Origin of the sequence: Vibrio sp. 10N.261.55.F4 (genome assembly GCF_041470465.1) — a bacterium.
GTDB lineage: Bacteria > Pseudomonadota > Gammaproteobacteria > Enterobacterales > Vibrionaceae > Vibrio > Vibrio crassostreae_C.
The window spans coordinates 115,344-346,029 of the sequence record NZ_JBFRMM010000002.1; the positions used below are offsets into that span (position 1 = coordinate 115,344).

At 44.1% G+C, this 230,686-nt stretch carries 197 protein-coding genes, 2 tRNA genes and 8 pseudogenes (2 of these 207 only partly in view); 93 read left to right on the forward strand and 114 right to left on the reverse strand.

Annotation, left to right across the window (positions count from 1 at the left end):
* From AB4249_RS01295 to AB4249_RS01305, 3 genes are all read right to left on the reverse strand, one after another.
* Window positions 1–172: the 5' portion of an integrase domain-containing protein gene (locus AB4249_RS01295; protein ID WP_372102205.1), read on the reverse strand. The gene continues 1,070 nt to the left of window position 1, outside the view; 172 of the gene's 1,242 nt are visible here — the first part of the coding sequence; it begins with the start codon at window positions 170–172; the stop codon falls past the left edge of the window.
* Window positions 173–358: 186 nt separating this feature from the next.
* Window positions 359–435: transfer RNA gene (locus tag AB4249_RS01300), tRNA-Val, on the reverse strand.
* 70 nt (window positions 436–505) lie between these two features.
* Window positions 506–582: transfer RNA gene (locus AB4249_RS01305), tRNA-Val, on the reverse strand.
* Between the two features lie 758 nt (window positions 583–1,340).
* On the opposite strand from AB4249_RS01305, the gene AB4249_RS01310 reads away from it, so the two are divergent.
* The gene (locus tag AB4249_RS01310) at window positions 1,341–2,354 is read left to right on the forward strand and encodes a porin (RefSeq protein WP_229647281.1); all 1,014 of its coding nucleotides are present in this window, start codon (window positions 1,341–1,343) and stop codon (window positions 2,352–2,354) included.
* A gap of 127 nt (window positions 2,355–2,481) precedes the next feature.
* Here AB4249_RS01310 and AB4249_RS01315 read toward each other — a convergent pair whose 3' ends face one another.
* A complete protein-coding gene (locus tag AB4249_RS01315) occupies window positions 2,482–3,141 on the reverse strand; it encodes a DUF2726 domain-containing protein (RefSeq protein ID WP_017065541.1) in 660 nt (219 codons plus the stop codon).
* A gap of 273 nt (window positions 3,142–3,414) precedes the next feature.
* Here AB4249_RS01315 and AB4249_RS01320 point away from each other — a divergent pair, with 273 nt between their 5' ends.
* Window positions 3,415–3,600, forward strand: coding sequence for a hypothetical protein (locus AB4249_RS01320; RefSeq protein ID WP_017059179.1), 186 nt, complete (start codon window positions 3,415–3,417; stop codon window positions 3,598–3,600).
* Window positions 3,601–3,735: 135 nt separating this feature from the next.
* Here the strand turns inward: AB4249_RS01320 and AB4249_RS01325 are convergent, their stop codons facing one another.
* The gene (locus AB4249_RS01325; protein WP_372102206.1) at window positions 3,736–5,694 is read right to left on the reverse strand and encodes a diguanylate cyclase domain-containing protein; all 1,959 of its coding nucleotides are present in this window, start codon (window positions 5,692–5,694) and stop codon (window positions 3,736–3,738) included.
* Between the two features lie 261 nt (window positions 5,695–5,955).
* On the opposite strand from AB4249_RS01325, the gene AB4249_RS01330 reads away from it, so the two are divergent.
* Entirely contained in the window at window positions 5,956–7,062 is a 1,107-nt protein-coding gene (locus AB4249_RS01330) for a M20/M25/M40 family metallo-hydrolase (protein WP_372102207.1), read from the forward strand.
* A gap of 108 nt (window positions 7,063–7,170) precedes the next feature.
* Here AB4249_RS01330 and AB4249_RS01335 read toward each other — a convergent pair whose 3' ends face one another.
* On the reverse strand, window positions 7,171–7,593 hold the full coding sequence (locus tag AB4249_RS01335) for a DUF3859 domain-containing protein (RefSeq protein WP_371721610.1): 423 nt from the start codon (window positions 7,591–7,593) through the stop codon (window positions 7,171–7,173).
* A gap of 78 nt (window positions 7,594–7,671) precedes the next feature.
* Window positions 7,672–8,040, reverse strand: a complete 369-nt coding sequence (locus AB4249_RS01340) for an ATP-binding protein (protein ID WP_102333268.1) — start codon at window positions 8,038–8,040, stop codon at window positions 7,672–7,674.
* Between the two features lie 274 nt (window positions 8,041–8,314).
* Here AB4249_RS01340 and metA point away from each other — a divergent pair, with 274 nt between their 5' ends.
* Both metA and pilW read left to right on the forward strand, forming a co-directional pair.
* Window positions 8,315–9,256 (forward strand): homoserine O-succinyltransferase, encoded by a 942-nt coding sequence (gene metA, locus AB4249_RS01345; protein WP_017059174.1) that lies wholly within the window; start codon window positions 8,315–8,317, stop codon window positions 9,254–9,256.
* A 168-nt stretch (window positions 9,257–9,424) separates the two neighbouring features.
* A complete protein-coding gene (pilW, locus tag AB4249_RS01350; RefSeq protein WP_372102208.1) occupies window positions 9,425–10,192 on the forward strand; it encodes a type IV pilus biogenesis/stability protein PilW in 768 nt (255 codons plus the stop codon).
* Between the two features lie 88 nt (window positions 10,193–10,280).
* Here the strand turns inward: pilW and rlmF are convergent, their stop codons facing one another.
* Together rlmF and AB4249_RS01360 are read right to left on the reverse strand one after the other, a co-directional pair.
* Window positions 10,281–11,603 (reverse strand): 23S rRNA (adenine(1618)-N(6))-methyltransferase RlmF, encoded by a 1,323-nt coding sequence (rlmF, locus tag AB4249_RS01355; protein ID WP_372102209.1) that lies wholly within the window; start codon window positions 11,601–11,603, stop codon window positions 10,281–10,283.
* A gap of 4 nt (window positions 11,604–11,607) precedes the next feature.
* Window positions 11,608–12,105, reverse strand: coding sequence for a YgjP-like metallopeptidase domain-containing protein (locus tag AB4249_RS01360; RefSeq protein ID WP_229647275.1), 498 nt, complete (start codon window positions 12,103–12,105; stop codon window positions 11,608–11,610).
* A 137-nt stretch (window positions 12,106–12,242) separates the two neighbouring features.
* Between AB4249_RS01360 and AB4249_RS01365 the strand changes: the two genes are divergently transcribed.
* The gene (locus AB4249_RS01365) at window positions 12,243–12,479 is read left to right on the forward strand and encodes a glutaredoxin family protein (RefSeq protein WP_016786183.1); all 237 of its coding nucleotides are present in this window, start codon (window positions 12,243–12,245) and stop codon (window positions 12,477–12,479) included.
* Between the two features lie 88 nt (window positions 12,480–12,567).
* Here AB4249_RS01365 and AB4249_RS01370 read toward each other — a convergent pair whose 3' ends face one another.
* Window positions 12,568–13,440, reverse strand: a complete 873-nt coding sequence (locus tag AB4249_RS01370) for a LysR family transcriptional regulator (protein WP_017065533.1) — start codon at window positions 13,438–13,440, stop codon at window positions 12,568–12,570.
* Between the two features lie 110 nt (window positions 13,441–13,550).
* On the opposite strand from AB4249_RS01370, the gene AB4249_RS01375 reads away from it, so the two are divergent.
* On the forward strand, window positions 13,551–14,750 hold the full coding sequence (locus tag AB4249_RS01375) for an MFS transporter (protein WP_372102210.1): 1,200 nt from the start codon (window positions 13,551–13,553) through the stop codon (window positions 14,748–14,750).
* An 85-nt stretch (window positions 14,751–14,835) separates the two neighbouring features.
* Window positions 14,836–15,402: a DUF1415 domain-containing protein gene (locus AB4249_RS01380; RefSeq protein ID WP_009846920.1), complete on the forward strand. Its 567-nt coding sequence runs from the start codon at window positions 14,836–14,838 to the stop codon at window positions 15,400–15,402.
* A gap of 28 nt (window positions 15,403–15,430) precedes the next feature.
* On the opposite strand, the gene AB4249_RS01385 is transcribed toward AB4249_RS01380, so the two are convergent.
* The gene (locus AB4249_RS01385; protein ID WP_108099994.1) at window positions 15,431–16,501 is read right to left on the reverse strand and encodes a diguanylate cyclase domain-containing protein; all 1,071 of its coding nucleotides are present in this window, start codon (window positions 16,499–16,501) and stop codon (window positions 15,431–15,433) included.
* Between the two features lie 213 nt (window positions 16,502–16,714).
* Between AB4249_RS01385 and AB4249_RS01390 the strand changes: the two genes are divergently transcribed.
* Entirely contained in the window at window positions 16,715–17,290 is a 576-nt protein-coding gene (locus AB4249_RS01390; RefSeq protein ID WP_017059167.1) for a nucleoside triphosphate pyrophosphohydrolase family protein, read from the forward strand.
* 241 nt (window positions 17,291–17,531) lie between these two features.
* Here AB4249_RS01390 and AB4249_RS01395 read toward each other — a convergent pair whose 3' ends face one another.
* The 5 genes from AB4249_RS01395 to gntH form a co-directional block, all read right to left on the reverse strand.
* Complete coding sequence (locus AB4249_RS01395) at window positions 17,532–18,020, reverse strand: GNAT family N-acetyltransferase (protein ID WP_017068284.1); 489 nt, start codon at window positions 18,018–18,020, stop codon at window positions 17,532–17,534.
* Between the two features lie 311 nt (window positions 18,021–18,331).
* Window positions 18,332–18,511 carry a hypothetical protein gene (locus AB4249_RS01400; RefSeq protein WP_004734908.1) on the reverse strand — a complete coding sequence of 60 codons (180 nt, stop codon included), beginning with the start codon at window positions 18,509–18,511 and terminating at the stop codon, window positions 18,332–18,334.
* A 170-nt stretch (window positions 18,512–18,681) separates the two neighbouring features.
* Window positions 18,682–19,191, reverse strand: coding sequence for a hypothetical protein (locus AB4249_RS01405; protein ID WP_108185529.1), 510 nt, complete (start codon window positions 19,189–19,191; stop codon window positions 18,682–18,684).
* Window positions 19,192–19,376: 185 nt separating this feature from the next.
* On the reverse strand, window positions 19,377–19,892 hold the full coding sequence (locus AB4249_RS01410) for a hypothetical protein (RefSeq protein ID WP_108338774.1): 516 nt from the start codon (window positions 19,890–19,892) through the stop codon (window positions 19,377–19,379).
* 125 nt (window positions 19,893–20,017) lie between these two features.
* Window positions 20,018–21,643 (reverse strand): guanitoxin biosynthesis MBL fold metallo-hydrolase GntH, encoded by a 1,626-nt coding sequence (gntH, locus tag AB4249_RS01415; protein ID WP_108117381.1) that lies wholly within the window; start codon window positions 21,641–21,643, stop codon window positions 20,018–20,020.
* Between the two features lie 193 nt (window positions 21,644–21,836).
* On the opposite strand from gntH, the gene AB4249_RS01420 reads away from it, so the two are divergent.
* The 3 genes from AB4249_RS01420 (at window position 21,837) to AB4249_RS01430 (ending at window position 23,787) form a co-directional block, all read left to right on the forward strand.
* A complete protein-coding gene (locus AB4249_RS01420) occupies window positions 21,837–22,676 on the forward strand; it encodes a LysR family transcriptional regulator (protein ID WP_108180297.1) in 840 nt (279 codons plus the stop codon).
* A 98-nt stretch (window positions 22,677–22,774) separates the two neighbouring features.
* Window positions 22,775–23,494 (forward strand): hypothetical protein, encoded by a 720-nt coding sequence (locus AB4249_RS01425; protein WP_017092618.1) that lies wholly within the window; start codon window positions 22,775–22,777, stop codon window positions 23,492–23,494.
* 59 nt (window positions 23,495–23,553) lie between these two features.
* A complete protein-coding gene (locus AB4249_RS01430) occupies window positions 23,554–23,787 on the forward strand; it encodes a hypothetical protein (protein ID WP_372102211.1) in 234 nt (77 codons plus the stop codon).
* A 257-nt stretch (window positions 23,788–24,044) separates the two neighbouring features.
* Here the strand turns inward: AB4249_RS01430 and AB4249_RS01435 are convergent, their stop codons facing one another.
* From AB4249_RS01435 to AB4249_RS01485, 11 genes are all read right to left on the reverse strand, one after another.
* Window positions 24,045–25,511 carry a lytic polysaccharide monooxygenase gene (locus tag AB4249_RS01435; RefSeq protein WP_372102312.1) on the reverse strand — a complete coding sequence of 489 codons (1,467 nt, stop codon included), beginning with the start codon at window positions 25,509–25,511 and terminating at the stop codon, window positions 24,045–24,047.
* A 375-nt stretch (window positions 25,512–25,886) separates the two neighbouring features.
* Window positions 25,887–26,246: a DUF6559 family protein gene (locus tag AB4249_RS01440; protein WP_017066163.1), complete on the reverse strand. Its 360-nt coding sequence runs from the start codon at window positions 26,244–26,246 to the stop codon at window positions 25,887–25,889.
* Between the two features lie 58 nt (window positions 26,247–26,304).
* On the reverse strand, window positions 26,305–27,063 hold the full coding sequence (gene btuD, locus AB4249_RS01445; protein ID WP_136978782.1) for a vitamin B12 ABC transporter ATP-binding protein BtuD: 759 nt from the start codon (window positions 27,061–27,063) through the stop codon (window positions 26,305–26,307).
* A complete protein-coding gene (gene btuC, locus AB4249_RS01450; RefSeq protein ID WP_372102212.1) occupies window positions 27,050–28,045 on the reverse strand; it encodes a vitamin B12 ABC transporter permease BtuC in 996 nt (331 codons plus the stop codon). Before btuC ends, btuD begins: the two co-directional genes overlap by 14 nt.
* Before the next feature lie 133 nt (window positions 28,046–28,178).
* Window positions 28,179–29,207, reverse strand: coding sequence for a succinylglutamate desuccinylase (locus AB4249_RS01455; protein ID WP_017059157.1), 1,029 nt, complete (start codon window positions 29,205–29,207; stop codon window positions 28,179–28,181).
* A 278-nt stretch (window positions 29,208–29,485) separates the two neighbouring features.
* A complete protein-coding gene (locus AB4249_RS01460) occupies window positions 29,486–31,282 on the reverse strand; it encodes a M3 family oligoendopeptidase (protein WP_372102213.1) in 1,797 nt (598 codons plus the stop codon).
* Window positions 31,283–31,421: 139 nt separating this feature from the next.
* Entirely contained in the window at window positions 31,422–32,039 is a 618-nt protein-coding gene (cobC, locus tag AB4249_RS01465; protein WP_017059155.1) for an alpha-ribazole phosphatase family protein, read from the reverse strand.
* A gap of 9 nt (window positions 32,040–32,048) precedes the next feature.
* Window positions 32,049–32,669, reverse strand: a complete 621-nt coding sequence (gene cobU, locus AB4249_RS01470; RefSeq protein ID WP_017059154.1) for a bifunctional adenosylcobinamide kinase/adenosylcobinamide-phosphate guanylyltransferase — start codon at window positions 32,667–32,669, stop codon at window positions 32,049–32,051.
* A 9-nt stretch (window positions 32,670–32,678) separates the two neighbouring features.
* Complete coding sequence (locus AB4249_RS01475; RefSeq protein ID WP_017066160.1) at window positions 32,679–33,485, reverse strand: adenosylcobinamide-GDP ribazoletransferase; 807 nt, start codon at window positions 33,483–33,485, stop codon at window positions 32,679–32,681.
* Window positions 33,485–34,513, reverse strand: a complete 1,029-nt coding sequence (cobT, locus tag AB4249_RS01480; RefSeq protein WP_372102214.1) for a nicotinate-nucleotide--dimethylbenzimidazole phosphoribosyltransferase — start codon at window positions 34,511–34,513, stop codon at window positions 33,485–33,487. The genes AB4249_RS01475 and cobT overlap by 1 nt, the downstream gene beginning before the upstream one ends.
* Window positions 34,514–34,570: 57 nt before the next feature.
* Window positions 34,571–35,182 (reverse strand): flavin reductase family protein, encoded by a 612-nt coding sequence (locus AB4249_RS01485; RefSeq protein ID WP_372102215.1) that lies wholly within the window; start codon window positions 35,180–35,182, stop codon window positions 34,571–34,573.
* A gap of 718 nt (window positions 35,183–35,900) precedes the next feature.
* Here AB4249_RS01485 and AB4249_RS01490 point away from each other — a divergent pair.
* Both AB4249_RS01490 and AB4249_RS01495 read left to right on the forward strand, forming a co-directional pair.
* Window positions 35,901–36,596 (forward strand): NAD-dependent epimerase/dehydratase family protein, encoded by a 696-nt coding sequence (locus AB4249_RS01490; protein ID WP_017059149.1) that lies wholly within the window; start codon window positions 35,901–35,903, stop codon window positions 36,594–36,596.
* A gap of 185 nt (window positions 36,597–36,781) precedes the next feature.
* Window positions 36,782–38,155, forward strand: coding sequence for an L-cystine transporter (locus AB4249_RS01495; RefSeq protein ID WP_017059148.1), 1,374 nt, complete (start codon window positions 36,782–36,784; stop codon window positions 38,153–38,155).
* Between the two features lie 112 nt (window positions 38,156–38,267).
* Here AB4249_RS01495 and AB4249_RS01500 read toward each other — a convergent pair whose 3' ends face one another.
* On the reverse strand, window positions 38,268–38,660 hold the full coding sequence (locus AB4249_RS01500) for a heme-binding protein (RefSeq protein WP_017066157.1): 393 nt from the start codon (window positions 38,658–38,660) through the stop codon (window positions 38,268–38,270).
* Window positions 38,661–38,669: 9 nt separating this feature from the next.
* Window positions 38,670–39,680: an aldo/keto reductase family oxidoreductase gene (locus AB4249_RS01505; protein ID WP_017059146.1), complete on the reverse strand. Its 1,011-nt coding sequence runs from the start codon at window positions 39,678–39,680 to the stop codon at window positions 38,670–38,672.
* A 132-nt stretch (window positions 39,681–39,812) separates the two neighbouring features.
* Between AB4249_RS01505 and AB4249_RS01510 the strand changes: the two genes are divergently transcribed.
* Together AB4249_RS01510 and AB4249_RS01515 are read left to right on the forward strand one after the other, a co-directional pair.
* Window positions 39,813–40,697, forward strand: coding sequence for a LysR family transcriptional regulator (locus AB4249_RS01510; RefSeq protein ID WP_102393873.1), 885 nt, complete (start codon window positions 39,813–39,815; stop codon window positions 40,695–40,697).
* Window positions 40,698–41,004: 307 nt separating this feature from the next.
* On the forward strand, window positions 41,005–41,226 hold the full coding sequence (locus tag AB4249_RS01515; RefSeq protein WP_372102216.1) for a hypothetical protein: 222 nt from the start codon (window positions 41,005–41,007) through the stop codon (window positions 41,224–41,226).
* A gap of 128 nt (window positions 41,227–41,354) precedes the next feature.
* On the opposite strand, the gene AB4249_RS01520 is transcribed toward AB4249_RS01515, so the two are convergent.
* Window positions 41,355–41,876, reverse strand: coding sequence for a DUF2058 domain-containing protein (locus AB4249_RS01520; protein ID WP_010441213.1), 522 nt, complete (start codon window positions 41,874–41,876; stop codon window positions 41,355–41,357).
* Window positions 41,877–42,291: 415 nt separating this feature from the next.
* Between AB4249_RS01520 and AB4249_RS01525 the strand changes: the two genes are divergently transcribed.
* Both AB4249_RS01525 and AB4249_RS01530 read left to right on the forward strand, forming a co-directional pair.
* Window positions 42,292–43,626, forward strand: coding sequence for a sphingomyelin phosphodiesterase (locus AB4249_RS01525; protein WP_372102217.1), 1,335 nt, complete (start codon window positions 42,292–42,294; stop codon window positions 43,624–43,626).
* 39 nt (window positions 43,627–43,665) lie between these two features.
* Complete coding sequence (locus tag AB4249_RS01530) at window positions 43,666–44,616, forward strand: chromosome partitioning protein ParA (protein WP_102427806.1); 951 nt, start codon at window positions 43,666–43,668, stop codon at window positions 44,614–44,616.
* Between the two features lie 4 nt (window positions 44,617–44,620).
* On the opposite strand, the gene AB4249_RS01535 is transcribed toward AB4249_RS01530, so the two are convergent.
* On the reverse strand, window positions 44,621–45,655 hold the full coding sequence (locus AB4249_RS01535) for an AraC family transcriptional regulator (protein ID WP_372102218.1): 1,035 nt from the start codon (window positions 45,653–45,655) through the stop codon (window positions 44,621–44,623).
* A 169-nt stretch (window positions 45,656–45,824) separates the two neighbouring features.
* On the opposite strand from AB4249_RS01535, the gene AB4249_RS01540 reads away from it, so the two are divergent.
* From AB4249_RS01540 to purT, 7 genes are all read left to right on the forward strand, one after another.
* Window positions 45,825–46,838: a DUF2804 domain-containing protein gene (locus AB4249_RS01540; protein ID WP_372102219.1), complete on the forward strand. Its 1,014-nt coding sequence runs from the start codon at window positions 45,825–45,827 to the stop codon at window positions 46,836–46,838.
* 87 nt (window positions 46,839–46,925) lie between these two features.
* The gene (locus tag AB4249_RS01545; protein ID WP_372102220.1) at window positions 46,926–47,774 is read left to right on the forward strand and encodes a sterol desaturase family protein; all 849 of its coding nucleotides are present in this window, start codon (window positions 46,926–46,928) and stop codon (window positions 47,772–47,774) included.
* Between the two features lie 206 nt (window positions 47,775–47,980).
* Complete coding sequence (gene sbcB / locus AB4249_RS01550) at window positions 47,981–49,405, forward strand: exodeoxyribonuclease I (protein ID WP_017091224.1); 1,425 nt, start codon at window positions 47,981–47,983, stop codon at window positions 49,403–49,405.
* Between the two features lie 25 nt (window positions 49,406–49,430).
* Window positions 49,431–49,802 carry a CidA/LrgA family protein gene (locus tag AB4249_RS01555; protein ID WP_004734867.1) on the forward strand — a complete coding sequence of 124 codons (372 nt, stop codon included), beginning with the start codon at window positions 49,431–49,433 and terminating at the stop codon, window positions 49,800–49,802.
* Window positions 49,803–49,804: 2 nt separating this feature from the next.
* Entirely contained in the window at window positions 49,805–50,482 is a 678-nt protein-coding gene (locus AB4249_RS01560; RefSeq protein ID WP_372102221.1) for an LrgB family protein, read from the forward strand.
* A 357-nt stretch (window positions 50,483–50,839) separates the two neighbouring features.
* A complete protein-coding gene (gene cdd / locus AB4249_RS01565) occupies window positions 50,840–51,727 on the forward strand; it encodes a cytidine deaminase (protein WP_017069825.1) in 888 nt (295 codons plus the stop codon).
* A gap of 167 nt (window positions 51,728–51,894) precedes the next feature.
* Window positions 51,895–53,070, forward strand: coding sequence for a formate-dependent phosphoribosylglycinamide formyltransferase (purT, locus tag AB4249_RS01570; RefSeq protein WP_102333250.1), 1,176 nt, complete (start codon window positions 51,895–51,897; stop codon window positions 53,068–53,070).
* Between the two features lie 113 nt (window positions 53,071–53,183).
* Here the strand turns inward: purT and AB4249_RS01575 are convergent, their stop codons facing one another.
* Window positions 53,184–53,837: a thiopurine S-methyltransferase gene (locus tag AB4249_RS01575; protein WP_102333249.1), complete on the reverse strand. Its 654-nt coding sequence runs from the start codon at window positions 53,835–53,837 to the stop codon at window positions 53,184–53,186.
* 324 nt (window positions 53,838–54,161) lie between these two features.
* On the opposite strand from AB4249_RS01575, the gene AB4249_RS01580 reads away from it, so the two are divergent.
* Window positions 54,162–54,938, forward strand: a complete 777-nt coding sequence (locus tag AB4249_RS01580) for a RelA/SpoT domain-containing protein (protein ID WP_017059130.1) — start codon at window positions 54,162–54,164, stop codon at window positions 54,936–54,938.
* Between the two features lie 193 nt (window positions 54,939–55,131).
* Window positions 55,132–56,126 (forward strand): annotated as a pseudogene (locus tag AB4249_RS01585) (ABC transporter substrate-binding protein).
* A gap of 172 nt (window positions 56,127–56,298) precedes the next feature.
* Here the strand turns inward: AB4249_RS01585 and ihfA are convergent.
* Window positions 56,299–56,595 carry an integration host factor subunit alpha gene (gene ihfA, locus AB4249_RS01590; RefSeq protein ID WP_004734853.1) on the reverse strand — a complete coding sequence of 99 codons (297 nt, stop codon included), beginning with the start codon at window positions 56,593–56,595 and terminating at the stop codon, window positions 56,299–56,301.
* Between the two features lie 449 nt (window positions 56,596–57,044).
* On the opposite strand from ihfA, the pseudogene AB4249_RS01595 reads away from it, so the two are divergent.
* Window positions 57,045–57,182: pseudogene (locus AB4249_RS01595) on the forward strand (GTP-binding protein); the annotation flags it as partial.
* Between the two features lie 117 nt (window positions 57,183–57,299).
* Here the strand turns inward: AB4249_RS01595 and AB4249_RS01600 are convergent.
* Window positions 57,300–58,022, reverse strand: a pseudogene (locus tag AB4249_RS01600) (DMT family transporter); the annotation flags it as partial.
* Here AB4249_RS01600 and AB4249_RS01605 point away from each other — a divergent pair.
* Both AB4249_RS01605 and cqsA read left to right on the forward strand, forming a co-directional pair.
* Window positions 58,013–59,109: pseudogene (locus tag AB4249_RS01605) on the forward strand (PLP-dependent aminotransferase family protein); the annotation flags it as partial. The pseudogenes AB4249_RS01600 and AB4249_RS01605 sit on opposite strands and share 10 nt — an antisense overlap.
* Before the next feature lie 296 nt (window positions 59,110–59,405).
* Window positions 59,406–60,587 carry an alpha-hydroxyketone-type quorum-sensing autoinducer synthase gene (gene cqsA / locus AB4249_RS01610; RefSeq protein WP_371722118.1) on the forward strand — a complete coding sequence of 394 codons (1,182 nt, stop codon included), beginning with the start codon at window positions 59,406–59,408 and terminating at the stop codon, window positions 60,585–60,587.
* Between the two features lie 150 nt (window positions 60,588–60,737).
* On the opposite strand, the gene AB4249_RS01615 is transcribed toward cqsA, so the two are convergent.
* The 3 genes from AB4249_RS01615 to AB4249_RS01625 all read right to left on the reverse strand — a co-directional run bounded on the left by AB4249_RS01615 (window position 60,738) and on the right by AB4249_RS01625 (window position 65,068).
* The gene (locus AB4249_RS01615; protein ID WP_372102222.1) at window positions 60,738–62,786 is read right to left on the reverse strand and encodes a response regulator; all 2,049 of its coding nucleotides are present in this window, start codon (window positions 62,784–62,786) and stop codon (window positions 60,738–60,740) included.
* 256 nt (window positions 62,787–63,042) lie between these two features.
* The gene (locus AB4249_RS01620) at window positions 63,043–63,858 is read right to left on the reverse strand and encodes a TauD/TfdA family dioxygenase (protein WP_017059123.1); all 816 of its coding nucleotides are present in this window, start codon (window positions 63,856–63,858) and stop codon (window positions 63,043–63,045) included.
* A gap of 310 nt (window positions 63,859–64,168) precedes the next feature.
* Window positions 64,169–65,068: a Vmh family MBL fold metallo-hydrolase gene (locus tag AB4249_RS01625; protein ID WP_102393121.1), complete on the reverse strand. Its 900-nt coding sequence runs from the start codon at window positions 65,066–65,068 to the stop codon at window positions 64,169–64,171.
* A 160-nt stretch (window positions 65,069–65,228) separates the two neighbouring features.
* On the opposite strand from AB4249_RS01625, the gene AB4249_RS01630 reads away from it, so the two are divergent.
* Both AB4249_RS01630 and AB4249_RS01635 read left to right on the forward strand, forming a co-directional pair.
* A complete protein-coding gene (locus AB4249_RS01630) occupies window positions 65,229–66,122 on the forward strand; it encodes a LysR family transcriptional regulator (protein WP_017059121.1) in 894 nt (297 codons plus the stop codon).
* A 145-nt stretch (window positions 66,123–66,267) separates the two neighbouring features.
* On the forward strand, window positions 66,268–66,669 hold the full coding sequence (locus AB4249_RS01635) for an ACT domain-containing protein (protein ID WP_102427795.1): 402 nt from the start codon (window positions 66,268–66,270) through the stop codon (window positions 66,667–66,669).
* 104 nt (window positions 66,670–66,773) lie between these two features.
* On the opposite strand, the gene AB4249_RS01640 is transcribed toward AB4249_RS01635, so the two are convergent.
* Entirely contained in the window at window positions 66,774–68,660 is a 1,887-nt protein-coding gene (locus AB4249_RS01640; RefSeq protein WP_372102223.1) for a methyl-accepting chemotaxis protein, read from the reverse strand.
* Window positions 68,661–69,004: 344 nt separating this feature from the next.
* Window positions 69,005–69,721 (reverse strand): DUF1826 domain-containing protein, encoded by a 717-nt coding sequence (locus AB4249_RS01645; RefSeq protein WP_017070813.1) that lies wholly within the window; start codon window positions 69,719–69,721, stop codon window positions 69,005–69,007.
* Window positions 69,722–69,997: 276 nt separating this feature from the next.
* Between AB4249_RS01645 and AB4249_RS01650 the strand changes: the two genes are divergently transcribed.
* From AB4249_RS01650 to AB4249_RS01675, 6 genes are all read left to right on the forward strand, one after another.
* The gene (locus AB4249_RS01650; RefSeq protein ID WP_229647247.1) at window positions 69,998–70,570 is read left to right on the forward strand and encodes a YceI family protein; all 573 of its coding nucleotides are present in this window, start codon (window positions 69,998–70,000) and stop codon (window positions 70,568–70,570) included.
* Between the two features lie 321 nt (window positions 70,571–70,891).
* The gene (locus AB4249_RS01655) at window positions 70,892–71,587 is read left to right on the forward strand and encodes a VC0807 family protein (RefSeq protein WP_017059114.1); all 696 of its coding nucleotides are present in this window, start codon (window positions 70,892–70,894) and stop codon (window positions 71,585–71,587) included.
* A gap of 356 nt (window positions 71,588–71,943) precedes the next feature.
* Window positions 71,944–72,219, forward strand: coding sequence for an HU family DNA-binding protein (locus tag AB4249_RS01660; protein WP_065584244.1), 276 nt, complete (start codon window positions 71,944–71,946; stop codon window positions 72,217–72,219).
* A 25-nt stretch (window positions 72,220–72,244) separates the two neighbouring features.
* On the forward strand, window positions 72,245–72,388 hold the full coding sequence (locus tag AB4249_RS01665) for a hypothetical protein (protein ID WP_017059112.1): 144 nt from the start codon (window positions 72,245–72,247) through the stop codon (window positions 72,386–72,388).
* Between the two features lie 320 nt (window positions 72,389–72,708).
* The gene (locus AB4249_RS01670; protein WP_372102313.1) at window positions 72,709–73,611 is read left to right on the forward strand and encodes a VirK/YbjX family protein; all 903 of its coding nucleotides are present in this window, start codon (window positions 72,709–72,711) and stop codon (window positions 73,609–73,611) included.
* A 268-nt stretch (window positions 73,612–73,879) separates the two neighbouring features.
* The gene (locus AB4249_RS01675) at window positions 73,880–75,583 is read left to right on the forward strand and encodes an FAD-dependent oxidoreductase (RefSeq protein ID WP_372102224.1); all 1,704 of its coding nucleotides are present in this window, start codon (window positions 73,880–73,882) and stop codon (window positions 75,581–75,583) included.
* Window positions 75,584–75,728: 145 nt separating this feature from the next.
* Here AB4249_RS01675 and AB4249_RS01680 read toward each other — a convergent pair.
* The 3 genes and pseudogenes from AB4249_RS01680 to pnuC form a co-directional block, all read right to left on the reverse strand.
* Window positions 75,729–76,409 (reverse strand): annotated as a pseudogene (locus AB4249_RS01680) (Crp/Fnr family transcriptional regulator).
* 125 nt (window positions 76,410–76,534) lie between these two features.
* On the reverse strand, window positions 76,535–77,263 hold the full coding sequence (locus AB4249_RS01685) for a nucleoside phosphorylase (protein WP_372102225.1): 729 nt from the start codon (window positions 77,261–77,263) through the stop codon (window positions 76,535–76,537).
* Window positions 77,264–77,271: 8 nt separating this feature from the next.
* The gene (pnuC, locus tag AB4249_RS01690) at window positions 77,272–78,006 is read right to left on the reverse strand and encodes a nicotinamide riboside transporter PnuC (protein WP_372102226.1); all 735 of its coding nucleotides are present in this window, start codon (window positions 78,004–78,006) and stop codon (window positions 77,272–77,274) included.
* Between the two features lie 365 nt (window positions 78,007–78,371).
* Between pnuC and AB4249_RS01695 the strand changes: the two genes are divergently transcribed.
* Complete coding sequence (locus AB4249_RS01695) at window positions 78,372–78,575, forward strand: hypothetical protein (protein WP_050645367.1); 204 nt, start codon at window positions 78,372–78,374, stop codon at window positions 78,573–78,575.
* A 42-nt stretch (window positions 78,576–78,617) separates the two neighbouring features.
* On the opposite strand, the pseudogene AB4249_RS01700 reads toward AB4249_RS01695, so the two are convergent.
* Together AB4249_RS01700 and AB4249_RS01705 are read right to left on the reverse strand one after the other, a co-directional pair.
* Window positions 78,618–78,746 (reverse strand): annotated as a pseudogene (locus AB4249_RS01700) (ABC transporter substrate-binding protein); the annotation flags it as partial.
* Window positions 78,747–78,780: 34 nt separating this feature from the next.
* Window positions 78,781–79,230 (reverse strand): PaaI family thioesterase, encoded by a 450-nt coding sequence (locus tag AB4249_RS01705; protein WP_017067871.1) that lies wholly within the window; start codon window positions 79,228–79,230, stop codon window positions 78,781–78,783.
* A gap of 34 nt (window positions 79,231–79,264) precedes the next feature.
* Here AB4249_RS01705 and AB4249_RS01710 point away from each other — a divergent pair, with 34 nt between their 5' ends.
* Window positions 79,265–79,543, forward strand: a complete 279-nt coding sequence (locus tag AB4249_RS01710) for a DUF134 domain-containing protein (RefSeq protein ID WP_029235478.1) — start codon at window positions 79,265–79,267, stop codon at window positions 79,541–79,543.
* Window positions 79,544–79,606: 63 nt separating this feature from the next.
* Here the strand turns inward: AB4249_RS01710 and nqrM are convergent, their stop codons facing one another.
* The gene (gene nqrM / locus AB4249_RS01715; RefSeq protein WP_017059103.1) at window positions 79,607–79,804 is read right to left on the reverse strand and encodes a (Na+)-NQR maturation NqrM; all 198 of its coding nucleotides are present in this window, start codon (window positions 79,802–79,804) and stop codon (window positions 79,607–79,609) included.
* A complete protein-coding gene (locus AB4249_RS01720) occupies window positions 79,801–80,247 on the reverse strand; it encodes a NifB/NifX family molybdenum-iron cluster-binding protein (protein WP_017059102.1) in 447 nt (148 codons plus the stop codon). The genes nqrM and AB4249_RS01720 overlap by 4 nt, the downstream gene beginning before the upstream one ends.
* 475 nt (window positions 80,248–80,722) lie before the next feature.
* On the opposite strand from AB4249_RS01720, the gene AB4249_RS01725 reads away from it, so the two are divergent.
* The 7 genes and pseudogenes from AB4249_RS01725 to AB4249_RS01755 all read left to right on the forward strand — a co-directional run bounded on the left by AB4249_RS01725 (window position 80,723) and on the right by AB4249_RS01755 (window position 89,757).
* A complete protein-coding gene (locus AB4249_RS01725) occupies window positions 80,723–81,445 on the forward strand; it encodes a DUF1007 family protein (RefSeq protein WP_029235926.1) in 723 nt (240 codons plus the stop codon).
* Between the two features lie 94 nt (window positions 81,446–81,539).
* Complete coding sequence (locus tag AB4249_RS01730; RefSeq protein ID WP_372102227.1) at window positions 81,540–82,637, forward strand: nickel/cobalt transporter; 1,098 nt, start codon at window positions 81,540–81,542, stop codon at window positions 82,635–82,637.
* A 489-nt stretch (window positions 82,638–83,126) separates the two neighbouring features.
* On the forward strand, window positions 83,127–84,644 hold the full coding sequence (locus tag AB4249_RS01735) for a triacylglycerol lipase (protein WP_065583691.1): 1,518 nt from the start codon (window positions 83,127–83,129) through the stop codon (window positions 84,642–84,644).
* 12 nt (window positions 84,645–84,656) lie between these two features.
* Window positions 84,657–86,651 carry a choice-of-anchor X domain-containing protein gene (locus AB4249_RS01740; protein WP_372102228.1) on the forward strand — a complete coding sequence of 665 codons (1,995 nt, stop codon included), beginning with the start codon at window positions 84,657–84,659 and terminating at the stop codon, window positions 86,649–86,651.
* A 480-nt stretch (window positions 86,652–87,131) separates the two neighbouring features.
* The gene (locus AB4249_RS01745) at window positions 87,132–87,626 is read left to right on the forward strand and encodes a YcxB family protein (RefSeq protein WP_017059097.1); all 495 of its coding nucleotides are present in this window, start codon (window positions 87,132–87,134) and stop codon (window positions 87,624–87,626) included.
* Between the two features lie 314 nt (window positions 87,627–87,940).
* Window positions 87,941–89,209, forward strand: a pseudogene (locus AB4249_RS01750) (HD-GYP domain-containing protein); the annotation flags it as partial.
* A gap of 104 nt (window positions 89,210–89,313) precedes the next feature.
* Window positions 89,314–89,757, forward strand: coding sequence for a LysR substrate-binding domain-containing protein (locus AB4249_RS01755; protein WP_372102229.1), 444 nt, complete (start codon window positions 89,314–89,316; stop codon window positions 89,755–89,757).
* Between the two features lie 300 nt (window positions 89,758–90,057).
* On the opposite strand, the gene AB4249_RS01760 is transcribed toward AB4249_RS01755, so the two are convergent.
* The gene (locus AB4249_RS01760) at window positions 90,058–91,869 is read right to left on the reverse strand and encodes a PLP-dependent transferase (RefSeq protein WP_372102230.1); all 1,812 of its coding nucleotides are present in this window, start codon (window positions 91,867–91,869) and stop codon (window positions 90,058–90,060) included.
* 142 nt (window positions 91,870–92,011) lie between these two features.
* Here AB4249_RS01760 and AB4249_RS01765 point away from each other — a divergent pair, with 142 nt between their 5' ends.
* Window positions 92,012–92,467: an Lrp/AsnC family transcriptional regulator gene (locus AB4249_RS01765; protein WP_017088527.1), complete on the forward strand. Its 456-nt coding sequence runs from the start codon at window positions 92,012–92,014 to the stop codon at window positions 92,465–92,467.
* 11 nt (window positions 92,468–92,478) lie between these two features.
* Here AB4249_RS01765 and AB4249_RS01770 read toward each other — a convergent pair whose 3' ends face one another.
* Window positions 92,479–93,105 carry a type II secretion system protein gene (locus AB4249_RS01770; protein ID WP_372102231.1) on the reverse strand — a complete coding sequence of 209 codons (627 nt, stop codon included), beginning with the start codon at window positions 93,103–93,105 and terminating at the stop codon, window positions 92,479–92,481.
* Between the two features lie 408 nt (window positions 93,106–93,513).
* Between AB4249_RS01770 and AB4249_RS01775 the strand changes: the two genes are divergently transcribed.
* The 3 genes from AB4249_RS01775 (at window position 93,514) to AB4249_RS01785 (ending at window position 96,435) form a co-directional block, all read left to right on the forward strand.
* Entirely contained in the window at window positions 93,514–94,422 is a 909-nt protein-coding gene (locus tag AB4249_RS01775) for a dienelactone hydrolase family protein (RefSeq protein WP_017059076.1), read from the forward strand.
* A gap of 331 nt (window positions 94,423–94,753) precedes the next feature.
* Window positions 94,754–95,557, forward strand: coding sequence for a MetQ/NlpA family ABC transporter substrate-binding protein (locus AB4249_RS01780; protein ID WP_372102232.1), 804 nt, complete (start codon window positions 94,754–94,756; stop codon window positions 95,555–95,557).
* A gap of 197 nt (window positions 95,558–95,754) precedes the next feature.
* Window positions 95,755–96,435, forward strand: coding sequence for a haloacid dehalogenase type II (locus AB4249_RS01785; protein WP_372102233.1), 681 nt, complete (start codon window positions 95,755–95,757; stop codon window positions 96,433–96,435).
* A gap of 184 nt (window positions 96,436–96,619) precedes the next feature.
* On the opposite strand, the gene AB4249_RS01790 is transcribed toward AB4249_RS01785, so the two are convergent.
* The 3 genes from AB4249_RS01790 to AB4249_RS01800 all read right to left on the reverse strand — a co-directional run bounded on the left by AB4249_RS01790 (window position 96,620) and on the right by AB4249_RS01800 (window position 98,298).
* Complete coding sequence (locus tag AB4249_RS01790) at window positions 96,620–96,988, reverse strand: hypothetical protein (protein ID WP_372102234.1); 369 nt, start codon at window positions 96,986–96,988, stop codon at window positions 96,620–96,622.
* Window positions 96,989–97,003: 15 nt separating this feature from the next.
* Window positions 97,004–97,876: a patatin-like phospholipase family protein gene (locus AB4249_RS01795; protein ID WP_065583529.1), complete on the reverse strand. Its 873-nt coding sequence runs from the start codon at window positions 97,874–97,876 to the stop codon at window positions 97,004–97,006.
* 83 nt (window positions 97,877–97,959) lie between these two features.
* A complete protein-coding gene (locus AB4249_RS01800) occupies window positions 97,960–98,298 on the reverse strand; it encodes a hypothetical protein (protein ID WP_017059071.1) in 339 nt (112 codons plus the stop codon).
* Between the two features lie 317 nt (window positions 98,299–98,615).
* Between AB4249_RS01800 and AB4249_RS01805 the strand changes: the two genes are divergently transcribed.
* Together AB4249_RS01805 and AB4249_RS01810 are read left to right on the forward strand one after the other, a co-directional pair.
* Window positions 98,616–100,124, forward strand: a complete 1,509-nt coding sequence (locus tag AB4249_RS01805; RefSeq protein WP_017065456.1) for a DUF3360 domain-containing protein — start codon at window positions 98,616–98,618, stop codon at window positions 100,122–100,124.
* A gap of 724 nt (window positions 100,125–100,848) precedes the next feature.
* Window positions 100,849–101,538 (forward strand): hypothetical protein, encoded by a 690-nt coding sequence (locus AB4249_RS01810; protein ID WP_017061458.1) that lies wholly within the window; start codon window positions 100,849–100,851, stop codon window positions 101,536–101,538.
* A gap of 260 nt (window positions 101,539–101,798) precedes the next feature.
* Here the strand turns inward: AB4249_RS01810 and AB4249_RS01815 are convergent, their stop codons facing one another.
* The 11 genes from AB4249_RS01815 to AB4249_RS01865 all read right to left on the reverse strand — a co-directional run bounded on the left by AB4249_RS01815 (window position 101,799) and on the right by AB4249_RS01865 (window position 118,939).
* Window positions 101,799–103,319, reverse strand: a complete 1,521-nt coding sequence (locus AB4249_RS01815) for a DUF2235 domain-containing protein (protein WP_017061457.1) — start codon at window positions 103,317–103,319, stop codon at window positions 101,799–101,801.
* A gap of 662 nt (window positions 103,320–103,981) precedes the next feature.
* A complete protein-coding gene (locus AB4249_RS01820) occupies window positions 103,982–104,854 on the reverse strand; it encodes an alpha/beta fold hydrolase (protein WP_372102235.1) in 873 nt (290 codons plus the stop codon).
* Window positions 104,855–105,187: 333 nt separating this feature from the next.
* The gene (locus AB4249_RS01825; protein ID WP_372102236.1) at window positions 105,188–106,108 is read right to left on the reverse strand and encodes a hypothetical protein; all 921 of its coding nucleotides are present in this window, start codon (window positions 106,106–106,108) and stop codon (window positions 105,188–105,190) included.
* An 89-nt stretch (window positions 106,109–106,197) separates the two neighbouring features.
* Window positions 106,198–108,057, reverse strand: coding sequence for a DUF3696 domain-containing protein (locus AB4249_RS01830; protein ID WP_061031595.1), 1,860 nt, complete (start codon window positions 108,055–108,057; stop codon window positions 106,198–106,200).
* A 368-nt stretch (window positions 108,058–108,425) separates the two neighbouring features.
* Window positions 108,426–110,831, reverse strand: a complete 2,406-nt coding sequence (pheT, locus tag AB4249_RS01835) for a phenylalanine--tRNA ligase subunit beta (RefSeq protein WP_372102237.1) — start codon at window positions 110,829–110,831, stop codon at window positions 108,426–108,428.
* A gap of 18 nt (window positions 110,832–110,849) precedes the next feature.
* Window positions 110,850–111,833 carry a phenylalanine--tRNA ligase subunit alpha gene (gene pheS, locus AB4249_RS01840; protein WP_004734764.1) on the reverse strand — a complete coding sequence of 328 codons (984 nt, stop codon included), beginning with the start codon at window positions 111,831–111,833 and terminating at the stop codon, window positions 110,850–110,852.
* Window positions 111,834–112,051: 218 nt separating this feature from the next.
* Window positions 112,052–113,203, reverse strand: a complete 1,152-nt coding sequence (locus AB4249_RS01845; protein ID WP_372102238.1) for a GGDEF domain-containing protein — start codon at window positions 113,201–113,203, stop codon at window positions 112,052–112,054.
* Between the two features lie 247 nt (window positions 113,204–113,450).
* Window positions 113,451–114,659: a hypothetical protein gene (locus tag AB4249_RS01850; RefSeq protein ID WP_372102239.1), complete on the reverse strand. Its 1,209-nt coding sequence runs from the start codon at window positions 114,657–114,659 to the stop codon at window positions 113,451–113,453.
* Between the two features lie 9 nt (window positions 114,660–114,668).
* Window positions 114,669–115,475 carry an outer membrane lipoprotein-sorting protein gene (locus tag AB4249_RS01855; RefSeq protein ID WP_017060448.1) on the reverse strand — a complete coding sequence of 269 codons (807 nt, stop codon included), beginning with the start codon at window positions 115,473–115,475 and terminating at the stop codon, window positions 114,669–114,671.
* Window positions 115,476–115,519: 44 nt separating this feature from the next.
* Window positions 115,520–117,982 carry an RND family transporter gene (locus tag AB4249_RS01860; RefSeq protein WP_372102240.1) on the reverse strand — a complete coding sequence of 821 codons (2,463 nt, stop codon included), beginning with the start codon at window positions 117,980–117,982 and terminating at the stop codon, window positions 115,520–115,522.
* Window positions 117,983–118,153: 171 nt separating this feature from the next.
* Window positions 118,154–118,939, reverse strand: a complete 786-nt coding sequence (locus AB4249_RS01865; RefSeq protein ID WP_004741595.1) for a TetR/AcrR family transcriptional regulator — start codon at window positions 118,937–118,939, stop codon at window positions 118,154–118,156.
* Window positions 118,940–119,484: 545 nt separating this feature from the next.
* On the opposite strand from AB4249_RS01865, the gene AB4249_RS01870 reads away from it, so the two are divergent.
* Window positions 119,485–120,270 carry a hypothetical protein gene (locus AB4249_RS01870; RefSeq protein ID WP_136982501.1) on the forward strand — a complete coding sequence of 262 codons (786 nt, stop codon included), beginning with the start codon at window positions 119,485–119,487 and terminating at the stop codon, window positions 120,268–120,270.
* Entirely contained in the window at window positions 120,191–120,973 is a 783-nt protein-coding gene (locus AB4249_RS01875; RefSeq protein WP_017067728.1) for a hypothetical protein, read from the forward strand. The genes AB4249_RS01870 and AB4249_RS01875 overlap by 80 nt, the downstream gene beginning before the upstream one ends.
* 155 nt (window positions 120,974–121,128) lie before the next feature.
* On the opposite strand, the gene AB4249_RS01880 is transcribed toward AB4249_RS01875, so the two are convergent.
* The 3 genes from AB4249_RS01880 to AB4249_RS01890 form a co-directional block, all read right to left on the reverse strand.
* Entirely contained in the window at window positions 121,129–121,623 is a 495-nt protein-coding gene (locus tag AB4249_RS01880; RefSeq protein ID WP_017065440.1) for an outer membrane beta-barrel protein, read from the reverse strand.
* 143 nt (window positions 121,624–121,766) lie between these two features.
* Entirely contained in the window at window positions 121,767–125,810 is a 4,044-nt protein-coding gene (gene hrpA, locus AB4249_RS01885; protein ID WP_372102241.1) for an ATP-dependent RNA helicase HrpA, read from the reverse strand.
* A 198-nt stretch (window positions 125,811–126,008) separates the two neighbouring features.
* On the reverse strand, window positions 126,009–127,337 hold the full coding sequence (locus AB4249_RS01890) for a MipA/OmpV family protein (RefSeq protein WP_017060442.1): 1,329 nt from the start codon (window positions 127,335–127,337) through the stop codon (window positions 126,009–126,011).
* An 81-nt stretch (window positions 127,338–127,418) separates the two neighbouring features.
* On the opposite strand from AB4249_RS01890, the gene AB4249_RS01895 reads away from it, so the two are divergent.
* From AB4249_RS01895 to AB4249_RS01905, 3 genes are all read left to right on the forward strand, one after another.
* Entirely contained in the window at window positions 127,419–127,871 is a 453-nt protein-coding gene (locus AB4249_RS01895) for a hypothetical protein (RefSeq protein ID WP_139074307.1), read from the forward strand.
* A gap of 101 nt (window positions 127,872–127,972) precedes the next feature.
* Window positions 127,973–130,000: an alkaline phosphatase family protein gene (locus AB4249_RS01900; protein ID WP_372102242.1), complete on the forward strand. Its 2,028-nt coding sequence runs from the start codon at window positions 127,973–127,975 to the stop codon at window positions 129,998–130,000.
* A 159-nt stretch (window positions 130,001–130,159) separates the two neighbouring features.
* A complete protein-coding gene (locus tag AB4249_RS01905) occupies window positions 130,160–130,609 on the forward strand; it encodes a TerB family tellurite resistance protein (RefSeq protein WP_017060439.1) in 450 nt (149 codons plus the stop codon).
* Window positions 130,610–130,731: 122 nt separating this feature from the next.
* Here AB4249_RS01905 and AB4249_RS01910 read toward each other — a convergent pair whose 3' ends face one another.
* Together AB4249_RS01910 and AB4249_RS01915 are read right to left on the reverse strand one after the other, a co-directional pair.
* Window positions 130,732–131,262 carry a 3'-5' exonuclease gene (locus tag AB4249_RS01910; RefSeq protein WP_017060438.1) on the reverse strand — a complete coding sequence of 177 codons (531 nt, stop codon included), beginning with the start codon at window positions 131,260–131,262 and terminating at the stop codon, window positions 130,732–130,734.
* Between the two features lie 87 nt (window positions 131,263–131,349).
* A complete protein-coding gene (locus AB4249_RS01915) occupies window positions 131,350–132,888 on the reverse strand; it encodes a diguanylate cyclase domain-containing protein (protein WP_372102243.1) in 1,539 nt (512 codons plus the stop codon).
* A 350-nt stretch (window positions 132,889–133,238) separates the two neighbouring features.
* Here AB4249_RS01915 and AB4249_RS01920 point away from each other — a divergent pair, with 350 nt between their 5' ends.
* The 3 genes from AB4249_RS01920 to AB4249_RS01930 all read left to right on the forward strand — a co-directional run bounded on the left by AB4249_RS01920 (window position 133,239) and on the right by AB4249_RS01930 (window position 138,853).
* The gene (locus tag AB4249_RS01920) at window positions 133,239–133,871 is read left to right on the forward strand and encodes a DUF2760 domain-containing protein (protein ID WP_017091262.1); all 633 of its coding nucleotides are present in this window, start codon (window positions 133,239–133,241) and stop codon (window positions 133,869–133,871) included.
* Window positions 133,871–135,859, forward strand: a complete 1,989-nt coding sequence (locus tag AB4249_RS01925) for an Hsp70 family protein (protein WP_372100851.1) — start codon at window positions 133,871–133,873, stop codon at window positions 135,857–135,859. The genes AB4249_RS01920 and AB4249_RS01925 overlap by 1 nt, the downstream gene beginning before the upstream one ends.
* Before the next feature lie 153 nt (window positions 135,860–136,012).
* Window positions 136,013–138,853: an Hsp70 family protein gene (locus AB4249_RS01930; RefSeq protein ID WP_017067721.1), complete on the forward strand. Its 2,841-nt coding sequence runs from the start codon at window positions 136,013–136,015 to the stop codon at window positions 138,851–138,853.
* 171 nt (window positions 138,854–139,024) lie between these two features.
* Here AB4249_RS01930 and AB4249_RS01935 read toward each other — a convergent pair whose 3' ends face one another.
* From AB4249_RS01935 to AB4249_RS01970, 8 genes are all read right to left on the reverse strand, one after another.
* Entirely contained in the window at window positions 139,025–139,240 is a 216-nt protein-coding gene (locus AB4249_RS01935) for a hypothetical protein (protein ID WP_372100853.1), read from the reverse strand.
* 268 nt (window positions 139,241–139,508) lie between these two features.
* A complete protein-coding gene (locus AB4249_RS01940) occupies window positions 139,509–139,982 on the reverse strand; it encodes a DUF2947 domain-containing protein (protein WP_017060433.1) in 474 nt (157 codons plus the stop codon).
* Between the two features lie 152 nt (window positions 139,983–140,134).
* A complete protein-coding gene (gene rimJ / locus AB4249_RS01945; RefSeq protein ID WP_065584184.1) occupies window positions 140,135–140,722 on the reverse strand; it encodes a ribosomal protein S5-alanine N-acetyltransferase in 588 nt (195 codons plus the stop codon).
* A gap of 18 nt (window positions 140,723–140,740) precedes the next feature.
* Window positions 140,741–142,285, reverse strand: a complete 1,545-nt coding sequence (gene tyrR, locus AB4249_RS01950; protein ID WP_017067720.1) for a transcriptional regulator TyrR — start codon at window positions 142,283–142,285, stop codon at window positions 140,741–140,743.
* Between the two features lie 123 nt (window positions 142,286–142,408).
* Entirely contained in the window at window positions 142,409–143,461 is a 1,053-nt protein-coding gene (locus AB4249_RS01955) for a YcjF family protein (RefSeq protein WP_102333205.1), read from the reverse strand.
* A gap of 14 nt (window positions 143,462–143,475) precedes the next feature.
* Window positions 143,476–144,849 (reverse strand): YcjX family protein, encoded by a 1,374-nt coding sequence (locus AB4249_RS01960; RefSeq protein ID WP_017067718.1) that lies wholly within the window; start codon window positions 144,847–144,849, stop codon window positions 143,476–143,478.
* 199 nt (window positions 144,850–145,048) lie between these two features.
* A complete protein-coding gene (locus tag AB4249_RS01965) occupies window positions 145,049–145,234 on the reverse strand; it encodes a hypothetical protein (protein WP_004734731.1) in 186 nt (61 codons plus the stop codon).
* A gap of 164 nt (window positions 145,235–145,398) precedes the next feature.
* Window positions 145,399–146,916 (reverse strand): fumarate hydratase, encoded by a 1,518-nt coding sequence (locus tag AB4249_RS01970; protein WP_102320448.1) that lies wholly within the window; start codon window positions 146,914–146,916, stop codon window positions 145,399–145,401.
* Window positions 146,917–147,170: 254 nt separating this feature from the next.
* Here AB4249_RS01970 and pabB point away from each other — a divergent pair, with 254 nt between their 5' ends.
* Window positions 147,171–148,550 carry an aminodeoxychorismate synthase component I gene (pabB, locus tag AB4249_RS01975; protein WP_372102244.1) on the forward strand — a complete coding sequence of 460 codons (1,380 nt, stop codon included), beginning with the start codon at window positions 147,171–147,173 and terminating at the stop codon, window positions 148,548–148,550.
* A gap of 142 nt (window positions 148,551–148,692) precedes the next feature.
* Here the strand turns inward: pabB and AB4249_RS01980 are convergent, their stop codons facing one another.
* Together AB4249_RS01980 and AB4249_RS01985 are read right to left on the reverse strand one after the other, a co-directional pair.
* Window positions 148,693–150,411 (reverse strand): ATP-binding protein, encoded by a 1,719-nt coding sequence (locus tag AB4249_RS01980; RefSeq protein WP_102320450.1) that lies wholly within the window; start codon window positions 150,409–150,411, stop codon window positions 148,693–148,695.
* 1 nt (window position 150,412) lies between these two features.
* A complete protein-coding gene (locus AB4249_RS01985; RefSeq protein WP_065584176.1) occupies window positions 150,413–150,955 on the reverse strand; it encodes a heme NO-binding domain-containing protein in 543 nt (180 codons plus the stop codon).
* A gap of 303 nt (window positions 150,956–151,258) precedes the next feature.
* Here AB4249_RS01985 and AB4249_RS01990 point away from each other — a divergent pair, with 303 nt between their 5' ends.
* The 3 genes from AB4249_RS01990 (at window position 151,259) to AB4249_RS02000 (ending at window position 154,903) form a co-directional block, all read left to right on the forward strand.
* Window positions 151,259–151,858, forward strand: coding sequence for a CoA pyrophosphatase (locus AB4249_RS01990; protein ID WP_102320451.1), 600 nt, complete (start codon window positions 151,259–151,261; stop codon window positions 151,856–151,858).
* A gap of 309 nt (window positions 151,859–152,167) precedes the next feature.
* Window positions 152,168–153,421, forward strand: coding sequence for an aromatic amino acid transport family protein (locus tag AB4249_RS01995; protein WP_372102245.1), 1,254 nt, complete (start codon window positions 152,168–152,170; stop codon window positions 153,419–153,421).
* Between the two features lie 120 nt (window positions 153,422–153,541).
* Window positions 153,542–154,903: an L-serine ammonia-lyase gene (locus tag AB4249_RS02000; RefSeq protein ID WP_017060420.1), complete on the forward strand. Its 1,362-nt coding sequence runs from the start codon at window positions 153,542–153,544 to the stop codon at window positions 154,901–154,903.
* A 133-nt stretch (window positions 154,904–155,036) separates the two neighbouring features.
* Here AB4249_RS02000 and AB4249_RS02005 read toward each other — a convergent pair whose 3' ends face one another.
* Both AB4249_RS02005 and AB4249_RS02010 read right to left on the reverse strand, forming a co-directional pair.
* On the reverse strand, window positions 155,037–156,179 hold the full coding sequence (locus AB4249_RS02005; protein WP_372102314.1) for an amino acid permease: 1,143 nt from the start codon (window positions 156,177–156,179) through the stop codon (window positions 155,037–155,039).
* Window positions 156,180–156,260: 81 nt separating this feature from the next.
* Window positions 156,261–156,458, reverse strand: a complete 198-nt coding sequence (locus tag AB4249_RS02010; RefSeq protein WP_048611631.1) for a hypothetical protein — start codon at window positions 156,456–156,458, stop codon at window positions 156,261–156,263.
* A 501-nt stretch (window positions 156,459–156,959) separates the two neighbouring features.
* Between AB4249_RS02010 and AB4249_RS02015 the strand changes: the two genes are divergently transcribed.
* Window positions 156,960–158,582: a methyl-accepting chemotaxis protein gene (locus AB4249_RS02015; RefSeq protein WP_136982513.1), complete on the forward strand. Its 1,623-nt coding sequence runs from the start codon at window positions 156,960–156,962 to the stop codon at window positions 158,580–158,582.
* Between the two features lie 94 nt (window positions 158,583–158,676).
* On the opposite strand, the gene AB4249_RS02020 is transcribed toward AB4249_RS02015, so the two are convergent.
* A complete protein-coding gene (locus AB4249_RS02020) occupies window positions 158,677–160,167 on the reverse strand; it encodes a SulP family inorganic anion transporter (RefSeq protein ID WP_372102246.1) in 1,491 nt (496 codons plus the stop codon).
* Between the two features lie 557 nt (window positions 160,168–160,724).
* Here AB4249_RS02020 and asnS point away from each other — a divergent pair.
* Entirely contained in the window at window positions 160,725–162,125 is a 1,401-nt protein-coding gene (gene asnS / locus AB4249_RS02025; protein WP_017060416.1) for an asparagine--tRNA ligase, read from the forward strand.
* 135 nt (window positions 162,126–162,260) lie between these two features.
* On the opposite strand, the gene AB4249_RS02030 is transcribed toward asnS, so the two are convergent.
* Together AB4249_RS02030 and AB4249_RS02035 are read right to left on the reverse strand one after the other, a co-directional pair.
* A complete protein-coding gene (locus AB4249_RS02030; RefSeq protein WP_004734707.1) occupies window positions 162,261–162,467 on the reverse strand; it encodes a hypothetical protein in 207 nt (68 codons plus the stop codon).
* A gap of 130 nt (window positions 162,468–162,597) precedes the next feature.
* The gene (locus AB4249_RS02035; RefSeq protein WP_372102247.1) at window positions 162,598–163,998 is read right to left on the reverse strand and encodes a PLP-dependent aminotransferase family protein; all 1,401 of its coding nucleotides are present in this window, start codon (window positions 163,996–163,998) and stop codon (window positions 162,598–162,600) included.
* Between the two features lie 218 nt (window positions 163,999–164,216).
* Between AB4249_RS02035 and AB4249_RS02040 the strand changes: the two genes are divergently transcribed.
* The 3 genes from AB4249_RS02040 to AB4249_RS02050 all read left to right on the forward strand — a co-directional run bounded on the left by AB4249_RS02040 (window position 164,217) and on the right by AB4249_RS02050 (window position 167,700).
* A complete protein-coding gene (locus AB4249_RS02040; RefSeq protein WP_372102248.1) occupies window positions 164,217–164,516 on the forward strand; it encodes a hypothetical protein in 300 nt (99 codons plus the stop codon).
* 249 nt (window positions 164,517–164,765) lie between these two features.
* Window positions 164,766–166,307 (forward strand): HD-GYP domain-containing protein, encoded by a 1,542-nt coding sequence (locus tag AB4249_RS02045; RefSeq protein ID WP_136974827.1) that lies wholly within the window; start codon window positions 164,766–164,768, stop codon window positions 166,305–166,307.
* A 202-nt stretch (window positions 166,308–166,509) separates the two neighbouring features.
* Window positions 166,510–167,700: an amino acid aminotransferase gene (locus AB4249_RS02050; protein WP_372102249.1), complete on the forward strand. Its 1,191-nt coding sequence runs from the start codon at window positions 166,510–166,512 to the stop codon at window positions 167,698–167,700.
* Window positions 167,701–167,823: 123 nt separating this feature from the next.
* Here AB4249_RS02050 and AB4249_RS02055 read toward each other — a convergent pair whose 3' ends face one another.
* Window positions 167,824–168,465 carry an outer membrane beta-barrel protein gene (locus AB4249_RS02055; protein WP_102333202.1) on the reverse strand — a complete coding sequence of 214 codons (642 nt, stop codon included), beginning with the start codon at window positions 168,463–168,465 and terminating at the stop codon, window positions 167,824–167,826.
* 150 nt (window positions 168,466–168,615) lie between these two features.
* On the opposite strand from AB4249_RS02055, the gene AB4249_RS02060 reads away from it, so the two are divergent.
* Complete coding sequence (locus tag AB4249_RS02060; RefSeq protein WP_017066062.1) at window positions 168,616–170,505, forward strand: DUF294 nucleotidyltransferase-like domain-containing protein; 1,890 nt, start codon at window positions 168,616–168,618, stop codon at window positions 170,503–170,505.
* A 5-nt stretch (window positions 170,506–170,510) separates the two neighbouring features.
* A complete protein-coding gene (locus AB4249_RS02065; RefSeq protein WP_017060409.1) occupies window positions 170,511–171,227 on the forward strand; it encodes a 3'-5' exonuclease in 717 nt (238 codons plus the stop codon).
* A gap of 210 nt (window positions 171,228–171,437) precedes the next feature.
* Here AB4249_RS02065 and AB4249_RS02070 read toward each other — a convergent pair whose 3' ends face one another.
* From AB4249_RS02070 to AB4249_RS02085, 4 genes are all read right to left on the reverse strand, one after another.
* Window positions 171,438–173,327: a GGDEF domain-containing protein gene (locus AB4249_RS02070; protein WP_229647311.1), complete on the reverse strand. Its 1,890-nt coding sequence runs from the start codon at window positions 173,325–173,327 to the stop codon at window positions 171,438–171,440.
* 20 nt (window positions 173,328–173,347) lie between these two features.
* Window positions 173,348–174,496 (reverse strand): extracellular solute-binding protein, encoded by a 1,149-nt coding sequence (locus AB4249_RS02075; RefSeq protein WP_372102250.1) that lies wholly within the window; start codon window positions 174,494–174,496, stop codon window positions 173,348–173,350.
* A gap of 351 nt (window positions 174,497–174,847) precedes the next feature.
* Window positions 174,848–175,942: a 3-phosphoserine/phosphohydroxythreonine transaminase gene (serC, locus tag AB4249_RS02080; RefSeq protein WP_017065411.1), complete on the reverse strand. Its 1,095-nt coding sequence runs from the start codon at window positions 175,940–175,942 to the stop codon at window positions 174,848–174,850.
* 163 nt (window positions 175,943–176,105) lie between these two features.
* A complete protein-coding gene (locus tag AB4249_RS02085) occupies window positions 176,106–177,368 on the reverse strand; it encodes a DUF945 family protein (protein WP_372102251.1) in 1,263 nt (420 codons plus the stop codon).
* A gap of 183 nt (window positions 177,369–177,551) precedes the next feature.
* Here AB4249_RS02085 and AB4249_RS02090 point away from each other — a divergent pair, with 183 nt between their 5' ends.
* From AB4249_RS02090 to AB4249_RS02100, 3 genes are all read left to right on the forward strand, one after another.
* Window positions 177,552–179,495: an ATP-binding protein gene (locus AB4249_RS02090; RefSeq protein WP_372102252.1), complete on the forward strand. Its 1,944-nt coding sequence runs from the start codon at window positions 177,552–177,554 to the stop codon at window positions 179,493–179,495.
* Entirely contained in the window at window positions 179,488–179,985 is a 498-nt protein-coding gene (locus AB4249_RS02095) for a response regulator (protein WP_017071960.1), read from the forward strand. Before AB4249_RS02090 ends, AB4249_RS02095 begins: the two co-directional genes overlap by 8 nt.
* Window positions 179,986–180,271: 286 nt before the next feature.
* Window positions 180,272–180,814: a hypothetical protein gene (locus AB4249_RS02100; RefSeq protein ID WP_017065409.1), complete on the forward strand. Its 543-nt coding sequence runs from the start codon at window positions 180,272–180,274 to the stop codon at window positions 180,812–180,814.
* 161 nt (window positions 180,815–180,975) lie between these two features.
* On the opposite strand, the gene AB4249_RS02105 is transcribed toward AB4249_RS02100, so the two are convergent.
* Window positions 180,976–181,557, reverse strand: coding sequence for a TfoX/Sxy family DNA transformation protein (locus tag AB4249_RS02105; RefSeq protein WP_017060401.1), 582 nt, complete (start codon window positions 181,555–181,557; stop codon window positions 180,976–180,978).
* 357 nt (window positions 181,558–181,914) lie between these two features.
* Here AB4249_RS02105 and AB4249_RS02110 point away from each other — a divergent pair, with 357 nt between their 5' ends.
* The 5 genes from AB4249_RS02110 to AB4249_RS02130 all read left to right on the forward strand — a co-directional run bounded on the left by AB4249_RS02110 (window position 181,915) and on the right by AB4249_RS02130 (window position 187,478).
* Window positions 181,915–182,835, forward strand: coding sequence for an HDOD domain-containing protein (locus tag AB4249_RS02110; protein WP_017066065.1), 921 nt, complete (start codon window positions 181,915–181,917; stop codon window positions 182,833–182,835).
* 54 nt (window positions 182,836–182,889) lie between these two features.
* Window positions 182,890–183,795, forward strand: a complete 906-nt coding sequence (locus tag AB4249_RS02115) for a lysine exporter LysO family protein (RefSeq protein WP_017071961.1) — start codon at window positions 182,890–182,892, stop codon at window positions 183,793–183,795.
* A gap of 180 nt (window positions 183,796–183,975) precedes the next feature.
* Entirely contained in the window at window positions 183,976–184,503 is a 528-nt protein-coding gene (locus AB4249_RS02120) for a hypothetical protein (RefSeq protein ID WP_017066066.1), read from the forward strand.
* Window positions 184,504–184,621: 118 nt separating this feature from the next.
* Window positions 184,622–186,265, forward strand: a complete 1,644-nt coding sequence (gene panP, locus AB4249_RS02125; RefSeq protein ID WP_017060397.1) for a pyridoxal-dependent aspartate 1-decarboxylase PanP — start codon at window positions 184,622–184,624, stop codon at window positions 186,263–186,265.
* Window positions 186,266–186,623: 358 nt separating this feature from the next.
* A complete protein-coding gene (locus AB4249_RS02130; RefSeq protein ID WP_004734686.1) occupies window positions 186,624–187,478 on the forward strand; it encodes a MurR/RpiR family transcriptional regulator in 855 nt (284 codons plus the stop codon).
* 124 nt (window positions 187,479–187,602) lie between these two features.
* On the opposite strand, the gene AB4249_RS02135 is transcribed toward AB4249_RS02130, so the two are convergent.
* Entirely contained in the window at window positions 187,603–188,895 is a 1,293-nt protein-coding gene (locus AB4249_RS02135) for an iron-containing alcohol dehydrogenase (protein ID WP_017060396.1), read from the reverse strand.
* Between the two features lie 406 nt (window positions 188,896–189,301).
* Here AB4249_RS02135 and AB4249_RS02140 point away from each other — a divergent pair, with 406 nt between their 5' ends.
* Both AB4249_RS02140 and AB4249_RS02145 read left to right on the forward strand, forming a co-directional pair.
* Complete coding sequence (locus AB4249_RS02140; RefSeq protein ID WP_009847069.1) at window positions 189,302–189,565, forward strand: GrxA family glutaredoxin; 264 nt, start codon at window positions 189,302–189,304, stop codon at window positions 189,563–189,565.
* Between the two features lie 249 nt (window positions 189,566–189,814).
* Window positions 189,815–191,497: an aspartate:alanine antiporter gene (locus AB4249_RS02145; RefSeq protein WP_065584163.1), complete on the forward strand. Its 1,683-nt coding sequence runs from the start codon at window positions 189,815–189,817 to the stop codon at window positions 191,495–191,497.
* Between the two features lie 306 nt (window positions 191,498–191,803).
* On the opposite strand, the gene fabV is transcribed toward AB4249_RS02145, so the two are convergent.
* From fabV to AB4249_RS02160, 3 genes are all read right to left on the reverse strand, one after another.
* Window positions 191,804–193,006, reverse strand: coding sequence for an enoyl-ACP reductase FabV (gene fabV / locus AB4249_RS02150; RefSeq protein WP_132763719.1), 1,203 nt, complete (start codon window positions 193,004–193,006; stop codon window positions 191,804–191,806).
* Between the two features lie 210 nt (window positions 193,007–193,216).
* Window positions 193,217–195,499, reverse strand: a complete 2,283-nt coding sequence (locus AB4249_RS02155) for an acyl-CoA dehydrogenase (protein ID WP_017071963.1) — start codon at window positions 195,497–195,499, stop codon at window positions 193,217–193,219.
* Window positions 195,500–195,554: 55 nt separating this feature from the next.
* Complete coding sequence (locus AB4249_RS02160; RefSeq protein ID WP_017065403.1) at window positions 195,555–196,184, reverse strand: TetR/AcrR family transcriptional regulator; 630 nt, start codon at window positions 196,182–196,184, stop codon at window positions 195,555–195,557.
* A gap of 755 nt (window positions 196,185–196,939) precedes the next feature.
* Between AB4249_RS02160 and AB4249_RS02165 the strand changes: the two genes are divergently transcribed.
* Both AB4249_RS02165 and AB4249_RS02170 read left to right on the forward strand, forming a co-directional pair.
* The gene (locus tag AB4249_RS02165) at window positions 196,940–198,247 is read left to right on the forward strand and encodes a TolC family outer membrane protein (protein ID WP_102333196.1); all 1,308 of its coding nucleotides are present in this window, start codon (window positions 196,940–196,942) and stop codon (window positions 198,245–198,247) included.
* On the forward strand, window positions 198,247–198,858 hold the full coding sequence (locus tag AB4249_RS02170; RefSeq protein WP_372102253.1) for an OmpA family protein: 612 nt from the start codon (window positions 198,247–198,249) through the stop codon (window positions 198,856–198,858). Before AB4249_RS02165 ends, AB4249_RS02170 begins: the two co-directional genes overlap by 1 nt.
* A 223-nt stretch (window positions 198,859–199,081) precedes the next feature.
* On the opposite strand, the gene nhaA is transcribed toward AB4249_RS02170, so the two are convergent.
* From nhaA to AB4249_RS02195, 5 genes are all read right to left on the reverse strand, one after another.
* Complete coding sequence (gene nhaA / locus AB4249_RS02175) at window positions 199,082–200,248, reverse strand: Na+/H+ antiporter NhaA (RefSeq protein WP_010441484.1); 1,167 nt, start codon at window positions 200,246–200,248, stop codon at window positions 199,082–199,084.
* A 275-nt stretch (window positions 200,249–200,523) separates the two neighbouring features.
* Window positions 200,524–201,672, reverse strand: a complete 1,149-nt coding sequence (locus AB4249_RS02180; protein WP_017068753.1) for a lipocalin-like domain-containing protein — start codon at window positions 201,670–201,672, stop codon at window positions 200,524–200,526.
* Window positions 201,662–204,115, reverse strand: coding sequence for an ABC transporter permease (locus AB4249_RS02185; protein WP_137001714.1), 2,454 nt, complete (start codon window positions 204,113–204,115; stop codon window positions 201,662–201,664). The genes AB4249_RS02180 and AB4249_RS02185 overlap by 11 nt, the downstream gene beginning before the upstream one ends.
* Window positions 204,096–204,767, reverse strand: a complete 672-nt coding sequence (locus AB4249_RS02190) for an ABC transporter ATP-binding protein (protein ID WP_017060385.1) — start codon at window positions 204,765–204,767, stop codon at window positions 204,096–204,098. The genes AB4249_RS02185 and AB4249_RS02190 overlap by 20 nt, the downstream gene beginning before the upstream one ends.
* Window positions 204,768–204,889: 122 nt before the next feature.
* Complete coding sequence (locus tag AB4249_RS02195; RefSeq protein ID WP_372102254.1) at window positions 204,890–206,263, reverse strand: MATE family efflux transporter; 1,374 nt, start codon at window positions 206,261–206,263, stop codon at window positions 204,890–204,892.
* A 98-nt stretch (window positions 206,264–206,361) separates the two neighbouring features.
* On the opposite strand from AB4249_RS02195, the gene AB4249_RS02200 reads away from it, so the two are divergent.
* On the forward strand, window positions 206,362–207,792 hold the full coding sequence (locus tag AB4249_RS02200) for a DUF2867 domain-containing protein (RefSeq protein ID WP_372102255.1): 1,431 nt from the start codon (window positions 206,362–206,364) through the stop codon (window positions 207,790–207,792).
* Between the two features lie 250 nt (window positions 207,793–208,042).
* Here the strand turns inward: AB4249_RS02200 and AB4249_RS02205 are convergent, their stop codons facing one another.
* The 3 genes from AB4249_RS02205 to rsuA form a co-directional block, all read right to left on the reverse strand.
* Window positions 208,043–208,702, reverse strand: a complete 660-nt coding sequence (locus tag AB4249_RS02205) for a DUF2913 family protein (protein ID WP_017060382.1) — start codon at window positions 208,700–208,702, stop codon at window positions 208,043–208,045.
* Window positions 208,702–209,919, reverse strand: coding sequence for a Bcr/CflA family multidrug efflux MFS transporter (locus AB4249_RS02210; RefSeq protein WP_372102256.1), 1,218 nt, complete (start codon window positions 209,917–209,919; stop codon window positions 208,702–208,704). Before AB4249_RS02210 ends, AB4249_RS02205 begins: the two co-directional genes overlap by 1 nt.
* Window positions 209,920–210,136: 217 nt before the next feature.
* On the reverse strand, window positions 210,137–210,832 hold the full coding sequence (gene rsuA, locus AB4249_RS02215; RefSeq protein ID WP_017060380.1) for a 16S rRNA pseudouridine(516) synthase RsuA: 696 nt from the start codon (window positions 210,830–210,832) through the stop codon (window positions 210,137–210,139).
* 97 nt (window positions 210,833–210,929) lie between these two features.
* Between rsuA and AB4249_RS02220 the strand changes: the two genes are divergently transcribed.
* From AB4249_RS02220 to AB4249_RS02235, 4 genes are all read left to right on the forward strand, one after another.
* On the forward strand, window positions 210,930–212,672 hold the full coding sequence (locus AB4249_RS02220; protein ID WP_017066075.1) for a DEAD/DEAH box helicase: 1,743 nt from the start codon (window positions 210,930–210,932) through the stop codon (window positions 212,670–212,672).
* A 180-nt stretch (window positions 212,673–212,852) separates the two neighbouring features.
* Window positions 212,853–213,251, forward strand: a complete 399-nt coding sequence (locus AB4249_RS02225) for a PepSY domain-containing protein (RefSeq protein WP_017066076.1) — start codon at window positions 212,853–212,855, stop codon at window positions 213,249–213,251.
* Between the two features lie 61 nt (window positions 213,252–213,312).
* Window positions 213,313–213,972, forward strand: a complete 660-nt coding sequence (locus AB4249_RS02230) for a response regulator transcription factor (protein ID WP_229647211.1) — start codon at window positions 213,313–213,315, stop codon at window positions 213,970–213,972.
* Window positions 213,973–214,076: 104 nt separating this feature from the next.
* Window positions 214,077–215,423, forward strand: coding sequence for an ATP-binding protein (locus AB4249_RS02235; protein ID WP_017068035.1), 1,347 nt, complete (start codon window positions 214,077–214,079; stop codon window positions 215,421–215,423).
* A 77-nt stretch (window positions 215,424–215,500) separates the two neighbouring features.
* Here the strand turns inward: AB4249_RS02235 and AB4249_RS02240 are convergent, their stop codons facing one another.
* The gene (locus AB4249_RS02240) at window positions 215,501–216,808 is read right to left on the reverse strand and encodes an LssY C-terminal domain-containing protein (protein ID WP_017070602.1); all 1,308 of its coding nucleotides are present in this window, start codon (window positions 216,806–216,808) and stop codon (window positions 215,501–215,503) included.
* A 14-nt stretch (window positions 216,809–216,822) separates the two neighbouring features.
* Complete coding sequence (locus AB4249_RS02245) at window positions 216,823–217,551, reverse strand: glycosyltransferase (protein WP_065583898.1); 729 nt, start codon at window positions 217,549–217,551, stop codon at window positions 216,823–216,825.
* A gap of 367 nt (window positions 217,552–217,918) precedes the next feature.
* Here AB4249_RS02245 and rplY point away from each other — a divergent pair, with 367 nt between their 5' ends.
* On the forward strand, window positions 217,919–218,197 hold the full coding sequence (gene rplY, locus AB4249_RS02250) for a 50S ribosomal protein L25 (RefSeq protein WP_048658383.1): 279 nt from the start codon (window positions 217,919–217,921) through the stop codon (window positions 218,195–218,197).
* A gap of 168 nt (window positions 218,198–218,365) precedes the next feature.
* Here rplY and AB4249_RS02255 read toward each other — a convergent pair whose 3' ends face one another.
* From AB4249_RS02255 to AB4249_RS02265, 3 genes are all read right to left on the reverse strand, one after another.
* Complete coding sequence (locus AB4249_RS02255; RefSeq protein WP_017060354.1) at window positions 218,366–218,758, reverse strand: NUDIX hydrolase; 393 nt, start codon at window positions 218,756–218,758, stop codon at window positions 218,366–218,368.
* 61 nt (window positions 218,759–218,819) lie between these two features.
* Entirely contained in the window at window positions 218,820–219,581 is a 762-nt protein-coding gene (locus AB4249_RS02260) for a nucleotidyltransferase domain-containing protein (RefSeq protein WP_372102257.1), read from the reverse strand.
* Window positions 219,582–219,652: 71 nt separating this feature from the next.
* Entirely contained in the window at window positions 219,653–220,315 is a 663-nt protein-coding gene (locus AB4249_RS02265; RefSeq protein WP_372102258.1) for a DNA alkylation repair protein, read from the reverse strand.
* 204 nt (window positions 220,316–220,519) lie between these two features.
* Here AB4249_RS02265 and AB4249_RS02270 point away from each other — a divergent pair, with 204 nt between their 5' ends.
* Complete coding sequence (locus AB4249_RS02270; protein ID WP_017065388.1) at window positions 220,520–221,041, forward strand: type II secretion system protein; 522 nt, start codon at window positions 220,520–220,522, stop codon at window positions 221,039–221,041.
* Window positions 221,042–221,128: 87 nt separating this feature from the next.
* On the opposite strand, the gene AB4249_RS02275 is transcribed toward AB4249_RS02270, so the two are convergent.
* The 7 genes and pseudogenes from AB4249_RS02275 to AB4249_RS02305 all read right to left on the reverse strand — a co-directional run bounded on the left by AB4249_RS02275 (window position 221,129) and on the right by AB4249_RS02305 (window position 224,889).
* Entirely contained in the window at window positions 221,129–221,662 is a 534-nt protein-coding gene (locus AB4249_RS02275) for a GNAT family N-acetyltransferase (protein WP_372102259.1), read from the reverse strand.
* Between the two features lie 2 nt (window positions 221,663–221,664).
* Window positions 221,665–222,201 carry a GNAT family N-acetyltransferase gene (locus AB4249_RS02280; protein WP_372102260.1) on the reverse strand — a complete coding sequence of 179 codons (537 nt, stop codon included), beginning with the start codon at window positions 222,199–222,201 and terminating at the stop codon, window positions 221,665–221,667.
* Between the two features lie 50 nt (window positions 222,202–222,251).
* Window positions 222,252–222,350, reverse strand: a pseudogene (locus AB4249_RS02285) (DUF3465 domain-containing protein); the annotation flags it as partial.
* 39 nt (window positions 222,351–222,389) lie between these two features.
* On the reverse strand, window positions 222,390–222,641 hold the full coding sequence (locus tag AB4249_RS02290) for a TIGR03643 family protein (protein WP_017065384.1): 252 nt from the start codon (window positions 222,639–222,641) through the stop codon (window positions 222,390–222,392).
* A gap of 123 nt (window positions 222,642–222,764) precedes the next feature.
* On the reverse strand, window positions 222,765–223,286 hold the full coding sequence (locus tag AB4249_RS02295; RefSeq protein ID WP_017065383.1) for a GNAT family N-acetyltransferase: 522 nt from the start codon (window positions 223,284–223,286) through the stop codon (window positions 222,765–222,767).
* A gap of 146 nt (window positions 223,287–223,432) precedes the next feature.
* Window positions 223,433–224,245 carry a hypothetical protein gene (locus AB4249_RS02300; protein ID WP_372102261.1) on the reverse strand — a complete coding sequence of 271 codons (813 nt, stop codon included), beginning with the start codon at window positions 224,243–224,245 and terminating at the stop codon, window positions 223,433–223,435.
* Between the two features lie 218 nt (window positions 224,246–224,463).
* A complete protein-coding gene (locus tag AB4249_RS02305; RefSeq protein WP_017065381.1) occupies window positions 224,464–224,889 on the reverse strand; it encodes a hypothetical protein in 426 nt (141 codons plus the stop codon).
* A gap of 528 nt (window positions 224,890–225,417) precedes the next feature.
* On the opposite strand from AB4249_RS02305, the gene AB4249_RS02310 reads away from it, so the two are divergent.
* Window positions 225,418–225,609, forward strand: a complete 192-nt coding sequence (locus tag AB4249_RS02310; RefSeq protein WP_017065380.1) for a hypothetical protein — start codon at window positions 225,418–225,420, stop codon at window positions 225,607–225,609.
* Window positions 225,610–225,815: 206 nt separating this feature from the next.
* The gene (locus AB4249_RS02315) at window positions 225,816–226,235 is read left to right on the forward strand and encodes a BLUF domain-containing protein (protein WP_017067227.1); all 420 of its coding nucleotides are present in this window, start codon (window positions 225,816–225,818) and stop codon (window positions 226,233–226,235) included.
* 106 nt (window positions 226,236–226,341) lie between these two features.
* Here the strand turns inward: AB4249_RS02315 and AB4249_RS02320 are convergent, their stop codons facing one another.
* Together AB4249_RS02320 and AB4249_RS02325 are read right to left on the reverse strand one after the other, a co-directional pair.
* Window positions 226,342–227,292, reverse strand: coding sequence for an OmpA family protein (locus AB4249_RS02320; RefSeq protein WP_372102262.1), 951 nt, complete (start codon window positions 227,290–227,292; stop codon window positions 226,342–226,344).
* 62 nt (window positions 227,293–227,354) lie between these two features.
* Window positions 227,355–230,686: the 3' portion of a hypothetical protein gene (locus AB4249_RS02325; protein WP_372102263.1), read on the reverse strand. 184 nt of this gene lie beyond the right edge of the window; only the last 3,332 of its 3,516 coding nucleotides appear in the window; its start codon lies off the right edge, out of view — the gene reads right to left on this strand; it ends in the stop codon at window positions 227,355–227,357.

Genomic DNA, 230,686 nt, shown 5'->3' on the forward strand with positions numbered 1-230,686 from the left:
GGTTCAAGCGCTTTCGTGAAATGGGATGATAATAAGAGAAACGCCAGAGTTTTGTTCCTATAGGCTTAATCTTCAATGATAATCCATCACCGTCACCTAAATTATATTCTTTCTCTTTAGGCTTCGCTTGTTTGATTTGAGTTGCCGTTAAAGGCTGTACTTTTTTCGCCATCGTAACCCCCTGAAGTAACCTCGAAATTGCTTAGATCGTAAAAGACTACTTCAGAGATTACTTTAAACGGTGGATTTTACAACACATCATGGAATCTCTTGGGAGCTATAAACAGCTAAGAGACTGATAAAAAAAGGAATTAAAGGTACAAAAAAGCCCACACTAGGTGGGCTCTTTCGTATAATGTGGTGCCCGCTACTGGACTCGAACCAGTGACACCTTGCATGTCATGCAAGTACTCTAACCAACTGAGCTAAGCGGGCGATGTTCTAATTTCTTATTACTACCATTGTGACAAACTCAATAGTTATGCAATAAAAACTAAAGAAGGAATGGTGCGTCCGAGTGAACTCGAATCACCGACCCCCGCCATGTCAAGGCGGTACTCTAACCAACTGAGCTACGGACGCATTCCCTTAGAACGCCAACGATGATATCCATGATAAACAGATGGTGCAAGTATTAACTGGCATCTTGCGATTCGTTTGCTCACTTTGCAATCAAAGACATAACAACATGTCGATTTTACACCCAGATTATCGTCAAACCGCTGAAAAACAAAGTTTAGTTAGAAAAAATTCTAATCCTTGATGACAACCAATTAACTAACCTAATGTGTTCAATTTGGGATTTTTGTTGTCTATACCGTTTTTCTTGGCCTTTACAGTAACCATACAGGTATAGATCAATGCCTATATTTAGTGTCAAAAATTTTGCTTGCCCATTGGGTTACCGTAGTATTTTGATCATTATAAGTGAAAGGCACGCAGAGGCTTTGTAACTCACTGAAATACATCATTCATAAAAATCACCACGATTTTGTAATCGTCGTCATCGAATTGCTAGGCCGCAATGACTAAATTCGGATTTTTCATATAAAGTGGCCGGGTTATTACCAACATACATAAATACGATAGCACTCTATAGTCGAAAAACATCAGCTACAATTAATCTCCCTCAAGAGCAACAATCTATAAGCAATTCAAAACCCAACCCCACACATCATAGCTATTTTGAATACATACAGCACAGTAATACATAATGAAATTTGCATAATGGTAAAGCGCGCCTATATTCATAACCTGTAGGAATCAATAATCTAAATTCAATGCTATACGTGAATTTATGGTTTGCGATAAATACAAGTGTGAAAAATAGGGAATAAATTATGAAAAAATCACATATCGCCATTGCAGTGGTGAGCATACTATCGACATCTGCCGTATCGGCGGCGACCATTTATGAGACAGATGAAACAGTATTCAATATCGGCGGCCGCGCAGAAGTTCGAGGGAATTTCTCTGATGCGAATAAAAGTGCTGGTAATAGTAGCACCTATAGTGATAGATCACGTGTCCGCTTAAGTGTCGATGGCACACAAAAAGCGTCGGACGATGTTTCCTTTTTTGGGAAATATGAATTCGAACTAACAGAGTCTGAAGATGGCGCATCAGATGATATCGGCATTAACACTCGATTCTTATATACGGGTGTTCAAACCAATCACGGTAACGTCTATTATGGCCACCAAAATAATGCCGTTACCTACTTAACCGATTGGACGGATATGGCTGAAACCTTCAGCGGCTATATCAATGAATACACGGTGTCGACTGCTGATCGAGCAAAAAATGTTTTACGTTATGAACTGACAAGCGACAACATCACCTTTCAAATTGATGGCAATTTCAATTCAGATAGTGAATCAGCACAAAGTGACGGCTTCGGTGCAGTTGTCGCCGGCAGCACTTCGATTGGGTTAGATATTGGCGTCGGTTATGCGTCAAGTGATGAAACCTATGGCGTTGGGACAGATACAGAAACTTCTGATGCCTATATCGGTGCGGTTAAGTACACCAACGATCAGGGGGTTTGGTTCGCCGCACTCTATCAATTTGGTAGTATTTCAGGTCTAGGCGTAAAAGATTCAGACTACGATTCTGCCGATGCTTACTTGGGATACTCGTTTGGTGTCAACACCGTCAACCTGACCTACAGCTACTTTGAAGCTGACGATATTGCAGATTACGACATTAACTTTATCGGTCTAGAATACGCACGTTATATTGGCGATGTGGCCTTCTTTGGTAGTTATAAGTTTAACATGTTAGACGAGGGCGAAGGTGGGCAAGGCGATAACGACGAAGATGAGCTACAGCTCGGTATGCGTTACGCGTTTTAGTCTAAACCAATCCACTTAATATTAGTAAAGCCGAGCATAATCAATGCTCGGCTTTTTAGTTTGTATAACTTATTCGTATCTAAGCGATTGAATCGAGTCCAACCGGATGCATTACTATCGATACCAACTATTCTTCAACATCGAATACAACGTTGTAGTTTTCGGTATAGGTGCAGTTTGGCTGGCGGCTACAAGTGAAGAAGCGTCGGCCTTTGTAATCGCCTTGGCTTGCCAGTTTGATGATCATTGGGCTACCACACTTCTTACAAAATCGCACTTCTTTTGATGGCTCGATTAAATCGATGTGTGCTGCCAGTAACCTCTTCAAACGGCTCACTTGGTAGCTGTGTTTAATTGAAGCACCAATCAGAGGTAAACCTGCCGATTTACACACGTGAATTAGTAGCTTTTCGCGATCGACTTTCCCTTTATTGAGCTCTTTGCCGTTATCAAGTTCGATAATAACGCGGGGCTCTAGCGTTCGCGGGTCGCAAACAACAAAGTCGAAGTAACTACGTGAGATCTTGTTGTTGGCGATAAACCAATTCTTCTTATTGTTCGTCTTAGCAGGAACAAGTACGTTCGACATGCTGACTTTAGCAAACACTTCCCCATGGTTGCCCACAGCTGATTTTAGCGCATTATAGAATGTCGCCTGTTGCGCCGACATCAACGCGCCTTTCTTTTGATAAGCGTGGTCTTTGGTGTCATCGTGTTTCACCACATACTTTTGAATAAAGTAAAAGAACACAACCAGAACAATTACAACGATAAAGATATTAGTCATTTTCCAACACAATCAAGTCTGTATAGGGATTAAGAGAGTAGCTAGCGTATGTAGAAAAGCATCACCTGGCAAGCAAAAGAGCGAGAGTTGCCAACCAGAATCACGACCTTTGAGCGCAGTGCCCAACGAGAGGTCGCTCCTTCGCTAGACACACCTCTCTTATTTTGATAATTAAATCATCAATTACACTCTAGATTGATTTAGATCAATTTACCTGGATTTGTGATCAACTAGTCTGAAAAACGTTAGGCAAATGTTAATAAGGAAATTGATATGGAACTTAAACAAGACCCAAGATGTTATACCGACGTATGTGTAGATGGTAAATGGTTCCACTATGACCACTGCGGAACCCAAGCCTACATGTTAAAGGGAGGAGCTTCGGCTGTGATTGAACTCGCTAGCGAACCAGCGACAGAAGGCGAATTGGTTGAAATGCTTCAAGGTGTCGCTAAGTAACCCACCAAGCCAAATCACAGTATGAATTAAGCGAATAAGAGTAAATAGCCGTATTAGTTCAGATAAGCACTCTTATTCGCTTAGTTATTGAAGTTCAGGTTTCTTGATTGCAGGGGATTAACTAAGTTTAGGAACTCAAATGATAACGACTTTATTGCGCCCTGACTGCTTAGCTTGATACAAAGCATCGTCTGCCGATTTCAAGTGTTTCTTATAGGTACGGCTATTCAACTGTTGCTCCGTTAGATGAGTCGTCGCACCAATCGATGTGGTGAGGTCTAAAGAGCCGGAGTGCGTATCAATGGGTGTTTCAGAAATAGCTAAACGGATAACGTTCAACTGTTGCTCAGGATCAATGGAACCAGACAGCAACAAAACAAACTCTTCCCCACCCCATCTTGCCACTACATCGTTTGTTGATAAGATTTTCTCTAAACGCTTAGCGACTTCCACCAGCACTTGGTCACCAATATCATGGCCATAAGTGTCATTAACTTGTTTGAAGCGGTCTAAATCTAGAATAGCGAGCGTATACCCAAACGACGACAAATGATGTGGCATCGGCTGAGTTAACCGTTGCTCTAAGTAACGCCTATTGTATAAGCCTGTCAGTTCGCATCTTGTTGATTGCTTAAGTAGTTCTTTGTTGGTCTTCTGGATCGAGCGTAACCTTATCAATAGTAACGTGGCGCTTATCATCACCATGATACCCAAAGCGACGACGATTCGATTCCGTAATTGCTGCTTATCTAATGTCAGCTCACCCAACTCTTTTTCTGCGTTAAGCAGTTCGTTTTCTTGAGCTAATGATGCCGTAGCGAAATCTTGCTCGAGTAAAAAGATATCACTCTGGCGCTTATCAAATAGCAGCGCTTTATTACCCTTGTAATAGAGCTTGAAGTAGCGAAGTGCGTTCTCGCTGTCGCCTCTTGAATCATAGTATTCAGCAAGTGTTCTTAAGCCGAGGACCTTCCAGCTGCGAGTCCCCACAACATCGAACATTGCAGACGATCGCTTTAGATCAGCAAAAACAAAATTATCTCGGTTCAAACCAATGTTCGCTAAGGCTCTATTTAGGTAACACTGCCCCAATTGAAGTGTGTATTTGTCCACGCCTGGGTATCTAAGACACAAGTTTGCGACTTGTCGTGCTGACTCAAAGTTCTTTTCCGCCAACAACACATCACTCTCTGCTTTTAATAGGATGATTTTGTATCGTTCACTCACGTTATCGCCATTTAGCTTAGCCGCACTTTGATATGCTTCTCGGCCTTTGACTAAATCACCACTGCGCAGATAAGCAAAAGACTCATTCACATGCAGCACGCCGATGGTAGACGCTTCGAGTAGTCCACTCTTGTAATAGAGCTTTTTGGCTCTTTTAATCAGCTTGAGCGCTTTAGGCCAGTCTTCCAAATAGATATAAAGCAGTGCCATATTTGACACTAACTTGCTGTTGTAGATGTGATGAGGGTACTTCTTACCAAGGTCTAAACCTTTATGGAAAAAGTATTGAGCTTCAGGAAAGTCATTGCGGATGTTATTGATGACACCAGCCGTGTTATAGGCCTTAATCAACAACTCTTCATAGTGAAGCGATTCTGCGATATCTATCGCTGCTCTGATTTGGATTTCAGATTCCGCTAGCTCACCCTTACTGATGTATTCAATCGCCAATTCAACGAGAGATTGGGCCTTTAGCCAACCCATATGTTCGTGTTGTGCGAGTGCTTTAATCTGCCTGACGTATTCGGAAACCGCTTCGGTATCCAACTTATGTTGCGCGAGGTTGGACAAAATCATCAATTCGTAAGCACGATAGATGGCTTTATCTTGGTCTGGGAACTTGGCTTGGAGAGCCTCAAGTTGTTGGGAAGCTAAATTAGGGTCACCGCGAGATACATCGAGAATATCGATCAACGCAGATCCATATTGAGAGAGTGATAACTCTTTCTCTGGACTATAAACACTCGGGTTTTCAGGGCGAATATGCTTTAAATCGTCGTCATAAGTTGGATAGAGCAAATACAGCCCCAGCACAATACTCATCAGCACCACGAAAAGGAATGAACCTAACACATTGTTTCTATTCATTTATCAGGGCCATTATTGATTGAATTCCAATTTTATTGACGTTTTTTTAAGAGCGGTCAAACATTATACCCGACAGATATACAGATTAAAATCCTGCGCACTGGTGGATCTGAATTGGGTTTTTCTCATTAATTAGAATAATCAGGCGACTTTCTTGATTTAACTCAGACAATCATCTACCTCATTGGCGTTATAGTGATTTTCCTGTTCCTACCTCCGCGGCTTCTTTTTGAACAAGCGGAAGCATAATGAGAATTAACAATGACCCAAATTAATGAACAACGTCTTGTAGAACATTTCTGCGATCTAGTGAAAATTGATAGTGAATCTCGTAACGAAAAAGCGATTGCTGAAGCTTTGGCTGAGCAACTCGGTGAACTAGGTTTTGAAGTTCACAAACTGGCGGTTCCTGAAGAAGTGTCTAATGGTTTCAACATCTACGCTCGTCTAGATGGCACTCTTCCAGGTAGCACAGTGTTCAGCTGCCACATGGACACAGTAACGCCAGGCATCGGCATTGAGGCAATCATCGAAGACGGTATCATCCGTTCAAAAGGCAACACAATTCTAGGTGGTGACGACAAGTCTGGTATCGCAGCTATCATGGAAGCGGTTCGTTGCATTAAAGCTGAAGGACAAGAGCACAAAACTATCGAGATTGCATTTACTGTATTCGAAGAAGGCGGTCTGTTCGGCTCTTTGAACTTCGATATGTCTTACATTCAATCTGAGCACGCAATCGTACTTGATACAGGCGGTCCAATTGGCACTATCGTAAACGCAGCGCCTGGCCAGCAGAAGATTGTTGCTAAAATCAAAGGTCGCCCTGCTCACGCTGGTTTAGCACCAGAAGAAGGCATCAGCGCAATTCAAGTTGCTGCAGACGCTATCACTAAGATGAACCTACTTCGTATCGATGAAGAAACGACAGCAAACGTTGGTATTGTTGAAGGTGGTCAAGCAACTAACATCGTAATGCCAGAGCTTAAAGTCGTGGCTGAAGCACGTTCTCTAAACGGCGAAAAGCTAACGGCTCAAGTTGAACATATGATCTCTACATTCCAAGAAAGTGCTAAGCAGTTCGGCGCTGAAGTAGAAATCGAATCAACTCGTGCTTACGATGCATTCGTTATTGCAGACGATCATCCGCACATTCTTTCTATCAAATCGGCGTTTGAGAAGCTTGGCGTCACAGCGAACACTAAACGCACTGGCGGCGGTAGCGATGCAAACAACTTCAACGCAAAAGGCCTGACTACAGTTAACCTTTCTACTGGTATGGCGAAAGTTCACACCACTGAAGAGTACATTGCAGTGAAAGACATGGTCGCAATCACTGAGTTTGTTGTGGCTTACGTAACGCAATAATCGAATCCATTAGTTAGGTAGTCACTTCTATCTAGCACAATGAAAAAAGCCGAGACATCATCACGATGCTCGGCTTTTTGTTGTTTAGGTGAACATAGAAGGTCGAACCTAAAACCCCCTACGCTTCCAGAATTGGCCTTCGTCTTTTGCTACTAGGTCGAATGTCTTGTCGGCGATGATGTTGCCTTTTAGCTCAACCGTCATGCGCCACTTTCCTAGCTTGTTCGAGACAGGAGCCCAGATAGTGTCACCTAAGTAGAAATCCCAGTCATTGTTACCGACATACTCCTCACCACCAAACGGTTCGAGCACTTCACCTTTGTCTGTGGTGATGTTTGGGTGATAAATGCAGTAACGGATCTTCTCACCTTTGGCTTTTTTGATATTCAGGATATAGCCAAACTCTACGTCGATTTCAGCATCAACGGTGGTGGTGAACTCTTGGATTTTTGGAAGATCTTTAGATTTTGAATCCCATGTGGAATAGATACCATAAGAAGTCATGTCGACCACAACAGAGCGCTTTGCCATTTCAATCGTTACCTTGAAGTTGTTCTATTAATTTAATTCTATTTGCCATTCAGCCACGCAAGCAGAAGAAGAACGAGGCTATTCTTGCCAGTCTTTCGCCATACGCTTAATTACTGAAGGTTCAATGTCGTGAATAGTGCCATATTGCTCTCGGCACACTTCGATAATTAATTCTGCTTTATATTTGAGTGCAAGTTGGCGGTAGGCTTTCATTTCCCAATGCTTAATAAAGGTATTTGAAACAACCACATCAAACCCTTGCTTTAAGCCGTTTTCAGCTGTGTTTTGACACCACTCATGAGCTTGTCGCAGCTGCCTAGGATCAAAATGGTACTCACCTTGCTCATTCACATAATACATATCGGCTTCGACATGCAATGCATCGTAGGTTTTTGCTTTTGTTGATTTGCCAGAACCGGGCAACCCTCGAATGAGTATTAACTTCATCTGTCACTTTACAGGCTAATTTGAAAACATGAGTTTATCGTAAATAGTAACGAGTTGCTCTGATAACTGCCTCTGCTCAGCATACGAAAACCAAGTACTTACACACGACTCAGACAATCACTGAATACAATGAGACTCCCCTCGAAGCGCGTGGATTGCTTCTGATAGAAAACACAATAATTTACATCTATCCATTTTGCATATCGACAAGCGTATCAAACTACTATAGATTTAGATGTATAGACGTCTACATATCTAGCTTAGGGAGAAAGCTGTGCCTATTCGCATTCCAGACCAATTGCCAGCATCCGATGTTCTTCGTGAAGAAAACATCTTCGTTATGCCGTTATCAAGAGCATCGACACAGGAAATTCGTCCACTTCGAGTCTTGATCCTCAACCTAATGCCGAAGAAGATTGAAACTGAAACTCAATTTTTACGCCTACTATCGAACAGCCCATTGCAAGTGGATGTAGAGCTGCTGCGCATTGATGATCGACCAAGTAAAAACACACCGACTGAACACCTTGATAACTTTTATCGCCAATTTGAAATGGTCAAAGGCAGAAACTTTGATGGATTGATCATCACTGGTGCGCCGCTTGGCTTGGTTCAATTTGAAGATGTGATCTACTGGGACCATCTGAAAACCATCATGGAATGGGCAAACAAGCACGTTACTTCAACTCTATACGTGTGTTGGGCAGCTCAGGCTGGTTTGAAATTACTCTATGATTTGCCAAAACGCACTCGAAAAGAGAAGCTGTCTGGTGTTTATAACCACGAGATACATAACCCATACCACCCTATTTTACGTGGCTTCGACGATACATTCTTAGCTCCGCACTCTCGCTATGCGGACTTCTCTCAAGAGTACTTAGCGGAACATACTGACCTTGATGTTCTTGCAACTTCTGATGTTGCAGGCGTATACCTAGCAGCAACCAAAGATAAGCGAAACGTGTTTGTAACGGGTCACCCTGAGTACGACTCTCACACACTTCACAATGAGTACATTCGAGATTTGGGTGAAGGCATGGAGCCTGTGATACCAATCAACTACTACCCGAATAACAATCCAGACAACAAACCGGTTGCAAGCTGGCGCAGCCACGGACACTTGTTGTTCTCAAACTGGCTAAACTACTGCGTTTACCAACAAACGCCTTACGATCTGGATCATTTCAGCGAAGACAACTTTACCAAAGACGATTAAGTTCTTTCTTCCGATTCACAAACACATAAACCGTGTTCAGTATGTTGTTGATAAAACGACGAATTGGACGCGGTTTTTTTATGGTGTGTGGGTCGCATTCCATGATAGATTTACGACTTCAATGGGTTTGATTTCATATGATGGGTTGATGTTCATAAGGAGCTTCACATGCCTGCCAAGCCATCATTTTCAAATCCGATTTCGTTGTCCCGCCCTCTTTCGTTATCAAGTGTGGTACTACTTGCCTCGCTTTCCTTGGCCGGTTGTGTCTCTGTCACTGAAGGACCGCCAAAGATTGAAAGTGATCCTATCGCGATGTCTGAATCTCGAATCGAATTAGGTTTGGGCTATATGGGACAAGGCAATATGGTGAGAGCGCGTGAAAACCTTGAGCTCGCGATTAAACACGCACCTAGCTACTACCGTGCTCGGCTTTCAATGGCGCATTACTACGAACAAGTGGGTGAAGTAGATGAAGCGAGAAGCACTTACCGCAAAGCACTCAGTCTTGATTCAAGAAACGGCAATGTATTGAACAACTACGGTACCTTCTTGTGTAAACAGGGCGAATACGAGCAAGCTGATAAGTACTTTAATCGCGCTATCGATCAACCTTACTACTACTTGGTATCTGCAAGTTATGAAAATGCCGCGTTTTGCGCATTTAAGGCTGGCAATACGGACCAAGCGAAGTACTACTTTAGCAGAGCAATTGACCACGATCCAAACCGCGTGAAATCGATACTGCAGCTTTCAAAGATTGAAGTGAGTGACGCCGATTACAATGAAGCTCGACTCCGTTTATTCAAATTCCACCAGCGTTATGGCTATCAAATTCCATCACTTAAAATCTTGGTCGATCTCGAAAATAAAGCAGGCAACAGAGCTCTAGAGCAGAAATATCAGAGTAAGTTAGATGAGTTGCTTTCTGCTTAGCGTATAGGTAAAACACAAAAAACGGGCTTGTTGCGTTAACAACAAGCCCGTCCGTATTTCAGCTTAATAGCTTAACTAAGTGCAGCCGCTATTTTAGCGCAATCCACTCTTGTCTTTGCTCATCGTCCATAAAGGTCCATGCGATAAAGCGACTTACCTTCTGGCCTTGTGACATCTCGACGACTTTTACTTGTTTCGCTCTAAGCTTGCCAAGCTCTGAACGAACCATATCGACGTTGTCTTTCTTAGAAATCAATGTCGTAAACCACAAAACTTGAGTAGCAAAAAGTTGACTCTCTCTTGCCATCTTCATAATGAAAGCGGCTTCACCACCTGGGCACCAAAGCTCGGCTTTTTGACCACCAAAGTTTAAGGTTGGTTTAGCTTGCTTAGTTGATTTATCTAACTTAACTGGCTTCTTGTTCGTTTCAGGCTTGAATGACTGACCGGCTTTCTTAGCACGGTTCGCCGCTAGATTATCCAGTTTACGTTGTGACCCCCTTTCAGCCTCTTCAAGAGAGCTGTGGAATGGAGGATTACAAATAGTGACATCGTAACGTTCATTATCCTTAATCACGCCCTTAAAGATAGATTCAGAGTCAGCTTGTAGGCGAGCGCGGATCTTACCTTTTAGATTAGGGTTGCTTTCCGCTATGAAGTTCGCTGTTTTGATGGAGACTGAATCAACATCTGTCCCTGTACAACGCCACTTATACTCTGTCGCACCAATGATTGGGTAGATACAGTTTGCACCGACACCAATATCTAATGCTTTCACAGACGCGTGGTTATAGGGTTCACCTTGGCCATCGCTATTAAGGATGTCGGCCACTCTGTGAATGTAGTCTGCACGACCAGGAATTGGCGGGCACAAGTAACCAGCAGGAATATCCCAATGTTTAACGCCATAGTGATGCGCCAACAAAGCTTTGTTGAGTAGCTTAACAGCCAATGGATCAGAGAAATTAATGGTGTCTTCGCCAACCGGATTCTTGATCAGATGCTCTTTTAGCTCAGGCAAGGCTGCAACTAGTAACTCGAAGTTATAGCGGCCAGTGTGCTGGTTTCTTGGGTGTAATCCACCTTGAGGTTTTTCAGCCGAGCGTCTTTTCTGAGCTGCGTTCTTGTTAAAAGCCGTTTTATTGAAAGAACCCTTATTCGATGATCCTTTATTTGCACCCTGCTTCCCTTTACTGTCTTTTGCAAAAGGTCGCTTTGCTTTGTTATTGCCCGCGCCTTTAGGTGCGCTATTCTTGCGGCTTTTATCAGATGTGTTCTTTGTAGAAATACGCTTGTCGCTGCTTGGCTTAGCTGTACTTGGCTTAACATCAGCTTGGTTGTCTTTTGTTTTTGCTGATGAAGTGCTGTTTTTCGACAGGCTTAGCGTCGTTCTATTTTGTGATTGGCTCATTGGGCTACTTCTTTAAATCTAAATACATCATGAATAAACGGGCATCCAACTCAAGTTGATGATATTCCGGTTCCATGTGACAGCATAGTTGGTAAAAGGCTTTGTCGTGCTCTTTCTCTTTGATATGCGCCAGTTCGTGTACCACCAGCATTCTTAGCAAAGGTTCTGGTGCATTTTTAAAAACACTGGCGATACGAATTTCATTCTTTGATTTGATCTTTCCACCGTGATTCTTAGCAACGTAAGAATGCAGACCTAACGCATTATTGATTAGGTGTATCTTGCCGTCGTAAATCACTTTCCTGATCGGTGGTGTTTTTTTCATGTAGCGATTTTTTATCTCAATCGCATAGTCAAACAGGGCTTTCTCGCTTTTTATTTCATGATTCTTTGGGTAGCGAGCTTCAAACCAAGGCACCAATTTACCCGACTCTACAAGTTGAGTAACAGGATCAAGAATGTGCTTAGGATAGCCTTGAATATAGCGTAAAGAAGGATGCATGCTGAAAGACCGTACAAGTTACACCACGACAATACGTTGTGGTCTTGAAAATTGAGCCGCATAGTGTAACTGATCACACTTTTCTAATCACCTAGGATTCGTTACACTTTAGCGAGATTCACCAAGAGAATGAAAAAATGAAACGTGTTGTATTGTACGTCGCAGACAAATGCCCGCACTGTAAAGATGCCCAAAGGTATTTAGACTCTAAGAAAATTGTTTACCGCCTAACGAATGCAAAGATGCAGCGTGGTCGTAAAGAATTGCAAGCGATGGGTGCTCGTTCTATCCCCGTGCTTAAGATCGGCGATCAAGTGATGGTCGGTTGGAATCAGAAGAACTTCGATAAGATGTATAACTCAAAGAACACTTAACGTGATTTAAGAGACTTATATTTCTACAAACAAAGCCCGAATGTCCAACCTAGGATGTTCGGGCTTTGTTTATTTAAATCTTACTAAATCACACATACCGCTTAACGAAATCAATAAAGGTTCGGTCTGCTTTTGACAGATACCCTTCCTTTCTCCACGCCAAAGATAGGTTCAGTTTCACAGGGTCTTTAAATGGCACGCCTACGACATCTTCCTCGTATTCTGTCACCAAGCTAAGCAACGCGGTGATGGCAAACTCTCGCTTCACGATAGAAAGAATCATTGGCAATAAATTGGTTTCGAACGCAATGGTCATATCGAGATTGTACTTCTTACAAGTCGCATCGATAAAATCGCGGTGGAAGTAGCCCGATTTGAACATGATCAGCTCTTGAGCAAAAAATTCTTCAAAGGTGATGGATGGTTGCGTTGCCAGTGGGTGATCTTTGCCAACTACAGCTAACATTTCTGAGCTTAACAGATGATCCGTTTCCAAATCATCTGGAACGTTCTCATGATTAATTACGCCAATATCGAGTTCGCCGTTTAACAGCATTTCACGAATCGATGCGGTGCCAGCATCAATCAAGGTCAACTTTAGGTTTGGGTATTGGCTTTTAAATGCCATCACTACTTGGGGGAAAAAGTAACTGCCCATCATACTTGGAGCGCCTAATCGAACCTCGCCTTTTTCTAGCCCCTTTAGTTCATTCATCGCGAGCTGAGCATCATCAAACTGCTGGGCGATTCGCTTTGCATGCTCAAACAGTACTTTGCCCTCCTCCGTTAAAGTGACGGATTTATCGCCTCGACGAAATAGAATCAACTCTAGTGTCTGTTCTAGTTTTTTAATGGAGATACTCAATGCAGGCTGTGCGATATGCAGCGCTTTGGCCGCCTGGGTGAAGTTACCAAACTGAGCAACAGCCAGAAAATGTCGAAGTGGTTTTGATTCAAGCATGGCGATATATTTAATATATAGAGGTGATATTTTTAATATATTTCTTTAATCACACCTGTACTGATAACTTGTTCACAAATAGCTTACTAACTCGTGCAGGCACAACGTAAATGTTTGATAAAGGCAGTCTTCAATACAAACGCATCACCCAATCATTGGCGATTGGCTCGTTTATCATTTTCTGTAACCTTTACCTCTTTCAGCCAATCTTGCCGCACATGGCGGAGCACTTCCAAGTATCTGAAACTCAGATCAACTGGTTGTTTGCTGCTACAACACTCGGCCTTTCGATTAGCTTGGTACCTTGGGCAATTGCCTCTGAAACCTTTGGTCGTAAACCCATTATTCTGTTCAGTCTGTTCGCTATCCCATTAATAGGGTTAAGCATGGTGTTCACGACTACCTTGTTGCAACTCGTTATTGCCCGCGCATTTATGGGCATCGCTGTGGCGGCGTTTGCTGGTGTGGCGGTTGCCTATATGGTTGAGGAGTTAACACCCAAAGCCTTTGCTGTCGCGATTGGAGGTTATATTGCGGCCAACTCATTGGGTGGAATCTTCGGACGTGTATTAGGCGGCTTAATTACAGACTATTTCGATTGGCATGCAACTGTACTGTTTTTCGTTGTCGGTTCATTGCTTGGTGCACTCTTTATTGCCTATCGCCTACCTGACCAACAGAACTTCAAACCTCAAAAAGGGCTGTTCTTTCATCACAACCGCTCCGTTGTAATGCACTTAAGAAACCGCACACTGTGGCTTGCCATGTTGATTGGTGGTGCTAACTTCGCGCTGTTTGTTAACCTGTACTCTGTAATGGGCTTTAGGCTAGTATCCGAACCTCACTCGGTACCCGTTGGTTTAGCTTCACTGATATTCCTATGTTACTTGGCCGGTACGGTCAGCTCTAAGCTATCAAACAAATGGACACTTCGCTTTGATCCGTTAAACGGAATTTTGATGGGCGTGTGCATTAGCTTAATTGGAATGCTGGTTTCTGCGGTCGATAAAGTCCCGTTCATGTTAGCTGGCTTGTTATTGATTAGTGGCGGTGCGTTCTTTGCCCACACTCTTGCCTACTCTTGGGTGAGTCAAAAAGCACCGAGCGCTAAGGCGACAGCGACCGCGCTCTATCTGGTTCACTATTATATTGGCGGTAGTTTAGGTGGATTCTTGCTTTTATATTGCTGGCAACTGTTCGGTTGGAATGGCGTGATTGCAGGTGGTTCAATCTTCTATGTCGCGATATTTGCTTGGGTCTATCAGTTGAAACAGCTACAAGTATCGACTTCCAAACTCGCACAAGCATAACTACGACTGAGTTTGTAACTCAATTATTGCTTTTGATTAACGTCCGTTCTGATATCCTACGCAAAATTTCATTTCGGAACCTGTTATGTCGAACACTCAAAGCACAGATCTTCAAACCATCCACGACCAAGTTAAACAATGGTTAGATGATGTCGTTATTGGCCTAAACCTGTGTCCATTCGCAGCCAAGCCACAACGTAATAAACAGATTAAGATCTTTGTGAGTGAAGCGAATACGGAAGAAGCGTTATTGGAAGACATCATGACGCATTTCGTAGAGTTAGATAACACGCCTGTCGCAGAGTTGGAGACGACTTTGGTGGTTGTACCCAACATGCTGCAAGATTTCTTCGACTACAACATGTTCATTGATTGGATTGAAGCGTTGATCAAGCAAGAAGATTGGGAAGGCGTTTACCAAGTGGCAACCTTCCATCCAGACTATTGCTTTGGTGGTGCGGATCCAGAAGACGATGAAAACCTAACGAACCGTTCTCCGTACCCGGTTTACCATTTGATTCGTGAAGCGAGTATGGAAAAAGTGTTGAAGCACTACCCTAACCCTGAAGCGATTCCTGATACCAACATCGCGAGAGTTGAATCCTTAACGCCGGAAGAACGTCGTCAACTGTTCCCTTATCTGTTCAGTTAATCGTTCAGTTAATCGCTAACAAGATGGCTCATATTCCTGAGCGTTCTTGATGATATGGACGAGAAATGAACTGATCTCGTCCATTTTGTTTCGCAATGTACAGGCATTCATCGGCAACTTTGATGAGCTTATCTAACGCCGACATCCTTTCCCCTTTGGTATCCCCTGTACTCAACTCAAAATGACACGCACCGATTGATATAGTGACTGGCTTTCTATCAAGCGTGATTTTCTTCATCTCTTGTAAAAGAGTCATGAACTTATCTTCAACACAACTTGGTGTTTTATTGGGGTACCAAAGAATGAACTCCTCGCCACCAAAGCGCGCCACAAACTCACCCTCTTGAGTGTTATTACTCAGCACGTTCGCCACTTTCTTTAAAACAACATCACCCATTTGATGGCCGTAAGTATCATTAACGACCTTAAAGAAATCGATGTCGACAACGGCCAAGGTTCCCTTTCCTAAAGAGCCTTTTAACTGCTCAACTTCCGTATTCAGCGTTTTGAACAAGCAACGCCTATTCGGTAAGTGTGTAAGAGGGTCATAAAGAGCTTGGTACTCTAACTTCTCATTCAGCTCTTTGAGTTTTCGTTCTTGCTGTCTTCTAACCAGTTCCACTTCGATCCATGAGGCCATTAACCTCATAACGTCGATATCGAACTCTTTGAATTCACGATGATAAGGAGCCGGGCTTGAAAAGTTTAAGGTGCCATAAAGCTCATCATTAACGAAAATCGGGATGCCAATATAAGACTCTAAACCAAAAGACTGGTAAGCGGGATGCGTCGCATACTTATCGTGTTTGCCACAATGCTCAATGCAGATAGGACCAATCGATTTACAGGTAATTTCGCAATAGGTAGAACGATAATCGAAGGTGTCACCAGTGTTGAGTTCAACCCCTTCTGGCGTAACACAGTGCTCGACTAAATAGGAATTGCCATCGACTTTAGATAAAATACCGATATCAAGGTTGAAGCGTTCAAGCCCCATGATAAGCAGCTGAGCGATCTGAATATCGAAGCCCTTCCGGTAATCATTGGTGATTTGATACAAGCGGCGTATAACAATTTCGCTTTCACTGGCTTGGTTCATAAATGGGGTCCCACTGCTGCCGAAGTTAATGGCAACATCAACATTTGGTATATTAAGAAGAGTAAAGTGTAAAAAAACATAATAATCAATTGGTTTGTATGCAAAATACCTCATTGGTCCAATGAATAAAAGTCGACTTCTTCGACTTTGCGTTAGCACCCTATTCCTAGCTTTGGTAAAATAATCCATTAACGAAACAGAATGGATAGGAAAATGAACCTTTCTCAACTAAGCCAAGAAATCTACGATCACCTTTACCGCGACATTGAAGAGTTCCGCAGTACTTTTGATCTGCCTGTTGCTGCTCCTGAAACAATGGACGAAAAAGGCGATACGCTACATACCTCTCTAGCGATCGAAGAACTAACAGAACTTGCAGAAGCTGACTCAAAAATCGAACAAGCGGACGCTATTGTAGACAGCGTTTATGTTTTGATGGGGCGTCTGGTTCACCTTGGCCAAGCTAAGGTTGAAGACAACCTAGCAATCAGCTACCTGATCGACCTGCTATTGAATGTTTCTAAAAACCGCTCAATTGACTTCTTACCTTGCTGGGACGAAGTACACTCAAGTAACATGAGCAAAGTATGTCGCAACGAAACTGAATACGCTGAAACAGAAGCCTTCTATGCTGAGCAGAACATCAAGCTGATGGCGGTTCAAAAAGGCGAATACATCATCGCTAAGTGTGCGGAAGATTTCGTATCTGAAGGCAAGACAGTTCGCCAAGGTAAAGTACTAAAATCAGTACACTACCGCCCTGCGAACCTTGAGCCACTAACGGCTTAACTAAGTTTACGACTGAACTAAGGTTAAGCTGGTTATCTAAACCGACCAGCGCACCAAAATAGCAAACGCCACGTTTAAACAACGTGGCGTTTTATTATCTGTCAGTCAATTCTAATTGTGCGCTAATCGTAGCTGCGTGCTAATTGTACCCGAGTGTCAATTGCAGCTTTGTGTTAAATGCAGCCGAGTGTCAGTAGTACCTGTATGTTAATTGCAACTGAGTGTTAATTGCAGCTAAATGCTATACCAGTCGCGCCATGTGATAAGCCGCCACATATTCGCCATTTCTGAAAGCGAACCCTGCAGACTCTCCTTCAATCACGAAACCGAACTTCTTATACAGGCTGATCGCTCTTTCATTATCGGTGTACACCGTTAACTCCATTCGCTTGATGTTAATCCAGTTATCACACAAGTCGATCGCGGTCGCGAGCAGCTGACTACCCACACCTTTGCCTAACACATCGTCTTTAACACCCATACCAAATGAAGCAACATGTCGTCTTCTAGGGTTCACACACACTTCCATTCCCAAGTTGCCAACAATCTCATCGTCGATCATCGCGACATACGAGTACACGTTGTCAGGCATATTAGAGATTCGTTTTTGCCAGCTTTCCAGAGATGGATTTGGGAGTTGCAACGTACCGGTATAAGCATTAGTGCATTCGTAAACTTCTTTGATTCCCTTTGCATCTGACGGTTCAGACCGTCTCACTATAATACTCATCGCAACTCCTACTATTTTCATCGCTAAATATGAAACACATCCTTAATGTGCACCTAGACACACTATCAAATAGTAAATATTTAACAATAGGTTAGATGAAATTGTTTTTATTGGCGCTGATGTGGGGAATGTATGTGGATGATCTGAAGAAGTAAATTTGAGGAATCAAGGTTAATTAAACTGGAGGTAATTCGATATGGGCACCTCGGGTGTGCCCACGCCGCCAAATCTATGGAATTAGTTAGCTTTGGTTCATCATGATCTAACTAATTCTGTTCTGGTTAATCATGAACTAGTTCATCTTGATCTAGTTAATCACGTTCACATTGAACTTGCATGACTTTAAGGTCCGTAGCATTGAGCTTCTTAGCTAACGCTGCGCCTTCTTCATTACATTGCTCAAGGGTCGTAAATTGAGTGTTAACTTCCATTTCTGCAGTGCTGTCAGCGCCACCCATCATTAGGCTTAGAATCAGTGTGAGTTCGTACATAAAATAATCCTCTTTCGAGCTTTCAAAGCATCCATTCGAATAAGATAAAGTGACTAGAATCCGCCCTAATTCACTTGTTTCGTTTGAGATAATTCTAGTCATTCGCTCGATTCGAGTCTTACCATTTTGTGCCAAGAGGTAACAAAGTAAGTACGCTTATCTTATTGGGCTTAGTTGATACTGAGTAAACGACCTCGTTCGATATCTTGCTCAAGTACCTCTGGTGTCAAGTCGCCATGTCCATGATGATCGTGATTATGTTGATGCCCATGATCGTGGCCGTGTGAATGACTTTGATGTTCATTTGATCTTTGAGCTAACTTATCTGAATCCAAATAAGTGTCAGTCAAATCAGCACAATAATCTTGAGTCCATAAGCGACGAGCGTCGTCATCACTCATGATTTGCTCAGCTTTAGGGCCCAACTTATCCATGTAGTACATCCCCAACTCCTCACCTTCTACATTGGCGTGGTTGATAAGATTCATGAAAGCAGGTTCTTGATTCTCATCTGATAGATGCCCATTTTTGTAACACACGGTTAGACCAATAATGTCGTCGCCAAGTTTCTCTAATTCAGGGTTAAAATGATTGTGACTGTGATTATGTTCGGCAGCGGCGACAAGCATTGGAGTAAGTAAAACACATGCGATAGCCAGTAGCTTAATGGTATTTTTCATGGGATAGACCTTCTGTATTTTCGAATACAAATTTGATTAGTTGGCTGACTTAGCTTCTTGTGAGATGAGCTAAGTTAAGGGGAACTTCAAGACCATTTCAGCCTGAGTACCCCTCTGTCTCACTACAAATAATCAATATGATTGGATAACGAGGCTCGATATAACGAGCGTTCTGTAGACAAAAATCACTTATCAACTACGATTCTTGCTGGTGCGATGGTGTAAGTCATTGGCTTCACCTCCCATTCACCTTTTGCTTCCAATGCAACCGCTAGTTCTTGCGCCTCTTCACATACCTTCGCTGGTTTTCCGTCAGCCCAGTATGATGGACCCGAAGTGTAGCCGCACATCACTGAAAACGTGTGTTGCCCATTCTTTGTGGTGTATTCCGTCATAATGACACCACCTTCTCCATGCGTTATTTTTAGCGAGCCTTCATCGGCTACATGCATTGCATCGGAAGGATTCGGTTTGACATACGTTGTGTAGGTCCCGCCATCTGACATGGATTGGTTGTCATACATGGTGTAGCCTTCTTTTTCTGAAGGTAAAGTCAGTTCGTAGTTAGGATCAATATCCGCTAAACGTTCTGAGTTATTCGTCGCACCAGGTTGATAGTTGTGAGCATTGGATTGTCCGTTAGCGAAAACAGACGCTGACATTAAAGATAGAATGACGACCGCTAAAATTGATTTTTTCATAATGAACTCCAGATATTCTAAGCAAAGAAGTTGTAAGCAATAGCTTTATGATTGAGTAAGAGAATGGGTTTGTTTACCTAACTTTTTAGGATGTGAGGGCAATATCAGCCCTCACTGCAAATACTCTATTTGTTATCGGTTCCTGCTCCTTCACCAGGCTCAGTTGGACGACTTACCGACTTGCGCTCAAGATTGTGGTGAGCACGCACTCTATCCATGTATTCTTGCTTGGTGTTCATACCTTGCTTCATTGCTTCTGGTACTTGTTCAGCTGGGATCACGATGTCACGGTCGACAGGCCACTCTGTTAACAGTTCTGGGTGGTAGCCTTCTGGGTAGTACAGTTTTGGATCCAACTCTAAATCACGAATCTCTTGCTCTTGTATGTCTTCACGGCTGTTTTTCGGCAACGGGATTCTAAAGTCAGACCCATCTGCCAGATCAAATTGTGGCGCTCGCGCATTCGGGAAATCAGGTAAAATACCTTCACGAACCCACGCATTATCTTTAGTCATGTTAACGACAATGCCATCTGGCGCACCGAAGTGGTAAGGCCCTTGCCAATGGTGTCGAACCTCTGCAACGGTTTCCTCATTGAGATATGGGTCGAATGTCATGTGCGTTGTCATGAACAAGCGCGGTTGTACTTCATTCGCCACATAACCCGCCGCGTACGCTGGTGTATGGTGAGTATCAACGGTGTAACGTGCTAAGAATGGCGGCACACCTTGAATAATCGAAGACACACCGAACGTTTCGGTTTGCAGCTCAGTAATGAACAAGTCTGCACCTTTTGCGTATTTCAAATCCAACTCGGTTGGGCGACCGTCTCCTGTCCAAACAAATGAAAGCACTCGACCGTCATCTTGAGTCCAATTCAAGCGGTAACCAGACGCGCCATCTTTTGCGTGACTGCGTCGCCAGTGAATCACTTCCACATTGTCTTGGTCATAGATAACGCCACCGTCGTCGCGGAAATCAAACTCGTGTACCACTATGTCGTTGCCTGATGGGAACACATCAAATGCATCGGTGTGCCAGTTCAACATTTGCTGCATGCCTTCAATCATATGACGAGTGCCATATTCTGGAGTCGCACCACTCGGGCCATAAATGTTAAGCGGCTTTTCCCAGCGACCATTCCAACCACCAAATTGATACAGGTAAGGTAATGATCCGTAGTGATCTACGTGTAAGTGAGTAATGAAGATATGGTCGAGTTCATTCATCGCGACACCCGCCGCTACGTAGTTCGCAATTGATCCTTCACCTAAATCAAAGACAAAGTTAGAGCCGTTACCCAATTCGACGTATATCGAGGTGTTTGCCTGCCCCGGGCGAATCATTGGTGATGTCCCCATGAACGTGACACGCATTTCATCCGGTTGGACTTCTTCAGTGCGTGGGAACCAGTTGGCGCCAGACACCATGTGATCCCCATAAGGTGCAATGCCCTCAAACATCAGGCCTTCTTTCCAACCTGAATTGGTTTCTTTGCGATAGTCACCATTGTTTACACCGCCCATTAACACAGAAAGCACTTCTTCTTCTGAAGAATACAAGTTCCCCTTAGGTTGAGTGCTCAGATACTCTTCAAGGGTTTCACCCTCGTGATATTCAAATTTCTCGAGTTTTTGAATATCAGAGTTAGTTTGCTTGGTGTTGTATTGCATCATTGGGTCAGCAGCAAAAGCGGTGGTCGTGATGATCATTGCTGTAGAGATGATTGATAATTTTGCGAAAGTTCTCATAGTTTCACCTATCGGTCTGAGTATTTAGTAAATGAATGAAGTTCCTTCCTCACTCCGATGCAAACAAGTTTATTAATAAACAGAACCTTGATATATAGTGTAAACTTTACTTAAAACCTCCATTTCATTTATGAGTTAATAGTGACTCCACAATGATTTGAATGAGTGGCAATAAGAATAGAGGGAACTGAATTTGGACCTTAATCTACTGACGACATTTTTGGCCGTTTACAAACACAGCTCTATCACCGTGGCATCAGAGCAGCTCGATATTTCTCAACCCGCGGTAAGCGCGGCTATTAAGAGACTCGAAGGTGTCGTGGGCAAGGCTTTATTTGTGAGAGAAGGACGAGGTATCGCGCCCACTGGAGCAGCGGTATCACTCGCTAATAAGATAGAAGACCCATTGAACATCATTGGAACGGTTGAGCAGCAAAAGAATGACCTTAAAGTCTATTGCACAGAGAGCTTGCTTCATTTCGTTAGCCAGGTTGAAGGCGTAAGCTTTACGGAAGCGCCGCTCGAAGAGGAAGAACTGTTTGATGCGCTTACTGCACAAAAAGTGGATATCGTCATTGATGTACTTTCGAGTAAGAAACACTCATTGATTGAAGAAACCATCGTCGATGAGGAGCCCGTGTGTCTGACTCGGATCAATCACCCTCGAATTGGTGAGACACTGAGTAAAGAAGAGTATTTCCAAGAGGAACATATTGCACTCAAGATCAAACGCGCCAACATGAACACGGTCGAGTTTTTATCAGAGAGCGATATCGAGCCGAGAAAAGTCAGAATTGAAACCAGCTCAATTTCAAGCATGCTGATTTTGGCAAGCACGACAGATTATATCGCCGCTTCTACTCGCTCTTTTGCAGAAATGCTTGCACCAACACTTGGCTTACGCGTTCACCCTATCCCCATCAAATTAAGACCGATCACGTTTCGAATGCTCTATCACCGCCGCTACGCTAAAGACGAACAGCACATCAAAACCCGTGAAGCAATCAAATCAGCATTAAGGAAACATAAATGAAACTGAGGTTTTAACCAAAGTTAACCCTATTAATATAAATTCAGTTTAATCACATACTCTCCAGCAAGTTAATTCAATAGAACGACACTGGAGAATCCATGAAAAAACTTAACCTTATTGCTCTACCACTTACGTTACTCAGCAGCGCAGCGTTTGCGACTTCGACTCAAGTTTACATCGAACAAAACGTTGCCTCTAATGCTGCTGATAACGGTGTCTACACCACAGAAGCTGGCGCATTAATCGATACCTCAGAAAATGGACAAGTCTATATAGGTTTTGATGACCAAGGTTGGTTAGCAGCGGGTTACGGCCACGACTTTCACATCAGCGAGTCCTTCACGTTCAACCTATACGGTGAACTCGGTAAATGGGACAACGGTGAAGAGTTATTAATCGAAGGTATTATCGATTATCAAGTGAACGACAACTTCAATGTATTCAGTGGATTGGGATATAACCAGTCAGGGCAAGTACTCGAGAATGTAAGCGACACCGCGATTAACACCAATAAGTTCATCGCCGGTGCGGGGTACTCACTCGCCGGTTGGGATTTAGCTTACCAATACACTCACGAAAACAGTGATGGATCCAATGGCGGGTTTACCCATGACGGTGACAATATCTATTTTCATCAAGGTGACTACCGTACCAATGAGCACGAAGTCGTTCTCTCTAAAAGCATCGACGACTGGACGCCCTACGTGAAATACACCTACTTCAACACCAACGAGGGTAACCTACAAGTTGGCGACAATCTAATTGGCTCAATCGACAACGACAGCATCATTACACTTGGTTTGTCTTACGACTTCTAAACATCTCAGATTCAATTCTCATAGGCAGATGGATTTGCCCACCTTTCGAGGGCACTACTATGAAAATTACTTCTCAACGCAACAAAGTCATTAATATCGCTGCAGCGATCAGTATCGTTTTGTTTTCTGCGATTCCCACCTACGCAAGTGCTGATCACTTAGATTTCCATTATCTAGAACCGAGTTATCTAGAAACCAGCTATCTAGACTCCTCCTCCGTCGAATTCATGACACCAGATTTTGATCAGGGGTATCTTAACGATGAGATTAAAGAAAACCTTACTCTGGAATAATTCTTCAACACATTACAAAACGTAAAAGACCAGAAACTCACGCTTCTGGTCTTTTTATATAGCTCTTGTTTTCTATATAACTATCATCTTCTTATAGAGCCCTGCTCAGCGATTAAGACTCCGTTTCTGAATCACCTTTTTCTAGGCTGATGACATTCAAAACCGCAAATGCAGAGGCTAAAAAAGACACCACACTCGTCAAAAAATGTGGTGTCTTGGTTATTATTGCAAGGCTAATTAACTAACAATAGTTAAGATTAGTTGGCTGGACGCCAAACGCCCCATTTGTCATTTTCGTAAGTCGCTTTAGGGTTAGTACCACCTTGAACCCACCATTGTGCTTTCCATGACTGGTTCGAGTAAGTCACGACTTCGCCACCAAGGTAAGTCGCTGATGAGTCCCACGTACCTGGATCTGGCGTAGGGTCTGGGTCAGGAGTCGGATCAGGATCCGGCGTTGGATCTGGGTCTGGTGTCACGCCACCGTCATCGGCAATTACTTCAAAAGTGAAGGTTTCAACACTGTCGCTTTCAATCGAGCTAGCCATAAACGATAAAGTTTCGTTTGCAGTGATGCCAGTGGTATCAACTACGATAGAAGCCGTGCCGTTATTTTGGATGCTTACTGAAGAACCTTGAGTTTGAGTCAATGTCGCGGCTTCGCTTGTTGCAATCACAACCTTATCGCCAGCATTGACTACATTGTCACTCTTCACTAGCTCGTAGATGTCACCTTTCAATGGTTCAACACCACCGTCGCCACCATCAATCAACGTTAACTGACCAGAAGCACGGCTATCTTTTGAGTTGAAGAAATTACGTGAAGGATCGTTTTGGAAGTACATGTAGTGCTGCATTTCAGCATGCCAGTCACCAATGAAGATCGCGCCATCTTTAAACTCTTCGTGCCAGCCATTAATTTCTGAAGCTAACAAACGAGCCCAATCGTTAACGTTTGAAGCATCAATGACGATGTCGAAGCTTCGCGCGACTTCACCATACTTGTTGATGATGTCGTATTTAACCGTATCACCAATTTCTGGCGTGCCAAACTGGTCAGAAACAAACAGGTCACCACGCACTAGATCAGGCTCTGGACCCGGCTCTGGTGGAGGGGTTGTGCCACCCGCGATAGTGATGTCTGAACAGTTGTAGAAGCCTTCGCCCGCAGCATCATCACGTTGCCAACGAACGAATAGAATCGCATCGCCAGAACGGTCTGAAGGAATAGTGACATTAATGCGGTACTTGCCGCCATTAACCGGAACGTTACCCTCTTCTTGGATAAGATCTAAGTCTCCCCACGCTAGGCCTTTGCTTAGGTCCGCGTTTGGTTTCGTTAGGTAGAACTCCCAGAAAGAAGGGTTGTGTGGCGCTGTCGCATTGAATACATATTCAAACGTACCAGTATTTAGCTCGGTACGAGTCCAACCAGTATGAGGCGCACCCATGCCGCGTTTTTGCGAATCGTTGACATAACATAACGTGCCGTCAGGAATCGCCGCTTTTACAGCATTGATGTTGTTGAAATCTTGGATATTTTTCGCGTACTCGTTACGTTGAACAAACGGGTATGAACCCGAAATGTCTTTTGCTTGAGCACACGCAGCATTAGGTGGTGTACCCGACCAAATCCCGCCTTGCTCGTAACACGTGTTCTGACGCGCGCTTGGAAACTCAGACCAACCATGAGCATTTGCCACTGACGGCACACTCGATAGCATAGCCATACCCACTGCTATTTTTAGAATATTATTATTTATTGTTGTCACTTTCCCACTCTCTATTATTTTACCCTAAACACAAAACCAATTGGTTACTAACCAACCAGCACTGTAATTCGAAGGTTTATAGTTTCTGACTTAAAGAACAACGAAAAATATATACGTCAATTTTATCAATAACAGCGGGTTTTATATTGATAGGAATCAGCATCACACAACTCAAACAAATGCGCTGTAGATAGATGATGTTGCTTCGAATTATGACATTTCAGTATTCTATGTTGATTGAGGGAACAGTATTCGGAATGAATAAAAAAGCGGCTTTATGATTAAGCCGCTTTGGGGATATAAAGGCGTTAGGTAGTAAGAAGATATTTAATAACGGCTATGCATGCCCATGCGATGTGACATGTCATCGTCCATACGACCGCCCTTCCAACCGCCGCCACCCAATAGATTAAGTACATCTCGCGCTGTGTAGTCTTCTCCGCCAAAGAAGTCATTAGACACATCGTTACGCAGCAACTGAATAGTTGGAGCTAATTCAACAGCAAGATCTTGTGGATCCGCAAACAAGGCTAAAGCAATCTGTTGTTGGCGTTTACTCAACTCACGAGAACTTGTTTCAACCTGCCCAATAGAGAAGAAATCACGGCTTCCGTAGCTCTTCACCATCTTTGCAGACAATGACTTAATCACCTTTTTGATTCTTCTTCTTTGGATGTATCTAAACATATTTGCTTCCTTTACTAACTCGCCTTAAACCCAATGAGCAGCTTAACTAATTAGTCTTTTAACCAAACAAAAGATAGGTCTGATTGTCGACTGAGATACTTTTGACTTCGGTGTTGAACACGGACTCTAGCTGCTCAGGGGTAAGCACTTGATCAGCTGAGCCTGATGCTTGAAGTACACCTTTATCGAGCAACAACACTTGGTCTGCGTGTCTTAGTGTTCTGTTCAAATCATGGTTAGCCATGATCACGGCGATGCCCTTCTCAGCCACTCGTTCGATAAGCTTGTACAACAAGGCTTCTTGAGCAATATCCAACGGAGCTGCGGGTTCGTCGAGGATCAGCAGCTTCGCGTATGGGTTAAGTGTCGGCCAAATTTGCAGGCACATTCCCGCCAAACGTACGCGTTGCCATTCACCACCAGACAGTGTCTGAATTGAGCGATGAAGTTTGTCTGCAATGTCTAGCATCTGGCTGATTTCTTCCAAAGCTGCGTTGATTTCAGCATCAAGGCCGTGTGAGGAGCTTGGCAGTGACAATGCAAGATATTGGAACACTTCTAAGTTGAAGGCTGGCCTTGCGCTTTGGCACAAGTAAGCACGATGCAATGATAAATCTTGTAAAGACAGCTCCGACAAATCCTGCCCGTCGATCTTTATATCGCCTTTGTAACCATCACCAATTCCAGATATCGCTTCGAGCAAGGTACTTTTACCGCTGCCATTAGGGCCGATAACGTGAGTCACCTGCCCTTGCTTGAGCTCAAATGATAGTGGTAATAAACGAGCGCCGACGCTCAGGCTCTTAATTTGAATCATGATTTTTAATTAACATCCAAATGAAGATAGGCGCACCGATACTGGTGGTCATCACACCCAAAGGCAGCTCTGCGGAATCTAATAAGGTTCTTGCACAGATATCAGCAAACACCAACAACGCAGCGCCAGCAACGGCAGACAAAGGAAGAAGGTATTTGTTATCAGTACCAATCGCTAAACGCAATAAGTGTGGCACAACCAAGCCAACAAAGCTGATCACGCCGCCCAATGCCACCGCGCAACCTACTAAAATAGACACGGCGAAAATTAGACGCCAGCGTAATCTCGGAACGTTCACGCCTAACTGTGCGGCATGCGTTTCGCCAATCATTAACTTATCTAGCTTACTACCTTGCAGGCACAGCCAAATAATCACGGGGATCATCACCAACGTGAGCGAGTGTTGATACCAAGTGACGCCACCTAAGCTGCCCATCAGCCAATACATCAATAAGCGTAGACTTAAGTCATCACTAAAATAGAACGCCCATGTCACCATCGCGCCAGAAAGAATGCCCAACGCGACACCGACTAGCAGTAATTTAGCCGTGGTGAGTCGCATGGTTTTTACCATGCTCACTAGAATCACGGTAAAACAAAGTGACCCTAAAACGGCGGCAATCATGAACCGTTCTGGTGTAGGAGCAAACGGCAAGAAGAACAGTACGATAACCATCGCCAAGCTTGCGCCACCAGAAATACCGAGCACACCTGGCTCTGCTAATACATTACCCAATAAGACTTGTAGGCTTGCGCCAGATACAGCTAACCCTGCCCCGATGGCAATAGCCGCCAATAATCGAGGTAAGCGTAAATCAACCAGTAGTTTTTGTTCTAACGTGGACAAGGTGCCCAGAGGGGAAATGAAGAGATCGCCAACCATTAGGTAAATCGCACTCAGCGCGACAAGCAGTGCTGCCATCAGATAAATGGCTCTAGTCCATTTGCGCTGTTTTTGGTGAAGAAGTTGTTGGAAATCCATATCAAGCTACTTTGAAAATGTTCGCGTAACCTTACCTGTATCCCCAAATAAACTCAAGGCTCACACCGTAATGTGAACCTTGATATTTCAACCAGTTGAGCGGTTGTTTTCGTCGTTTAAACCCGAGTCGATATTAATCGTACACAAGCTGACCATGGTCGAATCGCGTTTCAACTTCACACACCATTAAGGCTGCTCGTTGACCGATAGCAACATTACGATTAGGGAACACCACCGCTTCGTTTTCATTCTTAGCCATTAACGGTTTATCACCATCATGACCGAATACTTCACCGTGCTTGAACGCGGTAAAGTTCTCTACAGAATCTGAGAACATGAAATCGAAGTCATCATGTAAACGAACAATGGTTCTGCTCACGCGATAAGTGATGGTTCGCTTAGGTAAATGCTCTGGCTCAACTTCAGCAATCAAGTTACGCATCGCCAAGTCAAAAGCCGTTAGCTTATCAAGTTGGTTCTCACCAATTCTCGCGACCTGCCCTAGTTCCATTGTCAGTGCTTGCGCTTCGAAGTTTTCAGCACTGTACCAACTGAATGTACTGGTTGGCGCATTTGACAACAACACTGCTTCCACGTGCGCACTGTTAATGAAATCAAACAGCTCTTTACTGCGTACTTCGTGGCGAACTTTAGGGCTCACTGCAAACGAGTAATGCTTAGATAAACGGATTGCACAGTGCAAATCTAGATGCCAACGAGTGGCAGGTTCCGTTTCTTTGTAAAACTCAGTCACCAAGAACTTCAAGTTCTTCGCGATATCCACTTCTCGATTGCTCTCGTACTGCTTTTCATCAAACAGACGATTCATGTTCACATCAAGAAAACGAGTATGCGCGTTAGTGGCTTCTGGGTGAGCTATGATAAACAAGCATCTCGCGTTTACTACTTGGAAACCTGTTTCAATATCCTCAATGAGCTTATCGATCAGCTCCATTGGTGAAGTTTCGTCGCCATGAACACCGGTTGAAAAAATGATGTTCTTGGTTTCAGAATTAAAATCCGCGGGAATCACTTCCAAGACACCGCGTTGATGAAGCTTAATTTGAACACCGTTACTCAGTACGGTCTGTCCTGCAAACACTTCTTGCTCAAGATCTAGGCTGTCAAAAAGAAATGATTGGCGAAAGAGGGTCTTCGTCATGCGCTACTCCTTAATTGCACGGCCGTATGTTAATAAATTGTACATAGAAATTGTGTTGCTAGGATCGCACTTATCAACAGAAACTCCGTTATCACTCACAAATACTACCCATATATTTTTATATTACCTGCTGACTTTACTAACCGACATCTGTTCCAAATAACTTTCTCTATTTAAAGAGACTTTTGGTTGTTTCGGCTTATCTCAGGTTATGCCAGCAAGATAAGAGCCACGTAAGCTAACACAGCTCTTACCTGCTATGAACAGATTGAGATCAATTAATCTTCCTGATCGAGCAATCTTTCAAATTCATCGATTTGAACTTTGACCATGTCGATGCTTTGTTGCCAAAAATCAGCTTGAGTCAGGTCCATTCCTAAGTGCTTTTGAACGACTTCTTCCGCCATCATGCTGCCCGTATCACGAAGCAACGAAACGTAATCGCCGTAGAATTGCTCACCTTTCGCATCGCGCTGAGCGTAAACACCTTTACTGAACAGGTAACCGAACAAGTATGGGTAGTTGTAGAAGCTTACTTGAGAGATGCTGAAGTGCAGCTTGCTTGCCCAGAAGTAAGGGTCAGCTTCTGTCATTGCATCGCCATACCACTCTTTCCAAGTCGTTTCCATCAAGTCACACAGCTGCTGAGCCGTTAGCTCGCCTTTTTCACGCTGCTCGTAGAAGGCTTTTTCAAACTCAAAACGAACGGGAATGTTCACCATTAATGCCAAGGAAGAAGAAAGCTCTTCCCACAGCATTTCAAGTTTCTCATTACGTGTTTGTGCTTGTTTTAACAAATGGTCTCGAACGATATTTTCAGCAAAGATCGAAGCGGTTTCTGCTAGCGTCATTGGGTAGCGTGTTTGACACAACGGCATGTCTTTCATCACCCAGTTGTGGAACGCGTGGCCTAACTCGTGTGCCAATGTCATTAAATCTGAGCGGCTACCGCTCCATGTCATGAACACAAGCGGAGTGCGTGTAGCAGCAAACTTGGTGCAGTAAGCGCCTAAACGTTTGTTGGCTGCTGGTGCGGCATCAATCCAACCATTATCAACCATCAAAGCGACAAAATCAGCCATCTCTGGATTTACTTCAGCGAACGCAGTTTTGATCACGTCGATCGCCTCATCAAATGGGTAAACCTTAGATTCATCGTCACCCAGCGGCGGCATCGCAGCTAAGTGATTCCAAGGCTTCATTTCATCTAGCCCGTGAACTCTTGCCATTAACAAACCTGCTTTCTGACCAACAACTCGATTAGCTTTCGCTACCGACATCATGGTGTCTAGCGTTTCTGGCACAATGCGGCTGCCGTGTAGGCTTGGATCTAGGAAATGCACATCGCTAATCTTCGAACGCTTTTTGTTTTCAGTCAGTCGCCAACCCGCCAATGCATTTAGAATCGAAGCAAAAGACTCTTGGTGCGTTTTCATCGCACCTTGAACCGCGCGCCATGCTGGTTCTTGTTTGTCGAATTCGCTGCCGTACAACAGGCTCGCGGCTTGTGAAAAGCCTAGGGCTTCCTCTTCACCGTCCAGCTTTAGCGACAGTTTTAAAGATCCGGTTAGGTTATCGTATAAACGACCCCATCCGTCACGACCATCAACCTTCATCGCTGCCAATAACTGCTCTTCAGCAACACTGAGTCGGCTGCTTGATAACTTACGAGAGCTTTCAATCGCAAAGCGCTGCCCTGCTACGTCCGCACTATCATGCTCTAATACTGCATCAATAAATTCTGGTTCTGCGTGAATTAGCGTATCTTCGTAAGGGCTGAACGCTTGAGACATTTCAGAGTTCAGCTTCGCTACACGACCAAGCAATGCTTTCGCTTCTGTGTGTGTCGAGTCGACCGATGCGTGGCAATTAGCGAAGGTGTTGATTGTACTCAGTAACGTGCCTGCCGCTTCTGAAGTCTGAATCGCGTTTTGCATCGCTAGAATGATATGACGCTTTTCAACGTGTAGGTTCAACAGCTCAATGCACTGCTGAATGAGTTCAATGTCCTGTTCGATTTTTGCATCATTAAGATCGCTATAAGCAATGCTTAGATCCCAACTTGGTGTTGTCATGACTAAATTCCTTTCACGTAGGTAGTAATACCAATCAGGTATAGCGGCTGTGAACGCCGCTTTATACTTCTATTTATATTTCTGTTTCTATTTACAGATCTAAAAGATTGTTAATTCTTAAACTGTGTTTTTTGAACACTCAAAGAACAGGTATCCCTATCGATTTAACGCTGATAAAGCTCTGCGCAAACTGAGTGATTTGAATATGCGTTATCGATGCGTTTTCTATCGATAACTTCGAGTACAAACTCGGGTTTTTCCAATCAATATTAAGGCAGTGCGCTAGCAGTATGCGAATCACACCACCATGAGTAACCAACAATATGTTGTCACTTGAATCATTCAAAAGTTGCGACCAAGCTTGAGTTACTCTGTCGTGGAAGCTCTGTAAACTTTCTGCGCCAGTTAATTGATGATTAGCAGGGTCTTTCCAAAAGGTTTCTAACATTCCCCACTTGTCTTCAAGTTCATCAAATGGGACACCATCTACTTCACCGAAGTTCATTTCCTGAAAACCCGATGCAACTGATAAAGGCACAGACATACGCTCTGCAAACAAGCTCGCGAGATCACCACATCGTCTTAGTGGAGAGCTAACCACGCTATCAAAGGTAATGTCTTGTGTAGTTAGTGCCTCACATATCTGTTCTTGAAGATCAGAGTTGACCAGCACATCAGATAAACCATTGAGCGCAGCTTTTCCTTCGACTTTGCCATGTCTTAACAAATAGATGTTTTTGGTTGTTCCATTGACCATGTGTGCGACCTAGCCTTGAATATCAAGCAAGTGATTAGATGGTTTTAAGTGCAGCGGCAATCCGGCAGCAACCAGCGTGACGCGCTCAACGACGCGAGCTAGCGCTTGGTTCATTCGTCCTGCATTGTCCACAAACAAGCGAGACACTTTACCCAGCGGCACCACACCTAAACCGACTTCGTTAGAGACCATGATAATTTGCGCCGGACTTTGCTCGACGCTTTTGACCAATACTTCAACCACGGCTTCAACCTGTTCATTAGTTGCGTCATCACCCAGTTCAAAGATGATGTTGTTCAACCACAAGGTTAGGCAATCAATCAATACCACATCTTCTTTCTCAAAAGACTGCAGTTTTTCGGCTAATTCGACGGGTACTTCATGCTCAATCCACTGCTCGCCACGACGTTGTTGATGGTGCGCGATTCGTTCTCGCATTTCATCATCAAGATATGTCGCTGTCGCAATATAATTGAGGCGTCCATTTGAACATGCTTCAAGCGCACATAATGCTTGTTGCTCTGCAAAACTAGACTTACCAGAACGAGCCCCGCCCAATACCAAATGGCTGTTTCGCTGACTTGCTTGATTAATTTGATTAGCTTGAATAGTTTCATTCGTGTTGGTCATAGGAAGCCGTTATAGAAAGCCATTGTAAAATGCAGTAATGAATACAAGGTAAGTCAGCAACTCCATTAACTGTTGAGCCGCACCCAAGCAGTCCCCAGTAAAGCCGCCAATTCGAGCCGTTAACCACGTTTTAAAACCTGTTCTGAACAGATAGGCGACGACAGATAAAACCAAAGCGAATTCAAGACCAAACCACAGGCTAGGCAGCACGCCTACCAGCAACAAGAAGACAAGTTCGCCTTTGGTTTGCTTGTTGGCCAATGGTTTACTTTTACTGGTATCTAAATCACTGACATAAGGCATGTCGTAAATTAGCGATGCAGCAATCGCGCGGCTAAAGGTATAACTGGTCACGATGACCATAAACAATCCAGTCATGCTGATAAGTTCATTGAGCAGAACCCACTTTCCAAGCAACGCCATGATCAGCGCAGACGCGCCGTATGTACCAATTCGGCTATCTTTCATGATGGTCAAACGGCGTTCTAGGGTCATGCCGCCACCAATGCCATCGGCCATATCAGTCAAACCATCTTCATGGAATGCGCCAGTGAGCATCAGGCTAAAACTCATCATCAAAAAGATCGCTACTGCACTCGGCAGTACCACATCAAGTAGCAAGAACACACCGCCACACAGAACACCAAGCAACAAACCAACCGTTGAAAAGTAGCGACCAGAACGGTTCATTCGCTCTGTAGAATAGGGCGTGTTTTTCGGCATTGGCAAGCGAGAAAAGAAACCCATCGCCAGCGCAAAAAGCTCCCACTGATAAGTAACTCGATCTTTCAACGATCTTTCTGGTGCATCACTCATTAAACCGTGACTCCAGCACTTTCGAAGCTCGCCATGTTGTTATAGAACTCAGCGGCCGCTCGGATGATTGGCATGGCTAGTGCAGCGCCCGTGCCCTCGCCTAGTCTCAAGCCAAGATCAAGCAACGGCTCAGCGTCTAGAAGTTCTAATAGAATTTTGTGTCCTGACTCTTCTGAGCGATGCGCGAAGATCATATAATCACGGCAATTCGGTTCAATTAAGGTCGCAACATACGCAGCGACTGACACGATAAAACCATCGACCAGTACAGGAGTTCTGTTTTGATAAGCGCCAAGGAAAGCACCGACCATTTGCACTATTTCGTAACCACCGACTTGAGCTAAAATCGATTTAGGATCGAGTCCTGTGCAGCGTGCAACACCTTGCTCAACCACCTCGACTTTTCGTGATAACTGTTCGTTGTTGATACCAGTGCCTAAGCCTACACACTCTGCAGCAGTTCGGTTTGCTACCGCACTTAAAATCGCTGACGCGCTACTGGTATTGCCGATACCCATCTCACCAAACATGATGATATTGGTGCCATTCGAAATAGTTCTAGATACAAGCTCTGAACCTAGTTCAATCCCACGTTCGACTGTTTCTAAACTCATTGCAGCTTCGTTGGCAAAGTTATTGGTTCGTGTACCCAAACGCTGGGAGATCAACATTGGGCTATCAGATTCGACTGGTAACAATATTCCCGTGTCGACTACCGTAATATCGATGTTGTTCACCGCACAAAAACAGTTAATCGCCGCGCCGCCGCTTAAGAAGTTCAATACCATCTGTTGTGTGACAGCACTCGGGGCAATACTCACGCCTTCGTCAGCAATGCCATGGTCGCCAGCAAAAATGATGATACTTGGCTTATTCAATTCGATGTGTTCAACCGCAGCTTCTTTGCCTTGGCTCTGAATCAATGCCAATTGATGTGCGACTTTTTCTAGTAAGCCAAGCGCACCGAGTGGCTTGGTTTTTTGGTCAATTCGGTGTTGGATGTACTGCGAGTATTGGGTATCTAACATAGTTTTTAAAAACGCTTATTCTGGGTACGTTGATATAGGGCTGCTACTTAGGTATTGCTACTTAGGGCGTGCGACAGAAAACACATTGGAAAGCGTCGCGTATTCACCGCCACCAAGGCGAGACAAAGGGTCCAATGCCAACGCATCAATCTTAAGACGTTCACTCTCTTTATCGATCACGTCTTCGGAAATGTACACGGTTTCGACTTGAGCAAAGATGAGGCTTTGTGGCACCTCTCCAACCTCTTTTACTTCGTATAAGGTGCAGCCAAAAGCGACCGCGCACTCTTTCACTCTCGGTAAAGAGAAGCCTTCAAATTCAACCAGCTCAATTTTATTCGCGGTGACTTCCGAATCACCATGTTCAAGGGTAGCTGCTGTCGCCGTCATGGTTTCGGCAGAACTTGAAGAAGCAATGTGAATCACTAGCTTACCCGTTTCTAGGGCATTACGAGTGGTATCTTTGATTTCGCCGGACGGCTTCTTCCCAACCGATAACATCAGTAACGGCGGATTACTAGAAACAGGCGTGAAATAAGAGAAAGGCGCGAGGTTGTACTCTTGGTCAGAAGATTCCGTCAATGCCCACGCAATCGGGCGAGGAACAACGGTTTGTGTCATCAGGTGATAAATCTGAGTGGGAGCAAGAGTATCAAGCTTGAGGTTCATAGCACGTCCTTGGTCTATGTGAATTACGACTCAGTTTACGTGTTAAGCAAGGCTGTATCTATGGCTATGTGGCAGAAACCGCAGAGAGTGTTCTTAATTTAAACAGATCACACTGGTTTTTTCTCAGATTGACAGTCAAATTGACGAACCCTAAAACACAAATAATACTGATAATAGATTTATCAATAACTTACATTTTGGCATCGTTTATGCCTTATCTAAATTACTTATTAATCTCTCCATTGATAAGTACCCATACAGTGAATGCCCACAACACTGACGCTACACGAAGAAAGACAATCGATTGAAAGACAAAACAGAACAACGATTTAGGAGGTGTAATGATTCCAAATTCAAGTAAAAGAAAACCAAATAAATCAAGTAAGAAAGCTAGCAAAAAGGTAAGGAAAATCCCACTGTCCTTTACCTAGTAAGAAGCAAGAAAAGTAACAAAGCCCGTCGCCCAGCGGGCTTTGTTATGTTTAACGCCTAACTTAAGTTTCAAACCGCATTTATCTTTCCCACCGCCATTATGTTTCATATCGTACTTATGCTTCAGACCGTACTTATGCGTCGAGCCAAACTAAATCATCTCTTTTTCCATAAACAGGCGACTCCCCACATACTACTGACCACTCGTTTAACAAACTTTTATTCGCTTAAAATTCAAACACTGTTTATATTAAACAAGCACTTGTGGAGTGAAGAAGGGATTAAAATGAGCATTTCTGGAGACAAAACATCGGTCGTGGTGGCTGGTGCAACCGGGTTAATTGGTCATCATGTGATGAAGTTGCTCATCGATGAACCCGCCGTTGATCATATCTATGCCCTATCTCGCCGAGCGTTAGATTCACAGTTTGATTCCAACAAGCTCCACACACTCATTCACAGCGACCTGCAAGTTACCAGTTGGGATGACACGAATGCGACGCCTAATCTTGGCGTTATCTGCTTAGGTACGACTAAGAAAAAGGCAGGATCAAAAGAAGCGCTTCGCAAAATCGATGTGGAACTGGTTAGCCAAGTCGCACAGTCGATGAAGTTTCTTGGGGTTCAACGCGTAGCGGTCGTTTCTAGCTATGGCGCTTCACCAGATTCCTATTCGCACTACCTTCGCTGTAAAGGACAAATGGAACAAAATTTAAAACGTATTGGCTTCAAGCAGCTTTTCATCGCACGCCCTGGGCCTCTGGTGGGTGAGCGTGATGAACCTAGAGCTGATGAAAAACTCCTGCAAAGTGTCTTTCCTCTGCTGTCTCCATTTATGCTTGGTAAGTTCAAAAACCTACGCCCTATTCAGTCGGAAGACGTAGCCAAAGCAATGTTGTTCCGGTTATTCGAAAATAATTTCCAAAATATCGAAATTTACTCGTCAAGTGACATGCTCAATTTATTGGCAAAATATCGCTAAAAAGCTCACCTATTCATCACAATGTTGAATATCCACCCATCCTATTGAGTGGATATTACTAATCGTTCTAATAAATTACTTTTCCTTATTTTACGTTTTGTTACAGGTCGCTACTGTAGCTAACAGTATTTGCGCCCATATATCTAAGCGCCCTATCGATTTAAAGAGATTCATAAGGAAAACAAATGTCATTTTCAGCTATCGCTGCCTTAGCGGTATTCACTGGTATCCTCTTTTTTCTCTACGGACAGCAGAAAAAAGAAAACACACTTTCTCGCCTCGTTTTACTCGGTTTAGTATTTGGTAGCGCATTTGGTCTTGGTCTACAGCTGTTATTTGGTGAAGGCAATCCGGTCATCAACGAAACACTAGACTGGGTAAATATTGTTGGCCGTGGTTATGTTGGCCTACTGAAAATGGTGATCATGCCATTAGTATTGGTTTCAATGATTGCAGCAGTAGTGAAGCTTGAAAAAGGCGGCTCACTGGGCAAGATTTCTGGTATCACCATTTCTGTACTGTTAGCAACAACCGCGATTTCTGCGATTGTTGGTATTGTTGTAACGCAAGCATTCGGCCTGTCTGCTGAAGGTTTAACAGAAGGCGCTCGCGAAACAGCACGTATCGCAACACTTGAAAGCCGCATCGGTAGCGTTTCAGACCTAACAATTCCACAAATGCTGATCAGCTTTATTCCGACTAACCCATTTGCAGACCTAACGGGGGCTCGCTCTACGTCTATCATCGCGGTTGTTATCTTTGGTGTGCTAACGGGCATCGCTGCTCGTAAAGTGATGGCAGAGAAAGAAGAACTAGAATCTCCAATCCGTACTTTCGTTGAAGCGTCACAATCTATCGTTATGCGCTTAGTTAAGATGATCATGGCACTAACGCCATACGGCATCGCAGCGTTAATGGCGAAGGTAGTTGCAACATCAAGTGCTTCTGACATCCTCAGCCTACTGGGTTTCATCGTTGCATCTTACGTTGCGATTCTACTGATGTTCGTCGTACACGGTGTGTTGGTTTCTTTTGTTGGTGTAAACCCGAAAGAGTACTTCCAAAAGATCTGGCCTGTACTGACGTTCGCTTTCACGTCTCGTAGTTCTGCAGCAACAATTCCACTGAACGTTGAAGCTCAAATCACTAAGCTAAACGTGCCACCAGCGATTGCTAACCTGTCTGCCTCTTTCGGTGCGACGATTGGTCAAAACGGTTGTGCGGGTATCTACCCTGCAATGCTAGCAGTCATGGTTGCGCCTACAGTTGGCATCGACCCAATGGACATCAACTTCATTCTGTCTCTGATTGCTATTATCACAGTGAGCTCATTCGGTATTGCTGGCGTAGGTGGCGGTGCAACGTTCGCGGCGCTTATCGTACTTCCTGCTATGGGCCTTCCTGTAACGATTGCAGCACTGCTTATCTCTATCGAGCCACTTATCGATATGGCACGTACGGCGCTTAACGTATCTGGTGCTATGACAGCCGGTACGATCACAAGCCGCCTATTAGGCAAGAAAGACAAGCAACAAGATCTGGAACAAGCGAACGCTTAATGGGTTCGATTGATTCAAGCACTTGAGTCTCGTTAAACAAAAAAACCGATGCACATGCATCGGTTTTTTATTATCTGTTACTTCTAACTTCCATTACTTCACGAGCAACAGCTTAGAACACAAGTTGAATGACTTTTTCGGCAAGTGCTTCATCGTCGTCTTCACTTAATCCGCTGACACCAATAGCGCCAATCACCTGCCCATTTAATTCAATGGGAACACCGCCTTTAAAGCCAGTGATCTTTGGGTCAGTCCAGTAACTTAAGTCTTTACCAGTTTCTCTCGCCCAAGCACCTAAGTTACCGCTTGGCTGTCTATCTCTTGCAGATGTATAAGCTTTGTTCTGTGCTAACAATCCGGCTTGAACACTCACATTATCCATGCGAATAAACGCCAGTAACTCACCGTGCGTATCACACACGCTCACCGCGATTGCTTGTTGATTACGCTCAGCAATGTCTAGAGCGTTAGACACCAGTTGTTGCGCGATCTTTTGATTCAACATATTCATTCCTTATGGCAGTGCTTGACCACGTGAGTACACGTATAGGTTGTACCACTCTTCACGAGACAGGTTTATCTGAGTCGCGACTGCCGAAGCTTTGATTCGCTCTAGATTTGTGGTGCCAATTACAGGTTGGATACGAGCAGGGTGACGAAGCAAAAATGCCAACACAATCGCTTCACTTTCTACGCCATATTGGTTCGCTAACTGAGCCACGTAGTGCGCTGTCTTTTTCACGTTTTCATGTTCTGAATACAAACCTTGCTCAGCAAATCGGCCTTGTGCCAAACAGCCCCAAGCTTGCAGTTGGATGTTATTCAATTGGCAATGTTCAAGAGTGCCTGCGGCGAAGTCTGATTGATGGTGCCCTTGCGAGTTAATCATCACCCCATCATTCAACCAATCCAATTTGGCTAAGCTCATCTCAACTTGATTCGCGACGATGGGTTGCCCAAGCGCAGATTGCAGGTACTGAATTTGATGGCTGTTCATGTTCGACACACCAAAATAATCGACCTTACCTTGCGCTTTTAAGTTCTCTAACGTTCTTGCTAGCTCATCGAGTTCCATCAAAGGATCAGGGCGGTGCAATAACAGCACATCAAGCTTTTCAGTATTCAATCGATTGAGAATACCGTCTACCGATTGGCCTACCCAATCAGCCGAGAAATCATAACGACCAACATTGCCCTCGCCTTCAAAACGAATCCCACACTTAGATTGAATGAACATCTGTTCACGCAGATCAGGCGCTTGTTGTAATGCTTGACCAAAGGCTTGCTCAGCTTTGCTGAAGGTATAGATATCCGCATGGTCGAATAAGTTAATGCCCGATTCTAGTGCGGTGCCGATTACGCTTCGTGTTTGAGCAACATCCGCACTCGTCACTGGATTATCATTCCAGCCACCACCTAACCCCATGCAGCCATAGGCAATTTGCCCAACATTCGGTAGATAATTTGATAATGGGATACGTTTTTTGTCATTCGTTTTGTTTGTAGATTCAGTGCTGTTCGTCATATCGATTCTCGCTTAGAAGATTTGCTGACCAGAAATATGCCTCTATCATATTGTTCTTTTTAAAAAACAGAATATGCTAGTTACGAAATGATTGTTTGATATGACGAACAATAGATTGGTAGGAACGCGCGAATGAACGAACACAAAAGAATAGAACGACTGATCCTGTTTGTAGAACTTGCTCAGCAACTCAACTTTACCAAGGCAGCCGAAAAGCTCGGTATCTCTAAGAGCTACCTTTCTGAACAGATCAAACGTTTAGAGAACGATTTACAGTGCCCGCTTTTGGTCAGAACCACTCGCAGTGTTCGTTTAACCCAAGAAGGCGAACGCGCGTTACAACAAGGCTTAACGATTCGCTCGCAAGTCTTACAGCTTGAACGCAGTGTTTCTGAGCAACACGACATCGTCAAAGGCCTATTACGCCTCACTGCGCCAAAGATGTTTACTGAGGTATATCTATTCGATATCTGCCAACAGTTTAGGCAGCAATACCCTGAGATTCGTTTCGAGATAAACAGTAGCTACACCAACTTTAATCTCAATCAAGATGATATCGATATCGCGTTTCGTGCCACCAATACGCCACCTGACAACATGGTGGCGAAACACTTGATTAGCTATCAACATGATTTAGTCGCGACTCCCGGTTATCTTAACCAATTTGGTCGCCCTACCAATGTGAGTGACTTAAGTGATCATCAATGCTTAGCAACTCTGCACCAAACCGAGTGGCCTTTAAAATCGGTAAATATTGATGTGTCCGGCTGGCTTTCAAGTAATGACAACCACCTGCTTAAGCAACAAGCTATGGCAGGCAGTGGCATCATCCGTATTGCAAGTTACTACGTTGCGAAAGAGGTCGAACTGGGAGAATTAGAGCGAGTGCTGCCTGATGAATGTCTGCAACAAGGCAACAGTATTTATCTGTTCTATCCGCAAGTTATTTATCCGGCAAAGAAACACCAAGTGTTCGTTAAATTTGTTCAGAATTACTTTGAAAGCTTAAGTCGATAAAATGATGCACAGCTCACTAGGGCTTGTTGGTTTCATCTGGCCAACATATTCGTCGTAGCGAGCTCTACTTCAACCTCTTCGGCTGAATGTGATACCAGTGAAAGTCGACTATATGGCCGATCTACTTTCAAGCCTACTCGTCCTAGTTCTTTTATTTTTTCTTGCTCTTACATTTACATTAATACCTAAACATTCACTCTACGAATCGTTTTTTATTGACTTAAAAATGAAATCATAACGACACACTAATTTGCGTAACTTAGGGTGCAAATAGGCAATCAGATTACAGTGCCTATCAGGAGGATGTATGAAACCAAATCGATCTACGGTACTCACTGGACATGTAAAGCACTGCCCATGCTGCTCTACCGAACTGGTCATCAAAGACCACATTCACGTTTGCCCGCGCAATGAAATTGGCGACTGTTACTTCGATGGCTATGACCAACACGAACAGCGCGCTAATACCGATTTTATCGATCATGCAAGTGCCAATGATAGCTTTGTTTACGGCATGTCAGAACACTAAGCGTTATTCAAGATTTGTTGAAGTCATTTCGCGCCAAAAAAAATGCAGCGCCAATCGAGTGATTGTTCGCTGCATTCTTAGATCCTGTAAACTTAGCTAACCATTAAAATGGAGCTAGGTAAAACGGATTACCACATTAGATCATCTGGGATCACGAAGTCTTTGTACGGGTCATCTTCGTCTACTTCGTCTGTGCTACCTGCCTGCGTATCAACGATAGATTCTTCGTCGCGCATAGCAATCTTGTTCGCTACTGCTGTTGGAATAACAACATAGCTCTCGCCTTGACGAGCAATACTTAGAATGCCTTTACTTAGTTGCTTTTGAGTCAGCTCTTCTACGTAAAGATATTTAACTAGCGTACCGTCGGTGAAGTTGTATTTGATCTCACCGTTCTTCTGTTCGATCTTGTTCATCTCAATCAGTTGCTTCACTTGAGCTTTAATTTCTTTGCTCAACTGTTGTTCTTTCAACTGTTGGTTTAGCTCTTTGTCTTTCGCTTGCTGCGCCAGTTTAGTTTCTTCAGCTGCCGCTTTTGCTTCACGAGACTGAACGCGAGACTTTTTAGAGCCTTTCTTCGCCTTCTTTAATTTTTTCTCATTTACCAAGCCAGCTTTAAGCATCTGCTCTTGGAGTGTTAACTTTGCCATGACTTTCCCAGTTCAGGATTAAAAACGGCACTATCATACCTGTTTTTGAGGTTTCTGTTTACTGAACAAGAGTAAATTACAGAACAATCGCAAAATGTATGCTGATAGCTCTAAGCTGTGTCCATATTCCCTTCTTGTTGCTCACAACCTCCACTTTACCGCGACACACAGTTTTCACTTAAGCACGCCAATATTGGCTGTTCCACCGACTCGAAAGCATTAACTGACCCTATTATTCGCGCGCGTACCACTTATCATTCCGATAAGACAATATGTTAATTTTCAATGGTTAATCAATTTTATAAAACCTTGGCATATATCTCATATTTGAATAAATGCCATAGAGTTATAACTCCAATGTCATAACTCTTGACTACGTTATTCTAGACATCAATCAATAAGGATAACGTAAACGATGAAAACTCAATGGACTTGGTTAGCTGCACTTGTGGCATCCACATCAATCGCTTCGACCTCTGCGATCGCAGACACCGACGTGTATCTCACCAATAACACCAATCAAGTGATGACCATTCAAGCCAACCACACTGGTACCGACCTGCTTCAACTCGGTGATGAGTGGCAACAGCATGTTGAACAGATTGGTCCTTGGGAGACGAAGAAGCTGATAAGTTTCAACCGCTGGACTGGTGTGAAATCTGGGAAGACCTATGAGTTTGACACTGTGGTATCAAACGCTGTGGGCGAAAGTGTCACGCTCAACCAAACCATGAAGGGACATTGGTATAACTCGACACTGCAACATGGTTTGAGTGCCGCAGACGTCAACCTAACATTGCATGACGATCGTAATATTCATCGCAGCACAACCGATGCGTTCGGGGTCAATGCAGAGCTAGCCCTCAAAGCCGATTCTACAGCGCGCTATGATGATATTTATTACACCATCACCCCGTCAAAAGTGGATGAGCAACCAGAGCCGGATGCCAATACACTCAAGGTCATGACTTACAACATCTGGGCGCTGCCTGCTATCGCGTCGCATATTGGTGACCGCTATGACCTGATCCCTCAATACGTAAAGGGCTACGATGTGTTGGCGCTTCAAGAGGTGTTTGCTAACGGCAGAGATGAGTTCTTGCGTGAGCTTGCGAAGGAGTATCCTTATCAAACCAAAATGCTCGATAAAGACGGGATTAACATTTATGACGGCGGCGTAATCATTGTCAGCCGCTACCCTATCGTTAACGAAGCTCAGTATGTTTTCCCTGATTGTACGGGCACAGATTGCTTCGCTGATAAAGGTGTTAACTACGCGGAAGTGATCAAGAATGGTCAGGCTTACCATGTATTCGGCACCCACACGGCATCATTCGATACGGACACGGCACGTGACTACCGACAACGTCAATTTAAACAGATGCGTCAGCTTGCTCAATCACTGGAAATACCAACTTCAGAGACGGTTATTTATAGCGGTGACTTCAACGTGAACAAGCTCAAGTTCCCAGATGACTACCAACAGATGTTCGCTAACCTGCAAGCTGATGAACCAACCTACTCTGGTTACACCGCTTCAACCTTTGACCCACGCATCAACAACTTTGCGGGCGAACCTATGTCGGGTGGTGAAAACGTTGAGTATCTCGATTATGTGGTAGTAAGCTCGGAATATGGCGCCAAAGCTCATAACGACAATCGCGTGGATGTCCCAAGATCAACAAGCAGTGAGTTATGGAAGCACTACAACCTTTCAGACCACTTCCCTGTTAGCGCCGTCATTAAGTAACTCGGTGAACGCATAATGCATCGAGTTATATTAACCCTAATGCTCGTCTTAACGGCGAGCATTATTGGCTATTCTTGGTCATCAAAAACGAACGAAACAGCGCTATCTTCTGCTCAACACACAGAACCTAAGCCGCGTGTTTCTACGACAACTAATGACGATAATTCCACGCCTACTGCAACCGCTAGTTCGGAAAACTCCGCATCGCACAGCAATCAAGCCCAAGCTGGAGCACTGGACGGTAAAATTCTTGCTGAAAACTTGAGTGAGCTTGAAGGCAAGGCTTTGTTCGATGAACTCGATGGGTTCTGGAAGCTTTGCCAACAACGCGATGACTGCGCAAAGCAACTCGCACGATTGAAATCAGAATTGCCGGGCATATGGTTTGAGTTACTGAGCGACTATCCGCAGCTATCGGCTGACTGGCAATTAACACAAAGCACTATCCCACTTGAATCCATAGAGACTCTTGAAGATCGTGTTGCCTTATTCAAGCAATCTGCACAGCAAGTATGGGGAGAGTTGGCCCACCAGCTATTCGCTGACCAGTTTGCTCATCTGGATTTTACGCTTGACGCCAACACCCTTGAAGAGAACGAAGCGAGCCAGTTTTTGGCCAACTATCAAGATTTGCTTAGTGAATGGCAAAACAATACGGGCACGTTAAACGCCGAAACACAGCTTCAAAAATATGAACTGGCAGTATCTTTGATACCCAGCAGCTATAGCCCTGCTGAAGTAGCATCAGTCAAAGCCGACCTTCAAGATGCCTACTTAGATGAAGCGCAGGCCAGCAACATTGCCGCGCGAGAACAACAAGTCGCACAACAGCAACAAACCGTGATGAGTTATCACGTGCAACTGGATCAGCTCAAAGCGACCTTAGGCTCTCAGCGTTCATCAAGTTATGCCACTTGGACTCAACAAGATTGGGACAGTTACTATCAGCAGCAAGTCACCGATTTCAGAGAACAGTTCTTTAGCAAGTAACGCCTTAACTTAAACCATCACGAAACTGAGCGGGCGTTTTATTGAGCCAACCTTTAAACGCCCTTCTGAAATTTGCAGGGTCGCTATAACCGAGCCTTTCACCGATGTCATCAATGCTCATGGTTGTGCCGAGTAATAGCTCTTTGGCCAGCTCCACTCGAACTTCGGTAAGCAATATTTGGTAACTGGATTCATGGGTCACTAGCTCTCGCCTGAGTGTACGAGAGCTACAACCAAACTCATCCGCGAGTTGTTCAATATTCGGGAAACTACCTGCGGTTTGATAAAAGATCGTTTTGATCTGATTAGTCAGCAGATGCTCAGAGTCCAACGTTTCGACTATCGACTGGCAAGACGCAAGATAGCGCTTCAGTGTCGCGGCATCATGAGTCAATAAGGTCTGTGATAAAACCGAGGCATCAAAACGCAATTCACAATGGCTCTGCTCAAAAACTACAGGGCACTGGAAACGGTCGTCATAGAGCTTAGCGTAATTGGGACGAGCATAAGGCAAAGCCAAAGTGTGAATATCCAGCTCATGACCAGTCAGTTCTTTGAACAAAGAGACGATGGAACTTAAGAAATACTCACTGCAGAAAGGGAGCAGATCGCCCACTTCCAAGGTGTTCTCAATCTGAATCACTGCATGCTCGGAATCTAGAAACAATTTAACCGAGAAAATAGGACCGTTCAGGCGCAGATATTTAAAGCCCGACTTGATGGCCTCCCCGACATTTTGACTGGTCGATAGCGCATAACCCAACACACCAAAGTGGCTCAAGCTAGCGTGTTCCCCCAGCCAAAGCCCTAAGCCATCGTGAGGAAAGCTCTGATTCGCCACGCTAAATAACGCAAGTTTATCAGCGTAAGTCAGCTTTCCATTCGGGTCTCGCCAATCCATGTTCGGCAAACCCACATCATTGAGTAGCCTTTCAATATCGAGACCTCGTTGCTCTAACGTATTCAACAGCAGCGCGATATCTAATGTACCCAACTGATGCCGATGTCCGGTCGGCTTATACTCCGCGATAATCTCCAATCGTCTCTCCTTATATCGAGCCCATTCCCATCAACATGACGACTCAGCTTCAACAACACTACTGACAAAATCGTGATTGGTAACGCGCTCTTGTCCGAATATGACCTCCCAATTCTACGCTACTCATCGCACAATGGCTTTAGTTGTTAAATTTATGTGAACTATCGCAATGATAAAAACGAATCCTGCTCCACACAGTTTGATTGATTCTAATGGTCAGCCGATCATTGGACATTTCGATGGCATCCCAAAGCACCTGAACATCGAGAACTTTGACTACCGAAACTCGATGGATGCAAAAGCAAACTCTTGGCAGAAGCACTTCCACTACAAACAATTCCAATTTGTCAGCATTGTTACCGACACGCACATTATTGGTGTCGCTATCGCGGATATTCGCTACTTAGGCTCGGCATTTTGTTATCTGTACGATATTGAAAACAACCATCTAGAAGAGGCATCTTGGTTGAGGCCATTAGGGTTTGATAAACAAGTTACCGCTTCGCCATTTGACGGCACGACAAACATTGCAGGCCAAAGCATTACCTTTGAGATTGAAGGCGGACAATGGCAAGTTCGCTTGAATACCAAACTCATCAAGGCCGATATCGCTTTAGAGCCTGAAACCGACAGCTTGCCAATGGCGATGTGCAGCCCAACGGGTTATTCAGGTTGGACTTACACCCAAAAGCACAATGCTTTGCGCATCAGCGGTGAAATCCAAATCAAGGGAGAATCACTCGTTCTCCAACAAGCTCGTGCCGGTTATGACTTTTCAGCGGGTTACATGAGGCGTGAGACCAGTTGGCGCTGGGCAAGTATCAACACGCAATCCAATGGCACAGATATTGGCCTAAACCTCGCGGCGGGCGTGAATGAGACTGGAGGCTGCGAAAGCGTATTGTGGGTCAGTGGAACCAGACACTTACTTAACCCGGTACAGTTTACGTTCAGTCGCCAAGACACGAATTTACCTTGGCAGATAACATCACAAGATGGACGTATAAACCTGACCTTTACGCCCTTAAATAACCGCAGCGAAAAGCTCAATTTATGGCTGTTAAAGAGTAACTTTCGTCAGTTCATTGGTCACTTTTCTGGCTCGATTGAAGACAACAATGGAGTGACACATCAACTCGATGGTGTTCTTGGCCTAACAGAAGATCACTTTGCTCGCTGGTAACGTAATTCTGCTGATTGAATCTCAGGCGAGCAAGTCTAAGTAAACTTGATACTAAGAACGCGTATGGCGTCTCAACAAGGATAAAACATGAATATCGACGCATTAATCAATCACCCAGAATGGCTACTGCTGGTATTAGCGCCCTTATTCGTGGTGTGCATGTTGGCTGAGTATTTTATCGGTCAGAAGCAAGGTCGACTACCAGACAATTCCAACTATAAACTTTCAGAAGTGATGTGTAACTTCACGCTGGCGGGAATGCATCAACTCTCCGATTTGCTCACTGGGTTATTGGTCGTGCAGCTGTATCTATGGCTGTTTGGTTGGCGCTTAATGGACATTGAAATGGGCGTGCTGAGTTTTGTCGTATTGATGGTGTTACAAGACTTTTTCTATTATTGGTTCCATAGAGCAAGCCATCGTATTCGCTGGATGTGGGCCGCGCACGTCGCGCACCACAGTTCAGAACAGATGAACTTCAGTACGGCTTTCCGTCAGAGTTTGATGTACCCATTCGCAGGCATGTGGCTATTTTGGGTACCGCTCGTCATCATAGGTTTCGACCCTAAATGGGTCATCTTTGTGGTGCTTCTGAATCTAGGTTTGCAGTTCTTCGTCCATACACAATGGATACGAAGCTTGGGGCCACTTGAATACATCTTTAATACCCCTTCGCATCATCGAGTACATCACGGCAAAAACCCGCAATACATTGATAAGAACTACGCCGGCGTTCTTATTATCTGGGATAAGTTATTTGGTACATTCGAACCTGAAGTTGAAACTGTACGTTATGGCGTCACCAAACCCGTGAACAGTTTTAATCCGATAGTGGTCACCTTTCAAGAATGGAAGGCCATATTCAAAGATTTGAAGAACCGAGAGTTAACCATGAAGCAGAAAGTCCAGTTGATACTCTCGCCTCCATCGGATTAAACGGACGATAGACAGATTGTATTAACTAAGAAACCGCCTCAATTGGTTTCAAAACCTTCCCCACTGACTCGATTGAATAGTAAAGCACCGTTTTCCGGCAATTTATTTGTGATCTGGGTTGCACGCGTACCGCATACTATCAGATACTGAACAAAACTAACCTTCAGCCACAGTAAACGTTCTGCGCTTGCTGTTCAGGAAATTCAATGAGTTCAGATAATCAGCCGACCTACTTCTTTTTCGATTACGAAACTTGGGGCGTTAGCCCAGCAAAAGACCGTCCGAGTCAATTTGCAGGTGTTCGTACCGACCAAGATTTCAATGTTATTGGAGAGCCTCTGGTTATCTATTGCCAACCTCCCGCTGATTACCTCCCTGCGCCTGAAGCTGCGTTGATCACCCGTATCACACCACAGAAAGCGGCTTCACAAGGTCTCCCTGAGCCAGAGTTTATCGCTAAGATCCATGCTGAGTTAGCGAAACCTAACACCACAAGCCTTGGCTACAACAGTATTCGATTTGATGATGAAGTAACGCGTTACACCTGTTACCGAAACTTCATCGACCCATATGCGTGGAGCTGGCAGAATGGCAACTCTCGTTGGGATTTATTAGATGTAATGCGCGCTGTTCACGCACTGCGTCCTGAAGGCATTGTTTGGCCAGAGAACGAAGAAGGTTACCCAAGCTTCAAACTGGAACACCTATCTGTGGCAAACGGCATTGAACACGAGAACGCGCACGATGCGATGGCCGATGTTATTGCGACCATCGAGTTAGCGAAGAAGCTGAAAGCTGCGCAACCTAAGATGTTCGATTACCTTTACAACATGCGTCATAAGCGTAAGCTGAATGATCTGGTTGATATCGTAAACATGACACCATTGATGCACGTTTCGGGCATGTTTGGCCGTGACTGCAACTACACAAGTTGGATTGTGCCTATGGCTTGGCACCCAACCAATCAAAATGCGGTTATCGTGGTTGATTTAGCCAAAGATCCAAGCCCACTGTTAGAACTGGACGCTGATGAACTCAGAGACAGACTCTACACCAAACGCAGTGAACTGGGTGAAGACGAGCTACCAGTACCAATCAAATTGGTTCAACTGAACAAGTGCCCTATTCTTGCTCCAGCCAAAACGCTGACGGCTGAAAATGCCGAAACCATCGGTATCGATCGCCAACAATGCTTGAAGAACTTGGCACTGCTGCGCGAACACCCAGAGATCCGCGAAAAACTGATCGGCCTGTACTCACAAGAGCGAGAGTACGAAAAGAGTGATGATGTTGATACACACCTTTATGACGGTTTCTTCTCACCTGCTGATAAAACAGCGATGAACATCATTCGCGAAACTGACCCAAATAACTTGGCAGCTTTAGATATCACCTTCGGTGATGAACGTATTAAACCGTTACTGTTCCGTTACCGTGCTCGTCATTTCCCATGGACGCTCGACGAAGCTGAGCAATTGAAATGGGCGAACCATTGTCGTGAGTTTTATGAAAGCCGTTTAGAAGAGTACATGCTAAACCTTGAAAACCTCGCGCATGAACATGAAAGCGACGAGAAGAAAATGGCTATCTTGAAGGCGGTTTATCAATACGTAGAAAAGTTAGCTAGCTAATTCCATTATCAAGAGACGTAACACTTTGAAAGAAAGATTGATCCAACTGGTTTACTGCTTAATCTCCTTCACCTTAATCATAGGTGCACTTACAGCAGGTAACGCGTTACAGCACTTTTTGGATACCTCAATCCCTGGCAGTATTTTTGGCATGTTGATTCTGTTTGCCGCCATGGTGATTGGTATTGTTCCTTCGCACTGGGTACAACCCGGCGCAAGCTTGATTATCCGCCTAATGATCTTACTGTTTGTTCCGATCAGTGTTGGGTTGATGGATCACTTCGACATGCTCATCGCGAACGCATTGCCAATTATGGCGAGCGCCGTTGGTGGCACATTATTGGTGTTAGTATCCTTATCATGGTTCTTAGACCGCTTGCTTTCGAGAGGTAACTGATCATGTGGATTCTACTCACCATCGTGGTATTCCTATTTGCTCGCTGGGTAAGTCAAAAAGTAAACTCGCCGCTGTGTAACCCCCTGCTTATCAGCATTGGTATCATCATTCCGATGCTCACGTTCTTTAGAGTACCGTTTGAGACTTACTATGCTGACAACACTTGGATTACCTACATGCTGCAGCCTGCGGTTGTTGCACTTGCTTACCCACTTTATGAGCAGCTACCTCAAATCAGAGCCAACTGGCGCATCATTACCTTTGCGTGCACGCTAGGCAGTGTGATGTCGATGACAACAACGGCATTAATAGCAGTGGCTTTTAAAGCGGACTTAACTTTGATTGCGAGTTTATTAGGTAAGTCAGTCACCACACCAATTGCGATGGAAGTATCGAGCCATTTAGGTGGTGAAGCAGCGATTGCGGCAATACTGGTATTGATTGTGGGTCTATTTGGGGCAATTTTTGCTTACCCAATCTACAACCTCATTGGTATTAAGAGCCCGATCGCCCGTGGTTTAACCATGGGTACCGTGTCTCACGCTTTAGGTACGGCAACTTGTGCTGAAAAGAATCAGGAAGATGCAGCATTCAGTTCTTTGGCTCTTGTGCTTTGTGGCGTCATTACCTCAATCATCGCACCGAGTATATTTTCGCTCGTGGTTTGGTTCTATTCTTAACCACTTTGATTACAGTTTATACGCGCTCTAATAGATGAGTTGGTAAATAGCTAAACTCACTGGTTCGCGAATTTTAAGCGTTACAGATATCAATAAGCCCAAGCATAACCTGATTATTTCAGTGATAGCTTGGGCTTTTTTCTCGCAATTACTCGGCAATAGCAGTCAAATCGCGCCCTGTTTAGGCCAATAAGTGGGATATCAATGGTAGTTTTTACTCTTGCAATCGATTTCATCTGTGACCTCACTCTAATTATGCAAACCAATGTAACAACAACAACGCAGTAGTGATAAAGGTCACAGAAAATTCCTGAGCATTGCATAGAATTAAAGCCTAAGGTCAATTAAGGATTCAACATGAACAGTCGTATTACCCTGGCGCTGGAAAGTGCTCCAACAGCAATCAAAGCACTTTTGAGTGACATCGTATTAGCAGACAACTTTGACGCGACATTGTCTCCAGAACAATTTGCTAGCCTACTGCAAGCAAGTGGTCTAGCGGATGACGAGCTACGTATTGCGCTACTTCCTTTTGCCGCAGCGTATTCTTACGCTCCGTTATCTGACTTTTATGTTGGTGCAATCGTGCGTGGTTTGTCTGGTACTCTGTATTTTGGTGCAAACCTTGAAATCGCTGGTGCTCAACTTGGTCAAACCGTTCACGCTGAGCAATCTGCAATCAGCCACGCTTGGATGAAAGGCGAACTAGGTATCTCAGATATCACCATAAACTTCAGTCCTTGTGGTCACTGTCGTCAATTCATGAACGAACTGACCACAGCAAAAGAACTTAAAGTTCAGCTTCCACAACGTGATGAAATGTCTCTGCAAGAGTACCTACCAGACTCGTTCGGCCCTGCTGATTTAGGTGTGACGACTGGCCTAATGACTAAGCTTGATCATAAGTACACGACCGAAGAAACAACGCCTATTGTTGTAGAAGCGCTAGCAGCACTAAACCGCAGCCATGCTCCTTACACCAAAAACCTAAGTGGTGTTTCACTGCAATTGACGTCGGGTGAGATTTTCACCGGTGCTTACGCTGAAAACGCAGCGTTCAACCCGAGCTTACCTCCTCTACAAGTGGCGTTGATTCAACTTAAACTGGCTGGCTTCGATTTTGAACAGATTGAAAGTGCAGCGTTGGTTGAAATTGCCGAAGGTAGCATCAGTCACCTAGCGGATACGCAATCTACATTAGAAGCGATTAATCCCGACATTCCAGTGACTTACTTAGCAATCTAAGTACATCTAGTTAACAATAATTTAAATAAGCAGCCCTATTTAACGGGGCTGCTTTTTTTATACTTGTAATTAACGTAGCAACTTGCGCAAACGTTTGCTTTTGTCATTTAAATAAGTATGATCACCCCGTTTTCAATCAATCGTTTAAAAGATCGGAAGGAATTTCTATGTTTGGTACCGCTACTCGTGAAAATGCTACTCGTGTACTTCTATTAGGTTCAGGTGAACTCGGCAAAGAAGTTGCTATCGAGTGCCAACGTTTAGGTTTGGAAGTTATTGCTTGTGATCGTTATGCAGACGCACCAGCAATGCAAGTTGCACATCGTAGTCATGTATTAGACATGTTAGACGGCGATGCACTGCAAGCAGTCATTGAACTTGAAAAACCAGATTATGTGGTTCCTGAAATTGAAGCTATTGCCACCAGCAAGTTGGTAGAGCTGGAAGCGCAAGGTTTAAATGTCGTTCCCACTGCAAATGCGACTAAGCTAACGATGAACCGCGAAGGTATCCGTCGCCTAGCTGCAGAAGAGCTAAAGCTGAGCACTTCTCCTTACCGCTTTGCAGACACCTTTGAAGATTTCTCAGCCGCTGTTGAATTCGTGGGCATGCCTTGCGTTGTTAAGCCAGTAATGAGCTCTTCAGGTAAAGGCCAAAGCGTTATCAAAACAGAGGAAGACATTCAGAAGTCTTGGGACTACGCACAAGAAGGCGGTCGTACTGGCGCGGGTCGTGTAATCGTTGAAGGCTTCATCGACTTCGATTACGAAATTACGCTACTTACCGTTCGCGCAGTCGACGGTGTTCACTTCTGTGCGCCTATCGGTCACCGCCAAGAAGACGGTGATTACCGCGAATCATGGCAGCCACAGGTCATGTCTGACAACGCACTTAAAGCGGCGCAATACACGGCAGAGCAAGTGGTTAACGCATTAGGCGGTCACGGCATCTTTGGTGTTGAACTGTTCGTTAAAGGCGACCACGTGATCTTCAATGAAGTCTCCCCTCGCCCACATGATACTGGCTTGGTTACTCTGATGTCTCAAGACTCATCGGAATTTGCACTACACGTACGCGCATTTACAGGTATGCCGATCAAATCAATTACTCAGTATGGCCCTTGTGCCTCTGCCGTAATCCTTGGTCAAGGCACATCAACGAATATCCGCTTTGAAGGCCTTGCAGAAGCGCTAGACGCACCACAAACGCAAGTTCGCTTGTTTGGTAAGCCTGATATCGATGGTCGCCGTCGTTTAGGTGTGGCGCTTACTCGTCGTAACAGCACAGAAACAGCGATTGAAGATGCCATTGAGAGCGCGTCAAAAGTAAAAGTGATTTACTAACCTGCTATTCAATTCTGAACAATCACGAGTTCAAATCTGAACCATAAAAAGACGGGCTATCGAGCCCGTCTTTTTGTTGGTGTTATCTGTTGGCTTAACTAAGCAGACTGAACTTAAGCGTCTGACTCAATCAAATACACTTCTTCACAGAAGCGAGACAAGCCTTTCTTAGCAATCTTCGGATGTTCATCGTTCGCTATATCTTGATTCAACAATGTAATTTTGTATCCTGCAAACAATTGAGCAATCTCTAACTTAGGTACGCTAAACGGAGGCCCCGCCATCTCGCTTTGATCATAATCCAGAGTCACCAGAAGGATCTTACCGCCCGGTTTCAGCAGTTGTTTTAAGCGCTCTACGTACTGCACTCGCATCTCTTCAGGCAATGCGACTAAAGACGCGCGATCATAAATGGTATCGACAGGTTGGATTGGCGCTGAAAAGTAATCGCCCGTGTAGATGTTCAGTTCATCGAATTGGTAGAGCTCGTGCTGACCGCTAATTTGAGTCACAGTCGGGGTATAAAGGTGCTCTGCAAAAAATGCGCGAACCGCAATCTGGCTTAACTCGACACCTTGAACCTCTTCATGCTTTGAAGCTAGCCAAATCAGATCTTCACTTTTGCCACAAAGTGGAACAAACACACTCTTCTCGTAGCTAGGCTCAGTATTTTCCCAAAATTTAATCAGAAGTGGGTTTACATCTTCGAGGTGGAAACCAATTTGGTTGGCTGCCCATTTATTGTGCCAAAATTCAGGATTATTCATCTTTCGTTCATGTTAAACAGTCATAATGCAAGGGTACAGTATAGAGAGGTAAGAGCAACCTTAGCTTGGTTTAAAGTACTAAATTGATTTCGATAAAATCAGAAACTGGCTAAGTTCAAAGTTCTGATAATTGCGGAACTAACGGTTGGATTATTTGTCTATATCTTCACATTTTAAAGCAATATTAAACGTTAGAGTTGGTTTCTGTCTTAGCTAGCCCCATTTAATATGTAGTGAGTTTAGTTAAGCTGTTTTTACTCTTGTGCGTTACTGGTTACCCCTTTTGACTACCCGTTTTTTGTAACCTTGTATTTTGGAGTTTGAATGAGTGTATTTCTCCGTACGACGGCCCTAATGCTTTTGGTATTGAGCCGAGCGCCTGCATTCGCAGCAGCACCTGTTTCAACAAGTTCAACAGATCAAACGCGCACTCCTGCGCAAAACCAAGTATCTTCAAACGTATTCCGTCATAGTTTGAGCGGCCTTTACGGCATCAAAGCCTTCGACTCACGCCCGACTCAGCCTTACACCGACTTCGATATTTTGTACAGCAAAGCGCATCAAGGCCAAGCTGAACTAGAAACTATCTGTAAAAGTACTGCCCTACTCACCAATTCTGAAGCGCTATTTGCTGGCGTTAAATCTCAAGCTCGCGCAGAAGAAAAAATCGCCCTTGAGCTTGATGGTGATGTGACAAAAATTACCGACTTAGCCCGTGCAACTATCATCGCGAACGATGTAGAGAGCTTGGTTGAAGTTTACGAAGCGCTAAGCCGTGAAGCAGACGTTGTTAAGCTGAAAAATAAGTTTAAATCGCCGGCTGACTCTGGTTACCGTGACCTTAACTTGTTGGTTCGTTTGCCTAAAACCAACATCATTGCAGAGGTTCAACTTCACTTAAAAGCGATTGCTGACGTGAAAAGTGGTCCTGAGCACGAGCTATACGAAATTATCCAAGGCATTGAGCGTCACGCAATTGCAGAACATCGCCCAATCAACGATATCGAAGCGGCACAAATCAATAGCCTACGACGCCAATCTTTAGAGCTTTACCAACAAGCATGGCAACCGTACATTACAACGCACATTAAAGCGGCTTAACACATAGATAGGGTATTCCAATAAACATCACAAGGGCTGCACTCGCAGCCCTTTTTAGTACTTGTTGAGTAGCCTCTCCACTTCCTATCCCAAATAATCAGATCGTTTAAATTTAGATCTCAGTCTCTTTTCTCCGTCGAACATTTCTGTTTCTATAGCGAATAAGCTTCTGACAAGAAAAGGAATTACGTCAATGCAGAATAACAAATCCATGCTTTCCATCGCGCTACTTGCTGCGTTTTCTGTACACGCTAGTGCTGACGAATGCGGAAAGATCACCATTGCAGACATGAACTGGAACTCGGCGAGCCTATTGCTCATGTCGACCAATTCATTTTGAATAACAGCTACGGCTGTGAAGCGGACTTAATCCCCGGTGATAGCGTCCCTACGGGCACGTCAATGATTGAAAAAGGTCAACCTGATGTTGCGCCAGAGCTTTGGACTAATGGCATCAAAGAAGCGTTGGATAAGGGTGTTGCGGATAAGCGTCTACGTTACGCGGGCAAGTCTTTGGTCAACGGCGGTGAAGAAGGTTTCTGGGTACCAAACTACCTTGTTGAACAGTACCCAGAGCTTACAACCATTGAAGGTGTGATTAAAAACGCAAAGCTGTTTGAACACCCAGAAGATGATGAGAAGTTTGCGTTTTATAGCTGCCCTGCGGGTTGGACTTGTCAGATTACCTCCGGTCACCTGTTCGATGCGCTTAAGTTAGAAGATCACAATTTTGAAATGGTTGATCCCGGCTCAGGCGCCGCTTTAGCAGGTACGATAGCGAAAGCTTACGAACGCAAAAAAGCATGGTTTGGATATTACTGGTCGCCTACGCCTGTGCTAGGTAAGTATGAAATGGTGAAGGTTGATTTCGGAAGTGGTACTGACACTGAGGAATTCCGTAACTGTACGACACAACCTGATTGTGAATCTCCTAAAGTGACCATGTATCCACCAGCACCGGTTCACACAATCACCACAGAAGCCTTTGCTAATAACGAACCTCTTGCCTACCAATACTTTGAAAAGCGTGGTTTTACCAATAAACAAATGAGTGAGTTGCTGGCCTGGATGGAAGACAACCAAGCCGACGCCGAAGAAGCCATGTATTACTTTCTAGAAAGCTCACCACAGGTATGGAAGCCTTGGGTGTCTGAAGACATCGCAAGTAAGGTTCAACAAGCCCTTTAGAGTGAAGATTCAAAGTCAGAGGCCTAGCCTCTGTTTTCGCATCTAAAGCAAGTTCTTACCGGACAGTAAATAGATGGAGTTTGAGAAAGGTTACTAAAAATTAAAGAAATGCGTTTAGCTTAAACTCTATGCAGATACAAAAAGACCACGCTAGGCGTGGTCTATTGCTTGGCTACTTCTCGATTTTAATATTTTCGACACGGGCCTTTAGTTTTTGTCCCGGTCTAAAAGTAACAACACGTCGAGCAGAAATTGGAATGTCTTCACCAGTTTTCGGGTTACGACCAGGTCGCTCGTTTTTCTCGCGAAGATCAAAATTACCAAAACCAGACAGTTTTACCTGTTCGCCATTTTCGAGCGCTTTACGAACTTCTTCGAAAAACACTTCCACCGTTTCCTTGGCATCCCGCTTGCTGTATCCGAGTGTCTCAAACAGGTTCTCAGCCAAATCGGCCTTCGTGAGTGCCATAAAACTTTCCTCAAAGCTATGTTAAACATTGCTACCATCGCCAGTAGCGCCAAAGCATTTACCCTATTCAATCAATGAGATAAGGTCATTTACTAGGAAAGTGTATGCCAAGCTTCTGATTTTCGCCAACTTTTTTATCTTAACTATTTAATTATTCTTTCAAATCAGAAAGATAACTCGCTTCAAATTTCACATATATAGCTAAAAACCATCTACTCAACAGTAACGAAATGGCGTTATATTCCATACAAACAACCATTAATAGAATTTAAAACTTTAGCGAACTAAATAATAATTTTTGAGACTTTTCTCCGATACCCAATAAAATCAGCCACTTGATTTGATATGGGACTCAACAGAGGTTACTAAATAAGCGTTATTAAATATAAGATTTGTATCATTTCAGAATTTAATTCGAATTCACTTATAAAAGCCTATGTTCTTTTGAGGTTTTCGGTTACAACTTAACAGAGGATGGCTTGACGGAATCAGAACTCGATGAGTGTATCGAAATCAGAATAGAAATGATCGGTCTAGAAATAGACGATGATCTTGAGAGCCAGTTACTTGCGTGTATGGTTAGTTGATTGCTTAGTAAGTTGGTTATTTAAATAACTTCACTTCTTCGACATAGAATAAGACCTCACAAGTGCGAGGTCTTATTTGTCATTCAAAGCAGCTCATGCAATATCAGCTTTCTTCAATCATTTTTGTTCAGCAAGTGTTTGTGTCGCTTTGGTATTCGTTACATTCGCAGGTTTCACAATCAAACCAATTCCGACAAGAAACAGTATTGATGCAACAACCTGAGCCACAGACAGCACCTCATCATACATAAAGTAACCGCTAATCAATGCGAAGATAGGCACTAACAAGGTTAACGACGCGGTCGTGCTTAAAGGGTATTGGATTAGCAGCTTATTCCATACCCAATAACCAAATAGCGTGGTTGGGTAAGCTTGAAACAGCACCACAATCGTCGTGTTCCAATCCCATTGTTCGATGCCCTGCCAGATTATTTGGTCACCGTGTAACATCACGGCAAATGGCACTGGAGCAAACAGCATCCCCCAGACATTGAACGCAAAAGCTTGAGTGGTTTTCGATGCCTTAACGATCACGCCCATCAAGGTCCAACTGCACGCCGCAATCATAATCAAGATCACGCCATTAACGGTGACATTGCCCGTTGCTGCAGATACCAATACCGCCAACGCACACATGGCTAGCATCGCACCCAATAATTTACGAATAGAAGCACTCTCCTTGAACAACCACACGCCAACCGCCATGCCGATTAATACGTTGGTTGAAAGCAAGACCGATGAAAGCCCAGACGATAAACCAGCAGTGATCGACCATGAAGCCATACCCCAGATACCCACACCGAACACAAAGCCATAACTGACTAAGTAGCGCCAAGCAACAGGCGATCAGCATGTCGACCGTGGTGAGCTGCTACCAAAAACTGGAATCACAAGGTTGGATTCATTCTCGACCGCAAGCGGGATATTTTGTTTCTCCTCATAAACCTGCTCACTCAACCCCAGAGTGGGCACAGTTTGAGAGTAAGGTGTCCAGCGTTAGGCAAACCTCATCGACTCACAACTCAATCAATGGGCCTTTAGGGGTTTCGAGCACCACTAATGATGAGCAGTCGATCGTTGAACTGGAACGAAGTTTTCGTCGCGCTATTAGGCGTATGAGCAACAGGCTTAACCATTACCCAGATACACAAGGTGAGCCGATTTTACGACAGGCATTATCCACTCATTTTGCCAAGCTCGATGTGCACTTTTCACCTGAAGAGATGGTGATTACGGCTGGCTGTATGTCTGCGATTAAGGCCGCACTTGAATCTTGCACTAAAGAAGGCGACACCATCGCTATTAGCTCACCATGTTTCAACGGTATTCTGGAATTGCTCGGACAAATGTCGCGAAAAATCATCGAGATCCCGTCTCTAGATGATGGTGTCGACTTGCAACAACTGGAAGCGCATTTGAAAAATAAACAAGTCGATGCCGCGATCTTTTCTACCTCTCATATGAACCCTCAAGGGATCAACATGTCAGCCACTCAAAAGCAGAAACTGGCTGAATTAGCGAATCACTATCGAGTGCCGATCATTGAAGATGATGTGTATCTGGAACTGTCCTACTCCTCACACACGCCGCTCCCCGCGAAATACTACGACAAAGGCGGTTTTGTCTTATGGTGTGGATCAGTATCGAAAAGTTTGTCACCGAGTTACCGTTTGGGATGGTGCTTGCCGGGCAGGTTTATCAACGAATACAAGGCTCAGTTCTCAGCTGCGAGCTACGGCGTTGCCCTGCCCACTCAGCCTTTGCTCAGGGCATTACCGAGAAGAACATTGATATTAGGCTTGGACACCTGTTCAGCACTCTCGACCTTTACAGCAATTGCTTACGCATCAATATTGGGTATTCGTTAGAGGGTGGAGCCAAGCAGCAATTGGATGCCTTAATCGAGCTTATCCATATTCACAGCTAACAGCACGTAGCACGTAGCACGTAGCACGTAGCACGTAGCCTTTCAAAATCCGCTTTTTTAAATGCCTTCGAATGCCGAATTCTAATAGCCTTTTGTCATAAAAAAGAAGGCTATTATTCCTATCTTAATTCGGGTAAAGCCCCGAACCGTAAGGAAACCCACTCGCCTCAAAACCCTTAAATGCTGAGTTTGCAAGCACCCACAAATTTATGCAACTTGGCTAATGACACATCACTTTTTATCGTCAATATACAGCCGTCAGCGCTGGCGTTTTCCTGTATTTGAAGAGAACTATTATGAGTGATAAAACAAAAAACAAACCACTACCTTCCTTTATCGAAGAACGCTTGAACTTCTATATTCAAGACCTGATTACCCAGAACCAAAGCCAAAAGCATTTGGTATTGGGTAAACGCCCCCAGCGCAGTGCCGTTGTGATGCAGAGCAATGATTACCTAGCGCTGTCACACAACAAACAGATCCAACAAGCCCATCAAGCAGCGATCTGTGAGCACGATGACAACGTGGTGATGTCTGCGATTTTCTTACAAGATGAGCAGTCTAAACCTGCGTTCGAAACTGAGCTTGCGAACTATGTTGGAATGGAGAGCTGTTTGCTTTCTCAATCGGGCTGGGCGGCCAATATTGGGCTATTGCAAACCATCTGCCCACCGGGCACACCTGTGTATATTGATTTCCTTGCACACATGTCGCTATGGGAAGGGATTCGGGCTGCCGGCGCAGTTGCCCATCCGTTTATGCATAACAATATGAATCACCTACGCAAACAGTTAGAGCGCCACGGCTCAGGTGTCATTGTTGTCGACTCGGTTTACAGCACAATAGGCACCATTGCCCCACTGTGCGACATCTACGAAATGGCGCAAGAGTTTGATTGTGCGGTCGTCGTTGATGAATCCCATTCACTGGGTACACATGGAGAGAATGGTGCAGGCTTAGTGCAAGCATTGGGGCTCACCAAGCAAGTCGACTTCATCACCGTTAGCTTGGCAAAAACCTTTGCTTATCGCGCTGGGGCAATCCTTGGCCCTAAACAACTGTCTAAAACCTTGCCGTTTGTGGCGTACCCTGCGATTTTTAGCTCAACAGTGTTACCACAAGAAGTGGTTCGTTTAGAGAAAACGTTGGAGGTGATCAAAGGTGCGGAAGACAAACGAGAAGCCTTATTCAATCGGGCTAAGTCGCTGACTACGGGGCTAAAGCGAATTGGCTTTAATATCCGCAGTGAGTCTCAAATTGTAGCGCTAGAGTGCGGCAATGAAAGAAACACGGAGCGTGTGCGAGACTTCTTAGAAGAACGTGATGTGTTCGGTGCGGTATTCTGCCGCCCTGCGACTGGCAAGAACAAAAACATCATCCGTTTTTCAGTGAATGCCGATATGACGCCAAGAGACATTGACCATGTGCTCACGGTTTGTCACGAAGCGTACCATCACCCCGAGTTAGAGTTCGTGTAACCTTTTTCGAACCATATTTATAACCAACACCAACGGCAGGACTGAATGGACGCTATCATGTCGCGATACAAAAAGAGCCCAGCAATTCGCTGAGCTCTTTCTTGAATCTATGTCTACCCAATGGCCGTGAACTTCAGACTATTACACCCGCTAAATCCAGTGAGCAATTTTATCAAACAGTCGGTTTTTATCGGCAGGTTTAACAATAAAGTCCGACATGCCTGATGATTCCATCTTTTCCAAGGTAACGGGAGAACTGTCACCCGTGTGAGCAATAATCGGCACCGAAGAGTATTCTTTGTCGGCACTGCGAATTCGGCGAGAAGCTTCAACACCATCCATGATTGGCATTTCAATATCCATTAGGATCAAGTCGATTTCGTCGGTATCAAGCGCATCTAAGGCTTGTTGTCCGTCTTCTTTTTGCACAACATCAAAGCCCTGTTTTTCCAATAACATTGCCGTAAATCGGCGTAGAGATTCATTGTCATCGACCACCATAATCGTACGTCTAGTGGTGGCCTCTAGCGGTTTTACAGCAACCGATGGCATCACGTAGTTGGAGTCAAACAGTAAACGGTCAATGGTCGCTTTAGTATTTAGTAGCCAGACTTGTGTTTCCACCCAAATAGGCTCGAAAGAAATGTTACGTACACGCTTGATAGGATGACGCTCATACAAGTAAATGATTCGCGCCTCAGTGAACGAAAGTAACGATTCAATCTTATCGAGGCAATTGGCTCTTAAATCCAAGCTCTCCATATCAACGAAAATCAAGTCGAATTCGAACTGGTATTCCTTATTTTTAAGCGCTGATGCTACATCCAACACCGTGAGCTCAAACCCCATAAAACGGGCTACCTCAGTCATTTTATTGGTGAGAACTTTCTGGTCACTCACCATTAGCACAGTCTTAAGTTTAGTCAGTTCATTCTTGATTTCTTTCACCGAATGGGAAGACAAAGACGGAAAAGTCATCGTGAACTGTGTCCATTGATCCACTTCAGACTGACATTTAATTTCACCACCAAACGAGCGCATTACCTTCTGACAAAATGGCAAACCTAAGCCGTAATTACCCGATTGGCCAGTAGTATAAAAGTCCTGAAAAATGCGTCGAATCACATCATTTGAGATGCCTGATCCGTTATCGGTAACCATTATTTGATTGGCCACTTCATCACTAGACATGGTGACATGAATATGAAAATCTTCAGGGCTGCGATGGTGGAATGCGTTCTTGAACAAGTTATACATCACGTACTTCAACAAAGTGTCGCTACCCAAGAAATCAAAGTTACTCTGTACGTCTAAAGAGATTGCTGATTTATCAGCAGAGCGCTTGTAATTGAAACTGTCTATCGCATCCTCAACCACCGCTTGCGCTGAATGCTTCTTAAACGTAGATCGAGAGACTCGGTTTTCATCAATTGAAGTCAGTAACAGATCTATCGTTTCGTTACCGGAATGAATGATCTCCATCGCTTCATCGCCCACTTCGCGCAACTGAATCACGTCTTCATTGCTTAACGCATATTGCCCTTTTTGATCGCCACTTTTAGGGTTCGGCAATATGGACTGCATGACATCAATAGAGGTAAGTAATCCGCTTAGAGGGTTTCGCATCTCATGGGCAATACCCGCACCAAAAGACTTCGCCAATGACACCTTGTTTTCATGTTCCACCTGATTGCGGAAGTAGAACAAGTTGCCGAATAAGTAGATAAACAAAAAGATTGGCACATGCGTCCAATCCATTGTGAGTTCGAGGTAGAAGCCTTGTGCAATCCAAGCGCACAAGGTAGCAATCCCAATACCGGCAAAGGTTTGTGCAAACATCACTCTCGTCACGTGCACCAATAAAATATGGAGGAAAATAGCCGACATGAATGACATAACCCAAACGTTGGACCAATTATTCATTAGCAGCATGTAGAAGAAGAAACCTGGCAAACAGATAGTTACGGCAACTTGATAATAAGCCGGAAGGTATTTTCGCCATTCAAATGGGACGCGATTGCGAAATATAATGCCAAAGAACAATACCGAGCAAAACAGGCGAAGCGCTAAGTTTTCGTAGGGTTGCGGGAACAAAAACTCCCACACAATGTAGTAAATTGGGAAGCCGACAAAGCCCATCCAACCCACGAGGGTTAAATTCGGTTCTGCGTACTGGTAAACTTTACGAATCGCGTTCATACGAAATACTTTGCTCTCTAAGCCCTGACGTTTATTAATTCTATGATTTGGTTTTTATACTTATATTTTGGCGCCGATTATATTACACATCACGTCCGAGCAGTGAGGTTTCAATCAAATATGTACCAACGCATTTGTTTTTATTATTAAGCGTAGATGAATGATGCACCCTGCTGACGCTTAAATTTAAGTACGAGTGCTTGGTTCAGGGATGGGCATGCGCGGTGTTCTTTTGATAACTGTGTTCAGCTTACCGCTATGTCACTGTTACTCGATGCATTTTTCTTGGAGTATCCCCGTAATCTATCACTGCGTAATGTTGCGTTACCCTGTTATCCCAGATCGCCATTGAGCCGTTGTCCCATTTGAAACGAACTTGAAACTCAGGGCGTCTCGCAATTTCAAACAGTTGGCTGAGTAAAACATCACTCTCTTTGCGGTCGAGTTCGTTGATATAACGAGTAAACTGTTCATTGATACAGAGCGTTTCTTTATCCGTTTCAGGATGAACTTGAACAACAGAGTGAACCACTGGCGGATTCTCCTGTGCTGTTTTAATCAAGGATTTGTGCCAATCGAGATCAATGTCTTCTGATTCTATACCTTCAAAGGCCACAAGCGAATGAGTCGCCGACAACCCTCTCAACTTAGCTTTCATATCTTCATGTAGAGATTCAAAAACCGCAGTCATAGAACACCAGATAGTGTCACCACCAATGCTTGGAATGTGTTGAGCATGCAACAGGGAAGCTTTCGACGGCAAGCTGCGCCACGTTAAGTCGGTATGCCAATAACTTTCCTTTGGCGCATTGCCACGGGTTGTTTCAATCACACTCACCTGTGGCGCACTTTCCACGCGAGGGAAGAAAGGATGTGCAGGTTCTAACGTTCCAAAGCGCTGTGCAATCATCAAGTGTTGTTCTGGAGACAAAGTCTGCCCGTCGAGAAAGATCACTTGATGGGCAATAAGTGCCTGATACACCTTATCGAGTTCATCAGCACTGCATGTAGAAAGCTCTAGTTCGTGAATACGAGCGCCGATGTGAGGAGTAATGGGTTCTATTTTCAACATACTTTCGCTTATTGGTGATATTGAGTTGCAGGGCGGATCTGGCTACTAGGCTAATCTGACTACTAACTGTAAACCGGGTAAATGCTGATTTTCTTTCTCACTTGAAATAGAAAGTCGTCTCTCCGAAACAAAAAAAGAGCTCCTAAGCTGGAGCTCTTTTCGTTTTTTGATACTTCCTGTATCCATAGACAAGTCCAATCTGTAGTACTTTCACTGAAAGCCAGATCATCGATATCTCCAGTTGTGTATCACCAATAAATCTAGCATACAATCTTCAGACTGTTCTGGGACACAACCGAGATAATCAACTCTAGTGCCAAGCCATTTCGCCGCTTAGCACTTTCGCGCCAAGTTCTAAATCGCCTTCCGTAGCCTCAAATTTCGGGTAGGCTTTCTTCATGTAATCACTGATCTCGACCGATGTTGGATTACTTTTGCTCGCCAACGCTTTTTCAATATCAGCCACATAATCCTTCGTGAAGTGAACTGCATTTATTCCTGTTGGCATTTCACCTAAATAGTGACCCGGAATTACAACCTCTGGCTCTAGTGCTTTCATACGCTCCAACGATTGTGACCACTGGCTACGAATCTCTTTCGATGCAGTATCTGCCATCCATACATGCACACCGCTATACACCGACACGCCACCAAACACCGTTTTTTCAGACGGAACCCATAGGTAAGCTTGGTGTGTATTTATCTCTTTCACTTCGATGGTTTCACCTTCGATGCTTAATGTTGTGTCGTTCATCACCATTGGAACAATCACCTTAGAGGGCGCGTTGCCTTCTAATATAGGCCCCCAGTATTCAAGCTTTGCATCTTTGGTGCGTTTGATATGCGCGACAACGGCTTCACTGGCAACGACTTTAACGTTAGGAAATGCCGAAACTATCGGTTCCAAACCAAAGTAGTAATCTGGGTCGCCGCTGCTGATGTAAACCATCGATAATTTTTTGCCTGTGGCTTTGATTTGCTCCACCAAATTTTGTCCGTCTGCGACACTGAATTGTGCGTCAAATAGAATCACTTCTTTCTCACCCGAAACCAATACCGAGCTTGCAGGGAATATCGCGTTCTCACCGGGGTTATAGTGAGTGATGTTCAGATCCACAGCTAAAGCAACACTTGATGCCAGCACGGTTCCTAGGCTTATGGTTCCTAAAAGCATGCTTTTTAATAACAGGTTTTTCGATAACGTATTCATGGCTTTATTCCGATACTTGGAGTTGAACACCTGCCAACTCGTTGAATGTCCAAATATCTTATTTGATTGTTTTTAGATGAAATAGATATCAAATTGACTTTAACTATTGCAGTTTTCGGACATATACTGAGGTCGGTTTAATTCTCTAGGCAATAAAACAATGGATAAACTCGAGGCAATGAATGTCTTTGTCACCATAGTGGAACGTGGCAGTTTAAGCGCTGCGGCAGAGCACCTTGATCTCTCACGAACCAAGGTCACTCGTTATTTGGGTGAGTTAGAAACATGGATGGACACACGCTTGCTTCACAGAACAACACGAAGCTTGAGTTTAACCAGCGCAGGTAAAGAAACACTTGAGGTCGCCAGAGAACTTTTGGCACTGGAAACATCCCTAGCTGGGATCAGAAACCAAAACCGAGAGCATTTAAAAGGTCAGCTGCGTATTACTGCGAGCTACTCGATTGTCGATAGCTTCTTGATGGAATCAATTAGTCGCTTCATAGCCAAATGGCCAGAGGTTTCTATCGACATTATCTCGACTGATCAGACCGTCAACCTGGTTGAGTCACGCATCGATTTGGCCATTCGCATAACCAACGAACTGACGCCCAATATTGTCGCGAAGCAGATCGGTGAATGCCGCTCCGTGATTTGCGCATCGCCTCAATATCTAAAAGAGAAAGGCACACCCACAGAAGCCCAAGATCTAGCGCACCACAACTGTTTATCGTTCAGTTACTTTGGCAAAACCGCTTGGACGTTCAATGGCCCCAATGGGCTCGAATCGGTTCCGATTAAAGGGAATATCAGTGCAAACACCTCAGAGGTTCTGCTTTCTGCCACACTCAAAGGCAACGGTATCTGTTTACTGCCCTTCCCTTCAGTGGAAACCTTGATGCGTGATGGTCTATTAGTGCCACTGCTTTCTGAATGGCAACCTAAAACGCTCGGTGTTCATGCTATTTATGGAACGCGTAAACAAGTCACACCGCTGTTAAGAGCCTTTATCGACCATTTATCTGACGAGATGGAACAATCGACAAGTTGGTAGAAGTACGATGCCATCACTAAGGAGGAAAACTTGCCATTAGTAAAACTGATGCAGAATTAAAATCATTAATTTTACTTAACTGTCAGTTGCTTCTATCGTGACTGCATACATCATCAATTAGCTTATTAACGCAGGGAAACTGACTATGACTGCCATTACGGATCTAGACCTCCTACTGAAATCCATGTCACCAGAATTAATCGACGGTAACTATGTTTTTTGCACTGTCGACGGAGCGCTAGCAGACTATGTTCAGCTCAATCCAATCTCGACTTTTCGTGAAAAAGAAGGTTTAACGCTGGTTCTGGAAGAAGACGTTGCGACCAAAGCTCAGCTAGACTTCGACGCTGTGTTTAGCCTGATCACTTTATCGGTACATTCGAGCCTTGAAGCGGTTGGATTGACGGCAGCGTTTGCGACAAAGCTTGGCTCATACGGCATTAGCGCTAACGTTGTTGCAGGCTACTATCACGACCACATCTTTGTGCAAAAAGACAAAGCAGAAGCCGCAATGAGTGCGCTGAAAGAGTTTTCACAAGCCGATTAATTAAGAGTTCTTAATCACAAGCACAAAAAAAGCGACGTAATCTACGTCGCTTTGACTTATTGCTTACCGCGCACTCACTGATCAGGCATCAGCGAGTGAAACAGTTAAGCAAGCTTAAAAGTCGCCACTTTGTCGCTTAAACCCGCGGCTTGGCTTTTAAGTTCGTTTGACTCAGTTAAGCTGTCCTGTGCGCCCACAACCAAGTGGTCAGTAACATCTTTAATGGTCGTAATGTTTTGGGTAATCTCACCCGTCACGTGTGTTTGCTCTTCAGCAGCCGTCGCGATTTGAGTCGCCATATCACTGATCAAAGCCACCGCCGAGTTGATCTCTTCAAGCGCATGCGAAGCTCTGTCGGCATCTTCTACTGAATGTATCGCCAGTTTAGAACTGCTTTCCATCAGCTCAACCGCTTGCGCTGTCGTGCGCTGTAGGATATCAATCGTTGATTTGATCTCTTCTGTTGAAGAGTGAGTGCGCTGCGAAAGCACACGCACTTCGTCAGCTACCACAGCAAAACCACGGCCTTGTTCACCCGCACGAGCCGCTTCAATCGCAGCATTCAAAGCAAGTAAGTTGGTTTGCTCTGCAATGCCTTGAATCGTTGCGAGTACAGTCGAGATCTCTTGAGCATGCTTGTTAAGTTCGCTAATCACACTACCCGCTTCATTCACTTCATTGGCTAGGTTATTGATTGAACCTTTGGTATCCACAACCAGAGCGTGACCACTGTTAGTGCTTGTCGCTGAATCTTGCGCCGCTTTTGCTGTTTGCTCGGCATGCGATGCTATCTCTTGCGTGGCGCTCGCCATTTCAGTTACGGCCGTCGCGACCATAGTGATTTCTTGCTGCTGATGATTAAGCTCATCCACCGAACGGTTCGCACGCTGAGCACTTTGCTCTGACTGGCTGTTTAGCTGTTCTGACTGCCCACGGATATGGCCAATCAACTGCTGTAAGCTTCCAACAAAGGTATTGAAGTTATGAGCCAACTCACCCACTTCATCTTGGTTTTCGACATGAATGCGTTGAGTTAAATCACCACTACCATTCGCGATTTGCGCCAGTGCTTGAGATACGTGGTTCAACGGGCGGAATAGAATCGTACACAACAGGTTAAACAGTATGGTGCATACGATCACCACAAGTAGCGTCACCAACACTTGACCAATCACTGCATCAAATAGTGGCGCAACCAATGAGTCATGGTTAACAACGCTCACAGTAATCAGGCTCGTTCCATCAATCGCACGTGCGTACAGAACATAGTCGCTGCCATTCAACTCGATAGAAGTGTCTTTACCGCTAGTCAGCGCCTTTTGTACGTCCGCAAAATCTAACCCAAGTGAGCTGATGTTTTTGTTCAGTAACTTAGTGTCAGGGTGCGTATAAACCGTGCCCTTATTGGTCGCGATGAACATGTAACCTTCACCTGGAAGAATCACCTGCTCTAGACTGTTTAAGATGTCTGTAATTTCTACATCAGCACCCAACACAACCTGTTGCCCATGCAGTTGCATTGCTGTTCCTAATGAAACAACGTTCGCCCCAGTTGCTGCAGCAACCGTTGGGTTATCCATGAACACCTTGCTTGGGTTCGCAACCGCATTGGTGTACCAACCCCATACGCGTGGATCATCATTGCCCGGTGGCAACACAACACCGTTCGCGTTCTTTTGCGAACCATCAGGAAATGCCAAGAAGACATTATCAAAAGAGGCTGAGTCACGAACCTGTTTTAGATGAGTCACCAAGCTTTCTTGTTTGGACTCTTTCGAAAGAGAAGTAAGCGCACGCTCTTTGGATAAGATCCAATCCGATACATATTGATTGTACGAAGCCGATGCGCCCTCTAAGCGCTGTTCAACTTCAATATCCAACCTTTGCAGTGAAGCACGAAAAGACAATGCCTCGACCAAAATCCCCCCCAGGATAATGGCCATACTGGCTGAAATCGCCAGCTTATTTTTAAGCGAGAGTTTCTTGAACATAGGAAACCTATAATTTGGAAGTAATAAACCGTGGCGAACAAATTGATTGCCAAAGCGGTTTGCAAGCGGGATATATTTTACGCTTTAAAATAAATTAAGAAACCAGCTAACCGGTTGAATTATTCATATGTGTGAGTAAGAGCACGCATCGTAACCCATTGATTTAGAGAATGGTAAACTCTAAATTTTGAATTAATGTGTTAAACATGGTCAGCTGATGAGTGTCTCTGTTTGAGAGTAATAACGGCACAGATCGCGCCATACCGTTAGCTCATTAGGAAGGTATTTAAATGAGTTGAACGTCTGAATAGAAACAGGTTGCGAACTAAATAGTCAAAAGTTGATCAACCAAAGTCCAACGTTAACAGCAATCGTGTTTCGTCAGATGAAGTGACTGGTGAACGGTGAACAAGGCCTCTATTCTCATTGCCACTCCAACGCTCCCCTTTTAATAACGCAACATCACCACTGGCCATTTTCTGGATGTCAGATTCGTCGTTGTACAGGCCTGAAACAGAATCAGGCTTTCCGTTAGCCCCTAGCCCTAGCTTAGAACGGTCGACTAAGTCGTTTGGCAACCATTGAGTCGCAACACCATGATAAGTTGTCACCAAGCGGCAAGGCACTTGATCAAAATGGAAACGTGGGCACATCGCTTTATTCAGAACGGCTAAACGTAACCCGACTTCTTCAAGCTCAAACAAACAACAGAACATATCCACCAGCTCTGCCATGTTTTCTAACAGCGCTTTAGAGGCGGTGCCATCGGTGGCAAATTCCAACTTATCGAAAGCATTTTCAGGTGACACGCTAACAGACTTACTAAAGTTTGGATTCAAGGCGATAAATTCACTAATTGCCGTCGTTAAGCCTTCATCAAACTGTCGCTGCCATACCGCTATATTAATATCACTTTGGTAGATATCCGCTAATACCGTTGGCTGCTCAGAAGCACTCGAGCTTGGCTTGTGATTTGCCTTATCCTGAATACTCACAGCTGAACTAATGTTGAGTGGCTGGCTGCTATTGGTAGCCAAAGGCTTGGTTAACACGGCATTCATTACGTCGTCTCCTTGATACATGCTCATCGCTTCCCTTTTACCAACAGAATAATTATTCTTGGCAAGAGTGATTTTAGTTATGTTATAACATAACTAAAAATAAACAAGTCACTTCGTCGATCATGATTCCAGTAATACAGCGACGCTCTTCTTTTCCTGCGGTAATTTTTCGAATGCTGAACTAAGCTTCTCTCAATCACTCTTTCCAAAAAGTCATTTTAAAAACGTACGACTCAAGAACGTAAACCTGTGAATTCATCAATCTGGTGACAACTTATGAAAAAACTAATCTCTACATTCGGCCTCCTATGCACCGTTATCTCCGCTCAATCTTTCGCGGAGTCGGGCTACACATTAGATCCGAAGTTATCGAACATCACATTCGCGACCATTAAAAAGCAGTTTGTTGTCGAGCCCGCATCCATCAAACCTATGTCTGGAGGACTTACCGAAGAGGGTCAGTTTTCAATAGTATTGGACTTGAAAAGCGTGAGCACCGGAGTCGCTATTCGTGACCAGAGACTGAATGAACTCTACTTTGAATCGATGACTTTTCCTGAAGTGAAGATCTCTGGGAAGGTTGAACCGTCGATGCTATCTGGTGATCCAAAAAGAACAACAGTAGCAGCGGAAGTTACTTTACACGGCGTAACCAAAACGATCGACTTCCCAGTTGTGGTGGTTCCATCCTCAGGGTTTGTCATGGTTAGCTCAGCTTCGACAATCATCGTCAACGGCGCTGATTTTGGGATATCGACAGAGAATCTAAACAAACTTTCAGCGACCGTGGGTGGATTAGCGATTTCCGACCAAATCCCTTTGAGCTTTAACCTACTTTTCGACGAATAATGGGCTTATAACTCTTCCTTTCTGTTCTGCCTCATTTCACATTCATCAATCGTTTAAGAGCGGTGAATGTGAGTGAGAGTACGCGACAACGCAATAAACTGAATTAGGTTTGAATAAACTAAACCAAAATTTCCACTCGATTTCCCCAAGTCGGCCAGATAAACATCCCTCACAAAGTATTAAATTAAGCGTTATTTAGGCTCAGAGATGTCGTTGATGTCACATGTCGTTACACAGCATGACGCCTTAAGGCTTTACATCTTGGGCGAGGTAAACAACAATCCCTGAGAATAAATCCATAACATAATGTATTTAGAAATTATGAGTAACACAGAAAACAAAAAATCGAGTCCTCTTTTCGAAGTCGTGTTTAACGTCTTTCTTCCTTCATTCATTTTAATGAAGTTCAGTGGAGATGAGCATCTCGGAACAGGCTTAGCTTTGCTTGTTGCCCTTGCCTTCCCTATTGCTTATGGTGGCATGGAGTTAATCCGCAATAAGAAGTTCAACTTCATCGCTGCGCTCGGCTTTGTAAGCGTGCTATTGACGGGCGGTATTGGTTTCTTTGAGCTAGACACTCGTTGGTTAGCACTAAAAGAAGCATTAATCCCTGGTCTAATTGGTTTGGCGGTTCTTGGCTCAACCTTCACCCGCTACCCGTTTATCCAGAAAGTTATCTTCACACCGGCCCTGTTAAATATCTCTCTTATTGAAGAGCGCCTAAAGCAGTTCGGTAACCAAGCAAAGTTTGATCGTTGTCTAATGACATCCAACTACCTATTCGCGAGTACTTTCGCATTTTCTTCAGCTATGAACTACTTCCTAGCGACTTGGATTGTGACTAGCCCTGCTGGCACCGCTGCCTTTAATGAAGAACTTGGCAAGCTGACACTTTACAGCTACCCAGCAATCGCCATCCCAAGCATGCTGATGATGTTAGGTATTTTCTACTACATTTGGCGTCAAGTTCGCACGATGACATCACTAGAAACAGAACAAATTTTTATTACTAAATAGTTCTGAATTAACAAATCGCTCTGACAGCATAACATGAAGCCCAGCAATTAAGCTGGGCTTCTTTGTTTTTACTCTTTCGTTATCAACGTGATAGATGACAGCTTCGATTTGGATTATGAATCGAACGGGCAACCCTAATGCTCTTTTCTCAAGTAAATTTGGGCAACATGTCTATAAACCAATGATAATCAATGAATTGCATTGATTGAACCGACAGATGCTTTTATAGTCAATTCTGTTGGTTACTTTACAAAGCTCTACCCGCTCACTGACATTATTTCAATTGCTGTTGATAAGATCGCATAAGCTAGGTGCTAAAGGTAGACGCCAGCCGTACTCAATAAGGAATATAGATAATGAACAAATCTCAATTAGTTGAACACATCGCGACTTCTGCAGACATCTCAAAAGACCAAGCAGGCACAGCACTAAATGCGCTAGTTGAAGGTATCTCTACTTCGCTTGCGAACGGTGATGACGTATCGATCCTTGGATTTGGTAGCTTTAAAGTTAACTCTCGAGCTGCTCGCACTGGTCGTAACCCGCGAACCGGAGAAGAGATTCAGATTGCCCCATCAAAGACGCCAGCATTTAAAGCGGGCAAGGCACTAAAAGAGACGTGCAACCTGTAACACAAAAAACACAAGGAAGATTACGATGACGACTAAGGAAAAAGCGAAAACGAGCCGAAGCAAAAAAGCAGGCAAGTCGACTAAAGCGCAAGCCGAAACGCCTAAGACTCGTCAACGCATTGAAGAGCTTCTCGAAGAGCGTGAACTGGCTAAACTGTTAGAACTTTAGTTTATATAAGAACTAAAGTTTAGGTTTAAGCAAGGTGATAGTTTGTTATCGTTCTAATGCCACTGCAGATTTGTAGTGGCATTTTTGATTTAGGAGCAAGCGCCTCTAATAAATAACATTGATACCCCTCCCCACTAAAGCGACAAACACATCTGTCCAAAATCTGAACGCTAAGTAACTGATTGAGTTACATAGCTATACATATCCATACTTACCCAAATCACCTTTTTCACTATCATCATTTTCTTGTTATTGGTGAGATTATTGGAAGGGTTCATGACACGACTATGTTCGAGCAATCCTTCTTCTTTGAGGTGATTATGAATGTCGTTCGCATGGGGATTGAAGCAAATACCCATAAAAATAAGGGTAAGTACAAAGCGATAGTTAAGTTTACTATTCGAGCCCTGTTTTATTATTCAGCTACTCGAAAAATGAGTAATAATTTCAACTCTGAAGAGAGAAAGTTATTATTTATCAAGCAACCCAACTTCCTTTCTAAATTTGTGACTCCCTACTTATGTACTGGCTTTAGCAATAAAGAAAAGATCGATATCTTATCCAAACACTACGACTGGTTTGAAAACACCTTCGCAACAGAAGCTAGACACCAAATCTATAACGAAAGGCTCAATCTTTTAAAACTTGAGATAGATGACAACGTTTATCTGGTTAATCTCAGCTTCGAAAGAAACGCGAGAAAAGAAGGTGAACTGACAGTTTCATTGACCAACTCTCAACTCGAAAAAATGTATACCATTTCGTTTACTGTTTTCGACAACAACATCTACATCGGCGGTATACAGGGTGGCGCCAATGACAATGGATTTAGCCGCACATTCACCAAAGCTTTTTACGGTTTAAGACCTAAATCCTTCATGGTAGAAACACTACGACTGCTCGCTATTAACTTGGGTATCGACAATATCTATGCGGTAAAAGAGTCTGGTCATGTCTCGAACTCATTACGCTACGGTAAGAAAAACAAAGACATCAGCCTTAAATACGACAGTCTGTGGGAAGAGCACGATGGACAGGTGCATGATAACTATTTCTATCGTCTCCCGACAAACCCGAACAGGAAAGATCTTGAAGCTCTAAAACGTCAAAAGCGTAAGTTGTATCGTGAGCGTTATGCCTGGCTAGATCTGTATGAACAAGATCTGAAGAACGTAATCAGTCAGCACATCCATGATCCTGTTCATTATGCTCATGACAGTTAATTTGGCTAACCTGTACTCGACTCGCTAACGCGTATTACCTTTACTAGCGTGCTTTAGTCTAATCACAGCCCTTGGACCAAACGCTCAATCCCGAGGTGATAGCTTCAAAATAAATATTAGACAATGCTAATTTACATCTTTATAGTATCTAGGTATTTCGAAAACTACTCAATCGCCGGCGACCAGCCAGTACTGATCATTAAGAAGATACAAGCTCTATGCTCGGCAATTTGTATAGTTAAACTTAGAGACAGTAATAGGTAAACGTATGACTAAAATTGTAATCATCGGTGGCGTAGCTGGAGGTGCTTCAGCTGCTGCACGCGCTCGTCGTCTTAGTGAAGAAGCCGAAATCATAATGTTTGAACGAGGACCATTCGTCTCTTTTGCCAACTGTGGATTGCCATACCACATAGGTGGCGATATCGAGGATAGAAGCAAGCTTCTGTTACAAACACCTGAAAGCTTCTTAGCTCGCTTCAACGTTGACGCACGAGTGATGAACGAAGTTACCTCTATTGATCGCACCAATAAAACCGTTACAGTCAAAAATCTTGTTGATGGTAATCACTACAGCGAGAGTTACGACTTCTTATTACTCAGCCCTGGAGCCGGTGCCGTCGTTCCTCCCATCTCAGGAATCGATAACCCCCTCACCCATTCACTACGCAATATTCCAGATATGGATCGCATCATCGAAACAATCCAAATGAATAAACCTGAGCACGCGACAGTTGTTGGCGGTGGCTTTATCGGCTTGGAAATGATGGAAGCGTTTCATCAGCTTGGGATCAAGACTTCGTTGATTGAGATGGCTGACCAAGTAATGACGCCAGTAGACCGGGAAATGGCCGGCTTTGCCCATGCGGAGATTCGTGACAAAGGCATCGACCTAAAACTCGGCGTCGCGCTTGAGTCTGTTAAATATATACCTAACGAACACATCGCAAGTTTTGATTCAGGCGAGAGCGAGAAGCACCAACACATAGAGGGTGAATTAGAATTAACACTTAATAATGGCGAGTCATTAACTACTGATATCTTAATCATGGCTATCGGTGTGCGTCCTGAGACTAAGTTAGCAAAAGAAGCAGGACTTCGAATTGGCGAACTAGGTGGTATCTACACCAATGAAATGATGCAGACTAGCGATCCTAGCATCTACGCTGTGGGTGATGTGGTCGAAGAAAAAGACTTTGTCACAGGTGCACAAACTCTAGTTCCGCTTGCTGGCCCTGCTAACCGTCAAGGTCGTATGGCTGCCGACAACATGCTCGGACGCAATGAAATCTATCAAGGTACACAGGGCACAGCTATCTGTAAGATTTTTGACCTAGCCGTTGCCTCAACAGGGAAAAACGAAAAACAGTTGAAGCGTGAAGGCGTCGACTATGAAAAAGTCTATGTGCATACCGCAAGCCACGCTAGCTACTATCCTGGCGCTGAGATTGTCTCGTTCAAGATGTTATTCGCCCCTAAGACAGGGAAAATACTAGGTGCGCAAGCCGTCGGTAAAGATGGCGTTGATAAACGCATTGATGTTATGGCAGTAGCTCAACGTGCAGGTATGACCGTTGATCAGCTTCAACACCTTGAATTAACCTATGCACCACCTTACGGGAGTGCCAAGGACGTGATTAACCAAGCCGCTTTTGTAGCCAACAACATCATTAAGGGTGACGCCACTCCGATTCACTTCGATGAAATGGATTCACTGACAGACGAGCAAGTTCTTCTTGATGTACGTAATCCTGGCGAGCTTGAAAATGTTGGCTTTATCAAAGATGCGATCAACATTCCTGTAGACCAATTGCGTCACCGTATGGACGAGCTACCAAAAGACAAAGAGATCGTTATCTATTGTCAAGTTGGGTTACGCGGTAACGTGGCTTATCGCCAACTCGTCAACAACGGCTTTAAAGCACGCAACTTAATCGGTGGTTATAGAACACTCATGTATGCAAAAGCTTAAGGATTAATACTTAGTCGCCGGTAATGGTGCGCGGACACTTACGGGCTAGTTGCTGAGAGAAAGTCGCTCATAAATAGATGCGAGTAGTTAATAGTAAACATTGAAAAACCGAGCTTGGCATTTAAGTAAGTGCCAAGCTCTTTTATTATTCGTAGGAGTCAATAAAAGCTTGCAGTGCTCGCTGATCGACAATTTCTAACCCTTGCTCTCCTTTTCTGATGAAACCCTTTTCTAATAGGTCTTTAACCGCTCTTCGATACACTCTGCTCGATGTACCAAATCGTTCTGCTTCTTGATTCACTTTATCGAAACCGCCTAACACAGTGTTAGTCTCGCTTTGAACCAATAAATCATACGCAATATTGTAGGTAATTGAGTGTAAAAGACGGTTAGTGTAAATACCCATAGAGTCTTGATAATCTTCCGCCAATGCAGAGGCAAAGAAGAACATCATCCCCGGATTTTCAAGTAGTGCTTCTGCTAATCTCTAAATGCAAATAACATCAACTTGCATGTGTTCATCAGCCACTACGTTCCACTGACAAGGGGTCTGCGTGAAAAACTCCATCTCACCGAAGATATGGTAATCACAATTCACTTCGCCCAATTGAAAGCGTCGCCCATTAGCCGCCGAAATACTCATAGAGACTCTTCCTGCGGGCACTACATAAAGATACTGAAGCTGCTCACCTTGACGTAGGATTTCATCATTTTGATTGAAGTAACGAGAGTTAACTTGGTGTTGGTAGATGAGATCTCTAAATTCAGAGCTTTTTTTTTCTAAGTAGTTTTTAAAGCGTCCGCTTGAGTATGGTGCAATCTTCATACTTACTCTCTCATTGCATTACTGCTGTTTATATTCAAACGATTGTAACCACTTAAACCACAGGAGAGAACCCAATAAAAAAGCGACGGTCTCCCATCGCTTTCGTCTTGCATTTATTCAGGCTCTTATTGAGTAATTAATGCTTCCAGTGCCGCTAATGACGCTAGCCGCTCTCCTTGCATCATTGCCTCAGCCTCATCGACATATTGCCCAACGCCCTCTTTTACATCTTGTTCATACAAGACAACATTGTTCAAGATAGAAGCGACATTAAGCCCTCTCAAGCGTCCAACGGTAAACAACGCGGATGTTTCCATGTCTGCACCTAAAATGCTTTTGCCATTCCAGTACTGACAAAGCGCCTTCTCGTCATCGGTATAAAAACTGTCGTGTGAGCGCACTGTTCCTAAATAGTAAGGTGTTGACTGCTGCTGCAAGAACCCATCTAGCTCTTTGAGCAGGGAGAAGCTTGCATAAGCGGGATACGACGGTTTAACGTAAGCCGCAGATCCCCCCTCATCACGAACCGCGCCCTCTGCAATAATTAGCTCACCAAGCCCGATATGTGACTGCATTGCGCCTGCAGACCCTACTCGGACAATATGAGTCACACCACAAAACTTAAGCTCTTCTACCGCAATGATCATTGAAGGTGCACCAATGCCCGTGCTGCAAACCGATATCGCTTTACCTTGATATTGACCAGTGAAGATTCGATATTCACGGTTTTCAGAGACCAGTTCAGCATGTTCAAGCAAGTTAGCGATTCGATTCGCTCTATCTGGCTCACCACAAACAATAACTAACGGAGCAATTTGCGTTTCATCAACGCAGATATGAGGTTGCTTTGCCATCTTCACTCCTAAGAAGCCGTTGCTTGAGTTAACGATTTATCACTGTTTCGTTTAGCTGTGCGTGCCCACTCACGAGTACCGTTTGCCGCAATAATCATTAAGATTGCGTATTGAACAGACATTGCGTACACACCCTGCGTCGCATAAATACCAACGCTGATAATGTTAATCACAATCCACAGTATCCAGTTTTCAACATACTTACGTGTCATAAGAACTTGAGCAACAATAGATAGAATGGTCATCGTGGCATCCCAGAATGGGAACGCATCCGGTTCAAGCACTGGCTCCGCTAAATCCGCACCAAATAGATTCAAGCTATCTACCGCGATGTTTGCTAGCGCAAAAAAGAATGGGTCGATGTACATAGTTAACAAAGCAATAGAAATCGCACAGGCTGCAGCCGTTGCCACCAGCTTATTTTGACTCAACCAGCGAACTTCTAGCGTTTCACCTTGCTGATTAGGGCGTGTCCATGCGTACCAGCCGTAAATGTTGGCGCAGAAGAAAAAGAGTTGTAGAAGTAACAGTCCGTATAACTGAATTTGGAAAAAGATAACCGCGAATAAGGTGACATTCAGCAATCCGAACAGGTAGTTAATGGTTTTTTCTTGGCTTGCAAACCAAATACACAACAAACCAAACACGGTGCCGAATGCTTCAATCCAGCTCATTGCATAGCCATCCCCTATTGGGATATTGACTAGAGTATTGTTGATATCAAGTAGGGCGAATAGGTCCATAGGGATGTCCTTTATTATTTGTTTTAGTAGCACCTATCTTATTGCGCCGATAGAAACAAAGAGGAGGACATTTGTCCCCCCTAGATTGCATGCGATCATAAATCAGAATAATAATTCCGGAAAATCAAATTCACAGAAAGGTGTCATCGCCCTCCCAACAGTCTTGAACTCGAAACTCCAACAGCAGAACAAATCACTTCCAAAAACGAAACTTTAGCTTACTGGCTTTAAGCTGATATCGCGTTGACGAGCGCTCTTGAGAAGCGCATGCTTTTATTTCGAGCAGAATCGTTGTCTGGCGTGTTAACCGTTTAACCGCCCTAAAACTCGTTCTGTGCAACGTACTCAATTGAATGGCAGGTCACATGAATAAAGTAATTATGTTAGTAATGGGGCTGCTTTTTACCAGTCGATTGTTTGCCAGTATTGTGCCACATGTTGGTCAGCTTGAGCATGATGCGCCTATTCTCCTTCGCTCGGCATTGATTGTGGGAGTTGCGGCTTACGCGGTTTGGAGTGCATTCAAATACTTCAAAAAGACCAAGGCCTCTGGTTCAGATCAACTGTAACGGCGAAAGTCCAAAAGCTTTTGAATATGCCTCTAATTTCGATTACTGATCTGCGAAATAATCGACCAAGATTTTACGCCACTTTCGTGACTCACGAATCTTCAACAGGGCGCGGTTAATCTCTTCTTCGTACACGTTATTTTCAGTGATTATGAAACCGTAGTTGGACTTTTATAACTGATAAAACAACACCGCTATACCAAGCTTAAGTTTGATAGCTAGAAACTGACATAAACTGGCTTTGTGCCGACGAACATAACTTTCCGCACTGAGTAATTTGGCTTTCTAGGAAGTAGATATTACGTCTACTTTTGACCCACTGGGCACGAACTTCCAGTTCTTGACCAATCAAAATCGGATGGTGAAAACGAGAGGTTAAACTCACCGTCATCGCCTTGATATCATTCTGAAATAGACAATGCAACATCGCGCTGTCATGCAATGTAGTGACAATGCCACCTTGCATGATGCCATCGTAGCCCTCAGCTTTATCTGTTGGTACAATCTTGGCTCTGGTTTTATATTTAGCTACTGCCTCATTCTTAGTTAAAGTGTCATGCTCGCCAATAGCTTCAAAACAAATGGCGCTGTCGTTGAAAAAACCTTGGCTGCACACTTGGCAACGCCGATGATTGTGTGGAATGAAAACCTTCATACTTACCTTTACCCATAGATTGCTAGAGATTGATATGGCTCGACCAAAAAAACATCGCCAGTTGTGTACCCGTACGGCTTACTCTTGTTTTAAGCCCAATGGTGTTCCTATGGACGAGCTTCATAAAGAAGAATTGCTATTGGAAGAGCTCGAAGCCTTGCGCTTGGCTGATCAAGAAGGCCTGAGCCAGCTTGAAGCCGCTGAACAAATGCAGGTGTCTCGCCAAACGTTCGGCAACATTATCAAGCGTGCACGAGCTAAAGTCGCCAAGTGCATCGTCAATGGTCACGCGTTGGTGATTCAAAGTAGTTAATTAACGTGTTAGCCAGAAGTTATTTAACTCAGTGAGCGAGAACTCTGATGCTTACTTCGATACTTAGCTTGATGGCTCAGTAATCTGATACAGCTTTTTGCTTTGCCCTTCACACACATCCTTGCAATTGCATTCACGCTCAATATCTAACTGCGCCAATCCTCCACAGCTGCCTTTGATTGGCTTGCGCGAAAAAATCACGCCTATCGCCATCAATGTAACGACTCCGACAAACCCCAATAGCGTCAACAAAAAGGTCATTGTCGGAACCCTCGAATAGCACCTAGCTGATTAGGCTGTACCATTAGAATCGAAGCTTGTTTTTTGTGCCCGTTTTCGCCGCACGTTTTATTGCCACACCCACTATTTCTCGGCTCGCGACCATAATCGAGATCGGTCACTTCCCGTAGATTGTCGAAATCCAAAGCCCCGATTTCTGCCTTACCTGTCGATGCCAAGACTCGAATATCGTTATTGAACAAGTGCGCCAGCATCTTCTTACCAATATAACGAACCACCACAGATTTCACATCGTAAGAACGGAGAACCGAAATCCATTGCTTCTTTTTATTGCAAGAGGTGTCGGAGTCAATCAAAGGAACAATCTGTTTTATCTGTCGTTGTTCATCGACAATCGCGATCTGTGGGGAACGAGCAAAGTGGTTGCCAACATGAAGGTCGCGACAAGGTACTGCGTATAACATAGTAACTTCCTGTTATTGATGATCAGGAGTTCAGCATACGCCCCATTATTGGCATATGCCAATAACTATCATGTGAAAAATAAGATTTACTGGATCGATAACTAAGATCACAAGCACCCAAACTTACCGTCATATTCAGCCTATCTCAGTTACCTTTCAAATAACCATATATACTAGGGGGTAGTATTTTTACTGGGGGTATTTTTTGCGTTGTTAATGCCTGTTATCAAGAGCCAAGCTCAAACCCATTACAAAAAGGCCTCGCACAACCGAGAGCTTAATCGACTATTCAACGTCACACACTAGTCTGAATAATGTCGAATTAGGGACCAATCAAAGATGTTTATAGGAAAAATAGGTTGGATTGAAAATCAAGAATTGCAGTCGGCTTCAATGTAAACAAGCTTATAATTTGAAGAGAACAACGCATCGGGTTGTTATAATATAACATCACACTAAATTACCATCATTTCTCATGAAACAGCCATTTATTCTAATCGATGTCATCAATCGCCTCTCCACACGCTATGTAAGCCGTTTCTCGACATGCTTTCGCTCTCTCAAGGGCTTGACTGTTGGCCTAGCATTATTGTGTTTTGCGCCAAATCTATATGCCCACCCTCACTCTTGGATAGAGATGAAAACTCATATTGAGGGAGAGAATGGCATGATCACCGGTCTCTCTATGGAGTGGTCTTTTGATGCAATGACCTCGATGTACATGTTGGATGGAGAAGACGTCTCTGCCGATACAGAAACTGAAACATTCAAAAAGCTCGCTGCGTCTGTAATCGAAAACATGATGTACGAGCACTACTTCACGTACTTTTATGATGGTGAAGAGCCCATCAAATATCAGGTGGTTGAGAACGCAAAGTTTGAGCGTGATAAAGCCAAGATGGTTCTAACATTTGACCTACCACTTTCTAAACCTAAGCCTGTGACACGAAACTCGCTTCGCGTATTGATTTTTGACCCTAGTTACTTTGTCGACATGTCGTGGCTATCCAACAGCGACGTGACATTGTCACCTGAACTAGCAAGACAATGCCATTTAGAATTAATCGAGCCTAACCCGACGCCAGAGCAAATGAGTTATGCAATGTCTTTACCTGTCGATGCAGATCCAGATAACACGCTAGGCCAACTGTTTACACAATCGGTTGAGCTTCATTGTGCGGCAGTTCCCGCTTCTTAGTCGCAGTGATTCGTTTCAGCCTTTAAGTCAGCGTCTAGCTGATTAAGCATGGCAACTAATTAACAGAAAGATTTCAGATATAGGTTCTTGTTAAATGAAGAAAAATCAATCCAAAATCAATCACTACCTCATTGGTGCTGGCGCGTTCGTGCTTATTACTATTGGTGCGTATCAACTGTGGTCCATGTGGCCATCGTTAGTTATCTCTAGCATTCAATGGCAAAGAGAAGTCAATTCAGAACTTGCAGACCTGCTCTATGAAGCTAAATCCAACCCTTGGGGCGCAGGCAGTTACCTTATCGGGTTCAGCTTTATCTATGGCATGCTTCATTCTTTGGGGCCTGGGCACGGCAAAGTTATCGTGTCGACTTACTTAGCGACTCACCCAACCAAAGCCAAGGCGAGTTTAGTGCTTACGGTCGTCTCCGCTTTTTTACAAGCATTGGTCGCAATCTTACTAGTAAGCGTGTTGCTGTGGGGCTTTAGTGCTTCCATGCGAGTAGTGAATGACAAAGCGAATATGTTTGTTTCATTAAGCTTTGCCTTAGTCGCGGTCGTCGGCGCGCTTATATGTTGGAAGGCTTTGAAAAACATCTACACCGCTATGCGTAAGCCTAAGCTGAAAGTGAAAGCCATCACTACACTCGCAACAGACACAGCTGCGACAATTTCAGCGCGTTCGCCAATGGCACTTCGTTCATCAATATCAGCCCCTTCTCCGATAATCGACGCTACTAGCACAATGCAAGCCGCAGCTAACACTGATGCAGATCATTCTCATGCCGACTGTGGGTGCGGCCACCAGCATGTTGCCGATGCAGACGCAATTAACAAAGCCTCAACGCTCCGAGAATATGCGGGAATCATCGTGACGATTGGCGTGAGACCATGTACTGGCGCGATTATGGTTCTGCTTTTCGCAAACATGGTTGGCTTATATTGGATGGGGGTTGTCAGTGCCTTTGCAATGGCGATTGGTACTGCTTTCACAACCTCGACGATTGCTATAATGACACTAACAGGCAAGAACTTGGTAAAACGCTATTTGGCTGCAGGTAGCAAGAGTAACAGTGCGACACTGAACGCCGCAGGTCATTATTTACAACTCTTTGGTGGGGTTTTGCTTGTCTTAATTGGCTTGTTGCTAATGAGTGGACAAGACAGCGGTATGTCGCCTGTTTTCACTATGTAGCGAACGATGTAATAACAAACCTCAGTTTATTGCGACCTTTACCATTTTTACTAAAAAACACTAGCCCTTATCTCTCAAATCTGAATTAACAGCCACATAATTTCTACTAACCTAACTTTGCACAGCCAGTTAGGTTAGTAGTCAGCCATTCAGAACAGCGCGCTCTATGTAGTTCTGTAACAAACCTACATCCAACTTTGATTTTCCTATTCTTAGCTACTCTTTCATAAACTAACTTAGATTGTTCTAACAATATTAGAGCACTATCCCCCTCCTTTTGAAAATAAGGACATAACTTCCGCAATCCAGAAACTACGATCGCACTCTTCCTATTTTGAAAAAAAATAGAGCAGCAGTTTTATCAATTGAGTAACAAGCCGAAATTATACCCAATAAATTTCACATCAAACTCCAAGCCTTTACCTTACAACTACAGATAGAACTTTCTTCAACCAAATTCTTGGATAACCTATACTCAAAGGTAAACAAATGAAACTATACATTCCGAGCGCCACGCTCAGTGTTTTGTTACTTTCTCCGAGTTTCGCGAGTGCCGAAGATATACCTGATTCATACGAATTGCGTAATTTTTCGATGCGCTCACAAAGCTCTGGGATAGCCCCACCGCAAGAAGAACTCGGCGTTTATGTTGTGAATTCGGGTCCTGGTCTGGATACCGGTTGTACCTATGCTTCTGGCGGACCTCTACTTATCTCTTTACCTGTTCCTATGGTCGTCAGCCCCAACGTTTTACAAAGTGACGGGAGAATTGCTCCGAGTAAACTGGGCGATATGCAGCAAAAAGGCGTTATCGGTTCTAACGCAAGGATCAGCATGCCGGTCTTCGACATAGACTCCAATGCCAACGTCAGTAATATTGCTCCAGAAATAGATATCGTATCTTTTAACGGAAAGTCTTTAGGTACGCTGCAAGGCGCTGATAACCGTTGGACGGATACTAACCTTCAAGTCGATATCAGTGATATCAAGTTCGGCCAAAACAATGAGATTCGCGTCGATATTGATACTGGCAATACGGGAGACAACTGGTGTATGTCTGTCGATTGGGTCTCAATCGAGTTTGATGTTGCCATTCCTGTGATTCTTGCTCATGGCATTGCTGCACAATCAGACACTTGGGATGATGATACGGCTCCAGGCGTGCTTTCTACACTTGATGACTATGGCATTCGTTATACTCGTTTCTCTGCTGACAAAAATGGAACCACAGCGACTAACGCTAATATCTTGAACAACAAAATTCAGGGTTTTCTCGATGAGTTGAAATCCGACAAAGTTCACGTCATTGCACACAGTAAAGGCGGGCTAGATACCCAAAACCTCAAAGCACTTAGCCCTTCCTTTGAGATAACCTCCCTTTCTACTTTCTCCACACCTCACCTTGGTAGCGTCGCAGCAGATTTGTCGGTGATAAAAATGGACCACTACGCCGATATCTACAGTAACGTCAGTACCGATCCAAATAATTACGCTGGCAAGTACATGCAACTCCCAAATATTCCGTTTGCGGGTCCTAAAATGCCTGGTATCCGTGATCTAACAACGGATACAGCATCAAACGCGATCCAAATGCGTACTCGCGGCAATATTGCAAATACATTTTCTATTGGGGCAAATGCCGATCTCAACCAAGACGGTGTTATTGAGAAAGATCCTGATATCGTTGGCCTATTCCCATGGGGATCGCGTTGGGCAGGCGTTAACGCTTGGCAGGCGCTAAGAAGCTTTAGTTCTGCGGCCTACCTCGATACTCAAACTCAACCGGTCACAATGCCAAGTGTGCATGGACCACAAGCTCATCCAATCACCATAGTCAGTTACCAAGCCATTCAAACAGTACCGCAAGAAAATGATGTTGTTGTGACCTTGGCAAGCGCTAACCCAAGTTATACCAATGCATTGGGTAACGTATTGGCTAACCACTCAACAATGAAAACGGGACAAAACGTTGAACGTTTTCTACAACAAATTATTTCAATGCGCTAAGGAGTGGCCACAATGAAATTCATCAAGCAATTAGTGATGGTGTTCAGTCTTTTCTGTACCTTCATCACACCGGCTATCGCCAGTAATGCAATACCCGTTGGGATGAGTACAAGCACGACACTATCTCAACCAGTGACTAGTAACGATAACGAAGTCACAATGCTATTTACCATCGACAAAGCGGAAGCCCTAAAAGCAGAAATCATCGTGCCGTTGGATGATGCAACCGTATATTTAGTCAAGCCTAACGGGCAAGTCGCAACATCATCCAATGATGTGCAAGCGAACATACTTTCAGGTGACACACAAAGTCCGCCGCTACCGGGCAGATATTTATTTTTGCCTGAAGTAACTACCCCTGAACCTGGCGAATGGAAGATCGTCGTTGATTTTCCAAACCCAAGTTACAACACAGTAATTATTGCTCAGGTTGCGATCCAATCCCCTATTGCGTTTGGCATAGCGATAGCTGCAAACCAATTTGTGGTCGGTGAACCAGTTCCCGTTTCTGCATTACTGACAAACAAAGGGAATCCAATCACAGGTGCCCAAACCAGCGCAGTGATCATTGATGAAGCTGGAATAAAAACACGCCTGACGCTTAAAGATGAGGGTGTCAATTTCGATGCTATTGCTAAAGATGGTGTCTACAGCAATATTTTCGTTCCACCCGCTGAAGGGGATTATCTAATTGAAGGCATAACGTCTTTTGAAGAATATGGAACAACTATCACTCGCCAGACAAGTAAAAAAATCCACGTACTACCCTCTGACATTGAATTTGTCAGCCTCTCACTCGCTCCACTGTTTTCCTCTGAAAGCTGTGTTATTGCCTTAGAGCAGCGCTTGGAACTTGATGTTAAATCCGCGGGGGATTTTGCCATTCATGGTTACCTCACCGATGGAATTGACGAGCTGAACACAAGCAAACGTCTGCAACTCAAACCTGCGAAGCAAATCGTCACTCTACAGTACTCAACTGAAGATATTTTTGGCGCGTTTGATTCAGCGTCTACTTTGACCTCCAACCCGACGATCATCTACGCAATCACTCAAGATGACATACGAATTTCAGCCCCTCGAATTCAGTTTGAAGAATTTATTGATTTAGCATCTTTTGAGCGTTGCCGCGAACCGATTGAAGTCACGGGGAGTTTAGTCACCACACCGACTATGTCGCAAGATGGAACCTACATTGATTCGTTGAGTTTTGAGTTTCCTATCCATGTTACGCGCAGTGGAACTTACACAGGTTCGGTAAATATCGTTGGTGCAGCCGGAGAGTATTTAGAGCTAGTGAGTTTCCAAGAACCGCTTGAGGCTGGCGAAAACACCATCAAGTTTACCGTTCCTGGTGACACGTTTAAGCAAGCCGATGGTCCTTATGAACTGAACGCACTGCTAATCTACAGTGGCGTTGACTCCTATCGACAAGGAGTTCTCGGTCAAACTCCACCATACCAAGCCTCTGATTTCAGTCCGCCAGTGAATGTGACCCTCCCCTCTAACCTATTCGGTTTGGAAAGAGAAAACTGGCAAGCAACCCCGGCAACACAAGTCACGCAACATCGTGTCGGTGGTTACTTGAGAGCGGGGGCTTCAATCCCATACGACTACGAAACACTAGCGAGTTTTGACTTAAGTGAGGTTCGAGGGAAAATCAAACAGGCTACGCTTATTGTTGACTTCGGAGATTCAACCCTTCAATTTCCATTCAACAATGTGACTGCGCATATCGTTAATCAAACTTGGTCTCCAAACACACTGGATTACGACACGTTCTGTGAGTCTTTTACAATATGTGCAGCATGGAGTAATCCACTTACTACATTCAACAACGTAGAAGCAGGTCAAACGCTTAGGTTTACCAACTCTAAACTATTAGAAGCATTAAATGAGAAGAGAGTGTCTGGGTTGAACAAACTAGATATTGCTCTTACCTCTTCTCCCTATGAAAGAAGTTTCTTCATTAACGTTAAGCAGGTGTCATTATTCATCGAGTACTGATCCTAAAACTGAGATCCTAAACTGAAATAGAATAAGGCCATGCCCAAGGTATCGCTTTGGGCATGGCCTCTCAGAGTGAACAGTGATGAACTTTGCAAGCTTCATATGTTTATTCTGTTAGAGCAGACTATGCCAGCCCCTCAACAGTAGTGATAAAGCACGCTAATCACTATAGACTCCATCAACCAACAAAATGAGATCGAAGTTTTATCCAAAAAGGCCAGTAGTCCCAACAACCGGGTGACTCCACAGATCTATCCATCCCATCACCAAATTTTTAGGTGACTTTAAAGATGCCCCTACACTAGTCTGATAGCTAAAGTTAGAATAGACCCGTTAAGTATCATCGATTTACAAAACAGAGCCAAAATATCTAAATAAAAACAGTGAGAAGCGATACAATAATCAAGTTGCAAAATTGCAGCGTGGGACACCTGCCCACTGACAGCCCATTCACAGAGAACCATAAAGTAGCCTCACATGTCTAAAGAACCCGGTTTCACTACAGAATACAAACTCGACAAGACGTTTTTCGCGGAGTGTTATGATCAAACTAGCCTTCCGACTCAATTTCCAAAAGCCTACTTAAAAGGAATACTGTTTCTTATTTTTGGTGTGGTTCTACTGGAGTTTGAACTATTACCTAACGGCTATGTTGGCTGGTTCTTTATCGTTTTGAGTGTGATTGAAGCATTCAGTGTGTACTGCAAAAGAACCTGGTGGTTATGGCGACAAAAGATCAGCTCAGGCGCAGGCAGCAAAATTGTCTTTCAAGGTGACGCTAACGGAGTAAGTTACAAAAACCACAAAGCGACCAACACCATCGCGTGGAGTGACATCGACCAACTTGAGCAGACCGATCTTGGTTTTATCCTGCATATCGGTAAACAGCGCCAATATGTGAGTAAATCTTGTTTAAACGATGAAGCTATTGCCTTCATGATTGAACACCACGCCGCATCAAAAGCGAAATAACACCAATAAATGCCTGCTGACTTAGCAGGCATAATCGAGAAAGCTAAATACGGAACATTGTTATATAGCGTATGTGAGCGCTTATTTGCCGATATGCATGCAGGTTACACTTTAACTAGGGGCAATTTCCTTCTCGAAATTGCCCCTTCCATCGATTGCCCCTATTCATGAAAACCCTTGTTCATGTGCATCCCCCCCCTGTTGCAGGGCGCGAGCACACTTTGTTCAATTTATAACCCAAAGAAGACTCGTGCCCGATAATCATCGTTCCAAGCAGCCTTCTTCAACTTCACTTTTTGGCTTGGTGCACCACATTCGCATTGCTTCAGCATGTGACAACCAGAGTCAAAGAAATTGATGAACTTTCCGAAGCCATGATGGAAATGATGGCTGAGATTCAATTGCACGAAAAACAACAAGAAGAATTCATCGAAGCGTTTATTCGCCTTATTGCTCAAGCGATCGATGATAAGTCACCGTACACAGCAGGACACTGTAATCGCGTTCCAGAAATTGGCATGATGCTGGCAAGTGCAGCTGAGAAATGCCAAAGCGGTAAGTTCAAAGACTTTGCTTTCCAAAATGATGCCGAACGAAGAGAGTTTCGTATTGCTGCCTGGTTGCATGACTGCGGAAAAATTACGACGCCAGAACATATTGTTGATAAGGGCACTAAACTTGAAGCGAACTACAACCGAATCAATGAAATTCGAACTCGGTTTGAAGTCCTACGGAGAGATGCAGAAATCGATTACTTAAACGTGTTATTGCACAGTGAGGTAAGTAAGGATAAAGCAAATGCCGAGTTTAAAGAAAAAGTACGCCAGTTGAACGATGACTTTGAGTTCCTTGCCAAGGCTAACATCGGTGGTGAATTCATGAGTGAAGATAAAGTTGCTCGAATTAAGCAAATTGCTGAGAAAACATGGTTACGTTACTTTGACGATCGCTTGGGTTTGTCGCCATTTGAAGAAATGAACAAACCCGAACAGGATTCGTCTCTACCAGTCATGGAAAAACTGCTAGAAGATAAACCTGAGCACATCATTAGACGTGTGCGACCCGTCGAATTCGAACCTGAGCATGGCATCCAAATGCAAGTTCCTGAGCATCAATACAACATGGATGAGGTATACAATCTAACGATTTCACGTGGGACTTTGACACCGGAGGATCGTTTCAAAATCAATGAGCATATGATTAGTGGGATAAGAATGCTTGAAGCTTTGCCATTTCCACCTGAACTGAGCAATGTACCGCGCTATGCTTCCACGCACCATGAAACACTCAAAGGTAACGGTTATCCACGGAAATTGAATGCCGAGGATTTATCGATACCAGAACGTATATTGGTGATTGCAGACATATTTGAAGCGTTAACCGCAGGAGACCGGCCATACAAGAAAGCGAAGCCTGTGAGTATCGCTATCGATATAATGTATCAAATGGCAGTGGATGAGCATTTGGATATGGACTTATTCTTACTGTTCTTGGAGAGCGGAGTGTACCTCGACTACGCGAAGAAATTTATGCCGGAAGCACATGTTGACGAGGTCGACATTCAAAAATATCGATCTGACTAAACCGAAAAGGTGTCTAGTGGCATAGTAAATTTAGCTACCCAATTCAAAGGTGATGTATAATCAGCGCAATACTTAAAGCAGCGACCTGATCCATAAAAGATGAATTGTTTGTCACTTCAGGAAGAGGCATCGCGGCTAACGACTATGAAATAGAAACCGTTATAAAACCTATGTTTCATGATTTCCAAAAAGCAGCGCCGATGAGCTCGTTGCACATAGCTCCAGCCAGAACTCAACTTCAGTGGGCTTCATTACTTAGGTCTGGCGATGTAGATTTTGTTTTGTCACCTGAACTAACGAGTAACGAGTCGGATTTAATTCAAACTAAGTTGTTTTCTGACCAAGAGGTCTGTTTTTACAATCCTCAAAAGCAAACACCGCCAACAACGATAGAGCAATATTGTTCCAAACCTCACGCCATCATGTCTTTTGAGCATTCTCACCAAACTGAGATAGACACAATACTTAAAAAACGAGGAGTGAAGAGAAAAATCGTGGCTAGTGCGCCAAGTTTTGGGGCGATAGCGTCTTTAATTAAAGGACCCTAGCCAACGTTAATTGCAGCTTCATTGAGTGGAAAAAGTGCTCAACATCAGTGTTGTCCAAAAAACTACTTTTTCCACTCATATTTGCCTTATGTTATAAGAAATGAATTACCCATATTCTACGAGTTAAAGGCTATTAGGTGATTCATCGATGCATTTTTCTAAGATTTATTCTAGATTGGTTTATGTTATTACTCGAAAACCAAAAGGCCTCGTACATGCGAGGCCTTACGTTTTTCATTTAACGTTTACAGCTAACCTACTTCGCTGACTTCTCTTGTTAGCTTTCCTTACTGACCTAAGTTACTGACTCAGCTCACTGAACTTCGGCAAGCTTTTCACAAACCTCTGGTGTACATCCATATAAGTTTGCATATAGATTTCATCGATATTGTCACTACCCGGGAAGCTGGATGAGAAATCTACGTGGTTGCGGTCAATCGCCAATTTAGCCGCCTCGACAATATGAGCAATGAACATTCGAGGATCTTCCAAGCCGATAGAGATACGCATTGTCGTCGGTTTGATACCGGCTTCATTGAGCGCTTCATCACTGAGTTCTGAGTGCGTAGTCAGTGCTGGACACAGCGCCACTGTATTGGTTTGCCCTAAACTTACTTGCATGCCGATAGCGGGCTCAAGCATGTCGAAGAACTGTTTGAAGCCATCTCGATTGATTGGCGCACGGTCGCCATTGCCTTCCATATCGATAGTGAAAAGCGCCGCTGGTAGCCCCAAGTACATGTTGTTCTGGCAGTGTTCATAGTTATCACTATCTGGCAAAGCAGGACACGATACGTTGATGTCAGGGTGAGCATCAAAGATCTTCGCGAGAGTCAGTGTATTAATCGTTTTTTGCACCACTCGCATCTCATACGTTTTCATACCATTGAGCACTTCAAACGCTTTGTCTGCGTCTAGGAATGCGCCCTTAATGTAGTACACATTCCAAAACAGCGTTTCGTTCCATGGAATGGTGACCTCATCGCCGTTGGACTTGGTGAAAGTGACCTCCTCTCCTTTTGGAATAAACATGGTCTCGTTGCGGCCAATCACAACTCCAGCGGTTGTGGTGCCAGAACCCGCCAGTTCTTTGGTGTAGGAGTGAATCACATAATCGGGTCTTTCAGCCACATCGTCGCGTTTTAGTACTGGATGCAGCAATGGAGTCCCCACTGTCGAGTCAACAATTACGTCCCAACCACGAGAGTGACCAGCTTTACTAATGCTAGCAACATCCAACACGTATCCATGCGGGTTACACGGTGACTCTAGGTAGACGTAGATTTTCTTACCCGCAGCGATGCGATCTGCGTATTTATGAGCAACCTCATCAAGGCGCGTCGCAAACTCATCACCGGAGTAACCATCCACCCACTCCACCGCGACATTTAGGTTAGACGGTTTCCCAAACCAATCTTCCAACAACTGGTAAGAACCGCCATAGATATTACGTGAAGCCAAAACAATCTCTTCATGCCCGAGCAAGTGGCTCAACAACCCATCAATAGCCGCCATACCCGAATTAAAGTTCCATGCGAGGTATTCGTTGGCTCTAGAGCCTGCCTCAATATCAACCATATGGTTAGCCAGTGAAATCGAGGTTGGGTTAAGCAGTCGAGAATAAATATCGTGCAGCGGTTCTTTACCGTTGAACGCATCTTCAATCCATTCTGTACAGGCAAATAAATAGGTCGCGGTACGTGTAATAACCGGGCTTGCCGAGAAGATAGCCGCCACATTATCGAAGATAGGATACGCGCCTTTAGACGCAAAGTTGCCATTATTGGTGGCAATGGATTGGTAAGTGGCACGCATCGGGTTTTGCAGGTTATCGAGGATCTTAGCGATCTGGAATGACAAAAAACGTTTAGCGTTAAACCAAGCGATTCGGTCACTCTTGTCGAGATCTGAGAGGCCGTCAACCGTCAATGCCCAAAGGTCGTGAGTCTTGGTATTGGCTTTGTACAGCGTCGTCGCCAGTTCGATAAGCGTGACGCCGTAATCACTGTTTGGATCGATACCAAAGTGCTTTGCTTGCTCAATGGCAAGGGCTTCTGCTTGTTCGTGTTTTGTGGTTTTACGCAGCGGGCTAAGTTGAGTTGAAGTATTCATAATTGCTAAGTCATTCCATGCTTGTTGTTCCTCCTTTAATTTTAGTTTTGGGCAGATGTTAAAAATTGCTATTTGCAAAGTAAGACATACACTTTGAGCAATAATATTGCCAAGCTAAACCCAATATTGATGGAATATGCCAATGGACGAGATCGACAAGAAAATACTGGCTGAACTGCAAAGCAACGCTCGGCTGTCTAATCAAGAGTTGGCCGATCGAGTAGCACTGTCGCCCTCTCCTTGCTTACGCCGAGTTCGAGCATTAGAGAAACAAGGGATAATTCGTGGTTACCACGCCAGTGTCGACCAAGAAGCGTGTGGCCTGCCAGTCAATGTGTTTGTGTTGGTGAAACTTGAAAAGCCGACAGAAGAGAACATGCGAGACTTTGAGCAGCACATTGAAGTGATTGACGAGGTGTTAGAGTGTTTTCTGATGACGGGCAATCACGACTACCTATTGCATGTAGTCAGTGAATCGCTAAAAAGCTACGAGCAGTTCATCCGTAAACAACTAACTCGCCTGCCTAATATTGCTTCTATTGAATCCAGCTTCGCCTTCGGTCAGGTAAAAACTAAGACCAAGTTGCCAGTGAGGTAATTAGAAACGACTTAATTTGTCTGTGCTGAAGGCATTGGATAATCATCTCCAATCATACAGATAAGAGCGCCACCAAAAGCTTTTTCGTAACGTATTTTCCCTGTCGCATCTGAGCTTTCTATACTCGAACTGCCGTCCACAATCTTATTAATTTCTTGTGCGACTTTTGTTGGTACCAACCAGATACAAGCTGCAACAGAGCAAGTGGATGACGACGATTCGCAACCTGTCTCGGAGCTTCCTCTTATCCAAAGACTATCCTTTTCCTTAAGCAGTAATTGCGTTGCTATGTAATCTGGGTGGTCGATGTACTGATCGCCACCTATCCATGTATCTTCATAAGGTAGGTACGGCCCTTTCCATGTGGATAAGCCCGGATTTGCAATTAAGTGATTGATGTTTAAGTAGCCGAAGTTCGTATCGGTATCGGAAGCAATAGGAGGCAGAGAGCCATTATCACGAGAATATTGCTCAGCGGCATCCAAAACAGTATTCAGCTGGCCGATTAGAAATTTTGCCTCGTCGACACGGGACATACGGTTCCCGAACTGGTTGTAGATAAAAAAAGCGACAATGAGCATCAGTAAGCCAAACGTTACAAGTTTCCATTTTTTTATCTGACGCAGAAGTTTCAACATCTATTTTATCTCTCATCAAGAAGGTTCTGATAACGCTAAGGTCGTCCCTATGAGAAAGATTATACCAGAGTAAAATCAAGCGTTTTGCATTGAAACTTACTTGTCCATGTCTGCGGAAAATAAGCCTAGCTCTAATGTGCCCAACTTCGATTTAGAGCCTCCCTAAAAACAAACAATCATCACACCCGACTTCACTGACTTAACCCTCAAATCAACCTTGTATTGAATTGCTCCGTAAAACAAACCAAAGCGATGGAAATCGATTCGAAGTGATCGTTTTATCGGACTGTCATCTAATTTTTGTACTTTGATATAACAAATAGCTCAAAAGTTATTGAGTGATCGTTCAATTATATCAAATTTTCCACTATAGTTGATTGGTCAAACAACTCACAACAAGGAAAAGTTATGAATCCAAATACCGAATCTCAATCAACGCCGACTCGATCTATCCCTCAAGAAGCATTTGATTGGTACGACGAATATGCACACGGCCTGATTGATCGCAGAGAGTTTATGGCTCGTCTATCTGGGCTAGCTGTACTTGGCTTAACCATGACGACGCTAACTTCTGCACTGATTCCTAATTATGCGCAGGCAGAGCAAGTCTCTTTCAATGACCCTTCCATCAAAGCAACCTACGAGAAGTTTCCTTCACCTAAAGGACACGGCGAAGGCTATGGTTACTTGGTTGTACCCAAAGAGTTAGAGGGCAATGCGCCTGTTGTATTGGTCATTCATGAAAATAGAGGCCTCAATCCATACATAAAGGATGTGGCAAGACGACTCGCAGCGGCGGGGTTTATTGCGTTTGCACCTGATGCACTCTATTCGCTTGGCGGGTATCCAGGTAATGATGATGAAGGTCGAACGATGCAGAAGTCGCTATCAAAAGAGAAAATCGAAGAAGACTTTATCGCAGCGGCAAACTTCTTGAAGTCCCATGAAAAAAGTAACGGTAAGCTAGGCGCAGTCGGTTTCTGCTTCGGTGGCTATATCGTGAATATGTTGGCCGCTGTCATGCCAGAGCAACTCGATGCAGGCGTTCCATTTTATGGTACTCCTGCCGCACCAGATTTAAGAAAAAATGTAAAAGGCCCCTTGCTCATCCAATTTGCGGGAATCGATAAACGCGTGAATGCGACTTGGCCAGATTATGAAGCCGAACTCAAAGAGAACGAAGCAGACTACACAGCTTACATCTATGACGGCGTGAACCATGGCTTCCATAACGATTCAACTGGCCGCTATGCTGAAGAAGAAGCAGAGTTAGCTTGGAAACGTACACTTGAGTTCTTTAACCAAAAGCTTTCTTAATAGTTAGCTTTACTGAACCCGTTTTCTTTAGATTCCGAGTGACTGCCCTATTCCCTACAAAACCCAAAAGGCCTCGCACTCGCGAGGCCTTTGTTGGTCGGTAATCAGTTCCTCCCTTTTCCCATTACCAACAATAGGTTTGAGATGTAAACCAAGGGGGTTAGAAGGGGATTGTCGGTCGAGTCTCACGTACAGAAGCCTCGTTGATTCACTGACTTAACCGCTCATCAATGTAACTTCGCTTCAAACAAACCTATTGACCCGATCGCGCAAATAGATAATATAGATAGCTAGACGTCTACATGTCTTTTATTTATTAAATGGAGTTATCATGAACAGCTACAAAAAAATCACAGCATCCCTGTTGGCATTAGCTTTCGTATTCGGTGTAACAGGATGTGGAAAAAAAGACGAGGCTGTCATCAAGATTGGGGCGACAGTTGGCCCACATGCACAAGTTGTACAAGCTGTTGCCAAAGAAGCAGCAAAGCAAGGGATAAACATTGAACTCGTCGAGTTCTCAGACTATATCACCCCTAACGCAGCATTAGATGATGGAAGTATCCAACTGAACAGTTACCAGCATCAGCCATTCCTCGATAACTTTAATGCCAATCACGATAGCCAGTTAGTTTCTATCGGACGTTCAATTTTGATGCGTATGGGCATTTACTCGAACAAGTACACTTCGCTTGATTCTATTCCCGAAAACGCTCGAATCGCGATTCCAAACGATCCAACGAATGGCGGGCGTGGACTATTACTGCTTGAAGATGCAGGGCTGATCTCATTAAAAGACAACGCTGGTTTCAACGCGTCTTTAAACGATATTGTTAGCAACCCGAAGAACATTCGATTTGTTGAAGTGGATGCCGCGCAGCTACCCCGCTCTCTTGACGATGTAGATGCTGCTGCAATCACCATGAACTATGTAATGTCGGCTGGAGTCGACCCTAAGAAACAAGGCATTTACTTAGAGAAAAAAGACGCACCTTTAGCAGTGATGGTTGTTGCGGCGCGAGAAGAAGACAAAAATAATGAAACGTATAAAAAGATTATCTCAATTTACCACTCACAAGAGATCAATGACTTTTTAGACAGCACTTTCAAAGGCACCATCGAAGCCGCAAATTAAGCTAAATCGTTTCAGATTTGGCGTTGCATGATACTCATAAAGCAACGCCAGATTTGAGTTGGCGGGTTGTCGTTGACGCATTCCAGCTTCTTTTCAAATTAGAGAGCAAAGCTTTAGTTACTTGAATGGAGGTTGAAAACCATATCGTCAGAGCAGATTATGTAAGCATAAAATTCAATTAAATCTGGGGGCTTTGCATGAAAAAAGAAGTGATACTTTTTGATATAAACGAAACGGTTTTAAATTTGGAGTCATTACAGCCTAAATTTAAAGCGGTGTTTGGAAAGGAGGATGCATTATCACTTTGGTTTTCAAAGCTTTTACACTCTTCAACGGTTTGCATCGCAACAAACGTAAAATCTACTTTTTCTGAATTAGCGAATGCAGCGCTCAACGCTATTGCACAGCGATACAAGTGTGATTTAACGGCAGAAAGCAAAAGTGCCTTGTTAACTTCTTTTGCCAATCTACCAGCGCACACTGATATCAAAGCATCTTTACTTAAATTGCGTAACAACGGCTTTAAAACCGTCGCTTTTTCCAACTCATCCCTCGATCTCATCACTTCTCAAATCAAGAACTCGGGCTTAAACGATTATTTCGACACCGTCATTTCTGTTGAGGAAACAGGCAGTTTCAAACCAAATTCAGACGTGTATAAATTTGCAGCCGAAACTTTAAAAGAGCCTGTCGAAAACCTTCGTCTTGTCGCTACTCATGATTGGGACACTCATGGTGCGCTATCCGCTGGCTTACAAGCAGCCTATATAGACCGCACAGGCGTTGAGTATCATTCCTTGTATTTGAAGCCGGAGATTAGCTCAAAGACGATGGATGGTGTGGTAGAACAGATAATTAAGCACAATTTAGACAAGTAAAATCTCAAGAGACTTTTCTACTCCTGATTCGATACAACCACCCTGTAGTGGTCAACAAATTCCGGACACTGACTTAACCGCTTTGATCAACCTTGTGTTGAACTGCTCTGGTTATAGAGACGCTGTCGGTTACCTAAAAACTGCAGTTACCTAGCAACAAATATAAGCTAGCAACAAATATAAGCTAAAAACAACTGTACGATTGAGGAACGCGTTTTTCTTCATCCCAGCCTAATAGCTCAATATTGATCAATGACTTGCGCTTCTCATTACACAGTGAAGCGATATTGATGATAGGCAGTTGGCTACGAAACTGCGCTGTAAGGATGACCTTTTTACTTTCGTTAAGGCTGCTTCTGCATTGCGACAAAATCGCTTCAGTATCTAGTTGGTGTGCGTTCTCGATAATTTGGATATCAGCATTCTCTTGATAGCAATCTATCAACCAAGATACAGCAGGCTCTTCTATGCTGGTGAGCACGATGACATCTTTTGTTGTGACCAATTCTTTGAGTTCAGATAGTTTGAGTTCAGTTTCCATAAATACCCTCATTCAGCTGAAAATACATTAAAGTCGGTTGCCCAGTTTAGCCTGTGCCAAATGGTAACCTCTGTCTATCATCTCTTGTGAGCGATCGAACTCTAAGGTGCCACAAGCATTACGTGGGATCTCAAGCGTAATATCGGCGGGATAAGCGGCCAGCTTCTGGCGAGCAATGGTCGATTGCATCGCATCAAACGCTTGGTTGGCAATATCGTAAAAAGCAAAATTGAAGCTCATTTTACTTTTTACACTGTTACCGAGATTATCGATAAAGTGAACAACCTTCTCATGCAGGTTACTCTCTTTTGTTGGTAGGGAAACCGGTATCACTTCCTGTTGAAGCATTTCGGGTTCACCACCTAAGTTCACAGCCAGAGTAAAGTCTGTCTTATCACTAAAGGTAGGCGCAATCGGTACGGGATTGAGCACTCCGCCATCAATCAGCACTTCACCATTAATGACATGTGGAGTGAAGAACAGTGGCAAAGAGATGGAGGCGCGAATGGCATCAAACAGAGAACCGGATTGCAGCCAAACCTCTTTTTCTTCGGCGACGTTGGCAGCAACTGCGGTATAAGGGATAGGCAGATCTTCAATTGAAATCTCGCCGATCAGCCCACGCAGTGTGTCGATGATCTTGTCCCCTTTGAACATACCACTCGACTGCCATGAAAAGTCCAACAACATCGCCATATCACCTTGATCGATACTGGTGACCCACTCTTCAAATTCATCCAACTTGCCCGCAGCGTAGACACCACCGATAAGTGCGCCAATTGAACAGCCAGAAATGGATTTTATCTGATAGCCATGCTCAATTAACCAGCGGATGACTCCAACGTGAACCAAGCCTCTTGCGCCACCACTGCCAAGTACCAATGAGATCGTTTTTGCCATCATATTAATCCTTTAGTTTTAAATTCTAGGTGGGCTAACTCGCCGATTTACCAATTCGCCGATCTCAACTCACTGAATCACTCTCAGTCCATACGGGTAATGAAGGTTTGCTCGTCATCGACAAAAGCCACGTAGTCACCGTGATAGATAAAAACCCGACCACGCCCTTCAACGATACACGCAAGCTGTGGGTTCAAATCTTCTTCAATATCTCTACTTTGAAAAGTGCCGGTATCGGTGATCACACCGCGGAGTTTAGGCAAAAATCCATAACTGCGTTTGGCTTGGTCAATCAGGCTCAACTCACTGGCGGTAGAAAAGCAAGCTGGGATTGGGCCTGCATCTTCGATAAACATAGTTTTCAGTTCTTCAAAGGCTGTAATTACCAGCCAGTCGATGCCATTTACGTGATGGATAAACATTGTTTATAAATACCTAGTTTCTCGATAACTCTAATGCGGAGATTCTATCACTATCAAGTGCAGAACGTGGGAGAAATTAAGGGACTACAAATAACCAGACACATACTATCTACAGGGTCTAATATTAGTCGTCCGACTCTACGACTAATGTCTAACCGACTGAGTCTATTTGTTTTTTTTGGTTTGGTATAAGGTACTAACAACTAAATATTAATGAATTTTTAATTATAAGTTGACGCATTGTTTACACTTCATGCCGTGAGTCAACAACGTTTGTTGGAATAACACACCTAAGAGTGTGAACGAAAGGAATCAAAATGAGCACTACTTTAGAGTCCGCACATATACAAACAGAGAAGCCTCAAGCCAATGAGGATGAACTCACCTATGAACAACAACATAAACCAAGCTCAGAGTTTGAATCCCGAGAACAGTATCTAGAACACGAATTGCAAATCATGTCGCCTAAGCGCTGGCGTCCAAATTTGCCGTTTAAAGATTATCGATTTGAGATAGAAGACACCATCCCAGCGATGGCGGCGACCATTGGTAAAGTGGTTATGGTGGGCGCGATTGCAGCCACCTTTGCTGGGGCTCTCGGATTAAATGAAGACTTCATTCTAGAAAACGTTCGTTATGAACTGCTCATCGCCTCTGTTTTCATTATTATTTTCTCTGGCTTTTTATTGCCGACTGCAAACCTCGCAGGGACCCACGGCCCACTTATCCCTTTGATTCCGATTGTGGTTGCAGCAGGTGGACACCCGATGGCGTTTGGCCTGTTGATTGGCGCTTTTGGCCTCATCTTAGCCATCAGTAAAGGTGGCAGCATGTTGGCCAACCTCACCAGTAAAGGCGTGTGTGGCGGCTTATTGCTCTACCTCGGCTTTGTTGGAACCGCCTCTCAAGTGAAAAAGCTTTTCGCTTGGGCTGAAGGAATCGGTATGAGCCACATCGCGTTTGTGGTGATCTTTTGCACCATTATCTTGTACGCGCTACTGGAACACTTCCGCAAACGTTGGTTAGCAGTACCTCTTAGCTGCTTGTTGGGTGGTACGATTGCATTTGCCATGGGCGCCCCATTTGCTTTCCACACTGAGCCAGGCTTGCCCAACATGAACCCTATGTATTGGTGGGGAGAAGATACAGGTTGGATGCTAGGCCTACCGACGATTGAACACTTCATGGTGGTATTGCCGTTTGCGATTCTAGCCGTAGCGATGTGGTCACCGGATTTCTTAGGGCATCAAGTATTCCAAAAGATCAGCTACCCAGAACGTACCGAAAAAGTACACATGAACATCGACGACACCATGACCACGGCATCAATTCGTCAAACGTTCGGTTCTCTGCTTGGCGGTACTAACTTTACATCTTCATGGGGTACTTACATCGTACCAGCGGCGATAGCTAAACGCCCTATTCCTGCTGGCGCGCTGCTCACAGCTCTGTTCTGTATTATCGCTGCTGTTTGGGGCTACCCGATGGATTTAGCTATCTGGCAACCTGTACTGTGTGTGGCGCTGATTGTTGGGGTATTTGTTCCATTGCTAGAAGCTGGAATGGAAATGACGCGTGAAGGAAAAACCACACAGTCGGCAGCGATTGTTGTGTTCTCTTCAGCGCTCGTTAACCCTGCATTTGGCTGGGCTCTCACCATGCTGTTAGATAACTTAGGCTTAGTCGGTTGTAAAGAACGTAGTAGTGAACTGAGTAAAATGAGCCGCTGGGTATTGCCTGGCATCATGTTTATTGTACTAAGTGGCGTAATGGCGCTGGTTGGCCTTCTACCGGGAATTCCAGCGATTATCCCAAGCTTTCGCTAGGCTCGATTAATATTTAGTTTTGTCGGAATACAAAAAGGCCTCGCAATCGCGAGGCCTTAGTTTTATCTATCAAACCAGTGGCGACAGCCCTACTTCACTGACTTCACCGCTTTCATCAACGTGTGTTGAATGGTTCTCGTAAGCCAAAGCCTCCCCCTCTAGCTCCCCCTCAAATGCAGTTAAACGATATCTTCAGATACACGACTGAGGGGGAGAACATTCTTTGGCGCTGAACATATAACTGCACATGTAGCGATCGGTATTCAGTTCCTCCCCTTTCTCGTTGCCAGCAAGAGGTTGGAGATGTAAACCAAGGGGAGGTTAGGAGGGGATTTTTATCTGATTCTCACGTGTATCTGCCACTTTGTTTCGCTCGCTCTACAGAACACAAAAAGGCATTACAATACCCGAAAGTAATTTAACAAGTGTAGTGTGTATCAAAATCTATAGGGTACTACCAATAAGGTATAAGTCCCCAATATCTTATGTTACCTAAATATTTAAAACAATTAGGATTAAAGAGCGCCACAAACGAGCATGCTACTAATCTAGAATAAACATAGATGATACCAAGTCGCTTTGAATATTTTGTGACAACTATCACCAACTGAGTTATTAGCTGATCTATACTTCCGCAACTCAACTACCTTTAGCAAAGGTATATAATATTTTCAAATTCTATGGTGGAGAGTACTACAGTTGCTTTCCCATTAAGGAAGAACCTATGGCTCTAAAATTACCATCATGGTTTTCTGATTTAGGTGTTGTGGCACTTATTTTCTCTGCTGGTGGGTTTTATTTTACTATCAATGAATTAAATCAAAACTATGCTGATATTGACAAACGGATCACAGTCGTTGAAAAGGCAATATCTATACACCACGGAAGTGATTGGTCAGATCGTGTTAATGAGCTATCCAAGGTTGAGGATCTAAATCGACAGTTTGAAGCTTCAATAAGTGATTTTGATGACAAGTATAAAACTAACTTGAAATCCATAGAAGCGATAGAAGACTGGGTATCCTCAGCAAAGGCATGGGCTGAACAAATTGATCAAATGGAGATTAATAGGATTGCCAACTCATTTAGAGCAAAAGTTGTATACTCAACGGTTAGAACTGGTCAGAATAACTCTGTCAGAATAAATAAAGCTCATGAAAAAGGAAGCGGATACCAAATAGGTGATCGAATTTTTATTGAAAACCCAGTCCCGCCTAATTTAGAAGTGGAAGCTTTTGTTGTTGGGTATTTGAATGATAAAGTAAACTCTGATGTGTTACTTCAGATTAACGAGGAGTTGTTAGGGCAGTTGGGTCTAACAACTCAAAATGGTCGTTATGAATTACTAATAACGAATAAGTTCACTGAGGAAAATTGGACTACTCTTGCGGATACGAGTGTAGTTAAAAAATAAATTTCCATTCTAAAATATAAGTTATATCTTCTATATTATTAAGGGAAGTCGCCATTTTTATTTTATATAAATCCAAATTGCGAAATATACTAGTTAATATAAATCACCACCGATTTAATTTCCTTGCTACATATTGGTAATTTAAATTACTATCACACTACCTTAAAACACAATCCACAAAAAAAACCACCTTGACTTAGCACCTAAATACAAATCTCTATCATTATCATTGATAATTCGCATCAATTGGGAGCCGTTATTTACTCGATGCGCGTTATAGTACAATGAATAGCCCCTTTGTTATTACCATAAAAACACTCCAAGTCATTTGCAAATGGACATAGTTCACCTGACGTTAAAGGAGAGTAATTCTCGTTTAATCCGATTCTGAACGTTTCTCGGTCTTCACTCCCTATAGAAGCGCATAACTCAAACCATTTAGCATTAGAAACTCGCCTAAAAGGTTCCATTGTAGCGATAGCTACCTCTTTCAACCCAAGAGTAACTCCAAGTCTATCCCACCCCGCCGCGCTACATGCAATTGAAGCGTCATACCATAATTCTGCAGTATTAGTTTCAAATCTATAACGCTTACCCACCTCAAGAAAAACGCCTGTACGGTTAATTTTTTCAGCAGCAAAAACAGTTAAAATTTTACTTTCACCTAAACTAAGTACGGTTAGTCGTTGTTGTGGTAATTCGATATGGGGTGTTATTCCTGAACATTCTATCTTTTCAAAATCTTGATACATAACCTTATGCTTAACATTTTTGAGGGACATAGGTCTGTAATCTTCATTACGATAGATTCGTTCAGATATAGACCAATGAATTATCGGATTATGTTGTTTTGAAACTTTATCTTTTTCTATGACGCAGCATAATCGGTCACATAAGGTAACAAAGCTAACTGGAAACCAACGACTTTGTTCATGATTTAAACCACAAGGATTTGGATTGATCAACATGTCGTCTAAGCATATTTTATAATCTATTTCTTTAGGTAAAAGTTCCGAGTATTTTACTTCCCTAGCTGTTTTAATATCTATCTTAAGCTGCCATCTTTCAATCCAATTTAGATAAAAACGCATTGCAGAGTCCGATAAACCATCCTTTTGATACCCACCGCCTACATCCGCATGTGCTCCAGGGAACCATATTTCACACATTTTCTTCTCGTAATTCATTAAAGTCGGTTGAAAAGCTCTTCGTTTCTCATCTAATGACACTATATGTAATGCTTCAATTACATTATTTGGTAACGAATGATCTTCAAAAACCACCTCAGACTTAGGACGCTGATACTTACTCATATTAGGAGTACTGATAGAAGCGACAGTATCAAAAACAGCTTCGTATATACAAGGCACGGCAACTTTATCGCTAATGAGTTTGGCAAATCGTCGAGCTAATGCGGCTCCTCTACTAAATCCAGTAACTAATAGTGTATCAGCTCGATCGTCAAATGTTATTTTTTCAAACTCCGAAAGTGCTTGATTAAGAATATGTTTGACGTCACAGCCCTCAGGTGAAAATATAGTATTCCATGCTTTTTGTAGTGCACTTCCGTATGTACCCACTCCAGCAAAGTAATAGCAATGCTGTACTGAAGAATCCCATCCTTGGCCTTGATTAACCAACGAACCACCACACAAGATATGAAATTTTAGTATGTTCGTTATACTATTGTCTTCACTTACTCCTTTATCATTGATTGCTTGCTCTGCATCTTCGGGGGCATTGCATGTACCATCAAAATTAAATATGAATAACCTAGCCATAGTACTCTCTCGATTTTTTATAACACTGTAAAATTAAATAACTATTTTAATTAATTTACTCAACCAGTGGTCTTCGTAAGATTTATCAGTTTGAATTAGTTGACCAACTGGCAAGCCTATTTATCCGATTATAAGTCCACTTATATATGTAGCTTATGATTATGAGTTCCACTTGAACCTACATCACAATTTCATTGAAATCACCGAATAGGCCGATAGTTAAGAACTTTGGAGTAGGACAATTTTTTTGGGGTTCTAAAGATTAAACAACTAAAAAGTTGCTAAGAGTTTGATTTTTTATCTTCCCCCGAAACAAAAAGGCCTCGCAATCGCGAGGCCTTAGTTTTATCTACCAACGGTTACATCCATCTATTAACAACTACAGCACGCTACTTCACTGACTTAACCGCTTTCATCAACGTTGTGTTGAACGGCTCTAGTAGACCAAAGCCTCCCCCTCTAGCTCCCCCTCGAATGGAGTGACCCGATCTCTTGAGATATAAGAATTAGGGAGAGAACATTCTTTGCCGCTGAACATATAGCAGCACATGTAGCGATCGGTATTCAGTTCCTCCCCTTTCTTATTACCAACAAGAGATTGGAGATGTAAACCAAGGGGAGGTTAGGAGGGGATTATCAGCCTATTCTCACGTGTAACCACCCTACTTCACTGACTTAATCGCTTTCATCAACGTTGTGTTGAATTGCTGTGGTTGCTCAAGCATTGGGAAGTGGCCTGAGTCTTCAATGTAGTAAATGCTGTAATCCTTGATGTGTTTCTTGTTCGCTTCTGAATCTGTTGGCCATAGGCGAGCGTTGACCAATATTACTGGTACGTTCACGTTCTCATACACGCGGTGGGCTTCGCCTGTTACGTATTGGCCTAGATAATGGCGGAACTGGTTTATCGCGATAGCTGGCGGTGCTGATGCCATGTCTTGCGTTACCCAGTAAAGTAAATCCCCGTCTACATCTTTTAGCAGCGAGTCTTTCACGAACGCAGTAATGCCCGCTTGGAAGTCTGCTTCAAAAGGTTTGGTCATTACATCTAGGTCGCTTTGTGAAACCGCTAGTGCGACGTTTTGCGATGTATCGACACCAATAATGCCCTTCACTCTTTTCGGCATCAGTTTAGCGGCTTCTGCAATAACACCACCCGCCATGGAATGACCGACTAAGATGACGGATTCGAGTTGATCTTTCTCGATGACGGCTTTGATGTCTTCAGCGAATGCAACCATGGTGTACTCTTCACGATTAAACGATGAGTTACCGTGCCCAGCTAAGTCCATAGTGATCACTTGGTACTGCTTTGAAAACTCGCTCACTTGGTTTTGCCAAAGCCTGCTGTCTAAGCTCCAACCGTGAATGAAGATCAGCGCTGTATCCCCACTCCCACTTTTGCCATACGCAATTTGCTCACCATCATGAGATATCGCAATACCGTACTTAACCGTTGAATCATGAGCCATGGCACTCATGCTACCAAGTGTCATGAATACCAAGAGTGTGATGTTTAGAATTAAACGTTTCATAGTGTCTCTCTACTTACTTTAGAGGGAACACAGAAAACGCCCCTCTCAATCAATATAGTCACTATAAAGTGTGAAGCTTTAGACAGGTCAAGTTTAAATGTAAATTTTCACGGCGATAAGATACACCAATAGATAGAGTGCCCGATTAAGCCGTACAATATTCAAAATTACATAATTTATTGACTAAACAGTTATTTGTGGTTTATCAGTGATGATAAACCCTGCGATATAACTACGACGTAAAGTATATTCGGTTTAATGATTTCACTTTAGTTAACAGACCTATCATTACCACGTCAAGTAAGATAGGCCTGACAATTAAACTTCTTAACTCTATTCGTAAATTACGATTTCTGATTTATTTGCTACATTAGCAAGTTCTATTGTTCCACAACTCTTTCGCCAAAACATTAGTCGTAGCCCCTCTCCTGATTTAGTAACGTGCAACCTGAACGCTATATCTTGACCTCTAGTCCTTGGTGTGGTTCCACCAGCGCTAGTAGCAAAAACCTTCACCTCATTCTTTGGTTCTTCTAATAGTAAGCGAGCGATACTATCGAGTAACGTCATAGCAAACCGTCCAGAACCCGAACATTGATGGGTATTTAGAGATTCAACAAATCGTTGACCTATATCAAAAGAGTCTAAACATATACTGGCTCTCGTTCCTTCGTTTTGACTAAAAGATATATCCTTGCATTTATAAAAGATAGCAAGTTTATAGCTAAAATCGGTAACAGATTTTCTCCATAGATCCGAAGGAGAATAAAATTTCATTAGATCCGTACATGACTTATACAAAGCAATATTTGTTTCAAAGCCTGACATTTCCATAAACTCCCCTTTATCGAGGGCCGTTATCTCTGGTATTTCATAGTTATATGAATCAGAAGTAACATTGTCGTCTAAAAGAGGCAAAAGTTTAACTTCTTTTGTCATTTCAATATAACTGCAAAGAGCAATAGAGTTGTTCGTGAAATTATTGCATATCGGCGTTGAAGTAACTTGAGGAAATGAGAACCCATCACTGATTTCAAATTCATGAATATCATGTAGTTCTCTAATATCTTCACAGTTTTCCATCACATTATTAAATAACCTAACTAAGTCATATGCAGATACTTCATCTTCTAGTTCTTTAAGGACCAAATAGTCATTGAATGTTTTAAAAGCGGGAAATAGATTATTATCGCTTAGTATTTCAACTGTATCAGAGAATACATGTGAAGAAAAAAACTCGTCATTCCTGCTCAAAAATGTTAATAATCAATAATGTAGAAGAAAATCATTTAGATCAACATCTCGATGATGAATTGGTGCCATTAGCGCATGTGGCGTTATAACTACTTGCATAATTTTGCTGCTCTTTCTGCACTTTTTCTTTTTGACACAGAATATAGAATATTTTCAACTTCAATTTGACTTTGGTCAAAAAAGTCTTTTGGCCAATTCTTGATAGCGCCATATTTTGACACTTGAATTTCTTCAAATACGCTTCTTTTCCCATTATTTGTCACAAACTTAATCGAAATATTATCATTTAGTTCATCATTAAAACCTTGAGCAATCCTATATCTCAACCTGTTTATTATATATTCGCTATGTGTTTCAATAACCAGTTGTCTTCCTATTAATGACATCGCGATAAAAAGATCACATAGTTTAGCTTGAATTTTTGGATGTAAGTGCAATTCAGGTTGTTCGAATATTAGTATGTCATTTTTTTCAGACAACAAACATTGCATCACCACAGGTATAACTTGGCTTACTCCAACGCCAACGTGATTTAAATCTTGAGGAGATTTAGATGAATTAGTTTTTACCTTTAACTCATAGCCAAATTTCCCTTGATCTTTTGTAGTTACACTAGTGACCACGTCCAAATAATTAAGCCAGTGATGAAGCGCATTAGAAAATGTAGCTCCTTGCTCTTCTATATGTAGCTTTTCATCTGAAACAATAACAGGGTAATTAATCCTTTTGTTCTTATTAATATGTAGAATTGCAGCAGAATGCTCACCTTTAATACCTATATCTTTTGTATTATTGATATCAGTTAGAGGATAAACTGATTTAGGTTTACTTCTTAAAGGGCCTACATATTTCACACCCAATGACAAATTTTTATTTATAAAACTAGCCAAAGATAAAAACAACGCAGGTAAATGAATATCAGTCTCATAGTGTTCATTCCCATCTTTAGATTCAATTAATCTAGATATTATCTCTTCTTTGTTTCTTGCAATTAAACTAAATAAGTTTCTTCTCTGCTCTTTACCCAGATTGTTAGTGTACTCTGCCCATTTTTGAAAAGTAAAAGTCATATCATTATGTCTATTTAGATCATTGGCATCTAAAATTATTTGATTCTTTAAAATAACTTCAATCAACACCTCTTTTGATATTCCAGCCGGGAGTTCAATAGAATTATCGTCATCTAACGTTCTTTTTATTCTCTTTCTAATATTAGTTTGCTCTCTAACTAATATGTCTGATATCGCATTTATTATTTCTTTATCTATAACTTCAACATCTAATATTTCTTTTTGAATTTTTGAATAAAACTTATGAGCCTTAGTATCTGTTAAGTAGTCGACAACTTCTCTAGCTTCCAATTTTGTTCTATTATATTTAATCACACACTTCTCTGGTTTAATTCCATCGAGGTGAATTTCTTCAATGTTGAAGTCTGGACTGTTTTTTCTACTTACGAGAACTTCTTTTCTATTGATGTTTTTTACTCGAAAAACACCCTCTTTCTTAGTATTAGACAGGTCTATTATAATCGATTGCTCTGTATCGCTTGGAAAAATCTCAAATACAATATTCTTTATTGGTGGTGTTATTTGTTCACGTTGAACTTCACTTGTCTCATGACCAAATCCAAATTCAATTGATATTATCACCCGATTTATTTCTGACTTATCATCGCCTTCAATATCAGCTTTAAGCCGAATCAACTCATTTTCTTTGCTAAAAGAAACAATGTCATTAAAACCACCTAACTTTACCAACCTTCCATTTAGTAACATTGAGCTTCCGTTAAAACGAGTGTCAGATGTCTGAGCTAAAAGAAGAATAGCTTGGAGAAATGAACTTTTACCTGAGCTATTAGCACCACAGAAAATGCTCATAGATGAGACATCTATGCAGTCTGAAAAATCTAATGACTTAAAGTTGTTCACCTGTATACTTTTTAGCATTATTATCCATCCAATTAAAATAATTGATATATATTAGTTTTATCTTTGAAGATAATATATTATTTCAATTGCATATTGAATGCTTTTCGTCACGAAACAAATAAATTTTGCCCACAAGTAATTGTGATTTTTTATAATATCTTACTCACAATTACTTTAGTTCTATTTCAGCGTAACGGACAATGGTGTAATGTAAATTTTTAAGGTGTAAATAGCATCAAATCGAAATATTGGTTGATGTTATGTCATCTAAATTAGATTGCTAAATCACAATTTTTTATTACAAGTCACTAACCATCATATTATTTCAGCTAACAAAAAAGGCCTCGCAATGCGAGGCCTTTGTTTTTTCTATCTATCAGAAGAGATTAGTCGCGAAGTGCTGCGCCGAATTTCTCTGAGATTGAAGCTACGATAGCATCTACTGAACCAGCGATGTCTGCATCTTCAAGTGTGCGCTCTACAGACTGTAGGCTAAGTGCGATTGCTAGGCTCTTCTTACCTTCTTCAACGCCTTGACCAACGTATACGTCGAACAGTTTAGCGCCTGTTAGGAATTCGCCACCAGCAGCGATACACGCTTCTACGATGTCGCCAGAAGCTACTGCTTCGTCAACAACTACTGCGATATCACGACGGTTTGCAGGGAACTTAGATACAGCTACTGCTTCTGGAAGCACGCGAGTGTTGATAGCTGCCCATTCGATTTCGAATACGATAGTGCGGCCGTTAAGACCAAACTTACGCTCTAGTTCTGGGTGAACAGTACCAATGATACCCACTTCTTTGCCGTCTACTACGATAGCCGCAGTTTGACCTGGGTGAAGTGCTGGGTGCTTCGCAGCTTTGAAGCTGTATGCGATTTCGTTTGCAGAAAGCTCAAGAACGGCTTCTAGGTCACCTTTAAGATCGAAGAAATCTACAGTGTTAGTTGCAATGTCCCAGTGCTCTTCGCCACGAGTACCAGAGATAACGCCCGCAAGCATCATTTCTTGGCGCATGCCGTTTTCAGCCGTTGCTTCAGGGATGAAACGTAGGCCTGATTCGAATAGACGAACGCGAGACTGTTGACGCTTCTGGTTGTGAACAACTGTGTTTAGAAGACCTTGGATTAGGCCAAGACGCATTGCTGACATGTCCGCAGAGATTGGGAATGGCAGGATTAGCGGCTCAACACCAGGTACAACAAGTTTTTGCTGTTCTGGTTCTACGAAGCTGTATGTGATTGCTTCGTGGTAGCCACGGTCTACAAGAAGGTCACGAACGCGCTTAAGCGGTTGGTCAGCTTCTTTGTGGTCATTCATTTTAAGTGCCGCTTTAGGCGCTTGGTTTGGAATGTTATCGTAACCGTAGATACGACCTACTTCTTCAATTAGGTCTTGCTCGATTGCGATATCAAAACGCCAAGATGGAGACGTTGCCGTCCAGCCAGCTTCTGTCGTTTCAACGTTACAACCTAGGCGAGTAAGAATTTCCACTACGTCTGTAGATGGGATTTCGTGACCTAGTAGGCTATCTAGCTTAGCGCGACGTAGAGCAACTACGTTTGCTTTAGGAAGATCAGCTTCAGATTCGCTGCCGTTTACTGGCGCAACTTCACCACCACAGATTTCAACTAGAAGCTGTGTTGCACGCTCCATAGCTGCTGCTTGTAGCGTTGAATCAACACCACGTTCGAAACGTAGAGAAGAATCAGTGTGAAGGCCGTAAGCACGTGCGCGACCACGGATGTGATCCGGTGCGAAGAATGCTGCTTCAAGAAGTACGTCTGTCGTTTCAGTAGTAACACCTGAATCTTGACCGCCAAAGATACCAGCGATTGCTAGTGCTTTGTTTTGGTCAGCGATAACAAGCGTGTTGCTGTTTAGTTCAGCTTCGTTGCCATCTAGAAGTGTTAGCTTTTCGCCCTGCTCTGCTAGACGAACCACGATACCGCCTTCGATCTTAGCAAGATCAAATGCGTGCATTGGTTGGCCTTGCTCTAGCATCACGTAGTTTGTGATGTCTACAACTGGGTCGATTGAACGGATACCACAACGACGCAGTTTTTCTTGCATCCAGATTGGAGATTCCGCTTTCACGTTTACGTTCTTAACCACACGGCCAAGGTAACGTGGACAAGCATCAGTTGCTTTGATTTCAACAGATACTGTGTCTTCAATGCTTGTTGCAACAGCGTCAACTGTTGGCTCTGTAACGTCTGCGCGGTTTAGTACGCCAACTTCACGAGCAAGGCCACGGATGCTGAAACAGTCAGCGCGGTTTGCTGTTAGGTCTACGTCGATAGTTACGTCGTTAAGCTCAAGAAGCTCACGTACGTCCATACCTAGCGTTGTGCCTTCTGGCAGCTCAAGGATGCCGTCAGACTCTACGTCGATACCTAGCTCAGAGAAAGAACAAAGCATGCCGTGCGATGGAACGCCACGTAGTTTTGCTTTCTTGATTTTGAAGTCACCAGGAAGTACTGCGCCAACTGTTGCTACTGCTACAGTTAGGCCAAGACGACAGTTAGATGCACCACATACGATGTCTAACAGCTCTTTATTACCGTCTGCATCAACAGCGCCGATATCAATTTTAGTTACTTGTAGTTTGTCTGCGTCTGGGTGCTGACCGCACTCAACCACTTTACCTACTTTAACGCCGGTGAATTCACCAGCAACAGGTTCTACATCGTCAACTTCCAAACCAGCCATAGTGATTTGGTGAGCTAGCTCTTCGCTGTTAATTGCAGGTTTAACCCACTCGCGTAGCCAAGATTCACTGAATTTCATAGTTTTGACTGCCCCGGATTACTTGAATTGTTTAAGGAAACGAAGGTCGTTCTCGAAGAACGCACGAAGGTCATTTACGCCGTAACGAAGCATCGTTAGACGCTCTACACCCATACCGAATGCAAAACCAGAGTATTTCTCAGGGTCGATGCCAACAGAGCGAAGTACGTTAGGGTGAACCATGCCACAGCCTAGAACTTCTAGCCATTTGCCATCTTTACGTTTCACGTCAACTTCAGCTGAAGGCTCTGTGAACGGGAAGAATGAAGGACGGAAACGCACTTCAACTTCTTCTTCAAAGAAGTTACAAAGGAAATCGTTAAGAATGCCTTTAAGTTGTGCGAAGTTTACGTTCTCATCCACTAACATACCTTCCACTTGGTGGAACATTGGCGTGTGAGTTTGATCGTAGTCGTTACGGTAAACACGACCCGGAGCAATGAAGCGGAATGGCGGTTTGCCGTTTTCCATCGTACGGATTTGAACACCAGAAGTGTGCGTACGTAGCATTAGATCAGGGTTGAAGAAGAAAGTATCGTGATCAGTACGAGCTGGGTGATCGTCTGCGATGTTTAGTGCATCAAAGTTGTGGAATGCATCTTCGATCTCAGGGCCAGACTCAGTGCTAAAGCCAAGCTCACCAAAGAACTGTTCGATACGCTCAACAGTGCGAGTAACTGGGTGAAGACCACCGTTCTCAATGCGACGACCTGGTAGGCTCACATCGATAGTTTCTTCAGCTAGTTTCGCTTCAAGCTCTGCACGTTGTAGTGCGTCTTTGCGAGCTGCGATCGCTTGTTGAACAGCACCTTTCGCTTTGTTGATCTCTTGACCAGCAGTGCGACGCTCTTCAGGTGGAAGTTTACCTAGGCTTTGTAGTTGAAGAGTTAATTCACCCTTCTTACCTAAATACTGAACTCGCACTTCATCAAGTGCGACTAACGAATCTGCTGTATCAATAGCAGTCGTTGCATTAGCAATGATCTCTTCTAGATGTTGCATCATTTCCTCATCTACCAGTTGGTAGTGTCCGTATCGGATGATTAGTTTTTTTAGATAGCTACACATAGTAATCAAACACGCAACCAATGCCAAATTGAATCGCTAAAAGAACAAGTTATTGCCTAAAAACACGGCAAATTTAACAGGATATTAATGAGGAGTAGGAAGAAGTGGAACAATTACAGGTTCCACTTCTTAATTTGGAAATGACCTGAAGGCTAGATCTGAATAGAACAAACGCTGTTCTTCCCTGCGTTTTTTGCTAAATAGACGGACTCATCCGCCGCTTTAATCAATTCGTTCATGGTTTCGAATTCTTGGGTCATTTCAGCGACACCGACACTAATACTGCCAATCCAAACTTGATGACTGGTTTCAACCTCTAATTCAGACACTTTCTGTCGAGCGGTTTCCGCGATGTACATCCCACCTTTAAGGTCGGTGTTTGGGCAAATAACCAAGAACTCATCGCCACCTAACCGGCAAACAATATCATCATTACGGAACGTGTTTTTCAGTTCACGCGAGAGGGTTTGTAGCACCAAGTCGCCTGCATCATGGCCGCTGGTGTCATTAATGCGCTTGAAGTGGTCGGCATCAATCATAATACACACTAAAGGCATGCCCAGTTCTTTGGAGTCTTGCCAATGCAGCGCTAACTGTTTAAAAGCACTACGACGGTTATGCAAATTAGTAAGAGAGTCGGTTAATGACAGTTCTTCAAGTCTCTTATTCGCTCTTTTTAATTCTGCCGTACGTTCCTCAACTTTATCTTCGAGTAACTGGTTGAAGCGTAACAACTGTTTGTTTCGTTCAGAGACTTGTTCAAACAGGCCGTTAAGCGCAGCCAACAGCGGGACAGTCGCAGAATCTTGCTGCTTTTCTTCCGCTTCAAAGGCTTGCAGAGGTGTCGCGCCCTCTTCTATCGCGGTCATTTGTCGCGCCATGTTTTGGTCGATGCCGAGGATGTGGTAAGCAAGCCAATGGATGAGGAAGTCCAATAACTGCCGTGCTGACACCTGATCTTCTTCTAAGATGAAAGCTTGCATACCGTAGATATCTTGCTTAAATACACGATGCACTTTGATGTGTTCTTCAATGTGTAACTCATGTACACCGCAATCTCTCATCAAAGATTCTTCTTCTTTAAAGTGAAATTCTGCATAGCGCGCGAGTTCGAGTAAAGCGATGTTAATGTCGTCTATAGAGATAGTATTCTCTGACAAAAGATTTCCGTAGTGATTGATAAAACCAACAAGGTATTGATGTTGTTCATCTACAACACCAATGCCTGTTTCAAAGTTTTTATCCCAATTAAATAAATTCATAAATCCCTTAGGGCCGATACCACCAGCACGATTTACATGCATATTCGGAGGTTATAGATACTCGAAAAATACAACCATTTTACCTTTGGGACTATTCGATTATTTGCTCTATTTTATAAAAAGATGACATTAAACATTCTAAATATTGCGCTTCTTAAATCTGAGACGCCCCCTTTAGCAAGAGCGCCCCACGAAACCAATGCTAACTTTTCGGGAAATGCTAACTTGTTGGAAATGCCAATTTTTTTGGAAATGCTAAATGGTTGGAAATACTAACTTTTTGTAAAGACTAAAAATAGTATTCCAACGCCAGTTCAACAAAATCATCCTTACGAGCGAAGAACAACAAGTCTTCTGGGGTTTCGTTCTCAAACAACCAAGCGTTCAATCGCCACTTGAGGTTGTTATTGATGCGGCTTGAAGCTTCGAGCTTCGCGCTGTAGACATCGCTGTTATCTAAGTCTTGAGTAATGCCTGTAAGCACTTCGGTGCCGTCTTCATCATTCAAGGCGAAACGAGCACCAAGAAACACATCGTTTTGGCCGATGGTTTGGGCATTGTTACCTCTGCTGTCATACAAGTATTCCGCAATGAAGCCGATGTCCCAGTACGATTCAAGCGCCCCTACCCAAGTGTATTCAAAGCCTGTCGCCACGCCGGTATGGTTGTCGTAGCTGTCGCGATAAATGCTTTCCAGCTTCCATAACCAGTCACCGATAATGCCTTGAACATCCAATCCGAAGTGTTGCATTTGGGCGTAGTATGGCTTGAGTTGATTGCCTTCCACACGGTAATAAGGGTCGCGGTTTGTGCCGCCTAAGTAGCTTAAACCGACATCCCAATCACCGTACATTTGGCTGTAACGCAATGCCACATCAACGTGTTTTTCTTCTCGTGAAGATTCGTAAAGCGCATCGTCCGATACTGGCACGGTTGGCCTTAATCGACCGTCTTCGCCTGCGAAGGTACGCTCACGAAAATACGGCAGTAACATGGCGTCTATGGTGCCCCACTCTTTTATCGAGGTGAAGTGCACCATAGGCTGACCTAACTTGGATTCGCCATCGACCGATTCAATGGCATCGGTCTGGTTTACCACATCCACTAAATGCGCCGATTCGGTTACGCCCCAAAATACCTTTCCAACACCCGCTCGCAGTTCGTAATCATCCCAATAGGTTAAATACAAGGCTTCGCGAATATCACCATGAGTTCGTTCATCGTCTTCACTGTCTAGGCGATAAAACGGGGTGAAGGTAATGCTGCCGTTGTCCTCTTGTTGCTCCCAGTAAAACTCTGGCTGCAACACCAGTGAGCTTTGTCCTTTGTCTTGCCCTTGAAAGCCGTCGCTAAAGAACTGCCTATGTTCAAGGTTAACCTGCCCTGCGATATCAGGACTAAAGCCTGCCGCCACACAAGGCAACGACACCTGCATAAGCCCGACGGTCGCCGCCAAGGTTAAGGATAATTGGGTTCCTGTTGCCACAATCCTTTTCATATTCCTGCCTTATTTCGCACGTTTTAGTGTGTTCTTTTGGAAATCCTTGTCTTTAAGACCGGTCTGGAACACTAAATCTGTCGTGGTTAATACGGTGCTTTTGCCTGTTTGATGGTTTTGCATCGCCATGGTGTGTGCGCGCCAGTATTGGTTTAGGTACTGTTTGTAATCTTGGAACGATAGAGTTTTAAGCAGTGCGCCTTTGCGGTCGTAAAACTCGACTTTCATTGGGCGGTAGTGCTGTTGGTCTAGCCATACCTTTTGCATGGTGTAGCCTGAGTTTTTATCGGTCGGTACTTGCTCTAAAACAAAGGTGTCTACGCCTTCCAGTTTCGCGTCTTCAATGTAGTTGAAGGTGTACTTTTCAAGTTCAAACGAGCTTAAGTCCTCATACGCAAATTCACTGCCCATAAACGGGCCAGATTTGTTGCGTGAAGAGATGCGTTTTACACGCTTGAGTGCAGGAAGATACAACCACTGGTCATCGGATTTGGTGATGTGCGAATGGTTTAGGAAAGCCGTGCCTTTTACGTCGCGTGGTTCATCAAAAATGGTTAAGCCTTTGTCGCCATCGTCATCGACTTCCAAAGATTTCAATCGCATCAGACGTGTACTGCTTTCGCCCTGTTTGTTGCGAAGTAGCATTTCCATGGTTGCGACAGAATCGCCCCACCCGACATCGACCGCTTTACGTTGCTCGGCAATTTCTAAGCCTTTCGCTGGGTCTGCTAATGCTGGGAAAGCGGCGAATGTGCTCAGTGCCAACGAGCTAACAGTAAGTAATGTAGTAGCGAATGTTTGTTTAACGCTTTTCATAAATATCTCCTTGAGTCAGCCCACCGCAGCAGGCCGACGTTTCCTTATTTGGTCGAAGTAGTCAGTTCGGCTGTCGATCTAGGCTGCGACTTGGTATCTGGCTTTGATTCGTGCTGAGTTTTAGCTGAATAGTGGGTCTGTTTGTCGAAGATCATCAGTAAGCTTGGTAGCAAGATGAAATCGACCACCAGCGCAATGAAAATCACAATCGCGCTGAGTAAGCCCATGTCGGAGTTGAGTCTGAAGCTCGACATCGCCAGTACAGAGAAACCGGCCACTAGCACAACAGTGGTGATCCACAAAGCGCGACCTACGGTGTGGAAAGCGTATCGAACCGCTTCTTCTGCTGATTTCCCTTCGATTCTTGCGCGCTGGTATTTACTCAAGAAGTGCACCGCATCATCAACCACGATACCCAACGTGAGCGTGACCACGACTGACAAACCGAGGTTGATTTCACCTGAGATAAGCGCCCATAAACCAAAGCCAATGATCGCAGGCGCAATGTTGGGCACTAGGCTGATCATGCCCAAGCGAACCGAGCGCAATGCAAAGATCATCAAGCCAGAGATAAGCACTAGGGTGATAGGCAAAGTTGATAGCATGCTCGCCATGTTGGTTTCGCCAATATGAGCAAACATCAGTGACGGGCTCGAAGCCACCACTTCATATTGCGGTGCATTGGCTGCAAACCATGAGTAAATGCGCTCTTCGAGTTCGACTAGCTCAACGCTGCCAAGGTTATCGACGGTGAGTACCATTTTGATCGATGATTTATCGACGTTGATCTGGTTGTTCAAGTCCAAGCCGTACGGCAGAGACATTTCGTAAAGCAGCAGATATTGCGCGGCAAGTTCACGGTTCAGCGGAAGCTTGTAGTAGCTGTCGTCGTCGGCATGCATATTCTTGTTCAAACGCATGTAAACATCAGAAAGCGTGGCGACATGGTCGGTTTCTGGTTGAACACGTAGCCACTCAGTAAAGTCACCAATCGCTTGCAAGAACACAGGATCAGCAATCGCTTGAGACTCGTTAGTTTTCACTGCGATACTGAGGGTTGTCATGCCGCTTACGGTCTCTTCCATGAAGTCGGCCGCTTGTCTGAATTCACTTGAGGTATCGAAATACTTCACTGATTCATCGTTGACTTTGTTGAGCGGAATTAACGCGGCAGCGCCAACAATCACTAGCGTAGAAATCGGCAGCAGTGCTTTACGGTTAGTTACGACAAAATCGCCCAGCTTATCCATGAAGGTGAATTTGTCTGCCGCCTTAGGGTTGGCAGGTAGACGTTTGACTGGCAGCAGTTTTAGCAACGCTGGCAACATAGTCACAGACAAGAAGCACGCAATAAGTACACCCAGTGCCGATAAGTTACCGAAATCACGCAGCACTGGTGAGTCCGACATGTTCATCATCAGGAAACCAATCGCAGTGGTCACCGAGGTGATCAGAATCGGCATCGCATTGAGCTTGATGCTGTATTGAATGGCTTGTGCTTTCTCCATACCGCGCTGCATCGCTTGTCTCATGGTCACAATCACGTGAACACAATCAGCCACCGCCAAAGTTAAAACCAAGGTTGGCACATTCACGGTTGCGGTACTCAAGAACATCCCTGCCCAACCAGACAATCCCATGGTGGCAACAATCGAAGAGATGATCACAATGAGCGTCGCCACCACACTAAAGAACGAGCGCAGCATAAAGGTCAGGAACACCAGTACCACCAACAGCATTAAGGGAACGAGCGTTGAGCTGTCTTCTTGAGCCGAAGTCATAAATGCGTTGTTCATGGCTATGATGCCCGCTTTATGGAATTCGACATTAGGATACTGAGCTTGGTACTTGCCGATCATGGTATTGATTGCCGCAATCACCTCTTGCACTTCTGCGGTTTTGTCCACTTCTGGCAGTTGCACGGTGACGTTCACAATCGTCACATCGCCAGAGGCCGACACCAAGGCATTCTTAAGCAACGGCTCGTTAAGGGCGATCTGTTTTACTTTGGCGATGCGTTCTGGTGTGTGTTCGTACTCTTCATACAGCAAGTCTTCTACCAAAAGATCATCTTCAATGGCTTCGGTGTGCTGATAATTAGCAAGGGAATCGACACGGCTTGAATACGGGATCTGCCACGCATCAACCGTGAGATTTTGAATCAGGGTGAGAGTTTCAGGGGTGAAGACATTGCCATCTTCAGGTGCGACAACAATCGCAAGGTTGTCGGTTTTTGCAAAGGTGGTTTGGATTTCATCGAACGCCATCAACTGCTTGTTGGTGCCTTCGAAGAAGATGTTGTAGTCCCCTCTAAAGTAGAGGTTCTTAGCCCCTAATGCAGAGAGAATGATGATTGAAAACACCACCAGCAGAACGATAAACGAACGCTTGGTAGGTATTGAGTGCCAACTGTTTAGATCTGTGTTTGCGCTATCAGCATTAGGGTTATCTCGGTTTTGCTGATCGAACGTGGGCTTCTGGCTGTCATGTTTCATCACAGTCTCCATTTGTGACGATTCGTCATATTTGTGTCATAAAAAGCCAGCCGAAGCTGACAAAAGACACAATGCTTAGTCAAACACTCAAGAAAACAGCAACCACAGTCGGTCAGTCTCAAGTTTGTGACGAATCGTCAAAAATGGTTATTAATAAACCCACATGTGTGGGCTTAACGGAAGCTATCGACCTACAGACTCTAAGTAAGCGATCTCTTCACTGAACAGTTCTTGTTCTACACGACGCCAAGTTTTGCGGTAATCCCAGTCACTAGAAAGGGGCTGCCAATTTAGGCCGTCTAGAATCATGTTCGCGTTGTGTAATACTGAATACGGGTCTTGTAACCGCTTAATACAATGACTGTTTGATGCGTTCTGTGACAAGGCATTTGAACCAAATGCGATTGACCAGTTAGCAAAAACGATGGCATCTGAGCCAACGCCAGAAGAGAACTTTAGGTCACCCGCTTCTACCGCTTGGTTAACCATAGAGTCGCATTGTTCAATCACCAACTCTTCCAGTTCATTCATCTCGGCGACGCGTGCACTAGACGCTTTCTCTAGTACCCACGGGCTTTTAGCCATGATCGCACAGGTTGATAGTACCGGTTCCATGCGAGCATAGATTCGGTAAGCAACGTGCAATGCGACGATCTTTTCACGTGTGTTGCCTTCAAACTCTCCAGAGCGAGCAAACATCATTGCTTCTGTCTTGAGAGAGTGAATACATAACGCTAAAACGACGTCTTCTTTGCTGCAAAAGTGATTGTATATCGTACCTTTAGAATAAGAGCTCGCTGCCGTTAGCTTGTCCATCGTGAGGTTTCCGAACCCTTGTTCTCGAACCAGATCTTTTGCTAACAACATCAACTCTACTTCTCGGTCTGCAATAGACTGCTGCTTTTTAGACAACACGCCTTTGCAACCAAAGATACCTTGTTTATCGCCTTTACAACCAAAGCCAAACATAATTTTTTAGTCCGTATATGAGCTTAGCCGTTATCTAAGCTTCGCCAGTATTTAAAACACTCCTATCCAATATATTAACACGAATAGTAAATTCATGTAGTTAACCATTTTGTGACGCTTCGTCATTTCTGACTTATCGTCATAATAGCGCAAATATTGATCATATCAAGGGGTTTTATAAATTAAATACATTTTGTGAATGGAAAGAGAATAAATGGGATATAGCTAAGAAAATCATCAATAGTTGACCTAAAGATAAGACTTTAAAAGAAGACCTGTATTGTGACCAACAGAATGTGGACGCGAATTGGGCATTCTTAACCTAACAAAGAATTTAGGCACTTTAAGCTGCTATGCGTATTCATGCCCAATGATTCCTAGCTTAAACCACAAGAATGAATGACTGTAGGCTTACTTTATGGGGCAGACGTCTCCTTATGGTCAATATTTGGCTTACTAATGCCGTTTTCTGTTAAGTTGCTATAAATTCGGTAAGGGGTGACTTACAATAGTGACAACGACTTACCTTTTTTGAGAACACGATATTGAGCGCCAAATATTCTTATTTAGCTTGGCAAGTGAATACTTCTAGCCCTGCAGAAAAGCTGGTTTTATTGATGCTTGCAGACGGTGCTGACGAATTCGGCTACACCAATGTGTGCCTACAAACAGCAGGTCAACTTTGTGCTCTCTCTACGTTTGGTTTAGCCGACTGTCTTAAGTGTTTAGTCGACCAAGGTTTTCTCGATAAGGTAAAAGTAGATTATCGGGATAAAAAAGAGATTCACGTTTTCAAAATGCTCATTGAGCAAGAGCAAACTGCGGCGCACGTTGAGGTTCAACCGACCAATAGTATTCCGGTCTACTCTACGGCACCTGCACCTGCACCTGCACCTGCACCTGCACCTAAGTTTCAGCCTGCTCCGGCACCAATGCAACATATGCAGCAGGCCCCTCGCCCACAAGGTCGAGGCTCAATGAACAGCAACACCGTCTCTACTCATGACCTCAACGAAGAAGAGATACCATCATGGGCAGAACGTGCGTTTAAATTCTCCGGTTTGACCGGTGACCATAGTTTAGTATGGAAGAAATTTGTCCTCTGGTATAAAGCCAAAGCCAATGAATTAATGCCATTATCTCGGATTGAATCCAAGCTGCAGTACTGGCTAGTTAACGAGAAGCAAAATGAAAGACAACAACAGCAGAAGACCTCTCAATATTCAGGAAATGCAGGACAAGCTCAAGGAAATGGGTATAGACAAAAGCTTAGCCCATCTGAACGCTTCAGGCAGCAGCTCATTCAAAAAGGCAAAAAGCCAACCTTCTGAGCCAGCTCAACCTGTTGTACCTGACGCTACAGGTCCATTAGTACCTGAAGTGATTGAAGCGCAAAGTACCGAAGTGAAAGTAGCGGCTGCACAAGCTGCGGATTCTGGTGCGTCTCAACAAGTACCTGTTGTTGATCAAGATCCTGCAGAGCTGGAACTAACCGATTGGTGTATTCACGTGTTCGGCTCTTTCTTGAGCGTGTACGAAACGCAGTGGGAATATCAGTACGGTAGTGAGCCAAGCGGTAAGTTCATTGAGTTTGCCAACTCTGTTGATTCAGACGGCCTTAACCGCGTTTTAATGCACTGCCACGAACGTATTCAGCTTGGCAACAGCTGGCCGCCGCAAATGGGTGAGCTGTGGATCCTGAAAGATTCTTTAACTGAAGAAGAGTTGCTGGATAGCCGTATCCGTGTGTTGTCTCGCACCGCTGCCAACAAAATTGAAAAATGGCTGATTCAGAACAAACTGTATGACTTGAAGCGTACGGCTGAAAACAAGCTGGATGGTCTGTTTAAGAAGTACTACTTGGAAGCAAAACGTTTAGATGAGAAAGGCATGCTTGAAACTGAGTTACCAGAATTCCTTCTTGCCGCTAACTCTGTAAAGAACCTGAACGATTTAAAACGTGAAGAGTACGAAAGTAAACACGGTAAAGCGATTAACCCAAGAATTCAGCGTATTCTGAACAGTAAAAAATAACCATCCGCTTGCTATCTGTTATAAGAAAACAGAGTAGCGATTACACGGTTAACAGATACAAAAATGCCAGCTATCAAGCTGGCATTTTTTACGAATTCTTACGAACTCTACAAATATCCGTGACCAACGGTACGTCTGTCACTGACTGCAAGTAATTACAGTAGGTGGATAGTTGCGTTTAGCGTGAATACGCCAGAGTCGTCATCTTTCATTTTGAAGTTTTGGTAGCTAGCGCCTACAGATAGTGGACCAAAGATGAAGTATTCAGCGCCTACACCGTACATGATATCAACATCGTCTTGCTTGAAGCCATCAGCTTTAAGCTCGTAAGAGTGAAGACCACCCTTCGCGTATACGTGAAGAGGACCAAAATCGATGCTTGGTTTAATCGCTAGGTAAGCAGTGCTTGCGTCTAAATTCTTAAGATCGCGGTTGCCGTAATTAACGCTGCCGAAAGAACCTAGATCCCAGTAACCCGCTTCAACACCGATTAGTGGAAGGATACCTGTACCTACGTGGATGCCCACCGCGTTTTCATCTTCACCAGCGAATGAGTTTTGACCACCCATTACACCGCCGTACAACCAAGAATCAGCCATTGCTGTTGAAGATGCACCTAGTAGTGCTAGTGCCAATAACGTTTTTTTCATATTCGACCTTTTTCGTCCTAGTGGCAGGCCTTGAGTGGTAATAAATTGCCACCAAGTCGCCCTGTATGTAATAACTATTCAATTAGTAATGCAACAAGCAAGATTTATACCCAAACCTTGCCATTGCGTCTAGCTTTATTCCTTTAGCAAGCATCAATCGCGTTTTTAACACGCTTATCTGATACTGGGTAAGGCGTACCGAGCTGCTGTGCGAAGAAGCTTACACGAAGCTCTTCTATCATCCAACGCACCTCTTTTACATTTTCTGGAACCGCGATCCCTTTTGGAATTTTATTCAGCAGTTCTTTGTAATCATTCATTACTGACTCAACTTTGATCATGTGAAGACGATCTTTGTTCGGGTCAATTGGCAGTTTTTCCATGCGGCGTTCAATCGCTCTCATATAGCGTAGAATATCCGGCAAGCGTTTCCACCCACATTCTGTGGCAAAACCCTTAAAAATCAAACCTTCTACTTGAGCTTTTATGTCAGAAAGTGCGAATGCCATAGAAAGATCCACGCGTCCTTTCAGCTTTTTACTGATGCTGAATGCCGTGGTTAGGATGGTTTCAACCTGTTGAGCAATCTCTACTACGGTATCACCCAGCTCTGCACGTACGTGTTCTTTCAGAGCTTCAAACTGCTCTGGTTCCCAAACCAAACCGCCCTTCTCTTCAATCAGCTTATCAATACCACAAGCGATACAGTCATCGATAAGATCGAGTACCTGTCCGTATGGGTTGAAGTACAAGCCAAGTTTCGATTTGTTCGGCAGGTTCGAGTGCAAGTATTTGATCGGTGATGGCACGTTCAACAAGATTAAACGACGCTGACCCGATTTCATTGCCGAGATTTGCTCTTGCTCGGTTTCGAACAGTTTGATCTCTACGCTGTCTTTGGTATCCACCAGCGCAGGGAAGGCTTTAACATCGTAGCCACCACGTTTCTGTTGGTAGACTTTTGGTAATTCACCAAAGCTCCACGTGTGCAGGTTCTGCTGCTCGATATCGTCGTCTGCCACTTTAGAAAGCGTTTCTTGAACCTTGTCTTTCAGGCTCTCTTTCAACTCATGCAGATCTTTCTGTTCTTTCAGCTTACGCTTGCGATGATCTACAGCGCGGAATGTTACCTTTAAGTGCTCTGGAATCTGGTCTAACTTCCAGTCATCACGTACCACTTCCACACCCGTCATACGGCGTAGCTCTTTCTCAAGAGAATCCAGTAACGGTGCTTCAAGCGGTGTCACACGTGCCAAGAATGCATCTGCGTAGTTTGGCGCAGGTACAAAGTTACGGCGTAGCGTTTTAGGTAACGACTTAATCAAGCTAATTACTAGCTCTTGACGTAGACCCGGGATCTGCCAATCAAAACCGTTCTGGTCGATCTGGTTCAAGATAGGCAGCGGAATGTGTACCGTTACACCATCGTTATCGTCGCCCGGCTCAAATTGGTAACTCAGCTTGAGCTTGATATCGTTTTGGTGCCAGAAGTTCGGGTAATCCAAATCAGTAACGTGGCTAGCATCACCGCGGAACAGCATCGATTTTTCAAAGTTAAGCAGCTCAGGGGTTTTCTGACTGGTCTTCTTCCACCATGTATCAAAGTGACGGCCAGAAACCGCCTCTTCACCAACACGCTGGTCATAGAAATCGAACAGTTCATCATCGTCGATCAAGATGTCACGACGACGCGATTTATGCTCTAGCTCTTCGACTTCTTGTAGAAGCTTACGGTTCTGCTTGAAGAAAGCGTGTTTGGTTTCCCACTCACCTTCTACTAATGCACTACGTACAAACAACTCACGGCTGACGGTGGCATCAATCGCGCCGTAGTTCACAAGGCGCTTAGGTACGATTGGGATTCCGTAAAGCATCACTTTTTCGTGTGCCATTACCGCTGCTTGTTTCTTCGACCAATGTGGTTCGCTGTAACTGCGTTTAATCAGGTGTTTCGCTAGCGGTTCAATCCATTCAGGTTGAATCTTCGCGATAACACGGCCCCAAAGTTTTGAGGTTTCTACCAGCTCCGCAGACATGATCCACTTAGGCTGTTTCTTAAATAGGCCAGACGCAGGGAAGATGTGGAAGCGTGTATTACGTGCACCTTGATACTCATTCTTCTCTTGGTCTTTCATACCGATGTGCGAAAGCAGACCTGATAGCAGTGACATGTGAATGCCATCGTAGCTGCCCGGTTCTGTATTCAACTTAGTATCTAGCTCACGCATTGCTTGGTGAATTTGGAAGTACACATCTTGCCATTCACGGATACGTAAATAGTTGAGGTAATCTTGCTTACACTGTTTGCGGAACTGGTTACTCGACAATGCTTTTTGCTGCTGCTTGATGTAATCCCATAAGTTCACAAACGTGATGAAGTCAGACTCTTTATCGAAGAAACGCTTGTGCTTGTCATCAGACGATTGTTGCTTATCTGATGGACGCTCACGCGGATCTTGAATCGACAACGCAGACGCGATCACCATCACTTCGTGTAGGCATCGGTTACGTGGCGCTTCAATTACCATACGCGCTAAACGTGGATCGATAGGCAGTTTTGCCAGCTTACGACCAATCGCGGTTAGCTTCTTCTTGTCGTCGCCGTGGTTCTTGTTTTTGTTCGCTGACGGTTCAACGGTGGCGATCGCACCAAGCTCTTCAAGCAGCCTTACACCGTCTTGAATGTTGCGCTTATCGGGCGCTTCAACAAATGGGAACGCTTGAATGTCGCCTAGACCAAGCGCTGTCATCTGAAGAATTACAGACGCTAGGTTAGTACGAAGGATTTCTGGGTCAGTAAACTCTGGGCGTGATTCGAAATCTTCCTCAGAGTACAAACGAATACAGATACCTTCTGCAACACGACCACAACGACCTTTACGCTGGTTTGCACTCGCTTGAGACACTGGCTCAATCGGTAGACGTTGTACTTTAGTACGATAGCTGTAGCGGCTAATACGCGCCGTACCCGGGTCGATAACATACTTGATGCCCGGAACGGTTAACGAGGTTTCTGCCACGTTGGTTGCCAGAACGATGCGTCGACCAGTATGAGACTGGAAGATACGGTTCTGCTCACCCGCCGATAGACGCGCGTAAAGCGGGACAATTTCGGTATCACGAAGGTTGCGTTTACTTAATGCATCTGCGGTATCACGAATTTCTCGCTCACCGTTCATGAAGATCAAGATATCGCCAAGGCCTTCATCACACAGCTCATCAACGGCTTCAAAGATGCCTTCGATTTGGTCGCGGTCTGAATCACTTTCATCACCACCTAATGGGCGGTAACGCGTATCAACTGGGTAAGTACGACCAGACACTTCAATGATCGGTGCATTGTTGAAGTGCTTAGAGAAACGCTCTGGATCGATGGTTGCCGACGTGATGATCACTTTCAGATCAGGACGCTTTGGCAGTAACTCTTTCAGGTAACCCATGATGAAATCGATGTTCAGGCTACGTTCGTGCGCTTCATCGATAATGATGGTGTCGTACTGATTTAAGAAACGGTCGTGTTGAATCTCCGCCAGTAGAATACCGTCGGTCATCAGTTTGATTTGGGTATTGTCAGAAATCTGGTCGTTGAATCGAACCTTATAACCAACGAACTCACCCAGCTGTGTTTCCATCTCTTCAGCAATACGGTTCGCAACCGAACGCGCCGCAAGACGACGGGGCTGAGTGTGACCAATTAAGCCAAAGCGGCCGCGGCCAAGCTCAGAACAGATTTTTGGTAGCTGAGTGGTTTTACCCGAACCCGTTTCACCCGCCACGATAACCACTTGGTTTTCAGCGATGGCTTTCGCGATGTCTTCGCGCTTTTGGCTAACCGGGAGAATTTCTGGGTATTCAATCGTTGGTTTCTGTGCCGCGCGCTGAGTTGCCGTCATCATTGACTTAGCAATGTCTAACGCAATCTCATCAAAGACAGCGTGCTTAGCTTGTTCGTTCTTAATTTTACTCGCACCAGCAATTCGCTTACTCAAACGGAAGCGATCGCGCATCATACATTCGTTGAGCGCTTTACGAAGAGAGGCTGGGCTATTCTGAGATGATTTGTTGTTTGTCGCTGATTGTTCAGCAGATTTTTTCGATGCAGCTTGGTTTGGTTTCGCTTTGCTCTGTGAAGAACTTGGCTGTGCTGCATTCTTGTTGTTATCTGCTTTTTCCGGAGACGAAGTCAAAGCGTGTCCTATTCTTGTACTTATTAAACTCGCGCGATTATATCACAAGTCTCAAACAAAAAAGCCTGACAGCAAAGGGAAAACCTTTAGCTATCAGGCTGATTAATCTCGCTAACACTCGCAGGAGCTATGAAAGCGCAATCAAATGTAATTCGTACTTAGTCAACTCTGGTTTAAAGCTAACGTTAAAAACTGCGCTTAAAACTCATATTGGAAGTAAACCGTGTTGTAGTTACTACCGCCTTTGATACGACCATACTGAGAGGATTTTTCAAAGATTGCAGAACGGTGATGCAATGAATAACCGAACCATAAGTTGTTCAAGTCATTCTTACCAATCAAGTCGCCAACGTTGACATCGAATGAGAAGTCTAAGTAGTTCAATAGATGGCTTGCGGTGTAACCTTTACGGTCCATCTCAGAGCCTTCGATATAGGTAATCGAATCGATGTAAGACATACCTTCTGCCACACCAACACGCCACTGAGTTGGCCAATCAAAGGTGTAGTACGCCTTGATTGCGATAATGTATTCGGTGCTGCTTGATTGAACGTCTGAACTCCAGTGGTGCGCAATACCTGGGGTTAAATAGATATCCAGTGGCAAACCGAAGATCTCATCGGTTAACGGGTGTCCATAGAAGAACGAGGTCAACTGGTTGTTGTATTCGTCTTTCTCTCGATTGAACTTCATGATGTCGCCAATATTGGATGGCGTTCCCCAGCCGTGTGCGACACGTAAGTACGGCGCATTGCTCAGTTTAGGTTTTGGCGCTTTCTCTTTGTCGTTAAAGAAACCAAAGCCAAGGTACAATTCCCCTTGATAACGGTCTTCAACAATCGAAGAATCGTAAGCGTTATCGTCCAATCGAGTCACACTGGTTGAACCCAATAAGTACAAGTTAGAAACCACATGGTAACGCGTTTCAACACCAACATTTAAGTCAACACCAGCACCAATGGTTTCATTAGATGCGGAGTAATACTCACTGTTGAAATCAGCACTTTTATAACGCAGCGTCGCGCTCGGGTAAAACTCCCAATCTCCAGTTTCATACTTGGCTTTAGCTCGTAAGTTACCGTGGAAGTTGTATTCACTGTCGCTCATTAACTCCGTCTCGACAGACCAAGAATCATCAAGTTGGTAGGTCAGTTGAGCACCAAAGTCCGCCGTATCGCCTTCAATCGCGTTCTGCTCAGATGCAGGAATATCAATAAAGCGCATGCGAGAGATAGCATTGAAAGACCACTTCTCATCGTCAGTTTGATAGAGGTATACCCCCATCTCAGTACCGTCAATAAACACATAATCGTTCTTGAAAAACAGCATCGGTACGAATGAGCTAACCGATTGGTCGCCACCAGACGTGTCATAAGGGATGCTTGCTGTACGGAACATTGCAGCGATGCCCCACTCTTGCTCTTCAGCGGCCCACGCATTAGCACTTACGAAAATGCCACTTAGGAAAGCGCTACCTAGTAAAACCAATCCAGATGAAGGAAGAGTCGGTAAATATTTGAGCTTCATTCTTGTGTAATTACTCTTTGAAAAAAATATTGTTTTACTGATTAGACATTTATTAACCATGACGGCTAACTATTTTTAGGTTTGCTCGGCATTGACCGTTACAATGTAGAATATTCTCGGTTAAATGAAAGTATTGTGAAAGTCTCCGAATTACAAAACATTATAGATCACTTACCCAAAGATTCCGATCCAGATATTGTTATGGGTGAGGCGTGGTTGCCTGAGCGTTTGGTGAATACCAACCTAGACGGTGACATGCTATTTCTTGAATTCGATAATGCCCCTGAAGACAATCAAGGGGATGAAGAAGGCCGTGGCTTTGTTGAGCACGAGATTGCTATGATTCGAGAAAAGCTCGAACTGTTATTAGACGAGCCTTCCGATACCAAGACCAAAGCCGATGCCCTATTGGCAATATTTCTAATGGGCCATGAACTTTCTAGCTCAGAAGTTATCGAAGTTCTTGAATCAACAGAATCTGAAACGACAGAGCCTGAGATTGCAGAGCATAATCAACAGAATCTGACTCAGTAGAATTTGAAGCATCAACGCTTGGAACCACAAAGCCAGACACGAACAAGCTCGAAACAAAAGAACACCACGACGACTAGCCACCAACGATTTTAGGTACCGTATTGAAACCCTCTACGACATCATCTCTTCCCCTGTTACTCGCCGGACCCATTTTAAGAAAAACCACCGCGACTGAAGTAGTACTTTGGTTAGCCACCAGCTCGCCTCTTACAGGCAGAGCCGAGCTTCATACTCAAGAAATAGACGATTCTGAAGCAGCACAATACCAGCCGTTTTATACCTCATCGCTTGAAGAACATGATTCGATTCAAATCGGTACACATGCGTGGATAACGCTAATTCGCTTACAAGGTGAGTTTCCGACTAATACGCGGCTTGAATATGATATTCACACTGAGTCAGGTTCACTAAAAGAGCTCGCCCCTCACCTTGTTTACAACGGTAAATCTCGCGTTGAGTTTAAGATATCGACCTCAGCTGATTACATTCTTCATGGCTCTTGCCGCAACCCGCATCATCCAAGCAAAGACAGCCTAGTTGCAGCCGATAACAAGATGGCCGATCAAACCGTCGCTGAAAGACCCGACATGCTGATGATGAGCGGCGATCAGATCTACGCCGACCATGTGGCAGGCCCAACACTTGATGCTATTCAACAAGTGATTCACCTGCTTGGCCTTGTAGGCGAAAGCTTACCGACTGACTCGCAAATTAAACAAATAAACAGCAGTGACGATCTGTATAACAGTGAATACCACTTATACCAGCGTCATCACTATTTGCCGCACCACACCGCTTCAGAATCGATGATCGATAAGTTCTTCCCGAACCGTGGCGTGCCGATTTTTAGCTCTACCGATTGTGAAAACCACTTGGTCACGCTGTCTGAGTTTATCGCGATGTACTTATTGGTTTGGTCTCCGACACTGTGGCAATGCGTCAATCGAGAGCGTTTAATTGAGAATAACTTCACTCAAGGTGGACGCCAATTAACACCGACTGAGCAGCAACAATGGCGTGATGAAAGCGTCATCATGGATGATTTCATTGCTGGCTTACCGCAAGTGCAACGTCTGTTCGCGCATATTCCAACGTACATGATCTTCGATGATCACGATGTGACGGATGATTGGAACCTTACCGTGGGTTGGGAGCATGCCGTCGACCAAAACCAGTTCGCGACCCAAGTCATTGGTAACGGCCTTGCGGCTTACTGGATGTGTCAAGGTTGGGGTAACAAACCGGAGAGCTTCGATGAAACGTTTATCGAGCAAGCAAAACAGCTTTTTGTCGCTCAACCGCTCATTACTAAACAACCGCGCATTAGTAAACAAACTCATAATGAAGCCGGCAATGCAGCGACTACTCACTCTATTGGCAACATCGAGCCAGACAAGCATCAAGCCTTCATTGAGATGTTAAGTCGCTTTGAAGGTTGGCATTACACAATAGATAGCTCACCTAAAGTCATTGTGTTGGATACTCGTACGCGTCGTTGGCGTTCAGAGTCACGCATGAATAAACCTTCAGGTTTGATGGACTGGGAAGCCCTGATTGAGTTTCAACATCAGTTAATGAATCAAGATAAAGTGGTGATCGTTTCTGCTGCACCGATGTTTGGCGTGAAGTTTATTGAAACACTGCAAAAGATGGCGACCACAATCGGCAAGCCATTAGTGATAGATGCTGAAAACTGGATGGCACATCCGGGCAGTGCGAATACGCTGATCAGTATCTTTACACATACCAAAACACCAACCAACTTCGTGGTACTTTCTGGCGATGTTCACTACTCCTTCGCTTATGACATCAAGCTTAGGTATCGTCGCAACAGCCCGAACATCTATCAAATCACCTGCAGTGGTATTAAAAATCAGTTCCCTGCTCCGCTGCTTAAATTCTGCGATGTATGGGACCGCCTGTTATACAGCCCTCGCTCAGTTTTGAACTACTTCACTAAGCGTAAACGCTTGAAGATCGAAAAGCGAAGCCCTGACAATCAGACCTTCTATCGCCTTTCAAACCGCAGTGCGATTGGAGAATTGAGGCTAGACACTGATGGGAAACCGCAATCGATCACGACACTCAGTGGCGACGGTAAAATTACCCGTTTCCCAGAGCCCGATTGATAAAATGCTCCTTATCGCTCGCGTATCCGTAATGTCAGTTTTTAGTAAAGACGCTTGCGATCACACTCTGTAGACCCAATAGTTATGCTTATGGTTATGTTTATAGTTGATAGCTATTAGCGTTACGGAACTCGATACAAATTTTAACTGGAGCTCGTTATGTTCAATTCTCTCACATCAATGTTTAAACAATTGATTGAAGGCCAGGACCTAAGCAAAAACCAAGGCACATCACCTAATATCGCCATCGCGAGTTTGTTGTGTGAAGTCGCGGGTGCCGACCATCAGATCAATGAATCAGAAAGAGTCGCTAAGCTACAGCTTCTGCAGCGTTTGCTGGATTTAGATGAAGAACAAGCAAAGGTACTGCTCGCGCAAGCAGAGCCGAAAGTAGAGCAATCAGTATCGCTGTATGACTTTACATCGCAACTCAGAGACCTATCTCAGCCAGTGCGAATCGACTTAATCAAAGCGATGTGGGAAGTAGCGCATGCCGACGGGGAAATTGACCCTATCGAAGATTCTGTGATCCGTAAAACAGCAGAACTGCTCTACGTCGACCACTGTGACTTCATCAAGAGTAAGTTAAGTGTTTTAGGCGAAAATTAGTGCCTGAAATAATGAATTGGAAACTGAAATAAATAAAAGCGACGGGTTAAGAAACCGGTCGCTTTTTTGAATCGGTAAACTGAAAGCTGACTAAACAGGGCTGAGAGGAGCTAAAAATTTAGCTACAACATAGTTAATGTGAGTTTCGCAAGATTATAAGCATCGACATAACCCGAGTGCTGACGACCTTCCCACTCAATATTTTTGGCTTCTTGAGCAGCGCGGTGACCAATGCGTTTGTCTTTCAAGCGATTCTGAACACGGTAAAGCGTTGCGATGTTTAAGAACTCGCTAAACGGAGGCTCGATACCTTTCTCAATACACTCTTTGTGTAAGATAAGGTCGTCACGTCCCCACGCTGCATAGATTTTCTTTGGGCCACCGAAGTTCTTAATCATCGACTTGATAACAGACTCTAATGGGCGACCCTGCTTTTCGATTTTACGAGGTGTAATACCCGTTAACTCGGCGCAGAATAGAGAGACTTCGTCTTTTTCGGGCTTAACGTAATATTGCGCGCGCTTCACGATGGTTCCAGATACAAGATCGATCTCAGCAAGACCAATTTCAATGATCTCCCCTGTTGTTCCTACACCGTCTTCGCTCCAACAGCACATTTCCAAATCGAAACACACCACTCGATTGTGATTCATACGTCGCCTAATTCTCTCGTCAAAAATTTCGTGAAATTGTACATGAGCCTAATAAAGAACTCGACCCCAGTTGCATCAAGTGCTCATTTAGCCTGCAATTGTGACTCGATTTCGGCCATTTGACTTACTTAGGTATAACATGCTGTCAGTTTTTTGAAGGAGCGCTTCAATGTCTTCATTAGTGCGGATGGTAGCCCCGATGCTTAGAGTACAACTCAATAGCTGGCCAGAATGCTCGCAATGAGACTCACTCACCTTCTCTAAAATACATTCTAAATAGCGAGACAATGAGTCATGTTCAGTGATGCTCGAAATGATACCGAACTCATCCCCTCCCATCCGGAATAGGTTATCTCCAGACTTCAAGCTCACTGAGATAACCTTAATCACATGGATAAGTAACGCATCACCGGCTGGGTGCCCAAACTTATCATTGATCTCTTTAAACTTATCAACATCAAACACTATTAAGCTAAACGGCTTATCGCTTTGTATCGATTGACCAAGCATCTTATTAAAAGCTCGGCGATTATAAATTTCCGTTAAACTGTCATGATTGGCAAGAAAGCGAAGTTCTTCTGTTCTTTCATCAATCATTCGATACAAGCGCTCTTTCTCTCGAATTTGCAGGTTCACAATATAAGCAAGCAGTAATGAGATAGTGGTACCAACTATTCCGATTCCCGCCAACACTAAGTAACCATTAAATGAAATACATGCATCTATCTTGAAGTCGATGATCCATTCACGGTTAGTTAATGTAATCGTCTTTGTAATGTGCTGCCCAGTTACCGCTTCATAACCATTGGTTTCGAACATTATCGGGGCATCTTCAGCTTCAAAACCGCTATCGGTAACACGCACATAAACGTCCATATCGCCGACAGTAGACGCCAGAAGTTTCTCAAAATAGTATGTGGTACGAACAACACCAATCACAACCCCTAACAAATTGTCCGTTTGACCATCAAACACAGGGTGGTAGACCAACATTCCGCTCTTAGGTGTGTTGCTGTCTAAACCGTCTTGCAACAGACGAACTTTGTCTGAAATATTCGCTTCACGTGTTTTTTTAATGTTATCAATGACCAGATTAAACCGCTCACGAGAAGAGTAAAAACCCAAAACACCGTTGTTCACTGGATCATTCGGATAAATATCTGTCGCGATAAATACGGGCTCGCCATCCAAGACATAACCATAAGTTTTTGGCCCATGTTTAGGGATAGTAAACATTCTATAGGATGGGTATTGAGCTTTCATTTTGGCGGTGTGCGCGGCGATATCTTGTACCGCCACTTTTTGCATCCACTGCAATCCGATCAGGCTTTTCGAACCGTTAATCGTTTGCTGAGCAAAACGATCAAATCGATCCCGACTATCGACATCATTCGAATAGAAAAAATTCGCACCGGAACCGATATAAGCGACATCGTTATCAATAAACGCTTTTAAACTGAGCGTTTGATGCTGAGCAAAGCTATCCAGATTCTCATTCAAAGACCTATTTTGATTCGCCGCAACCAAAACAAAACACAACACCGTCATCAAAAATGTGGCAAAAAAGACAACTAACGGCAAAGTTCGTTTCTTCAACCCTGTTATAGGGTCGGTAGTGTGGGGCATACAGCTTCCCATATGATGTTATTTTGAGTCGAAAGTATACACTGCCGGAATGCTAGGCTCTATTTATCTTTGACTCTCACAATGGGATAAAACTAACACTATTTACAACCCATGGACATTTGCGGCTAATAAACCAACAAATCTCGATTAACTTTCAAGCTAACTCACCAAAAAGCCAGTTTATTGAAAACATTAAATAAAGCCCTTAAGCCTTGAATATGCTAGTATCCACCCATATTTATAGCTTGAAAGTGACCATTTCGGCCTTATGCCACTGAGTTTCTTTCCAACCTGTATATTCCTTTAAACCGACGAATATACCGTTAAATCAATTTTAAAGAGAAATCACTATGATCGTTGATTTGAACCTAATCCCACAAACGTTTGATATGCTTCACGCAGGCCTAACTGCATCAAGCGTTTTACTACTGCTAATTGCCGTTTCTCGTAAAACCAAAGTGGTTGAGAAAGTCGTAGAAAAACCAGTAGAAAAGATCGTTGAAGTTGAAAAGCCAGTTGAGAAAATTGTCGAAGTAGAGAAAGTTGTTGAAGTTGAACGTGTGATCGAAAAAGTAGTAGAAGTTGAATCTAAGCTGGCAACAGCACCAACAGATTCTGCAATGCAGCTACTGTCTATCATGCAGCAAGAAGCTCGTTTAATTGACTTCCTAAAAGAAGACCTAACGTCATTCTCTGATGAAGAAGTTGGCGCAGCTGCTCGTGTTATTCACACTGGCGGTCAAAAAGTATTAGCCGATTACGTAACGCTGTCTCACATCCGCACTGAAGATGAAGAAACACGTATCACTATCGCTGAAGGTTTCAATCCTCAAGAAATTCGCCTAACAGGCAACGTAACGGGCAATGCACCATTCAACGGCACATTGGTTCACAAAGGTTGGAAAGCAACTGACATGAACCTGCCTAAGCTTGCTGAAAACTACGATGCATCTGTAATTGCACCGGCAGAGGTAGAGCTATAATGGAACACCAAACTCAGCCATCATCGCACGAGTCTTCTTCTCAAGAACATACGCCGCAGATGCATTCACAAGAGCAAGCGCCTAAGTTCAGTGTTGGTATCGATTTAGGTACCACACACTGCGTTTTGTCTTTCATCGACACAAGCAATGAAGACGCTCGCGTTGAGGTGATGCCAATCCCTCAATTGACGGCTCCAGGTACAGTAGAAACTCGCAGCCAACTTGGCTCGTTCCTATACCAGCCGCACGAACATGAAATGAATGCGGGATCTCGCGTTCTTCCTTGGTCTTCTGAGCCAAAAGCGCTAGTCGGTGCGATTGCTCGTAACCTAGGTTCGAAAACCCCTATCCGTTTGGTAGCAAGTGCAAAATCTTGGCTATGCCACGGTGGTGTGAACCGTCGTGATGCGTTCCTTCCTGCAGGCAGCCCTGAAGAAGTTGAAAAGGTATCTCCGCTTAAGACCACTGAGTTGTACCTTGAGCACCTTAAAGATGCTTGGAACCACGCTAACCCAGAACACAAACTGGCAGACCAAGATGTAACGATCACGGTTCCTGCTTCGTTTGATCCTGCGGCTCGTGACCTAACAGCAGAAGCTGCGCGTAATGTTGGCTTCACTCACCTGACACTTCTTGAAGAACCTCAAGCAGCACTGTATAGCTGGATTGATAACAGCAACGACACATGGCGTGATGAAGTGAACGTTGGTGACATCGTTCTTGTTGTCGATATCGGCGGTGGTACGACTGACCTTTCGTTAGTTGAAGTAACACAAGATGAAGGCAACTTAAGCCTGAACCGTATCGCTGTAGGTGAACATATCCTACTGGGCGGCGACAACATGGACTTAGCTCTGGCTTACCGTCTGAAGATGAAACTGGCTCAAGAAGGTAAAGAACTGGCTCCTTGGCAGGTTCAAGCAATGACTCACGCGTGTCGTGATGCGAAAGAAGCACTGCTTAACGATGCTGAGCTTCAATCTGTGCCAATCGTTGTTCCAAGCCGTGGTTCTAAACTACTGGGCGCAACACTGAAAACAGATCTAACTCAGCAAGAAGTACAACAAACATTGGTTGATGGCTTCTTCCCGAAAGTAGCGGTGACTGAGCACCCAGTACAAAAGACGCGTGGCGCACTGACTCAAATGGGTCTGCCTTACGCTCAAGACGCAGGTATTACTCGTCACATTGCTGCATTCCTTTCTAAGCAAGCGAACGCGCTTTCTGGAAATAGTGAAACCGCTCAGCAAGATTTCAACCCGTTTGCAAACATGCCCGGTATGCCCGGTACAGAAGCGCAAGGGTCAGAAGCGCCAGCGGCAGACTTCATCAAACCAACAGCGGTACTGTTCAATGGTGGTGTTCTAAAATCTAACCTACTTGCTGATCGTCTTTCAGACACGATCAATGAATGGCTAATTAATGCAGATGCTGAATTTGCTAAACAACTTTCAGGTTTAGACTTAGACCTAGCGGTTGCAAGTGGCGCTTCTTACTACGGCGCAGTTCGTCGTGGCCAAGGCGTTCGTATCCGTGGTGGTATCGCATCTTCTTACTACGTAGGAATTGAAAGCGCGATGCCAGCTATCCCAGGTATGGCTCCTCCGATGGAAGCTTTGTGTGTTGCACCATTTGGTATGGAAGAAGGTTCAAGCGTACAAGTACCTAGCCAAGAATTCGGTCTAGTGATTGGTCAGCCAGTACACTTCCAGTTCTTCGGTTCAACCATTCGTCGTGAAGATGAAGCGGGTACGCACCTTGATCACTGGGCGCCTGAAGAGCTTGATGAGCTTCCTGAAATCCAAGTGACATTGCCGGTTTCTGAAGGCCGTCGCGAAGGTGAAGTGGTTCCAGTGACTTTGGCTTCTCGCGTTACTGAGCTAGGCACCTTACACCTAGAAGCGATTGCTACTGACAACGGTCAGAAGTGGCACGTTGAGTTCGATGTTCGTGAAGACTCGAATAACGACTCAAACGAACAAGCATAATGAATCAACGGCACCTTAGCGGGTGCCGTTACTTTATCAATGCATTTCTCAATCTAGTCCTGCCTGTTTCTCAGGAATGACGTTTACGAATAACAACAATAAGACCAAAGCTATCAAAAAACTGGTCATCACTCTGGAAGAATAAGGTTTTGTATGGCAACTCCTCGTTTTTTAGTCGGCATTGACTTAGGTACAACCAATACGGTTGTCGCTTACTGTGAAATCAACGACGACCTACAACATGCTCCCGTTTCTCTTTTCGATATTGACCAACTCATCGGCCCCGGTGAAGTGGTTCGCAAGCCCTTACTCCCATCCTTTCGTTACCACCCAGCACAAGGTCAAATATCCCCTTCTGACCTGACAATGCCGTGGGAACCAAGCCCCGTTGAAGGCGATATTAAGAACGTTATCGTCGGTGAATGGGCACGTGAATTAGGCGCTAAGGTTGAAGGCCGCCAAGTATCGAGTGCTAAGAGTTGGCTGTCACACCAAGCGGTGGATCGTAACTCCGACATTCTGCCTTGGGCAGGCGCAGCAGATGTCGATAAAGTCTCGCCAGTTGTGGCGAGTGCAAGCTACCTCAACCACATTCGCCAAGCATGGAACTACCGTAACCCGAGCAACAAGCTTGAAGACCAAGATGTTGTGGTTACCGTTCCTGCTTCCTTCGATGAGACAGCACGCAAGCTAACACTCGAAGCCGCAGAACTGGCGGGCTTAGGTAAGATTCTATTACTCGAAGAGCCGCAAGCCGTTTGTTATGACTGGTATGCCCGTCACCAACAAACCGCAGCAGATGAACTTCAACAAATCCCACTGATTCTAGTGTGTGATGTTGGAGGTGGTACCACCGATTTAAGCTTAATTGAAGCCAAATTCGATGCGAACAGCGACGGTAATAACGAGCTCGCACTCGACCGTATTGGTGTTGGTGAACACTTGATGCTTGGTGGTGATAACCTCGATTTAGCCCTTGCCCACCTTGCAGAGCAACGCTTCAATCAAAACAAAAAGCTGAATGCCTCTAGCCTAACCAAACTGATTCAACAGACTCGCGCCGCAAAAGAGAGCCTGCTTTCTGCCAATGCGCCCGATGATGTAAAGATCACCATGCTGGGCAGCGGTTCAAAACTGCTTGGCGGTACTAAGAGTATTGGTTTAACTAAACAAGAAGTCCATCAAATCGCATTGGAAGGTTTCTTCCCGCTTTCTGAGTTTACTGAAACACCCGACAAACGCCGCAGTGCTGTGGTTGAGTTTGGTCTGCCTTACGTGGCTGACCCTGCGGTGAGTAAGCACGTTGCAGAATTCCTAGCAACGCACCAACAAGTGTCTAAAGCCGCATTGGAAAACTCAGACTCTATTGAGTTCGATGACACCAAACCTGCAATTCCAGTTGGCGTGCTGCTCAATGGTGGTGTGTTTAACAGTGAACTGGTAACAGAGCGAATTACTCAGCTACTGGGCAACTGGAACGGTTCTCCTATCACAGTACTTGATAACCCTCATCCAGATTGGTCTGTTGCCCTTGGCGCGGTTGCCTTTGGTAAAGCACGCCGCGGTGCACAGCTGAAAATCGGTGGCGGTGCTGCCCGTTCTTACTTCTTGCATCTGCAAGAGAAAAACAAGATGGGTAAAGCGCTTTGTCTGCTTGCCAAAGGAACCGAAGAAGGCCAAGAGATACGCTTGAACAGCCGTCGTTTCTCGCTGACTTTAGGTGAGCCAGTACGATTTAATCTTCTGACTTCAACACACGATCAAATTGCTCATGACACCGCCATTCAAAACGGTGTGATGGTCAATGTGGATGCCGACTTGTTCTCCCCTCTTCCACCTTATATTTCTACGCTGGAAGGGTCTGGTACTGCAGAGCTTCAAGCCAACCAAAAAGAACGCGTCGAAGTACTGCTCGCTTGTCAGTTAACCGAAGTCGGCACATTGAAAATGGAGTGTGTGAGTATAGAAGATGACTCTAAGCGTTGGTTGCTTGAGTTTGAAGTAAGAAACAAGCAAGGCGATGAATCTGATACCTCCGCGCTTCACCCAAGATTGGAAGAGTGTAAGGAGTTGATTTCTCGCCTGTACAGCGGCAACAAGAAGAGTGCTGAATCGAAAGAGATCAAAACACTATCGAAAGATCTTGAGAAGCGACTAGGTAAACGCGATGAATGGGACTTCACGACCCTTCGTCATCTATTTGATACCTTCTCATTAGGTCGTAAACGTCGTCGCCGCTCAGAAGCACACGAGAAGAACTGGCTACGTTTGGCGGGATACTCGCTACGTCCTGGCTTTGGCGATCCGACTGACTCATGGCGTATCGAACAGATTTGGGGCCTTTACCAACAGAACATTCAGTTCAAGAACCACCAAGGCTGGACAGACTGGTGGGTATTCTGGCGTCGTGTCGCTGGTGGGCTAAACCAAGAGCAGCAAGAGAGTATCTTGGCTGACATCGCTAAATACCTTCACCCAGGTGCAATGAAGAACCCTAAGACAGCCAAAGATGCGCAAGATAATGGTTATGAAGCCATGGTCCGTTTAGCGGCGTCACTTGAGCAACTTGAGGTTGAAGACAAAGTGCTGCTGGCAAGTTGGTTCTTAAGCAAAGCGATCAACCATAACCAATTTGAACAGGCTCACTGGTGGGCGCTAGGACGATTAGCATCAAGAACGCCTTTGTATGGCAGCCAACACAGCGTAATTCCTAGAGAGCAAGCTGAACAGTGGTTACCAAAACTGCTTGAACAGAACTGGCAGAAAGAGCAGATGATCGCCTTCGCAGCGGTGATGATTTGTCGAAAAACCGGTGACCGTCAGTTTGATATCTCTGACGACTATCGCAATCAAGTGATTGAGAAGCTTAAGCAAAGCAAGGTACCTGACTCATGGTTAACACTAGTGAGTGAAGTGACTGAGCTTTCTGAGAGTGAATCTAAGCGTGTGTTTGGTGATGCGTTACCAAGCGGATTAAGCCTAATCAATAACTAGGTTTGAAAACGATTAGCTTTCGTTGCTAATGGTAAAGAAGCTAGCAAGAAAAGAAAAAGCCACTTTCGATTCGTTGAAAGTGGCTTTTTTATTGGTGGCTTAAGGCTGGTATGTGTAATCGACTTATAGCTTTTTGGTTAAGAGCCTTAGCCGTGTTGCAGTTCATCATTGTTAATGTTTGGTTCCAATTGGGTTGATAGGAAAATCCGTATTTTCATAAATGTCAGATAGTTTTTTCGGTTTCTTCTCTTTTGCTCCTTTGTTCGATTGATTATGAGTTTCGCTTAAAAGCCATTCCTCATGCATTTTTGCTGAATCCAAAAACTCTGGATCCTCCATTGCTTCCTTGCGAAGTTTATTTACACGTTCGAGAGTATCCCAAATCATAATACTTCACCTCCACTAAGGCAGTAATATAAAGATAGCTCAACCCCATGAAACTTCAACTAACCCAATGAGATAGCGATCTCAATTTCGTAATTCACTCGCTTTAAATGAGTGGATATGGTCACCTTTAGTTGGGCTCAAATAGTGGGTCTTTCCCCATGATCTTCGAAGATCATTAGGCACAAAAAAAGCGAGCTCGATGCTCGCTTTTTGTTTTTCTATCTGTTGATCGAAACACCAACACTCACTCGATTAAATCACACCGAGATTAAGCACGGTTACCGATTTTCACCTTGCCATTGGTAGCAAACCAAAGGGCTTCTGAACGACGACGACCGATTAAAATCGGGCCATCATCGTAGAACAAAAAGTTCTTCCAATGCTTCTTGAAAATCGCCCATTTGGTTTCAAGAACATTGTACTTTTCATAACAAAAATAAACAGTTACGTCATCTTGCCAATCAATAAAGTTAAGAATCTCTTCTGGCATTTCAGGCTCATCCGCTTCCCAATGCGCCATCCAGCTGATCTCTTCATTCCAGTTCGATGCTTTGCTTGGCCAGTCTTGCGAGCTCAGTCGTTCTGCGTCTGGGCTTTGAGGGCTCACGTTCTCTTTCCAGAACTGAGAAGCTCTCGCCTGTGTCATTGGCTTAATCTTTTCCAAGTCCTCTGCCGGCAGCGGCATTGACTGGTGTGTGAAAATCCATTTTCTTTGGTATTCGTCCAAAGTTGTGTATGACATCAAAATTCCTCAAATATCTTCTCAGGCTGATGGATTTACCATGCCTATCTGTTCTTTTTGATGCAGTGACGGTTTCATTTTATCTATGTCGTCACTGCCTCTAAATCTGTATTTACGCTTAATTGGTACTTACGCCTAATGACTATTGATCTCTATACAGCGCGTCTATCTTCCCAGTTTGGGTTAACTAATGCCGTCAGTATATGGTCTTCCCATTTACCGTTAATCTGTAGGTAGTCTTTAGCAAAACCTTCTCGGACAAAACCAAGATGTTCTAATACGCCAGCACTGCGTTCGTTGTGAGGCATGTAGCCCGCCATTAAGCGGTGCATGTTCTGCACATCAAACATGTAGTCTTTGGCCATGTTCAAACCTCTGCGCATGTAACCGTGGCCCTGTGCACTTTGCGCCAATGAGTAACCGACATTACAAGCGTAGAACGGGAAACGAGACAAATTACTGAACGATATGGTGCCTAACATTTCATTAGAGTCAGCGTTAATCAGTAAACAGTAATAGCCTAGCCCCATTTTATGAAGCTCGTTTAACTTGATCAGTCGCTGCGCCCAACTCGCTCTATCAAAGAACGCGTCTTCGCGAATCGGTTCCCAAGGTTTCAGATACTCTCTGTTAACCTGAAAGTACTCGCTGATCATGCCAGCATCATCGATTTCAGCCGTGCGTAGAATCAGATTACCATCATGCTTATAAATGCGCTCTGGTGTACTCAAATCTTCCATAATCTTGTTCTTATTCGATCAGTTCTTTCTGATACCGTAATCACGAAGCTTATTCGCAATTGAGGTATGAGAAACATTCAAACGTTTTGCTAGCTTACGGCTTGATGGGAAAGACTGATAAAGCTTCTCTAGAATCTGAGATTCATAGTCTTTCATGATCTCATCGAGCGAGCCGTCTAAGCTCAGGTTCGCCATTCCAGCCGTCATTGTTTCAAGCTGTGGCAAGTGGAATTGCTCAACCGTTAGCGTGTCTGAATCCAACTCTGTTAGTGCGCGTAGAACCATGTTGTCTAACTGACGAATGTTGCCCGGCCATTGGTAATTACCAAGCTGGTCGACTAACTCTTGAGTCAGTTTTGGTTTTAACATACCTAACTGCTGCGCGTACTTTGCAACGAACAGTTCCAACAGTGGCGCTACGTCGTTTGAGCGTTCACGCAATGCAGGGATAGACAGAGTCAGTACATTCAAGCGGTAAAACAAATCTTCACGGAACGAACCCGAGTCGGCTAATTCAGAAAGACGGTGGCGCGTTGATGCAATAATACGAACATCAGCGTGCATCTCTTCTTCTTCACCAACACGACGGAATGAACCATCTTGTAGGAAACGCAGCAGCTTGATTTGTAGATGCGGGCTCATCTCGCCAATTTCATCTAAAAATACGGTACCGCCATTCGCTTGTTCGAAAATACCTTTATGACCTTGCTCATGGTTGAATGAACCCGGCGCATGACCAAACAATTCCGTTTCCGCTACGTCATCAGGCATCGATGCACAGCTTAGAATCAAGAATGGGAAAGACGATCGATTTGAACGGTTATGACACGCTTTTGCCAACATCTCTTTGCCTGTCCCTGTATCGCCTTCAATTAATAGAGGCTGATCCAGCATAGCCAATTTCTTAGCTTGGCTGATCAAGGCTTTATGGCGATTAGAGACACCAACAAAGTGTTCGAAACCTAGGTTGTTCTGTTCTGGGATTGAATCTGGCGAGTTCATCTCTTGATTACAAGAGCGAATCGTCATTACTGCGCTTGCCAGTACCGCTTCGTTGACATCACCACCAAGGTAAATCGGCAGGATCTCAATAGAGAAATCTAAACCATCTAACACGACAACTTCACGATGACGCGTTACATCGCCTTCGATCCAGCGAGCAAAGTTAAAGCTAGGAACAAACGTCGCTAGCGGTTCACCGATGACTGCGTCTTCTTGCTTATTAAAAAGGTTCAATGCAGCGTGGTTAGCCATATCGACTGAGCCTTTAAGGTCAATCGCAATAACAGGATCAGGTAGGTTTGCCAGCAGAGCAATCAGCTCTGTGTTATGCCTTTCGCTTGGCATAAATTGGATTTTACGTACATCCTTCACACCTGAAATTCGGCGAATTTCAGCCATAAGTTCACTAAAAGCATCAAAATCAATATCAGGGCAGTTTAGATAAATAATACCTTTAACATCAATTTCGATTCCTCTTAAATCAATGCTTTTTGAGGCCAAGATATCGAGCAACTCACGCGTTAAGCCGAGTCTGTCTTCACACAATACTTCAAGACGCACAAATAGTCCTATTATAGGTGTCAGGATAAGTTGACAGTAGTGTGGATTAAGCTCTGAGTTCAGTCAAGAAGAAGAGTAAACATATGTTTACTCTTCTTCTCAAACTATTGAGCTTCAAATGCTTTATTTAAGAGTGATACGCTTTATTTCAGAAAGGACGGCTTTGCGGAGGTCTGCCAGTTTTACTTTTCGTTCGTTATGCCAAGGCATAGGACGCAGCAATGTCATGGCTTTTAAGCCCAGTCTTGCAGTAAGGATACCGACACCTAGCCCCTGCCCTGCTCGAGCTGAGACTTTGCCTGCAAGATCCATCGAGACGAGATCCATACTTGCATCAATCGCGAGCTCACTTGCTCCTGCAGCGGCCATGTTGATTAACACCAGTTTAAATAGCTTAATGCGAGACCAGTAGCCAAGCTCAATGCCATACACATCAGCAAGCTTGTCTATCATGGTGAAATTCCGCCAAGCCACCAACAACATATCAGCCGCCGCCAATGGACTCACCGCGACCAAAGCCGCCGATTCGGTCGAAAACTTAGTGACGATTTGAGTCGCTACTTTGTCTTGTTGACTCACGACTAACGCATCGTACATATCCAACACTTCTGCATCACTGTGTGCTGGGTTAATGCTGTTTCGCCACTTATCGTACGAAGGAGACTCAGCGATAATGCCACCTTGCTTGGCGATGTTTTCACAGAACGCTTTGCCCTTGCCGACACTTTGACTTTGGAGTAGCTCTTCACTCTGCTCTTGCACACTAAAGTGATCTTTAAGTGAACGCAGTTTCCACAGCTCTTTGCCTATTGCGCCTAAACCCAATGAAGCAATGGCAGCAATGAAGCCTGCCCAACCTAACGCCAGCCAGTCAGCCGATTGAATCGCGGTAATGACCGAATCAATTGCCTGCCATCCAACTAGGCCAGAGAAAGCGACCAATAAACCCGTTCCAAACCACTTCTTCTTTTTGCTCGGTCGAATCACTTGTTCCAATTGCTGCTCAGCTTCACCATCAAGATCAGCTTTCACTTGCGGTGCGACAGGGACAAATTTCTCTTGCTCTGTGAACAGTTGTTGAGCGCCTAAATCCGGGCCAACGTCACTCTTGTCTTGCTCATCAAAAGAGGTCTTCAACGGTTCATTAAAGACCTGCTTTGTTTTTAATTCACTCATTTTGATTGCCTCAATTACTTCAACTTGTCGCCAATGAGATACTCTAAAACCTTGTCGACTCTTAGATGTTGGCAAGGCTCATCGGAATGTTGCTCCATCGGTCTAAAGCTCGTGAAATCAAACTGGTTGGTTTCCCAATACTGTTTATTAGGCAACTTACGCGGCACCTCTCCCGGATACATGGTTTGAGGGACATTATCCAAAGTCACACCTTGCAACGCCGGAACATTGTCTGAACCCGACGAGATATAACCCGCGCTGGTCGCTTGAATAGACGCGATACTCATACAACTCATGTCGATGTGTTCAAACGCCGCCTGCTGCCAAGCTGGATGCACCATCTGTTGTAACAGTGACACCAAGTTCGGATGTTGATCCGGTGTCACGTGGTCAGCTTTTGTGGCTGCAAACAAGATCTTGTCGATCTTCGGCGCGAATAAACGTCTTAAGATATTGCTTCGACCGTACTTAAAGCTCTTAAGTAACTGTTCTAACGCGCCACGCATGTCCATGAAAGAGTCATAGCCCGCATTAAGTGGCTGTAAGCAATCCACTAGCACGATTTGTCTGTCGAACGTCGCGAAGTGATTCTTGTAGAACGCTTTGACGACCTTCTGTTGATACTCTTCATAACGCGCTTTCAGTACCGCATAGTTACTTGTTTTTGAGAACTTACCCTCAGGTGCGATGCACGGGAAGAATTGCAACACAGGCGCGCCTTCAAGCTCACCGGGTAATACGAATCGACCCGGTTGTACCCAATGCAGCCCGTTACTTTTACAAGTATGAAGGTACTGAGTGTAGCTATCGGCAATCGCGACCAGTTTCTTTTCGTCCGCTTCTGCTAGCAAATCGATATCACCACGCATGGCGTTCCACTGTTGCGAGTAAGTTTCTCTGTCGCCTTTCAATGCGGCAAACTGAGATTGGCTCCAGGTATCGAAGTCCATATCCAGTAACGGCAAATCAAGCAGCCATTCACCTGGATAATCGACAATATCGAGATAAAGGGTGCTGTTTTTACTCAGTAGCTTTTTCGCGCCCTTCGCAGGCTTATATTTGATTGCTAGACGAATCTCACTGACATCACGCGTTGGCACTGGCCATTCTGGTGGCTGTGCATTCAACGACTCCATCGCTTCATCATAAGAGAAGCGTGGAATCATCATGTTGTGTTGCGGGATGCGCTTTGCGCCAATAATTCTTCCATCTCTCGCAGATGCAAGCAGTGGCAAGTTTTTGTGGGTAGACGTATGAAGAAGCTGATTAACCAGCGAAGTAATGAATGCTGTCTTACCCGCACGAGAGAGCCCCGTGACCGCTACTCGAATATGAGAATCCGTTCCTCTGCTTATAAAGTCACTCATTTCTTGAGTTAGGTGTTTCATTTGAACGACTCCGTGATAGTTAGGCTAGCTGGTTATGATAATAGAAAGGCAAGCCTATGTTCTTTCCCCGTTGGGATAGTTTGTATGCTTTTGCTTATGTTGATGAGTATGCAATACACATTCTTAATGCTAGATGAATAAAAGCCCCTGACTACATTCATAATCAGGGGCTTTAGAATTTTTGCACGATATCCGACGTCTAATCGTCTTCAATCAACTTGTAGATAACAAACAGTGCAATCTCTGCAATTAGCCAAAGCGCACATGTAATCGTCACGTATTTATTATCAAAGATACTGATCCCTTTCAAGATCAGGTCGTAGCCAACAAAAGCACCAATCACCACTGCCAAGATAATCTGTAGGATCTGAATAAAACGAGGCATTCCTCTCTCCTATGTTCTTATATCAAACTATGTGTTTATCACTATATCATTGATAATAAGACAAAAGTGCAGATAATGCTGCACTTTTGTCTTTAACTTTCTGTCAAAAATTGCAATTCAAACGCTGAAGTTAGCGACAATTACGATTTTTTGGCGTCGATTAATTACGCTTTCTCAGCTTCAGCAATCTTCACTTTCCACGTGTCAGGGCCGATCTGGTGTGCGTTCACGCCGTTAGAGTCAACCGCTACCGTTACAGGCATATCTTCAACTTCAAACTCGTAAATCGCTTCCATACCGAGATCTTCAAACGCAACAACGCGTGCTTTTTTAATTGCTTTTGCGACTAAATAAGCTGCACCACCAACCGCCATTAGGTAAACCGCTTTGTGCTCTTTGATTGATTCAACCGTTGCAGGGCCACGTTCCGCTTTACCGATCATGCCCATAATGCCAGTTTCGTTCAGCATCATGTCAGTGAACTTATCCATACGTGTTGAAGTTGTTGGGCCCGCAGGACCTACCGCTTCATCACCTACAGCATCAACAGGACCCACGTAGTAAATGAACTTGCCTTTGAAATCAACGCCGGCTGGTAAGCCTTCGCCGCTTTCTAGCATGCCTTGAATACGTTTATGAGCAGCATCACGACCGGTTAAGATCTTACCTGACAGAAGAACCGTTTCGCCGGTCTTCCACTCTTGTACGTCTTCTTTAGTCACTTCATCAAGGTTAACACGACGTGTATTTGCGCCCGCTTCCCAAGTGATGTCTGGCCACTCTTCTAACTTAGGTGGCGTTAGCTCTGCTGGGCCGCTGCCATCTAGTGTGAAGTGAACGTGACGCGTTGCTGCACAGTTCGGGATCAAACATACAGGCTTAGAAGCAGCATGAGTTGGTGCTGTTTTGATTTTTACATCAACCACAGTAGTGAGACCGCCAAGACCTTGTGCACCAATGCCAAGCTTGTTTACACGGTTGAAGATGTCTAAACGAAGCTCTTCTTCTGCGTTCTCAGGACCTTTCTCGATAAGCTCTTGGATATCGATGTGTTCCATCAAAGATTCTTTCGCTAGCACAGCTGCTTTCTCAGCCGTACCGCCGATGCCTATACCTAGCATACCCGGTGGACACCAGCCTGCACCCATTGTTGGCAGCGTCTTCTCTACCCATTCTGCAATATCATCAGAAGGGTTCAGCATAACCATCTTGGTTTTGTTCTCAGAACCGCCGCCCTTAGCCGCGATTTGAATTTCAACTTTGTTGCCTGGAATCATATTAATGTGGACAACCGCTGGTGTGTTGTCTTTGGTATTAATACGCTTACCTGCAGGGTCCATTAGGACAGATGCACGCAATGGGTTATCTGGGTTGTTGTAAGCTTGACGAACGCCTTCATCAACCATCTGTTGTACTGTTTGATCCGTTTCCCACCTAACATCCATACCGATGTTCACGAAACAAGTAACAATACCCGTATCCTGACAAATTGGACGATGGCCTTCCGCAGACATGCGCGAGTTGATAAGAATCTGAGCGATCGCATCTTTAGCTGCTTGGCTCTCTTCTTTCTCGTACGCTTTTTCTAGGGCTTGGACAAAGTCTAAAGGGTGATAATAAGAAATGTACTGAAGTGCGTCAGCGACACTGCTGATCACATCTTGCTTACGAATAACCGTCATTGCATGCCTCTTTATTGTTCTGGTTCCATGTGGGTTCACAGTTTGACTATATGTGCCAAATCGAATTAGGTGGTTTAGCTTTTTATTGTGTTGAGCTGTATTTAGTTGCTTTAGCAATCGCTTGCATAGCTTTAAACTAAACCACTTGGATTACACCGTTCTAATCAAGAACCCATTTTATTTTCAATTTATGATACTCTTGCTTCCTCTCACACGCCATGCAGTGATCGAACTCTTTGTCACAAATTAAACAAATGAATAACAACGAATTTCGCTCTATCCAAATCAAGCCGCTTGAATATCAATCAACTTTAGCTAAACAGCTGTTTTCCCATATTGAAAACCTGCCGTGGGCAATGCTATTACGCTCCGCTTCAGAAAGCCACGTTGATAGTCGATACGATATTTTAGTTGCTCAACCCATCGCCACCTTCGAGACAATCGGTGCAGAAACGACCGTTAATGTTAATGAGACGTGCGAGGTTTCAGACTCTGATCCTTTCGAACTACTCGACCAATATCAGCAACAATTATTGCCTGCGACTAAAGAGCACACTCAGTTGCCATTCGTTGGCGGCGCTTTAGGCTATTTTAGCTATGATTTAGGGCGCAGAGTCGAGACACTTCCATCACTCGCAAAGCGTGATATTGAAGCACCTGACATGGCAGTTGGCTTGTATGAATGGGCTGTTATCGTTGACCACCAATTGAAAACGGCGTGTATTGTCGGTAGCAATATCGATGAACATCATGATTGGCTAATGCAGCAGATGGCTCAATCACACCTATCACATGCGCCCTTTGGGTTAACCACACCGTGGCAATCCAATATGAGCGAAGAGAGCTACGCCACTAAGTTCGATAGTGTTCAAGAGTACCTGTTATCCGGGGACTGCTATCAGATTAACTTAGCTCAGCGCTTCAATGCCCAATACCAAGGTAGTGAATGGCTGGCTTATGACAAGTTAGAACAGTACAACTCAGCGCCCTTTTCGGGTTTTATCCGTTTGGCCGACTGCGCAATCATCAGTGTTTCGCCAGAGCGTTTCTTAGAACTCAAAGACAACGTCATTGAAACCAAGCCAATCAAAGGCACACGACCTCGTTCTGAGGACCCGCTGATTGATAATGCCAACGCGCAAGACCTAGCAAGCGCCGATAAAGATCAGGCGGAAAACTTGATGATCGTCGACCTACTTCGTAATGACATTGGCCGAGTAGCAAAACCGGGCACAGTGCATGTACCAAAGCTCTTCGATATTGAAAGCTTCCCTGCCGTGCACCACTTAGTGAGCACGATACGAGCGGACCTTGATGACCAATACTCTGCAACTGACCTTCTGAGAGCCTGTTTCCCTGGAGGCTCGATTACTGGCGCACCAAAAGTTCGCGCGATGCAGATCATTGAAGAGTTAGAACCGCATCGACGTTCAGCGTACTGCGGCAGTATTGGCTACATCAGCCGAAATGGCAGAATGGATACCAGTATTACCATTCGTACATTAGTCGCCGAGAACAACACGCTTTATGCTTGGGCTGGCGGTGGTGTGGTATTTGATAGTGATTGTGCTTCTGAATACCAAGAAACACTGGATAAGCTGAGTCGAATTCTACCGGTACTTGAAGATTGCTAAACCTAGTGTCATTAACTGCGAGTTCCGTAGCTTAACGGCTAGCAAAAGTTCGATATAAAAAGAAACCGAAGGATCGTAAGATCACTTCGGTTTTTTAGTCTGTAAGTTAGAGTACATAACTCACAACGCTTTATTCGCGTGTTTAAGCGACCTTCACCGCTGAGACACCCCACTTCTTGAGCATCTCTTTCAGATCGTTGGCGGTGTAAGGCTTACTCAAAATGTCATCCATTCCACACTGAATACAACGTTCGCGTTCTTCCAATGTCGTTCCGGCGGTCAGTGCCACAATAGATTTAACGTAACCCTTCTCTCTTAGCTTCTCTGTTGCTTCAAACCCGTCCATAACAGGCATTCTGCAATCCATGAATACAATGTCGTATTCGTTGTCTGACGCGAGCTCAAACCCTTCGACACCATTACTTGCAATAGCTGGTTCAATCTCATGTTTACGAAGCATCTGTTGGATGATGATCTGGTTCATCTTAATATCATCAACCACCAGCACTTTAAGTAGTGACAATTCCGCCTCATACTCAAAGCCCTTGGCGACACTATCACTCTCTGCCGGAACATCGACAACTTGAAGAGGAATCGAGATGGTAAACGTCGTGCCTGAACCAACGACACTGGTCACCCCAATATCACCATTCATCAGAGCCACCAGTTTGCGACAAATCGCTAACCCAAGTCCTGTACCCTCATAGTTCCGACTACTTGAGTTATCTGCCTGCGTAAAAGGTTCAAACAGCGTCTTATGTGCTGATTCAGCAATTCCGACTCCAGTATCTTCTACAGAGAAAACAAATTGGTTTTTGTCCCATTCGATATCGACATTCACATGTCCTTCTTCTGTAAATTTAATCGCATTACCGATTAAGTTCACAAACAGCTGAGTGATGCGCTCTAAATCGCCTTGGAAATGGGAGGGAACATTTGACGCAACACTGATATTAAATTCAAGCTGCTTCTCGATTGCTCGATTGACGAAAATACTATCAATCGTGTTTCGCAAGTCATTCAGGGCAAATTTCTTTGGAATAAGCTCTAACATCCCTGCGTTAATTTTGCTGTAATCCAATAGATCATTAATGATGGTTCGGAGAAACTCTCCAGATTGGCTCAGGTTGTTCACTATCTCACGCTGAGAGCTATTCAGTTCGGTATCACTGATCAACTCGGCACTACCTAGTAAGCCATTAAGTGGAGTTCTTAACTCATGATTAATCATGGCCACAAAGTCACGCGTTGCCCTTTCGGACTCTTCCGCTCGTTTACGTGATTCAATATTTCGGTTGATTGCTAGTTGATGGGTTAAGGCACTGCAGATAAGGTCCGTGACCAACAACAGTTGGCTTTGGATAAACTCGTAGTCTTGGTCTAACAACCTGACTCTGACGATTAACGCACCAACTATGACTTTTTCAACCTCTAAGGGCACGGTCAGTAGGTTGTCTTGCCAATGAGGTTCTTGAATGTCTTGCTCTAACACCTCGACAGTCTCATCGCCATAATCATAGGTCTGTAACTGAGGGATGAGCTTGGGAGGTAGAATCAAACGACTGGCTTCGATTAAGTAACTGTTAGTCACGTTGGTCGTTAGTTCAGATAGCATGACATCATCGAGATCATTTCTTAGAAACGCGCGCCCAAAATCAATCAACAGGTTGTCGATTTGTTCTTGGAATTCAATGCGGCGTATATTCGCGTTGGAGCGCTTTTCTAACTGACGCAAAGCAAGCTCAAGCTGTTGGTTAGCCTCGAACAGTTCGAGGCTCTTCTGTTCCAACAATCCTTCAGCCGCTTTCCTTGCCGCGATTTGACGCTTAAGCTTCTTCTCTAGGGCAGATGCCAGATCCATATTACTTTTCTACTTTGAGATTAAACCTAACCACGCTTTGGTCATCATTTTGTGGCGTCATCTCCACCGCGATAGATTCACCGTGGTATTCAGCACATCCTTCAATAAGCCCTAAGCAAACATGAGACATACACCTTGCGCTTTTGTAGTCAAAAACAAGTTGTGCTTCGTTCGTGGTGATAAAACTGAATTCAGGTGGCTCAGCATCTGGATAGAGCTTCTTCACTTCAACATGAATGTAACGCTCTACGTGCTGAATAAATTGAAAGGTGGTATTGCTGTGAGCAAGGCTCGCTTTATTCGGTAATGAGGCCAGTAAGTTCTTAAATACAGACTGCCCAAACACGCGTTGCAAGCTTGCCGCATCAATATCGGTTTTCTTACTCAAGTTGATAATCAACCTGACAAGGTCTTTGTGGTCGTAACTGCCGACCGACGTATAGATCCCTTCATCTTCTGACATTTCTAGAACTTCTTCCAAAAGCTCTAGCCCAAACTTGTCTTCAACAAGCTCTAAAAATTCGGTGAATATGATTCCTTTCATCTCATACCTTTTCTTCTATTTCTTTTTAGAATGGTCCACTAAGTTATTGTTATCAAATTCTTAAACAAAAAATCTACGTTTCGTCACCCAATTTTATGACATGGGTAACGCTTACTCGCCTGTATGCACATATTGAATATAGCAAAAATCGTCATTTTGAGGAGATTCATCGGTAAACAGCCTCTCATGACGCCCAATTGATAACTAAAAGAGGGAAAGTGAATGAAGAAAAACTCGATATTGGTAATCAACCCACGGTTATGTCTATACTTAAAATCATAATAATCAATATATTGGCTTGATATGAATAAAGAAAACTTCCTTCAGCAATTCCAACTTAACCCTACCGTTGGCTATCATCCTGAGTCAGTAGAGCGTGTTTCGCACATCAGTGGCGAGCAATTACGTAAAGCGGCAGTGGTGGTAGGTTTAGTTGAAAGAGAAGATGGTTTACATGTCATTTTTACTAAAAGAGCGGCTCATTTAAAGCATCACCCCGGCCAAGTCAGCTTTCCTGGTGGTAAACACGAACTTTCTGACCCTTCTATGCAATTCACTGCACTCAGAGAGCTCCATGAGGAGGTGGGAATTCGATCGGATCAAGTTAAAATTATTGGGCAATTACCAGCATTGAGTACTATTAGTAAATTTTCTGTGACGCCGATTATTGCCATGGTCGATCCTGACTATGAAGCCATCATTGATGAGAACGAAGTTGCCTCAATTTTTGAGGTACCCGCTACCTATGTTTTAGACCAAGCCAAGTTACACAGCCACACTGTTAACTTTAAACAAATCAAGCATCGGGTTTTTGCGATGCCTTTCCAAGAGCACCTAATTTGGGGCGTTACGGCGCAAATTATCCAATCGCTGCAGCAACACGTACTGCAACGAATCACATAGCAACTACGTTTTGTTTAATCTCTGTTAACAAAATCCAGACTTTCTATGGAACAGATTTATTAATGCAATTTTACGCAAACGTTTCCCTGGTATAAATCTATACAACCCCGCCTTTCGCATAAATAAAACTAATACCAGGCATAAACATAAATCACATGTAGCACGCCATTTTCGTGATCAAAAATTCGTTTTTCGCATATCATGTGACACGCCGTTTCATTACATGATTTAGATCTATTTTTTGCAGAAGAAAATTCTGCAGAATTAGCCCCGACTTATTTCCTGTTCCCAAAAAATGAGTAATTTAACATGAACACAACAACTTCTTCGGCAAATGCCGTTAAAGATTCAAGCAAGTTTAACTATAAAGATTTTACCTGGTGTTTATCACTATTCGGTACAGCAGTTGGTGCTGGCGTACTATTCCTTCCAATCAAAGCTGGTGCGGGTGGTTTTTGGCCATTAGTTATCCTAGCTCTAACTGCGGCACCAATGACTTGGTTCGCACACAAATCTCTAGCTCGTTTCGTACTGTCTGCTAAAAACCCTGAAGCTGATATTACAGACACAGTTGAAGAGCACTTCGGTAAGACTGGCGCAAACATTATTACTTTTGCTTACTTCTTCGCTATCTACCCGATCGTTCTTATCTACGGTGTTGGTATCACAAACACAGTTGATTCTTTCCTAGTAAACCAAATGGGTATGGAATCTATTCCTCGTCCTCTTCTTTCTGGTGCACTTATCCTTGCTATGACAGCAGGTGTTGTATTCGGTAAAGAGCTGATGCTTAAAGCAACTTCAGCAATGGTTTACCCACTAGTATTCATCCTACTAGCGCTATCTTTTTACCTAGTTCCTGATTGGAACACTTCAATGATGGACGTAAGCCCAGAATGGTCAACAATGCCTTCTATTATCTGGCTTGCTATTCCAATCATCGTGTTCTCTTTCAACCACAGCCCAATCATTTCACAGTTCTCTAAAGAGCAACGTCGTGTATACGGTGATGACGCAGTTAAGAAAACTGACGCGATCACTGGTGGCGCAGCAATGATGCTGATGGGTTTTGTAATGTTCTTCGTATTCTCTGTAGTGCTTTCTCTATCTCCAGAGCAACTAGCAACAGCACAAGCACAGAACATCTCTGTTCTTTCTTACCTAGCAAACGTACATGAGTCTCCACTTATCTCTTACATGGGTCCTCTAGTAGCGTTCGCAGCGATTACTTCTAGCTACTTCGGTCACTTCCTAGGTGCTCACGAAGGTCTTGTTGGTCTAATCAAGTCTCGCTCTGGTTCTTCAATAAGCACTATCGAAAAAGCATCTCTAGCGTTCATCGTTGTTACAACTTGGATTGTTGCGGTAGTTAACCCAAGTATCCTAGGTATGATTGAAACAATGGGTGCTCCAATGATTGCAGCTATCCTGTTCCTAATGCCTGTGTTCGCGATGCAGAAAGTACCAGCTATGGCTAAGTACAAAACTTCAGCACCTGTGCAAATCTTTACAGCTTTATGTGGTCTAGCGGCTATTAGTTCTGTAATCTACGGCGCTCTTTAATCTCAAGCCCTTTTTATAAGATGGCATCCATCTTATATCGCGAGATTAGACAAAAAATATAATGATAATAAATGAGCCTCCCTACTCCCCTTGGGAGGCTCTCTTTTTGAGGTAATCGCTATGATTAGTGTATTTGATATCTATAAAATCGGTGTTGGTCCATCGAGCTCACACACAGTTGGACCAATGAAAGCGGGTAAAGAATTTATTGATGACCTACGTTCAATGGGAAAATTGCGCGACATCACTAAAATCACCGTGGACGTATATGGATCACTATCACTGACAGGGAAAGGTCACCACACAGATATCGCAATCATCATGGGTCTTGCTGGCAATACTCCTGAGCGTGTTGATATCGATTCTATTGCTGGCTTCATTGCTCGCGTAGAAGAAACTGAGCGCCTTCCTGTTGGCATGCACTGTCATACAGTATCGTTCCCACGCGATGGCGGTATGAACTTCCACACTAGCAACCTTTCTCTACACGAGAACGGCATGAGCATTCATGCATGGGTTGGTGACGAAGTTGCATACTCAAAAACGTACTACTCAATTGGTGGCGGTTTCATCGTTGACGAAGAGAACTTCGGCAAAGAAGAAGAAAACCCAATCAAAGCACCTTACGAATTCACAACAGCTGAAGAGCTGGTTAATCAGTGTAAAGAAAGCGGTCTTTCTATCAGTACACTGGTTATGAAAAACCAAGCAGCATTCCACTCAGACGAAGAGTCTCGCACTTACTTCGCTAACATCTGGAAAACGATGCGTGAGTGTATGGATCGCGGTATGAATACTGAAGGTATCCTGCCAGGTCCACTACGTGTACCTCGTCGTGCAGCAGCACTTCGCCAACAGCTAATGACTTCAGAAAAAACAACCAATGATCCAATGTCGGTTGTTGACTGGGTAAACATGTTTGCTTTCGCAGTAAACGAAGAAAATGCAGCTGGCGGTCGTGTAGTAACGGCACCAACAAACGGCGCATGTGGCATCATCCCTGCTGTATTGGCTTACTACGATAAATTCATCCAAACAGTGACAGAGAAAGATTACATCCGTTACTTCGCAGCTTCTGGCGCGATCGGTGGTCTTTACAAGCGTAACGCTTCAATCTCTGGTGCTGAAGTTGGCTGTCAGGGTGAAGTTGGTGTGGCATGCTCTATGGCTGCTGCTGGTCTTGCTGAGCTTATGGGTGGTAGCCCTGAGCAAGTATGTATGGCTGCAGAAATCGGCATGGAGCACAACCTAGGTCTAACATGTGACCCAGTTGCTGGCCAAGTACAAGTACCATGTATCGAGCGTAACGGTATTGCTGCAGTTAAAGCAATCAACTCGACTCGTATGGCACTTCGTCGTTCTTCTGCTCCTACTGTTTCTCTAGATAAAGTTATCGAAACAATGCTAGAAACAGGTAAAGACATGAACGCTAAATACCGTGAGACTTCTCAAGGTGGTTTGGCTGTTAAGGTTGTTTGTTGATAGCCTTTGAATCAATCTGTTTTTAATCAGCAGATAATAAAAAGGAACGCCGATGCGTTCCTTTTTTGTATCTGAATTCCGGCCACTTATATCTAAGATGCTCGATTCGCATCTTAGATAATGGACCAAAGAACTAGATCACTTGTGAGATAAGCAGGAAGCAACCAAACAGCAGTGAGAACAACATCATTGCGCTGCCACCTTCTGCTCGGTATCGGTCATCAGCAACTTTCATGAAACGCTGTTTGTGGACCATAACCAGAGGAACAAACACCGCTAGGAACACCAAGATGATACCTGCGTAATTCAGCACTTGTAGGAACTTGTCTGCAGCAAGCAATGAACCCGCCAACGGCAAGATAAAGCTAATGCAGTACGTTACCGCTGTATTTTGGTTGAACATGTCTTTGTTCTGGTTGAACAACGCCATTGCTACGCCAAAGAAAGAAGTCAACAACGCCAAGCCAGTGAAGGTAGACAAGACGTTACCCACCCAAGGAGACTGAGCCTCAAACGCCGCCATCAAATCTGATACGTTCTCAAAGCTTCTGAATTGCTCTTCACTCAAGTTGCCCACTACCGCAAACAACCAACACAAGTAACACACTAATGGGATCAGAGAACCGATGATCACCATGTTACGCAGCTGTTTGTCTGTCGCTTCGTGGTTGTAAGAAACCAAGGTTGGAATCACCACCATAAAGCCAAAGCTCGTAAACAGGATGGCACTGGTTTTGATTAGGTCAACGTGGTCATGGCTGGTTACCTGCATCAAGTTTTCTTGAGTCATGCTCGGCGCTAAGAAGGCCATGGTTACAAACAAACTAGCAAGCATCACGAAGAACAATGCTCGATTGAGCTTATCAATCACACCAGTACCACTTGCGACTACTGCGCCAGCAAGCAAGGTAAACACGGTTTGGCTGGTAGTCGCGGTAATTTCGACGCCAAAGTTAGACAGTAACTTACTCAGCAAGTCACCTGCGCCCAGAATGTAAGCCATTAATAGGCAAATCAACAACGCGTATAGCAAGCCGTTGGTAAGCAACTGACCTTGTTTACCCAAGGTTTTTCGGGCAATAGAGTTTAATCCTAGACCGCCACCCGCTTTGATGGTCGCTTCTAGAAGTAGTAATGCTGCGTAAGTCGTACCGAAACAGATCAGTACCATAAGCAGTGTGCCGTAAAGCAATCCGAATTGAGCTAATACCATTGGGATCGCAAGCATACCAGCACCGAGAGCGGTACCAGCGATAATTAGGGAGCTACCCATCATTTTAATATTCATTGTTTTTAACTTATTTGTTTAGTTTTTATAGATGTGAGTCTTCGTTCATCGAGCGGATGACAAAGGAGTTCAGATAGAAATAAAGTTATAAAACGAATAACAATAGGAGCGATAAGCGGTAAAGAAGCGTGCAGAGACGTTGTCGAACAGGGCGTTCAAAGGGGAGCTTGTCTTAAAAGAGGTAAAACGAGAAGCGTGAGTAAGCATTAACTGATGTGGTGAACCTTCCGTAGGTTCAATAATCGGTGATGTAATCTTGAATTTCATGTATGTGTCCAATAAGTCACATTCCATAGTATTTGAAGCAGCGTATCCGTTGCTGCCCTACCTCTATCATAGAGGTCTTTTCATCTTATCGAATGAGCCTCGAAACACAACGCTATAACCACAATTTTTGCTATTAAATTGAACAAAACAACCATTTGGATATAAATTGACCACTAAGTCGTCTAAAACAATAGTCTTTATTGATAAAAGACAAGCGGACAAATACATCGAACTAATTAACAACCTAGGCTTTTCTAATTATCAGCACAATCAAAACTCGATGGTGCACTTCAATTTTCCCAAAACAACAGTCTGTTTTAAGAACAGCGAGGAGCTTGAAGCGCGTTCCATTTCAACATCAGACACGACACAAACTCGCTACATCACAGAAACATAACCACAACCGGAGTGTGGTCACACAATTCGTTATACCCCATAGGTGGTAGGAATTCTTACTAGTACAGTATTTGCGTCATTATAATTAATAAAAACAAACACCTTATGCGCTCAACAATCACCTTTAAAATCCTAGTGGCCCTCGCCATCGTGTTCACCTTTTTGCTGGCAATATCGACCTATTTCCAATATTCGCAACAAAAGCAACTTGTAAACTCAGTGTTAAGTGAGCAGCTTCACGACAAAGCAAGTAACTACTTCGATAGCCTCAATATGATGATGCTCACCGGCACCATGGCACAAAAAGAGACCCTTCGTCAGAAAGCACTGGCTCAAGAAGGCATTGAAGACGTTCGTGTTTTACGCGCCGACGCTGTCAGCAAGTTATATGGCCCAGGTAATGACAACCAAACACCGGTTGACGATATTGATAAACGAGCGCTAGCGGGCGAAACCGTTATCGAACCTTTTTCTGCTGATTGGGGCAAAGGCTTGGTTATTGCTCTGCCAATGAAGTCGAGTGAAGATTACCGAGGAACCAATTGTGTCGCCTGTCATATGGCACCAGAAGGTGAAGTCTTGGGTGCGATTCGTCTCGAATATAACCTTAACCATGTTAACTCGCTGATTAACACTCAAACCATGGCTGCTATTGGCATTATGGCAGTGATCTCGTTTGCCGGATTTGTCCTTACGATGGGATTAATTCGTAAGATTATCGTGCGCCCGCTGCAACAGACTTCTCGCTTTATGACCCAAGTCAGCAACGATAAAAACCTATCCACTCGCCTGCCGGAACAAAGCAAGGATGAGATTGGCACGCTGGCTAACTCCATCAACTCGTTCATGGGAACCGTATCCGACAGCTTAGAAAAGGTACAAAACACCTCGCACAAACTGAATGCGTCTGCCAACCAACTGACTAGTGTCGCGCAAATTACCGAGCAAGCCGCCAGTGACCAGCAAAGCGAAACCGCCGAAGTGCAACATAATGTCGAAGGAATACAGGCACAGCAAGTCAATGTAGAACAAGCGACTTTAACGGCTTCAGAGCTTATCAATCACACCGCTGATGTGGCGTGTAAGAGTGCCAACCAAGCACACGAAGCAAGCAGTGAGATAAAAAACCTCGTTAGCAGCATAGAAGAAGTGAAACACAAAATACTGACACTCAATGAGCAAACCGGAGAGGTCTCTTCAATATTGAGTGTGATTCGTGGCATTGCTGACCAAACCAATCTTCTGGCCTTGAATGCAGCAATTGAAGCGGCACGTGCGGGAGAACAAGGTCGTGGGTTTGCGGTGGTGGCTGATGAAGTTCGCCATCTTGCATCACGAACCGCTGAAGCAACAGGCAGTATTGAGTCAATCATTCATCAGTTCCAGCAAGGCAGCGAAGAGTCGCTGACTTCTGCCGATCGCGTTTGCGAACAAGCCCATCAAAGCTCAACCGATATCGACGCACTTTCAATTGAAATGAATGGTGTGGTCGAAGAGATGAAACAGGTGCTGGCTCACGCACAGAATATTCAGCAGCAAACGCAATCCACCACACAAGCGACTCAAGATGTTCAACAAAAGGTTGAAACCATCACCTCTCACGCCAACAACACATCGCAATCCGCGGCTGAAACTCGCAACATCAGCAATGACTTAGAAGAGCTATCTGATCATCTTGAATCGCTGATTAATCAGTTTACTTTGTCGAGTACAAAGAAGAAGTCATAGATCGCCAACAAAAAAGCGCTCAACAATGAGCGCTTTATCTTCATAGCAACGTCTAATTCAGGCTTTCAGGCTTTAAAAGAACCGTAAACCAAGATTAGTGCGTAATGGAAACCGCGGTTAAGTCTTTATGCTTGTGATACATCGCGTGTTTGACTATCAGGTTCGCACTCACGCTATCCATTCCTGACACTTCAACGTAAGCCCCTTTTTTACGGAACTTGAACACAACCTTATCAAGCGCCTCGACCGAGGTATTATCTAAGAATGACGCATCCGATATATCGATGGTCACTAAAGAGGTCGCGTTGTCATAATCAAATAAGTCGACAAACGCATCTGACGAAGCAAAGAAGACATGGCCTTTTACTCGGTGAATGGTGTGCATTTCGTTTGTCACGACTTCATCGGATATAAACACCATGGATTTGCTGGCATGTGCATAAAACAGAGCCGACAGCACCACGCCAACCGCAACACCTATTGCTAAATTATGAGTAAACACCACCACCGCCACGGTTGCTAGCATGGTTACATTGGTTGGCAGTGTGTGATCTTTAAGCTCAACAATGGAACGCCATGAGAATGTGCCGATAGAAACCATGATCATCACAGACACTAAAGCGGCCATCGGTATCAGCTTCAACCAATCAGAAACAAACACCACCATTAGCAACAAAACCACCCCAGCGATCATGCTGGACAATCGGGTTAAGCCACCTGATTTGATGTTAATGATCGACTGACCGATCATTGCGCAGCCCGCCATTCCACCAAAAAGGGAAGCCACGATGTTCGCAACGCCCTGCCCTTTACACTCATTGTTTTTATTGCTTTCAGTATCAGTCAGGTCATCGACTATGGTCGCTGTCATCAAGGATTCCAACAAGCCAACCAGAGACAGAGCAATCGAATATGGCAGGATGGTTGCAAGCGTCTCAAACGTGAATGGAATATTAGGAATCAAGAACACAGGCAGTGAATCGGGAAGCTTGCCCATATCGCCAATCGTTCTCACATCTAAGCCGAAGAGCAAACTAATGATTGTCAGAGCAACAATCGCGACCAGTGGGGAAGGTATTGCACGACCAAACTTGGGAAAATAAGGAAGCAGATAAATGATCGCCAAACCCAAAGCGACTAACACGTAAACGCTTGAAGAGACGTTGATTAATTCAGGAAGTTGAGCCATGAAAATTAGAATGGCGAGCGCGTTAACAAATCCAGTAATCACCGATTTGGAAACGAAATTCATCAGGTTACCAAGCTTGAGATACCCAGCTGCGATCTGAATGACGCCAGCTAGAAATGAAGCGGCGAGTAGATATTCTAGTCCGTGCTCTCTCACTAAAGTGACCATTAGTAGCGCCATAGCGCCTGTTGCACCGGAAATCATTCCCGGACGACTGCCAACCAAAGCAGTGACGACACAAATACAGAACGAGGCATAGAGCCCTACTTTAGGGTCAACGCCTGCAATAATTGAAAATGCGATGGCTTCAGGGATCAATGCGAGTGCAACCACAATCCCAGATAATGAATCTCCTTTAACGTTTGATAACCAATGTTTTTTTAAATAATTAAGCATGTAATTCTCTTTTACTTGTACAGCCAGTCCTGCCTTGTTGAGACATAATTTGATCGACTGTTTTTCTTGAATGAGCGAGCGCTCGAAAAGTGCGGGTGTAGAGAGAATGCAGGGGTTAAGGCGGCGTAATTAACACGTAGATATTAAACTCCTCTTGTACTTTAGTGGGAAATTAAGAAGGTGATCAAGTCCAAAATGACTGAATCCGCGCCAATATAGAGTGAGTCTCAACACAATCACACTCCCATTATTGAAAACAAAGGTTTCGATTACGCCATGCTCGTTCAGCAGCTCACATAGGGTGAAAGGTAAGGCTGACGCTAAGATCGAACAAAAAACACACCCTCAAACCTATTTATCGTCAGTAGACACAATATTTCTTTCACCAAGCAAGAATAAAGGTTGAAGCTGTCGGTATGACAGGTAATATGTTCAATCGATTTAAAAAGTTTATACAACTTAATGTTTCGGCTAATTATTGTGCAAATGTATATTTATTTGCAGCAATGCCAGAGACTTTGAGTTGAATTTGTCCCTCAATGGAGAATGAAATCAACATGACTTACGCGCCTGTAACAGACGTACTTGGCGGCAAGCTAGCGGTAGACAGTGAAGTAACTGTTCGCGGCTGGATCCGTTCACGTCGTGATTCCAAAGCTGGAATCTCTTTCCTTGCCATTTATGACGGCTCTTGTTTCGACCCGATTCAGGCCGTGGTTCCTAATAATCTTAATAATTACGAAAACGAAGTATTAAAGCTAACAACTGGCTGCTCTGTTGAAGTAACGGGTAAGATTGTTGAGTCTCCTGCGAAAGGTCAAGACTTCGAACTAGCAGCAACTGACGTTAAAGTTGTAGGCTGGGTTGAAGACGCTGACACTTACCCAATGGCTAAGACGCGTCACTCTATCGAGTACCTTCGTGAAGTTGCTCACCTACGTCCACGTACAAACGTGATTGGCGCAGTAGCACGTGTACGTAACTGTCTATCTCAAGCGATTCACCGTTTCTACCACGAGCAAGGTTTCTTCTGGACTTCTGCTCCGCTTATTACTGCATCTGATGCAGAAGGCGCTGGTGAAATGTTCCGTGTTTCTACGCTAGACATGGAAAACCTACCACGCACTGAAAAAGGCGACGTAGACTTCAACGAAGATTTTTTCGGTAAAGAGACGTTCCTAACAGTATCTGGCCAACTTAATGCTGAAGCTTATGCTTGTGCACTAAGCAAGGTTTACACGTTCGGTCCTACGTTCCGTGCTGAAAACTCAAACACAAGCCGCCACCTAGCTGAGTTCTGGATGGTTGAGCCTGAAGTTGCGTTTGCAGACCTTAACGATGTAGCGAAACTGGCTGAAGACATGCTTAAGTACGTTTTCGCTGCTGTTCTTGAAGAGCGCCGCGACGACCTTGAGTTCTTCGCTTCTCGCATCGACAAGCAAGCAATTACTCGTCTAGAGCAATTCGTAGACGCTGATTTCGCACAAGTTGACTACACTGACGCAATCCAAATCCTACTAGACTCTGGTAAGAAATTTGAGTTTGACGTTGAGTGGGGCATCGACATGTCTTCTGAGCATGAGCGTTACCTAGCTGAAGAGCACTTCAAAGCACCTGTTATTGTTAAGAACTACCCGAAAGACATCAAAGCTTTCTACATGCGCTTAAACGACGACGGCAAAACAGTTGCAGCAATGGACGTACTTGCACCAGGCATCGGTGAAATCATCGGTGGTGCACAACGTGAAGAGCGTCTAGACATTCTAGACGAGCGTATGATTGCTATGGGTATCGACCCTGAGCACATGAGCTGGTACCGCGACCTACGTAAATACGGTACAGTGCCACACGCTGGTTTCGGTCTTGGTTTCGAGCGTCTAGTATCTTACGTAACAGGTATGGGTAACGTTCGTGACGTGATTCCATTCCCACGTACACCACGCTCTGCAAACTTCTAATTCGAAACCTATTCGATATTAAAAGTTAAGAACAAACAAAAACCTCCGCACTTGCGGAGGTTTTTTTATGTTCGGAATAAAACGAGACGACGGCTGTTTCTGCGTACCACTATCTGAGACTCATTATTTCAAAAGCTAATCCACATCTTGGTCGATAGCGTATTTTATTGCAAGACCGCAGATTGCCATCATAACGAATGGGATCGCGGCAGTGGTGTATTCCGCCCACGCCATATCAGCGAATGCTTTTGCCAGCAGTACGTGGCCGAGAATAAGCAGAAGCGCACACACAATAGCGACAATAATCAGCTTAACTTCATTTCCCATAGTCATTTTCAACATAACGGTATCTCCAATATTTGGTCTACCGTTATTGAATCACAACTCTTTGGTCAATTAGGCGTACAGTTACCCCACAAACAACCCGTACAGTTGGAATGATTGTCTTTTTTATGAGGGACTTAAGGTTTTACTAGTGCGTAAGTTGATGTGCCAGTTTGCCAAGCCAGATGAGCGCCTGTTCTTTCTCTTCTGTCAGTTCATAAGAGAAGTTCAATCGTATCGCGTTATCCACTCTGCCATGCTCACTAAACAGATCGCCAGATGCAACGCTAATGCCTTGCTCGATAGCCAGTTGATGAAACTGTTGGCTGTCGAATTTTTCAGAAAAGCGAATCCATATCAAGTAGCCACCAGCCGGCTCTTCAATCTCTATTGAATGCGGAAAGTACTGCTTAATGACATCGATAAATCGCTCTTTCCTGACGACAAGGTTTTTACGCAGTTTACGAAGGTGATTGTCGTAGCTTTCATGCGTTAAGAAATGAGCGACACCAAGTTGAACAGGAGCGCTACTCGATAACGTAGAAAGAAGCTGTAACTTTTGAATCGCGTCGTTAAAACGCGTGTTCACAACCCACCCTACTCGATAACCAGGACACAAACTTTTTGAATACGACCCACAAAGCAAGACGGAATCGGTCTTATCGAAGGCCTTTAGTGGCTTCGGCTTATGCCCTTCGTAATAAAGATCGCCATACACGTCATCTTCAATAATGTAGGTTCCATGCTGTTCTGCAATCTCTACCACACGGCGCTTTGCCTGTTCCGACAAACTGGTTCCCGTTGGGTTTTGAAAAGTCGTCATCAGCCAACACGCTTTAACATCTTGGTTTTGTAGCGCGTTTTCAAACTGCTCTATATTCAACCCATTGATTGGGCAAACGTCCACTTCGATCGGGTTAAGCCCGAGCCTCTCGACAGCCTGCAGAGCACCATAGAATGCGGGAGACTCAATCACGACGTTATCACCCGACTTGGTGACCGTTTGCAGGCTCAAGTTGAGCGCCTCCATAGCACCCGACGTAATCACGATGTCTTGATGATTAACCGTGATCCCTTGCTGCAGATAACGCTGTGCGATTTGCCTTCTCAAGGACTCACTGCCCGGTGGTAAATTATTTATCACACTCGCGCCAGTCATCTTCCTACCCGCGCTGGCAAGGTTTCGAGTCAAGGTAGGTAACGGGAACAGGTCAGGATCTGGGAATGCAGAGCCGAAAGGAATCACACCTTCGGCTGAACTCGACTTCAAGAAATCAAATAAGCGGTCATTAATGGCTTTCTTTTCACTAACGAGTGGCTGTGCGTAGTCAACGCCGTCCAGCCTTGGCGCTACAAAGTAGCCCGACTGAGGTTTAGCGATGATCCACCCTTCGCTTTCTAGCAACTGGTAGGCTTGTAAGACAGTACTATTGCTGACGTTGTAATTTCGACAACTCATGCGTACCGAAGGGATCTTCTCTCCGGATCGCCACGTATTGTTGGCTATCTGAGTTCGAATATCCTTTGCAAGCTCTTCATAACGCGCCATCTAATTGTACTACCTAGAGAAATTCTGTGAGCCGGTGATTTTATCACTTACGCCAACAACTATTGCTGCTATCCATATGATCGCACCTAATTTCCACAATAGTGTGAATTGGTTCACAGATAACTTTGTAAGCTTTGCTAAGTTTGTACCCAAGGTAGGAGCTAAGTTGGCTTTCTACCTCAATAATTTGATGTAACCCAAAAACATGCGAGATAACAATGAAAAAAATAGAAGCAGACCAATTAAGTTATAAAGGAGAGTCAAACGGTGTTCACAGTTGGACAACACCGAGCGGTCAGCCATATTACTGGCACCCAGATTGGCTCCATATTGCTGAAGATGCGACAGGCTCACATCCAAAGCAAAAGATCGATGTCGAACAAGACCAAGCACCAACGAAAAAACACGCGGTGTCTGCTATTCTGAAACACATCAACCAATGGGCTGCAGACAAACTAGCGTCTCACCCTGAGATTGAAACCGGCTCAATCGAAGCTGAAATCAATCTCAAAAAGTAACGGGGTAAAGTAGATAGCAAACTCAATCACTCGCGATTCTAACCAGTACACAGACTGAATAGCCTCGAACCTCGACCGAGGCTATTCAAGTATCTTCATAAAAATGCTGCAATAACCCCCACCTAGCTAACAAATCTCTAACACAAACCAGTTTCTTGTATCAATCCACGAAAGCTATCGATAGAATTTCCGGTCTTATTCACGTCACTTATGCTAATCATTCGCAATTCTAAAGTCGTGAATCAATGAATGCGTAAATCTAATAAGAATGAGAACAAAGGCTTACCGATGGATACTTCAAATTACAATCAATCGCTAACGACTAAGTTATACGTCATTGCTGGCGTGCTGTTTGGCACCTATGGCAGTCGGGTGTGCCCTATGCTCGATAGCTTAACGACGTTAGAGATTTTCACACAAGTCAGTATTGTGTTTATCTTATTATGGCTCGCACGTCGTTACCCATTGGCGCAACATACCTTGGTCAAGCAAGGCCGATTCGCGCAACTCGATACCCTGCTATTTTTTGCTGCAAGTGTGCCTTTCGCGCTCTACTACAACTTAAGCTATGAATTCACCATAGATAGTAATTTGAAGGTGCTGTTTGGCATGAGTCTATTCGGCTTCTTTACCGGAACCATTCTTCAATTGAATGCCAAGCTCAGCCAAATGGATAAAATGGAGACGACTGGACAATTCGACTTCCAACTGGTTGGTGAAAGAAGTTCACTGGTCAAGCAGATGATAGGCTTGGTTATCGTGCTTCTGGTAACACTGACGACTATGTTGACGATGATTGCTGTCAAAGACATCTTCTGGTTAGAACATAACCCTGACCGCTTATTGGATGGCACCGGCAAGATCAGCGTGATCAAAGAGTTTATTTATTTGGCTGTGGTACTGGGTGGCTACGCGATAACCATCATGACGCTTTGGAGCAAGCTAATTAAGCGTATTCTCCTAAGCCAAGAGCACGCATTAAACAAAGTCACCAATGGCGAGCAAGGCGTTCGCTTACCTATTTTCGGCTACAACGAGCTTGGCTCAATGGCATCTATGACCAATACCATGCTTGATAGCCTTGAAACCGCGCAAAACGAAGTGAAAACCACACGTGACGTGGCCATTGTGAGCTTATCGGCATTGGCTGAATCTCGAGACAATGAAACGGGCGCACATATCCTAAGAACTCAAGAGTACGTCAAGGTGCTCGCACAAGAGCTCAGCAAATCAGAAACCCACTCAAGCTTGTTAACTCCAAACTACATCGAGTTGCTCTACAAATCTGCGCCTTTGCACGACGTGGGCAAAGTAGGTGTTCCTGATAGTGTGTTATTGAAGCCGGGCAAATTGACGGACGAAGAGTTTGAGATAATGAAAGGTCACCCCGCGATTGGGGCTGAAGCGTTATCTATTGCAGAAAAGCAGTTGGGAAGTAGCTCTTTCTTAAGAGTCGCAAAGGAGATATCTCTGACTCACCACGAGAAATGGAATGGCAGTGGTTATCCTAATCAGTTGTCTGGTGAAGATATCCCGTTATCTGGCCGTTTAATGGCATTAGCTGATGTTTATGATGCGCTCATCTCGAAGCGAGTCTACAAGCCACCCTTTACTCATGAACAAGCTAAACAGATCATCTTAGAGGGCAATGGGACGCATTTTGATCCGCAAGTTGTCCAAGCTTTTCTGGTCGTCGAACAAGCGTTTGTTTCAATTGCTGCGACCTACAAAGATGGCAAAAATGTAGCGAGTGAACTCGAGCGCGAAAGCTTTATTGCTCAACCAGCGTAATCTATTCAAAATCCACTAACTTCTTGCACCCTATAGGTTAATCCGTAGGGTGTTTTGTTATCAAATATCCTCTTTAGTCAATAAATCTGATTGAAATGGATTTTTTTTGGTCTTTCTGTTCACTTCGTATTGTCTTAAAAATTCCATACAGGTATAACTACCCATAGATACTATCCCCTCTCAATTGACATGGATGAAGATTATGTTTGAAAAAGTGTTAGCTGCTCCCGCCGATCCTATCCTCGGCCTTACTGAAGAGTTTAAAAAAGACTCTCGTGCAGAGAAAATCAACCTTGGTGTTGGCATCTACAAAAATGAAGCTGGCCAAACGCCTGTACTTAAAACAGTAAAGAAAGCAGAAGCTGCACTTCTTGAAAGCGAAAAAACCAAATCTTACCTGACAATTGAAGGTACAGCTGAGTACGGCCTAGCGGTTCAGAAGCTTCTTTTCGGTTCAGACGCAGAGATCGTTGCATCTCAACGCGCGAAAACTGCACAAGCTCCTGGAGGTACTGGTGCACTTCGCGTTGCTGGCGAATTCATCAAACGCCAACTAGGCGATGCTAAAATCTGGATCAGTAACCCAACTTGGGCAAACCACAACGGCGTTTTCGCTGCTGCGGGTATCGAGACAGCTCAATACAGCTACTACAACGCTGAAACAAAAGACAAAGACTTCGCAGGCATGGTTGCTGACCTAGAGAAAGCTTCTGAAGGCGATATCGTTCTTCTTCACGGCTGCTGTCACAACCCAACAGGTATCGACCCAACAACTGACGAGTGGGAAGTGCTGGCTAAACTGGTTGCTGAGAAGAAACTGCTGCCTCTATTCGATTTTGCTTACCAAGGTTTTGCAAAAGGCGTTGAAGAAGATGCTGCTGGCCTACGTATTTTTGCTCAATACAACAAAGAGATCCTTGTTGCTAGCTCGTTCTCTAAGAACTTCGGCTTGTACAACGAGCGTGTTGGTGCATTCACTCTGGTTGCTGAATCAGCAGACGTAGCAACGACAGCATTCTCTCAAGTTAAGAGCATTATCCGCTCTATCTACTCTAACCCACCAGCCCACGGCAGTGCTGTCGTTACTCACATCCTTGGTGATGCTGATCTACGTGCTGAATGGGAAGCAGAAGTGGCAGAAATGCGTGACCGTATCCAAGAGATGCGTGAGCTATTCGTAACAACACTGAAATCTGAAGGTGTTGATGCAGACTTCACATTCATCGAACGTCAAAACGGCATGTTCTCGTTCTCAGGTCTAAGCAAAGAGCAAGTAACTCGCCTAAAAGACGAATTCGCTATCTACATTGTTGGCTCTGGTCGTATCAGCGTTGCTGGTATGACTAAGTCAAACATGGGTCCTCTATGTAAAGGTATCGCTGCGGTTCTTTAATCGAAAAGCGAAACCTGTATTTGCAGACCACAAGCTTGCACTTACAGACCAATAGATGTGTAAAAGCCAGCAATTAAGCTGGCTTTTTTGTGTCTCCACTTTCAGGTTTAGATACTTTGTAAGTTAATACTCTAGGAAAAATTCCACACCTAGCTCGTTAGTACGTTCGCTACGAATTTTACCTTCACCATCTCGATGTTGGTATGACCCACCAATCGCAAACTTGTTGGTCACTAGATAACGTAAACCTAAGTGATAGATCTGTTCATCAAACAGGTCACTTCGATTCACTTGCACACTCCCGTTAGCTATCCAACGTTTCGCAAATCCATAGTTAAGCTCAGCTTTTACCCCTTGGATGAACTCGGTGTCTGAAGATTCAGTTCGGTTGGTGTCATTATCTTCAACCTTACCTTTCGTGATACCAAGCAGGTAGTAAGCCACTATATCTAAATCTTTCTTAATGCTGTAACGGTAACCAACACCTGGCATCAGCGTATCAATTCGAGTTGTGGTGTCATCAGGGTGAATAAAGCGTGCGCTGTAGTCTCCCAGCAACAACCAATCATCCGTCATCGCGTAACTGACGCCTAATCCATACGACGAGGCGTTATTATTACTGCCTGCATCTTCATTTAAACTGCCCGAATGCGCCGTGGCATAAATATGGTCGTAATCTAAAATATCCACCGCGTTAGTGTCCGCCCACAAACTTGGAGAAAACATAAAAACCGCAGATACAAAACTAAGCTTCCACTTCGACATTCCTATCATCCTTAAACTGTCACTCCATTAATTGAAAGGTTAGTCTATCCATAAGACTTTAAAAAGGTTTTAGCTCACAGATTGATTTGTGACGGCAAAATATTATCAAATGTTGTACCATGAAATCATACAAACCAATGGATGATCATTATGGATGCTGAGTTATTAGAGATTCAAAACTTTCTGGCACAATACCCCCCTTTCACAGAACTCCCTGAGGAGATGTTGGCGAAAGTGACCAGTAGCGTGGAAATTTCTTATTACCGCCAAGATACCCCTATCATTCACTTTGGTGATCAAATTCATGACTTATATATCGTTCGAAGTGGCGAAGTCGAAGTCTACCGTCGTAAAGGCGAACTCTATAACCGCCTTGATGAAGGCCACTTGTTCGGGCAAATGGGTCTACTGACCAACAACAAGGTTCGTTTCCCAGTTAAAGCCACCGAAGATACCCTGCTTTACTGTATTCCTGAGCCTATCTTCCAAGAGCTCTACGACAACTACGACTCCTTTGCAGATTTCGTAGAAGTAGAAGACAACGCCCGTCTTCGCCAAGCAAACTCAAGTAATAACGATGCCAACGATCTCACGACATCCAAGGTAAAAACGCTACTGACTAGCGAAGCGCCGATGATCGAGAAGACTCGTACGATACAACAAGCCGCGACTATGATGGCCGAAGACAATGTCTCTTCCCTGCTGATCATTGATCCAGAAATCGTTGAAGATGATGAAGATGACTCAACACCCGTGATTGGCATCATCACCGACCGAGATTTATGTACTCGCGTTTTAGCTGAAGGGCTTGACCCATCGGATGAAGTCTCTAGCGTAATGACACCTGAGGTTATCTCTCTCGATCACAATGCTTACGTATACGAAGCTATGATGACCATGCTTCGCTATAACGTGCATCATTTACCAGTGCTTAAAGATAAGAAGCCGATTGGTATTATCGAAGCGACCGATATTGTTCGTTATGAGTCTCAAAACTCGCTGTTATTGGTAAGTAGTATCTTCCAGCAACAAAGTATCGAAGATCTGAAGGTGCTTTCCGAGCAAGTAAAAGACAGCTTTGTGCGCTTAGTTAACGAAGATGCCAACGCCCACATGGTAGGTACTGCAATGTCGGTAATTGGTCGTAGCTTTAAGCAGCGAATTATCGAACTGGGCGAAGAGAAATTGGGCAAGTCGCCTATTCCTTACTGTTTCCTCGCACTGGGCTCTATGGGGCGTGATGAGCAGCTGCTGGTTACTGACCAAGATAACGCAATTATTCTTGATGATACCTACGACGAGAAAAAGCACGGTAAATACTTTGAGGAGCTGTCGACCTTTATTTGTGATGGCTTAGATCAGTGTGGCTATGTGTATTGTACTGGCGATATCATGGCGACTAACCCAACGTGGCGTATGACTCGTCGACAATGGGAAGAGTGCTTTGCCGATTGGATTGATGATCCAAACCCGAAAGCACTGTTAAATGCTTCAATCTTCTTCGACTTAGATGGCGTTTATGGTCGTCTGAAATGGGCCGAGCAATTGAACAGCTTTATTGTTCGACGCGCACGTAAGAACAATCGCTTCTTGGCGTGCCTTGCACGTAACGCACTCAACCGTACACCTCCGCTCGGCTTCTTCAAAGATTTCGTGATGGAGAAAGATGGCCGTCACAACAACTCTATCAACCTTAAACGTCGTGGTACTGCGCCACTCGCCGATTTGATTCGTGTTCACTCGCTCGCGGTAGCGTCTCGCTCTAAGAACTCGTTCGAACGCTTAGATGACATTATTGACGCCGGTATTCTGCCAAAAGGCCGAGCTCAAGATTTGAAAGATGCGATGGAGTTTATCTCTCTGGTTCGTATTCGCCACCAAGCACACGATGTCGACAACAACATCGAGCCTGATAACAACATCGAGCCAGAGAACCTGTCTGACTTCGAACGACGTAACCTAAAGGATGCATTCCAAATATTAAGTAATGCGCAAAACTTCCTTAAGTTCCGTTATCAAGCCAGCAACAAGTTTAAGTAGGGCCTATGAACAAACTATTCAGATCACCTGCGGTCGATTGGCCATTTAAGTTTGCTCAGAAGCTTGAACGAGCGAGAGACGAGCGCTTAAAGCACTTTTATAGCCAGCCTCTTCCTGCGCCTGATACGCCACTTTCAGAAGTGATGTTTTTGGCTGTCGACTTTGAGACAACGGGGTTAAACCCAAACAAAGACGGCATCATTACCATTGGTTTAGTGCCATTTACGCTCAATCGCATCTACTTGCGACAAGCCAAACACTGGACTCTAAGACCAAAACAGAAACTTGAAGAAGAGTCTGTCGTGATTCATGGCATCACTCACAATGACATCATTGATGCGCCAGACCTTAGCGAAGTGTTGGGCGAGATCTTAGAATCAATGGCGGGACATATCCCTGTGGTTCACTATCGTCGTATCGAACGTGACTTTTTGGACAATGCATTGAAAGTGCGACTCGGTGAAGGCATTGAGTTCCCAGTCCTCGACACGCTGGAGATTGAATCTCAGATCCAAAATAAACTGGCTGGCGGCTTGTGGAACAAGCTGAAAGGTAAGAAGCCAGCTTCAGTGAGACTGGGTCAGAGTCGTCGTCGATACCATCTGCCCGACTACACGCCGCATCATGCATTAACTGACGCTATTGCGACCGCTGAGCTACTCCAAGCGCAAATTGCTCATCACTTTGACTCTGAGATGCCTCTGAAGAGTTTCTGGCTCTAGCTGAGTTACGTAGGCTAAATACAAACACAAAGCCCATCAACTTCCATTGGCGGGCTTTTTCATTTTTATCGTCTGTGTTTAAGCAACGGTTGGCCCGACTAAGCGCATTTCCCATAAGCGTTTAAACATATTATAACGTCACACCGCAGCAGTTCCGCTCTAATGGACGTCGAAAATCGTGATCGCTATTTGTCAGCGTGATTGGCATTATTACTTCCCAACCACAGACAACGTTTGGTAATAAAGACGCTTTTGCTGATACATATTCTCATCAGCGACTGAGAACAATTGCTCAACGTCTGTTGAATCACTAGAGGCTGCACCAATCGAGAATCTGACAGGAATAGAGATACCCGCTTTAGTCTCGATTGCCTGTTGCTCCTGAGCAATGTACAACTGCTCAGTCATCTTTGCGACATTGAGCGAACTCGACTCACCAGACGTTAAGGTAAGCACCGCAAATTCATCTCCACCCAAACGGTATAGATTACTGGCAGGTGTCAATTCGTGGCTGATTACGTCTACGCAGCGCTGTATCAGCTCATCCCCGATCTCATGCCCATGAACATCATTGGTCGTTTTCAAGCCATTGATATCAATAATGATCAAAGAAATCTGATTTTGATTGTCGTTAATGCTGCGTTTACTGAATTCGAGATCTTCATTAAAAGCTTTACGATTCAAACAGCCAGTCGGCATGTTAATCCGTGTAATATTTTCGAGCTCTAGCCAACCAGCTAACTGTTTTTGGTACATGTCAAAAATCAGAAGATCTTCTTCACTGAGGACATCAAATGAACTTGAACAAAAATACCCGATCGCCGTCCCCTGTGAGTCACAGAGTATCAGGTCAGCCTCGCCAGTCCGGTTAAAATGAAACTGAATCGAATGTTGAACAAGTAATGTCTTTAACTCTTGATCGACCATTTGAGGAATCAACCGATATTCAGCCGCGTGTCTTGATGATGCAAACTGAACGATCTTCAAAATACGATGCTTCTGGGATTCTTCACGCGCGAGCGAATTAGTTAACTTGCTGGTTTTCTCTTCGACTAAGTCCTCTAGCTGAACATTAAATCTTTCGAGTTTATCGTTACTTTCGGTAAGCTCACGGACTTGATATTGTATGCGACCCCACAAGGTTTCCAATAAACGACTCAGCGTGACGAACTCTGTAAAACGATGTTCATCCACACTATGAGTCGGTGACTGGTTATGCGAATACGACGTAACAGATTCAGCCAACAAGTTTAACTGCCCTGAGAACCAGCGGCTTAGGAACAGAGCAAACACAATCGAGATGGCAAGCGTCGCCACCAATATTCTGACAAAGACCACCTGAGCTTGTTGCATCTCTAATAAACGCTCACTGTCGGAAATATGATGTTTGACGTTCAGTACCAATTTGTCGGTAAAGAATGTGCTGTCGATAGAGATAATGTTCGCACTTTGTTCAGAAGATTGAGCATCCGTTGAATCAATATAGTTAAACTCAACCGACTCATTTTGATAAAGGAAAGGCGTCACTTTAGTCTTAAGTCTGTCATACCCCATAAGAACCACAAGATAACCCTGCGGCGTGTATGTAGAACCTTCTATCAAACGATAAGGTAAAATCGGCGCGACAAAAGCGATACCTGCAGCGGCATTATCCGCCACTTCAGTTTCGGTAAACTCGGTGTGGAACAATTTCCCTTGCCCATAAACCGATTGAGGACGCTTCAAGCTTTCTAATAACTGGCTCTGCTCAAAATGGTACAAGCTGCCTTTGCTGTCATAAATGGGCTTCCAGTTTTGGTCCAGAATATAAGTCGCGGACACACTCTCCGCTAGCGCATTGAAGCTATCCATCTTGTCCCAAACAACACTCGAGAAAAAGATATTACCACCCGCTTTAATCAATGATCGGTCATGCGAATACCATTGAGTTAGGCTCGCCGTCAGCTTAATTTGCTCTTGTACGGTTTGACGAATACCGGTCGTAGAGTTGTCCAGCTTGGTTTCTTTTTGCTCTAAAGAACTTTGGTTTTGTTTATTGAGAATCAACTGTCCCGCTAGGTAAACAGGAAGCATTGAGCAAGCCAGCAACACCAAGCCCATGGTGTATTTTAATGATAGCTTCAATCTCTTACCCTCATATTCGCCGAGTAATATTGAACAAAATCATTGTAAAACTTATGCAGTTCACTCTTTGGCATCCCTGACTTGTAACGCTGATACGCCCGAGCCGATGCCTCCCAAACGATCGCCATCTTGTAGTCACTCGACATCATTTGCGATGCTTGAAACTCATCGTACATATTTGAAAGTGTCTGGTTACCTTCCTCAACACGGCGTTGATTAACCTCATAAAACGGCGAAACCATGGCACTCGAGTGAGCTAAATAGGTGAAACTGTTTGATTGCAGGTATTGAACGACTTCTTTCAAAGCCAATTTCTTATCTGGGTTTTGCATGCCTTTTTCCGTGACAGCAAAAACCTTTGCGCCACTAAATGAAGACATACTTTCACCACGATAGGTCGGCAACGAATTGATGTACAAATCTCGACCAAAGGCGGCATCGAGTTCGCTGAACGCCCAATCACCGTCAATCAAAAACTCGACTTCCCCATTGATGAACCTCTGCCTCGCGCAAATATCGCTGCACGATGATTCGATGACTTTTTTCTGCTGCAACATGTCGATGAAATCAAAGATAGCAACTAACCCTTCACCATTAACATTCTTCGACGATAATAAGTCTTCAGAAAAAAGCTGATAGAAAGCTAGATAGAAGTACATGTTTGGATTGGGAAAAAACACGCTCACTTGATCGGACTGAGCAGAGCGTTCAATTAGGCTCTCCCATGTCACGACTTGCGCTTGAGGCTTGCTCGAATACAGAACGACTTGGTTTCCAATACCAACCGGTAACGCCTTAAGCTCACCGTTGATGACCACTGCATCAAGCGCTTTTTTCTCATAGCGTTGGGTATCGACCCAAGCATCAGGAAGCGTCGCTAAATCGATATATTCAGTTAGACCTAAGAAGTCAGAAGGAACCCAGATGGCGTCGGGAAAGGTATTGTCTCTAGGATCAGCAACAAGCAGTTCAGAACGAATACTGTTGACGTCAAACGAACGAATTTCTACACGATGATCAGTCATCGCTTCGATATGTTCTTTTACATAATCGGCCGTTTCATAATTAATACCAGCCCATATTTCAAGTGTGGACGAACAAGCAACGGCCGGAAATAGCATCGCAAATAGACTCAATAACCTCACACTTGGTTCCTTGTGGTAAAAATTAGACGTTGGATTTTAATCGCCCATCAATAAACCGGGCGATGCGGCTTATCGCTCACTGCTCATGATTAGAGACCTAGCTTTGGGCGACACGTTATATAGTAAAAAGTGCCTAAATAACAGTTGATACTCTCGCTTTAAGAGAAAGGTCTGCTCATTCTGATACATCCGTCATATCTCTGGATGACTGTTCTTACAATAAATCAACATACCATACCCTTTATTATTAACGACAAAAAAAATGCCGCAAAAGCGGCATCTATCTCGTTCGGTGCATTCGACACAATAAAAATCAAATAAGTAATTTATCAGTCAAAGCCCTATCATCGATTAAGCGTATTTCTCTTCGAAATCTTTCATGAAGCTAACCAGCGCTTGAACGCCTTCCAGAGACATTGCGTTGTAAAGTGAAGCTCTCATTCCACCTACTGCTCTATGGCCTTTCAGTGATTTCAGACCTGCAGCATCAGCCAATTCTAGGAACTTGCCATCTAACTCAGGTTTCGCCAGTTGGAACGGCACGTTCATTCTAGAACGGTTTGCAGTGTGAACATCGTTTTTGTAGAAAGCTGAGCTATCGATTGCATCGTAAAGCAGCGCTGCTTTCTCTTTGTTCACCAACTCCATCGCTTCAACGCCACCTTGAGCTTTCAGCCACTTGAACACAAGGCCTGATAGGTACCAAGCGTACGTTGGTGGTGTGTTGAACATTGAGTCTTTTTCAGCAAGTACTTTGTAGTTCAGAATACTCGGCAACACGTCGTTTGCGAGTTCGAGTAGATCATCACGTACGATTGCAATGCAGATACCCGCAGGGCCGATATTCTTTTGCGCGCCCGCGTAGATAACACCGTACTGAGACACATCAATCTTACGAGACAGAATGTTAGATGACATATCCGCTACGATTGGCTTATCCGTTTGAGGAAGCTCGCTGATTTCAATACCATCGATGGTTTCATTCGGACAGAAATGTACATACGCAGCTTCCGGGTCAATTTTCCAATCTTTAGCTGGAACAACCGCTGCTTTACCATCAATTGACGTCTTCGCGTTGAATACATCGATTTCGCAATATTTGCTCGCTTCAGTCACTGCACTTTCTGCCCAGTAACCCGCATCAATGTAAGTCGCTTTCGTCGCATCACCTAAAAGGTTTAGAGGAACAGCAGCGAATTGAGCACGAGCGCCCCCCTGACAGAAAAGAACTTTGTAGTTGTCTGGGATGTTCAGAAGATCACGTAGGTCCTGTTCGGACTCGTCAGCAACTTGAATAAATTCCTTGCTGCGATGGCTGATTTCCATCACGGAAGTCCCTAAACCATTCCAATCAATAAAGTCCGCTTGCGCTTGTTTCATTACCGGTTTAGGCAGTGCAGCTGGGCCAGCACTGAAGTTGAATACGTTATCTAATGTAAGTTCCATGGGGATGATTGCTCCTGCTAAATAATAACTATGCAAGTAATACCATGTTTTACCCAACATAAAAACAACAAAAGAGGTCTTAAGACCTCTTTTGTTTTGTACCGTACAAAATGTTTAAGCTTAACCTGCTAAATCACCCTATCAGTATTCACGCCTGCTCTGTTTATTGAACAAAAACCGGCATAAGTAGAGCGATTAATGGAATTTCTTGTCCATTTTCGAACACTAGGTTTCCATTTTCTAAGTCAGCGCTGATTTCATAACCACTGTCTGTTTCCTTGATCATTTCCATCACAAGCAATTCATCGATACCTTCACGGATGAATGGATACTCTTCAACAAGTTCATTTGAGAAGCTAGAGTGAACGTTGCCCGTTAATGCAAGCATGATCATCGAAGGGTTGCTGCTGATGTTTTCGGTCCCTTCCGGCACGCTCACCAACCACTTAGATTCGAACTGTCCCTTACCTAACTCTAACGACATGTTGTTCATTGAAAGGTCGAAACCTTTAGCAAACAGGATATCGATAAATGGAATGATCTCTGCAACGTCTTCTTGCGTCATCACAGGATTAGATTGGTAAATCTCAAAGATTTTCTCAAACGACTCGCTATCCAACTTCGACATTTCAAAATCGACGTTTAGGTTGTTCAACTGGCCTTCACTGGTCTCGATGTTTGCGATATCCAGCTTGAGGTTGCTGCGCAGACGCTTAGTTGCTTCATCTAGATGTGATTCAAAATCGTACTTAGAATTTTCAATGGTCATGAAAGGCTGCATTGCAGAATCTGAAACCAAGAAGCTATCGATAGTAAAATTCTGAGTACCTAACCAGTAGCCTTTCGCTTGTTGGCCTGAACCCACACCTTTCAGATTAGACAGCGTTACCTCTTCACCGGTTTCAAAATCAATTTGAACTGAAGGGATTGAAAGCTCGTAATCAACTTGGCCTAAAACAGTCGCATGGCCAGAAAGATTCGATTTAGTGATCGAGACCGAAGTCCCATTCTCATCAGAACCTTGGTGATTGAACTGGCTTAACTCAAAGTTAAAGTCAGTGTTGCCGTTTAGCTCAGTACTAGTGGTCAGAGTTAAAGGCAGAATATCGGTATTCTCAAACGTCGACAGTGCATTTAGACTCACCAAACCATGGCTAACCGCACTATTTATGACAAACTCACTCGGCAACCCATCAATCGCAAGTTGCTCTTTCAGGTTTTCATCCATCACAGTTAAACGAGTGGTTACGTTGGAAGACAAGTAACCTCTATCGTATTCCACGATCTCAGCTTGAATGCTTGAATTGTTAAGCTTTGCAACGCCATCGGTAATCGCATTTTGTCCAATTTGCCCAACCGCTAGCGGCCAACAAAGTGCCAGTGAGATTGCTCCGCCAATAGCACCAATTTTTCTTAACTGTTCCATGAGTTCTCTTTCTACACGTGTCTATTTTTTTTAGTCTAACCCATCAGTAGCAAACAAGAAACATTGAGTTAAATCAGTCTATTGCTCGATACTTCGATTGCCTCAATAAATTAACGGCTAGCTCTCATCCTTATTCGGCGGTTCTTGCTAGGCTAAAGACGTCGCTACTATTAAGGTTGAGCTGTGAATCAATACGCTGTTATCTGTTTGGACAATAATCCGGTTAGCATTGAAAGAATACGTTCGGAGCTGGCTCCGTTGGCTTCTGTATTCGATATTTATACTGCCGAGAACATAGAAGACGCACATCACGCATTAGAAGATATTCATGATCACAACCAAACCGTTGCTTTGGTGATCACTCATCATCATTCTGAATTTAATGGCGTGCAATTCCTGATTGAACTTCAACAGCTGCCCCATAGTAATACCGCAAGAACGATATTAGTCAGCGCTTCGTCAGACATTCAATCCATTTTAACCGCTGTGAATGAAGGTAGGCTCAACCACTGTTTAACCAAACCGGTTCAAGATCAGGTTCTGTTCAAATCAGCGCAAAAAGAGCTGACCTCTTTTGTTATCCAATACGACTCAGAAAACCTGCTCTCTTACAGCGATGCATTGGATCAACAACGCTTACTCAGAGCGCACATTGAGCAAAAGATTCACTCTTTCCAATCGGGTTTCATTCACGACTACCACCAGCTTTCTGATAATGCCCTTGCAGAACGTGTCGTCAGTGCCTTACAAGATGTGTTTTCAAAAGATGACAAAACTAAGGCCATTCGTGACTATTCCCCCGAGCATCTACTCACTGTGGAAGGCGAAGACAATCGCTTTTTATGGCTGATCATTGAGGGTGAAGCAGCTCTTTATAAGAAAGATGAACTTGGGCAACAGCGGGAAGTGGTACGTCACTCCAAAGGGAACATTGTTGGCGGGATGTCATTTGTAACAGGCGAGCCTTCGTTTTCTACGGCGATCACCCTAACGCAGACTCGCGTTATCAAACTGGATAAAGATAGCTTTGCTCAGGTGATGCATTCAAACAATACCCTGCTGCCTTTATTTACCAATCTACTGCTCCGTCATTTTAATCGACGTTTGCAACGCAGCATCACCAATAAGATCAAACTGCAGCAGACACTAGAATCATTAGAGTCTGCACATCAACAACTGATCGAGAAAGAGAAAATGGCGATGCTCGGGCAGCTAGTCGCGGGAGTCGCACATGAGCTGAATAACCCGATTGCTGCCATATTAAGAAGCATCGAAACTCTGTCAGACCATCTCGACCAAATATTGGCAAACCTATCCGTTCCAGAGTCCAATAAAGGGACTGACATACTGGCACATTCAAAGTTAGCTGAGCCACTATCAACAGCCCAAGAAAGACAGCTCGTAAAGCATCTTACGTCGACGATTAATGACCGTGCTTTAGCAAAAAAAGCCGTGAGACTAAACCTAAGCCAAGACTCTACGGTTCTAAACACATTAAAGGCGTCCCCTGTCGCAGGCAAAGAGCTGCTCAATGACTTAGAGCATTACCATTATGTTGGAAACTCTATCCGCTCAATTCAAGTGTGCAGCAAGCGTATTGCCGATATGGTCAAAAGCTTAAAAAGCTATGCTAGAGAAGATGAAGAAGTTCGCCACTACACAGATATCCACGAAGGGCTTGAAGATACCTTAGTGATCTTCGAAAACAGGCTTAAACACCACCAACTCGAAAAGCATTACGATACCGACTTACCGCCTTTATTGTGCCAGTCGCTCTCGCTGCAACAAGTGTGGACCAACCTTATCTCCAATGCGCTCGATGCCCTATCTGAACGAGGAAAAGTGACCATCACCACTTCTCAACAGACAAAAGGCGACGACGCGTTTCTTGTGGTGCAAATCTCCGATACTGGCCACGGCATTGCCAAAGAAGACATCAACACCATTTTCAACCCAAATTTCACGACTAAAAAAGAAGGCAACTTTGGTTTAGGGATTGGGTTATCCATTTCTCAACAAATCGTTTCGGCTCATCAAGGGTTTATTTTGGTGGAGTCAGAGGTAGGCAGCCATACAAACATGCAAGTGTGGCTTCCATTTAAACAAGAAGGAGCACCTCATGAATAAGTACCTAATTTTATGTGTCGATGATGAACCTGAAGTTCTCAATAGTGTCCTTCAGGACTTGGCGATATTTGAAGAGAACTTTCTGGTTGAAGGTGCAGAGTCGGTCGATGAAGCCAAGCAAGTAATCAAAGAAATGGGACAAGATGGTATTAAGCTCGCGTTAATCTTGTGCGACCACATCATGCCAGAAAAGACCGGCATCGATTTTCTGATCGAACTCAATCAACACGACGCGACGAAACCAACACGTAAGCTGCTGCTCACAGGGCAAGCTGGGCTGGAAGATACCGTCACGGCCATTAACAACGCTGCACTTGATTTCTATATTTCAAAACCTTGGCAAGGCGATCAACTGAGAGACACGATTACTCAACAATTGACTGACTATGTCATTGCCAACGACAAGCAATTGCTAAACTGGACTTCCATCTTAGATACCGAGCGCATACTGACTTCAATGGCGGATAAACGCACCAGTTTTGGTGAATAGCACTGATTGGTTAATGGATACTGAGAATAGCGTCATCCGATATAAAAACCTTCCGAATGTATACAAATTTTGGATAATTCGCTCGTCTATTTTTCTCATTCGCCCTAAACATGAGATCTCCGTTACATACTGATCCTTAATTTGCTTGTTTTTTAACTAAATGAGTAAGGTTTTACATTTTAAAGGATTACTTTTCCGTGAGTTAGATTAAACTGTCTCAATGTTTATGGTTTGCCGATTTGTCTCAAACCAAAGGAATTAACACTAATATAGGTTTACAGTCGTTATGCGCAAAATTCTACTTACTACCGCTATGCTATTGGCTTCTGGTCAAGCACTAGCTGTTGATGAACAACCACAGGTAATGAGCAACTTTAACTATGATTACTTTGAAGCACGTATCGGTGCTAGCCCAGTAACATTTGGTGGTGCGTTCAGTAAGTCCATTCACCCGAACGCTCACGCTATAGCACGTATCGATTCAGAATTTGAAAGCGATTACGACTCAGCTGTAGGTCTTGGTTTCCACGCTCCATTAAACAACTGGGCAGACCTAACAGGTGAAATGCTAGCTCGTATCGTTCAACCTGAGAACTCAAGCTCTACTGATATCGGTATGGAAATCAACATTGGTGTTCGCCAATGGCTTGGTCCACAACTAGAAGTTGGTGGTAAAGGTGGTTACGTTTCTATCGATGACAACGATGATTGGACAGGTTCTGTTTACGCGCGTTTCCACTCTACAGAGCTTTTCTCTTTAGGTGCTGAAGCTCGTATTAACGACTTCTACGGTGACCAACTTATGTTCACTGCTCGCTTCAAGTACTAATACTTAAAGCTCAAGCCCTAGCAAATAAGCTCTCTATGAGCACTTAGCCTTTTGATACTTAGTCTTTTAAGAAATCCGGCTAAGACAGAAACAAAAAAACCGAGGACATTCCTCGGTTTTTATTTATTAACAGTAATCTTAAGCATATAAGGTAAACTTCTTTAGTGGCAGCTCTTTAGTAATTGCTGCTTGCGTGGCTCTTGTAATAGTTTCCAGTGAATACCATCAATTGCACCCGCAAATTTCCAAAGTAGTTTTAGGTCAACATCGTTTCCGTACGCTTCGCGAACCTTATTAAACACTTCAGGTGCGCCCAACTGCATAAACATTGAAACATCATCCACACCCGCCTTTTTAACCATGCGCTCTAACGTAAGCTGCATGTTTGGTAGATCTCTTAATCTACGGCTAGCTGATGACTTCTTGAAGCTACGCTGCTGAATTGAATTATCGATTGAAGTACGAATAATACTATCCAATTCAGGATGTTCACAGGTAAACAGATCCGTAATGTCGTAATAGTTTACGGTTGCTGTTGTCTGCTTCTTTACATGACGATACTTTTCACAATCAAGATCGGTCAGTTTTTTATCTAATGATTTTCCACCTCTAATGAATAAACAACCTTCACTCAATAAAGCGAACATAGCGTCATTTTGAAAGAGGCCAATACCTCCGAACATAGAACGTTTTTGATGCTCACCAAATTGATTCACGTAATTAATAAATGCTGTCTCGGTCATATCCGTTGATCCTTAATCAAATTACCCCGATTAGGTTGATCACCAGACAAGCAGCTTGTTATGCGAAAATTTTAAATCTATTTTGTTATTCTATAGGTGAATATTATGGTTTCGTTTTTCACCTTTAAATAAATCATACTTCGAAAAGAAAAATAAGTCTGGACTTAGTTCACATCAATCAATTGAGTATTCCGGTTTTTCATGATTGACTTCACAGTAAACTATCAAACCATGCTTGAATTTGGACACCTAGTGATACACCGGTTCAAATTATTAAAGGTTATGTAGACGGGTGAGTATTGCCTCGCAGCATCGTGGCTTGTAAAATGGCAGGACAGACCTGTTTTTACTTTTTATATGAATCATTTATCGTTTTTCTGGCTACCTCAAAATAAGACTCTTCTCTTAAAGGGTCTAGAATCAGAGTTTGCCCAACTTGTTGGACATTCTATCTCAGCGGGAAAAATAACACTTCCTCCTATCCCTAACGTTGTACTGAAGATTCAATCGCTTTGTACCCTTGAATCAACTGGGATTGCTGACGTTGCCGAGTGCTTACTCGAAGACCCAGGCCTCGCTGCTATTGTCATTCGTGTGGCTAACTCTGTCGTCTTTAACCGACGTAATATTACTTGTGTTGATATTATGACGGCGGTGTCGCGCCTTGGCATATTAAGAGTACGTGACATCGTGACGGCTCAGGCTATTGAGCAACTCAAACACTCAGTCAACCTCAGTAAAGAATGTAATAAGGTATTGGTTCAGAGCGCTTCTGTATCAAAAGAGCTGGGCGCTACTATGGTGCTTGTTACCAACAGCTTCAAAGAGCTCTCCCCTACTGAATACCGTTACCTTGAGCATGAAAAATCGCTGCTTGTTGGATTACTGGCTGATATTGGTTTGTTCTGTTTGGTTAGCGAATACCACCTCTACCTCGAAAATGGCAATTACCTAGATCACGACATCGCTCTACAAATCTTCCAAGGCCAATGTTCTGCTACCAGTAAATTGGTGCTTAACCGTTGGGGCTTCGACAGCGACTTTATTGATGTGTGCAGCAATACCATCAATAACCACGAACAGCGTGAAGTCTCTTACTTAGATATCGCTCGAATCGCTAACCACCTGCTGATGTTCAGAAACAAGGATGAGAACATCGATGATCACGAAGTTGAACTTAACGTGACAGGTGCAGAGGTGCTTTATAAATTAAGCAACTTGAGCAAGCATGATTTTAATGCAAAGCTAAGCGACGTGATCAATACTAGCGGCTTCTAAGTCACTGTTAAATTACAAGTAAGTGTAATATGAAGTAAATGCAATGGGGAAAGCATGTTTACAGGGATGATCTTTATATTTGCGCCACTCGTCGTGGGGTATCTTTTTGCAATTTCGAACGCTCAGACATTAGAATTTATCAACCGCTCAACATCGCGGTTGATCTACGTGATTCTGGCGTTAATGGGACTAAGCTTAGCCGCCCTCGATAACCTAGGCAGTAACCTGCAGACAATCCTTCTATATACCGTCACTTTCTTTGTCTGCTTAAGCGTATGTAACCTAATGGCACTGCCCGCTATTGATAAGTTATTGCCACTCAAAACCGACAGTAGCAAGAAGAAGCTTCCCCTCTCTTCTATGGCGATGGAATCTGCAAAACTCATCTTAGTGGTAGGTTCAGGGCTAATCGCTGGCTTAGTGCTGCCTATTGGCCTTGATTGGGTTGATACCGCAAGCGAATGGATTCTGTTTGTTCTTCTATTCTTTATCGGCATTCAGCTGCGTAATAGCGGACTCACACTTCGTCAGATCTTACTCAACAAGCACGGTATGGTTATCGCAATCACCATTATCATCACCTCAATGTTAGGTGGTGTAATCGCGGCTTACATCCTAGATATCCCTCTGTTCAAAGCCTTGGCAATGTCTTCTGGATTTGGTTGGTACTCTCTGGCTGGTATCTTAATGGGTGACGCCTTTGGTCCTGTCTATGGTGGCGCTTCTTTCATGCTTGAGCTGTTAAGAGAGTTAGTTGCCTTGGTACTGATTCCAGTGCTAATTCGCAGCTACCCATGCACTTCCATTGGTTATGCTGGTGCGACTGCGATGGACTTCACCTTACCGGTCATTCAAACAACAGGCGGCGTTAGATGTGTGCCTATCGCTATCGTCAGTGGCTTTATCCTCAGCTTGCTTGTTCCGATATTGATGTTGTTCTTTGTATCTCTTGCTAACTAGATCGCAGGAATAGCGTTTGTTTTAGATTAGAATGCAACTCGAATACCAATGCCCAAGACACCGATACAGTTACAGTTACCGAAATAAAAAGACACTAAGTGTCATTGCTCAACAAATAACGATCACGGTAACCTGTAACGACAAAGTTATAAAAAGAATAAACTTACAAAAGGAACCACTATGAAACGCCTTTGCGTCGCATTACTGCTAGCTTCAACTTCTACTTTCTCTTTTGCAGCAGATTCAATGTCTGAGACAAACCAGTGCCAAGCAAAAAAATATGATGCGTACATCGACGCTTCTTTGAATTGGTATGCCGACCTTGCTGCATTAACCTCTGAGCAATATCCAGAGCTAACAGAAGTGAGTGAGTGGTTCCTAGAAGGTCGTAAGCACCACTTTGAGCTTAACCGTGCTGCGGTTCACTACTACTTAGTAAACGACTCAAGCAAAGTGGCAACAGAGCAACCTGTAGAAGGTTGGTTGCAACTTGAGCAACACGACATTAAAACGCTATCAACACGTGATGATGAGCTTGGTAAAATCGCGAAAACAACATTCGATGACCGCCAATCAACGCCTCACGCTCAAAACTACGAACTACGTTCTGCCTTTGCAGAGCTGCTTAGTCACCCTAAGCAAATCGACTCAGCGCTGCAGCGTTACAACCAGTCGATCAGTAAACTTGAAGCGATTAAGTGTAAATAACCCCGCATTTAATATGCTTTTTTGAGAAGTTGGATTTCATAATTAAGACGGGACATTGTTCCCGTTTTCGTTTAGATTGTCCCGCTCGCGTCAATATTAGAAAAATAACTCGCTTGCTATGGTTACGGAACAAAAAACAGCAGATGTTAGCTTCGACAGTCTTCTACGTATCTTCACGGTACCTGAAGGCCCAGATTCAACACTCACTCAAATTGAAGACAAACTTTCACGAAACCTGAATCAATTCTTACGTGAACATATTGTGGCTGAAGAAAAGCCGCTACGTGAAATTGAGAAAGATTTTTCAAATGCTCATATCCCAGAGCAGCCTGAGTTTGTTTCTGAACATACTGAGCATCTCCTCGATTCTCTTGTGTCTCATTCGGTTCACACGTCTTCGCCAAGTTTTATTGGCCATATGACCTCTGCGTTGCCGTACTTCCTGATGCCGCTTTCAAAAATCATGATTGCGTTGAATCAGAATCTAGTAAAAATCGAGACCTCAAAAGCTTTCACTCCCCTAGAACGTCAAGTTCTGGGCATGTTACATCGCCTGATTTATCAAGATAGTGACCAGTTTTATTCTCGTTGGATGCACAGCGCAAACCACTCTTTAGGTGCGTTTTGTTCTGGCGGTACCATCGCGAACATTACAGCGCTCTGGGTTGCACGTAACAACGCACTAAAAGCGCAAGGTTCGTTCAAAGGTGTAGAAAAAGAAGGCCTGTTTAAAGCCATGAAGCACTACGACTACGAAGGCCTTGCCATCTTAGTCTCTGAACGTGGCCACTACTCTCTGAAAAAAGCCGCGGATGTCCTTGGTATTGGTCAAGAAGGTCTAGTGTCTGTTAAAACAGATAACGACAACCGTATTTGTACTGATGATTTAAGACTCAAGATCGAGCAGCTCAAGCAGAACAAGATCAAACCTTTCGCCGTCATTGGTGTGGCTGGTACAACCGAAACCGGTAATATCGACCCGCTAAGAGACATTGCTGAGGTGTGTGCCGAATCCGATTGTCATTTCCACGTTGATGCAGCTTGGGGCGGTGCGACTCTGATGTCTAACAATCATCGTCACCTACTTGATGGTATTGAACTGGCGGATTCAGTCACGATTGATGCGCATAAACAGCTTTATATCCCTATGGGTGCGGGTATGGTTCTGTTTAAGAAGCCAGATGCGATGACTGCGATTGAACATCATGCTCAATACATTCTTCGTAAAGGCTCAAAAGATTTAGGCAGCCATACGTTAGAAGGTTCTCGTTCAGGTATGGCAATGCTGGTTTACGCCGCAATGCACATCATTAGCCGCCCAGGTTATGAACTGCTGATCGACCAAAGCATCAACAAAGCGCGCTACTTTGCCGACCTAATTAAAGATCAGAGCGACTTCGAGCTGGTTTCAGAACCTGAGCTTTGCCTACTGACTTATCGCTATGTCCCTGAGTCAGTCAAAGCGGCACTGCTTAAAGCTGAGCCTGAACATCGTGTCGAACTGAATGAGTTGCTCAATGAGCTGACTAAGTTTATTCAGAAGAAGCAGCGTGAAACAGGTAAGTCTTTCGTGTCACGTACACGCTTAAACCCTGAAGCATGGGTACATCAGCCAATCATCGTTTTCCGCGTGGTATTAGCAAACCCACTAACAGGCAATGACATTCTTTCGTCAGTGCTTGAAGAACAGCGTGAGATCTCTAAACTAGCACCAAACTTGATGGGCAAAATCAACAAACTGGTTACGCAAATCAACGCATAGTCATTCAATTTTAGTTGCATCAAATTGAAAATTTCTTTCTTTTTGATGTAACTAAGCTGTCAGTTCATACCCATTTTGCATTCTTTTTGCTCAAACTCTCTTCCAATTCTGTAGTTTTCTAAAATTTTGTTGAGGTTTGTCATATTCTTAAGCATTCATGCCCTGTTTTTGTATTAGTAAATAGTATGTTGGGTTTATACTGACTCTATGGTGCTAGTTAGCTTGATATCTATTTGACGCAGCAGTATTTACGAAACCGAATATACATCGGCTTTGTGTTTACTGATATTTGCTTCAGCCATACCCCCTGGTAAAAGATATTAACTAGCAAGTTGTTCTCTATACCCTTGTGAACACTATGAATACATTAGAAAAAATACAAAAAAACCTGGAAAATTTCAGCAAGTCTGAGCGCAAGGTAGCCGAAGTAATTATGGCTTCCCCTCAAACTGCAATTCATTCTAGCATTGCTACCTTAGCTAAAATGGCTGACGTGAGTGAGCCTACAGTTAACCGCTTCTGTCGTCGATTAGACACAAAGGGCTTCCCTGACTTCAAACTTCACCTAGCTCAAAGCTTGGCAAACGGTACACCTTACGTGAACCGTAATGTTGAAGAAGATGATGGTCCAGATGCTTATACGCATAAGATTTTCGAATCAACTATGGCTTGTCTAGACGTTGCTAAAAACAGTCTAGACGCGATGCAAGTAAACCGTGCTGTTGACTTGCTGACTCAAGCAAAACGCATTTCGTTCTTCGGACTGGGTGCCTCTTCTGCTGTCGCCAAAGATGCTCAAAACAAGTTTATTCGTTTTAATATCCCAATCACATGTTTCGAAGACATCGTGATGCAACGAATGAGCTGCATTAACTGCAGTGATAACGACGTTATTGTTCTTATCTCTCATACTGGCCGCACTAAAAGCCAAGTTGAGATTGCAAACTTAGCGCGTGAAAACGGTGCGACAGTTATTGCTATCACAGCAAAAGATTCTCCACTGGATAAAGCGAGCTCGTTGTCTATTTCTCTGGATGTTCCAGAAGACACTGACGTTTACATGCCAATGGCAAGTCGCGTTGTTCAGATGACGGTTATCGATGTGCTAGCGACAGGCTTTACGCTACGTCGTGGTTCTGGTTTCAGAGAGAACCTAAAGCGCGTCAAAGAGTCACTTCGTGATTCACGTTACGAGAAGTACTCTCAGTTCTAATCTGCTTAGTCATGAACTGAAAACAGATGACCAGAGAACAAGTTGAATTAAAAAAACGGAGCCTAGAGCTCCGTTTTTATTTGTCTGTATAAAATGACTTATACAACGAACAAGTTTAAGACCGTTAGATAGTCCAACTATTGCCCTTCTCAACCACGCTGTTTTCGGACGCATAAGAATTGATAATGGTAAAGCTCGACTCGACAGCTGGCTCTTGCCCAATTTGATTCATTGAAGCTCCCTCATGATGCCCTTCTCTACAACTGCACTTCTCGCATACTTGCTTCAAAATATGCACGAGCCTCTCTTGGTTAAGCGGCAAAGGGTTTCCTTTAATCGCCACTGATTTGAGCGCGTCGGCAGACACCTCATCAAACTGGGCTTCACAGACACCAAATTCCAACAAGTTGGGTAACTTAAGCGTATCAAGCACTTCCGATAACCAAGAAATTGCCTCCTCTTCTATTGCTTCTACGTTACCTGTTACTATCTGAGCGATTCGCTGATAACGCGCTAGGATGTCGCTTCTTTGCTGCTCTTTTGCAACGGCTATGTTCTCCAACATCACAAACGGCGCTAAACGCGCGGTAATCACACTATGAGGCGCAGAAATCTTACCTCCTAGTGCGGAGGCTAAACCATGGGCTGCGCCAAGCTTGGCATTAGTTATCGCCATACCACCGAGCATAGAAGCGAAAGCAAGATCAGAACGCGCTTGAGGCTCATCATAAACACACGCTTTAACCACAGAACCACTCAACTTACGCAGCCCTTCTTCACAAATCATATCGGTTAACGGATTCGGTTCACCACACACGTAGGCTTCCATTAGATGAGTAAAGGCATCCATCGCACCTCGCCCAGATAGATATAGATTGGTTCCATGAGTTAGGGTTGGGTCGACAATCGCAACGTCGGCCAGCATGTCTGGGCTTCTCAGGCTGATTTTTACTTGGTCTTGGCCTGATTTCAGCACCGCGTTTTTAGTGACCTCGGCGCCGGTACTCGCTGTGGTTGGAATTGCGATAAACGGAAGTGGTTTGGTTTTAAGAGGAACATTACGCCCGACCACTTCAACATAGTCATATAAATTGCCTTGATTAGGTAAAACCGCAGCCAACGCTTTGCCCATATCGATGGCGCTACCGCCCCCCATGGCGACAACCATATCTGGCTTAAATCGACGAGCAGAAATAGCCGCCTCTTCAACCATTTTGATATTAGGTTCACCGGAAACGGCAATGTGCTGATAACGCATACTCTGCGCATCAAGATAGTCAGTAACAATTGAAGTGCGCTCTAATGTATTGCCTGTAACCAATAGCACGCTGTAGCCATATTGATTAAAGAGAGACAATGAAGCGGAAAGTGCTCCATCACCAAAGATGATCTTTGTAGATGTCATAAATTGAAACATGGTGCCTCCTGCGCCTATGACCGAACAAAACTGCGAACTCTTGGTTATTGGAATTTAGCCTTTATATAGTGCATCAGTATTAAGATGCCTCGTTCTGTATGCGCTTTTTTTGACGAGGTGCAACTTGTCGCATTAAAGATGGATTAATGTCGTATTCTTAGGGGTAATTCACACTCTTAAATTAAGGGTAATCAATCTGAATACCCATCAGAAATCAGCATGGATCCTTTTTGTGACCATTATTTGCTCTGATAGACAAAACCTATTGTATTAAGAGGTAATTCCATCTTTATTTCCCCATGGCATTGAGGCATAGTTGGTTTTATGAAATTTTGAGTGGCATTCACTAAAGAATAGTTAACACAATCGAGTTAACGAGCCTCATCCCGTATTTAGGAGAAATTAAATGTTTGTAGTTATTTTTGGTCGCCCTGCTTGCCCATTCTGTGTTCGTGCAAAAGAGCATGCTGAAACTCTTAAAGCTAAACGCGATGACTTCAACTACCGTTACGTTGACATCCACGCTGAAGGTATCAGCAAAGCTGATCTAGAGAAGACTGTTGGTAAACCTGTCGATACAGTTCCACAAATCTTCATCGACCAAGACCACATCGGTGGCTGCACAGAATTTGAAGCATACGCAAAAGAAAACCTAGGTCTTTTCGACTAAGCTAGGATTTCTCAAACGAGAATCAGGGCTAAAGCCTTAAACAGCTGACCCATTTAGGCGTTAGACTGTACGATTTATAGAAAGCCCGCTCACTGTAGCGGGCTTTTTTATGACCAGTTTTCGTACGGAATAATAATAAAGTCAAAATCAAGTAAAATAGCAAAATATCGCTTATATTTTATTTATATTTAGATACAATTCACCTCTCAAACTTACCCTGTGTTTCACGCCAATTATTGAGCGACCACTGTGAATATCGACGTTGTTTTTCTGTTAGAACAAAACCCCATTCTCCTCATCTTTGTTGTTTTATCGATTGGATTAGCCATTGGTAAAATTCGTTTCGGTAGCCTCCAACTTGGTAATTCAATCGGTGTTTTGATTACTTCCCTTATCATGGGACATCTTGGCTTTTCTTTTAACGCAGATGCGCTCACCATTGGTTTCATGCTGTTCATCTACTGTGTTGGCATTGAAGCTGGACCAAACTTCTTCGGTATCTTCTTCAGAGACGGTAAGCACTACCTCATTCTGAGCCTTGTGGTACTTTCTACCGCAATTGCCCTAACCTATTTCAGTAGTCATTACCTTGGCCTAGGCTTTGGTTTATCTGCAGGCATGATGGCAGGTGCCTTAACAGCAACGCCGATATTGGTAGGTGCTCAAGATGCTCTGAATTCTGGGCTTGCAGAATTACCAAGAAACATGGACTTGAGCCTGATTATCGAAAACCTTTCAGTCGGTTACGCGATGGCTTACTTGGTTGGCTTAATCAGTATGATTATGTTTGCTCGCTTGATTCCAAAACTTCAAAAAGTGAACCTACACGACTCGGCAGAGCAAATCGCCCAAGAACGTGGGTTAGGCGCTTCAGGTCAGCGTAAGGTTTACTTGCCCATTATTCGTGCTTATCGAGTGGGACCAGAGCTCATCTCTTGGACTGACGGTAAGAATCTGCGTGAACTGGGCATCTATCGCCAAACAGGCTGTTACATCGAGCGTATTCGACGTAATGGTATTCTTGCCCATCCAGATGGTGATGCAATTCTGCAAGAAGGCGATGAGATCGCATTGGTTGGTTTCCCAGATAGCCACGCTCGTCTAGACCCAAGCTTCCGTAACGGTAAAGAAGTTTTCGACCGTAACCTTCTCGATCTGCGTATCGTGGAAGAAGAGATCGTCGTTAAGAGTGACAGTATCGCAGGTAAGCGCCTATCAGACTTAAACCTGTCTGAATACGGCTGTTTCCTTAGCCGCGTAGTACGTGCTCAGATTGAAATGCCGATGGACTTAAACATCGTGCTTTCTAAAGGTGACGTCCTACAGGTGAGTGGTGAAAAGAGTCGAGTGCACGGCCTAGCTGAGAAAATTGGTTTCATCTCAATCCACAGCCAAATGGCGGATTTGATGGCCTTCTGTAGCTTCTTCATTTTGGGTATTTTGTTTGGTTTGATCACCATGACATTCGGTCAGGTATCGTTTGGGCTAGGTAACGCGGTTGGCCTGCTTCTATCGGGCATCATGCTTGGTTTCCTACGAGCGAACCACCCTACTTTCGGTTATGTGCCTCAAGGTGCTCTGAACATGGTCAAAGACCTCGGTTTGATGTTCTTTATGGTCGGTATCGGCTTGAGCGCCGGTGGTAAGATATTTGAGCACTTAACCCAAGTTGGCCCACAGGTAATAGGTATTGCCCTAGTAGTGAGTGTGCTGCCAGTATTCTTCGCTTACTTGGTTGGCGCTTACGTATTGAAGATGAACCGAGCTTTGTTGTTCGGTGCAATCATTGGCGCGCGAACTTGCGCTCCAGCGATGGACATCGTAAATGACCACGCTCGCTCAACGATTCCGGCTCTGGGTTATGCGGGTACTTATGCGATAGCCAATATATTGATGACCTTAGCAGGTACTTTCATCATCATAATTAGCTAGCATCTGCTGCATTAAAAGCAGCCAAGCTTAGATATTTCGAATGCACTAATTCACTTTGGGTTAGTGCATTTTTTATAACCTGTTTTAAGCGGTTCAAGCCTTCTTCCCCACTCCTGCTCTTAACTCTCTTCATCCCTTATTTCTACTCTTGTCCCCCTTCGAATCGCGGTAGCCGTATCCGCTCTTAAATCTCTTCGCATCCCGCCACTCGAATCCCATATCTGCTCTTAATCTCTTGAACCAAATAGCAGACAAAAAAATAGGCGCTCAATGAGCGCCTATTTCGTTTAGATTCGATAACTTGAATTAGATGTCAGCTACATCAAATTCAACAGCTGGGTTAACGTCAGCTTCGTAATCAACACCTTCAACACCGAAACCAAATAGCTTCAAGAACTCTTCTTTGTACTCTACGTAGTCAGTCAGTTCTTTTAGGTTCTCAGTTGTGATTTGAGGCCATAGGTTACGACAGTGATCTTGAATGTCTTCGCGAAGCTCAAGGTCATCTAGACGTAGACGGTTCACTTCATCCACTTCTGGCGCGCTGCCGTCTTCTTTGTATAGACGTTGGCTGAACATACGGAAGATCTGTTCCATACAACCTTCGTGAATACCTTCTTCACGCATCTTCTTGAACACCATAGCGATGTAAAGAGGCATTACAGGGATTGCAGAACTTGCTTGAGTCACAACAGACTTAAGAACAGCAACGTTTGCAGTTCCGCCAGTTTGGCCTAGCTTCTCGTTAAGCGCTGACGCTGCACGGTCTAAATCCATCTTAGCTTTACCTAGCGCGCCATCCCAGTAGATTGGCCACGTTAGTTCAGTACCGATATAGCTGTAAGCAACAGTTTTACAACCGTCAGCTAGAACACCAGCTTCAGATAGAGCGTTGATCCAAAGTTCCCAATCTTCACCGCCCATTACAGTAACAGTGTCTTTGATCTCTTCTTCAGATGCAGGCTCAACACTTGCTTCAATGATCATGTCTTTGTTGGTATCAACAGCCGTTGATGTGTACGTTTCGCCGATAGGTTTTAGAGCTGAACGAATCACTTCGCCAGTCTCTGGCATTTTACGCACTGGAGACGCCAGTGAGTACACAACCATATCGATTTGACCTAGATCTTCTTTGATCAGATCAATTGTTTTCTGTTTCGCTTCGTTAGAGAAAGCATCGCCGTTCAGGCTTTTTGAATACAGGCCTTCTTCTTTAGCTAGCTTGTCGAACGCTGCTGAGTTGTAGAAACCAGCTGTGCCCGGCTTTTTCTCAGTACCGGCTTTCTCGAAGAAAACACCGATAGTTGAAGCGCCGCCACCAAATGCAGCCGCAATACGTGAAGACAAGCCGTAGCCACTTGAAGAGCCAACAACTAGTACACGTTTAGGTGCGTTTGCGATTGGGCCTTGAGCTTTTGTGTAAGCAATTTGTTCTTTTACATTAGCTTCACAACCGACTGGATGTGTTGTAGTACAGATGAATCCGCGAATTCGAGGTTTGATGATCATATTCAACTTCCTTAAAAAATCAGGTTAAGGATAAAAGTTTCGTACGCAAATCGCATCTAATTTCTGTAAAAATGTGGTGAAAATGCAAGTGGTTGGAGCACTCAGTGTATATTTGCTGACTAAGTCACCATTTGTTAACGCGTCTATTGCAACTTCTACGACAAAAACAAAAAAAGGCACCTAATAAGGTGCCTTTTGTCATTTCTTTATCTAAGCAACGCTATTTAGCTTAGGTTTTAACTCTTTTCGCGTCAAAGTTTCACTGTAATCATGACTGAAGTGGTCAACTTGAATCGCTGCGTAGCGAAGTTTGTCTGCTGCAATGATTTGGTCAACTTCGTCTTGAGTAAGAACATCTGCCGCCAGTGCTTGAGCAAGTTTATCTTGCAATAGACCTTTACGAGCCACTTTGCCCTCTTTCACTGCTTTGAAGATCTTACGTTCGAGAGGCTTGATGCTGTACATCGCATTGAACGCATTCTCCATTAGGCCAACACTATCCTCTTCTTCTTTGCCTATGTAGCAAAGGTGAGTTAGACGTTCACGGTGTGCACCCGGAGTCATCAAGCTTTCTGCCAGTTGTACCGTTAGATTATCACTTGGTTTTTCAAAGTGGTTACCGACAGGGAAAACTAGACCTTTAAGTACTTTACCTACCATCTTGTTCGGGAAGTTTCTGTACGCTTCTTGTAGCGATTTAGCCGCGTTATGGAAACAGTGTTGAACCGCGTAGTGTACGTAGTCTAGGTCAGCTTGTTGACGACCTTCATCTTCATACTTCTTAAGCGCTGCAGACGCCATGTATAGGTAACTTAGACCATCACCTAGACGTGCAGAGATAAGCTCTTTACGTTTCAGTTCGCCACCTAGTGTAAGCATTGCGAAATCCGCACTCACTGCAAGCGCACGGCTCAAGCGAGTTAAGTCTTGGTAGTAAGGCTTCGTTGGACCGCTCATATCCGCTTTAATGAACTTAGAGCCTGTCAATGCCGCACCGAACGCACCAAACGTGTTCTTAGTTGCGTGAGAGATATGCTTGAACAACAAGTTATCGAAATCCTTCGCACCTTGCTTCTCATCTGGGTTTGCTGCCGCTTCCATTTCGCTTAGCACGTATGGGTGACAACGTGTCGCACCTTGACCGAAGATCATCAGGTTGCGAGTTAAGATGTTCGCACCTTCTACTGTGATAGCAACTGGAATACCTAGGTAAGGCGCAGCTAAGTAGTTCATTGGACCATCTTGAATTGCACGACCAGAGTGGATATCCATTGAATCATTCAGGATAGTACGTGCCATTTCTGTCATGTGATATTTCGCGATAGCCGTAACGATACCCGGCTTCTCTTTCATATCGAGTGAAGTAGTTGTTAGTGTACGAGTCGCTTCTAGTAGATACGTTAAGCCACCAATACGACCTAAACTCTCTGCAACTCCTTCAAACTTACCAATCGACATACCGAACTGCTTACGAACATAAGCATATGCGCCGGTCGTTTTCGCCGTTAGGTGGCCCATCGCCGTGCCAAGTGCGGGTAATGAGATACCACGACCTGCAGACAGACATTCCACCAGCATACGCCAGCCTTTACCTGCGTAATCGGCACCACCGATTAACCATTCCATAGGAATAAATACATCGTGACCGCGTGTTGGACCATTCATAAACGCAAGACCAAGTGGGTCATGACGCTCACCAATCACAACACCTTCGTGGTCAGCCGGGATTAGCGCACAAGTGATGCCAATGTCTTCTTTGTCACCCAGTAGCTTTTCTGGATCGTGCAGTTTGAAAGCCAGACCAAGTACCGTCGCCACTGGTGCTAGTGTAATGTAGCGTTTGTTCCAGTTAAGCTTGATACCTAGCGTCTCTTTACCTTCGTGCATGCCCATGCACACAGTACCGACATCAGGGATACCACCCGCATCAGAACCCGCTTCTGGGCCTGTTAGTGCGAAACATGGGATATCTGTACCGTCAGCAAGACGAGGTAGCCAGTAGTCTTTTTGGTCTTGAGTGCCGTAGTGAGACAGCAGCTCACCAGGACCAAGAGAGTTTGGAACCATTACTGAAACCGCAGTACTGATACTGCGAGTCGCAATCTTAGTTACGATAGTTGAGTTAGCGTGTGCTGAGAATTCACGACCGCCATACTCTTTCGCAATAATTAGCGAAAAGAAACGCTCTTTGCGTAAGAAGTTCCACACCTCTTCAGGAAGGTCTCGATCTTCTTTTACAATTTGGTGGTCATCAAGCATAGCGAGCAAGGTTTCAAGCTCATTATCCATGAACGATTGCTCTTCTGCTGTCAGCTGAGGTTTTGGGTATTGGTGCAGCTTAGTGAAATCTGGTTTACCAGAAAACAGCTCTCCGTCCCACCACACGCTACCCGCTTCCATCGCTTCTTTCTCGGTGCTAGATAGTGGTGGTAGTACTTTTTTAAAGAGTTTAAAAGCTGGGTCACTTACCCATTTTTGTCTTAGAGAGCTCATAGTTCAGATCCTTTTGTTCACTATATTGGTTGTGAATGTTTCGCTTTTTATTGTTTTATTCTTCTGCTGACATGCCTGCGGCTAAATATGGAATAAGAATATCGACCACTGCCTTAGCATCTATCTTTCTGTCATAGTCATTCTCTGCAATTTCTACCAGAGCCTGACTTGATGCCATGGTGAATACACAAGTCCCTAGGGTGAAGTGTAATCGCCAAAATAACTGTTCTTGAGTGAGGTTCGGATTCGCCTTCATTACAGATGTCGTAAACAAAGAAAGTACTTCGCTGTAGCGAGTAGTAATGAACCAACGCAAGTGTCCTTGCACATCCGTATAGCCTCTGCCGATAAGTAACATGAATCGGCTTGTACCATTTGGCCTAACATCATTAAGTGCTCTTAGTGGCTGTCTCAACGACTCAAACACGTCACTCATAGAATACGTTTCGTTCAAGTTTAAGTTCACTAATGCATCTTGCAGTGCTGGCATAAATGCTTCTAAGTAACGATTGAGTACCGCACGAACCAGAGTCTTCTTATCGCCAAAGTGATAGTTCACTGAAGCTAAGTTGACATTCGCTTTACTCGTAATCGTACGTAAAGAGGTGTCATTAAAACCGTGCTCAGCAAATAAGCCTTCAGCCACATCTAAGATTTTGTCTTTGGTTGTACTTCTTGGTGCCATTTCAATCACTCGTATTAAACAACTGTTTGAAATATACGCTTAGTACATTTATTTAACAAGCAAGCAACATCACATTTTCACAAATTGGTCGTACCAGTTAATAAAACTCAGCACTAAACGATTGAATCGCTGTGTGTTTATAAAAAAAGAAAAAAATAATGAATTTTCTTGGAACTGAAATGGAAATGGAGAGTCCTAAATTAGGTAGAAAACAGCGTATTTAGAAGTTTAACAGGCCGTCAAACTTGTTCTTCTCACTGCTTTCTTAATTACTGCATTTTCCTTATTAACTCCTATACTTGTATCCGCCCAAACCACGTTGGTTTGGGCTTTTTTTTGTTTGTTGTTTAGGGTGAAACCTTACTTACCCTTCTTCACAGCTACAACTACAAACTAAACAGCGCGATCGATTCTTTTTATATTGTCATTTTTTACTAAAAATCGAACTACCACGCTTGGCACATTGCTATCACTGAGATACGTATTTCAAACAACCTCCTAACCAACGTTTACCAATCTCTGCCCAAGCCGAATTCTAGCCTTGCATTTATTTTCAACACATCTACTCGAAGCTTGCCACCTGTCACAACTGGTAAATTAATCAATAGCGATAGAGACTTACATTCGAAATAAAGCCAACAAACTTAGCAATTTCTAGCAGATGTCCTAAGCTTCGTTTAATACCCTTCTCAATTAAGTAGTTAAACGCTAGTTGGGAGGAGGCGGGAGCTTTTAAAAGTAGAAGGAGACCTACTTTGAGACTGTTTAAATTACCCATCATCTGTTGCTTAGCTATTGCAACCCCACTCTCTGCTCAGACTTTAGAACAGGCTGTTGCCATTACCTTGGCTACCAATCCTGAGATAAAAAGTATTTTTAATGAGTTTGTGAGTGTACAAAAACGAAACGATGCCGCAGGTGGTGCTTATAGGCCGAGTATCGATCTTGATGCTGGTATTGGCTATGAAGGCATAAACCCTGCGCCAAACAACGGTCCTGATACCGATCTCACACGAAAGGAAGCCACCATATCCCTCACTCAGTTGTTGTGGGATGGTTCGTCGACTCTCAATGATATTGATCGTACTGCCGCAGAAGCAGAATCGGTTCGTTTGCAATTGCTCGCGGATGCCGAAGACAAAGCGCTAGAGGTCACACAGATCTACTTAGACGCAGTCAAAGCAACTGAAGTTTTAGCCCTTTCGGAAAGTAACCTCGCTATCCACAAGAAAATCTATAAAGACATCAAAAAGCGTGCAGTCTCAGGCATAGGCTCAACCGCAGATGTATCTCAGGTAGAAGCAAGGATTGCAAAAGCTCACGGCAACTTATTAGCCGCACAGAACAACCTAATTGATACCCACACCCAATTTAGAAGAATAGTGGGTCAAGAACCGCTTGGCTTAGTCTACCCAAGAGCCGATATTTCTATGATTCCTCTGTCATTATCAGACGCGCTTGTTGATGCTCTGGACCAACACCCAGTCATCAAAGTCGCGACTGCAGATGTCGATTCAGCGCACTTCCAGTACAAACAATCAAAAGGGGTTAACTACCCGACGTTCTCTATCGAGGCATCTCAATCATGGCGAGATGATGCTGGAGGCGATGAAGGTTCGAGCCAAGAGACTTTGGCAATGTTGAGAATGCGATACAACCTCTACAACGGTGGTACCGATAGTGCTAATTCAGAAGCTGCAGCTTACCAACTCAATAAAGCAAAAGATCTAAGAGATCGTGCTTATCGACAAGTTGAAGAAGGCCTTCGCCTCTCTTGGAGTGCATTGGATCTGACGTTACAACAAAAGAACTTCTTGTCTGATCACGTGGATTCGGCGTCAGAAACCGTTATCGCTTATGAGAAACAATATCGAATCGGCAAACGTACGCTACTTGATCTGCTTAACACTGAAAACGAATTGTTTGAAGCCCGCAAAGATTACTTAGATGCGCATTACTCTGAACAGTACGCTAAATACCGTGTAATGAATGCGACAGGCTCTCTATTGAACGCTCTACTGGTCGACATTCCAGACGAGTGGACAACGGCAGTGGAGTATTAATGATGAAGAGACCTTATTTATTACTTTCCGCATTAACGATAACGCTATGTGCATGCTCTAGCCAAAATGAAGAGCCCTACATAGAAACGCCAGAAGCGGAGCAAATTTCTGACCTGCAAGACGATGATAACGATGGTGTGGTCAATGCACGAGACACCTGTCCTGGCACACCAGAGTCGTCTCTTGTAGACAACGAAGGCTGTGGAGAGACGGTTAGCTCGCAAGAAGTCAGACGGCTGAACATCCTTTTCGCCAATGACTCCTATGAAGTTAACCCTATCTTCTCAGATCAAATCACCACTATGGCTGAGTTCTTAGAAACCTACCAAAGTGCATCGATAGAGATTCAAGGTTACGCCAGTAAAGTCGGCGCGAGTGAATACAACTTAGAGCTATCAAAGAAACGCGCTCACCACGTTGAAGATGAACTGTTGTCGAATGGTATAGACCCGAGCCGAGTAAGAGTTGTCGGTTACGGTGAAAACCGCTTAGAAAGCGATGGCGACGACCCTACTTCACATGCATTGAACCGTAAGGTAACAGCGACTGTGGTAGGGTTAAGTGAACAAATCGTAGAGGAGTGGACCATATTTACCACGCTTGAAAAATAGCGTGACATTGTCAATGTGGATCTATATGTGACATAGAGCGAGTGTCGAACAACAGCAGCTTAGTTATAAGATCAATAAAGCCGAGATAGGAAACCCTATCACGGCTTTTTTGTTCTTTGCTGTCACATGAATCGGGGAGGATGATTCTGTGACTCGTCTTGCTACTCAGAAGTTAGCTTGTTAATCAGTGAATAGGCTCGCCGTTAAACGAGCCTACCGCTGATTATAGTTTTACTTCTTGTTGCTTTGCTGTTTTCGGTAAAGAAACGCTTAGCAGGAAGTAACCTAGAATTGCAGCTGTTGTAGATCCCATCAGGATGCCTAGTCGAGCTAGTGTGTCAAACTCTACATTCGTTGGGCCAAATGCTAGTGATGAAATAAAGATAGACATTGTAAAACCAATACCACACAGGACAGATACTGCGAAGATGTTCATAAAGTTCACACCTTCAGGGAGCTTAGCAACACCCAATTTCACCGCACCCCAGCTGAATGCAAAGATACCAAGAGGCTTACCAATCAATAGACCCATAGCGATACCAAGCGGTAGCATACCTGTTAGGCTTGAGATTGAGATACCTTCCAATGAAATACCTGCGTTTGCAAAAGCAAAGACTGGCAAGATTGCAAAAGCGACGTATGGGTGCAGAGCATGTTCTAGATGCTTCAGCGGAGAATGTTCACCTTTATTGCCTTTCAGTGGGATAGCAAAACCAATCACTACACCAGCCAGCGTTGCATGAACACCAGACTTCAATACTGCAAACCACAGAATTGCACCAACAATGAGATACACACTCAGCTTAGTTACATGCTTGTTGTTTAGCATGAACAGCACACCAGTTGCGATGAAACCAACCGTTAACGCAAGCGTTGATAGGTCGCCTGAGTAGAACAGTGCAATGATAACAACAACGCCAAGGTCATCGATAATTGCTAAAGCCAATAGGAACACCTTCAAGCTAACCGGTACACGGTTACCAAGAAGAGCCATAATACCCAATGCGAATGCGATATCAGTCGCTGCTGGGATAGCCCAACCTTGAAGCGCTTCAGGGTTACTTGAATTAAATAGCACGTAAATAAGTGCAGGAGCTAGCATACCACCCACAGCTGCGATAGCTGGGAAGATTGCTGTCTCTTTAGACTTTAATGCGCCTTCTAAAAGTTCGCGCTTAACTTCTAAGCCGATTAGAAGGAAGAAGACAGCCATTAAGCCATCGTTAATCCAGTGAGACACAGACATACCAAGAACGTAACTGTGAAGTACACCTTGGTACATTTCGTTCAGTGGTGAGTTTGCTACAAACATTGCGATCGCCGCAGCGATGACTAGTATGATGCCGCCAGCAGATTCCATTTTAAAGAAGTCACGGATGACGTCGGTCATGATTTCGCCCTTATATTTATTATTTAAATAAACGAATAACAAAGAATAACCACGAGTTTATATCCAAGTTTAATTGATAGATAATCACTTCTTCGGATGTTTAACTTCGGTTTTTCCTACAAATACTAAACAATACGTCGTATATTCCATAATGTTGTTATGCACCATGAATTAAGTATAGATGAGATCATCGAACCTGTATGCACAATTCATTGGGGGACGCTAAAAGGCGCAGGCATAAAAAAAGGCTATAAAATCATAGCCTTAGGTGTTTTTTAGTAGCCAGTCAACTGCATAAAGCCTGTCGCTTCATGACTCCCGCTCGCCTTAATCGGCCCTTCCCAATATGGTATGACAAATGGAAGCCACATATCCCTGCGTATAATACGCGTTGTGAGGTTAATATCATGCTTAGGGACGTTAATGATCCACTGCAAAGGCATCCGTCTTCCATTCATCAACGTTGTATTTTGCAATGGTTGAATGGAAATGTCGGATTCCGTTAATTGGTAAACTTTGCCTGAGCGCGTTGCTAATGTCCCGAATATGTAAGGCAACTGTTGGTTATGACGATAGCGGTTAATGCTCAGCGCTGTGCCGTCATCGAGGTTAAATACAAACCAATCCCAACCTTGTTGGCCCACCCCAAGTAAGCCACTGCCCCACTCTTTATGTACCCACGCAGTTCCTTCCACTTCCTTGGTAACGCCGTCTAGGTTCAACACACCACTCAACGATAAAAATGGAGCGCTGAAGTTATAAGACGCGACAGGTAATAAGTCGTGCTTTTTCTGATAACCGTTATCGCCGTTGAGCACATAGGGCCCTTTTGCAATGGTGTCGAGTTCAAGTCCAAACGTGTCTGTTTGCACTTGAAGGCGTCCTGGGAATGGGGTGTTGCCGAGTGCACGCCAGTTCCAGTTATCAATCCAAAGCCTGAATGGACGATTAGTCATTCCCGCTTGGCCAATGCCGCCACGAGCCATGCGCTGTTCTTTCCATACTTTGGACTTAGAAGAGACCACTACATTTGAGATATAGACTTGAGGGCTTTGCCACCCTGGTGTTTCACGTTCGTCCGTTGCGATACGGAAAAAGCTCCACTGGACCGAATAGTCTTTACCATCATCACCTTTCAAAGATGCAAAGTAATGCCACCACTCGTGCTGAAACTCTGGGTGGAACTTAAAATCTTGTGGTAGCGAAACATTACGGTCTGGCAAAACAGGTTCGAACACATTGAAGTGTTCATTAACCAATATTGAGTTAACTTCATTCACGCCCTTTTCACCAGGATCGATGAAATAGGAGTAATAACCCCAAACACTTAAAAAGATGCCGAAGAAACTGATTAATAGCAGAGAAGACAGAATTCGTTGTCTTAACTTAGTTGAAGTATTCCGTAAAAACATACTAAAGCGCATCCCTCAGTGACTTCATCGGAGTGTTCCGAATCATTCTCATCACTGGTAAAGCACCAGCTAGCATCAATGCTGCCATGGCCCATGCAAATGTCTGCAAATAGTCCCAAGGAATCACTTGTAACTCGAGTGACCACCCAAAAGACTGCTTTATCACGATATCAACAATTAGGCTCGCTAACGCCAATCCGAGCGGAATCGCAATTAAGGAGGAAATAAGCCCAAACACAAACAACTGCAAACTACCTGTCAGGATCAGCTCTTTCGCCGAGACACCCAAACAGCGCTGCAAGGAAATATGCCTTTGGCGAGACACTTCTCCCGCAACCGTCGCGAAGAAGATACCGAAGACGGCGATAACCAAGGTGATGTTACCTAGTGTATCTGCAATCGCGAACGTCCTATCGAACACCCGCATTGCTTGACTGTGAATATTGTTGTTATCGAAAACGCGCTCGGAGCCAAGCCTGAATACGCTTTCTAATCGGCTGCGAAGCCCTAATGAATTCACATCGTCTTTGAGTATTACCCCAAGGCCGACATTACCCCGCCCTGCAAACCCATACAGCCAGTTTCGATGCGACATCATGACTTGATGGTAAGGGTTACCATAATCGTAATAAACACCGACAACCTGCCAACCAGAGCCGAGACTGTCATAGAGGTCAATGTAGTCGCCAGGGCGAATCCCCAGCTTGAGAGACATCGATTCACTGATCAACACACCTTTAGAGTGATGTAAGTGATACCAGTAATTCGGAATACCTAATTTGATCGTCAGCGCTTCTAGCTCACCTTCAGAAGGCCCCGTACTGACCACCTGAATACTACCGACTGGAGACGCCACATCTTTCTCCCAACGCCACCAAACCGAATCCACTTCAGGTTGGTCAGATAACCAATTACTCATACGAGCAGCGGCATTGTTGGTTGGGTAGATATACAGATCGGCAGCCAAACGCTGTGTTAGCCATTTATCAGTGGTATCTCTAAAGCTACCGACCATGGTTTCTACACCAATATTGGCTGTTAAGGCTAACATAAACGCCATCGTCGCCACGCCACGGTAGCTCATACTGGAAGCTGCATCAGCAAAGAACCAGCGAGCACGAACCCAGCGCAACGAATAAGAGAGGCTGTTAAATAACTTCCACATCAAAAACGGGGTAAATAGCGCCACACTGATCAGCATTAGCGCGATAATCGCAAAACCCGTTTCTTGAGTCTGAGGGGCTTGATACACAGCAACAGCAGCAACCAAGAAGCCACAGCCAATCAACGCTTGCCAAGTGAACTCGGTACCCGCAAAACGCATCAAAGACAAACGAGAAGACAGACGAATCGGTTGAGACTTAAGTAAACGAACCAGTGGCCACGCACACGCTAAGAAAGCACCAATCAATGCCATCAGTAAGCTGTAACCACTCCAACGCCAATTCCAGTCGATCGTTAAGCCGACGTTAGCGTCGTATAAATCGCCCAAGCTTGAAGATACGGCAGGTAACAATTGGTTTGCTAGCATCACGCCAAATACATTGCCGCAGATCCAGCTCAGTAAAACCAATAGCAGTAACTCTAAACAGAGCGCTTTAGTCAGTTGCCAACCAGACACACCCGTTTGTCTTAAAATCCCGACTAACGGTTGGCGCTGAATAAATGACAACGACATCGCTTGATAGAAAATAAATAAACCAACCACAAACGACAGCATACCCATCGCTTTTAGGTTTAAGTGGAACGCACTGGTCAGCGACTCAAGCTCTGCCTTAGAGCTACGAGAGATCGTCAAACCATTAGGTAACATATTTTTAAGACGTTCAAACTTCTCAGTGGGCATGTCTGAACAAGCAATCACTGAAAGCCCAGCACTGCGTTTAAGCATTCGGAGCAAGGAGATATCCGCAATCAACCTTGTACCATTAATCATATTATTTTGATCAACAACCACAGGACCAAGTTCAGAACCATCCATCAAAGGGATGTAATCGCCGTTGTGCCATTCCATGTGTTCAGCAAGATCATCACTGACAAGGATTGGATATGGTGGCTTCATGAGATTCAAAGCGGTGAGATCTTTTAACGCTATACCAGGTTGTAGCTGAAGCATAGAAACAGGATCTATACCGACAACCATGAAGTTTGCGCCATTTTCATCAGTGATACGATGGTGATCAAGAGGAGAACACTGTTGAAAACCTTCACGGCGAAGTTGGATATAAAAGCCTTGCGGGATTTTATTGGCGTTGTGTTTTGGTCGAATACGGTAAGGAAGAGGATTCGAAAAGAGTTTTTCGCCATGCGCATAGCTTTGCTTGGCGTGTTGGTTGATAGCAGTAACACCAACCAAAAGTGATACGCCGAGGGTTAAACCAAGCCATACCAAAATAATCTGCAGTGGGTAACGTCGATAGTGACCGAGTAGTGCCTTAACTACGGGCCATAACATGCAGTTGCCCTCCTTGCAGACGGATCCTACCATCCATATGCAGAGCTACTTTTTCACTGTGTGTTACCAACAGCAACGTACATTCTAATTGACGAGCCAAAGAGGTCAGCAAACGCATTACCGCTTCTGCATTACGCTCATCTAAACTACCGGTCGGCTCATCGGCCAGCAATATTTTTGGTTCCATATACAGCGCACGCGCAATGGCCGCACGTTGTTGTTGGCCACCAGACGCTTCTTCAGGGTAACGGCCAAGTAAAGGCATAAGATCTAAAGCAGAGAGAATCTGTCTCCAGAGACCTTTGTCTTCAGGTAAGCCTTTTAACTGGCGGCAAAAACGGATGTTATCGGCAATATTTAACGTTGGCAGTAAGTTGAATTGCTGAAAAATATGGCCAATGTTGTTTCTGCGATAAGCGGTGCGGTCACGCTCGGTTGAGTCGTGCATATTGAAGTGAGGAAAAGCGATTTCACCTGAGTCCGCTAGGTCTAAGCCCGCGATAAGATTCAGTAAAGTACTTTTACCTGAACCGCTTTCTCCCATTAATGCCAGCTGGTCACCTTGGTTTAATGTTAATTCAGCACCTTGCAAAACAGGGTGAAACTCCCCCCCATCGACATAGCCTTTACATAGGTCTGACAGCTTTAACATTAAACAGCTCGCATTAGTTAGAATTTGGAAGGAGAATCTACACTAATTCCCTGTTAGGAGGAAGTATTTTGAAAGATAGATCACACGCCAACGATAAAGTGATGCGATTGGTGCGCCCTACTTCAACTTCCTATCAAGTTTTTAATCCATTTTCTTGTTTTCATGCGATAGAGCGACCCGCCCCACTTGAGGACTTCTTCCGTTAGGAAAAGCAGATATACCCACTCAGGTGGAAACTTAAAATAGATAGCCGCGATGGCTGCCAATGGGATACCGATCACCCACTGAGCAATCAAATCTTGATAGAGGCAGAACTTCACATCACCACCCGCTCTCAACACCCCAACGATCACAGTCAATGGCACCGAGCGAATGACAATACCCACACAGAGGATCAGAATGAACTTCTCTGAGAGGGCTCTGGTTTCTTCCGTCAGTGCGCTAAAGGCATTAAGTATTGGCGTTTGAACGAAATAGAGAAAAACGGCTACAACAATACTAGTTAAGAAACACAAAATTGTTAAGCCAAGCGCTTGATAGTAAACCGCTTCATTGTTTTTCGCACCAAGTTGATTACCCACCAAAACAGCTGCCGCATTCGAAAGGCCAATCAATAAACTCAATGAGATAGATTCAACCGGCGTCATGACCGATAGCGCAGCCAGACCTTGAACGCCCGATTGCCCCATGATCGCGTGGTAAGCAAACAAACCACCCGCCCATGCTAAGAAGTTAAACGTGGTCGGCAGAGACAGCTTCAAGAAGCGAACCACCTTATCAATCGAAGCTGCCGCTTTAATATCGCAAAACTTAAATGCTAATAAATGCATAGAGAAATAGAGATAACCAAACAAAGTCGCGACTTCAATCGCGCCACTCAGTACCGTCGCAATCGCCGCACCTTTGATTCCAAGCGCAGGAAAGCCTAAGTTACCGAAGATCAGCACCCAGTTTAAGAACACGTTAGACAGGATGCCGATACCGCTGAAAAATGTACTTAGCCCGGGTTTGTGCATCGCTCTCAAACCCACAGCCATACTGCTGACACACGATACCGCTAGCATGCTAAATGACGTAATTACGATGTATTCAACGCCTAAGTTGATGACCTCTTGAGAGTCGGTCGTCACGCCCATAATTTGTGCAGGAAATGAAACGAAAAACGCGATAGTCAGTAAAGCAAACAGTGTGGACACCAGCCACGTCAGCGCAGTGCTTTCTCTCACACCTTGTCTGTTACCCGCGCCCCAATATTGAGCAGTAAGAAGAGCACCGCCCGTGGTAACACCCACCAGCATAATGGTCGTCACGAACATCGCTCGGCTCGCCACCCCCACAGCTGCGATGTCTGCTTCGCCAAGTTGGCCCAACATCAATACATCCACCAAGCCTCGGCTTGAAAACATAATGCTCTGCAAGGTGATGGGCAGTGCAATCGCAATAAGCCTGCGAACAAAATCACCTCGTGTGTGATGAATAATTGAAGAGAGCAACATTGAGAGATACCTAAACGGAACGTATTGATGAATAAAGATAAATATCGCGCTATTATATCAATGTTCGGTTTTTAACCACAGATATAAATGGAGTAACAATGAAGAAAGTACTGGTTTTAGGCGCTTCTGGATATGTTGGTTCGCAACTCCTCCCTCTCCTGCTTGAGCAAGGCTATCAAGTCACGGCAGCAGCAAGGCATATCGACTATTTAAAGGCACGGACCGAGCCTCACGAAAGCTTATCGCTTGAGTATCTTGATCTGGCCGATCAAGCTGCGACACAAGCCTTAGTCCCCGACTTTGATCTTATCTTCTTTCTCGTCCATGGCATGGCGGAAGGCCACGACTTTATCGATTATGAGCTGAACTTAGCCCGTAACTTTGTTTCTGCTCTTGGGCCAAAGAATCAACACGTCATCTACCTGAGTTCTTTACAGCCTCAGACTGGTGATTCAGAGCACCTTCAAGCGAGAAAGAAAACCGGCGAATTGCTTCGTAAAGGGCCTGTACCCGTTACCGAACTTCAAGCTGGCGTGATCATTGGCCCAGGATCTGCGGCATTCGAGATCATGCGAGATTTCGTGTACAACTTGCCGATTATGATTGCGCCAAAATGGGTTGACTCTAAAGCCAACCCGATTGCTTTGCAGAACCTGAACCACTATTTACTAAAACTCGCACAAGACACGCCTAGCGAAAGCCAAACCTTTGAGGTTGGCGGGCCGGATATTGTCTCTTACCAAAACCAATTTGCTCATATTGCTAAAACCGCCGATCGTCCACTCAAACTATGGGCGACATCGCTACTGACACCAAAGATTGCTTCATATTGGTTAGGTGTGGTGACTTCTGTACCGTCTAACATAGGTAGAGCACTACTTGCAGGCTTAAAGCACGACTTCATCGCCAGTTCGACCATCATTAGAGAAAAGTACCCTCAGAAGCTTATCTCGTTCGAAAATATGGTTGAACAAGCCATTCACGCTGAAGGAAACTTTGTCAAAAGCAATGTATGGGGCTTTGATAAAACCGCATTCAAACGCTGGCAAGCTGGGTATGGCTATTACCCGAAGAAAACAGGCGCAAGTATCACCTCAAGCGCTTCATTGGAATCGCTTTGGCATGTTGCTCAGCAAATCGGAAGCCCGAAGCAAGGTTACTTCTTTGCTAACACTTTATGGCGCACACGCGAATGGTTGGATGTTCTTTTCGGTGGCGGTGTACCGGTTCGACAAATGCCAGAAGGGCCCAACCTAAAAGTCGGTGACAAAATCGATTCATGGAAGGTCATTCGCTGTGAAGAGAATCAGTTTTTATCTCTGCTTTTCGGTATGAAAGGCCCCGGTTTAGGGCGACTCGAGATTACTGTCTCTGACCACGGTGACTCTCGCGAGCTGAATATCTCGGCTTGGTGGCATCCAAAGGGGTTTCTAGGGTTACTGTATTGGTTTGCTATGATGCCAGCCCACCTGTTTATTTTTAAAGGCATGGTGAAGGCAATTGAGAAGCAAGCTAAAGAACAGGATTAAAAGCAGATGCGGGATTCGAGTGTCGAGATGCGAAAAGATTAAAAGCAGATGCGGGATTCGGGTAACGAGATGCGAAAAACTAAAAGCAGATGTGGGATTCGAGTGTCGAGATGAGAAAAGATTAAAAGCAGATGCGAGATTCGGGTAACGGGATGCGAAAAGACTTAACAGCAAATTAGCGACACGCGCTATGAGAGACAAAAAAGAGCGGATAATTCCGCTCTTCGTATCTCTCATCTCGAATCCGCTATTAGCCGATAACGCTAATTGGGATCTCAGCCAGTTGGTTGCCTTGGTTAGCAGGGTAAACGATGTATTCACCGTGATACTTCACCGCAGACTTATAGTCCGTTACTTTGTGAAGCATGAAGCCCGCTTCCATCGCCGCTTGGATGAACTCAGCATGGTTGCCACGAACAAACCAGTTCATTGGCTTAACCATCAACTCCCCGTCGAAAGAGTCGTCACACTGTTTACCGCATAAAGCAAAAGAGTGCTCGCCATCGGTGAAGAATTGAATCTTGCCGCCAGTCGTTAGCTCGTCTTCACTCGATACGCTCCAACCCATCTCGTACATTTTGTCCATGAACGCTTCAACATCACTGTCTTTTAGCGTTTTAGGCTCTTCGCCTTCAGGGAAAAAACGTCCGTAAAACGCAGAAATACGTTTAAAGGTAAAAGTTAAATCAGAGTTGTTGCCTTTTGAGCGACCCTGTTTCTGCCAGCGAACTAAGTCAGGCACAATCACGCGATCATAAGCTTGAGATTTAATCGCTTTTGTTACCCAACGAACAAGATAAAGGTTGTTCGCGATAGGCGCGTCGATCGCTTTGCCAGACTTATGCAGAGCATATAGCTCGCCCAGCGCATCGTTCACTAACTTCTGGATTTCAATATAGTATTTTGACATTATGCCTTCTTTCCTAATGTCCAATATAGTAATGCTGACAGTATTGCACATGCTGCCATCACCATAGCCATTGGCCCTGCAGTGTCACTTGGTAGCATAGCAACAATTGCCCCCACTACAGAACCAGTACCAAATCTTAATGTGCCTGCAAGCGAAGAAGCTGTGCCGGCCATATTCGGGTATCCGCTTAAAAGCAGTGCCATTGAGTTACTACCAATGGTAGACAGTGTGCCGATAAACAGCATCACGAATGGCACAATACCCCACAAACCGATATCTAACATCCAACCGACTAACAGACCTAAGCCCGCAAACAGTTGAATGGTTAAACCGACTCTGAGCATAGCGTGAGAGCCCACTTTCTTAACGATTCGACCGTTGATGCTCGTCATCAAGATCATAGCAACAATATTCAAGCCGAACAGGTAGCCAAACAGATCAGGGCGAACGCCATAGATATCGATGTAAACGAATGAACCTGCCGTTAAGAACGCAAACATCCCTGAAAATGAGAATGCACCAGAGAAAATCAGGCCCATCGCCGTTGGGTTCTTACACAGTCGAGCATAGTTACGAATCGTTGTTTTAAAGCGCAATGGTTGTCGGTTTTCTGCAGGAAGCGTTTCTGGGATCTTCATCGATACCGCCAGAATCACGATCACCGAAAAAATAGCCAGAACCCAGAAAATTGAACGCCAACCGAACCACAACGCTAAGTAACCGCCAATCATCGGAGCAACCAATGGCGCAACTGTCATCACCAAAGTAACAAAAGACATGGTTCTTGCGAAATCTTCACGATCGAACATATCTCTTACCACCGCTTGGATGATAACGGCCGCCGCAGCACCAGCAAAACCTTGAGCGGTACGGATGTAAGTCAGAGCTTCAATGCCATGAGTTGTCGCACTCACCATAGAAGCGATAGCAAACAAGAACACACCAATAAGCAGTACAGGCTTGCGACCATAGCTATCCGCCAACGGGCCATGCAGCAACTGCCCCAGCGCGAAACCTGCGGTATAGGCTGTTAGCGTGATTTGTACCTCACCCGCCGTCACACCAAGATCTTTAGCAATGGTCGGCATCGCTGGCAGATACATATCAATGGCTAGCGGAGTAAGTGCACCAATCGCACCTAGAATCAAAAACAGCACTAAGCCTAATTGAGGTGTTTCTAGTTGGGAGCTTTGGCTCTGTGAGGTCGATGTTTGCATGGTTCTCCGAATGTTCAACTGATAGAGCTAGGGACTAGCGTGAGTACGCGAGTCAAAGATTGGCTGAGACTTTCCTAGTACCAGTCAACATCATCAGCCGACGCTATCCATGGTCGGCTTTACAACGAAAGGGCTATTTCCAGCAAAAGTGGTCTCTTGTTAAGAACAATTTCTTGTTAAGAACAATTTCTTGTTAAGAGCAACTTCTAGCTAAGGACTACTTCCAGATTGAATCGACTTCTTCTTGCGTTAGGTAACGGTATTCACCTAACTCTAAAGATTCGTCCATCTCAATTTCGCCAATACGTTCACGGTGTAGTGCTTCTACCTTGTTACCAAGAGCAGCAAACATACGTTTAACTTGGTGGTATTTGCCTTCGTGAATCGTTAGCAGCACTTCACGCTCTGCACGAACTTCTAGGTGTGCAGGAAGTGTTAGGCCATCTTCGCTCTTAAGCTGGATGCCCTCTTTGAATTTTTCAACGTAATCGTCTTCAACAGGTTCAACCAACCACACACGGTACGTCTTCTCGCACTTGTGCTTTGGCGAAGTGATACGGTGAGACCACTTACCATCGTCGGTAATCAATACAAGACCTGTTGTATCAATATCTAGACGACCAGCAAAGTGCAGCTTGTCCATTTTGATTTCATCAAGTAATTCAAACGCGATACGATTTGCGCCATCTTCATGCGAACAAACAAAGCCTTCTGGCTTATAAAGCATGATGTAACGTGGGCCGTGAACATTCAGTTCATTGCCTTGCCATTCCACAACGCACTCTTCAGTTACCTTGAGTGAGCCGCTTTTTTGAATGACATCATTTACTGTCACTGCCTTGGATTTTAATAAGTGTGTTGCTTCTCTTCGAGTGACGCCTAATGCATCGCACAGAAATTTATCTAAACGCATGAATACCTCAACTAATCTAAGTCGGGTATTATAGTCACCTTTGCTCAATTAGTTGAGCTATTTCACACTATTTGTTTTCCTTCTTACAAGACGCGATATGTATACACTCCGCCCGTACCAAGCTGATTCTGTAAAATCAGTGATTCATTACTTCAGAAAACACCAAACTCCGGCAGTGCTCGTGCTTCCGACAGGTGCAGGAAAAAGCCTTGTGATTGCAGAGTTAGCAAGGCTTGCGAAAGGTCGAGTGTTGGTGCTTGCTCACGTAAAAGAGTTGGTTGAACAGAACCATGAAAAGTATGAAGGTTACGGGCTGAAAGGCTCGATTTTCTCTGCGGGTTTAGGACGCAAAGAGACCGACCAACAAGTCGTGTTTGCTTCGGTGCAATCTGTGGTGCGAAATCTCGATTCATTCTCTAACCAATTTTCGCTGTTGGTTATCGACGAATGCCACCGTGTTCCCGATGAAAAGACCAGTAGTTATCAGAAAGTCATCACTCACTTACGCGAGAATAATTCGGGCATCAAGGTGCTTGGATTAACAGCGACCCCATATCGTCTTGGGATGGGTTGGATTTATCAATACCACACTCGCGGTCAAGTGCGTTCAGATGAGCCACGTTTCTTCCGCGACTGTATCTTTGAGCTGCCGATTCGTTACCTGCTCGATGAAGGTTTCTTAACTCCTGCACGCATGATTGATGCACCCGTGTTGAGCTATGACTTTTCGCAGTTAAAGCCCGCGAGCACTGGTCGCTACAAAGAAGCAGAACTCGACATGGTGATCGAGCAATCGAAACGAGCGACCCCACAGATTGTCGATCAGATTATTCACCTAGCCCAAGATAAACTAGGCATCATGGTATTCGCTGCGACCGTTCGACACGCGCAAGAGATCCTCGGCTTATTGCCAGAAGGTGAAGCTTCAATTGTGATTGGTGATACACCAACTCTCGAACGTGACCAAATTATCAGCGACTTCAAAGAACGTAAAATCAAGTTTTTGGTTAACGTATCGGTATTAACCACAGGTTTTGATGCGCCACACGTCGATTTAATCGCGATTTTGCGCCCGACAGAATCCATCAGTTTGTATCAACAAATCGTTGGCCGTGGCTTACGCCTATCTCCGGGTAAAAAAGAGTGTTTGGTGCTCGACTATGCGGGCAACAGTTACGACCTCTACCAACCTGAGGTTGGCGACCCTAAACCCGATTCAGACAGTGAAATCATCACCATCCCTTGCCCTGCGTGCGGCTTCAATAATAACTTTTGGGGCAAGCTAGACAGCAATGGCTTCTTGCTTGAGCACTTTGGGCGCAAATGCCAAGGCTACTTTACCGATGAAGACACGGGCGAGCGCGAGCACTGTAATTATCGCTTCCGAGCGAAATATTGCGGTGAATGTGGTGCTGATAATGACATTGCTGCGCGCATTTGTCATGAGTGCGATGCAACCTTAGTCGACCCAGACAAAAAGCTAAAAGAAGCACTGAACCTAAAAGATGCCTTGGTATTTGAATGCTTGGAAATGGACCTCAACGTGCTTAAAGACGAGAAAGGTAAATCACAACTTAAGGTCACCTATCGCGGAGAAAACCAAGCGCAAGTGCATGAGTTTTGGTCATTAACCAGCAAAAAGCAGAAGCAGAACTTCAAAGACCAGTTTGTTCGCCCTCACCTTGCAGACAGACATCGCCCTTTCGAAGAAGCCTCACCGACGAAAGTGGTTGCTCACCAACATAGATTCCGCCCACCTCAATTCGTGATTGCCCGTAAAGTCGGACGCTTTTGGAAAATGAGAGACAAGATATTCGAAGACGAACTACAGCAGCGTTAAGGTTAAGAATAAAAGTAAGTCTTACGTTCTTAACACTCGGCAATTAATCTTATGTATTAAAGCCTGCGCCATTTAAGCGTTAAGTTTTTCGGTATCAAATTCTCATTATTAATCAGGTTCACTTTCTGTTCAGAATTACTTTTTTATACTGAACGCTATCAACCTTCTCTAGGATTCGCTATGTTTAGTAAAGCTATGATTTCTTTATTTTCTATAAGCTTAGGCTTATTTGTTTCTGCTGGCGCATGGGCTGACTCACATCATAATGGTCATGAATTAGTGCAGGACGTTCATAAAGCAGGAACCAGCATCGAATTTGAAGAAGATCAAGACGAAGTCTATGAAGCCGTACGAGAAGGCTACATTCGCCCTTTCTCAGAAATGTATGCGGCGGTTGAAAACGATCTTCATGGCAGAATCATTAAAGTAGAACTAGAAGAAGATGACGACATTTGGGTGTATGAACTAAAAATCAATTACCAAAACAACATCATCAAAGTCGAATACAACGCTGAGACGTTAGAAATGCTTATGATCAAAGGCCGCAACTTTAAAGACGCAATTAAACACGGCGACTAGTTACGTACGACGAAGAGCTAAGCACGACGAACAGTCATTAGAAGAAATTAGAAGAACAATTATGAAAATTTTAGTCGTTGAAGATGAGCCTCGTTTGGGCCAACAAATTATTGAAACACTTGAGGGGGCCGACTGGGTTCCAGAGCTCTCTCAAGATGGTATCGACGCACTCTACCGTGCAACGTCAGAAGAATGGGACGCGATTGTCCTCGATTTAGGTTTACCTAAGCTTGACGGCCTAACGGTATTAAAAGGCATTCGAGACGAAAACATCAACACGCCAGTGATTATCTTAAGTGCTCGTGACACGCTAACTCAACGTGTTGAGGGCTTGAACGCCGGTGCTGATGACTACCTAACTAAGCCATTTGAGATGGTCGAGCTGATTGCCCGTATCCGAGCTCAACTGCGCCGAGCATCAGGCAGTGCTGCTCCGATACTTCAAATCGGTGATCTAAGCCTAGACACACGCAGTTCTAAAGTGTTGTGGCAAGGTCAAGCAATTAGCCTCACGGCGCTGGAATATAAAGTTGTCGCGTACTTCATGCATAACCAAAACAAGGTTATCTCGCGCACTGAGTTGGTTGAGCATATCTACAAGCAAGACTTCGACCGAGACTCAAACACGGTTGAAGTGTTCATCGGTCGTATTCGTAAGAAAATCGCACCAAAGATCATCAAAACCGTTCGTGGCCTTGGCTACCAACTGAATGCTGAATAGCTCAGTCGTCAATCACGCCAAGAGCAACCATTAATTAAGTGGACAGCCTGTTCTGATCATCGCAATACGATAAGTTACGATGAGCAAAGGCAGGTTGGAAATGCATGAATCTAAAGAAACGAACACTTAAAAACATCAGTTTAAAAAGCCGCTTGCTCCTTGCTGCGGCTTTTTGGCTAGGTGCGATGATATTAGCGGCTGGTGTCGGGATTCCGAAACTGGTTAACGACTACCTCGTCGATGACATGAAGCAGCAGCTTGGCTTAACCATGGATGAGTTAACCGCCAATATCGAAACCAATGACAGTGGTAACCTGATCATGGCAGAGCGTCTGTCTGATCCTAGGTTCAACCAGCCCTACAGTGGTATTTATTGGCGCGCCGCTACCCAAGAGCAGATCATTCGATCTCGCTCGCTATGGGATAAAGACCTCACCATCAAGCGTTCACCGATTCACACATCAGTCAAAGGGCCAGAGAAAGAAAAGCTGATTTACATCGAGCAAGATATCTACCTGCCTGAACTGAGCGACCCTGTCACGATCACCATTGGTATTGATGAAGATCCATTAGAATCCACACTGACAGAGCTTACTGGTCAAGTCTGGTTGATCCTAATGTTGCTGTTTGTTGGCGTGCTGATGTTGATCGGTATTCAAGTCAGTTGGTCGTTATTACCGCTCAGCAAGATGCAACGCGAACTGGTAATGCTAAGAAACGGCGAGCAACAAGGGTTAAGCGATAACTACCCGAAAGAGGTTTCTCCATTAGTCTCTGACCTCAATGCCCTGCTCTTTCACTATCAAGAGTTATTAGAACGAGCTCGTAACCACGCGGGTAACTTATCTCATGCGTTGAAAACACCGCTTTCAGTTCTAAAAAATGAGATAGAGCGACTTCCAGAGGATGACAAGGCACTGCTGCAACAGCCCATTCATCAGATTCAAAGCCAAATTGATTATCACCTTGGCCGCGCTCGTATGGCAGGTGCAATGAACATTCTTTCGGTGAAGTCTTCACCTTGTGAGCGTGTCGAAGCTATCTCAATGGCGTTTGATAAAGTCTACGCTGCCAATGAAGTCACCATGATTAACGAGCTAGACTCTGAGATTGAAGTGGCAGTAGAAAAAACCGACCTTGATGAAATGGTCGGCAACCTACTCGAGAACAGTTACAAGTGGGCGGGCAGCATTATTCGCGTCCATGCAAATGAACTCGACGATGGCAACATAGAGTTGGTGATTGAAGATGATGGCCAAGGCATTCCTGAAGAGAAGCTTGAGCAAGTGACCAAACGTGGCGTCCGACTTGATGAAACCACACCAGGAACAGGCTTAGGGCTTAATATCGTAAATGAAATGGCACACAGTTACCGAGGCAGCCTAACGCTCAGCAAGAGCTCAATGGGCGGCTTAAAAGCTTCTCTGGTGCTTAAAGTAAGTAAAGGCTGAACAAGCTAAGTAAAAGTTAAACACAATAAGCCCTAACGTAATGCTAGGGCTTAATTCTATCGACCTTATATACAACTCTATATATCGTTCACAGCAACATCCAAAGTTTGTGAATTATCACTAAGGGTCGTTGCTCCAATCGTTAATACCCGGCCATCAGTGTAATAGTCATGATCGTCATTGATCACTTCCACCGTTGCTAATGGGTACTTGTCTAACTCGATGTCTGGTAGTAACGTTCGTATCTGATTAGCAAGCCGATCTCGCTCTTCATCAACATTAGGGTCAATGTTATGAAGCACGGTCACAATGCCTGAGTAAGGCGTGACTTTAAGGCCATCATCATAGCTAATTGCGCCTAACCACTGAGGCTGGTTAGTTTTAATATCAACACCTGCACGCCACCAACGAATATGGCTGCGCTTCATCAGGTTACCCGGCAATTGAAAAGCCATATCTTGCGGCTTGTCTCGCCAATATAAATCAGACACTGGCGGCGTTTTTTCTCTAAGCAATGCGAGATAACCAACCCATTCAATCTCATTTCGAGAGAAGGTTTGATTCTCTATCCAGCCTAATTGCTTCATTAAGTCTCTTGGGGTTGCTCCAACATAAATTACGTTGATCGCTTGCGCCGAGTAGAACGAAGATTTACCGGGGAACGCTTTATAGGTAACCGAGTTCCAGTCGACTTTGTTTATTTGAGCCGTCTCTGGTTGATTCTGAAAGTCATCCGCTTTCCAGAAAAAGTGAGCGTAGTTCGCAAACAATACCCACGCCAACAACAGCGCACTAGACTTAAGTACTAAGCATCGCCACTTCATTCGGTAACCGATAATGGTGAAGACTAATACCGCGAACACACCAACGATCAAGCTATTATGCTCCGAGATAAATATCTTAAGGCTATTAAGCCACGGGAAGTTTTCAACGCCGTGCGCCAGTAACATGCCCCAAGCAATGAACTGCCCTCCACCAAGGGCCAAACCGATAAACGCCAACACACTAAAATTACGCCACGGTACACGATGCGAGCCAGCTATAAATGGCACAACCCAAGCGATAGGCCCTAATAAACGAGCAAAAAGAATGATGTATGTGCCTTTGCGAGCAACCAGATAGCGGCAGCGCGCAATTAATCTTTTGGTTTTAGGGCGAAACTTAATGAGCCTTCGTTGCACCTTAACACCGTATTTATAACCAATGAAATAACTGAGTTGATCACCAAGCAAACCACCTAGCATCACCAAAACCAACGCCATCCACGCACCTGAATACAGTTGAAAGCCCGCTGCGATAAAGAACGGCTCTCCCGGTACAAATAGGTTTGGGCCAATGAGAGCATCACCCAATGCTCCCAGAAACAACCCTAGTCCATCAAACATAACAACCTCAACGCTTACTGTTCTTTGTAGTGACCAAACTTGTAGTTCATCTCGTTATTACGCATTTCTCCTTTAAAGAAGCGTCTTACATTGGCTTTAAGATAAGTAGAGCCTGTCTTCACAACGCCATCTTGGTCTAAGCGACGTGGGTCAAAACCAAAAGTCATATTTAGGAATCTAAATCGCCATGTTTTGCTCGCACGTTTTACGTAGTCACAATCTTCACACAGGACGATCTCTTCATCGAAACCACCGATCTCTTCATGTGCTCTTTTGGTTGAGAAAATACACGCGCCAATCGCGGTTGGGAAAAAGAACTGCGTCGCAAATAAGCCCGCATTAAACAGCCCATAACCGAGTTTATGAACCAGTTGCAGCCCTTTTGAACTCATGTATACGCCAGCAACTTCAAGCTTGTTCTCTTCTAACTCATAAAGCGCCTTCGCAAGGAAGTTACGAGGCAGGCTTACGTCGGCATCCAAGAAAAGGATTCTGTTGTATTGCGCCAAAGCAGCCCCGGTGTTTCGACCAAGGCTAACACCGCGTTCTTGCATATGGTGGACTGTCAGTTTTGGCAATGCACTTTCATAGGCTTGTGCGACTTCTCTGGTGTTATCTTCACTGTTCGAGTCGACAACAATCACTTCAAACTCTTGGTGGGTTTGCACGCTCAACTCTTCCATTAAGCGGCTAATGCGTTTCTCTTCGTTTAGCGTAATTACGACAATGCTTACCGGTTCCATATTTTCACCTATTCATTCTGCTGTTTAATTGACACTAAGATTAACGAACTAAGCCTTAACCAAGTCTTAGGCAAACATTCATTTTCCGTTCATTAACTTGATGATTTAGCGGTGATATAAATAGATAAGAATGGCGATGTAAAAGAGGTTAAAATGCACTAAACAAGCGTTAGCGAACGTTTTATCTCCAAACGAACCCATTATCTAAGGAAATTCACTTTGAGATGGGCTTCTGACTTGCTCATATTGGAATGTGATGTTAGTATCCGCGCTCGCTTAAGCATGAACTTTTATGTTTAAGCATTACCACACACTCAAGGTCGCATTGAGGTGTGAAGTTAATTTTTACTAATTTGAGAGTAAAACTATGAAATTTGAAGCAGTAGTACGTACTGAACTAGGTAAAGGTGCGAGCCGCCGCCTACGTCACGCTGGTAAATTCCCAGCTGTAATCTACGGTGGCGAAGCTGAAGCTGTAGCTATCGAACTTGTTCACGCTGAAGTGATCAACCAAATGGATAAGCCTGAATTCTACGAAGCAATCACTCTACTGATTGACGGCGCAGAAGTTAAGGTTAAGCCACAAGACGTTCAACGTCACGCGTTCAAGCCAAAAGTTGAGCACATGGACTTCATCCGCATCTAATTCCCTACCAAGGAATAAGATTGGATTAATCCAGCCTTCTGCATAGAAAAGATAATCGATCTTACCAGTCGAGAAATCTAGAAATTCGAAACCCCGATGCTACCAACATCGGGGTTTCACCGTTTTTGAGCCCTCAAAAAACGTCCAAAACATCTTATCGAATCCAAACTAAAGATACCTACCCACGCGCTCTACTTCTTTCAAAGCAATACCATCGGCTGCTATACCAACAGGAGCTGAACCTAGTGAATACCACTTAACATCATCAGTCTCTTGAGCGGTGATATCTCCTTTCCAGTCACTCACGATAAAATAATGAATCAACTGAAGTTCCTTCGTAGGATGGTAAAGCGAACACAAGTATTGGTAATCAATCGGAACAACATTAAGCTCTTCATCAAGTTCACGAAACAGCGCCTGAACCTGGTTTTCACCGTGTTCAATATGGCCGCCAGGTATAGTGATTAAACCGGGATCGGTCTCCCTAGACTCACTACGCTTTTCTAGTAATACCTGCGATTCCTTCAGCATGATAAAAGAAACACACTCGTGGACATCCATCTAATTTTCCTAAAGCCGTTACAAAAGTAGTTAAGTTTGTTGTTCTAGCTTGTGTTAATGCTTAATTTACAACAAGCTTTTTACTCAGCCTTTCATACAATTCAAAAGCTTCTGTTTTAGATATCAAATTTCCGAGAGCGTATTGATGAGCTAGCTCAATATCGTCGCTTTGATTGGAGTAATAGCGCTTGGCGACTGCAGCGCACTGGCTCAGATTGGTGTACCAACTGCCGTCTTGCTCAGCCACAAAATAATACGCCGCTCGCACTAACTTTTTACCAATTACCTTAACGATATCCGCATCAGTCATTGTTTTGAAACTCGAGGGCATTTGCTTAAGAAAAGTCGATAAATCGCCATTAAGAGCTTGGGCTATTTCATTGCTGGGCTTATATCGTGGAAACTTTATAGATAGATCATTCCCCCAAATACAACAGCAACAATGCTTGAGCCAAAACTGCCAATGGAATTCTTCGTTGGGTTGCAGAACATCCCGCAGGAAGCCAGGATCGATATCAAGCTTGGTCACTTGCGGATAGGTTTGGGGTATGGTGTCGGAAAGTAGGTTAAATACTTCCTTTTCTCTCTGACCAACAGGCGTAGCGAGTACGATAGAAACATCCAAATCAGAGCGACCAACAATGGCCGTTCCTCTAGGCACGCTTCCATACAAGTAGATACCATCAACTTGACTTGGAAGTTCTCTTAGCAACGAATCAACGACTGCTGACACCACGTCTTGAAATTCAGGCGCAATGTTCTTTGGCGAATAAAGATTTTGAATGAACCCTTCTCGATCGAGTCCTCTAGTTTGTTCTTGCACCTTGGGTTCCTATTTTAATCGTTATAATTAATCACACCGGATTCTGATGATGATTTGAGGAGTGCCAGTGGTTAAAGTAACATTAACTCTCGCTTAGTTTTATCGTCCAGCTTTTCAATCGCGTAGCGAAAAGCAACTCTTGGTATTGCGGCATGCTTAGCGTTTAAATAACCAATAACCTGTTGAGGTTCCATTTTACTGAGGACTTTAAGCATCCAACCATATCCTTTCTGCACGAGGTCATGTCCATCTTCTAGCAATAGATCTGCCACACAAAGCGGAGCCAACGCTGAGTATCGATTCTGATTGATCGGATAAATTAAGATGACAGCAGCAGCTCTACGTACAGCAAAATTCGAATGCTCGACCCATTTGGTTATGAGTTCGAACAACTCATTGTATTGAGACAGTAACTCACCAAACGCATGAGTGCAGAAGTCATCACAATCATTCCAGTCAATGACATACTCCATTAACCAATGCTCAAAGATTGGAAACGTTTCTTTCGAATATTGTTTTCTTACTCTAAAAGCCCAGTCGTAAGCAATAACACCTAACGCCCAATCCCTTTCTTCAAGCAATTGAGTACACAGGGACAAAACATTAGAGATATCTTTGTTTTTGATGGTTTTAAAAACGAGCGCCGATATAGATCGAACCAGCCCTGTTTTAACACTAGCCTCTGGATAACCAACGTCTGAAAGATGAAGCTTTACCGTTTCAACGATATTCATTAATTGCCAAACCTTCATAGAACTAAAATTAATATCAAAGTGAGATACACAGCACTTAAACCATACGCATGGGATTTATAAAATATAAGTTACCTTAATCACAACATTCATTATTGAGCATTTAAATTACCACTAAAACAAGGATATTCCCTTTGGTAAGAGTAACTTATAATGCATACTAGCGGCCTTTAAAAGAGGTGCTAAATGAAAAAGAACGGTTTTACACTTATTGAGCTTGTTGTCGTTATTGTGATCCTTGGAATACTCGCCGTAACTGCTGCTCCAAGGTTCCTCAACGTAAGTACTGATTCTCATATTGCAGTTGTAAAAGGCACTGGAGCCTCTTTTAAAACAGGTGTCGATCTTGCCTATTCAAAAAATTTAACCTCAAACGGTGGCGGTGCTTCCACGAATGTCCCTATCTATGATGACTCCGCGACCGGCCAGCTTGACTTCAATGAATGGGGATATCCAGCCCAGCAATGGCACTTACCTGAAGAATCTCCAAGATTAGATAACGCTGAAGATTGCATTTCGGTATGGGGCGCACTGCTCCTCGATCCACCTAGTATTTCAAGTTTCAATTCACCAGAAGAAACCGACTACATTGCTGAATATATACAGACGGATCAGTGTATCTATCATTATCGAGTCGTACCGGGAATTTCCATTGACTACAACTCAATGAATGGTGACGTCACTGTAGACGATGAGCCAGATAACTAAGCGCTAAATGTTGGTCTTTCAGAGTACTTGGGAATTTACGGTTTCTCTCAATAAAAGTGCCACACATTAAGAATCAACAGCACACATTTAAGACTGGCTTATTTTGGCGTAAACGAGCGTGCTGTCCATATCTCCTGATGGCAAACGTCGATCATTGGCTAAGCGATCTTCAAGTTGATAGCCACATCGTTTGGCCACGGCCTGACTTTTAAGATTCGAGCCTGCCATCCTAATTTCGACTCTTTTCGCACCTTTTTGAGTGAATGCATATTCTTCGATAATTCGGACAGCTTCACTCACGTAACCCAAGCCCGTTTTTGATGTTCGCAACCAATAGCCGATTTCAAAGTAAGGGACAGTATCGTCTCTGATCATAAAGCCAATAGCCCCGATAAATGCCCCTGTTTGATTTTCAATAATATTGAACCAGAACTCGCCAGTAAAGTTGGCGAAATTATTGGTAGCATCTTGAATGTTAAGTTCTAGCTGCTCTTTAGTTAGAGAATCAGAAACCCAAGGTAAGAATGGGGAAAACTCGGCCTTGCACTCATTTATCACCTCAAACATCTCTTCGCTGTATTTTAATGATGGAGGGGTTAATTTGAGCATTTCACTTTCCATCACTAAGCCTTTTTCCAATCAGAACGTAGAACCGCCAACACAACTGTATCCCACCATTGACCTTTGAAGAATCGATGATCTTTAAAACACGCTTCTTGTTTCATTCCCAGTGACTTACATAATTTAATCGCAGCCAAGTTCTTGCTGATGGTTTCAGCGTAGATACGGTGTATGCCTAACTCTGAGAAACCGAAATCAGCGAGTGCTTCAGCCGCTTCGATAGAGAGCCCTTTTCCCTGAGTTTCCCTCGATAAAGCGCAGCCCATTGAAGCTTGTTTATCGCCTTCAAGACGTAAACAAACGGTTCCAATAAACTTCCCCGAGTCTTTGCTTTCAACCGCTAGCTGATAGGACTGGCGTGGTACTTCCAAAGCCTGTGCAACAAACAACTGAGTTAGCTCTCGATATTTGTTAGGTTCGCAATCACTTTCGTCATAGAAACGCTGATACTTAGCGTCTTGAGACATCGCAACAAAGGCACACTCGTCTTCGAGATCCATATCTCGAAGAATTAACCTGTCAGTTGCCAGCTTAAACATCAAAATTCCTTTTTATTTTATAGCCATGAAGGGAAAAGTCTCGGAGGTGTTTACTCGTATACTTTCCCGTTATGCTTCAACCAACCATGAGTGTGATGATTACGAGGGTCTTTGTGCGTCCAGTGCATTACGCCACCTTTCTTGTTCCACAATCAAATGTCATTTGGGCTGACTAAATAAGTCCCTATCTAGCGGTGCTTGTATTGAGTCGGACAATAACCTCTCGAAACGTCCGAACTGCGTAGTTTTACATGCTTGGTCGAGCGCCCAGAAACACGTGAACGCCACAGCTTAAAACTGCCAAGCTTGAGATGGCTACGCATAAAACGAATCACTTCCGATTCATTTAAACCAAATTGCAGTTCTATTGCTTCAAACGGCGTTCGGTCTTCCCACGCCATTTCGATAATTCTTGATTCATTCTCTTTAGATAGCATCATGCATACTCTTCCTTAATAAACTGGAAGAAATACGCCCGTCTTAGATTTAAAGATCACAAGTGACTACTTTGAACTCCACGACTTATAAAGTTCAGTAAAACAACAAGCTAACTCAAATTATGGCTATTTGCTTTCCAGCCACTCAGAACGCAATAGACCATACTTAATCGAGTCATAATACTCGCCTTGGTAATAACGCACTTTTCTTAGCCTAGCTTCTTGCTGGAAGCCTAATTTAAGAGCTAGTGACATCATCCGCGGATTACCCGACCAAGTGGTTAAACCGACACGCTCTATCTGCTTGTTTTCGAATAGGTAAGATACCCAAAGAGGAAGAGCTAACGCAGCAATACCCTTCCCCCAATAGTCGGAGTTGTAAATGACTACTCCGACTTCAAGCCAACGTGTCTCTTCACACTCCCAATAACAACTGACGGTTCCTACAGGCACATCGTCTACAACCACCAACTGTAAGTCGGATCCATTGAGTAACCGTTGAAACGAACGGCTTTCAAACTCTTCTAGTGATGGCGGTGAGTATGGAAAATAAGGGCCGTTAAACTTCGTCCACTCATCGTTTGAGATAACCAAGGAATAAATGGCTGCCAATTCGCTTGGCATGGCGGGCCTAATACTTACCTGCATTTTCTCTCCTTGGTTTGGTGCTTAGGTATGGTTCTTGGTCTAAGTTCTAGAGGGATTAGTCGCGACCACAGCAGTCATTAATCTCATAATAACCATTAATAATAAAGTAACTAAATCGGATGACTACCAATCTAGCAGCTAGGCAATCATGGGGTTAAATAAGCTTGTGCGAACTCTCTAAGCACTCTCGCATTATTGTGGTATTTGCTATCCCCGCACTTTGTGCCATCTACTCTGATGTCCGGGCTGGAATATGCAGGTATAACATCTCGCTCATAAGACATCACTGTGCCTCTGTCAGCACAAATTGTACCGAAGGAATATTGAGGAGCTCTTGGATACGTTCCAGAAATGTAACTTTCTATATTATCAAAATCTTTCAATAACGTTTTATAGTCATGATTAGCACCACTTAAATGGCCAATTTCATGCTCCATTAAGTAATCAGGGCAGTTTATCGCTAAAGAAAAAAAGTAGGATACCGAAGAAGACATACCACAATAATCAGACTCAAAGCTAAAATTATAATTAGAAAATACTATCCCAGTAAAAATGGGGACGCCGTCTTCTGTTGTTTCTGGAATCGGTTCTTCCATCGAGAGTTTTAATAACCTCTCTGCTGCGCCCAAATCTTGAAACCAAAGGCTGTCGATTTCAGACGTATAAGTCACCTTAGTGACTTTTCTCGTCATTGGGACGCAGGAGTTTTTTAACACCAGATTCGAATAGCTTTCCCATGTCGCTATTTTAGAGGCTATAAATGCTTTGGAATATTCATCTAACACCGATTCATCAACATAAAGGTGGATTTCTGTATTCAAAACCTCGCTCTGTACACAAGTAGGAAACTCGATGCTTTGAGCATTGGAGAGTCGACTATTGCTCAACACTATAATCAAAACACAACCAACTAACTGGATGAGCCTTTTAAAAGAACTCTCACTGACTCGTGTATTCATTTCCACCCTCTCCCTATATTCAAAACCACAAAGAGCATCAAAAACGCCGTGACTTAAGATTCATATCAACCCCCATTACACATATAAGCATTGGCCTCTCAAAGTAACCTGCACTACCTGTGTTTTTCAGAAAATAAAAAGCTCGCCATACAATGACGAGCCTTGTTGATTATGGGAGCTTAACGCTTATCAGACCTTAACCTTAACAGATCTAGCCACTAAGACAGCTGATCGCGTAAAGCCAATTCAACGTTTTTCAATACTTTGAACTCTTCTCGAGTACAACCGCGCGCCACGGAAACCCAATGGTCGCCAGTTTCATCGGCCCCTTTAAACTCTGCACGCAACTCATATCGTCGCCATGTAACAAACGCCAAAATAAAGGTCAGTGCAAGCATTGGTAAACCGAACTGAGGAACAAATGCCCAAGTCGCCGCCGAGAGGACTAAAGCCAACGAAACGATATTGATTGCGTTTTCTTTAAGGCCCAATTGACGAATTTCTAACTGTTTGATTTTACGTAAGCTATACACATCTTTTTTAACTCGGAGTTCATCAGAACCCACCAGAAAGTCTGATGCTTTGTATGACCTACGAAGTCGCACTAAATTCGCTAACCTGTTGCGTGTTTGGTTCTTATTCATCGCCTTTCTCCATGTTATTTAAAGGTTAGTAAAAACTAATATAATCATGAAGTTAATGAACGAATGCTTGTTTTATAAATCAAACCAATATTAAAATCAAGCCTATGCCATTAATAACAATTATAACAACACCACTTAGCATATAAAATTCAAATAAAAAGAAGGCTTATTGAGGAGTCTACTCATCGTAAATCGATGTACTTTAGTTAAGTGAGATATAGGCCGATAATATTTCCAATAACCGACCAAACATACCAAACGGCGGGCATAATTCCTCCTGCTTTGTAACCACTTATTTCAACGCGATTTTTGCGACAAACTTCGTGTTCAAGGAATGCTGAACAGTGGTCACATAACGCTCCACTTGTCATAGGTCGCATAACTCCCTTGCCCACTATCCATCCGGCTTTTAAATACCTGAATCACTCAATTGAACATATCAATATAGCTTATCGATTAAGCAATTGATCTCATAATGTAGAGTCTGTACGCTTACACTATGCACACGGTTACCTAATGAAGATCACGATGAACGAACTACTGACATGCGGTATGGAACAGAAACAACGAACAACGGTGACGAGTTTATTCGCAAGAAATGGATTTAAGATCGCAACGACTGACTTTGATGATGTGACTTTCGAACGTGAAAATGTGTTGGTCAACGTTCGATTTGATTCCTCTTCTAACGTTGAATCGATTTCAACTCTAAACAACTAACGAGCTCACAAGCAGGTCGCTAAAATAATTGAATGGCCAACATTCGAGTCATTTTAGCGTATCTTGCAACCTGCCCTTTTCTACTTCATCCCCATCCTCTTCTCTTCCAAAAGCCACCGAGTGACAATTAAATCAATGACTCGCAATCCCATGAACTTGGCTTATATTTATTAATACCCTTTGTACAAAAATTCGAAATGATGCCTGTGTTCCTAACTCGGTTAATTTATGTCAGTACGCTCTGTGAAAGTTGCGATTCTCAGGCTTTGAACGACATTCTTCAGATTTCACACGACCGCAATAAGCAAAGCCATTTAACAGGCCTTCTAAGCCACAATGATAAGTATTTCCTGCAATGTATTGAAGGTTCGAGAACCGCAGTGAACCATACTTACAATCATATCTTGAATGACACGCGACACAAAAACGTCATGATTTTATATTTCAAAGAGATCGATTGTAGGCAGTTTGGTGATTGGTCTATGGGTGATATTCCACAATCTAGCCTAACTGAACTGGTTAATTTACAGTTTTCAACATCTGATCAATTTAACCCGTACGAAATGTCTGGCGAAAGTGCTTATCGAATGCTTTTAGAGTTAAAGCAAAATTTGCCATCTGAATAGATCTTCGACCCGACTTAATCCGTAGAGCGAGCAACAAAAAGCCCCAACGTATGGGGCTTTTTGCGTTTTATTGTAAAGGCAACTATTCGTTATTCTTCGGTGAACTCTAATCGCTCTCGCTGCTCACCGCTTCTTGTTCGCTGCCAGCAAGAGCTTGCTGTTCGGCGGTAATATCAGATTCTTTGAACACAATGAACGCGCGGCGGTTTAATGCATCGGCTTTTTCAGAGCGTTCATTAATCGCAGGCTGCAACTTACCAAATGACTTCACTTCCCAGATGAACTGCTTAGGGTCGAGTTTGGTTTTGAGGTATTCAACCACCGTTTCTGCGCGGCGCTCTGCCAGCTTTTCATTGTAAGAAAGTGAACCCGCTTGGTCGGTGTGCCCTGCCACCATTATGCTGCCTTGCAGGCCGCTCAACTTCGTTGTGAAGTCATCTAACTGAGTTAGATCTTCTTGCTTGAGTACTGACTTATCGAAATCGAAGTGTGGCGTCATTGCCATATAAACTTTACGTTCTGGTTTTGGTGGCTCACAGAAAGGCATCTCTTCGTACTTCTGAGCTTCTTCAAACACAATAAATGCACGGCGGTTCTCCGCTCGGTCTTTATCTGTCTTACCAAACAGAAGAGGTTGAGTCTCACCAAGATGTTTCACTTCCCAGTCATATTGCGTTGGGTCTAGTTGCCCTTTCAAATAATCTGCGACCGATTTAGCACGGCGCTGTGAAAGACGTTCGTTGTATTCCAGAGAACCTTTGTAATCAGTATGGCCGACAATCGTGATACGCCCTTCGAGGCCTCTGATCTCTTTAACAAAGGTATCCAAGTTGATCTTATCGAGGTCGCGTAATTGGTATTTATCAAACGCAAAATGCTCTGCGATGGCGATGTGCACCTCACGCTCTGGCGCCAAACACTCGCTGATTAAAAACTTAGACACATCGATGCCTGCGAACTTGTCTCGGTTCTCCTGGCTCACATAGGTGTCGGTTGCACAGCCGGACAGCAGCAAAGTACTCATCACTGCGCTTATTAGGAAAATAATTGTTTTCATCTTACTCTTTACTGTCACTTTGAATTCTCAACTCTTAACTTTCAACCCACTTTGGGGCATGCTTAGATCTTACCGACTAAGTTAATAAACACGCCGGATGCGTCGTAGTCGTCATCATTGGTTAAGTCACTATCAAACGCAGAGAAGTTATAACCAATCCCCATTTTGAAGTTCTCGCCGATGTGCTTGTTCACCGAAACTAACGCACCGTGTTCTAGCTCATCGTTGAGTGTGTCTGTTTTCCAGTGGTATTCACCCGTCACATCCCACTCTTTCATCACACGGTAAGAAGCGCTTAATCCGTATAGGTCGATATCGCTTTTAACCAGCTCATTCGAACCAGATGCTCGTTCAAAAGCTTGCTGTTTGTCTTTATGGGCGTACTTAGTACCGATATCCCAGTGTTGGTCAATCGAATAGATCGCCTCAACTTCAATGATCTGACTGGTTTCGTCTTGATAATCCACATCGCGATCCAGTTGGTCGAAATCTGCAATATAGGTGTAGCGGCTCAGTAAATTGAGTCGATCGTTGTAGATCGGACGATACGCGAGGCCGCCAGTGGCTTCGGTAAATTGCGCCATGGTTTCGCCCGTAGTCTCGCTTTCGGTAATGGAGTAGTTGTACTTGCCGAACAATGTGTACTCTTCCGTTAAGTGATGCGTGTAACGGTTGGTCGTCACGATTTGCTGCAGCTCTCGCTGAGCGATGTCAGGGTCGTCTTCACTCTTATCCACTCGATATTCAAATTTGTGGCTTAGGGTGATGTCATCTAGGTCAATTGAAGCATTGAAGCTGATGGACTCACGCTCTGTGGTGATGCTCTGGTCATCTTCAATTTCCCCAAGCTGATAACCGATCCCCATCTCGACATCTTCCGTCACATCATAGCCAAAGCCGTACGAGTCGATACGGCCATGACCATCATTTTCATCAACAAACTGGTTCTCTTGGTAAAAATCGACACTGCTGGTGAGGTCTGCACGCTGACCAACAATCACGTTGTTTTGACCTTCGTAGTTATCATCTACATAAGTTACGTAGGTTGAGTGGTCATCGGTTACATCGTAAGTCACAGTCGCTTCTGCTACTTGGCCTCGGTCGCCATCGGTGTATTCGCCGCCAAGAGACAAGTTTTCCAACACTTGGAATTCAGCGCCAATCGACGCGCTGTCGTTTTCATCATAGTCATCCGACTGGTCGACGGTCTTTTGCCCTTTGACGTAAACGCTGTTCTCACTGTCCCACATGTATTCCAAACGCACACCCGCTAAGGTGGCATCACTGTGCTCGTCGTTTTGGTTAAGCTCTTCAGTTTGTTGCCCTGCCGCCGAAACCTTAATGTGCTCGGTGATTTTAACTTGAGTCTCAATCTCAATCGTTTCAGTATCTGTTTCTAGATTACCATCGACATCGCGCTCTTCATTGGTCGAGAAGCGAGAGAGAACCGCCAAGCGATCGGTAGCTTGCAAACGAAGTTCAGCACCGTATGCCTCTTGCTCTAAATCATCGCTGCTGCTTGCGTAGCTGTATCCCGCGTCTTTGTCTCGATACCAAAGTTTCAGGTCATTACCAACAGCACCAAAAATGGTTGGAGCAAGATCATAAAGGCTGGTGACAGCTGTGATTTGGACACTGTCGCCCTCGCGGTCTTCCAATGTGTCGCCAATTGGCGTAAAGGTTAAGCCGCCATCAACAGAGACAAAATTCGACTCAGTTTGAGTACCTTCACTGTGTGCAAACTCAGCCTTAATGTAGGTACCTTCTGTTGCACGTAGCGTTAAGTCCGTTCCATAAGACTCGTAATCTTGATTGTCCTTTTCTTGAGTCGCATACGTCACGCCAACACCAACGTAATCGTTGATCCAACCTTTAGCACGACCACCGTAAGACATCGCATCTAATGAATCTGAACCTTGTGGGACGTACTCATAGTCGACAACCAGAAAGTTTTCGTAATCATCGCCGTTTTCAATCACGCTGCCAAAGCTGTCGGATAGAATGTTATCGAGTGGCTTGGTCAAAATAATGCGACCTTGGTACGGGTCAAAGTCATAGTCGACGCCCGGCTCAAGTGGGATTTCATTCTGCACTAGGCCAGATTCATCTTTTACTTTGACGTAAACTTTGTCACTTCCCGGTACCGCTTCACCATGACGAAGGAAGTACAGAGAGCCGCCTGTACCCAAGAACTCATCGTGTGCATACAACGAATCTGCTTCTGCGGTAAAACCGACCATGTTCAGACGATCTTCACCGTATTGTGTAGTATCGCGAGTGCGATAATCAGCTTTGAAACCATAGAGGCTACGGTTGTAATCGTTGTTCTCAGTGCCTGTTAAACCCGTGTTGTAGTTACCCCACAAGTATTGAGACTTATCGTATTCCACATTGAGGTAAACCTTGCCCTTGGTGTTGACCACTTTTTCGATGTTTGAGCTGTCACCATAGTTACCGTAATAAAGCTCATCGTCGTCTTCGAGGATATCGAACACATCCGAATCGTCTGAGGCGAACGGATGTTTGAACATGTCTTTGATTTCACTTTCTCGCGTATCAAAGTGAGTTGTTACACGAAGTTTGTCGCCAAATTTACCCTGACCAAAGTACGCTAAACGACCTTGGTTATAGATGTCATTTTGATACTGGTCATCGACACTTAATGCATCGCTATTACCAGACACATTATTCTTACCAACATAAAGATCAGCCAAACCGGTTTGTGCGTAGTACGTATCTGGAATACGAACGTACAGCTTGTAACGACGTTCATCACCGTTATCAAACACAACCTTGGTAGGGAAAATGTAGGAGTCTGTTGGTAAGTACTGCTCTGCATATAAGTTGCCATCTTCGACATCAAATTCATCTTCACCGATGATGACTTTATCTACGCCTTTCAAGCCAGTGCCGATGAACTTCGCTAAACCCGCATTGGTCGGGATGTTGTGACGCATCAGCTTTGCCTGTCCGTAACTTTTACCTTTGCTCTCTTCATCGTCGTTATCGTTTCGGTCGATATCGACTTCAGAGTCCGGCTTAACTAAGTCAGTCACACCAACGGTGGTCACATCCATGTTGCCATCTTTGTCCCACGCTTTTAGGCGGAACATCAGCTGCTCACCGACCTCAAACTGATAATCAACATCAGTTTGACCATCCCAATTGATGTCAGAGTCGTTCGCCAGTTTATCGCCTTCAAGCACAGCGATTGGCTCAGACAGACCAAAGTCACCCACTCGGTACACTTCCAACTGGTACTTTTTGATGTAGTAACCGTAGTTGGTGGTAATGGTGAAACCGACGCTGTCACGCAGTGTGCCTTGTTCGACTTCTAATTCATCGCTGACACTGACATCTAATACTGGGTCAAAGCGAGTGATGTCACGGCTTG

Coding starts and splice junctions, on each gene's coding strand:
- pilW (WP_372102208.1), top strand. CDS start 9,425: ATGCCTGCCAAGCCATCATTTTCAAATCCGATTTCGTTGTCCCGCCCT.
- AB4249_RS01375 (WP_372102210.1), top strand. CDS start 13,551: ATGTTTGATAAAGGCAGTCTTCAATACAAACGCATCACCCAATCATTG.
- AB4249_RS01490 (WP_017059149.1), top strand. CDS start 35,901: ATGAGCATTTCTGGAGACAAAACATCGGTCGTGGTGGCTGGTGCAACC.
- AB4249_RS01515 (WP_372102216.1), top strand. CDS start 41,005: ATGAAACCAAATCGATCTACGGTACTCACTGGACATGTAAAGCACTGC.
- AB4249_RS02045 (WP_136974827.1), top strand. CDS start 164,766: ATGCGTAAATCTAATAAGAATGAGAACAAAGGCTTACCGATGGATACT.
- AB4249_RS01340 (WP_102333268.1), bottom strand. CDS start 8,040: ATGAAGTTAATACTCATTCGAGGGTTGCCCGGTTCTGGCAAATCAACA.
- AB4249_RS01800 (WP_017059071.1), bottom strand. CDS start 98,298: ATGTTTATCCATCACGTAAATGGCATCGACTGGCTGGTAATTACAGCC.
- AB4249_RS02205 (WP_017060382.1), bottom strand. CDS start 208,702: ATGTCAAAATACTATATTGAAATCCAGAAGTTAGTGAACGATGCGCTG.
- AB4249_RS01935 (WP_372100853.1), bottom strand. CDS start 139,240: ATGATTTGGGATACTCTCGAACGTGTAAATAAACTTCGCAAGGAAGCA.
- AB4249_RS02210 (WP_372102256.1), bottom strand. CDS start 209,919: ATGCAAACATCGACCTCACAGAGCCAAAGCTCCCAACTAGAAACACCT.
- AB4249_RS01910 (WP_017060438.1), bottom strand. CDS start 131,262: ATGAATCACAATCGAGTGGTGTGTTTCGATTTGGAAATGTGCTGTTGG.
- AB4249_RS01990 (WP_102320451.1), top strand. CDS start 151,259: ATGAATAAAGAAAACTTCCTTCAGCAATTCCAACTTAACCCTACCGTT.
- AB4249_RS02300 (WP_372102261.1), bottom strand. CDS start 224,245: ATGAATACACGAGTCAGTGAGAGTTCTTTTAAAAGGCTCATCCAGTTA.
- AB4249_RS02040 (WP_372102248.1), top strand. CDS start 164,217: ATGAAAAAAATAGAAGCAGACCAATTAAGTTATAAAGGAGAGTCAAAC.
- AB4249_RS01660 (WP_065584244.1), top strand. CDS start 71,944: ATGAACAAATCTCAATTAGTTGAACACATCGCGACTTCTGCAGACATC.
- AB4249_RS02065 (WP_017060409.1), top strand. CDS start 170,511: ATGAACAAACTATTCAGATCACCTGCGGTCGATTGGCCATTTAAGTTT.
- AB4249_RS02225 (WP_017066076.1), top strand. CDS start 212,853: ATGTTTAGTAAAGCTATGATTTCTTTATTTTCTATAAGCTTAGGCTTA.
- AB4249_RS01670 (WP_372102313.1), top strand. CDS start 72,709: ATGAATGTCGTTCGCATGGGGATTGAAGCAAATACCCATAAAAATAAG.
- rlmF (WP_372102209.1), bottom strand. CDS start 11,603: ATGAGCCAATCACAAAATAGAACGACGCTAAGCCTGTCGAAAAACAGC.
- AB4249_RS01405 (WP_108185529.1), bottom strand. CDS start 19,191: ATGAAAAATACCATTAAGCTACTGGCTATCGCATGTGTTTTACTTACT.
- AB4249_RS02140 (WP_009847069.1), top strand. CDS start 189,302: ATGTTTGTAGTTATTTTTGGTCGCCCTGCTTGCCCATTCTGTGTTCGT.
- AB4249_RS01830 (WP_061031595.1), bottom strand. CDS start 108,057: ATGCTAAAAAGTATACAGGTGAACAACTTTAAGTCATTAGATTTTTCA.
- AB4249_RS02220 (WP_017066075.1), top strand. CDS start 210,930: ATGTATACACTCCGCCCGTACCAAGCTGATTCTGTAAAATCAGTGATT.
- AB4249_RS02160 (WP_017065403.1), bottom strand. CDS start 196,184: ATGGCACCAAGAAGTACAACCAAAGACAAAATCTTAGATGTGGCTGAA.
- AB4249_RS01540 (WP_372102219.1), top strand. CDS start 45,825: ATGATAAAAACGAATCCTGCTCCACACAGTTTGATTGATTCTAATGGT.
- AB4249_RS01855 (WP_017060448.1), bottom strand. CDS start 115,475: ATGAAAAGCGTTAAACAAACATTCGCTACTACATTACTTACTGTTAGC.
- AB4249_RS02320 (WP_372102262.1), bottom strand. CDS start 227,292: ATGAAAACAATTATTTTCCTAATAAGCGCAGTGATGAGTACTTTGCTG.
- AB4249_RS01475 (WP_017066160.1), bottom strand. CDS start 33,485: ATGAGTGATGCACCAGAAAGATCGTTGAAAGATCGAGTTACTTATCAG.
- AB4249_RS01765 (WP_017088527.1), top strand. CDS start 92,012: ATGGACGAGATCGACAAGAAAATACTGGCTGAACTGCAAAGCAACGCT.
- AB4249_RS02200 (WP_372102255.1), top strand. CDS start 206,362: ATGAAGAAAGTACTGGTTTTAGGCGCTTCTGGATATGTTGGTTCGCAA.
- AB4249_RS01790 (WP_372102234.1), bottom strand. CDS start 96,988: ATGAGGGTATTTATGGAAACTGAACTCAAACTATCTGAACTCAAAGAA.
- AB4249_RS01500 (WP_017066157.1), bottom strand. CDS start 38,660: ATGTTGAATCAAAAGATCGCGCAACAACTGGTGTCTAACGCTCTAGAC.
- AB4249_RS01775 (WP_017059076.1), top strand. CDS start 93,514: ATGAATCCAAATACCGAATCTCAATCAACGCCGACTCGATCTATCCCT.
- AB4249_RS01785 (WP_372102233.1), top strand. CDS start 95,755: ATGAAAAAAGAAGTGATACTTTTTGATATAAACGAAACGGTTTTAAAT.
- purT (WP_102333250.1), top strand. CDS start 51,895: ATGTTTGGTACCGCTACTCGTGAAAATGCTACTCGTGTACTTCTATTA.
- AB4249_RS01310 (WP_229647281.1), top strand. CDS start 1,341: ATGAAAAAATCACATATCGCCATTGCAGTGGTGAGCATACTATCGACA.
- AB4249_RS02290 (WP_017065384.1), bottom strand. CDS start 222,641: ATGATGCTATCTAAAGAGAATGAATCAAGAATTATCGAAATGGCGTGG.
- AB4249_RS02240 (WP_017070602.1), bottom strand. CDS start 216,808: ATGTTTGATGGACTAGGGTTGTTTCTGGGAGCATTGGGTGATGCTCTC.
- AB4249_RS01390 (WP_017059167.1), top strand. CDS start 16,715: ATGAACCTTTCTCAACTAAGCCAAGAAATCTACGATCACCTTTACCGC.
- AB4249_RS02280 (WP_372102260.1), bottom strand. CDS start 222,201: ATGTTTAAGCTGGCAACTGACAGGTTAATTCTTCGAGATATGGATCTC.
- AB4249_RS01315 (WP_017065541.1), bottom strand. CDS start 3,141: ATGACTAATATCTTTATCGTTGTAATTGTTCTGGTTGTGTTCTTTTAC.
- AB4249_RS01615 (WP_372102222.1), bottom strand. CDS start 62,786: ATGAACGCGATTCGTAAAGTTTACCAGTACGCAGAACCGAATTTAACC.
- cdd (WP_017069825.1), top strand. CDS start 50,840: ATGAACAGTCGTATTACCCTGGCGCTGGAAAGTGCTCCAACAGCAATC.
- AB4249_RS01920 (WP_017091262.1), top strand. CDS start 133,239: ATGATCGTTGATTTGAACCTAATCCCACAAACGTTTGATATGCTTCAC.
- AB4249_RS01525 (WP_372102217.1), top strand. CDS start 42,292: ATGAAAACTCAATGGACTTGGTTAGCTGCACTTGTGGCATCCACATCA.
- AB4249_RS02170 (WP_372102253.1), top strand. CDS start 198,247: ATGATGAAGAGACCTTATTTATTACTTTCCGCATTAACGATAACGCTA.
- ihfA (WP_004734853.1), bottom strand. CDS start 56,595: ATGGCACTCACGAAGGCCGATTTGGCTGAGAACCTGTTTGAGACACTC.
- AB4249_RS01955 (WP_102333205.1), bottom strand. CDS start 143,461: ATGAGTGAATTAAAAACAAAGCAGGTCTTTAATGAACCGTTGAAGACC.
- AB4249_RS01620 (WP_017059123.1), bottom strand. CDS start 63,858: ATGTTGAAAATAGAACCCATTACTCCTCACATCGGCGCTCGTATTCAC.
- AB4249_RS02245 (WP_065583898.1), bottom strand. CDS start 217,551: ATGGAACCGGTAAGCATTGTCGTAATTACGCTAAACGAAGAGAAACGC.
- AB4249_RS02235 (WP_017068035.1), top strand. CDS start 214,077: ATGAATCTAAAGAAACGAACACTTAAAAACATCAGTTTAAAAAGCCGC.
- sbcB (WP_017091224.1), top strand. CDS start 47,981: ATGAGTTCAGATAATCAGCCGACCTACTTCTTTTTCGATTACGAAACT.
- rimJ (WP_065584184.1), bottom strand. CDS start 140,722: ATGGAAGATTTGAGTACACCAGAGCGCATTTATAAGCATGATGGTAAT.
- AB4249_RS01455 (WP_017059157.1), bottom strand. CDS start 29,207: ATGACGAAGACCCTCTTTCGCCAATCATTTCTTTTTGACAGCCTAGAT.
- AB4249_RS01685 (WP_372102225.1), bottom strand. CDS start 77,263: ATGGCAAAGCAACCTCATATCTGCGTTGATGAAACGCAAATTGCTCCG.
- AB4249_RS01710 (WP_029235478.1), top strand. CDS start 79,265: ATGGCTCGACCAAAAAAACATCGCCAGTTGTGTACCCGTACGGCTTAC.
- AB4249_RS01915 (WP_372102243.1), bottom strand. CDS start 132,888: ATGCCCCACACTACCGACCCTATAACAGGGTTGAAGAAACGAACTTTG.
- AB4249_RS01530 (WP_102427806.1), top strand. CDS start 43,666: ATGCTCGTCTTAACGGCGAGCATTATTGGCTATTCTTGGTCATCAAAA.
- AB4249_RS01780 (WP_372102232.1), top strand. CDS start 94,754: ATGAACAGCTACAAAAAAATCACAGCATCCCTGTTGGCATTAGCTTTC.
- btuC (WP_372102212.1), bottom strand. CDS start 28,045: ATGGATTTCCAACAACTTCTTCACCAAAAACAGCGCAAATGGACTAGA.
- AB4249_RS02255 (WP_017060354.1), bottom strand. CDS start 218,758: ATGGATGTCCACGAGTGTGTTTCTTTTATCATGCTGAAGGAATCGCAG.
- AB4249_RS01625 (WP_102393121.1), bottom strand. CDS start 65,068: ATGAATACGTTATCGAAAAACCTGTTATTAAAAAGCATGCTTTTAGGA.
- AB4249_RS01440 (WP_017066163.1), bottom strand. CDS start 26,246: ATGTTTAGATACATCCAAAGAAGAAGAATCAAAAAGGTGATTAAGTCA.
- AB4249_RS02295 (WP_017065383.1), bottom strand. CDS start 223,286: ATGCAGGTAAGTATTAGGCCCGCCATGCCAAGCGAATTGGCAGCCATT.
- serC (WP_017065411.1), bottom strand. CDS start 175,942: ATGGAACTTACATTAGATAACGTATTCAACTTCAGTGCTGGCCCAGCT.
- AB4249_RS01485 (WP_372102215.1), bottom strand. CDS start 35,182: ATGAACCTCAAGCTTGATACTCTTGCTCCCACTCAGATTTATCACCTG.
- rsuA (WP_017060380.1), bottom strand. CDS start 210,832: ATGCGTTTAGATAAATTTCTGTGCGATGCATTAGGCGTCACTCGAAGA.
- AB4249_RS01385 (WP_108099994.1), bottom strand. CDS start 16,501: ATGAACCAAGCCAGTGAAAGCGAAATTGTTATACGCCGCTTGTATCAA.
- AB4249_RS02020 (WP_372102246.1), bottom strand. CDS start 160,167: ATGCTTAATTATTTAAAAAAACATTGGTTATCAAACGTTAAAGGAGAT.
- AB4249_RS01430 (WP_372102211.1), top strand. CDS start 23,554: ATGAAAATTACTTCTCAACGCAACAAAGTCATTAATATCGCTGCAGCG.
- AB4249_RS01960 (WP_017067718.1), bottom strand. CDS start 144,849: ATGAAACACCTAACTCAAGAAATGAGTGACTTTATAAGCAGAGGAACG.
- AB4249_RS01865 (WP_004741595.1), bottom strand. CDS start 118,939: ATGTTTGGCTTTGGTTGTAAAGGCGATAAACAAGGTATCTTTGGTTGC.
- AB4249_RS01965 (WP_004734731.1), bottom strand. CDS start 145,234: ATGCCTCGTTTTATTCAGATCCTACAGATTATCTTGGCAGTGGTGATT.
- AB4249_RS01580 (WP_017059130.1), top strand. CDS start 54,162: ATGAGTGTATTTCTCCGTACGACGGCCCTAATGCTTTTGGTATTGAGC.
- AB4249_RS01505 (WP_017059146.1), bottom strand. CDS start 39,680: ATGACGAACAGCACTGAATCTACAAACAAAACGAATGACAAAAAACGT.
- AB4249_RS01675 (WP_372102224.1), top strand. CDS start 73,880: ATGACTAAAATTGTAATCATCGGTGGCGTAGCTGGAGGTGCTTCAGCT.
- AB4249_RS01320 (WP_017059179.1), top strand. CDS start 3,415: ATGGAACTTAAACAAGACCCAAGATGTTATACCGACGTATGTGTAGAT.
- AB4249_RS01425 (WP_017092618.1), top strand. CDS start 22,775: ATGAAAAAACTTAACCTTATTGCTCTACCACTTACGTTACTCAGCAGC.
- AB4249_RS02115 (WP_017071961.1), top strand. CDS start 182,890: ATGTTTACAGGGATGATCTTTATATTTGCGCCACTCGTCGTGGGGTAT.
- AB4249_RS02070 (WP_229647311.1), bottom strand. CDS start 173,327: ATGGGCTTGGTGTTGCTGGCTTGCTCAATGCTTCCTGTTTACCTAGCG.
- AB4249_RS01725 (WP_029235926.1), top strand. CDS start 80,723: ATGAAACAGCCATTTATTCTAATCGATGTCATCAATCGCCTCTCCACA.
- cobT (WP_372102214.1), bottom strand. CDS start 34,513: ATGTTAGATACCCAATACTCGCAGTACATCCAACACCGAATTGACCAA.
- AB4249_RS02085 (WP_372102251.1), bottom strand. CDS start 177,368: ATGGAACAGTTAAGAAAAATTGGTGCTATTGGCGGAGCAATCTCACTG.
- AB4249_RS01365 (WP_016786183.1), top strand. CDS start 12,243: ATGAAACGTGTTGTATTGTACGTCGCAGACAAATGCCCGCACTGTAAA.
- AB4249_RS01705 (WP_017067871.1), bottom strand. CDS start 79,230: ATGAAGGTTTTCATTCCACACAATCATCGGCGTTGCCAAGTGTGCAGC.
- AB4249_RS02030 (WP_004734707.1), bottom strand. CDS start 162,467: ATGTTGAAAATGACTATGGGAAATGAAGTTAAGCTGATTATTGTCGCT.
- AB4249_RS01925 (WP_372100851.1), top strand. CDS start 133,871: ATGGAACACCAAACTCAGCCATCATCGCACGAGTCTTCTTCTCAAGAA.
- AB4249_RS02180 (WP_017068753.1), bottom strand. CDS start 201,672: ATGCGCTTTAGTATGTTTTTACGGAATACTTCAACTAAGTTAAGACAA.
- nhaA (WP_010441484.1), bottom strand. CDS start 200,248: ATGACCGACGTCATCCGTGACTTCTTTAAAATGGAATCTGCTGGCGGC.
- AB4249_RS02095 (WP_017071960.1), top strand. CDS start 179,488: ATGAATAAGTACCTAATTTTATGTGTCGATGATGAACCTGAAGTTCTC.
- AB4249_RS01940 (WP_017060433.1), bottom strand. CDS start 139,982: ATGTCATACACAACTTTGGACGAATACCAAAGAAAATGGATTTTCACA.
- AB4249_RS01735 (WP_065583691.1), top strand. CDS start 83,127: ATGAAACTATACATTCCGAGCGCCACGCTCAGTGTTTTGTTACTTTCT.
- AB4249_RS01890 (WP_017060442.1), bottom strand. CDS start 127,337: ATGAAGCTCAAATATTTACCGACTCTTCCTTCATCTGGATTGGTTTTA.
- panP (WP_017060397.1), top strand. CDS start 184,622: ATGGTTACGGAACAAAAAACAGCAGATGTTAGCTTCGACAGTCTTCTA.
- AB4249_RS02050 (WP_372102249.1), top strand. CDS start 166,510: ATGTTTGAAAAAGTGTTAGCTGCTCCCGCCGATCCTATCCTCGGCCTT.
- AB4249_RS01325 (WP_372102206.1), bottom strand. CDS start 5,694: ATGAATAGAAACAATGTGTTAGGTTCATTCCTTTTCGTGGTGCTGATG.
- AB4249_RS01845 (WP_372102238.1), bottom strand. CDS start 113,203: ATGCATGTAAATCGTGCTGGTGGTATCGGCCCTAAGGGATTTATGAAT.
- AB4249_RS01805 (WP_017065456.1), top strand. CDS start 98,616: ATGAGCACTACTTTAGAGTCCGCACATATACAAACAGAGAAGCCTCAA.
- AB4249_RS01720 (WP_017059102.1), bottom strand. CDS start 80,247: ATGTTATACGCAGTACCTTGTCGCGACCTTCATGTTGGCAACCACTTT.
- AB4249_RS01850 (WP_372102239.1), bottom strand. CDS start 114,659: ATGAAAAGGATTGTGGCAACAGGAACCCAATTATCCTTAACCTTGGCG.
- AB4249_RS01575 (WP_102333249.1), bottom strand. CDS start 53,837: ATGAATAATCCTGAATTTTGGCACAATAAATGGGCAGCCAACCAAATT.
- AB4249_RS02005 (WP_372102314.1), bottom strand. CDS start 156,179: ATGATGGGTAGCTCCCTAATTATCGCTGGTACCGCTCTCGGTGCTGGT.
- AB4249_RS01395 (WP_017068284.1), bottom strand. CDS start 18,020: ATGAGTATTATAGTGAGACGGTCTGAACCGTCAGATGCAAAGGGAATC.
- AB4249_RS01730 (WP_372102227.1), top strand. CDS start 81,540: ATGAAGAAAAATCAATCCAAAATCAATCACTACCTCATTGGTGCTGGC.
- cqsA (WP_371722118.1), top strand. CDS start 59,406: ATGAGTGATAAAACAAAAAACAAACCACTACCTTCCTTTATCGAAGAA.
- AB4249_RS02275 (WP_372102259.1), bottom strand. CDS start 221,662: ATGGAAAGTGAAATGCTCAAATTAACCCCTCCATCATTAAAATACAGC.
- AB4249_RS01510 (WP_102393873.1), top strand. CDS start 39,813: ATGAACGAACACAAAAGAATAGAACGACTGATCCTGTTTGTAGAACTT.
- pheT (WP_372102237.1), bottom strand. CDS start 110,831: ATGAAATTCAGTGAATCTTGGCTACGCGAGTGGGTTAAACCTGCAATT.
- AB4249_RS01640 (WP_372102223.1), bottom strand. CDS start 68,660: ATGTTCAAGAAACTCTCGCTTAAAAATAAGCTGGCGATTTCAGCCAGT.
- AB4249_RS01635 (WP_102427795.1), top strand. CDS start 66,268: ATGACTGCCATTACGGATCTAGACCTCCTACTGAAATCCATGTCACCA.
- cobC (WP_017059155.1), bottom strand. CDS start 32,039: ATGGTCAATGGAACAACCAAAAACATCTATTTGTTAAGACATGGCAAA.
- AB4249_RS02230 (WP_229647211.1), top strand. CDS start 213,313: ATGAAAATTTTAGTCGTTGAAGATGAGCCTCGTTTGGGCCAACAAATT.
- AB4249_RS01370 (WP_017065533.1), bottom strand. CDS start 13,440: ATGCTTGAATCAAAACCACTTCGACATTTTCTGGCTGTTGCTCAGTTT.
- pheS (WP_004734764.1), bottom strand. CDS start 111,833: ATGCAACATCTAGAAGAGATCATTGCTAATGCAACGACTGCTATTGAT.
- AB4249_RS01740 (WP_372102228.1), top strand. CDS start 84,657: ATGAAATTCATCAAGCAATTAGTGATGGTGTTCAGTCTTTTCTGTACC.
- AB4249_RS02305 (WP_017065381.1), bottom strand. CDS start 224,889: ATGAATAAGAACCAAACACGCAACAGGTTAGCGAATTTAGTGCGACTT.
- AB4249_RS02010 (WP_048611631.1), bottom strand. CDS start 156,458: ATGAAATTCAAGATTACATCACCGATTATTGAACCTACGGAAGGTTCA.
- AB4249_RS02060 (WP_017066062.1), top strand. CDS start 168,616: ATGGATGCTGAGTTATTAGAGATTCAAAACTTTCTGGCACAATACCCC.
- AB4249_RS01810 (WP_017061458.1), top strand. CDS start 100,849: ATGGCTCTAAAATTACCATCATGGTTTTCTGATTTAGGTGTTGTGGCA.
- AB4249_RS02100 (WP_017065409.1), top strand. CDS start 180,272: ATGCGCAAAATTCTACTTACTACCGCTATGCTATTGGCTTCTGGTCAA.
- AB4249_RS01360 (WP_229647275.1), bottom strand. CDS start 12,105: ATGCATCCTTCTTTACGCTATATTCAAGGCTATCCTAAGCACATTCTT.
- AB4249_RS01665 (WP_017059112.1), top strand. CDS start 72,245: ATGACGACTAAGGAAAAAGCGAAAACGAGCCGAAGCAAAAAAGCAGGC.
- AB4249_RS02035 (WP_372102247.1), bottom strand. CDS start 163,998: ATGGCGCGTTATGAAGAGCTTGCAAAGGATATTCGAACTCAGATAGCC.
- AB4249_RS02105 (WP_017060401.1), bottom strand. CDS start 181,557: ATGACCGAGACAGCATTTATTAATTACGTGAATCAATTTGGTGAGCAT.
- AB4249_RS02155 (WP_017071963.1), bottom strand. CDS start 195,499: ATGAGCTCTCTAAGACAAAAATGGGTAAGTGACCCAGCTTTTAAACTC.
- AB4249_RS01820 (WP_372102235.1), bottom strand. CDS start 104,854: ATGAAACGTTTAATTCTAAACATCACACTCTTGGTATTCATGACACTT.
- AB4249_RS01880 (WP_017065440.1), bottom strand. CDS start 121,623: ATGAAAAAAACGTTATTGGCACTAGCACTACTAGGTGCATCTTCAACA.
- nqrM (WP_017059103.1), bottom strand. CDS start 79,804: ATGACCTTTTTGTTGACGCTATTGGGGTTTGTCGGAGTCGTTACATTG.
- AB4249_RS01760 (WP_372102230.1), bottom strand. CDS start 91,869: ATGAATACTTCAACTCAACTTAGCCCGCTGCGTAAAACCACAAAACAC.
- AB4249_RS01410 (WP_108338774.1), bottom strand. CDS start 19,892: ATGAAAAAATCAATTTTAGCGGTCGTCATTCTATCTTTAATGTCAGCG.
- AB4249_RS02110 (WP_017066065.1), top strand. CDS start 181,915: ATGAATCATTTATCGTTTTTCTGGCTACCTCAAAATAAGACTCTTCTC.
- AB4249_RS01860 (WP_372102240.1), bottom strand. CDS start 117,982: ATGGAGACTGTGATGAAACATGACAGCCAGAAGCCCACGTTCGATCAG.
- AB4249_RS01745 (WP_017059097.1), top strand. CDS start 87,132: ATGTCTAAAGAACCCGGTTTCACTACAGAATACAAACTCGACAAGACG.
- AB4249_RS02190 (WP_017060385.1), bottom strand. CDS start 204,767: ATGTTAAAGCTGTCAGACCTATGTAAAGGCTATGTCGATGGGGGGGAG.
- AB4249_RS02120 (WP_017066066.1), top strand. CDS start 183,976: ATGAAACGCCTTTGCGTCGCATTACTGCTAGCTTCAACTTCTACTTTC.
- asnS (WP_017060416.1), top strand. CDS start 160,725: ATGACTTACGCGCCTGTAACAGACGTACTTGGCGGCAAGCTAGCGGTA.
- AB4249_RS01460 (WP_372102213.1), bottom strand. CDS start 31,282: ATGACAACACCAAGTTGGGATCTAAGCATTGCTTATAGCGATCTTAAT.
- AB4249_RS01815 (WP_017061457.1), bottom strand. CDS start 103,319: ATGGCTAGGTTATTCATATTTAATTTTGATGGTACATGCAATGCCCCC.
- AB4249_RS02270 (WP_017065388.1), top strand. CDS start 220,520: ATGAAAAAGAACGGTTTTACACTTATTGAGCTTGTTGTCGTTATTGTG.
- AB4249_RS01980 (WP_102320450.1), bottom strand. CDS start 150,411: ATGGATCTGGCATCTGCCCTAGAGAAGAAGCTTAAGCGTCAAATCGCG.
- AB4249_RS02310 (WP_017065380.1), top strand. CDS start 225,418: ATGAACGAACTACTGACATGCGGTATGGAACAGAAACAACGAACAACG.
- AB4249_RS01400 (WP_004734908.1), bottom strand. CDS start 18,511: ATGTACGAACTCACACTGATTCTAAGCCTAATGATGGGTGGCGCTGAC.
- AB4249_RS01695 (WP_050645367.1), top strand. CDS start 78,372: ATGAATAAAGTAATTATGTTAGTAATGGGGCTGCTTTTTACCAGTCGA.
- AB4249_RS02055 (WP_102333202.1), bottom strand. CDS start 168,465: ATGTCGAAGTGGAAGCTTAGTTTTGTATCTGCGGTTTTTATGTTTTCT.
- AB4249_RS02135 (WP_017060396.1), bottom strand. CDS start 188,895: ATGTTTCAATTTATGACATCTACAAAGATCATCTTTGGTGATGGAGCA.
- AB4249_RS01875 (WP_017067728.1), top strand. CDS start 120,191: ATGGGTATAGACAAAAGCTTAGCCCATCTGAACGCTTCAGGCAGCAGC.
- AB4249_RS01645 (WP_017070813.1), bottom strand. CDS start 69,721: ATGAATGCCGTGTTAACCAAGCCTTTGGCTACCAATAGCAGCCAGCCA.
- AB4249_RS01335 (WP_371721610.1), bottom strand. CDS start 7,593: ATGGCAAAGCGCTCTGTTGTGGTCGACATGACTTCTTATGGTATCTAT.
- AB4249_RS01650 (WP_229647247.1), top strand. CDS start 69,998: ATGAAAAAACTAATCTCTACATTCGGCCTCCTATGCACCGTTATCTCC.
- AB4249_RS01520 (WP_010441213.1), bottom strand. CDS start 41,876: ATGGCAAAGTTAACACTCCAAGAGCAGATGCTTAAAGCTGGCTTGGTA.
- rplY (WP_048658383.1), top strand. CDS start 217,919: ATGAAATTTGAAGCAGTAGTACGTACTGAACTAGGTAAAGGTGCGAGC.
- AB4249_RS01380 (WP_009846920.1), top strand. CDS start 14,836: ATGTCGAACACTCAAAGCACAGATCTTCAAACCATCCACGACCAAGTT.
- AB4249_RS01630 (WP_017059121.1), top strand. CDS start 65,229: ATGGATAAACTCGAGGCAATGAATGTCTTTGTCACCATAGTGGAACGT.
- AB4249_RS01770 (WP_372102231.1), bottom strand. CDS start 93,105: ATGTTGAAACTTCTGCGTCAGATAAAAAAATGGAAACTTGTAACGTTT.
- pabB (WP_372102244.1), top strand. CDS start 147,171: ATGAATAACAACGAATTTCGCTCTATCCAAATCAAGCCGCTTGAATAT.
- AB4249_RS01330 (WP_372102207.1), top strand. CDS start 5,956: ATGACCCAAATTAATGAACAACGTCTTGTAGAACATTTCTGCGATCTA.
- btuD (WP_136978782.1), bottom strand. CDS start 27,063: ATGATTCAAATTAAGAGCCTGAGCGTCGGCGCTCGTTTATTACCACTA.
- AB4249_RS01435 (WP_372102312.1), bottom strand. CDS start 25,511: ATGCTATCGAGTGTGCCGTCAGTGGCAAATGCTCATGGTTGGTCTGAG.
- AB4249_RS01795 (WP_065583529.1), bottom strand. CDS start 97,876: ATGGCAAAAACGATCTCATTGGTACTTGGCAGTGGTGGCGCAAGAGGC.
- AB4249_RS01985 (WP_065584176.1), bottom strand. CDS start 150,955: ATGAAAGGAATCATATTCACCGAATTTTTAGAGCTTGTTGAAGACAAG.
- AB4249_RS01495 (WP_017059148.1), top strand. CDS start 36,782: ATGTCATTTTCAGCTATCGCTGCCTTAGCGGTATTCACTGGTATCCTC.
- AB4249_RS01655 (WP_017059114.1), top strand. CDS start 70,892: ATGAGTAACACAGAAAACAAAAAATCGAGTCCTCTTTTCGAAGTCGTG.
- AB4249_RS01930 (WP_017067721.1), top strand. CDS start 136,013: ATGGCAACTCCTCGTTTTTTAGTCGGCATTGACTTAGGTACAACCAAT.
- pnuC (WP_372102226.1), bottom strand. CDS start 78,006: ATGGACCTATTCGCCCTACTTGATATCAACAATACTCTAGTCAATATC.
- gntH (WP_108117381.1), bottom strand. CDS start 21,643: ATGAGAACTTTCGCAAAATTATCAATCATCTCTACAGCAATGATCATC.
- AB4249_RS02130 (WP_004734686.1), top strand. CDS start 186,624: ATGAATACATTAGAAAAAATACAAAAAAACCTGGAAAATTTCAGCAAG.
- AB4249_RS01995 (WP_372102245.1), top strand. CDS start 152,168: ATGAACACAACAACTTCTTCGGCAAATGCCGTTAAAGATTCAAGCAAG.
- AB4249_RS01905 (WP_017060439.1), top strand. CDS start 130,160: ATGTTCAATTCTCTCACATCAATGTTTAAACAATTGATTGAAGGCCAG.
- AB4249_RS01545 (WP_372102220.1), top strand. CDS start 46,926: ATGAATATCGACGCATTAATCAATCACCCAGAATGGCTACTGCTGGTA.
- AB4249_RS01970 (WP_102320448.1), bottom strand. CDS start 146,916: ATGACGGTTATTCGTAAGCAAGATGTGATCAGCAGTGTCGCTGACGCA.
- fabV (WP_132763719.1), bottom strand. CDS start 193,006: ATGATCATCAAACCTCGAATTCGCGGATTCATCTGTACTACAACACAT.
- AB4249_RS02000 (WP_017060420.1), top strand. CDS start 153,542: ATGATTAGTGTATTTGATATCTATAAAATCGGTGTTGGTCCATCGAGC.
- AB4249_RS02185 (WP_137001714.1), bottom strand. CDS start 204,115: ATGTTATGGCCCGTAGTTAAGGCACTACTCGGTCACTATCGACGTTAC.
- AB4249_RS02195 (WP_372102254.1), bottom strand. CDS start 206,263: ATGTTGCTCTCTTCAATTATTCATCACACACGAGGTGATTTTGTTCGC.
- cobU (WP_017059154.1), bottom strand. CDS start 32,669: ATGACCAACACGAATGAAACTATTCAAGCTAATCAAATTAATCAAGCA.
- AB4249_RS02265 (WP_372102258.1), bottom strand. CDS start 220,315: ATGAATATCGTTGAAACGGTAAAGCTTCATCTTTCAGACGTTGGTTAT.
- AB4249_RS02015 (WP_136982513.1), top strand. CDS start 156,960: ATGCGCTCAACAATCACCTTTAAAATCCTAGTGGCCCTCGCCATCGTG.
- AB4249_RS01560 (WP_372102221.1), top strand. CDS start 49,805: ATGTGGATTCTACTCACCATCGTGGTATTCCTATTTGCTCGCTGGGTA.